General features: G+C 42.6%; 221 protein-coding genes, 23 tRNA genes, 15 rRNA genes, 1 other RNA gene, 3 pseudogenes and 3 other annotated features (1 of these 266 running past the window's edge). Of the genes and pseudogenes, 231 read left to right on the forward strand and 32 right to left on the reverse strand.

Annotated features, from left to right (window positions below):
• The 5 genes from mnmE to rpmH form a co-directional block, all read right to left on the reverse strand.
• Positions 1 to 27 carry the start of a tRNA uridine-5-carboxymethylaminomethyl(34) synthesis GTPase MnmE gene (gene mnmE / locus ACQYAC_RS13065; protein WP_044139031.1) on the reverse strand. 1,353 nt of this gene lie to the left of the window's left edge, so the window shows 27 of its 1,380 coding nt (coding positions 1-27); the start codon lies at positions 25 to 27; its stop codon lies off the left edge, out of view.
• Between the two features lie 403 nt (positions 28 to 430).
• Positions 431 to 1,054, reverse strand: a complete 624-nt coding sequence (gene jag, locus ACQYAC_RS13070; protein WP_169056125.1) for an RNA-binding cell elongation regulator Jag/EloR — start codon at positions 1,052 to 1,054, stop codon at positions 431 to 433.
• The gene (gene spoIIIJ / locus ACQYAC_RS13075; protein ID WP_095117972.1) at positions 1,051 to 1,833 is read right to left on the reverse strand and encodes a YidC family membrane integrase SpoIIIJ; all 783 of its coding nucleotides are present in this window, start codon (positions 1,831 to 1,833) and stop codon (positions 1,051 to 1,053) included. The genes jag and spoIIIJ overlap by 4 nt, the downstream gene beginning before the upstream one ends.
• A gap of 158 nt (positions 1,834 to 1,991) precedes the next feature.
• Positions 1,992 to 2,351: a ribonuclease P protein component gene (gene rnpA, locus ACQYAC_RS13080; RefSeq protein ID WP_003214983.1), complete on the reverse strand. Its 360-nt coding sequence runs from the start codon at positions 2,349 to 2,351 to the stop codon at positions 1,992 to 1,994.
• A gap of 78 nt (positions 2,352 to 2,429) precedes the next feature.
• A complete protein-coding gene (gene rpmH, locus ACQYAC_RS13085; protein ID WP_008360908.1) occupies positions 2,430 to 2,564 on the reverse strand; it encodes a 50S ribosomal protein L34 in 135 nt (44 codons plus the stop codon).
• 620 nt (positions 2,565 to 3,184) lie between these two features.
• Here rpmH and dnaA point away from each other — a divergent pair.
• The 12 genes from dnaA (at position 3,185) to rrf (ACQYAC_RS13145) (ending at position 17,707) form a co-directional block, all read left to right on the forward strand.
• Positions 3,185 to 4,525, forward strand: a complete 1,341-nt coding sequence (dnaA, locus tag ACQYAC_RS13090; protein WP_058013178.1) for a chromosomal replication initiator protein DnaA — start codon at positions 3,185 to 3,187, stop codon at positions 4,523 to 4,525.
• 196 nt (positions 4,526 to 4,721) lie between these two features.
• Complete coding sequence (dnaN, locus tag ACQYAC_RS13095; protein ID WP_041815072.1) at positions 4,722 to 5,858, forward strand: DNA polymerase III subunit beta; 1,137 nt, start codon at positions 4,722 to 4,724, stop codon at positions 5,856 to 5,858.
• A gap of 151 nt (positions 5,859 to 6,009) precedes the next feature.
• Positions 6,010 to 6,225, forward strand: a complete 216-nt coding sequence (gene yaaA / locus ACQYAC_RS13100) for a S4 domain-containing protein YaaA (protein WP_041815077.1) — start codon at positions 6,010 to 6,012, stop codon at positions 6,223 to 6,225.
• Positions 6,226 to 6,241: 16 nt separating this feature from the next.
• A complete protein-coding gene (gene recF, locus ACQYAC_RS13105) occupies positions 6,242 to 7,354 on the forward strand; it encodes a DNA replication/repair protein RecF (protein ID WP_061406450.1) in 1,113 nt (370 codons plus the stop codon).
• Positions 7,355 to 7,371: 17 nt separating this feature from the next.
• Positions 7,372 to 7,617, forward strand: a complete 246-nt coding sequence (remB, locus tag ACQYAC_RS13110; protein WP_061406453.1) for an extracellular matrix regulator RemB — start codon at positions 7,372 to 7,374, stop codon at positions 7,615 to 7,617.
• A gap of 57 nt (positions 7,618 to 7,674) precedes the next feature.
• Complete coding sequence (gene gyrB, locus ACQYAC_RS13115; protein WP_429943957.1) at positions 7,675 to 9,591, forward strand: DNA topoisomerase (ATP-hydrolyzing) subunit B; 1,917 nt, start codon at positions 7,675 to 7,677, stop codon at positions 9,589 to 9,591.
• Positions 9,592 to 9,823: 232 nt separating this feature from the next.
• Positions 9,824 to 12,325 carry a DNA gyrase subunit A gene (gyrA, locus tag ACQYAC_RS13120; protein ID WP_058013176.1) on the forward strand — a complete coding sequence of 834 codons (2,502 nt, stop codon included), beginning with the start codon at positions 9,824 to 9,826 and terminating at the stop codon, positions 12,323 to 12,325.
• A 365-nt stretch (positions 12,326 to 12,690) separates the two neighbouring features.
• Positions 12,691 to 14,239: ribosomal RNA gene (locus ACQYAC_RS13125) — 16S ribosomal RNA — on the forward strand.
• A 95-nt stretch (positions 14,240 to 14,334) separates the two neighbouring features.
• Positions 14,335 to 14,411 (forward strand) — tRNA-Ile (locus tag ACQYAC_RS13130).
• A gap of 14 nt (positions 14,412 to 14,425) precedes the next feature.
• Positions 14,426 to 14,501: transfer RNA gene (locus ACQYAC_RS13135), tRNA-Ala, on the forward strand.
• Between the two features lie 98 nt (positions 14,502 to 14,599).
• Positions 14,600 to 17,530: ribosomal RNA gene (locus ACQYAC_RS13140) — 23S ribosomal RNA — on the forward strand.
• A gap of 61 nt (positions 17,531 to 17,591) precedes the next feature.
• Positions 17,592 to 17,707, forward strand: a 5S ribosomal RNA gene (rrf, locus tag ACQYAC_RS13145).
• Together the 16S, 23S and 5S rRNA genes with 2 tRNA genes alongside form the textbook arrangement of a ribosomal RNA operon.
• 20 nt (positions 17,708 to 17,727) lie before the next feature.
• Here rrf (ACQYAC_RS13145) and ACQYAC_RS13150 read toward each other — a convergent pair.
• Positions 17,728 to 18,687 carry a YaaC family protein gene (locus ACQYAC_RS13150; RefSeq protein ID WP_429943455.1) on the reverse strand — a complete coding sequence of 320 codons (960 nt, stop codon included), beginning with the start codon at positions 18,685 to 18,687 and terminating at the stop codon, positions 17,728 to 17,730.
• 121 nt (positions 18,688 to 18,808) lie between these two features.
• Between ACQYAC_RS13150 and guaB the strand changes: the two genes are divergently transcribed.
• Positions 18,809 to 20,275 carry an IMP dehydrogenase gene (gene guaB, locus ACQYAC_RS13155; RefSeq protein WP_003218109.1) on the forward strand — a complete coding sequence of 489 codons (1,467 nt, stop codon included), beginning with the start codon at positions 18,809 to 18,811 and terminating at the stop codon, positions 20,273 to 20,275.
• A 159-nt stretch (positions 20,276 to 20,434) separates the two neighbouring features.
• Entirely contained in the window at positions 20,435 to 21,760 is a 1,326-nt protein-coding gene (locus ACQYAC_RS13160) for a D-alanyl-D-alanine carboxypeptidase family protein (RefSeq protein WP_058015907.1), read from the forward strand.
• Positions 21,761 to 21,801: 41 nt separating this feature from the next.
• On the opposite strand, the gene ACQYAC_RS13165 is transcribed toward ACQYAC_RS13160, so the two are convergent.
• Complete coding sequence (locus ACQYAC_RS13165) at positions 21,802 to 23,280, reverse strand: PLP-dependent aminotransferase family protein (protein ID WP_268498369.1); 1,479 nt, start codon at positions 23,278 to 23,280, stop codon at positions 21,802 to 21,804.
• Positions 23,281 to 23,525: 245 nt separating this feature from the next.
• Here ACQYAC_RS13165 and pdxS point away from each other — a divergent pair, with 245 nt between their 5' ends.
• From pdxS to ACQYAC_RS13190, 5 genes and pseudogenes are all read left to right on the forward strand, one after another.
• Complete coding sequence (gene pdxS, locus ACQYAC_RS13170) at positions 23,526 to 24,410, forward strand: pyridoxal 5'-phosphate synthase lyase subunit PdxS (protein WP_034666107.1); 885 nt, start codon at positions 23,526 to 23,528, stop codon at positions 24,408 to 24,410.
• Between the two features lie 21 nt (positions 24,411 to 24,431).
• Positions 24,432 to 25,022 carry a pyridoxal 5'-phosphate synthase glutaminase subunit PdxT gene (gene pdxT, locus ACQYAC_RS13175; RefSeq protein ID WP_339164669.1) on the forward strand — a complete coding sequence of 197 codons (591 nt, stop codon included), beginning with the start codon at positions 24,432 to 24,434 and terminating at the stop codon, positions 25,020 to 25,022.
• A 53-nt stretch (positions 25,023 to 25,075) separates the two neighbouring features.
• Positions 25,076 to 25,292 (forward strand) — a binding site (T-box leader).
• 49 nt (positions 25,293 to 25,341) lie between these two features.
• Positions 25,342 to 26,616, forward strand: a complete 1,275-nt coding sequence (gene serS, locus ACQYAC_RS13180; RefSeq protein ID WP_169057716.1) for a serine--tRNA ligase — start codon at positions 25,342 to 25,344, stop codon at positions 26,614 to 26,616.
• Positions 26,617 to 27,213: 597 nt separating this feature from the next.
• A pseudogene (locus ACQYAC_RS13185) lies at positions 27,214 to 27,549 on the forward strand (methyl-accepting chemotaxis protein); the annotation flags it as partial.
• Positions 27,550 to 27,678: 129 nt separating this feature from the next.
• Positions 27,679 to 27,771: transfer RNA gene (locus tag ACQYAC_RS13190), tRNA-Ser, on the forward strand.
• 89 nt (positions 27,772 to 27,860) lie between these two features.
• Here the strand turns inward: ACQYAC_RS13190 and ACQYAC_RS13195 are convergent.
• From ACQYAC_RS13195 to ACQYAC_RS13210, 4 genes are all read right to left on the reverse strand, one after another.
• Positions 27,861 to 28,520 (reverse strand): deoxynucleoside kinase, encoded by a 660-nt coding sequence (locus ACQYAC_RS13195; protein ID WP_058015902.1) that lies wholly within the window; start codon positions 28,518 to 28,520, stop codon positions 27,861 to 27,863.
• Entirely contained in the window at positions 28,517 to 29,140 is a 624-nt protein-coding gene (locus tag ACQYAC_RS13200; protein ID WP_058015901.1) for a deoxynucleoside kinase, read from the reverse strand. Before ACQYAC_RS13200 ends, ACQYAC_RS13195 begins: the two co-directional genes overlap by 4 nt.
• A gap of 79 nt (positions 29,141 to 29,219) precedes the next feature.
• Complete coding sequence (locus ACQYAC_RS13205; protein WP_429943958.1) at positions 29,220 to 30,467, reverse strand: glycosyl hydrolase family 18 protein; 1,248 nt, start codon at positions 30,465 to 30,467, stop codon at positions 29,220 to 29,222.
• Between the two features lie 99 nt (positions 30,468 to 30,566).
• On the reverse strand, positions 30,567 to 31,121 hold the full coding sequence (locus tag ACQYAC_RS13210; RefSeq protein ID WP_429943456.1) for an isochorismatase family cysteine hydrolase: 555 nt from the start codon (positions 31,119 to 31,121) through the stop codon (positions 30,567 to 30,569).
• A gap of 79 nt (positions 31,122 to 31,200) precedes the next feature.
• Here ACQYAC_RS13210 and tadA point away from each other — a divergent pair, with 79 nt between their 5' ends.
• From tadA to rsmI, 25 genes are all read left to right on the forward strand, one after another.
• A complete protein-coding gene (tadA, locus tag ACQYAC_RS13215; RefSeq protein WP_058015899.1) occupies positions 31,201 to 31,677 on the forward strand; it encodes a tRNA adenosine(34) deaminase TadA in 477 nt (158 codons plus the stop codon).
• Positions 31,678 to 31,753: 76 nt separating this feature from the next.
• Positions 31,754 to 32,018, forward strand: an RNA gene (gene ffs / locus ACQYAC_RS13220) — signal recognition particle sRNA large type.
• A 329-nt stretch (positions 32,019 to 32,347) separates the two neighbouring features.
• Positions 32,348 to 34,060 carry a DNA polymerase III subunit gamma/tau gene (gene dnaX / locus ACQYAC_RS13225; protein WP_003218100.1) on the forward strand — a complete coding sequence of 571 codons (1,713 nt, stop codon included), beginning with the start codon at positions 32,348 to 32,350 and terminating at the stop codon, positions 34,058 to 34,060.
• Between the two features lie 26 nt (positions 34,061 to 34,086).
• Positions 34,087 to 34,410, forward strand: a complete 324-nt coding sequence (locus tag ACQYAC_RS13230; protein WP_008342011.1) for a YbaB/EbfC family nucleoid-associated protein — start codon at positions 34,087 to 34,089, stop codon at positions 34,408 to 34,410.
• A 15-nt stretch (positions 34,411 to 34,425) separates the two neighbouring features.
• Entirely contained in the window at positions 34,426 to 35,022 is a 597-nt protein-coding gene (gene recR / locus ACQYAC_RS13235) for a recombination protein RecR (protein WP_003218094.1), read from the forward strand.
• Between the two features lie 18 nt (positions 35,023 to 35,040).
• Positions 35,041 to 35,265 carry a YaaL family protein gene (locus ACQYAC_RS13240; RefSeq protein ID WP_003218088.1) on the forward strand — a complete coding sequence of 75 codons (225 nt, stop codon included), beginning with the start codon at positions 35,041 to 35,043 and terminating at the stop codon, positions 35,263 to 35,265.
• A gap of 66 nt (positions 35,266 to 35,331) precedes the next feature.
• Positions 35,332 to 35,595 carry a pro-sigmaK processing inhibitor BofA family protein gene (locus ACQYAC_RS13245; protein WP_008342006.1) on the forward strand — a complete coding sequence of 88 codons (264 nt, stop codon included), beginning with the start codon at positions 35,332 to 35,334 and terminating at the stop codon, positions 35,593 to 35,595.
• Between the two features lie 276 nt (positions 35,596 to 35,871).
• Positions 35,872 to 37,420, forward strand: a 16S ribosomal RNA gene (locus ACQYAC_RS13250).
• 95 nt (positions 37,421 to 37,515) lie between these two features.
• Positions 37,516 to 37,592: transfer RNA gene (locus ACQYAC_RS13255), tRNA-Ile, on the forward strand.
• Positions 37,593 to 37,606: 14 nt separating this feature from the next.
• Positions 37,607 to 37,682: transfer RNA gene (locus ACQYAC_RS13260), tRNA-Ala, on the forward strand.
• A gap of 98 nt (positions 37,683 to 37,780) precedes the next feature.
• Positions 37,781 to 40,711, forward strand: a 23S ribosomal RNA gene (locus ACQYAC_RS13265).
• A gap of 61 nt (positions 40,712 to 40,772) precedes the next feature.
• A 5S ribosomal RNA gene (gene rrf, locus ACQYAC_RS13270) occupies positions 40,773 to 40,888 on the forward strand.
• A 171-nt stretch (positions 40,889 to 41,059) separates the two neighbouring features.
• Positions 41,060 to 41,251, forward strand: coding sequence for a sigma factor G inhibitor Gin (locus tag ACQYAC_RS13275; protein WP_058015823.1), 192 nt, complete (start codon positions 41,060 to 41,062; stop codon positions 41,249 to 41,251).
• A 128-nt stretch (positions 41,252 to 41,379) separates the two neighbouring features.
• Positions 41,380 to 41,994 carry a 5-bromo-4-chloroindolyl phosphate hydrolysis family protein gene (locus tag ACQYAC_RS13280; protein WP_429943457.1) on the forward strand — a complete coding sequence of 205 codons (615 nt, stop codon included), beginning with the start codon at positions 41,380 to 41,382 and terminating at the stop codon, positions 41,992 to 41,994.
• Between the two features lie 20 nt (positions 41,995 to 42,014).
• Positions 42,015 to 43,073, forward strand: coding sequence for a toxic anion resistance protein (locus tag ACQYAC_RS13285; protein WP_429943458.1), 1,059 nt, complete (start codon positions 42,015 to 42,017; stop codon positions 43,071 to 43,073).
• A 77-nt stretch (positions 43,074 to 43,150) separates the two neighbouring features.
• Positions 43,151 to 44,560, forward strand: coding sequence for an aminotransferase class I/II-fold pyridoxal phosphate-dependent enzyme (locus ACQYAC_RS13290; protein ID WP_429943459.1), 1,410 nt, complete (start codon positions 43,151 to 43,153; stop codon positions 44,558 to 44,560).
• Positions 44,557 to 45,195, forward strand: a complete 639-nt coding sequence (gene tmk, locus ACQYAC_RS13295; protein WP_058015826.1) for a dTMP kinase — start codon at positions 44,557 to 44,559, stop codon at positions 45,193 to 45,195. The genes ACQYAC_RS13290 and tmk overlap by 4 nt, the downstream gene beginning before the upstream one ends.
• 79 nt (positions 45,196 to 45,274) lie before the next feature.
• Entirely contained in the window at positions 45,275 to 45,604 is a 330-nt protein-coding gene (locus tag ACQYAC_RS13300; protein WP_012008640.1) for a cyclic-di-AMP receptor, read from the forward strand.
• A gap of 12 nt (positions 45,605 to 45,616) precedes the next feature.
• Positions 45,617 to 46,057 (forward strand): YaaR family protein, encoded by a 441-nt coding sequence (locus tag ACQYAC_RS13305; RefSeq protein WP_058015827.1) that lies wholly within the window; start codon positions 45,617 to 45,619, stop codon positions 46,055 to 46,057.
• Between the two features lie 11 nt (positions 46,058 to 46,068).
• On the forward strand, positions 46,069 to 47,058 hold the full coding sequence (gene holB / locus ACQYAC_RS13310) for a DNA polymerase III subunit delta' (RefSeq protein ID WP_429943460.1): 990 nt from the start codon (positions 46,069 to 46,071) through the stop codon (positions 47,056 to 47,058).
• 2 nt (positions 47,059 to 47,060) lie between these two features.
• On the forward strand, positions 47,061 to 47,888 hold the full coding sequence (locus ACQYAC_RS13315) for a PSP1 domain-containing protein (RefSeq protein ID WP_003217932.1): 828 nt from the start codon (positions 47,061 to 47,063) through the stop codon (positions 47,886 to 47,888).
• A 14-nt stretch (positions 47,889 to 47,902) separates the two neighbouring features.
• A complete protein-coding gene (gene yabA, locus ACQYAC_RS13320; RefSeq protein ID WP_429943461.1) occupies positions 47,903 to 48,256 on the forward strand; it encodes a DNA replication initiation control protein YabA in 354 nt (117 codons plus the stop codon).
• Between the two features lie 55 nt (positions 48,257 to 48,311).
• A complete protein-coding gene (locus tag ACQYAC_RS13325) occupies positions 48,312 to 49,055 on the forward strand; it encodes a tRNA1(Val) (adenine(37)-N6)-methyltransferase (protein WP_044140390.1) in 744 nt (247 codons plus the stop codon).
• On the forward strand, positions 49,042 to 49,338 hold the full coding sequence (locus tag ACQYAC_RS13330) for a GIY-YIG nuclease family protein (RefSeq protein ID WP_003217970.1): 297 nt from the start codon (positions 49,042 to 49,044) through the stop codon (positions 49,336 to 49,338). The genes ACQYAC_RS13325 and ACQYAC_RS13330 overlap by 14 nt, the downstream gene beginning before the upstream one ends.
• Complete coding sequence (gene rsmI / locus ACQYAC_RS13335; RefSeq protein WP_429943462.1) at positions 49,316 to 50,194, forward strand: 16S rRNA (cytidine(1402)-2'-O)-methyltransferase; 879 nt, start codon at positions 49,316 to 49,318, stop codon at positions 50,192 to 50,194. The genes ACQYAC_RS13330 and rsmI overlap by 23 nt, the downstream gene beginning before the upstream one ends.
• A gap of 45 nt (positions 50,195 to 50,239) precedes the next feature.
• On the opposite strand, the gene ACQYAC_RS13340 is transcribed toward rsmI, so the two are convergent.
• Positions 50,240 to 50,530 carry an AbrB/MazE/SpoVT family DNA-binding domain-containing protein gene (locus tag ACQYAC_RS13340; protein ID WP_087975202.1) on the reverse strand — a complete coding sequence of 97 codons (291 nt, stop codon included), beginning with the start codon at positions 50,528 to 50,530 and terminating at the stop codon, positions 50,240 to 50,242.
• A gap of 520 nt (positions 50,531 to 51,050) precedes the next feature.
• Here ACQYAC_RS13340 and metG point away from each other — a divergent pair.
• From metG to ACQYAC_RS14015, 135 genes and pseudogenes are all read left to right on the forward strand, one after another.
• Positions 51,051 to 53,051, forward strand: a complete 2,001-nt coding sequence (gene metG, locus ACQYAC_RS13345; protein ID WP_180309727.1) for a methionine--tRNA ligase — start codon at positions 51,051 to 51,053, stop codon at positions 53,049 to 53,051.
• Between the two features lie 81 nt (positions 53,052 to 53,132).
• Positions 53,133 to 53,900 carry a TatD family hydrolase gene (locus tag ACQYAC_RS13350; protein WP_050945797.1) on the forward strand — a complete coding sequence of 256 codons (768 nt, stop codon included), beginning with the start codon at positions 53,133 to 53,135 and terminating at the stop codon, positions 53,898 to 53,900.
• 244 nt (positions 53,901 to 54,144) lie between these two features.
• The gene (locus ACQYAC_RS13355) at positions 54,145 to 55,347 is read left to right on the forward strand and encodes a ubiquitin-like domain-containing protein (RefSeq protein WP_429943463.1); all 1,203 of its coding nucleotides are present in this window, start codon (positions 54,145 to 54,147) and stop codon (positions 55,345 to 55,347) included.
• Positions 55,348 to 55,507: 160 nt separating this feature from the next.
• Positions 55,508 to 56,068, forward strand: coding sequence for a ribonuclease M5 (gene rnmV / locus ACQYAC_RS13360; RefSeq protein ID WP_012008650.1), 561 nt, complete (start codon positions 55,508 to 55,510; stop codon positions 56,066 to 56,068).
• Positions 56,061 to 56,939 (forward strand): 16S rRNA (adenine(1518)-N(6)/adenine(1519)-N(6))-dimethyltransferase RsmA, encoded by an 879-nt coding sequence (gene rsmA, locus ACQYAC_RS13365; RefSeq protein ID WP_058015835.1) that lies wholly within the window; start codon positions 56,061 to 56,063, stop codon positions 56,937 to 56,939. Before rnmV ends, rsmA begins: the two co-directional genes overlap by 8 nt.
• A 130-nt stretch (positions 56,940 to 57,069) precedes the next feature.
• Positions 57,070 to 57,954: a sporulation peptidase YabG gene (gene yabG, locus ACQYAC_RS13370; RefSeq protein ID WP_012008652.1), complete on the forward strand. Its 885-nt coding sequence runs from the start codon at positions 57,070 to 57,072 to the stop codon at positions 57,952 to 57,954.
• A 213-nt stretch (positions 57,955 to 58,167) separates the two neighbouring features.
• On the forward strand, positions 58,168 to 58,425 hold the full coding sequence (gene veg, locus ACQYAC_RS13375; RefSeq protein WP_003217979.1) for a biofilm formation stimulator Veg: 258 nt from the start codon (positions 58,168 to 58,170) through the stop codon (positions 58,423 to 58,425).
• Positions 58,426 to 58,594: 169 nt separating this feature from the next.
• Positions 58,595 to 58,780 carry a small, acid-soluble spore protein, alpha/beta type gene (locus tag ACQYAC_RS13380; protein WP_012008653.1) on the forward strand — a complete coding sequence of 62 codons (186 nt, stop codon included), beginning with the start codon at positions 58,595 to 58,597 and terminating at the stop codon, positions 58,778 to 58,780.
• 146 nt (positions 58,781 to 58,926) lie between these two features.
• Positions 58,927 to 59,796 carry a 4-(cytidine 5'-diphospho)-2-C-methyl-D-erythritol kinase gene (gene ispE / locus ACQYAC_RS13385; RefSeq protein ID WP_180310832.1) on the forward strand — a complete coding sequence of 290 codons (870 nt, stop codon included), beginning with the start codon at positions 58,927 to 58,929 and terminating at the stop codon, positions 59,794 to 59,796.
• Between the two features lie 55 nt (positions 59,797 to 59,851).
• Entirely contained in the window at positions 59,852 to 60,685 is an 834-nt protein-coding gene (purR, locus tag ACQYAC_RS13390; RefSeq protein WP_003217919.1) for a pur operon repressor, read from the forward strand.
• Between the two features lie 36 nt (positions 60,686 to 60,721).
• Positions 60,722 to 61,099 (forward strand): 2-iminobutanoate/2-iminopropanoate deaminase, encoded by a 378-nt coding sequence (gene ridA, locus ACQYAC_RS13395; protein WP_169057693.1) that lies wholly within the window; start codon positions 60,722 to 60,724, stop codon positions 61,097 to 61,099.
• Between the two features lie 225 nt (positions 61,100 to 61,324).
• A complete protein-coding gene (gene spoVG, locus ACQYAC_RS13400; protein ID WP_008357439.1) occupies positions 61,325 to 61,621 on the forward strand; it encodes a septation regulator SpoVG in 297 nt (98 codons plus the stop codon).
• Positions 61,622 to 61,819: 198 nt separating this feature from the next.
• Entirely contained in the window at positions 61,820 to 63,190 is a 1,371-nt protein-coding gene (glmU, locus tag ACQYAC_RS13405) for a bifunctional UDP-N-acetylglucosamine diphosphorylase/glucosamine-1-phosphate N-acetyltransferase GlmU (RefSeq protein ID WP_058015839.1), read from the forward strand.
• A 22-nt stretch (positions 63,191 to 63,212) separates the two neighbouring features.
• Positions 63,213 to 64,166 carry a ribose-phosphate diphosphokinase gene (locus tag ACQYAC_RS13410; protein WP_003217907.1) on the forward strand — a complete coding sequence of 318 codons (954 nt, stop codon included), beginning with the start codon at positions 63,213 to 63,215 and terminating at the stop codon, positions 64,164 to 64,166.
• A 137-nt stretch (positions 64,167 to 64,303) separates the two neighbouring features.
• Positions 64,304 to 64,930 (forward strand): 50S ribosomal protein L25/general stress protein Ctc, encoded by a 627-nt coding sequence (locus ACQYAC_RS13415; protein WP_429943464.1) that lies wholly within the window; start codon positions 64,304 to 64,306, stop codon positions 64,928 to 64,930.
• Positions 64,931 to 65,069: 139 nt separating this feature from the next.
• Positions 65,070 to 65,636 (forward strand): aminoacyl-tRNA hydrolase, encoded by a 567-nt coding sequence (pth, locus tag ACQYAC_RS13420; RefSeq protein WP_058015840.1) that lies wholly within the window; start codon positions 65,070 to 65,072, stop codon positions 65,634 to 65,636.
• A gap of 55 nt (positions 65,637 to 65,691) precedes the next feature.
• Complete coding sequence (locus tag ACQYAC_RS13425; RefSeq protein WP_003217967.1) at positions 65,692 to 65,922, forward strand: anti-sigma-F factor Fin family protein; 231 nt, start codon at positions 65,692 to 65,694, stop codon at positions 65,920 to 65,922.
• Positions 65,923 to 65,989: 67 nt separating this feature from the next.
• Positions 65,990 to 69,523 carry a transcription-repair coupling factor gene (mfd, locus tag ACQYAC_RS13430; RefSeq protein ID WP_058015841.1) on the forward strand — a complete coding sequence of 1,178 codons (3,534 nt, stop codon included), beginning with the start codon at positions 65,990 to 65,992 and terminating at the stop codon, positions 69,521 to 69,523.
• Positions 69,524 to 69,662: 139 nt separating this feature from the next.
• Positions 69,663 to 70,199: a stage V sporulation protein T gene (gene spoVT / locus ACQYAC_RS13435; RefSeq protein WP_003217990.1), complete on the forward strand. Its 537-nt coding sequence runs from the start codon at positions 69,663 to 69,665 to the stop codon at positions 70,197 to 70,199.
• Between the two features lie 194 nt (positions 70,200 to 70,393).
• Positions 70,394 to 71,998 carry a putative polysaccharide biosynthesis protein gene (locus ACQYAC_RS13440; protein WP_429943465.1) on the forward strand — a complete coding sequence of 535 codons (1,605 nt, stop codon included), beginning with the start codon at positions 70,394 to 70,396 and terminating at the stop codon, positions 71,996 to 71,998.
• Positions 71,988 to 73,466, forward strand: a complete 1,479-nt coding sequence (gene mazG / locus ACQYAC_RS13445) for a nucleoside triphosphate pyrophosphohydrolase (RefSeq protein WP_429943466.1) — start codon at positions 71,988 to 71,990, stop codon at positions 73,464 to 73,466. The genes ACQYAC_RS13440 and mazG overlap by 11 nt, the downstream gene beginning before the upstream one ends.
• A 2-nt stretch (positions 73,467 to 73,468) precedes the next feature.
• Positions 73,469 to 73,729 carry an RNA-binding S4 domain-containing protein gene (locus ACQYAC_RS13450; RefSeq protein ID WP_003217975.1) on the forward strand — a complete coding sequence of 87 codons (261 nt, stop codon included), beginning with the start codon at positions 73,469 to 73,471 and terminating at the stop codon, positions 73,727 to 73,729.
• Positions 73,730 to 73,803: 74 nt separating this feature from the next.
• Positions 73,804 to 74,112 carry a sporulation protein YabP gene (yabP, locus tag ACQYAC_RS13455; RefSeq protein ID WP_003217974.1) on the forward strand — a complete coding sequence of 103 codons (309 nt, stop codon included), beginning with the start codon at positions 73,804 to 73,806 and terminating at the stop codon, positions 74,110 to 74,112.
• Positions 74,109 to 74,747, forward strand: a complete 639-nt coding sequence (yabQ, locus tag ACQYAC_RS13460) for a spore cortex biosynthesis protein YabQ (RefSeq protein ID WP_061406497.1) — start codon at positions 74,109 to 74,111, stop codon at positions 74,745 to 74,747. Before yabP ends, yabQ begins: the two co-directional genes overlap by 4 nt.
• 18 nt (positions 74,748 to 74,765) lie before the next feature.
• Entirely contained in the window at positions 74,766 to 75,140 is a 375-nt protein-coding gene (locus ACQYAC_RS13465; RefSeq protein WP_003217952.1) for an FtsB family cell division protein, read from the forward strand.
• 82 nt (positions 75,141 to 75,222) lie between these two features.
• Positions 75,223 to 75,621, forward strand: coding sequence for a S1 domain-containing RNA-binding protein (locus tag ACQYAC_RS13470; RefSeq protein ID WP_003217901.1), 399 nt, complete (start codon positions 75,223 to 75,225; stop codon positions 75,619 to 75,621).
• A 177-nt stretch (positions 75,622 to 75,798) separates the two neighbouring features.
• Positions 75,799 to 75,872: transfer RNA gene (locus tag ACQYAC_RS13475), tRNA-Met, on the forward strand.
• A gap of 26 nt (positions 75,873 to 75,898) precedes the next feature.
• Positions 75,899 to 75,970 (forward strand) — tRNA-Glu (locus ACQYAC_RS13480).
• A gap of 204 nt (positions 75,971 to 76,174) precedes the next feature.
• Positions 76,175 to 78,658, forward strand: a complete 2,484-nt coding sequence (gene spoIIE / locus ACQYAC_RS13485) for a stage II sporulation protein E (protein WP_058015845.1) — start codon at positions 76,175 to 76,177, stop codon at positions 78,656 to 78,658.
• Positions 78,659 to 78,735: 77 nt separating this feature from the next.
• Entirely contained in the window at positions 78,736 to 79,470 is a 735-nt protein-coding gene (locus tag ACQYAC_RS13490; RefSeq protein ID WP_003217969.1) for a vWA domain-containing protein, read from the forward strand.
• Positions 79,454 to 80,461 carry a protein kinase domain-containing protein gene (locus tag ACQYAC_RS13495; RefSeq protein ID WP_144463331.1) on the forward strand — a complete coding sequence of 336 codons (1,008 nt, stop codon included), beginning with the start codon at positions 79,454 to 79,456 and terminating at the stop codon, positions 80,459 to 80,461. The genes ACQYAC_RS13490 and ACQYAC_RS13495 overlap by 17 nt, the downstream gene beginning before the upstream one ends.
• Before the next feature lie 96 nt (positions 80,462 to 80,557).
• Positions 80,558 to 81,980, forward strand: a pseudogene (gene tilS / locus ACQYAC_RS13500) (tRNA lysidine(34) synthetase TilS).
• The gene (gene hpt, locus ACQYAC_RS13505) at positions 81,977 to 82,516 is read left to right on the forward strand and encodes a hypoxanthine phosphoribosyltransferase (protein WP_003217950.1); all 540 of its coding nucleotides are present in this window, start codon (positions 81,977 to 81,979) and stop codon (positions 82,514 to 82,516) included. Before tilS ends, hpt begins: the two are co-directional and overlap by 4 nt.
• Positions 82,517 to 82,611: 95 nt before the next feature.
• Positions 82,612 to 84,516 carry an ATP-dependent zinc metalloprotease FtsH gene (gene ftsH, locus ACQYAC_RS13510; RefSeq protein WP_034620893.1) on the forward strand — a complete coding sequence of 635 codons (1,905 nt, stop codon included), beginning with the start codon at positions 82,612 to 82,614 and terminating at the stop codon, positions 84,514 to 84,516.
• 162 nt (positions 84,517 to 84,678) lie between these two features.
• Entirely contained in the window at positions 84,679 to 85,455 is a 777-nt protein-coding gene (locus ACQYAC_RS13515; RefSeq protein ID WP_180309719.1) for a type III pantothenate kinase, read from the forward strand.
• Positions 85,456 to 85,470: 15 nt separating this feature from the next.
• On the forward strand, positions 85,471 to 86,346 hold the full coding sequence (gene hslO / locus ACQYAC_RS13520; RefSeq protein WP_058015849.1) for an Hsp33 family molecular chaperone HslO: 876 nt from the start codon (positions 85,471 to 85,473) through the stop codon (positions 86,344 to 86,346).
• Positions 86,347 to 86,398: 52 nt separating this feature from the next.
• Positions 86,399 to 87,301, forward strand: a complete 903-nt coding sequence (locus ACQYAC_RS13525; protein WP_224925996.1) for a peptidyl-prolyl cis-trans isomerase — start codon at positions 86,399 to 86,401, stop codon at positions 87,299 to 87,301.
• Between the two features lie 77 nt (positions 87,302 to 87,378).
• A complete protein-coding gene (gene cysK / locus ACQYAC_RS13530; RefSeq protein WP_012008673.1) occupies positions 87,379 to 88,302 on the forward strand; it encodes a cysteine synthase A in 924 nt (307 codons plus the stop codon).
• A gap of 124 nt (positions 88,303 to 88,426) precedes the next feature.
• Positions 88,427 to 89,845, forward strand: coding sequence for an anthranilate synthase component I family protein (locus tag ACQYAC_RS13535; RefSeq protein ID WP_429943467.1), 1,419 nt, complete (start codon positions 88,427 to 88,429; stop codon positions 89,843 to 89,845).
• 13 nt (positions 89,846 to 89,858) lie between these two features.
• A complete protein-coding gene (pabA, locus tag ACQYAC_RS13540; protein ID WP_058015850.1) occupies positions 89,859 to 90,452 on the forward strand; it encodes an aminodeoxychorismate/anthranilate synthase component II in 594 nt (197 codons plus the stop codon).
• A complete protein-coding gene (pabC, locus tag ACQYAC_RS13545) occupies positions 90,449 to 91,297 on the forward strand; it encodes an aminodeoxychorismate lyase (RefSeq protein ID WP_429943468.1) in 849 nt (282 codons plus the stop codon). Before pabA ends, pabC begins: the two co-directional genes overlap by 4 nt.
• A gap of 9 nt (positions 91,298 to 91,306) precedes the next feature.
• Positions 91,307 to 92,164, forward strand: a complete 858-nt coding sequence (folP, locus tag ACQYAC_RS13550) for a dihydropteroate synthase (RefSeq protein WP_058015852.1) — start codon at positions 91,307 to 91,309, stop codon at positions 92,162 to 92,164.
• Positions 92,157 to 92,519 carry a dihydroneopterin aldolase gene (folB, locus tag ACQYAC_RS13555; RefSeq protein WP_081042369.1) on the forward strand — a complete coding sequence of 121 codons (363 nt, stop codon included), beginning with the start codon at positions 92,157 to 92,159 and terminating at the stop codon, positions 92,517 to 92,519. Before folP ends, folB begins: the two co-directional genes overlap by 8 nt.
• Positions 92,516 to 93,019: a 2-amino-4-hydroxy-6-hydroxymethyldihydropteridine diphosphokinase gene (gene folK / locus ACQYAC_RS13560; RefSeq protein ID WP_429943469.1), complete on the forward strand. Its 504-nt coding sequence runs from the start codon at positions 92,516 to 92,518 to the stop codon at positions 93,017 to 93,019. The genes folB and folK overlap by 4 nt, the downstream gene beginning before the upstream one ends.
• Positions 92,971 to 93,204 carry a helix-turn-helix domain-containing protein gene (locus ACQYAC_RS13565; protein ID WP_144487653.1) on the forward strand — a complete coding sequence of 78 codons (234 nt, stop codon included), beginning with the start codon at positions 92,971 to 92,973 and terminating at the stop codon, positions 93,202 to 93,204. The genes folK and ACQYAC_RS13565 overlap by 49 nt, the downstream gene beginning before the upstream one ends.
• On the forward strand, positions 93,197 to 94,198 hold the full coding sequence (gene dusB, locus ACQYAC_RS13570) for a tRNA dihydrouridine synthase DusB (RefSeq protein ID WP_061406505.1): 1,002 nt from the start codon (positions 93,197 to 93,199) through the stop codon (positions 94,196 to 94,198). Before ACQYAC_RS13565 ends, dusB begins: the two co-directional genes overlap by 8 nt.
• A gap of 90 nt (positions 94,199 to 94,288) precedes the next feature.
• Complete coding sequence (gene lysS / locus ACQYAC_RS13575; protein WP_012008682.1) at positions 94,289 to 95,788, forward strand: lysine--tRNA ligase; 1,500 nt, start codon at positions 94,289 to 94,291, stop codon at positions 95,786 to 95,788.
• A 343-nt stretch (positions 95,789 to 96,131) separates the two neighbouring features.
• Positions 96,132 to 97,680: ribosomal RNA gene (locus tag ACQYAC_RS13580) — 16S ribosomal RNA — on the forward strand.
• A gap of 182 nt (positions 97,681 to 97,862) precedes the next feature.
• A 23S ribosomal RNA gene (locus ACQYAC_RS13585) occupies positions 97,863 to 100,793 on the forward strand.
• 61 nt (positions 100,794 to 100,854) lie between these two features.
• A 5S ribosomal RNA gene (gene rrf, locus ACQYAC_RS13590) occupies positions 100,855 to 100,970 on the forward strand.
• A 795-nt stretch (positions 100,971 to 101,765) separates the two neighbouring features.
• A tRNA-Val gene (locus ACQYAC_RS13595) sits at positions 101,766 to 101,841 on the forward strand.
• 33 nt (positions 101,842 to 101,874) lie between these two features.
• Positions 101,875 to 101,950, forward strand: a tRNA-Thr gene (locus tag ACQYAC_RS13600).
• 37 nt (positions 101,951 to 101,987) lie between these two features.
• Positions 101,988 to 102,063: transfer RNA gene (locus ACQYAC_RS13605), tRNA-Lys, on the forward strand.
• Between the two features lie 8 nt (positions 102,064 to 102,071).
• Positions 102,072 to 102,154: transfer RNA gene (locus ACQYAC_RS13610), tRNA-Leu, on the forward strand.
• Positions 102,155 to 102,184: 30 nt separating this feature from the next.
• A tRNA-Gly gene (locus ACQYAC_RS13615) sits at positions 102,185 to 102,256 on the forward strand.
• Between the two features lie 12 nt (positions 102,257 to 102,268).
• A tRNA-Leu gene (locus tag ACQYAC_RS13620) sits at positions 102,269 to 102,354 on the forward strand.
• A gap of 11 nt (positions 102,355 to 102,365) precedes the next feature.
• A tRNA-Arg gene (locus tag ACQYAC_RS13625) sits at positions 102,366 to 102,442 on the forward strand.
• Positions 102,443 to 102,449: 7 nt separating this feature from the next.
• Positions 102,450 to 102,526 (forward strand) — tRNA-Pro (locus ACQYAC_RS13630).
• Positions 102,527 to 102,533: 7 nt separating this feature from the next.
• Positions 102,534 to 102,609: transfer RNA gene (locus ACQYAC_RS13635), tRNA-Ala, on the forward strand.
• 127 nt (positions 102,610 to 102,736) lie between these two features.
• Positions 102,737 to 104,285: ribosomal RNA gene (locus tag ACQYAC_RS13640) — 16S ribosomal RNA — on the forward strand.
• Positions 104,286 to 104,467: 182 nt separating this feature from the next.
• A 23S ribosomal RNA gene (locus ACQYAC_RS13645) occupies positions 104,468 to 107,398 on the forward strand.
• Positions 107,399 to 107,459: 61 nt separating this feature from the next.
• Positions 107,460 to 107,575 (forward strand): 5S ribosomal RNA (rrf, locus tag ACQYAC_RS13650).
• Between the two features lie 177 nt (positions 107,576 to 107,752).
• Complete coding sequence (locus ACQYAC_RS13655; RefSeq protein ID WP_003217184.1) at positions 107,753 to 108,217, forward strand: CtsR family transcriptional regulator; 465 nt, start codon at positions 107,753 to 107,755, stop codon at positions 108,215 to 108,217.
• 14 nt (positions 108,218 to 108,231) lie between these two features.
• Positions 108,232 to 108,789, forward strand: a complete 558-nt coding sequence (locus ACQYAC_RS13660) for a UvrB/UvrC motif-containing protein (RefSeq protein ID WP_034665655.1) — start codon at positions 108,232 to 108,234, stop codon at positions 108,787 to 108,789.
• Positions 108,790 to 108,793: 4 nt separating this feature from the next.
• Positions 108,794 to 109,885 (forward strand): protein arginine kinase, encoded by a 1,092-nt coding sequence (locus tag ACQYAC_RS13665; RefSeq protein WP_003217181.1) that lies wholly within the window; start codon positions 108,794 to 108,796, stop codon positions 109,883 to 109,885.
• Positions 109,882 to 112,317: an ATP-dependent protease ATP-binding subunit ClpC gene (clpC, locus tag ACQYAC_RS13670; RefSeq protein WP_003216969.1), complete on the forward strand. Its 2,436-nt coding sequence runs from the start codon at positions 109,882 to 109,884 to the stop codon at positions 112,315 to 112,317. Before ACQYAC_RS13665 ends, clpC begins: the two co-directional genes overlap by 4 nt.
• A 93-nt stretch (positions 112,318 to 112,410) precedes the next feature.
• Positions 112,411 to 113,790 carry a DNA repair protein RadA gene (radA, locus tag ACQYAC_RS13675; RefSeq protein WP_058015795.1) on the forward strand — a complete coding sequence of 460 codons (1,380 nt, stop codon included), beginning with the start codon at positions 112,411 to 112,413 and terminating at the stop codon, positions 113,788 to 113,790.
• A gap of 2 nt (positions 113,791 to 113,792) precedes the next feature.
• Positions 113,793 to 114,872 carry a DNA integrity scanning diadenylate cyclase DisA gene (gene disA / locus ACQYAC_RS13680; protein WP_012008686.1) on the forward strand — a complete coding sequence of 360 codons (1,080 nt, stop codon included), beginning with the start codon at positions 113,793 to 113,795 and terminating at the stop codon, positions 114,870 to 114,872.
• 153 nt (positions 114,873 to 115,025) lie between these two features.
• Positions 115,026 to 116,126 (forward strand): PIN/TRAM domain-containing protein, encoded by a 1,101-nt coding sequence (locus ACQYAC_RS13685; protein ID WP_058015822.1) that lies wholly within the window; start codon positions 115,026 to 115,028, stop codon positions 116,124 to 116,126.
• Positions 116,127 to 116,139: 13 nt separating this feature from the next.
• Positions 116,140 to 116,829, forward strand: a complete 690-nt coding sequence (gene ispD, locus ACQYAC_RS13690; RefSeq protein ID WP_003217158.1) for a 2-C-methyl-D-erythritol 4-phosphate cytidylyltransferase — start codon at positions 116,140 to 116,142, stop codon at positions 116,827 to 116,829.
• Positions 116,830 to 116,832: 3 nt separating this feature from the next.
• The gene (gene ispF, locus ACQYAC_RS13695) at positions 116,833 to 117,309 is read left to right on the forward strand and encodes a 2-C-methyl-D-erythritol 2,4-cyclodiphosphate synthase (protein WP_058015797.1); all 477 of its coding nucleotides are present in this window, start codon (positions 116,833 to 116,835) and stop codon (positions 117,307 to 117,309) included.
• Positions 117,310 to 117,403: 94 nt separating this feature from the next.
• Entirely contained in the window at positions 117,404 to 118,855 is a 1,452-nt protein-coding gene (gene gltX / locus ACQYAC_RS13700) for a glutamate--tRNA ligase (protein WP_429943470.1), read from the forward strand.
• Positions 118,855 to 119,086, forward strand: a binding site (T-box leader). It overlaps the preceding gene by 1 nt.
• A gap of 82 nt (positions 119,087 to 119,168) precedes the next feature.
• On the forward strand, positions 119,169 to 119,822 hold the full coding sequence (cysE, locus tag ACQYAC_RS13705; protein WP_012008691.1) for a serine O-acetyltransferase: 654 nt from the start codon (positions 119,169 to 119,171) through the stop codon (positions 119,820 to 119,822).
• Positions 119,819 to 121,219, forward strand: coding sequence for a cysteine--tRNA ligase (gene cysS, locus ACQYAC_RS13710; RefSeq protein ID WP_429943471.1), 1,401 nt, complete (start codon positions 119,819 to 119,821; stop codon positions 121,217 to 121,219). Before cysE ends, cysS begins: the two co-directional genes overlap by 4 nt.
• Before the next feature lie 3 nt (positions 121,220 to 121,222).
• Positions 121,223 to 121,654: a Mini-ribonuclease 3 gene (locus ACQYAC_RS13715; RefSeq protein ID WP_429943472.1), complete on the forward strand. Its 432-nt coding sequence runs from the start codon at positions 121,223 to 121,225 to the stop codon at positions 121,652 to 121,654.
• On the forward strand, positions 121,638 to 122,387 hold the full coding sequence (gene rlmB / locus ACQYAC_RS13720; protein ID WP_429943473.1) for a 23S rRNA (guanosine(2251)-2'-O)-methyltransferase RlmB: 750 nt from the start codon (positions 121,638 to 121,640) through the stop codon (positions 122,385 to 122,387). The genes ACQYAC_RS13715 and rlmB overlap by 17 nt, the downstream gene beginning before the upstream one ends.
• 2 nt (positions 122,388 to 122,389) lie before the next feature.
• Positions 122,390 to 122,902: a ribosome-dependent mRNA decay endonuclease Rae1/YacP gene (gene rae1 / locus ACQYAC_RS13725; RefSeq protein WP_003216949.1), complete on the forward strand. Its 513-nt coding sequence runs from the start codon at positions 122,390 to 122,392 to the stop codon at positions 122,900 to 122,902.
• A 63-nt stretch (positions 122,903 to 122,965) separates the two neighbouring features.
• Complete coding sequence (sigH, locus tag ACQYAC_RS13730) at positions 122,966 to 123,622, forward strand: RNA polymerase sporulation sigma factor SigH (protein WP_003217132.1); 657 nt, start codon at positions 122,966 to 122,968, stop codon at positions 123,620 to 123,622.
• A gap of 76 nt (positions 123,623 to 123,698) precedes the next feature.
• A complete protein-coding gene (gene rpmG, locus ACQYAC_RS13735; protein WP_012008694.1) occupies positions 123,699 to 123,848 on the forward strand; it encodes a 50S ribosomal protein L33 in 150 nt (49 codons plus the stop codon).
• Between the two features lie 35 nt (positions 123,849 to 123,883).
• Positions 123,884 to 124,060: a preprotein translocase subunit SecE gene (secE, locus tag ACQYAC_RS13740; protein ID WP_003216942.1), complete on the forward strand. Its 177-nt coding sequence runs from the start codon at positions 123,884 to 123,886 to the stop codon at positions 124,058 to 124,060.
• Positions 124,061 to 124,230: 170 nt separating this feature from the next.
• Positions 124,231 to 124,764, forward strand: a complete 534-nt coding sequence (gene nusG, locus ACQYAC_RS13745) for a transcription termination/antitermination protein NusG (RefSeq protein WP_003217197.1) — start codon at positions 124,231 to 124,233, stop codon at positions 124,762 to 124,764.
• A gap of 171 nt (positions 124,765 to 124,935) precedes the next feature.
• Positions 124,936 to 125,361: a 50S ribosomal protein L11 gene (gene rplK, locus ACQYAC_RS13750; protein WP_003216956.1), complete on the forward strand. Its 426-nt coding sequence runs from the start codon at positions 124,936 to 124,938 to the stop codon at positions 125,359 to 125,361.
• Positions 125,362 to 125,460: 99 nt separating this feature from the next.
• Complete coding sequence (gene rplA / locus ACQYAC_RS13755; protein WP_007496292.1) at positions 125,461 to 126,159, forward strand: 50S ribosomal protein L1; 699 nt, start codon at positions 125,461 to 125,463, stop codon at positions 126,157 to 126,159.
• Positions 126,160 to 126,207: 48 nt separating this feature from the next.
• Positions 126,208 to 126,348: a sequence feature (ribosomal protein L10 leader region), on the forward strand.
• Between the two features lie 69 nt (positions 126,349 to 126,417).
• Positions 126,418 to 126,918, forward strand: a complete 501-nt coding sequence (gene rplJ, locus ACQYAC_RS13760; protein ID WP_003217048.1) for a 50S ribosomal protein L10 — start codon at positions 126,418 to 126,420, stop codon at positions 126,916 to 126,918.
• Positions 126,919 to 126,959: 41 nt separating this feature from the next.
• Positions 126,960 to 127,325: a 50S ribosomal protein L7/L12 gene (gene rplL / locus ACQYAC_RS13765; RefSeq protein ID WP_008345418.1), complete on the forward strand. Its 366-nt coding sequence runs from the start codon at positions 126,960 to 126,962 to the stop codon at positions 127,323 to 127,325.
• A gap of 97 nt (positions 127,326 to 127,422) precedes the next feature.
• Entirely contained in the window at positions 127,423 to 128,028 is a 606-nt protein-coding gene (locus ACQYAC_RS13770; RefSeq protein WP_429943474.1) for a class I SAM-dependent methyltransferase, read from the forward strand.
• A gap of 255 nt (positions 128,029 to 128,283) precedes the next feature.
• The gene (gene rpoB, locus ACQYAC_RS13775; protein WP_041815109.1) at positions 128,284 to 131,865 is read left to right on the forward strand and encodes a DNA-directed RNA polymerase subunit beta; all 3,582 of its coding nucleotides are present in this window, start codon (positions 128,284 to 128,286) and stop codon (positions 131,863 to 131,865) included.
• Positions 131,866 to 131,926: 61 nt separating this feature from the next.
• On the forward strand, positions 131,927 to 135,526 hold the full coding sequence (gene rpoC / locus ACQYAC_RS13780) for a DNA-directed RNA polymerase subunit beta' (protein WP_429943475.1): 3,600 nt from the start codon (positions 131,927 to 131,929) through the stop codon (positions 135,524 to 135,526).
• A 145-nt stretch (positions 135,527 to 135,671) separates the two neighbouring features.
• Positions 135,672 to 135,920, forward strand: coding sequence for a 50S ribosomal protein L7ae-like protein (locus tag ACQYAC_RS13785; protein ID WP_003216985.1), 249 nt, complete (start codon positions 135,672 to 135,674; stop codon positions 135,918 to 135,920).
• 112 nt (positions 135,921 to 136,032) lie between these two features.
• On the forward strand, positions 136,033 to 136,452 hold the full coding sequence (rpsL, locus tag ACQYAC_RS13790) for a 30S ribosomal protein S12 (RefSeq protein WP_003216962.1): 420 nt from the start codon (positions 136,033 to 136,035) through the stop codon (positions 136,450 to 136,452).
• 120 nt (positions 136,453 to 136,572) lie between these two features.
• Positions 136,573 to 137,043 carry a 30S ribosomal protein S7 gene (rpsG, locus tag ACQYAC_RS13795; protein WP_003216884.1) on the forward strand — a complete coding sequence of 157 codons (471 nt, stop codon included), beginning with the start codon at positions 136,573 to 136,575 and terminating at the stop codon, positions 137,041 to 137,043.
• Between the two features lie 54 nt (positions 137,044 to 137,097).
• Positions 137,098 to 139,176, forward strand: a complete 2,079-nt coding sequence (gene fusA, locus ACQYAC_RS13800) for an elongation factor G (RefSeq protein ID WP_050945820.1) — start codon at positions 137,098 to 137,100, stop codon at positions 139,174 to 139,176.
• Positions 139,177 to 139,294: 118 nt separating this feature from the next.
• On the forward strand, positions 139,295 to 140,485 hold the full coding sequence (gene tuf / locus ACQYAC_RS13805) for an elongation factor Tu (RefSeq protein WP_058015804.1): 1,191 nt from the start codon (positions 139,295 to 139,297) through the stop codon (positions 140,483 to 140,485).
• Positions 140,486 to 140,594: 109 nt separating this feature from the next.
• Positions 140,595 to 141,554, forward strand: a complete 960-nt coding sequence (locus ACQYAC_RS13810) for an alpha/beta fold hydrolase (protein WP_429943476.1) — start codon at positions 140,595 to 140,597, stop codon at positions 141,552 to 141,554.
• 218 nt (positions 141,555 to 141,772) lie between these two features.
• On the forward strand, positions 141,773 to 142,081 hold the full coding sequence (gene rpsJ / locus ACQYAC_RS13815) for a 30S ribosomal protein S10 (RefSeq protein ID WP_003156464.1): 309 nt from the start codon (positions 141,773 to 141,775) through the stop codon (positions 142,079 to 142,081).
• A 37-nt stretch (positions 142,082 to 142,118) separates the two neighbouring features.
• On the forward strand, positions 142,119 to 142,748 hold the full coding sequence (rplC, locus tag ACQYAC_RS13820) for a 50S ribosomal protein L3 (RefSeq protein WP_012008703.1): 630 nt from the start codon (positions 142,119 to 142,121) through the stop codon (positions 142,746 to 142,748).
• A gap of 27 nt (positions 142,749 to 142,775) precedes the next feature.
• On the forward strand, positions 142,776 to 143,399 hold the full coding sequence (gene rplD / locus ACQYAC_RS13825) for a 50S ribosomal protein L4 (RefSeq protein ID WP_003217216.1): 624 nt from the start codon (positions 142,776 to 142,778) through the stop codon (positions 143,397 to 143,399).
• On the forward strand, positions 143,399 to 143,686 hold the full coding sequence (gene rplW, locus ACQYAC_RS13830) for a 50S ribosomal protein L23 (RefSeq protein WP_003217016.1): 288 nt from the start codon (positions 143,399 to 143,401) through the stop codon (positions 143,684 to 143,686). The genes rplD and rplW overlap by 1 nt, the downstream gene beginning before the upstream one ends.
• Before the next feature lie 28 nt (positions 143,687 to 143,714).
• Positions 143,715 to 144,548 (forward strand): 50S ribosomal protein L2, encoded by an 834-nt coding sequence (gene rplB, locus ACQYAC_RS13835; protein WP_003217065.1) that lies wholly within the window; start codon positions 143,715 to 143,717, stop codon positions 144,546 to 144,548.
• A gap of 57 nt (positions 144,549 to 144,605) precedes the next feature.
• Positions 144,606 to 144,884 carry a 30S ribosomal protein S19 gene (gene rpsS / locus ACQYAC_RS13840; RefSeq protein ID WP_003216920.1) on the forward strand — a complete coding sequence of 93 codons (279 nt, stop codon included), beginning with the start codon at positions 144,606 to 144,608 and terminating at the stop codon, positions 144,882 to 144,884.
• 17 nt (positions 144,885 to 144,901) lie between these two features.
• Positions 144,902 to 145,243, forward strand: a complete 342-nt coding sequence (gene rplV, locus ACQYAC_RS13845; protein WP_058015806.1) for a 50S ribosomal protein L22 — start codon at positions 144,902 to 144,904, stop codon at positions 145,241 to 145,243.
• Positions 145,244 to 145,246: 3 nt separating this feature from the next.
• Positions 145,247 to 145,903 (forward strand): 30S ribosomal protein S3, encoded by a 657-nt coding sequence (rpsC, locus tag ACQYAC_RS13850; protein ID WP_003217241.1) that lies wholly within the window; start codon positions 145,247 to 145,249, stop codon positions 145,901 to 145,903.
• Position 145,904: 1 nt separating this feature from the next.
• Positions 145,905 to 146,339 carry a 50S ribosomal protein L16 gene (rplP, locus tag ACQYAC_RS13855; protein WP_003156478.1) on the forward strand — a complete coding sequence of 145 codons (435 nt, stop codon included), beginning with the start codon at positions 145,905 to 145,907 and terminating at the stop codon, positions 146,337 to 146,339.
• Positions 146,329 to 146,529: a 50S ribosomal protein L29 gene (gene rpmC / locus ACQYAC_RS13860; RefSeq protein WP_003217155.1), complete on the forward strand. Its 201-nt coding sequence runs from the start codon at positions 146,329 to 146,331 to the stop codon at positions 146,527 to 146,529. The genes rplP and rpmC overlap by 11 nt, the downstream gene beginning before the upstream one ends.
• Before the next feature lie 25 nt (positions 146,530 to 146,554).
• A complete protein-coding gene (gene rpsQ, locus ACQYAC_RS13865; RefSeq protein WP_012008705.1) occupies positions 146,555 to 146,818 on the forward strand; it encodes a 30S ribosomal protein S17 in 264 nt (87 codons plus the stop codon).
• Between the two features lie 39 nt (positions 146,819 to 146,857).
• Complete coding sequence (rplN, locus tag ACQYAC_RS13870) at positions 146,858 to 147,226, forward strand: 50S ribosomal protein L14 (RefSeq protein WP_003216882.1); 369 nt, start codon at positions 146,858 to 146,860, stop codon at positions 147,224 to 147,226.
• Between the two features lie 35 nt (positions 147,227 to 147,261).
• The gene (gene rplX, locus ACQYAC_RS13875; RefSeq protein ID WP_003217151.1) at positions 147,262 to 147,573 is read left to right on the forward strand and encodes a 50S ribosomal protein L24; all 312 of its coding nucleotides are present in this window, start codon (positions 147,262 to 147,264) and stop codon (positions 147,571 to 147,573) included.
• Between the two features lie 25 nt (positions 147,574 to 147,598).
• Positions 147,599 to 148,138: a 50S ribosomal protein L5 gene (gene rplE / locus ACQYAC_RS13880; RefSeq protein WP_003217159.1), complete on the forward strand. Its 540-nt coding sequence runs from the start codon at positions 147,599 to 147,601 to the stop codon at positions 148,136 to 148,138.
• A gap of 22 nt (positions 148,139 to 148,160) precedes the next feature.
• On the forward strand, positions 148,161 to 148,346 hold the full coding sequence (gene rpsN / locus ACQYAC_RS13885; RefSeq protein WP_008356542.1) for a 30S ribosomal protein S14: 186 nt from the start codon (positions 148,161 to 148,163) through the stop codon (positions 148,344 to 148,346).
• Positions 148,347 to 148,377: 31 nt separating this feature from the next.
• The gene (gene rpsH, locus ACQYAC_RS13890; protein ID WP_003217040.1) at positions 148,378 to 148,776 is read left to right on the forward strand and encodes a 30S ribosomal protein S8; all 399 of its coding nucleotides are present in this window, start codon (positions 148,378 to 148,380) and stop codon (positions 148,774 to 148,776) included.
• Between the two features lie 31 nt (positions 148,777 to 148,807).
• The gene (gene rplF, locus ACQYAC_RS13895; protein WP_003217186.1) at positions 148,808 to 149,344 is read left to right on the forward strand and encodes a 50S ribosomal protein L6; all 537 of its coding nucleotides are present in this window, start codon (positions 148,808 to 148,810) and stop codon (positions 149,342 to 149,344) included.
• A 32-nt stretch (positions 149,345 to 149,376) separates the two neighbouring features.
• Positions 149,377 to 149,739: a 50S ribosomal protein L18 gene (gene rplR, locus ACQYAC_RS13900; protein WP_012008708.1), complete on the forward strand. Its 363-nt coding sequence runs from the start codon at positions 149,377 to 149,379 to the stop codon at positions 149,737 to 149,739.
• Between the two features lie 24 nt (positions 149,740 to 149,763).
• Positions 149,764 to 150,264: a 30S ribosomal protein S5 gene (gene rpsE, locus ACQYAC_RS13905; RefSeq protein WP_003217179.1), complete on the forward strand. Its 501-nt coding sequence runs from the start codon at positions 149,764 to 149,766 to the stop codon at positions 150,262 to 150,264.
• 13 nt (positions 150,265 to 150,277) lie between these two features.
• Positions 150,278 to 150,460, forward strand: coding sequence for a 50S ribosomal protein L30 (gene rpmD / locus ACQYAC_RS13910; RefSeq protein WP_003217067.1), 183 nt, complete (start codon positions 150,278 to 150,280; stop codon positions 150,458 to 150,460).
• A 30-nt stretch (positions 150,461 to 150,490) separates the two neighbouring features.
• Complete coding sequence (rplO, locus tag ACQYAC_RS13915; protein WP_012008709.1) at positions 150,491 to 150,931, forward strand: 50S ribosomal protein L15; 441 nt, start codon at positions 150,491 to 150,493, stop codon at positions 150,929 to 150,931.
• Position 150,932: 1 nt separating this feature from the next.
• Positions 150,933 to 152,225 (forward strand): preprotein translocase subunit SecY, encoded by a 1,293-nt coding sequence (gene secY / locus ACQYAC_RS13920; protein ID WP_012008710.1) that lies wholly within the window; start codon positions 150,933 to 150,935, stop codon positions 152,223 to 152,225.
• Between the two features lie 55 nt (positions 152,226 to 152,280).
• Positions 152,281 to 152,934 (forward strand): adenylate kinase, encoded by a 654-nt coding sequence (locus ACQYAC_RS13925; RefSeq protein WP_012008711.1) that lies wholly within the window; start codon positions 152,281 to 152,283, stop codon positions 152,932 to 152,934.
• On the forward strand, positions 152,931 to 153,677 hold the full coding sequence (gene map, locus ACQYAC_RS13930) for a type I methionyl aminopeptidase (protein WP_003217210.1): 747 nt from the start codon (positions 152,931 to 152,933) through the stop codon (positions 153,675 to 153,677). Before ACQYAC_RS13925 ends, map begins: the two co-directional genes overlap by 4 nt.
• A 27-nt stretch (positions 153,678 to 153,704) precedes the next feature.
• Positions 153,705 to 154,012: pseudogene (locus tag ACQYAC_RS13935) on the forward strand (KOW domain-containing RNA-binding protein).
• A complete protein-coding gene (infA, locus tag ACQYAC_RS13940) occupies positions 153,990 to 154,208 on the forward strand; it encodes a translation initiation factor IF-1 (RefSeq protein ID WP_003217190.1) in 219 nt (72 codons plus the stop codon). Before ACQYAC_RS13935 ends, infA begins: the two are co-directional and overlap by 23 nt.
• Positions 154,209 to 154,239: 31 nt before the next feature.
• Positions 154,240 to 154,353, forward strand: a complete 114-nt coding sequence (gene rpmJ / locus ACQYAC_RS13945; RefSeq protein ID WP_003156543.1) for a 50S ribosomal protein L36 — start codon at positions 154,240 to 154,242, stop codon at positions 154,351 to 154,353.
• Positions 154,354 to 154,374: 21 nt separating this feature from the next.
• A complete protein-coding gene (gene rpsM / locus ACQYAC_RS13950; protein WP_003217023.1) occupies positions 154,375 to 154,740 on the forward strand; it encodes a 30S ribosomal protein S13 in 366 nt (121 codons plus the stop codon).
• A gap of 20 nt (positions 154,741 to 154,760) precedes the next feature.
• Positions 154,761 to 155,156, forward strand: coding sequence for a 30S ribosomal protein S11 (gene rpsK / locus ACQYAC_RS13955; protein ID WP_003217231.1), 396 nt, complete (start codon positions 154,761 to 154,763; stop codon positions 155,154 to 155,156).
• Positions 155,157 to 155,331: 175 nt separating this feature from the next.
• Positions 155,332 to 156,276 carry a DNA-directed RNA polymerase subunit alpha gene (locus tag ACQYAC_RS13960; RefSeq protein WP_003217009.1) on the forward strand — a complete coding sequence of 315 codons (945 nt, stop codon included), beginning with the start codon at positions 155,332 to 155,334 and terminating at the stop codon, positions 156,274 to 156,276.
• A 76-nt stretch (positions 156,277 to 156,352) separates the two neighbouring features.
• Positions 156,353 to 156,715 carry a 50S ribosomal protein L17 gene (gene rplQ / locus ACQYAC_RS13965; protein WP_003216944.1) on the forward strand — a complete coding sequence of 121 codons (363 nt, stop codon included), beginning with the start codon at positions 156,353 to 156,355 and terminating at the stop codon, positions 156,713 to 156,715.
• Between the two features lie 124 nt (positions 156,716 to 156,839).
• Positions 156,840 to 157,682 (forward strand): energy-coupling factor ABC transporter ATP-binding protein, encoded by an 843-nt coding sequence (locus ACQYAC_RS13970; protein ID WP_306011549.1) that lies wholly within the window; start codon positions 156,840 to 156,842, stop codon positions 157,680 to 157,682.
• Positions 157,658 to 158,527: an energy-coupling factor ABC transporter ATP-binding protein gene (locus tag ACQYAC_RS13975; protein ID WP_306011550.1), complete on the forward strand. Its 870-nt coding sequence runs from the start codon at positions 157,658 to 157,660 to the stop codon at positions 158,525 to 158,527. Before ACQYAC_RS13970 ends, ACQYAC_RS13975 begins: the two co-directional genes overlap by 25 nt.
• Positions 158,524 to 159,321 carry an energy-coupling factor transporter transmembrane component T family protein gene (locus ACQYAC_RS13980; RefSeq protein WP_429943477.1) on the forward strand — a complete coding sequence of 266 codons (798 nt, stop codon included), beginning with the start codon at positions 158,524 to 158,526 and terminating at the stop codon, positions 159,319 to 159,321. The genes ACQYAC_RS13975 and ACQYAC_RS13980 overlap by 4 nt, the downstream gene beginning before the upstream one ends.
• Before the next feature lie 11 nt (positions 159,322 to 159,332).
• Positions 159,333 to 160,076 carry a tRNA pseudouridine(38-40) synthase TruA gene (gene truA / locus ACQYAC_RS13985; RefSeq protein WP_429943478.1) on the forward strand — a complete coding sequence of 248 codons (744 nt, stop codon included), beginning with the start codon at positions 159,333 to 159,335 and terminating at the stop codon, positions 160,074 to 160,076.
• Positions 160,077 to 160,242: 166 nt separating this feature from the next.
• On the forward strand, positions 160,243 to 160,680 hold the full coding sequence (gene rplM / locus ACQYAC_RS13990; protein ID WP_003217042.1) for a 50S ribosomal protein L13: 438 nt from the start codon (positions 160,243 to 160,245) through the stop codon (positions 160,678 to 160,680).
• A 20-nt stretch (positions 160,681 to 160,700) separates the two neighbouring features.
• Positions 160,701 to 161,093: a 30S ribosomal protein S9 gene (gene rpsI, locus ACQYAC_RS13995; RefSeq protein ID WP_003217273.1), complete on the forward strand. Its 393-nt coding sequence runs from the start codon at positions 160,701 to 160,703 to the stop codon at positions 161,091 to 161,093.
• 189 nt (positions 161,094 to 161,282) lie between these two features.
• Positions 161,283 to 161,798: a GNAT family N-acetyltransferase gene (locus tag ACQYAC_RS14000; RefSeq protein WP_429943479.1), complete on the forward strand. Its 516-nt coding sequence runs from the start codon at positions 161,283 to 161,285 to the stop codon at positions 161,796 to 161,798.
• Between the two features lie 97 nt (positions 161,799 to 161,895).
• Positions 161,896 to 162,642: an amidohydrolase family protein gene (locus tag ACQYAC_RS14005; RefSeq protein ID WP_429943480.1), complete on the forward strand. Its 747-nt coding sequence runs from the start codon at positions 161,896 to 161,898 to the stop codon at positions 162,640 to 162,642.
• A 20-nt stretch (positions 162,643 to 162,662) separates the two neighbouring features.
• Positions 162,663 to 163,136 carry a GNAT family N-acetyltransferase gene (locus ACQYAC_RS14010; protein WP_429943481.1) on the forward strand — a complete coding sequence of 158 codons (474 nt, stop codon included), beginning with the start codon at positions 162,663 to 162,665 and terminating at the stop codon, positions 163,134 to 163,136.
• 110 nt (positions 163,137 to 163,246) lie between these two features.
• Positions 163,247 to 164,245, forward strand: coding sequence for a serine hydrolase (locus ACQYAC_RS14015; protein WP_429943482.1), 999 nt, complete (start codon positions 163,247 to 163,249; stop codon positions 164,243 to 164,245).
• A gap of 35 nt (positions 164,246 to 164,280) precedes the next feature.
• Here the strand turns inward: ACQYAC_RS14015 and ACQYAC_RS14020 are convergent, their stop codons facing one another.
• Positions 164,281 to 164,850, reverse strand: coding sequence for a DUF4825 domain-containing protein (locus ACQYAC_RS14020; protein ID WP_429943483.1), 570 nt, complete (start codon positions 164,848 to 164,850; stop codon positions 164,281 to 164,283).
• 145 nt (positions 164,851 to 164,995) lie between these two features.
• On the opposite strand from ACQYAC_RS14020, the gene ACQYAC_RS14025 reads away from it, so the two are divergent.
• The 3 genes from ACQYAC_RS14025 (at position 164,996) to ACQYAC_RS14035 (ending at position 167,373) form a co-directional block, all read left to right on the forward strand.
• Positions 164,996 to 165,439, forward strand: a complete 444-nt coding sequence (locus tag ACQYAC_RS14025; RefSeq protein ID WP_429943484.1) for a DUF2521 family protein — start codon at positions 164,996 to 164,998, stop codon at positions 165,437 to 165,439.
• Between the two features lie 58 nt (positions 165,440 to 165,497).
• A complete protein-coding gene (gene cwlD / locus ACQYAC_RS14030; protein WP_008345202.1) occupies positions 165,498 to 166,211 on the forward strand; it encodes an N-acetylmuramoyl-L-alanine amidase CwlD in 714 nt (237 codons plus the stop codon).
• A 103-nt stretch (positions 166,212 to 166,314) separates the two neighbouring features.
• Positions 166,315 to 167,373 (forward strand): Mrp/NBP35 family ATP-binding protein, encoded by a 1,059-nt coding sequence (locus ACQYAC_RS14035; RefSeq protein WP_058015818.1) that lies wholly within the window; start codon positions 166,315 to 166,317, stop codon positions 167,371 to 167,373.
• A gap of 38 nt (positions 167,374 to 167,411) precedes the next feature.
• Here ACQYAC_RS14035 and gerD read toward each other — a convergent pair whose 3' ends face one another.
• A complete protein-coding gene (gene gerD / locus ACQYAC_RS14040; protein WP_058015819.1) occupies positions 167,412 to 167,990 on the reverse strand; it encodes a spore germination lipoprotein GerD in 579 nt (192 codons plus the stop codon).
• 90 nt (positions 167,991 to 168,080) lie between these two features.
• Between gerD and ACQYAC_RS14045 the strand changes: the two genes are divergently transcribed.
• Positions 168,081 to 168,683 carry a KinB-signaling pathway activation protein gene (locus ACQYAC_RS14045; protein ID WP_410583501.1) on the forward strand — a complete coding sequence of 201 codons (603 nt, stop codon included), beginning with the start codon at positions 168,081 to 168,083 and terminating at the stop codon, positions 168,681 to 168,683.
• Here the strand turns inward: ACQYAC_RS14045 and pdaB are convergent.
• Entirely contained in the window at positions 168,676 to 169,440 is a 765-nt protein-coding gene (gene pdaB / locus ACQYAC_RS14050; RefSeq protein ID WP_058015821.1) for a polysaccharide deacetylase family sporulation protein PdaB, read from the reverse strand. The genes ACQYAC_RS14045 and pdaB overlap by 8 nt on opposite strands.
• Before the next feature lie 378 nt (positions 169,441 to 169,818).
• On the opposite strand from pdaB, the gene ACQYAC_RS14055 reads away from it, so the two are divergent.
• From ACQYAC_RS14055 to ACQYAC_RS14085, 7 genes are all read left to right on the forward strand, one after another.
• A 16S ribosomal RNA gene (locus tag ACQYAC_RS14055) occupies positions 169,819 to 171,367 on the forward strand.
• A 182-nt stretch (positions 171,368 to 171,549) separates the two neighbouring features.
• Positions 171,550 to 174,480: ribosomal RNA gene (locus ACQYAC_RS14060) — 23S ribosomal RNA — on the forward strand.
• Positions 174,481 to 174,541: 61 nt separating this feature from the next.
• A 5S ribosomal RNA gene (gene rrf / locus ACQYAC_RS14065) occupies positions 174,542 to 174,657 on the forward strand.
• Positions 174,658 to 174,699: 42 nt separating this feature from the next.
• Positions 174,700 to 174,774, forward strand: a tRNA-Asn gene (locus ACQYAC_RS14070).
• A gap of 1 nt (position 174,775) precedes the next feature.
• Positions 174,776 to 174,848, forward strand: a tRNA-Thr gene (locus ACQYAC_RS14075).
• Positions 174,849 to 175,200: 352 nt separating this feature from the next.
• Positions 175,201 to 176,640: a SulP family inorganic anion transporter gene (locus ACQYAC_RS14080; protein WP_429943485.1), complete on the forward strand. Its 1,440-nt coding sequence runs from the start codon at positions 175,201 to 175,203 to the stop codon at positions 176,638 to 176,640.
• A 61-nt stretch (positions 176,641 to 176,701) separates the two neighbouring features.
• The gene (locus ACQYAC_RS14085; RefSeq protein WP_429943486.1) at positions 176,702 to 177,667 is read left to right on the forward strand and encodes a bile acid:sodium symporter family protein; all 966 of its coding nucleotides are present in this window, start codon (positions 176,702 to 176,704) and stop codon (positions 177,665 to 177,667) included.
• A 39-nt stretch (positions 177,668 to 177,706) separates the two neighbouring features.
• On the opposite strand, the gene ACQYAC_RS14090 is transcribed toward ACQYAC_RS14085, so the two are convergent.
• The 6 genes from ACQYAC_RS14090 to murQ are packed head-to-tail and all read right to left on the reverse strand — an operon-like array spanning position 177,707 to position 185,439.
• Positions 177,707 to 178,954 carry an exo-beta-N-acetylmuramidase NamZ family protein gene (locus tag ACQYAC_RS14090; RefSeq protein WP_169057531.1) on the reverse strand — a complete coding sequence of 416 codons (1,248 nt, stop codon included), beginning with the start codon at positions 178,952 to 178,954 and terminating at the stop codon, positions 177,707 to 177,709.
• Between the two features lie 11 nt (positions 178,955 to 178,965).
• Positions 178,966 to 180,885 carry a glycoside hydrolase family 3 protein gene (locus ACQYAC_RS14095; protein WP_429943487.1) on the reverse strand — a complete coding sequence of 640 codons (1,920 nt, stop codon included), beginning with the start codon at positions 180,883 to 180,885 and terminating at the stop codon, positions 178,966 to 178,968.
• 13 nt (positions 180,886 to 180,898) lie between these two features.
• On the reverse strand, positions 180,899 to 182,254 hold the full coding sequence (gene pbp4b / locus ACQYAC_RS14100; protein ID WP_429943488.1) for a penicillin binding protein PBP4B: 1,356 nt from the start codon (positions 182,252 to 182,254) through the stop codon (positions 180,899 to 180,901).
• Positions 182,255 to 182,273: 19 nt separating this feature from the next.
• A complete protein-coding gene (locus tag ACQYAC_RS14105; protein ID WP_058015147.1) occupies positions 182,274 to 183,647 on the reverse strand; it encodes a PTS transporter subunit EIIC in 1,374 nt (457 codons plus the stop codon).
• Entirely contained in the window at positions 183,644 to 184,513 is an 870-nt protein-coding gene (locus ACQYAC_RS14110) for a MurR/RpiR family transcriptional regulator (protein ID WP_061406532.1), read from the reverse strand. Before ACQYAC_RS14110 ends, ACQYAC_RS14105 begins: the two co-directional genes overlap by 4 nt.
• A gap of 14 nt (positions 184,514 to 184,527) precedes the next feature.
• Positions 184,528 to 185,439 (reverse strand): N-acetylmuramic acid 6-phosphate etherase, encoded by a 912-nt coding sequence (gene murQ, locus ACQYAC_RS14115; protein WP_429943489.1) that lies wholly within the window; start codon positions 185,437 to 185,439, stop codon positions 184,528 to 184,530.
• A 221-nt stretch (positions 185,440 to 185,660) separates the two neighbouring features.
• On the opposite strand from murQ, the gene ACQYAC_RS14120 reads away from it, so the two are divergent.
• The 40 genes from ACQYAC_RS14120 (at position 185,661) to ACQYAC_RS14315 (ending at position 217,360) form a co-directional block, all read left to right on the forward strand.
• Positions 185,661 to 185,735: transfer RNA gene (locus ACQYAC_RS14120), tRNA-Glu, on the forward strand.
• Positions 185,736 to 185,741: 6 nt separating this feature from the next.
• Positions 185,742 to 185,817: transfer RNA gene (locus ACQYAC_RS14125), tRNA-Val, on the forward strand.
• Positions 185,818 to 185,820: 3 nt separating this feature from the next.
• A tRNA-Thr gene (locus ACQYAC_RS14130) sits at positions 185,821 to 185,893 on the forward strand.
• Positions 185,894 to 185,921: 28 nt separating this feature from the next.
• Positions 185,922 to 186,006, forward strand: a tRNA-Tyr gene (locus ACQYAC_RS14135).
• Positions 186,007 to 186,010: 4 nt separating this feature from the next.
• A tRNA-Gln gene (locus tag ACQYAC_RS14140) sits at positions 186,011 to 186,082 on the forward strand.
• Between the two features lie 137 nt (positions 186,083 to 186,219).
• Positions 186,220 to 187,131 (forward strand): arginase, encoded by a 912-nt coding sequence (gene rocF, locus ACQYAC_RS14145; protein WP_429943490.1) that lies wholly within the window; start codon positions 186,220 to 186,222, stop codon positions 187,129 to 187,131.
• 183 nt (positions 187,132 to 187,314) lie between these two features.
• A complete protein-coding gene (sigW, locus tag ACQYAC_RS14150) occupies positions 187,315 to 187,878 on the forward strand; it encodes an RNA polymerase sigma factor SigW (protein WP_003217112.1) in 564 nt (187 codons plus the stop codon).
• 14 nt (positions 187,879 to 187,892) lie between these two features.
• Positions 187,893 to 188,519: an anti-sigma-W factor RsiW gene (gene rsiW, locus ACQYAC_RS14155; RefSeq protein ID WP_044139276.1), complete on the forward strand. Its 627-nt coding sequence runs from the start codon at positions 187,893 to 187,895 to the stop codon at positions 188,517 to 188,519.
• Positions 188,520 to 188,735: 216 nt separating this feature from the next.
• On the forward strand, positions 188,736 to 189,557 hold the full coding sequence (cdaA, locus tag ACQYAC_RS14160) for a diadenylate cyclase CdaA (RefSeq protein ID WP_008360587.1): 822 nt from the start codon (positions 188,736 to 188,738) through the stop codon (positions 189,555 to 189,557).
• Positions 189,550 to 190,959, forward strand: coding sequence for a CdaR family protein (locus tag ACQYAC_RS14165; RefSeq protein WP_429943491.1), 1,410 nt, complete (start codon positions 189,550 to 189,552; stop codon positions 190,957 to 190,959). The genes cdaA and ACQYAC_RS14165 overlap by 8 nt, the downstream gene beginning before the upstream one ends.
• Before the next feature lie 25 nt (positions 190,960 to 190,984).
• Positions 190,985 to 192,331 carry a phosphoglucosamine mutase gene (gene glmM, locus ACQYAC_RS14170; RefSeq protein WP_061406538.1) on the forward strand — a complete coding sequence of 449 codons (1,347 nt, stop codon included), beginning with the start codon at positions 190,985 to 190,987 and terminating at the stop codon, positions 192,329 to 192,331.
• A gap of 572 nt (positions 192,332 to 192,903) precedes the next feature.
• The gene (gene glmS / locus ACQYAC_RS14175; RefSeq protein ID WP_429943492.1) at positions 192,904 to 194,706 is read left to right on the forward strand and encodes a glutamine--fructose-6-phosphate transaminase (isomerizing); all 1,803 of its coding nucleotides are present in this window, start codon (positions 192,904 to 192,906) and stop codon (positions 194,704 to 194,706) included.
• Between the two features lie 62 nt (positions 194,707 to 194,768).
• Positions 194,769 to 195,128 carry a hypothetical protein gene (locus ACQYAC_RS14180; protein WP_429943493.1) on the forward strand — a complete coding sequence of 120 codons (360 nt, stop codon included), beginning with the start codon at positions 194,769 to 194,771 and terminating at the stop codon, positions 195,126 to 195,128.
• On the forward strand, positions 195,115 to 195,471 hold the full coding sequence (locus ACQYAC_RS14185; RefSeq protein ID WP_429943494.1) for a DUF2200 domain-containing protein: 357 nt from the start codon (positions 195,115 to 195,117) through the stop codon (positions 195,469 to 195,471). The genes ACQYAC_RS14180 and ACQYAC_RS14185 overlap by 14 nt, the downstream gene beginning before the upstream one ends.
• Positions 195,472 to 195,632: 161 nt before the next feature.
• Complete coding sequence (locus ACQYAC_RS14190; protein WP_003217265.1) at positions 195,633 to 195,824, forward strand: PLD nuclease N-terminal domain-containing protein; 192 nt, start codon at positions 195,633 to 195,635, stop codon at positions 195,822 to 195,824.
• A 14-nt stretch (positions 195,825 to 195,838) separates the two neighbouring features.
• On the forward strand, positions 195,839 to 196,756 hold the full coding sequence (locus ACQYAC_RS14195; RefSeq protein ID WP_429943495.1) for an ABC transporter ATP-binding protein: 918 nt from the start codon (positions 195,839 to 195,841) through the stop codon (positions 196,754 to 196,756).
• Positions 196,753 to 197,517 carry an ABC transporter permease gene (locus ACQYAC_RS14200; protein ID WP_429943496.1) on the forward strand — a complete coding sequence of 255 codons (765 nt, stop codon included), beginning with the start codon at positions 196,753 to 196,755 and terminating at the stop codon, positions 197,515 to 197,517. The genes ACQYAC_RS14195 and ACQYAC_RS14200 overlap by 4 nt, the downstream gene beginning before the upstream one ends.
• A 155-nt stretch (positions 197,518 to 197,672) precedes the next feature.
• Complete coding sequence (locus tag ACQYAC_RS14205) at positions 197,673 to 198,392, forward strand: ABC transporter ATP-binding protein (RefSeq protein ID WP_429943497.1); 720 nt, start codon at positions 197,673 to 197,675, stop codon at positions 198,390 to 198,392.
• Complete coding sequence (locus ACQYAC_RS14210; RefSeq protein ID WP_429943498.1) at positions 198,361 to 200,826, forward strand: FtsX-like permease family protein; 2,466 nt, start codon at positions 198,361 to 198,363, stop codon at positions 200,824 to 200,826. Before ACQYAC_RS14205 ends, ACQYAC_RS14210 begins: the two co-directional genes overlap by 32 nt.
• A 5-nt stretch (positions 200,827 to 200,831) precedes the next feature.
• Positions 200,832 to 201,344, forward strand: a complete 513-nt coding sequence (locus ACQYAC_RS14215) for a PadR family transcriptional regulator (RefSeq protein WP_429943499.1) — start codon at positions 200,832 to 200,834, stop codon at positions 201,342 to 201,344.
• A 125-nt stretch (positions 201,345 to 201,469) separates the two neighbouring features.
• On the forward strand, positions 201,470 to 201,862 hold the full coding sequence (locus tag ACQYAC_RS14220) for a RidA family protein (protein ID WP_429943500.1): 393 nt from the start codon (positions 201,470 to 201,472) through the stop codon (positions 201,860 to 201,862).
• A 258-nt stretch (positions 201,863 to 202,120) separates the two neighbouring features.
• Positions 202,121 to 202,288, forward strand: a complete 168-nt coding sequence (gene skfA, locus ACQYAC_RS14225) for a sporulation killing factor (RefSeq protein WP_061110472.1) — start codon at positions 202,121 to 202,123, stop codon at positions 202,286 to 202,288.
• 64 nt (positions 202,289 to 202,352) lie between these two features.
• The gene (gene skfB, locus ACQYAC_RS14230; RefSeq protein WP_061110471.1) at positions 202,353 to 203,588 is read left to right on the forward strand and encodes a sporulation killing factor system radical SAM maturase; all 1,236 of its coding nucleotides are present in this window, start codon (positions 202,353 to 202,355) and stop codon (positions 203,586 to 203,588) included.
• Positions 203,581 to 205,071 (forward strand): CPBP family intramembrane glutamic endopeptidase, encoded by a 1,491-nt coding sequence (locus tag ACQYAC_RS14235; RefSeq protein ID WP_429943501.1) that lies wholly within the window; start codon positions 203,581 to 203,583, stop codon positions 205,069 to 205,071. Before skfB ends, ACQYAC_RS14235 begins: the two co-directional genes overlap by 8 nt.
• A 17-nt stretch (positions 205,072 to 205,088) precedes the next feature.
• Positions 205,089 to 205,811: an ABC transporter ATP-binding protein gene (locus tag ACQYAC_RS14240; RefSeq protein ID WP_429943502.1), complete on the forward strand. Its 723-nt coding sequence runs from the start codon at positions 205,089 to 205,091 to the stop codon at positions 205,809 to 205,811.
• Positions 205,804 to 207,225 (forward strand): sporulation killing factor system integral membrane protein, encoded by a 1,422-nt coding sequence (gene skfF, locus ACQYAC_RS14245; RefSeq protein WP_429943503.1) that lies wholly within the window; start codon positions 205,804 to 205,806, stop codon positions 207,223 to 207,225. The genes ACQYAC_RS14240 and skfF overlap by 8 nt, the downstream gene beginning before the upstream one ends.
• Before the next feature lie 19 nt (positions 207,226 to 207,244).
• Positions 207,245 to 207,760 (forward strand): HEAT repeat domain-containing protein, encoded by a 516-nt coding sequence (locus ACQYAC_RS14250; RefSeq protein ID WP_064498196.1) that lies wholly within the window; start codon positions 207,245 to 207,247, stop codon positions 207,758 to 207,760.
• Positions 207,760 to 208,185, forward strand: coding sequence for a TlpA family protein disulfide reductase (locus tag ACQYAC_RS14255; RefSeq protein WP_061406562.1), 426 nt, complete (start codon positions 207,760 to 207,762; stop codon positions 208,183 to 208,185). Before ACQYAC_RS14250 ends, ACQYAC_RS14255 begins: the two co-directional genes overlap by 1 nt.
• A gap of 15 nt (positions 208,186 to 208,200) precedes the next feature.
• A complete protein-coding gene (locus tag ACQYAC_RS14260; RefSeq protein ID WP_429943504.1) occupies positions 208,201 to 208,401 on the forward strand; it encodes a hypothetical protein in 201 nt (66 codons plus the stop codon).
• Positions 208,402 to 208,549: 148 nt separating this feature from the next.
• Complete coding sequence (locus ACQYAC_RS14265; RefSeq protein ID WP_429943505.1) at positions 208,550 to 209,677, forward strand: DUF418 domain-containing protein; 1,128 nt, start codon at positions 208,550 to 208,552, stop codon at positions 209,675 to 209,677.
• 162 nt (positions 209,678 to 209,839) lie between these two features.
• Positions 209,840 to 210,211: a GntR family transcriptional regulator gene (locus tag ACQYAC_RS14270; RefSeq protein WP_003217079.1), complete on the forward strand. Its 372-nt coding sequence runs from the start codon at positions 209,840 to 209,842 to the stop codon at positions 210,209 to 210,211.
• 5 nt (positions 210,212 to 210,216) lie between these two features.
• Positions 210,217 to 211,092, forward strand: a complete 876-nt coding sequence (locus ACQYAC_RS14275) for an ABC transporter ATP-binding protein (protein WP_025206645.1) — start codon at positions 210,217 to 210,219, stop codon at positions 211,090 to 211,092.
• A complete protein-coding gene (locus tag ACQYAC_RS14280) occupies positions 211,076 to 211,681 on the forward strand; it encodes an ABC-2 transporter permease (RefSeq protein ID WP_429943506.1) in 606 nt (201 codons plus the stop codon). Before ACQYAC_RS14275 ends, ACQYAC_RS14280 begins: the two co-directional genes overlap by 17 nt.
• 188 nt (positions 211,682 to 211,869) lie before the next feature.
• Positions 211,870 to 212,085, forward strand: a complete 216-nt coding sequence (locus tag ACQYAC_RS14285) for a helix-turn-helix transcriptional regulator (RefSeq protein WP_012008754.1) — start codon at positions 211,870 to 211,872, stop codon at positions 212,083 to 212,085.
• Positions 212,082 to 212,381, forward strand: coding sequence for a hypothetical protein (locus tag ACQYAC_RS14290; RefSeq protein WP_169057509.1), 300 nt, complete (start codon positions 212,082 to 212,084; stop codon positions 212,379 to 212,381). Before ACQYAC_RS14285 ends, ACQYAC_RS14290 begins: the two co-directional genes overlap by 4 nt.
• Positions 212,382 to 212,436: 55 nt before the next feature.
• Complete coding sequence (locus ACQYAC_RS14295) at positions 212,437 to 213,384, forward strand: alpha/beta fold hydrolase (RefSeq protein WP_429943507.1); 948 nt, start codon at positions 212,437 to 212,439, stop codon at positions 213,382 to 213,384.
• Positions 213,385 to 213,569: 185 nt separating this feature from the next.
• Entirely contained in the window at positions 213,570 to 214,232 is a 663-nt protein-coding gene (locus ACQYAC_RS14300; RefSeq protein WP_339164756.1) for a TetR/AcrR family transcriptional regulator, read from the forward strand.
• A gap of 50 nt (positions 214,233 to 214,282) precedes the next feature.
• The gene (locus tag ACQYAC_RS14305) at positions 214,283 to 214,966 is read left to right on the forward strand and encodes a bacitracin ABC transporter permease (RefSeq protein WP_429943508.1); all 684 of its coding nucleotides are present in this window, start codon (positions 214,283 to 214,285) and stop codon (positions 214,964 to 214,966) included.
• Between the two features lie 24 nt (positions 214,967 to 214,990).
• Entirely contained in the window at positions 214,991 to 215,749 is a 759-nt protein-coding gene (locus ACQYAC_RS14310; RefSeq protein ID WP_429943509.1) for a DUF4097 family beta strand repeat-containing protein, read from the forward strand.
• A gap of 222 nt (positions 215,750 to 215,971) precedes the next feature.
• Positions 215,972 to 217,360: an amino acid permease gene (locus tag ACQYAC_RS14315; RefSeq protein ID WP_429943510.1), complete on the forward strand. Its 1,389-nt coding sequence runs from the start codon at positions 215,972 to 215,974 to the stop codon at positions 217,358 to 217,360.
• A 185-nt stretch (positions 217,361 to 217,545) separates the two neighbouring features.
• Here the strand turns inward: ACQYAC_RS14315 and ACQYAC_RS14320 are convergent, their stop codons facing one another.
• Positions 217,546 to 219,447 carry a TRAP transporter permease gene (locus ACQYAC_RS14320; protein ID WP_429943511.1) on the reverse strand — a complete coding sequence of 634 codons (1,902 nt, stop codon included), beginning with the start codon at positions 219,445 to 219,447 and terminating at the stop codon, positions 217,546 to 217,548.
• A 24-nt stretch (positions 219,448 to 219,471) separates the two neighbouring features.
• Complete coding sequence (locus ACQYAC_RS14325) at positions 219,472 to 220,428, reverse strand: TAXI family TRAP transporter solute-binding subunit (RefSeq protein ID WP_429943512.1); 957 nt, start codon at positions 220,426 to 220,428, stop codon at positions 219,472 to 219,474.
• A 240-nt stretch (positions 220,429 to 220,668) separates the two neighbouring features.
• On the opposite strand from ACQYAC_RS14325, the gene ACQYAC_RS14330 reads away from it, so the two are divergent.
• Positions 220,669 to 221,433, forward strand: a complete 765-nt coding sequence (locus tag ACQYAC_RS14330; protein ID WP_169057502.1) for an IclR family transcriptional regulator — start codon at positions 220,669 to 220,671, stop codon at positions 221,431 to 221,433.
• 45 nt (positions 221,434 to 221,478) lie between these two features.
• Here the strand turns inward: ACQYAC_RS14330 and ACQYAC_RS14335 are convergent, their stop codons facing one another.
• From ACQYAC_RS14335 to ACQYAC_RS14375, 9 genes are all read right to left on the reverse strand, one after another.
• A complete protein-coding gene (locus tag ACQYAC_RS14335; RefSeq protein ID WP_429943513.1) occupies positions 221,479 to 222,330 on the reverse strand; it encodes a 3-hydroxyacyl-CoA dehydrogenase family protein in 852 nt (283 codons plus the stop codon).
• Between the two features lie 11 nt (positions 222,331 to 222,341).
• Positions 222,342 to 223,535, reverse strand: coding sequence for a thiolase family protein (locus ACQYAC_RS14340; RefSeq protein ID WP_169057500.1), 1,194 nt, complete (start codon positions 223,533 to 223,535; stop codon positions 222,342 to 222,344).
• Between the two features lies 1 nt (position 223,536).
• Positions 223,537 to 224,337, reverse strand: coding sequence for an enoyl-CoA hydratase/isomerase family protein (locus ACQYAC_RS14345; RefSeq protein ID WP_169057499.1), 801 nt, complete (start codon positions 224,335 to 224,337; stop codon positions 223,537 to 223,539).
• 28 nt (positions 224,338 to 224,365) lie between these two features.
• The gene (locus ACQYAC_RS14350) at positions 224,366 to 225,130 is read right to left on the reverse strand and encodes an enoyl-CoA hydratase/isomerase family protein (RefSeq protein ID WP_429943514.1); all 765 of its coding nucleotides are present in this window, start codon (positions 225,128 to 225,130) and stop codon (positions 224,366 to 224,368) included.
• A gap of 21 nt (positions 225,131 to 225,151) precedes the next feature.
• Positions 225,152 to 225,934, reverse strand: a complete 783-nt coding sequence (locus ACQYAC_RS14355) for an enoyl-CoA hydratase/isomerase family protein (RefSeq protein ID WP_429943515.1) — start codon at positions 225,932 to 225,934, stop codon at positions 225,152 to 225,154.
• Positions 225,935 to 225,949: 15 nt separating this feature from the next.
• A complete protein-coding gene (locus ACQYAC_RS14360) occupies positions 225,950 to 227,164 on the reverse strand; it encodes a CaiB/BaiF CoA transferase family protein (RefSeq protein ID WP_169057496.1) in 1,215 nt (404 codons plus the stop codon).
• Positions 227,165 to 227,374: 210 nt separating this feature from the next.
• The gene (locus tag ACQYAC_RS14365) at positions 227,375 to 228,256 is read right to left on the reverse strand and encodes a glycerophosphodiester phosphodiesterase (RefSeq protein ID WP_426973398.1); all 882 of its coding nucleotides are present in this window, start codon (positions 228,254 to 228,256) and stop codon (positions 227,375 to 227,377) included.
• A gap of 92 nt (positions 228,257 to 228,348) precedes the next feature.
• The gene (glpT, locus tag ACQYAC_RS14370) at positions 228,349 to 229,683 is read right to left on the reverse strand and encodes a glycerol-3-phosphate transporter (protein WP_061406579.1); all 1,335 of its coding nucleotides are present in this window, start codon (positions 229,681 to 229,683) and stop codon (positions 228,349 to 228,351) included.
• 224 nt (positions 229,684 to 229,907) lie between these two features.
• Positions 229,908 to 230,678, reverse strand: coding sequence for a SurA N-terminal domain-containing protein (locus ACQYAC_RS14375; protein WP_061406581.1), 771 nt, complete (start codon positions 230,676 to 230,678; stop codon positions 229,908 to 229,910).
• Positions 230,679 to 230,686 lie beyond the last annotated feature (8 nt).

Below are 230,686 nucleotides of genomic sequence, written 5' to 3' on the forward strand. Positions count from 1 at the left end.
TGTCGAAATGGCTGCAATTGTATCCATCGCTCAATCACCTCTTTCTCTACTTTAATAGACAGTCTTTTATCTATTAAATGGACGTTGTCCATCTCTATATCAAAAACGCTTAATCCAAAATTTAAAGATACCATAAATGAAAGCGAAGTGAAAGTATCCTCTATCTAATTATCCACAACTTTGCATCCTATCTATTTTAACACTTAACTTATCCACATGTGAATAACGACGTTCTAAACTTATCTTCACATCTTACACCGAAACACAATAAATTTAAACGCCCCGATACCTTTGTTTACTTGTAAAAATGACATTTTCCACTCGAATTACATCCTAACTTTTTAGAAATAAAGGATGAATCTTCTATAGAAACACAATTTTTCAATAAAAAAAGACTAAAATCCAGCTTTGCTGAATTCTAGTCTTTCTGTTATTTTTTATACAGCACCACTACATGACGCTTACTGCCTGTATCTTCCGATGCCGTTGCTAGTTCTTTAGAAAAAGTAGCAATCGTATCATGAATTACTTTTCGTTCGTTCGAAGGCATTGGTTCTAAATGAACCTTTCTCTTCGTTTTTAAAACTTTGTTTGCCATCTTGACGGCATATTGTTCAAGTGCTTCTTGTCGCTTCTTCCTATAATCTCCAATATCGATGGTAATATGATGATACTGATCAGAATAGCGATTAAACACTAGCTGTACCAACGTTTCTAAAGAGTACAAAGTTTGTCCTCTTTTTCCAATCATTAATGACGTTTTATCTCCATCAATGTGGAAAGAAATCTTTTTCGGTTCCTGTTTGGAAATAATTTTCGCTTTAGGATCAATTGATTTAACAATATTATCTAAATACTGTGTAGCTAATTTAAGAGCATTTCTCTTTTCTATCAACTTGACTACAGCTTGTCTTTTGCCAAATAATCCTAAGAACCCTTTATTTCCTTCATCCACAATTGTGATATCTACTTCTTCTTTTAGAAGCTGAATTTGCTTAAGTCCGGAATCTACTGCTTCTTCGATTGTGCGACCGACAGCAGTTATTTCCTTCATTTTTTATTCCCGCCAGCTTTTTCTTTTGTATCTAATTTTACTTGAGGAGTTTTAATCACTAATGTTTGGATGATCATGAAAATGTTACCTACAACCCAGTACAATGAAAGTGCTGCTGGGAAACTAATAGCAAATACAATGATCATAATCGGCATAACCCATAACATGATCGCCATCTGAGGGTTGTCCGAAGGATTTCCAGCCATCATCAGTTTTTGCTGAATGAAAGTAGCTACCCCCGCAATGATCGGTAATAGGAACAATGGATCTGGACTGCCTAAGTCAAACCATAAGAATGTATGCTTTTTAATTTCTGCTGTTCTCATAATCGCATGATAAAAACCGATTAGGATTGGCATCTGAATTAAAATCGGGAAACAGCCAGCTAATGGATTGACACCATTTTTTTGGAAAAGGGCCATTGTTTCCTGCTGTAGCTGCTGCTGAGTTTTTTGATCTTTAGAGCTATATTTTTCACGAAGCTTTTTCAATTCAGGCTGCAATGCTTGCATTGCTTTTGTACTTCTTAACTGCTTAATCATTAATGGTAAAATGAGCAAGCGGATTAACAGTGTCACAATAATGATCGCAACCCCGTAGTTTTCACCAGTCAAATTTGCCATGTACGTGATTAATTGAGATAGCGGATAAACAATATAAGAGTTCCAGAATCCCTTACTATCTGATGTGATTGGTTCATTAATTTGTGTACATCCTGCCAATAGAACCAATGCGCCAATCAAGCTAAATATTAGTAATAATCGCCTTTTCAACAAGATTCCTCCCATTACTTCAAACTTTATTTAAGTTGGAATTGATTACGAAAGTGACTCACCTAATCAGTATGGTAACATTTTTTCATTACAAAGTGGTGGTTTCATTTTAATTCACTAGATGAAGGAAGCGCTTTTAAAAATTGATTCAACGAAAGTTTCTATTACGAAGACTTTTTCGGTTGTTGTTGATAAACAGCGGATTTTCTAAATAAATGTTGGAGAGACTTCTTTGTTTCTTCAAAGGTCAATTCACTTGCTGGTTTTCTTGCAATGACAATGTAGTCTTTTTCTTGCTTTAACTTATGACCTTCCTCTAAAAACACCTGGCGGATCAGTCGTTTAATTCGATTTCTCATCACTGCATTACCTATCTTCTTACTGACAGACAATCCTAAACGCAGTTCATCTTGATTTGGTTGATCCAGCTGGTAAATAACGAATTGACGATTCGCCATTGATTGACCTTTTTTAAACACTTTTTGAAACTCTTCATTTTTTTTTAGCCTGTTTCGCTTCTTCATGTTTTCTTCCACTCCGATAAAAACTGACAGTTCATTTACGATTTTATGTAAAAAAGACCACTGACATTATTCAGTGGCCTAAGCTGATAATTTTTTTCTACCTTTGCTGCGGCGTCGCTTTAAAACTAGACGTCCGTTCTTAGAACTCATACGGCTGCGGAAGCCATGAACTTTACTACGCTTACGGTTATTTGGTTGAAACGTTCTTTTCATTTATGACACCTCCCTGAGGAATAGCTGTTTAAGACAGTCTAACTCATTATATTTGTGTAACCCATCGATTGTCAATATCAACGATAAAACTCTTATTATCAACCTTATAAGCATAACATAATTTATCAAACGAAGAAACCTTCTTTTTTAGTTTCTAACATTTTATTCTCTTTTTCCTCCTAAAAGGCCTCCAAAACAAGGGTGTGGATATTTTTCCGGCATATTTAGACTATCCACATTCATTATCGACATTTTTTTCACACAAATAACCGGTGTGGATAATTAATTTTCAACAGGATGTAAAGTGTGTGGATAAGTTTGTGACACCCATTGCGCCATCGTGTTTATTTTGATATTATATTTGTGTTTTAACTCTTAATTAATTATCTGACCTATTTATGTTATCCACAAACTGTGGACAACCTGTGGAAAGATATTACACAGCTTGTTGAATTGTTTATCCACAGACTGTGTAATTTGTCGAAAAGACGTTTTTCTACTATATTATTTGTTTTCAACAATGTATGTGCACGAATGGTAATGACCATTTGCTCTTTTTCGTGTTCTATAACAGTTTGATACTGGTCATTTTAAAAAGAAAAGGAGGGGGGAGAAGCCTTATGGAAAATATTTTGGATCTGTGGAATAAAGCACTTCAAAAAATAGAGACAAAGTTGAGTAAACCTAGTTTTGAGACATGGATGAAATCGACAAAAGCCCATTCTCTTCAAGGTGATACGCTCACAATTACGGCACCTAATGAATTTGCTAGAGACTGGTTGGAATCAAGATATCTCCACTTAATTGCTGATACCATCTACGAACTGACAGGTGAAGAGCTCAGCATTAAATTTATTATTCCTCAAAATCAAGATGAAGTGGAAGCTATGCCAAAGTCTCCAATTAAAAAAATATCTAAAGAAGATCCCGTCGATATTCCACAAAATATGCTGAATCCAAAATATACATTTGATACTTTTGTTATTGGTTCAGGCAACCGATTTGCGCATGCCGCTTCACTTGCTGTTGCGGAAGCACCAGCAAAAGCATATAATCCGCTCTTTATTTATGGGGGCGTTGGTTTAGGAAAGACTCACTTGATGCATGCGATTGGTCATTATGTCATCGACCATAATCCATCAGCCAAAGTGGTCTATCTATCATCTGAAAAATTTACAAATGAATTTATCAACTCAATTCGAGACAACAAAGCTGTCGATTTCCGTAATCGCTATCGGAATGTCGATGTGCTTTTGATAGATGATATTCAATTTTTAGCAGGAAAAGAACAAACACAAGAAGAGTTTTTCCATACATTCAACACACTTCACGAAGAAAGTAAGCAAATCGTCATTTCTAGTGACCGGCCGCCGAAAGAAATTCCGACACTTGAAGACAGATTACGCTCTCGATTTGAATGGGGCCTAATCACAGACATTACCCCGCCAGATTTAGAAACGCGTATTGCGATTTTACGAAAAAAGGCAAAAGCAGAGGGCTTAGACATTCCGAATGAAGTCATGCTTTATATTGCCAATCAAATCGACAGCAACATTCGTGAACTGGAGGGTGCGTTGATTCGTGTCGTTGCTTACTCTTCTTTAATTAATAAAGACATCAATGCGGATCTAGCAGCTGAGGCGCTAAAGGACATCATTCCTTCATCGAAGCCAAGGGTCATTACAATTAAAGATATTCAAAGAATTGTAGGGCAGCAATTTAATATTCGTTTAGAGGATTTCAAAGCGAAGAAACGTACAAAGTCAGTTGCTTATCCAAGACAAATTGCCATGTATCTCTCTAGAGAAATGACCGATTCCTCTCTGCCTAAAATAGGAGAAGAATTTGGAGGTCGTGATCATACGACTGTCATTCATGCTCATGAGAAGATTTCGAAATTAATGGTTGAGGATGAACAGCTTCAGCAGCATGTGAAAGAAATCAAAGAACAATTAAAATAACCTGGCTGATATAATAAGTACGGGAAAATGTGAATAACTAGAACATAGTCATACACAGTCTGTCCACATGTGGATAGGCTGTCTTTCCTTTCTTTTTACCGACTTATCCACATATTCACAAGCCCTACTATTACTTCTACGATTTTTATTAATAAAATATATATACATGTCATTAAGAAAATTTAGGAGGACCACTATGAAATTCACGATTCAAAAAGATCGTCTTGTCGAAAGTGTCCAAGATGTATTAAAGGCCGTATCCTCTAGAACAACGATCCCTATTTTGACAGGGATCAAAATTGTTGCATCTGATGAGGGGGTTTCTCTCACAGGAAGCGACTCTGATATCTCAATTGAATCCTTTATTCCTCAAAGAGATGGAGATTTAGAAGTAATCACGATTGATCGTCCAGGGAGTATTGTGCTTCAGGCCCGCTTCTTTAGTGAAATTGTGAAGAAACTGCCAATGGCTACTGTCGAAATTGAAGTAGAACAAAATCACCTCACCATCATCCGTTCTGGTTCAGCGGAATTTAACTTAAACGGTCTAGATGCTGAGGAATATCCACATCTTCCGCAAATCGAAGAGCATCATGCATTTCAAATTCCGACAGATCTACTTAAAAACTTAATTCGTCAAACCGTTTTTGCAGTGTCCACCTCAGAAACACGTCCTATCTTGACAGGTGTAAACTGGAAGGTGGAAAAAGGTGAATTAATATGCACAGCGACGGATAGTCACCGTCTTGCTTTAAGAAAAGCGAAGCTGGATATTGACGAGGAAAGCTCATACAATGTCGTCATTCCAGGGAAGAGCTTAACAGAACTAAGTAGAATCCTTGATGACGGACAAGATCTTGTGAGCATCGTGATTACAGAAACGCAAGTTCTCTTTAAAGCACAAAACGTGTTGTTCTTCTCAAGATTGCTGGATGGTAATTATCCAGATACAGCTCGCCTGATCCCGCAGGAAAGTAAAACAGATGTTGTGGTCAATACGAAGGAATTCCTTCAAGCTATTGATCGTGCATCACTTTTGGCAAGAGAGGGACGTAATAATGTTGTAAAGCTGTCAGCTGATCCTGAACAAAGCCTTGAGATTTCTTCTAATTCACCTGAAATTGGTAAAGTAGTCGAAACGGTTCAAGCAGATGATATTAAAGGGGAGGACCTCAAAATCTCCTTTAGTCCAAAATATATGCTAGATGCGTTAAAAGTATTAGAGGGAACAGAAATTCATGTAAGTTTCACTGGTGCCATGAGACCGTTCCTGTTGCGCACACCAAATGATGATTCAATCTTGCAGTTGATTCTTCCAGTCAGAACATATTAATTCAATCTAAAATAGCTGCTGTGTGAGTGCACAGCAGCTTTTCTTCTCGTTTACCATGCTTTCTTTCATCACAGTTCGCTTTCCCCCCTTTCCTTCTTGTCTTGTTTTTTAGTACAATTAGATATTAGTGATATTGAAAGAGGTCGATACAATGCCTAATCCTATAACCATTGAGAAAGAAATGATTACATTAGGGCAATTTTTGAAATTAGCCGAAGTCATCCAATCTGGCGGAATGGCGAAATGGTTTTTAAGTGAACATGAGGTGTTCATTAATCAAGAGCCAGATAATAGACGGGGACGCAAACTATACCCAGGAGATGTTGTCGAGATAGAAGGTTATGGCACATTTCAAGTTGTGAATTAGAAACGGGTGACAATGCATGTACATTCAAAGTCTGGCGTTAACTTCATACCGAAACTATGAACACACCGAGCTTCAATTCGACAACAAGGTGAATGTCATGATCGGTGAGAATGCCCAAGGTAAAACGAACTTGATGGAAGCAATCTATGTATTGTCGATGGCAAAGTCGCATCGTACGTCAAATGATAAAGAACTTATCCGATGGGACCAAGACTATGCTAAAATAGAAGGTAGAGTCATTAAAAAAAATGGTCCACTCCCAATGCAGCTCGTGATCTCCAAAAAAGGGAAAAAGGGCAAGGTCAATCACATTGAACAACAGAAGCTCAGTCATTATGTTGGTGCGCTAAACACCATCATGTTTGCACCAGAGGACTTAAGTCTTGTAAAGGGCAGCCCGCAAATCCGCAGAAGATTCCTCGATATGGAGATTGGACAAGTTTCTGCTGTCTACTTGCATGATTTATCGCTCTATCAAAAAATTCTCTCTCAGCGGAATCATTACTTGAAACAACTGCAGACAAGAAAGCAAACGGATCAAGCGATGCTGGAGGTTTTAACAGAGCAGTTGATTGATGCGGCAGCGAAGGTTGTCAAAAGACGACTGACTTTTACGAAACAGCTCGAAAAATGGGCGCAGCCGTTGCATTTTGGCATATCTAGAGAGCTAGAAACACTCACGCTCCAATACCAAACGGCGATAGAGGTATCAGAAGCGTCAGACTTGTCGAAAATAAAGAATAGCTATGAAGAATCGTTTCAGAAACTAAGAGACAGAGAAATAGACCGAGGAGTGACGTTGTGGGGACCTCACAGAGATGATCTTCTTTTCTTTGTGAATGGTCGGGATGTTCAGACATATGGCTCTCAAGGGCAGCAAAGAACAACAGCTCTTTCACTAAAGCTGGCAGAAATCGACTTGATACACGAAGAAATCGGAGAATATCCCATTCTTCTACTCGATGATGTTTTATCTGAACTTGATGATTACAGACAGTCTCATTTGCTCCATACCATTCAGGGACGTGTACAGACCTTCGTCACCACAACAAGTGTTGAAGGCATCGATCACGCCACCTTGAAAGAAGCGGAAATTTTCAGAGTAGCCAGTGGGAAAGTAATTGACTGATAAATGAGGTGTGGGTCTTGTATATTCATTTAGGTGATGATTGTGTTGTTTCTACACGAGAGATTGTCGCAATTGTTGATTACAAAATGAGGTCGTCTTCTGTTGTAGAAGAGTTTCTTCAAAAACAAGAAGGACAAATCATTTCGTTATCACATGGGACACCCAAATCCATCGTCGTCACAACTAAATCTGTTTATTACTCTCCTCTTTCCTCAAGCACGCTCAAAAAACGTGCTTCATTTGTGATTGAAATTGAAGTCTAAAAGCTCAATTCATATAAATATATCGTTTAAGAAAAGTGTAGGTGAATGTACGTGGCAATGGAACAGCAACATAATAGTTATGATGAAAATCAGATACAGGTGCTTGAAGGACTAGAAGCTGTTAGAAAACGTCCAGGAATGTACATTGGGTCAACCAGTGCAAAAGGACTTCACCATCTTGTATGGGAAATTGTCGACAACAGTATTGATGAGGCTTTAGCTGGGTATTGCACAGATATTATGGTGCAAATTGAAAAGGATAATAGCATTACAGTGAAAGATAATGGCCGCGGAATTCCTGTTGGGATTCATGAGAAAATGGGACGTCCTGCTGTAGAGGTTATTATGACTGTTCTTCACGCTGGCGGTAAATTTGACGGCAGCGGTTATAAAGTATCTGGCGGTCTGCATGGCGTAGGGGCATCTGTTGTTAATGCGTTATCTACGACCTTAGACGTGACCGTATATCGTGATGGGAAAATTCATTATCAACAATTCAAACGCGGTGTTCCAGCTGGAGATTTAGAGATCATTGGTGAAACAGATGTTACAGGGACAACCACTCATTTTGTGCCAGATCCAGAAATTTTTACTGAAACCATTGAATTTGATTACGACACACTTGCTAACCGTGTACGTGAGTTAGCTTTCTTAACAAAAGGTGTAAACATCATTATTGAAGACTTACGCGAAGGTAAAGAACGACGAAATGAATACTGCTACGAAGGCGGTATTAAGAGCTATGTAGAACATTTAAATCGCTCAAAAGAAGTCGTTCATGAAGAACCTGTTTACATCGAAGGTGAAAAAGACGGAATCACGGTTGAAGTGGCATTACAATATAACGATTCCTATACAAGCAACATCTATTCCTTCGCCAACAATATCAACACGTATGAAGGCGGAACACACGAAGCGGGCTTTAAAACAGGTCTGACGCGTGTCATCAATGATTATGCTCGTAAAAATGGCGTATTCAAAGATGGAGACTCGAATTTGAGCGGTGAAGATGTGCGAGAAGGCTTAACAGCCATTATCTCTATCAAACATCCAGATCCTCAATTCGAAGGACAAACGAAGACAAAGCTTGGGAACTCAGAAGCAAGAACCATTACCGACTCCCTTTTCTCTGAAGCACTTGAGAAATTCCTCTTAGAGAACCCTGATTCTGCAAAGAAAATTGTGGAAAAAGGCGTGATGGCAGCACGTGCAAGAATGGCTGCCAAAAAGGCACGTGAGCTGACAAGACGTAAAAGTGCACTGGAAGTCTCCAGCTTACCGGGGAAACTAGCGGACTGTTCTTCTAAAGACCCTTCCATCTCTGAACTCTATATCGTAGAGGGAGATTCTGCGGGTGGATCTGCTAAGCAAGGTCGTGATCGTCACTTCCAAGCAATCTTACCGTTAAGAGGGAAGATCCTAAACGTTGAAAAAGCGCGACTAGATAAAATTCTATCGAACAACGAGGTTCGTTCAATGATTACAGCGTTAGGAACTGGAATCGGAGAAGACTTCAATTTAGAGAAAGCTCGCTATCACAAAGTTGTGATTATGACCGATGCCGATGTGGATGGAGCGCACATTCGAACGCTGCTTTTAACATTCTTCTATCGCTACATGCGTGAAATCATTGAAAACGGTTATGTGTATATTGCACAGCCGCCTTTATATAAAGTGCAGCAAGGAAAACGTGTTGAGTACGTGTATAACGATAAACAGCTAGACGAGCTGTTGAAATCACTTTCTCAAACACCAAAACCTGGACTTCAGCGTTATAAAGGTCTTGGAGAAATGAATGCTGCTCAGCTTTGGGAAACAACAATGGATCCGGATGCGAGAACACTTCTTCAAGTGACACTTGAGGATGCAATCGATGCTGATGAGACATTTGAAATGCTCATGGGAGATAAAGTAGAGCCGAGAAGAAACTTTATCGAAGAAAATGCGCAATACGTGAAAAACCTCGATATTTAGATAGATCCCTACTGAGAACAACCTTATTTCTTGTTTGGAATAAGGTTGTTTTTCAAGAAATAGGGGCGTGTAACCAATGTCCTGTTTTTCCGTGTTTTCGTTGATTTTCTAGTAAATAAATGTGTATAAAGACGAGATTATTGATATAATGGAGAATAGTCTTGTGAAGATAAATACATATTTTACTCCCACATAATTTATTTCATGTGATACGTAAAGGGAGGTTCTTATAGTGAGTGAACAACATACACCAAATGTACGCGAAGTGAATATTAGTCAGGAAATGCGTACGTCTTTTTTAGATTATGCAATGAGTGTGATTGTGTCGCGTGCATTACCAGATGTGCGTGACGGATTAAAGCCCGTGCATCGAAGAATTTTGTATGCGATGAATGACCTAGGTATGACAAGTGATAAACCATTTAAAAAATCTGCACGTATTGTCGGGGAAGTTATCGGTAAGTATCACCCTCATGGTGACAGTGCTGTATACGAAGCGATGGTTCGTATGGCGCAAGACTTCAACTATCGTTATATGTTAGTAGATGGTCATGGAAACTTTGGTTCAGTCGATGGAGACGGAGCAGCGGCGATGCGTTACACCGAGGCACGTTTATCGAAGATTTCTATGGAAATCCTCCGTGATATCACTAAGGATACCATTGATTATCAGGATAACTATGACGGCAGTGAAAGAGAGCCAATGGTGATGCCTGCAAGATTCCCGAACTTGTTGGTCAACGGAGCGACAGGAATTGCTGTAGGCATGGCGACTAATATTCCACCGCACCAACTAGGTGAAGTGATTGATGGGGTATTGGCTATCAGTCAAAACCCGGAAATGACCACACAGGAGCTTATGGATATCATTCCAGGTCCAGATTTCCCAACAGCAGGTCAAATCATTGGTCGAAGTGGTATTCGAAAGGCGTATGAAACAGGGCGCGGCTCTATTACATTAAGAGCAAAATCGAATATTGAGGAAACATCTAGTGGTAAACAGCGCATTGTTATCAATGAGATTCCTTACCAAGTCAACAAAGCCCGTTTAATTGAAAAAATTGCTGATCTTGTACGTGATAAAAAGATTGATGGCATTACAGATTTGCGTGATGAATCAGACCGTAATGGTATGCGTATTGTCATTGAACTGCGTAGAGATGCAAACGTCCATGTTCTATTAAACAATCTTTATAAACAAACGACACTTCAAACGTCATTTGGTATCAACTTATTAGCACTTGTTGATGGACAGCCGAAAGTCTTGTCCCTCAAACAATGTCTTGAGTATTATCTAGAGCATCAAAAAGTGATCATTCGCAGAAGAACAGCGTATGAGCTGCGTAAAGCAGAAGCAAGAGCACACATTTTAGAAGGTCTGAGAATTGCACTTGATCACTTAGATGAAGTCATTGCTTTAATTAGAGGCTCTCAAACTGCGGAAATCGCAAGAAATGGTTTGATGGAAAACTATAGCTTGTCTGAAAAACAAGCACAGGCCATTCTTGATATGCGACTTCAGCGTTTGACTGGTCTAGAACGAGAAAAGATAGAAGATGAATATAAAGGACTTGTTGATTTGATTGCTGAATTAAAAGCCATTTTAGCAGACAATGAGAAAGTACTTGAAATCATTAGAGAAGAATTAACAGAAATTAAAGAACGCTTCAATGATACGCGTCGTACTGAAATTGTGACAGCGGGTATTGAAACAATTGAAGACGAAGATTTGATTCCTGTCGAGAACATCGTGATTACGCTGACGCATAATGGTTATATCAAGCGTCTCCCAGCGTCTACATACCGCAGTCAAAAAAGAGGCGGTAAAGGTGTCCAAGGAATGGGAACCAACGAAGATGATTTCGTTGAACAGTTGATTTCAACATCGACCCACGATACGATTCTTTTCTTCTCTAATAAAGGGAAGGTTTATCGTGCGAAAGGGTACGAGATTCCTGAATTCGGACGGACAGCGAAAGGGATTCCGATCATTAACCTTCTTGAAGTAGAAAAGGGAGAATGGATTAACGCCATTATTCCTGTAAGCGAATTTGATGAAAATTCGTATCTCTTCTTTACAACAAGACACGGTGTATCAAAACGGACGACATTGTCTCAGTTCGCTAACATTCGAAACAACGGTCTTATTGCACTTAGCCTTCGTGACGAGGATGAACTGATGGCTGTTCGTTTAACCAATGGAGAAAAACAAATCATCATTGGAACGAAAAAGGGAATGCTGATCCGTTTTGACGAGACTGATGTTCGAGAAATGGGACGTACGGCAGCTGGAGTGAAAGGGATCACACTTTCCGAAGATGACATTGTCGTAGGTATGGAAATCCTTGAGCCAGATGCAAACGTATTGATTGTAACTGAAAAAGGATATGGCAAACTAACCCCTGAAAAAGAATACCGTGTTCAAAGTCGTGGCGGTAAAGGTCTTAAAACGTGCAAAATCACTGACAATAACGGCCCACTTGTCACAGTGAAAGCAACTAATGCTGAAGCCGAAGAAGACTTGATGATTATTACAGGAAGCGGTGTAATCATTCGTATGGCCGTTTCTGACATTTCGACAACAGGTCGAGTCACTCAAGGTGTTCGCCTAATCCGTCTCGGTGATGAGGAACATGTCGCAACAGTGGCATTAGTTGAACAATCACAAGAAGACGATGAAGATGATGAAGAGAACGTAGAAAATATAGAGTCAAATCAAGAGCAATCTGAGTAAAAATAAAGCCGGTTCTACACCGGCTTTATTTTTTTTGAAAAAACACCACTTTTTTTGAAATTTATAATGCTTTTTTCATAGATATGTGTTAATCTTTCAAAGGAGCAAAAAGAGGCTCTATTTTTTATCTCATTCCCCAGTAAAAACTTCTTAGAAAAACAAAATGTTTTTTAAGAAAAATGTTGACTGTTGATAGAGATATATGATATATTTAAGTGGTCGCTTTAAGAGAGTGACACACAAGTTCTTTGAAAACTAAACAAGACAAAACGTACCTGTTAATTCGAGTTTTTATAAAAAATCCTATGAAATATCATAGGTAGTCAGTCAAACGCTGACGAAAAACAAAACTTCGGTTTTGTACTTTTTCGGAGAGTTTGATCCTGGCTCAGGACGAACGCTGGCGGCGTGCCTAATACATGCAAGTCGAGCGAACAGAAGGGAGCTTGCTCCCGGATGTTAGCGGCGGACGGGTGAGTAACACGTGGGTAACCTGCCTGTAAGACTGGGATAACTCCGGGAAACCGGAGCTAATACCGGATAGTTCCTTGAACCGCATGGTTCAAGGATGAAAGACGGTTTCGGCTGTCACTTACAGATGGACCCGCGGCGCATTAGCTAGTTGGTGGGGTAATGGCTCACCAAGGCGACGATGCGTAGCCGACCTGAGAGGGTGATCGGCCACACTGGGACTGAGACACGGCCCAGACTCCTACGGGAGGCAGCAGTAGGGAATCTTCCGCAATGGACGAAAGTCTGACGGAGCAACGCCGCGTGAGTGATGAAGGTTTTCGGATCGTAAAGCTCTGTTGTTAGGGAAGAACAAGTGCGAGAGTAACTGCTCGCACCTTGACGGTACCTAACCAGAAAGCCACGGCTAACTACGTGCCAGCAGCCGCGGTAATACGTAGGTGGCAAGCGTTGTCCGGAATTATTGGGCGTAAAGGGCTCGCAGGCGGTTTCTTAAGTCTGATGTGAAAGCCCCCGGCTCAACCGGGGAGGGTCATTGGAAACTGGGAAACTTGAGTGCAGAAGAGGAGAGTGGAATTCCACGTGTAGCGGTGAAATGCGTAGAGATGTGGAGGAACACCAGTGGCGAAGGCGACTCTCTGGTCTGTAACTGACGCTGAGGAGCGAAAGCGTGGGGAGCGAACAGGATTAGATACCCTGGTAGTCCACGCCGTAAACGATGAGTGCTAAGTGTTAGGGGGTTTCCGCCCCTTAGTGCTGCAGCTAACGCATTAAGCACTCCGCCTGGGGAGTACGGTCGCAAGACTGAAACTCAAAGGAATTGACGGGGGCCCGCACAAGCGGTGGAGCATGTGGTTTAATTCGAAGCAACGCGAAGAACCTTACCAGGTCTTGACATCCTCTGACAACCCTAGAGATAGGGCTTTCCCTTCGGGGACAGAGTGACAGGTGGTGCATGGTTGTCGTCAGCTCGTGTCGTGAGATGTTGGGTTAAGTCCCGCAACGAGCGCAACCCTTGATCTTAGTTGCCAGCATTTAGTTGGGCACTCTAAGGTGACTGCCGGTGACAAACCGGAGGAAGGTGGGGATGACGTCAAATCATCATGCCCCTTATGACCTGGGCTACACACGTGCTACAATGGACAGAACAAAGGGCTGCGAGACCGCAAGGTTTAGCCAATCCCATAAATCTGTTCTCAGTTCGGATCGCAGTCTGCAACTCGACTGCGTGAAGCTGGAATCGCTAGTAATCGCGGATCAGCATGCCGCGGTGAATACGTTCCCGGGCCTTGTACACACCGCCCGTCACACCACGAGAGTTTGCAACACCCGAAGTCGGTGAGGTAACCTTTATGGAGCCAGCCGCCGAAGGTGGGGCAGATGATTGGGGTGAAGTCGTAACAAGGTAGCCGTATCGGAAGGTGCGGCTGGATCACCTCCTTTCTAAGGATATATGGAGCAGTGTGCGTTTTCGTCTTGTTTAGTTTTGAAGGAACTTGCAAAAGATCCTACAACATCATATCTTCGATATGAAAGATGGGCCTGTAGCTCAGCTGGTTAGAGCGCACGCCTGATAAGCGTGAGGTCGGTGGTTCGAGTCCACTCAGGCCCACCATCTTCTATTAAATCGGGGCCTTAGCTCAGCTGGGAGAGCGCCTGCCTTGCACGCAGGAGGTCAGCGGTTCGATCCCGCTAGGCTCCACCAACGTGTTCTTTGAAAACTAGATAACAATAAGTAATACATTCACATTGAATGCAATGCAAAGTTCATCACACATAGTGATTCTTTCTAAAGTAAGAAATGGTTAAGTTAGAAAGGGCGCACGGTGGATGCCTTGGCACTAGGAGCCGATGAAGGACGGGACGAACACCGATATGCTTCGGGGAGCTGTAAGCAAGCTTTGATCCGGAGATTTCCGAATGGGGAAACCCACTGCTCGTAATGGAGTAGTATCCATACTTGAATACATAGAGTATGAGAAGGCATACCCGGGGAACTGAAACATCTAAGTACCCGGAGGAAGAGAAAGCAAATGCGATTCCCTGAGTAGCGGCGAGCGAAACGGGAACAGCCCAAACCAAGAGGCTTGCCTCTTGGGGTTGTAGGACACTCTATACGGAGTTACAAAGGAACGATATAAGCGAAGAGGTCTGGAAAGGCCCGCCAAAGAAGGTAACAGCCCTGTAACTGAAATGTTGTTCTCTCCAGAGTGGATCCTGAGTACGGCGGAACACGTGAAATTCCGTCGGAATCCGGGAGGACCATCTCCCAAGGCTAAATACTCCCTAGTGACCGATAGTGAACCAGTACCGTGAGGGAAAGGTGAAAAGCACCCCGGAAGGGGAGTGAAATAGATCCTGAAACCGTGTGCCTACAAGTAGTCAGAGCCCGTTAAAGGGTGATGGCGTGCCTTTTGTAGAATGAACCGGCGAGTTACGATCCCGTGCAAGGTTAAGCAGAAGATGCGGAGCCGCAGCGAAAGCGAGTCTGAATAGGGCGCATGAGTACGTGGTCGTAGACCCGAAACCAGGTGATCTACCCATGTCCAGGGTGAAGTTCAGGTAACACTGAATGGAGGCCCGAACCCACGCACGTTGAAAAGTGCGGGGATGAGGTGTGGGTAGGGGTGAAATGCCAATCGAACCTGGAGATAGCTGGTTCTCTCCGAAATAGCTTTAGGGCTAGCCTCAAGGTAAGAGTCTCGGAGGTAGAGCACTGATTGGACTAGGGGCCCCTACCGGGTTACCGAATTCAGTCAAACTCCGAATGCCGATGACTTATCCTTGGGAGTCAGACTGCGAGTGATAAGATCCGTAGTCGAAAGGGAAACAGCCCAGACCGCCAGCTAAGGTCCCAAAGTATACGTTAAGTGGAAAAGGATGTGGAGTTGCTTAGACAACCAGGATGTTGGCTTAGAAGCAGCCACCATTTAAAGAGTGCGTAATAGCTCACTGGTCGAGTGACTCTGCGCCGAAAATGTACCGGGGCTAAACGTATCACCGAAGCTGCGGACTGTTCTTACGAACAGTGGTAGGAGAGCGTTCTAAGTGCTGTGAAGTCAGACCGGAAGGACTGGTGGAGCGCTTAGAAGTGAGAATGCCGGTATGAGTAGCGAAAGACGGGTGAGAATCCCGTCCACCGAATGCCTAAGGTTTCCTGAGGAAGGCTCGTCCGCTCAGGGTTAGTCGGGACCTAAGCCGAGGCCGAAAGGCGTAGGCGATGGACAACAGGTTGATATTCCTGTACCACCTCCTCACCATTTGAGCAATGGGGGGACGCAGGAGGATAGGGTAAGCGCGGTATTGGATATCCGCGTCCAAGCAGTTAGGCTGGGAAATAGGCAAATCCGTTTCCCGTGAAGGCTGAGCTGTGATGGCGAGCGAAATTTAGTAGCGAAGTTCCTGATTCCACACTGCCAAGAAAAGCCTCTAGCGAGGTGAGAGGTGCCCGTACCGCAAACCGACACAGGTAGGCGAGGAGAGAATCCTAAGGTGATCGAGAGAACTCTCGTTAAGGAACTCGGCAAAATGACCCCGTAACTTCGGGAGAAGGGGTGCTTCTTAGGGTGTTAAAGCCCCGAGAAGCCGCAGTGAATAGGCCCAGGCGACTGTTTAGCAAAAACACAGGTCTCTGCGAAGCCGCAAGGCGAAGTATAGGGGCTGACGCCTGCCCGGTGCTGGAAGGTTAAGAGGAGCGCTTAGCGTAAGCGAAGGTGCGAATTGAAGCCCCAGTAAACGGCGGCCGTAACTATAACGGTCCTAAGGTAGCGAAATTCCTTGTCGGGTAAGTTCCGACCCGCACGAAAGGCGCAACGATCTGGGCACTGTCTCAACGAGAGACTCGGTGAAATTATAGTACCTGTGAAGATGCAGGTTACCCGCGACAGGACGGAAAGACCCCGTGGAGCTTTACTGCAGCCTGATATTGAATGTTGGTACAGCTTGTACAGGATAGGTAGGAGCCTTGGAAACCGGAGCGCTAGCTTCGGTGGAGGCATCGGTGGGATACTACCCTGGCTGTATTGACCTTCTAACCCGCTGCCCTTATCGGGCAGGGAGACAGTGTCAGGTGGGCAGTTTGACTGGGGCGGTCGCCTCCTAAAATGTAACGGAGGCGCCCAAAGGTTCCCTCAGAATGGTTGGAAATCATTCGCAGAGTGTAAAGGCACAAGGGAGCTTGACTGCGAGACCTACAAGTCGAGCAGGGACGAAAGTCGGGCTTAGTGATCCGGTGGTTCCGCATGGAAGGGCCATCGCTCAACGGATAAAAGCTACCCCGGGGATAACAGGCTTATCTCCCCCAAGAGTCCACATCGACGGGGAGGTTTGGCACCTCGATGTCGGCTCATCGCATCCTGGGGCTGTAGTCGGTCCCAAGGGTTGGGCTGTTCGCCCATTAAAGCGGTACGCGAGCTGGGTTCAGAACGTCGTGAGACAGTTCGGTCCCTATCCGTCGCGGGCGCAGGAAATTTGAGAGGAGCTGTCCTTAGTACGAGAGGACCGGGATGGACGCACCGCTGGTGTACCAGTTGTTCTGCCAAGGGCATCGCTGGGTAGCTATGTGCGGACGGGATAAGTGCTGAAAGCATCTAAGCATGAAGCCCCCCTCAAGATGAGATTTCCCATTCCGCAAGGAAGTAAGATCCCTGAAAGATGATCAGGTTGATAGGTCTGAGGTGGAAGCGTGGTGACACGTGGAGCTGACAGATACTAATAGATCGAGGACTTAACCTATATTCTATTGTGAAGTTTGAACATTGTTATCTAGTTTTGAGAGAACATTCTCTCCATCAGGTTTGGTGGCGATAGCGAAGAGGTCACACCCGTTCCCATACCGAACACGGAAGTTAAGCTCTTCAGCGCCGATGGTAGTTGGGGGTCTCCCCCTGTGAGAGTAGGACGCCGCCAAGCTTGTCTAAGGATCAGTTCCATTAGGAACTGGTCTTTTTTGTTTTTTCTTCTAATAGCATCATGATATAAGCTGGGAACTTCTCTTCGGCAATCTCCATGTAGCGCTCAATCATGACGTAATCATCACTAATGTATTGAGACAGCAGCTCGTACCACCATTCAGTTTCGTAGCGGGCAATCATACTAAGGTTATACATTAATAAGTAATGGCTGATGACCTCAGGAATCCCTAACAAGGAATCACGCGTTGACGGAATATACCATTGATCCATTTCTAAATCATAATGAAGATGAGTGGCGAGCGCTGGATTTTCTTCTAGTGATACATCAAATGTCAGCTTTTTCGCTTCTCTCTGTCTGAGTTTCCAACTTGTATGAAACTCAAAATATTCAATAAAGCGTTCAGCAGACATGTTATAAAGTAATGGAATATGATCTTGAATCATCAGCCCATTGGCCTTTTCCACCTTAACTAATGTAGAGGGTTGTTTTTGAAACTCTAGAATATGACTCATTTCCGGTATCTTTGAAAGGAGATGAATCATCGTAAATCGCTCATCTTCAAGTCCATTTAAATGAAATAGATGCTTTAACACATGCATGCATAGTCCATTTCGCTGAATTTTCACCTCATCTTCACTAAAACGGTAATGCTGCTTCTTTCTCTTTCTCGATGTTACACCATGCGCTAAAACAGAGGTTTGAGAAGGATAGTGAGGGTCAACTGTCAGTAAACATGCCTTTAGCAACTGAGCCATTCCATAAAACAATAAAATGGGCTTCAGTTCGAGTGGAGCGATAGCTGCCTGTTCATAGAACGTATGACCATGCTTTAAAAAATAAATAAACCGTTCACAGTTTTTATAGGCTTGCTGGTTTGCATCTTGAATGCTCTGTTTCTCATATTGTTGATATAGAAACTTTTGGGAAGTTTCGAGTGAGTAAAAACGTTTTAAATCCTTCCATCCTGAACTTTTCATCTTCTTCCTCAACTCTCTTTATATTTTCTAAAAATTGCAACTGTTTGTTGCTTCCTTGACATGCTGTTTGCTAGTTGATAATCTACATATAATATTTTGCCGAAAAGAGGGGGATTTACTAATGTGGGAAAGTAAATTTTCAAAAGAAGGTTTGACGTTTGACGATGTTTTGCTTGTTCCAGCTAAGTCTGAAGTACTTCCGCGAGATGTCGATTTATCAGTTGAGTTAACAAGCACATTAAAACTAAACATTCCAATTATCAGTGCAGGAATGGACACGGTGACTGAATCACAAATGGCGATTGCAATGGCACGTCAAGGTGGTCTTGGTATCATTCATAAGAACATGTCTATTGAGCAACAAGCAGAGCAAGTGGATAAAGTAAAACGTTCAGAGCGCGGCGTTATTACAAATCCATTCTTCTTAACACCTGAGCATCAAGTATTTGATGCAGAGCACCTAATGGGTAAGTACCGTATTTCAGGTGTACCGATTGTAAATAACATAGAAGATCAAAAGCTTGTCGGTATTATTACGAACCGTGACCTTCGATTTATTTCGGATTATTCAATGAAGATTAGCGATGTGATGACTAAAGAGGAACTTGTGACAGCTTCTGTAGGTACGACGTTAGAAGAAGCTGAAAAAATTCTACAGCAATATAAAATTGAAAAATTACCTCTTTTAGATGACGAAGGAACGTTAAAAGGTCTCATCACCATCAAAGATATTGAAAAAGTGATCGAATTCCCTAACTCCTCTAAAGATGCACATGGCCGTTTAATTGTTGGTGCCGCTGTTGGTGTCACTGGCGATACAATGACTCGTGTAAGAAAATTAGTCGAAGCCAATGTGGATGTCGTTGTCATTGATACGGCACATGGTCATTCACAAGGTGTTCTAAACACTGTATCGAAAATCCGTGAAACATATCCTTCTCTTAATATCATTGCTGGTAATGTTGCAACAGCCGAAGCAACTAAAGCATTGTTTGAAGCAGGAGCAGATATTGTGAAAGTCGGTATCGGACCAGGATCTATTTGTACAACACGTGTTGTTGCAGGCGTTGGTGTACCACAAATCACAGCGATCTATGATTGTGCAACAGAAGCAAGAAAACACGGTAAAGCTATTATTGCAGATGGTGGAATTAAATATTCAGGTGATATCGTAAAAGCTCTAGCATCTGGTGGACATGCTGTAATGCTTGGAAGCCTTCTAGCTGGTACATCTGAAAGCCCAGGAGACACAGAAATTTTCCAAGGTAGACGCTTCAAAGTATATCGCGGTATGGGCTCAGTCGCTGCAATGGAAAAAGGAAGTAAAGATCGTTACTTCCAAGAAGATAATAAAAAATTCGTTCCAGAAGGTATTGAAGGCCGTACACCATACAAAGGACCAGTTGTTGATACAGTGTATCAACTCGTTGGCGGTATCCGCTCTGGTATGGGCTATTGTGGAACACAGGACTTACGCTCTCTTAGAGAAGATGCACAGTTCATTCGAATGACTGGTGCAGGGCTTCGTGAGAGTCATCCACATGATGTACAAATTACAAAAGAATCACCAAACTACACAATTTCTTGATAAATTGTGACAATCAAATTACATTTGACAGGGTCTATGACTCTGTCTATTTTTTTTGTCTTTATTGTGATAAAATTTATACTGTTGTGTTGAAATAAGCCCTTGTGGATTAAATATATATGAAATATGTCGAAAAAGATGATAACGGAGGTATGACGATTGAACAGCAAGATATTGAAACAGCTTATGGTCTCTATCCTTGCTCTGGCATTGATTGTGACAGCATTTACACCAATGTCCAAAGCAAAAGCAGCTGAAGATCCATTCAATGTGAATGCGAAAGCAGCGATCCTAATTGAAGCTTCTACAGGTAAGATCCTTTATAGTAAGAACGCAGAACAAAGACTGCCTATTGCAAGTATGGCAAAGATGATGACAGAGTATCTATTACTAGAGGCGATTGCTGAAGGCAAAGTGAAATGGGATCAAACGTATACGCCAGATGATTATGTATACGAAATTTCTCAGGACCGCAGTTTATCTAACGTTCCTTTGAGAAAAGATGGCTCGTATACAGTGAAAGAACTTTATCAAGCAACGGCTATTTATTCGGCAAATGCAGCAGCAATTGGCTTAGCAGAAGTGATTGCTGGATCAGAATCGAAGTTCGTTGAAAAAATGAATGCAAAAGCGAAAGAACTAGGTTTAACAAATTACAAATTCGTGAATGCAACTGGACTAGAAAATAAAGACTTACATGGCAAACAGCCAAAGGGTACAGGTCCTGATGAAGAAAGTGAAGTATCTGCGAAAGATATGGCATTGCTTGCACAGCATCTCATCAAAGACCATCCAGAAATCCTTGAAACATCAAGTATTGCGAAAACAAAGTTCAGAGAAGGCACAGACGATGAAATGGACATGCCTAACTGGAACTTCATGCTTAAAGGACTTGTGAAGGAATATGAAGGTGTAGACGGCTTAAAGACAGGTTCTACAGATTCAGCTGGTTCTAGCTTCACAGGTACCGCTAAACAAGGTGACATGCGTGTCATCGCAGTGATCTTGAATGCAAAAGGTAATCTTCATACAGCACGTTTCGACGTGGCGAAAAAACTGTTCGATTATGCGTTTAAAAACTTCACGATGAAAGAAATGTACAAAAAAGGTCAACAGATCAAAGGACATGAAAACATCGAAGTCGACAAAGGCAAAGACAAAGAAGTACCTGTCGTTACGAAAGAAGCTTTCTCTGTGCCAGTAAAAAATGGCGACGAAAAGAGCTTCAAAGCAAAAGTAAATATCGAGAAAACGAAACTAGAAGCTCCTATGAAAAAAGGAACGAAGGTTGGTATGCTGACGACTTCTTATTCAGGTGATGAGAAGGACTACGGCTATTTGAATAAAGATCAATCAGGTGTTGAGCTTATAACGAAAACAGGCGATGAAAAAGCAAACTGGTTCATCCTTGCAATGCGTAGTGTAGGTGGATTCTTCGCTGGCATTTGGGGCGGAATCGTTGACACAGTAAAAGGTTGGTTCTAATAAAAAACTGCTCTCTATGTATGAGAGCAGTTTTTTTATCGTTAAAAGAAAAGTGATTGTTTGTGATTTTGAGGAGTGGACAAGGCTTGCTGAAAAATACCACATAATTTTTCCACGCCTTCAGATAGCGCTTTTTCATTCACATAAGAAAAGCTGAGGCGGATATAGTTTTGCTTCGGCTCCCCAGGATAGCACACAGAGCCAGGCAGAAAGGTGATTTGCTGTTTGCGTGCCTCATGCAGCAGTGCACGTGTATCAACCCAGGAAGGAAAGCTAAGCCATAAATTGAGCCCACCCTGAGGGATTTGCCACGTCACATCTTTTGGTGCATGCTTCGTTAATACATCTATCATTAAATCACGTCTCACCTTCAAGGCGGTTCGCAGCTTTTTTGTATGATCAATCATTTTCTTTGAAGTCAGAAATGGCAGAATGGCTTTTTGTGTGAGAAGAGGGCTGCCTAAATCATTATTGGCCTTTGCAGCTAATAAACGATTAAATATCGAGCCTGAAGCAGTAATAATCCCAATTCTGCATCCTGGAGCAAGTGTTTTACTTAAACCGCGTAAATAAATGACATGTCCATCATGATCCAGACTTTTAATAGGTGCAGGCGGCTTCTTTTCGAAATATAGCTCACGATAAGGATCATCCTCTACAATGAGACAATCAATACTTTGAGCCAGTAAGAGAAGTTGTTTTCTGCGTTTCATTGACATACTTGCGCCTGTCGGACTGTGAAAAGTAGGAATCGTGTAGATGAGCTTTGGTTTATACTTATCACAAATGCTTTGAAGCTGCTTCATGTTCATTCCTTCATGATCAACAGGGACTGTAATAATTCTTGCCCCTCTACCCATAAAGACGTCAATGGCGCCTGGATAGGTTGGTGCTTCCATGACAACTACATCATCAGGACCGATAAACGCACGTGCGACCAAATCAAGCCCTTGCTGAGAACCACTAGTTACAAGGATATTCTCAGGAGTAGAAGGCACATCCAACTTTTCTAAAAAAGACTGAATGACTTGCCGAAGCTGAAGATCCCCTTGAATTTCCCCATACTTAGACATGATTTGAGGATGTCTGGCTAGGACATGCTGCATTTCCTTTTCTAAATACCGGTTTGGCAAAAGCCCTGGATCGATCATAGAGGAAGAAAGGTTGATCGCTTCTTCGACATAGTGATACTGAGCAAATTGAGATCGTGGTAAATAATCCGGAATGGATAACTGCCAGTCAAAAGAGGTAGATGACGGAACCGGAACATCTGACTGCTTTTGCAGCTCATCCACAAACGTTCCTTTCCCTTGCACAGTCGTTAAATATCCGTCGTCCTTCAGCCGAGTGTATGCCTTTGCTGCCGTGACAAGACTCACATTCAGCTGCTTTGCCAAATCACGCACAGTTGGCAGCTTATCTCCCTGTTGAAGCAAACCCGATTGGATATGATCAATGATTGAAAAGTAAATCTGATTTGAAAGCGATGTATCAGAATGTCGATGGATATCAATATGCATGAGAAACCTCCATTGAGTGCAAAATTGTTATACATGAATTTGAATTGTTATAGTTGTATTATAGCATGTAAATGACACTTCAAAGAAAGAATGACATATTTTTAGCAGGTAATCGTTTATATACAAGGGTTTAAGCTTTTTTTTCGGCTGATTAAATTGTTATACTATTCTCTTTATTGTTATACTGTCTCGCTTGTATGATAAAGGGGTAAATTAATCGAATTGATAAATGGGAGGAAACTATTGTGAGCAATAAGGGAACTGAACGAGTGAAACGTGGAATGGCAGAAATGCAAAAGGGTGGCGTCATTATGGATGTCGTCAATGCTGAACAGGCGAAGATTGCAGAAGAAGCAGGTGCGGTGGCAGTTATGGCACTAGAACGCGTACCAGCGGATATCCGTGCAGCCGGCGGTGTTGCCCGTATGGCAGACCCAAGAATCGTAGAAGAAGTACAAAATGCAGTAACGATTCCAGTCATGGCAAAAGCACGTATCGGCCATATCGTCGAGGCTCGTGTTCTTGAAGCACTTGGTGTTGATTATATTGATGAGAGTGAAGTGCTGACGCCCGCAGATGAGGAGTTCCATTTAAATAAAAATGAATACACAGTACCTTTCGTTTGTGGTTGCCGTGATTTAGGTGAAGCAACCCGTCGTATTGCAGAAGGCGCTTCTATGCTTCGTACAAAAGGAGAGCCTGGGACAGGCAACATTGTAGAAGCTGTCCGTCATATGAGAAAGGTCAATGCTCAAATTCGTAAAGTAGCAGCAATGAGTGAAGATGAATTGATGACAGAAGCGAAGAACCTAGGAGCACCGTATGAATTATTGCTTCAAATCAAAAAAGACGGCAAGCTCCCAGTTGTTAACTTTGCAGCGGGAGGCGTTGCGACACCAGCAGATGCTGCGTTAATGATGCAGCTTGGAGCAGACGGTGTATTTGTTGGATCTGGTATTTTTAAATCAGACAATCCAGCGAAATTTGCAAAAGCCATTGTTGAAGCAACGACTCACTTCACAGATTACCGTCTCATTGCAGAACTTTCAAAAGAGCTTGGAACAGCCATGAAAGGAATTGAAATCTCAAATCTACTGCCAGAAGAGCGTATGCAAGAGCGTGGCTGGTAATTAAGGGAGCGGCAAACGAACATGCTAACAATTGGTGTATTAGGGCTTCAAGGAGCCGTGAGAGAGCATATTCAATCGATTGAAGCCTGTGGCGCAGAAGGGAAGATCATCAAACGAGCAGAAGAGCTAGCATCTGTTGACGGTCTTATTATTCCTGGTGGAGAAAGTACGACGATGAGAAGACTCATGGATACGTACCAATTCATTGAACCGATCAAATCGTTCGCTGCAGAAGGGAAACCGATCTTCGGAACATGTGCCGGCTTGATTATGCTGGCAACGCATATAGAAGATCGAGACGATGCGCATCTTGGACTGTTACATGTATCTGTTGCACGGAATTCATTTGGCAGACAGGTAGACAGCTTTGAAGCAGATTTAGAAGTAAAAGGACTGGATGTGCCGTTTACGGGAGTGTTCATCCGTGCGCCTCATATTATCAGCGCAGATGAGAGCGTAGACATCATGGCCGAATATGATGGCAGGATTGTCATGGCGAAGGAAAACAATATCTTAGGCTGTTCTTTTCATCCAGAGCTGACAGACGACCACCGATTAACACAGCTGTTTGTTGAAATGGTGAAGTCCTATAAAACGAAGCTTGCTGTATAAAACGGTTGAAAAGAGATAAAACTTATAGTACATTAAAATCACAATCAAAGATCGAAAAAGCGTTGACGGGAAATAGTAAGAAGCCCCTCTTTCTCAGAGAGCCGATGGTTGGTGCGAATCGGTGAAAGATGCAGTCTGAATCCATCCTTGAGCGAAATGCTGAAACACGAGAAGTAAGCATTTACGGTGATACCGTTACAGAGGAAAGAGGAAAGCATGCTTCTGCATGTTTTCAATCAGGGTGGCAACGCGAGAGCTCTCGTCCCTTTCATGGGATGAGGGCTCTTTTTATTTTTCGATAAAAAAAGGAGTGTTATACATGCTGGATATTAAACAACTGCGCACGGACTTTGATCAAATCAAAGAAAAATTAGCACACCGAGGCGAAGATTTAGCAGATTTTGATAAGTTTGGTGAGCTGGATCAAAAAAGAAGAGAACTAATCGGAAAAACAGAAGAATTAAAGAGCAGAAGAAATGAAGTATCACAGCAAGTGGCTGTTCTAAAAAGAGAAAAGAAAGACGCCGATCACATTATTCAAGAAATGCGTGAGGTAGGAGATGAGATTAAGAAGCTGGATGATGAGCTAAGAACAGTAGAAGAAAGCTTGCAGCACATCTTATTCTCTATTCCGAATATCCCTCATGACACTGTACCCGTTGGGGAAACAGAAGATGACAACGTGGAAGTGAGAAAATGGGGCGAACAGCCTGCATTCTCATTTGAGCCAAAGCCACATTGGGACGTAGCGGATGAACTAAACATTCTCGATTTTGAACGTGCAGGAAAAGTCACAGGAAGCCGTTTCGTTTTTTATAAAGGGCTTGGCGCACGCTTAGAGCGCGCACTATACAACTTTATGCTCGATTTGCACGTAGATGAGTTTGGTTTTACTGAAGTGCTTCCACCTTACATGGTCAATAGAGCAAGCATGACAGGGACTGGACAGCTTCCAAAATTCGAAGAGGATGCCTTTAAAATCCGTGAAGAAGATTATTTCCTCATTCCAACAGCTGAAGTACCTATTACCAACATGCACCGTGATGAAATTCTTGAAGGGGAACAGCTGCCAATCAATTATGCAGCATTCAGTGCTTGCTTTAGATCAGAGGCTGGATCTGCCGGCAGAGATACACGCGGACTTATCCGTCAGCATCAATTTAATAAGGTAGAGCTTGTGAAATTTGTAAGACCTGAAGATTCTTATGAAGAATTAGAGAAACTAACAAACCAAGCAGAAAAAGTCCTTCAGCTATTAAATCTGCCATACCGTGTCATGAGCATGTGTACCGGAGATTTAGGCTTCACGGCTGCGAAAAAATACGACATCGAAGTATGGATTCCGAGCCAAGATACGTATCGTGAAATTTCTTCTTGCAGTAACTTCGAAGCGTTCCAAGCAAGACGTGCAAACATTCGATTCCGTCCAGAGCCTAAAGCAAAGCCAGAACATGTGCACACATTAAATGGATCTGGTTTAGCAGTAGGAAGAACTGTGGCGGCCATTTTAGAAAACTATCAACAAGAGGACGGTACTGTGATTATTCCTGAAGTACTGCGTCCTTATATGGGAAATAAAGAAGTAATTAAATAAGATGCCGCTATGGCATCTTATTTCTTTTTCCCAAAAGTCCTACAGTTTTCCTAAATTTAGCCGATAGAAATACTAAAAGCTTCTAGGAAAGAAGGAATAACCTTGAATAGGCTTGACTATTATGTTGAAATGGCTCAATTAGTTAGGAAAGTTCTAGATGAAAGTATCCTTTTCGGCATCACTGATACAGAGAAGGTGCTTTGTTACTATCCGTCTAACACAATAGATTTTGGCATGAAGGTTGGAGACCCATTGAACCCAGAAGACCAAAACGTGGCGACGACATTAAGAGGACAGGAATATGACGGTCATTTACCAGAGTCTTTATATGGTTATGAAATTGCAGTAAAAGGTTACCCGATCTTTGATGAAAATAGAAAAGTAATTGGCTCTTTTTTAGTGGCATTTTCACATCATCGTGAAAAGAAACTAAGTGGTTATATGGAACATATCAATGATGTAGCGAAAGAACTTCAAAGTGGAATCGAGCAAATTGCTGCGCATTCACAAGAGCTGGCAGCCACAAGTTTAGAAATAAGCGAACAGGCAGGAAGAGCGGAAGAGAAATCCGCAAATATTGAAGAAGTCGTCAAAACCATTGGCGGGATTGCTAGACAAACCAACTTGCTAGGCCTAAATGCTGCAATTGAAGCAGCAAGAGCAGGTGAGAATGGAAAAGGATTTGCTGTCGTAGCTGATGAAGTTCGTAAATTATCAGATGGCTCAAAGGAAGCGGCTGAAACCATTAATACCTTCTTAAAAGAGATCCAAGACAGCATTGGCACTTTGTCTGAAAACATCTCACAAATCAGCAGCTCAACAAATGAACAAGCCAAACAAGTGACAGACTTTACGAAAATTATCGAATCATTAAATGAGTTTAAAGAAGAGATGAATCATTTTATTGAAGAGATTAGACAGGATACAAAATAGATCAAGAGCAGCCGTCGATGGCTGCTTTTTTATGGTCAGATTCTCATGCCAAAATACCTTATTGAAATTTTTTTCGAAAAGGTGTTGACTTGAAATAAATCGATATGGTATATTAATTCTTGTCGATACGGAGGAATACCCAAGTCCGGCTGAAGGGATCGGTCTTGAAAACCGACAGGGGTGTCAAAGCCCGCGGGGGTTCGAATCCCTCTTCCTCCGCCATATTGATTTTTTACCTTAGTTGAATTGAAACGCAAGCATAAAAATTGGAATTGTCAAACCGCTGCATTCGCGAAATGCAGCGGTTTTTTTTATTTTGTTTTAGAGCGATTTTTTTGAATAACAGAAGCTATTTCATGAAGAATGGGCTCAAGTGAGCTTTCATCATGAAGTAAGTCGTAATCTTCAATGTTAATTTTAATCACTGGACATAAATCGAATTGTTCGATCCATTCCGTGTATCGCGTGTACATTTCCTCCCAATAGGCTCGATCCGTTTGAGTTTCCATCTCTCTGCCGCGTTCCTCAATACGATGTAAAATATGATCTAAATCCCCGTGTAAATAGATAAGAACATCAGGGTGAGGGAAGTAAGGTGTCATCACCATCGCATCGAATAGACTCGTATACGTTTCATAATCTACTTCAGACATCGTACCTTTGTCCGCATGCATTTTTGCGAAAATGCCCGTGTCCTCATAAATTGAACGATCTTGCACATATCCTCCACCAGATTCAAAAATCCGCTTTTGCTCCTTAAAACGCTCAGCTAGGAAATAAACCTGTAAATGGAAGCTCCATCTTTGGAAATCTGAATAAAAGGGCTCTAAGTATGGGTTATCATCTACTTTTTCAAGAGAGGTTTGAAAGCCGAGCTTGTCCGCTATTGTTTTAGTCATAGTTGATTTTCCGACACCAACAGTCCCGGCGATTGTGATCACTGCATCCTTTGGTATTTCGATATTGTTCATAGCACTTGCTCCTTTATGTTCTGTACAATTTGCTGGTAATCTTGCTGTGAGGAAACGAAGTCTGTATGATCTCCTTCAATTGTAATGATAGGAAGCCCTGGGTCAGTCTGTTTTAAATGTTCAATGGCCAGCTCATAATCTTCAATGAGTGTTTTTAAATAAGCCGGGTCAATGTCTTCTTCAAAAGAGCGTCCTCTCATCTGTATTCTTTCAAGTAAGGTAGGAAGGCTCGCTTTTATATAGATGATGGCATTTGGTTTAGGAAGATCATCTGTTAGCAGGTGATAGATCTTTCTGTATTTGTCCATGTGCTTTTTTGATAATGTTCTTTCTGCAAATATCATATTTTTATAGACATGATAATCAGTGACAATCGGCTGCTGTTGATTCACATAGGTTTCTTGAATAGATTCTAATTGTTTGAATCGATTGCATAAAAAGAACATCTCAAGCTGAAAGCTCCATTGTTCCATATCTTCATAAAATTTATCTAAGAATGGATTTTCTTCTACAATCTCTTTTACTAAAGGAAATTGAAATTCCTTCGCAAGCATTGTAGCCAAAGTTGTTTTTCCGGCTCCAATCGGGCCTTCCACTGCAATAAAAGGGGCAGGATACATAGGCGTTCTCCTCTATCTATAAAGTTGTCAAACCAATGTATATTGTACCATACCCCTTCCGAGAGATAGAGCGAACGGATTACGATGTCGTTCTTTTTTCAATATTAAATTGATCTGATAATAAGAGCCAATTTTGAGGAAAGGATAGACCTAATTTCCAATAAGCAATTCCATTCAAGTTTAACTCTTTGATGAGGTTGAACTTTGCTTGAATTGATCTAGCATCTTCGAACCATACCTCATGCTCTTTATTATTGGCATCTGTATAACGAAAATAAGGTGCTTGTGCTGTTTCGTCATATAGAATGGAGGCATTATTATTTCTAGCGATTGCAATCGCTTGTTGGGGACTGACAGCTTTAGCAATCGGACCGCCTTGAACGTAAGGAAGCGTCCAATCATAGCCGTATAAGTTCTGGCCCATAACAATTTTATTAGCTGGAATAACGGTCAGTGCATATTCAATGACTTGGCGGACAGGTCCAATGGGAGAGACTGCTTGCGCAGGGCCGCCGCTGTATCCCCATTCGTAGGTCATTAATACAACATGATCGACGATCTTCCCAATGGCTTCATAGTCATGAGCTTCATACCATTTCCCCTTTTGCTGACTACTTGTTTTAGGGGCAAGTGCAACAGATATTGTCCATCCTTCTTGATGGAAGCGGGTTGTTGCCTCTCTTAAAAATTGAATGTAGGCATCTTTATCAGCGGGACGTAAATATTCAAAATCAAAATGGATTTCTCTTAATTGATACTTTTTTGCAACACGAACGATTTCATTTAAAAATGTGGCTTTGACAGATTGGTTATTCAAAAGAATTTGCCCAAGTTCATCACTGAATTTATCATTCTCTAGATTAGTCACCACCATGGATAAAACGGTTCTGCTCTGAGCGGCTATTTGAGGTAGCTGATCTAACGGTGGTTCTTTCAGTGTTCCATCTCTTTGCGCTTGAAAACTAAAGGCGCCTAAATGCGTTAAATATGGAGAGGCCTCTCTAGCTGCTTGTTTTAAGTTTTCACTGACTTGATTTCCTCGTGGTTCAATGTAAGCATTCGAATTAATGTTCCTTTTAGGTCTTTGAGGAATATAGAGCAAGAAGCGAATAGGAAGTATCGCTTCAGGCCGTATTCTATTCACACGTGCCAACTCTTCCACTGAAATTCGAAATCGTCTTCCAATTTGATAAAGTGTGTCATTTTGTTTGACCTCATAAAATTGTCCTCTAATTGGAATGACAATTGTTTGTCCAATGACGAGTTGATTTGGTGTTTCAATATCGTTGGTACGGATGATTTCATTGACTGTTGTTTTAAAACGCATGGCAATTTCGTTTAAAGTATCTCCTCTTTTGACAACATAAATTTGAATAGTCAACGCCCCCTTTGTTATTGCTAACAATTTATGAGGGTTATGGATAAATCATGTTTGATTTTCATTCGTGATCTCTTTAGCAGTGGTGATTTTTGCTAGTAGAACGTTCTCCATCATCGTTAAAGCATATTCGTTGTCTCTATTGTCATTTGATGCGATACAATCTTTAGGTACAATTAAGTTGTATTCTCGCATGTATGCGTCATTTGCAGTGAACAGAACGCAAATGTTTCCTGCAATTCCGGTCAAAATGATGTCTTGCACACCTAATTCATTTAAGAGTGTCTCTAATGCAGTTCCATAGAAGGCAGAATGCTTTGGTTTAATTAAGAAGTAATTATCTTTAGATGGTGCCATTTTCTCTAAAATAAGGGCGCTTCTTTCGTTCTTGCATGTTTCCATCACAGCTTGAATATCAGCCTTCCAGAGACCATAGTGGTCGTTGATATAGATGATCGGCCAATTTTCCTTGAAAGCATGATCTTTAAGAGCTAAAATCTTATTGGTCATTTGCTCTGTTTTATCAGCGAGCACATGTCCCATTTCAAAATCAAAATTATTAATCATGTCGATAATAAGCAGTGCCTTTTGGTGCTTTTGCAAAGTAAGACCCCCTTTAAAAGATTGTGCTAATATGTTAACCTCAATATCCTTTTAAAAAACATGAAAAGAGAGCCGTGCTATGACGAGAGATGAACAGTTTATGCAAGAAGCTATTTCTGAAGCCTTAAAAGCAGAACAAATAGGAGAAGTACCAATCGGTGCCATCATCGTTTTAGATGACCAAATTGTGAGCCGCGCTCATAATTTAAGGGAAACAGAGCAGCGTTCAATTGCACATGCAGAATTACTTGCTATTGATGAAGCGTGTAAAACGACTGGAAGCTGGCGTTTAGAAGATGCCGTACTTTATGTGACGCTTGAACCATGCCCTATGTGTGCGGGAGCTATTGTCCTTTCTAGAGTGAAAAAGGTCGTTTTCGGTGCATACGATCCAAAAGGTGGATGTGCAGGTACTTTAATGAATTTACTGGATGATGAACGGTTCAATCATCAGTCTGAAGTCATTGGTGGTGTACTTGAAAATGAGTGTGGTGAGCTGTTAAGTCAGTTCTTCCGAAATCTCCGTCAACGAAAGAAACAAGCTAAAAGTAAATGAATGGATGTCGTTTGCAATTTCGACTATAAGAAGGTATACTTATGTCTGCGTCACTAACAATTTAATATTCATTTTGCCGTGCTAAGCGGGGAGGTAGCGGTGCCCTGTACTCGCAATCCGCTCTAGCGAGGCCGAATCCCTTCTCAAGGTTCGTTTACTTCAAGGTCTGCCTTAAATAAGTGGTGTTGACGTCTGGGTCCTGCGCAATGGGAATTCATGAACCATGTCAGGTCCGGAAGGAAGCAGCATTAAGTGAAACCTCTCATGTGCCGCAGGGTTGCCTGGGCCGAGCTAACTGTTTAAGTAACGCTTGGGGTAGCGAATCGACAGAAGGTGCACGGTAAATCAATATTAAATGTAACTCATCTAGTTAATCTAGGTGAGTTTTTTGTTGCTGTTTAAAGAATAGTTCAGCTGCTTTTTTTATACAAATAGTCAAAAAATCTTTTTTGAGTCTTTTTGTTTTTTATTAATCACAATGGGAACTAGTGTTCTTATTGGCGTGGCAGATCAATTCGAAAATCTAGAAAACAGGTTTTTGATTCACAGAAAGTAGAAAATCTATAGTTGAAATCATCATTTTCGTTTATTAGAAAATAAAGGTGTGCTTTTGAATTGATCGGTGCATCATGTATAATAAAAAAGATGATAAATGGAGGAGGGCGTATTTGTGAGTTATCAAGCTTTGTATCGAGTGTTCAGACCTCAAGTTTTTGAGGATGTTGTTGGACAAGAACACATCACAAAAACGTTGCAAAATGCCCTTTTGCAGAAGAAGTTTTCTCATGCTTACTTATTTTCAGGTCCTAGAGGAACAGGTAAAACAAGTGCTGCTAAAATCTTTGCGAAGGCAGTGAACTGTGAAAAGTCACCTGTGAGTGAACCTTGTAATGAATGTGATGCCTGTAAAGGGATTACAAACGGCTCGATTTCAGATGTGATCGAAATAGATGCTGCCTCAAACAACGGCGTAGATGAAATCCGTGATATACGTGATAAAGTGAAGTTTGCACCTTCGGCGGTTACATATAAGGTTTATATTATAGATGAAGTACATATGCTCTCTATCGGGGCGTTTAATGCCCTTCTTAAAACGTTAGAGGAGCCGCCCGCTCATTGTATCTTTATTTTGGCTACCACAGAGCCTCATAAGATTCCTCTTACCATCATATCTCGTTGTCAGAGATTTGATTTTAAACGAATTACGACAAAAGATATTGTTGGAAGAATGCAGAAAATTGTAGATGCAGAAAGCCTAAATGTACAAGAGGGCTCGCTCGAGATTATCGCTAGTGCAGCTGATGGTGGTATGCGTGATGCACTAAGCCTCTTAGATCAAGCCATTTCATTTAGTGGTGAGCAACTGACAATTGATGATGCGCTGCTCATTACAGGAGCTGTTTCTCAGCAATTCATTAGTCAGCTAGCCGAAGCAATTTTTGATCAAAATATTGCCGTGGCGTTAGATACCTTAAATGAATTACTTCAGCAGGGGAAAGATGCTGCTAAATTAATCGAGGACATGATTTTTTATTTTAGAGATATGCTGCTTTATAAAACAGCACCAGATTTGGAAGGGGTCCTTGAAAAGGTAAAGGTCGATGAAAATTTCGTGACGCTTTCGGATCGTGTGACACCTCAATTTCTATATGAAACAATTGAAGTGCTGAATAAAAGTCACCAAGAAATGAAATGGACGAATCATCCGAGGATTTTCTTTGAGGTAGCTGTTGTTAAGCTATGTCAGTCAACGGCTGGAATACCGCAAGCTCATGCTAACGCTGATTTAACGACGCTAACGGATAAAATAGACAGGTTGGAACAGGAGCTATCTAGGATAAGAGCTGAGGGTGTGCCAATGTCTCATTCTCATCATCCTCAAGAAAAAAAGGAAGCACCTCGACCACAAACGAGTAACAAAAATGGATATCGTGCACCTGTCGGCCGAATTCACGAGATTCTAAAAGAAGCAAAACGTCCAGAATTAGAAAAAATTAAAGGCAAATGGGGAGAACTCCTTGCCCACTTGAAACAGCAGAATAAGGTGTCTCACGCTGCACTATTAACGGACAGTGAACCAGTTGCTGCTGCTACTCATGCCTTTGTTTTAAAATTCAAGTTTGAAATACATTGTAAAATGGTTGCTGAAGATAAAAGTGGTGTTCGAACCAACCTTGAGCAGCTATTAGAGTCTATGTTAGGTAAAAGAGTGGAATTAGTTGGCGTTCCTGACGCTCAATGGGGTAAAATAAGAGAAGAATTTTTAAGAGATCATCAGCCGGATGAACAGGCAGATGGTCAGGGGACTTCTGCTGAAGAAGATCCGTTGATTGCAGAAGCTAAGAAGTTAGTAGGAACCGATTTAATTGAAATTAAAGATTAATAAAAATGAAAGAGAGTGGTGTTCATATGCGTGGTGGAATGGGAAATATGCAAAAAATGATGAAACAAATGCAAAAAATGCAAAAGGATATGGCTAAGGCTCAAGAAGAGCTTGCAGAAAAAGTCCTTGAAGGTACAGCAGGTGGCGGTATGGTCACTGTAAAAGTAAATGGACAAAAAGAAGTTGTCGATGTAGCAATCAATGAAGAAGTTGTTGATCCAGAAGATATCGATATGCTTCAAGATCTTGTACTTGCAGCAACAAACGACGCATTGAAAAAAGTGGATGAGTTAACAAATGAAACAATGGGTCAATTCACAAAAGGAATGAACATGCCAGGTTTATTCTAGGAGGAATAACTGAAGATGCAATATCCTGAACCAATATCAAAGCTGATTGACAGCTTTATGAAATTGCCAGGAATCGGACCAAAAACTGCGGTCCGTCTGGCTTTTTTTGTTCTTAGTATGCAGGAAGATGTCGTACTAGATTTCGCGAAGGCGCTTGTTAACGCAAAGCGTAATTTAACTTATTGCTCGGTATGCGGCCATATCACAGATCAAGATCCTTGCTATATTTGTGAAGATACAAGAAGAGATCAATCTGTTATCTGTGTAGTGCAAGATCCAAAAGATGTGATCGCAATGGAAAAGATGAAAGAATACAACGGCTTATATCATGTGCTTCATGGTGCCATTTCGCCGATGGATGGCATTGGCCCAGAGGATATTAAAATTCCTGACCTGTTAAAAAGATTGCAAGACGATCAAGTGACAGAGGTAATACTTGCAACCAATCCAAACATTGAAGGAGAGGCTACAGCCATGTATATCTCTAGATTGTTGAAACCATCAGGAATTAAACTCTCTCGTATTGCTCACGGACTACCAGTAGGTGGAGATTTAGAGTATGCGGATGAAGTCACACTGTCTAAAGCTCTAGAGGGCAGACGTGAGATGTAGGAAGGAGAAGTACGGTACATGGGTTTTCTTCGCAGAAAATCAATTCGAAAAGAATTCGATGAGAAATTAATTCAACAGCTTTTTAAGCAAAAGGAAGAATGGAACAGACAAAAAAAGCTTGTCGCAAATAGCGTTGAGCCTTCACCGGACATTCTATTCGAATTAAAGCTTGCTCAAGCGAAGTACTTTTTCTATCTAAGAGAAGCGAAAAAGAGGAATTTACGTTTAAACAACTGGAGATAGCAGGTCTATTTTAGATAGTCCTCTCATATGCTTGTACTATTCTTATGAAGAGGAGATGAGAGGATTATGGAACCTGTTATTGTGATCGGATCAATTTTGCTAGCTGTGCTATTGTTGTTTATGTCAGGTGTTCAAGCGAACCCCTTCAAATGGTTAGGGCTGATCGGAGTTAAGTTTGTGGCAGGTGCTCTTTTTTTATTTTGCCTCAATCTATTTGGTGAGAGTCTAGGATTACATGTTTCTATTAACCCTGTAACAAGTGGAATCAGTGGTTTATTGGGCATCCCAGGCGTAGCAGCTTTAGTCGTAATTGAAAAATTTATTATTTAATGAAAAATATTGTTGACTTTGATCCTGTATGGTGGTAAATTAGTATACGTCGCTGATGACGAAGAAACGAAAAAACATGATAACAAAAAAGTTGTTGACATTAACAATTTAAATATGGTATGATGTTCTAGTCGCTTCTGAAGCGGTAAACAAGTTCTTTGAAAACTAAACAAGACAAAACGTACCTGTTAATTCGAGTTTTTATAAAAAAATCCTATGAAATATCATAGGTAGTCAGTCAAACGCTGACGAAAAACAAAACTTCGGTTTTGTACTTTTTCGGAGAGTTTGATCCTGGCTCAGGACGAACGCTGGCGGCGTGCCTAATACATGCAAGTCGAGCGAACAGAAGGGAGCTTGCTCCCGGATGTTAGCGGCGGACGGGTGAGTAACACGTGGGTAACCTGCCTGTAAGACTGGGATAACTCCGGGAAACCGGAGCTAATACCGGATAGTTCCTTGAACCGCATGGTTCAAGGATGAAAGACGGTTTCGGCTGTCACTTACAGATGGACCCGCGGCGCATTAGCTAGTTGGTGGGGTAATGGCTCACCAAGGCGACGATGCGTAGCCGACCTGAGAGGGTGATCGGCCACACTGGGACTGAGACACGGCCCAGACTCCTACGGGAGGCAGCAGTAGGGAATCTTCCGCAATGGACGAAAGTCTGACGGAGCAACGCCGCGTGAGTGATGAAGGTTTTCGGATCGTAAAGCTCTGTTGTTAGGGAAGAACAAGTGCGAGAGTAACTGCTCGCACCTTGACGGTACCTAACCAGAAAGCCACGGCTAACTACGTGCCAGCAGCCGCGGTAATACGTAGGTGGCAAGCGTTGTCCGGAATTATTGGGCGTAAAGGGCTCGCAGGCGGTTTCTTAAGTCTGATGTGAAAGCCCCCGGCTCAACCGGGGAGGGTCATTGGAAACTGGGAAACTTGAGTGCAGAAGAGGAGAGTGGAATTCCACGTGTAGCGGTGAAATGCGTAGAGATGTGGAGGAACACCAGTGGCGAAGGCGACTCTCTGGTCTGTAACTGACGCTGAGGAGCGAAAGCGTGGGGAGCGAACAGGATTAGATACCCTGGTAGTCCACGCCGTAAACGATGAGTGCTAAGTGTTAGGGGGTTTCCGCCCCTTAGTGCTGCAGCTAACGCATTAAGCACTCCGCCTGGGGAGTACGGTCGCAAGACTGAAACTCAAAGGAATTGACGGGGGCCCGCACAAGCGGTGGAGCATGTGGTTTAATTCGAAGCAACGCGAAGAACCTTACCAGGTCTTGACATCCTCTGACAACCCTAGAGATAGGGCTTTCCCTTCGGGGACAGAGTGACAGGTGGTGCATGGTTGTCGTCAGCTCGTGTCGTGAGATGTTGGGTTAAGTCCCGCAACGAGCGCAACCCTTGATCTTAGTTGCCAGCATTTAGTTGGGCACTCTAAGGTGACTGCCGGTGACAAACCGGAGGAAGGTGGGGATGACGTCAAATCATCATGCCCCTTATGACCTGGGCTACACACGTGCTACAATGGACAGAACAAAGGGCTGCGAGACCGCAAGGTTTAGCCAATCCCATAAATCTGTTCTCAGTTCGGATCGCAGTCTGCAACTCGACTGCGTGAAGCTGGAATCGCTAGTAATCGCGGATCAGCATGCCGCGGTGAATACGTTCCCGGGCCTTGTACACACCGCCCGTCACACCACGAGAGTTTGCAACACCCGAAGTCGGTGAGGTAACCTTTATGGAGCCAGCCGCCGAAGGTGGGGCAGATGATTGGGGTGAAGTCGTAACAAGGTAGCCGTATCGGAAGGTGCGGCTGGATCACCTCCTTTCTAAGGATATATGGAGCAGTGTGCGTTTTCGTCTTGTTTAGTTTTGAAGGAACTTGCAAAAGATCCTACAACATCATATCTTCGATATGAAAGATGGGCCTGTAGCTCAGCTGGTTAGAGCGCACGCCTGATAAGCGTGAGGTCGGTGGTTCGAGTCCACTCAGGCCCACCATCTTCTATTAAATCGGGGCCTTAGCTCAGCTGGGAGAGCGCCTGCCTTGCACGCAGGAGGTCAGCGGTTCGATCCCGCTAGGCTCCACCAACGTGTTCTTTGAAAACTAGATAACAATAAGTAATACATTCACATTGAATGCAATGCAAAGTTCATCACACATAGTGATTCTTTCTAAAGTAAGAAATGGTTAAGTTAGAAAGGGCGCACGGTGGATGCCTTGGCACTAGGAGCCGATGAAGGACGGGACGAACACCGATATGCTTCGGGGAGCTGTAAGCAAGCTTTGATCCGGAGATTTCCGAATGGGGAAACCCACTGCTCGTAATGGAGTAGTATCCATACTTGAATACATAGAGTATGAGAAGGCATACCCGGGGAACTGAAACATCTAAGTACCCGGAGGAAGAGAAAGCAAATGCGATTCCCTGAGTAGCGGCGAGCGAAACGGGAACAGCCCAAACCAAGAGGCTTGCCTCTTGGGGTTGTAGGACACTCTATACGGAGTTACAAAGGAACGATATAAGCGAAGAGGTCTGGAAAGGCCCGCCAAAGAAGGTAACAGCCCTGTAACTGAAATGTTGTTCTCTCCAGAGTGGATCCTGAGTACGGCGGAACACGTGAAATTCCGTCGGAATCCGGGAGGACCATCTCCCAAGGCTAAATACTCCCTAGTGACCGATAGTGAACCAGTACCGTGAGGGAAAGGTGAAAAGCACCCCGGAAGGGGAGTGAAATAGATCCTGAAACCGTGTGCCTACAAGTAGTCAGAGCCCGTTAAAGGGTGATGGCGTGCCTTTTGTAGAATGAACCGGCGAGTTACGATCCCGTGCAAGGTTAAGCAGAAGATGCGGAGCCGCAGCGAAAGCGAGTCTGAATAGGGCGCATGAGTACGTGGTCGTAGACCCGAAACCAGGTGATCTACCCATGTCCAGGGTGAAGTTCAGGTAACACTGAATGGAGGCCCGAACCCACGCACGTTGAAAAGTGCGGGGATGAGGTGTGGGTAGGGGTGAAATGCCAATCGAACCTGGAGATAGCTGGTTCTCTCCGAAATAGCTTTAGGGCTAGCCTCAAGGTAAGAGTCTCGGAGGTAGAGCACTGATTGGACTAGGGGCCCCTACCGGGTTACCGAATTCAGTCAAACTCCGAATGCCGATGACTTATCCTTGGGAGTCAGACTGCGAGTGATAAGATCCGTAGTCGAAAGGGAAACAGCCCAGACCGCCAGCTAAGGTCCCAAAGTATACGTTAAGTGGAAAAGGATGTGGAGTTGCTTAGACAACCAGGATGTTGGCTTAGAAGCAGCCACCATTTAAAGAGTGCGTAATAGCTCACTGGTCGAGTGACTCTGCGCCGAAAATGTACCGGGGCTAAACGTATCACCGAAGCTGCGGACTGTTCTTACGAACAGTGGTAGGAGAGCGTTCTAAGTGCTGTGAAGTCAGACCGGAAGGACTGGTGGAGCGCTTAGAAGTGAGAATGCCGGTATGAGTAGCGAAAGACGGGTGAGAATCCCGTCCACCGAATGCCTAAGGTTTCCTGAGGAAGGCTCGTCCGCTCAGGGTTAGTCGGGACCTAAGCCGAGGCCGAAAGGCGTAGGCGATGGACAACAGGTTGATATTCCTGTACCACCTCCTCACCATTTGAGCAATGGGGGGACGCAGGAGGATAGGGTAAGCGCGGTATTGGATATCCGCGTCCAAGCAGTTAGGCTGGGAAATAGGCAAATCCGTTTCCCGTGAAGGCTGAGCTGTGATGGCGAGCGAAATTTAGTAGCGAAGTTCCTGATTCCACACTGCCAAGAAAAGCCTCTAGCGAGGTGAGAGGTGCCCGTACCGCAAACCGACACAGGTAGGCGAGGAGAGAATCCTAAGGTGATCGAGAGAACTCTCGTTAAGGAACTCGGCAAAATGACCCCGTAACTTCGGGAGAAGGGGTGCTTCTTAGGGTGTTAAAGCCCCGAGAAGCCGCAGTGAATAGGCCCAGGCGACTGTTTAGCAAAAACACAGGTCTCTGCGAAGCCGTAAGGCGAAGTATAGGGGCTGACGCCTGCCCGGTGCTGGAAGGTTAAGAGGAGCGCTTAGCGTAAGCGAAGGTGCGAATTGAAGCCCCAGTAAACGGCGGCCGTAACTATAACGGTCCTAAGGTAGCGAAATTCCTTGTCGGGTAAGTTCCGACCCGCACGAAAGGCGCAACGATCTGGGCACTGTCTCAACGAGAGACTCGGTGAAATTATAGTACCTGTGAAGATGCAGGTTACCCGCGACAGGACGGAAAGACCCCGTGGAGCTTTACTGCAGCCTGATATTGAATGTTGGTACAGCTTGTACAGGATAGGTAGGAGCCTTGGAAACCGGAGCGCTAGCTTCGGTGGAGGCATCGGTGGGATACTACCCTGGCTGTATTGACCTTCTAACCCGCTGCCCTTATCGGGCAGGGAGACAGTGTCAGGTGGGCAGTTTGACTGGGGCGGTCGCCTCCTAAAATGTAACGGAGGCGCCCAAAGGTTCCCTCAGAATGGTTGGAAATCATTCGCAGAGTGTAAAGGCACAAGGGAGCTTGACTGCGAGACCTACAAGTCGAGCAGGGACGAAAGTCGGGCTTAGTGATCCGGTGGTTCCGCATGGAAGGGCCATCGCTCAACGGATAAAAGCTACCCCGGGGATAACAGGCTTATCTCCCCCAAGAGTCCACATCGACGGGGAGGTTTGGCACCTCGATGTCGGCTCATCGCATCCTGGGGCTGTAGTCGGTCCCAAGGGTTGGGCTGTTCGCCCATTAAAGCGGTACGCGAGCTGGGTTCAGAACGTCGTGAGACAGTTCGGTCCCTATCCGTCGCGGGCGCAGGAAATTTGAGAGGAGCTGTCCTTAGTACGAGAGGACCGGGATGGACGCACCGCTGGTGTACCAGTTGTTCTGCCAAGGGCATCGCTGGGTAGCTATGTGCGGACGGGATAAGTGCTGAAAGCATCTAAGCATGAAGCCCCCCTCAAGATGAGATTTCCCATTCCGCAAGGAAGTAAGATCCCTGAAAGATGATCAGGTTGATAGGTCTGAGGTGGAAGCGTGGTGACACGTGGAGCTGACAGATACTAATAGATCGAGGACTTAACCTATATTCTATTGTGAAGTTTGAACATTGTTATCTAGTTTTGAGAGAACATTCTCTCCATCAGGTTTGGTGGCGATAGCGAAGAGGTCACACCCGTTCCCATACCGAACACGGAAGTTAAGCTCTTCAGCGCCGATGGTAGTTGGGGGTCTCCCCCTGTGAGAGTAGGACGCCGCCAAGCTTGTCTAAGGATCAGTTCCGTATGGAACTGGTCTTTTTTGTTTTTTAAGAAAAGGAACAAACACCCGATCTGACATGGATACATATACTAAACTACCATCTAAAACATTCTTAATTTTGTATACAATTGAAAGCGCTAGGGCATACTGAAGCTATAAGTGGAGGTGTCACAATGGACAAAAAAGAGCGAGAAGCGATTTGTTTGATTTGTGAAGAGAACAAGACAAAGGGAATTTATTTATATCATCAGTTTTTGTGCCGAGACTGTGAGCGAAAGTTAATTTCTACATCGACCTCGGATCCTAGCTATTCCGATTATGTGAGAAAGCTCAAAAATCTTCATACGCCGCCTTTGTATTCATAGACCACTAGATGGTCTTTTTTTATGAGCTATGAAGGATTGGGCTTGTTTTTTGGAACTTAGTTTGGACATCATCCGTAATTCATAATAAGATAAACAGAGAGCCTGATTATTCATAGGAGTCGATAAACATGAAATCAATCTTTTATACATTTATATGGGCCATCCTCTCTACTTTTTTTTCGCTTGTGATTTTAACCGTCAGTATAGGGGTTTTCCATCATCATGCTGGATTATCGATACTGTATGCGATGATTGGGTGGGGTGTGGTGTTTGTAGGGAGCAGATGGACTGCTTTCCAATTGTTTTTAAAGAAACACGGACTGTCTCGTAGTGATTATGTATATATCAAACAGCATTTAAAAGAAGCAGGGCAAAAGCTTGTGCGTTTAAAAAAAGCTTTATTTGCTGTGAAAAACGTACAAACAATCAAACATAATTATGAAGTTTTTCGGCTTGCACGACGAATCTATACAATAACAAAAAAAGAGCCTAATCGTTTTTATGATGCTCAGCGTTTTTATTTTGAAAGCTTGGATTCTGTCGTTGAACTAACTGAGAAATATGCACTCTTGTATAATCAGCCTAATCGTAGTCATGAGCTGGAAATGACATTGAGCCAAACCCGAGTGACATTGACAGAGCTGCAAAAGCAATTGACGAATGATTTGCAGCAAGTGTTAGGAAGAGATATAGAAGCTCTTCATATTGAGCTTGAAGTAGCTGATAAAATGATGAAGAAATAGATGAAAGGAGTCAACACTCGATGAAACTGGAAGATCACGCCATAACACCGCCTACCCCCAATATAGATCTTCAGTTTCGGGTGTTTGATACCTTATCTGATGAAGAAAAAAAAGAAGCCGTGAAGCGAGCTCAGCAGATCCCTGACAATCCGCAAAAGCTCCTTTTCTATGGTACACGTGTGCAGGAACGACTATTGGAACAATCACAACAGATGATGAAATATGTTGAGAAAAAAGATATCGATCAAATAGGAGATGTGCTGGAGGCCTTTTTGCAGCAGTTGCATGTAGTGGAGCCTGAGGATTTAGTGCCAAAGAAACAGAGCATTTTTTTGAAATGGTTTCAACGAGATAAGCGATCTACTCAGGAGATCATATCACGTTTTCAACATGCAAAATCACAGATCGAGAGATTGTCAGCAAGGCTTCGTTATGCAAGAGGCGTATTAATCTCGGACCATATGTTATTAGAGCGTTTATTTGAAGAAAATCAAACTTATTTTCAAGAGATGACGATGCAGGTTGCCGCGGTTGAAGCGAAAATGTCAACGTTAGAGCAGCAGCCTCTTTCAGAAACGCAACTTTCTGTTGAACGGACAATAGAGGAGCAATTGATGAGTCAAGAAGTCAATGAAGAAGAGTATGTGGAGAGACTAAAGGAACGAAAGTATGATTTGCTGTTAAGCCGGCAAATTGCATTGCAATGTAATGCTCAAATTCGGATGATCCAGCATACGAATCATACATTGGCCAATCACATTCAATCAACTGTTTCAGCATCTATTCCTCTATGGATCAACCAAATGTCGATTGCATTAACGCATATTCAGCAGCGGGCCAATTCATCTCTTGAGAACCGAATCCAAAAAACATATGAAAATGTATCGAAACAGCAGGGGCAGATTCTTGAAGAGGCATCTTTAGCCCCTATAGATACATTGAAAAAGGTTCAAAGTCAATTAGCTGAAACATTACAGGAAACGTTACAGGTGAAAGAACATGGAAGCCAAGAGCGGGCTCAATTGAAAAGCAGTATGTATGAGGCAGAGCAGCAGTTGGCGAATCCAATAAAGGAATGAGAAACCATCTTTCGGTTCACTTGTTTGAACGTTATAATAGACTTAAGATATCGTTAAAGTGAAAAGGGTCGATTTGTTTGAGAACACCTTTATATACAGCATTAGCACAGCATGCGGAAAAGAAGCCTTATTCTTTTCACGTTCCAGGACATCACAATGGAGATGTCTTTTTTGATGAGGCACGGTCTCACTATGCTTCCATCCTTCAACTGGATGTGACGGAGCTTGAAGGTCTTGATGATCTTCATCATCCGACTGGGGTCATCCAAGAGGCAGAACATTTATTGACTAAGCTATATGGTTCAGATCAAAGTTTCTTCCTTGTGAATGGCACAACAGTCGGAAATTTGGCGATGGTGATGACAGCATGCCGCACGGGAGACGAGATTTTTGTCCAGCGTAATTGCCATAAGTCTGTCTTCCATGCGATCGAGCTGGCAGGGGCAACGCCTATTTTGATAGACGCTGAGATAGACGCACACTTGCACGTTCCAACACATGTGACGGATGATACAGTGAGAAAAGCCATAGCAAGACATCCTCATTGCCGGTCAATCGTTTTGACTTATCCGAACTACTACGGACATGCAGCTGATTTATCAAAGCTAATTCACATGTGTCATGAAGCAGGTATGGTTGTTTTGGTTGATGAGGCACATGGTGCGCATTTTGTATTGGGCGGCAGCTTTCCTCCATCTGCTCTTTCCTATGGAGCGGACGTGGTGGTACAATCAGCACATAAAACCCTTCCAGCAATGACGATGGGTTCCTATCTTCATCTTCAAGGGGATCGAATCGATGCGAAGCGTTTGAAAACCTTGCTGACGATGCTTCAAAGTAGTTCGCCCTCTTATCCAATTATGGCCTCATTAGATGTGGCAAGAGCTTATGTTGAGGAGATCAAAGGAAAAGGGACATTGGATGTAATTATGAAAGAACTGACAGAGCTGAAAGATCAGTTCAGCCGTTTGACCTATCTTGAAGTGGTAGAACCTGACACGCTATATTCCGATCCTTTAAAATGCGTCATTCGATCAACAAAAGGACTGACTGGTTACGAACTAAAACAGGTGCTTGAATCAGTGGATGTTCATCCAGAGCTTGCGGACGAACATCAAGTTTTACTTGTACTTAGCTTAGAACAGAGGAAAAACGTTCCTTTCAAGCGGATCGAGCAGGCTCTTAAGCAAAGTGATTCATTGCTCAAAGGGAAAAAACATATCCAAAATGAAACGGTATCTATTGAGACTGATATACTAAATCAAGACATAGAGGCTGTCCCATTTGAACAAGCAGCAGGCCGGGTGAGTGCAGAATCCATTATTCCCTATCCACCTGGTATTCCTTTGATGATTAAGGGAGAGCGCATTGAAATAGAACAAATTGAGGCGTTAAGCCGTTTGCTTGGTCACGAGGTTCATATTCAAGCAAGTCAGGTCATTCATCAGAGAAAATTATATGTTTATATAGAAGAGGAGACACTATGAGCGGTATGTTTATTACGTTTGAAGGGCCAGAGGGCGCCGGAAAAACGACAGTGATACGAAAAGTGTACGAAGAAATGGAACGTCAAGGATATGCAGTGATGGCGACACGCGAGCCGGGCGGCATTGACATTGCTGAGCAGATCCGTGAAGTTATTTTAAATGAAAAAAATACAAAAATGGATGCGAAAACAGAAGCATTGCTGTATGCAGCAGCAAGAAGGCAGCATTTGGCTGAAAAGGTAGAACCGGCATTGCAGCGCGGAGAGACTGTCTTATGTGATCGTTTTGTTGATAGCTCTCTTGCTTATCAAGGCTATGCGAGAGGACTTGGAATTGACCAAGTCAGATCAATTAACGACTTTGCTATTGATGGCACGATGCCGCAAATGACAATTTACTTTTCCATTACACCTGAGGAAGGGCTAAAGCGAATTCATGCCAATCAAGGAAGAGAAAAGAACCGATTAGACATGGAGACGCTGAATTTCCACCAGTTGGTTAGAGAAGGCTATGAATTGCTTATTGCGCAATCACCAGAACGATTCCGCGTTGTGGATGCTTCTCAGCCGATGCAGGATGTCTATGAAGAAGTACTTCGAGTGATTCAGGACACATTAAAGAAAAATCAAATATGACCTCATTCCCAATCGTTGTTATAATATAGAGGAAGACATCGGCATGTCACCTGTGCCTAAAACAAAGGAGGCCAATCAAATGAAATTAATTGTTGCCGTTGTACAGGACCAAGATAGCAGCAAGTTGTTGAAAATATTGACTGAACATCAATTCGGCGTGACAAAATTAGCTTCAACTGGTGGGTTTTTAAAGTCTGGAAACACGACTTTTATCATTGGTTGTGATGATGTCCGAGTGGATAAAGCGTTACAGCTTATAAAAGAAAATTGCCGTAAACGTGATCAAATGATTGCACCTGTATCTCCAATGGGTGGTAACGCAGATTCATATGTACCATACCCTGTTGAGGTTGAAGTTGGTGGAGCTACTGTCTTTATTCTGCCAGTTGAACAATTTCATCAATTCTAAGGATGGGTTGCTGTGAAAATTAATCAAGATATGCGGCTGCTTTTAGAAAAGCGTGAACTCCAAGGCATTAAAGGAAGCCAAACATCTGCCTCCTTTAAAGCATCGATGGAGACGCAAAGCGGCAAAATGCGCTTAGAGCAGCTGACGGTTATGCTAAGTGATATCGAAGTGTTCGGTAAAAAGCTGACAAAGTCACGAAACTTAAAGGACTTGGCTAGGTTTAAAGGTCTTGTGAAGCGCTTTGTGAAAGAGACAGTCGATAATGGATTAAATATAGAAACATCAAGAAGCTTTGACATTTATGGCAACACGCGTACACTCGCTTTAGTCAAAGCATTAGATGAAAAGCTGATTGAATTAACAGAGGATATGATGGACCAAGAGAAGCCATCTATTGATTTGCTTGAACGTATTGGAGAAATAAAAGGTTTATTGATTAACCTTTACACATAGAGAGTGATAACATGGCAATTAGCTGGGATGACATGAATGATTTGCAGCCGCGCGTCATGCGGCTGATTTTTAATAGTATTGATAAAGACCGACTTGCGCATGCTTACTTATTTGAAGGAAAAAAAGGGACCGGTAAGCAGGATGCTGCGATGCTTTTGGCAAAGAGCTTTTTTTGCTTGGAATCAGGAGTGAAGCCGTGTGAATCCTGTCAAAACTGCAAGAGGATTGAATCAGGAAACCATCCCGATTTACATCTCGTGCAGCCTGATGGTCAATCAATTAAGAAAGCGCAAGTACAGGCATTGCAAGAGGAATTTACAAAAGCAGGTGTGGAATCTCACCGAAAAATGTATATCATTCTTCATGCGGACAAAATGACGGTCAATGCCGCGAACAGTTTATTGAAGTTCCTAGAGGAGCCTAACCGGGAAACGATGGCAATTTTAATCACGGAGCAATCGCATAAAATGCTGGATACGATTATTTCAAGATGTCAGATGCTCAGTTTTCAGCCGCTGCAGCCACAATCCTTGGAGCAGCAGCTATTACAAGAAGGCGTACCTCAGCATCTTGCAAGGCTTTTGTCGAATTTAACCAACAATTTAGCAGAAGCACTCGAATTAAGTCGAAATGATCAGTTTGCAGAGTCTAGAGCGAAAGTGATAAAATTGTATGAAGTCTTACACCAGCGAAAAGAACATGCATTTTTTTATATACAGGATCAATGGATGCCTTTTTTCAAAGAGAAAGACCTTCAAGAAACAGGTCTGGATATGCTTTTATTTATATATCGTGATGTATTGTCGATTCAAATAGGAAATGAAGATAAAGTCATTTATCAAGACTTATTCCAGACAATGAAGCAGCACGCGCTGCATTCCACACAGCAGATGGTGACGAACCAGATCCTTGCTGTATTAGAAGCGAAAAAAAGACTTCAATCCAACGTGAATGCCCAAGGGCTGATGGAGCAATTGGTGTTGATGTTGCAGGAGGGATAAGCTTGTACAACGTAATTGGTGTTCGCTTTAAAAAAGCGGGCAAAATCTATTATTTCGATCCTAATGGATTTCATATAGAAAATGATAGTTGTGTCATTGTAGAGACGGTCAGAGGAGTTGAGTACGGACAAGTGGTCATCGCTAATAAAAAAGTAGATGAACACGATGTCGTTCTTCCTCTGCGTAAGGTAATTCGTGTAGCAGACGAACGAGACCGGCTCATCGTTGAGGAAAACAAAGAAGCAGCGATGACAGCCTTTGATACATGTCTTCAGAAGGTAAGTGAACACGGTCTTGAAATGAAGCTGGTTGATGTTGAATTTACATTTGACCGAAATAAGGTCATTTTCTACTTCACAGCGGATGGAAGAGTAGATTTCCGTGAGCTAGTGAAGGATCTTGCATCGATCTTCAAAACGAGAATTGAACTTCGCCAGATTGGTGTAAGAGACGAGGCAAAAATGCTGGGTGGCATAGGACCTTGTGGGAGAATGCTTTGCTGTTCGACATTCTTAGGAGATTTTGAACCAGTATCCATTAAGATGGCAAAAGATCAAAACTTGTCGCTAAATCCCACAAAGATTTCAGGGCTTTGCGGTCGTTTGATGTGCTGCTTGAAATATGAGAATGATGAGTATGAAACAGCGAAAGAACAATTGCCGGATATCGGTGAAACGATTCAGACATCTAGTGGCTCTGCAAAGGTAGTAGGGCTCAACATTTTAGAACGAATTTTGCAAGTTGAATTAACCGGGCAAGAAAAAGTGGTAGAATATACTTGGGAAGAATTATTACAAGAAGGCGTTGTATCTGCACAAACAACTGAGTAACGAGGTGTGCCACCTTGGATAAAAAGGAACTATTTGATACGGTGATCAATTTAGAAGAACAAATCGGTTCTCTTTATCGCCAGTTAGGTGATTTGAAAAATCATATCGGTGAAGTGATTGAAGAAAATCATCAGCTTCAGATGGAGAATCAGCACTTGCGTGAACGTCTGGATCAGTCCGATCGGGACAAATCGTCTGAGATAGAAAATGATTCTGCTCAGAAACCAGGTCATTCTGATATAGGAGAAGGTCATGATAACCTGGCTCGGTTATATCAGGAGGGCTTCCATATTTGCAATGTACATTATGGGAGCATACGTAAAGAGGGAGACTGTTTGTTCTGTCTGTCATTTTTAAATAAAAAATGAGAAAAGGCTTCCGCTGAATCGGAAGCCTTTTTCACAGGAAAAGAAAGGATACATCATGGTTTCGTTAAGAGAAGATGAACGATTAGATTATTTGCTCGCCGAAGATATGAAAATTATTCAAAGTAAAACGGTTTTCGCCTTTTCATTGGACGCAGTGTTATTAGCAAAATTTGCGTATGTGCCCATCCAAAAAGGAGAGATCATTGATCTTTGCACGGGAAATGGCATTGTGCCATTGCTGCTTTCGACTCGATCTAAGGCCTCCATTACTGGGGTCGAAATTCAAGAACGGTTGTTTGATATGGCAAAAAGAAGTGTGGCGTATAATCAACTTGAAAAGCAGATAGAACTGATTCATGGTGATCTGAATGATATGCCAGCACGCTACGGCAATCACAAAGTAGATGTCATCACATGTAATCCGCCATATTTTAAGACACCTTCTAAAGAAGAAATCAATGAGAATGAATACTTGGCCATTGCTCGGCATGAAATCCATTGTACATTAGAAGATGTCATTCGTGTTTCTTCCACGCTGCTGAAGCAAGGAGGGAAACTGGCGATGGTTCATCGGCCGGGACGGCTGCTTGAGATTGTGGAATTGATGAAGAAGTACCGAATTGAGCCAAAACGAATTCAATTTGTTTATCCCAAACAGGGGAAAGAAGCCAATACCATCTTAGTAGAGGGGATAAAAGATGGAAAACCAGATCTGAAAATTCTCCCGCCTCTTTTTGTTTATGGAGATGATCAAGAGTATACTGAGGAAATCAGGACGATACTGTATGGAGAAGCATAATCATTATTTCTATGTATTGAAATGTGCAGACGGCAGCCTATATGCAGGTTATACAAATGATTTACAAAAAAGACTGACGACCCACAATAGTGGAAAGGGAGCAAAGTATACAAGAGCAAGACGGCCAGTTGAGCTGTATTATCATGAATGTTTTGCAACCAAAAGAGAAGCCATGCAGCAAGAATATCGTTTCAAAACGTGGACACGGAAAAAGAAAGATCTTTATATAGAAGAAATGCGTATTGAAAAGGAGGCGGCACATGAAAACACAGAAAAGCTTTGATGATCAATCAGATATGGGCATTCTATATCTCGTCCCAACCCCAATTGGCAATTTAGAAGATATGACGTTTCGAGCCATACAAACATTAAAAGATGTAGACTATATTGCCGCAGAGGATACAAGACAAACGAAAAAACTCTGTCATGTTTATGAAATTGATACGCCATTAACGAGTTATCATGAGCATAACAAAGACAGCAGCGGTCACAAGTTGATCGAATGGTTAAAAGAAGGAAAAAACATCGCACTCGTGAGTGATGCTGGTTTACCGACAATTTCTGATCCAGGTGCTGAAGTGGTCCGAGATTTTACGAATATCGGCGGTTATGTCGTTCCATTACCTGGAGCAAATGCTGCACTTACAGCACTCATTGCATCAGGGATTACACCGCAGCCATTTTTCTTTTATGGATTTCTCGACCGACAAAAAAAAGAAAAGAAAAAACAGCTTGAAACTTTGAAGAAGCGTCAAGAAACAATCATTTTCTATGAAGCGCCCCATCGGTTAAAAGAAACGCTGACTTTGATGAAGGAAGTGTGGGGCAACCGGGAAATTGCCATTACGAGAGAACTGACGAAAAAATTTGAAGAGTTTGTTCGTGGAGATTTAGAGTCTGTGCTGACATGGGCGGCAGAGAATCAAATCCGAGGTGAATTCTGTCTTGTCGTACAAGGGAACGATCAAGATGAAGAAGAGCTAAATGAAGAAGCCTGGTGGAAGCCCTTATCAGAAAAAGAACACGTGATCCATTACATAGAACAAGGATTAACGTCGAAGGAAGCCATTAAGCGTACAGCCGTCGAACGTGATGTACCAAAACGCACCATATACGATGCTTATCATATTGAACAATAAAGAAAGGTTCTTGCAAACGGTGCAAGAACCTTTTTTATATCAAACTTATTTTTGTGATTGAAGTTGGTTTTGGATTTCGTTAATGATTTGCTCTGCACCTTCACGGCTAAGAACTAATTTACCATTAGCAAGTTTAAGGTTATCGTCTGATACTTCACCTGTAACTTGGCAAGTCATGTTTGGTTTATATTTTTTTAGGATAATTTTTTCATCATCAACATAAATTTCCAAAGCGTCTTTTTCAGCGATTCCTAGAGTACGGCGAAGTTCGATTGGAATCACCACGCGTCCTAATTCGTCAACTTTACGTACAATACCTGTAGATTTCATCTTCATTCTCCTCCCAAAGAGTTCTTATTCTTAATATAATATTATCTTCGTCATTATTCGACAAATTCCTTACATTCATAGCATAACAAGGTTTCCATAAATCGTCAATCATTTTGTTTACTATTGTTTGTAAAATATGACTCTTAAAGTCAAAAGACCTTGAAACTACTGATTTATAAGGATTTTGCGGCTCTTTTCTATGAAAATATAAGAAATGACGAGCTCAGATTAACAAGACTTTTGCCCTAAATTAGACAATTGTAAATCTGGAAATAGATTTCTTACGACAATATTCGACAAAATGTCGACAGGTTTGTCGTTTTTTTCGAAAAACTCATCTTTTTCGATCATTTCATCTTGTTCTATGTATATATGCTTGATCTTAAAGGCTAAGATGGTATCATAGAGAAAGCACAAGTGCAAAATTTAATAAATGGATCTAACACATTTTCATGTAATGATAATAACCGCTCTCGTCCATTGGGCGGGAGTTTTTGACATTTACACACACGCAGGAGGTTCCAACATGCCGGAAAAGAAAAAAACGTTCTATCTGACAACACCTATTTACTATCCGAGCGGAAAATTACATATTGGACATGCTTATACGACAGTAGCAGGGGATGCTATGGCTCGTTATAAACGTCTTCAAGGCTATGATGTGATGTATTTAACGGGTACAGATGAGCACGGACAAAAAATTCAGCAAAAAGCTGAAGAACAAAACATCACACCGATCGAGTATTTAGATCCGGTCGTAGCAGACATTCAATCACTATGGAAGAAACTCGACATTTCCAATGATGATTTCATCCGTACAACAGAAAAAAGACATACGAAAATCATTGAGCAAGTATTTCAAAAGCTGCTTGATCAAGGCGATATTTATTTAGATCAATATGAAGGCTGGTACAGTATTCCGGATGAGACATTCTATACGGAAACACAGCTTGTGGATGTTGAGCGGAATGAAAAGGGAGAAGTCACTGGCGGGAAAAGCCCTGACAGCGGACATCCTGTTGAATTAATTAAAGAGGAATCATATTTCTTCCGTATGAGTAAGTATGCGGATCGTTTACTAGACTATTACGAAAAGAATCCAACGTTCATTCAGCCTGAATCAAGAAAGAATGAAATGATCAATAACTTCATTAAACCAGGTTTAGAGGATTTGGCTGTATCAAGAACAACCTTTGATTGGGGAATTAAAGTTCCAAACAATCCAAAGCACGTCATTTATGTATGGATTGATGCGTTGTTCAACTATTTAACTGCGATTGGTTACGGAACGGATCAGGATGAAAAATATAAAAAATATTGGCCTGCCAACGTGCATCTCGTAGGGAAAGAAATTGTTCGTTTCCATACGATTTATTGGCCAATTATGCTGATGGCACTTGATCTACCGCTGCCGAAACAAATTTTCGCACACGGCTGGCTGTTGATGAAAGATGGCAAGATGTCTAAATCAAAAGGGAACGTAGTAGATCCGGTCACATTAATTGATCGCTACGGTCTTGATGCCCTTCGTTATTACCTCCTTCGTGAAGTACCATTTGGTGCGGATGGTGTGTTTACACCAGAAGGATTCGTGGAACGTGTAAACTATGATCTTGCCAATGATTTAGGTAACTTGCTTAACCGTACAGTTGCGATGGTACAAAAATATTTTGACGGGACATTAAGCAGCTATAAGGGTCCAGTTAATGAGTTTGATGAGGAGCTTAAAGCAGTAGCGGAGCAAACAGTCAAAGCCTATGAAGAAGCGATGGAAAACCTTGAATTCTCGGTGGCTCTCTCAAATGTTTGGACATTAATCAGCAGAACCAATAAATACATTGATCAGACAGCTCCATGGGTGCTGGCAAAGGATGAAACAAAACGAAAAGAGCTGCATTCTGTTATGTATCATTTAGCAGAATCATTGCGCATCACAGCAGTGCTCTTAACGCCTTTCCTAACGAAAACACCTGAGAAAATCTTCTTCCAGCTTGGCATTGAAGAAGAGAAACTTAAAAGCTGGGATAGCATTCTATCTTTCGGTGCGATTCAACAAGCGACGGTACAAAAAGGAGAGCCTTTGTTCCCGCGTTTAGAGGTTGAAGAAGAAGTAGCATATATTAAAGAGAAAATGCAGGGAAGTGCACCAAAGATAGAAGAAGAGAAAGTAGAAATAGAAGAAACAGAATTACCTGAGCTGGGAGCAGAAATTGCATTTGATGATTTCTCAAAAGTTGATCTTCGAGTTGCACAGGTGCTGGAAGCAGCCCCAGTGAAAAAAGCAGATCGTCTCCTAAAGTTGCAGCTTGATTTTGGATTTGAAAAGAGACAAATTGTTTCAGGGATAGCCAAGCATTATCAACCTGAGGAATTAGTAGGGAAGAAGCTCGTCTGTGTAGCGAATCTCACACCAGTTAAACTCAGAGGGGAAATTTCCCAGGGAATGATTTTAACTGGAGAAACTGGCGGGAAATTGCAGGTTCTTGAAGTGGATCAATCTCTAGCAAATGGAACAAAAATTTTATAAATCAACAAAGGTGTTCCACGTGTAACATTTCGTCGAACACCTTTTGTTTTTTGGAAGAATTGTCGAAAGGAGCAATCAACGATGTTATTTGATACACATGCCCACTTAAATGCGGAACAATATAATGAAGACTTAGAGCAGGTGATCGAAAGAGCGAAGAGTGAAAAAGTCGAAAAAATCGTGGTGGTAGGGTTTGACCGCCCGACAATTACGAGAGCAATGGAATTAATTGAAGAGTATGATTTCATCTATGCAGCCATTGGCTGGCACCCAGTTGATGCCATTGATATGACAGATGAGGATTTGCTGTGGATCAAAGAATTATCTCAACATGAAAAAGTCGTTGCAATTGGAGAAATGGGTCTGGATTACTATTGGGACAAGTCGCCTAAAGATGTGCAAAAAGAAGTCTTTAGACGTCAAATTGCTCTTGCGAAGGAAGTGAATCTTCCGATCATTATTCATAATCGTGACGCAACGGAAGATGTCGTGACGATCTTAAAGGAAGAGGGAGCGGCTGAAGTTGGAGGGATTATGCATTGTTTTACTGGCAGCCTAGAAATCGCAAAAGCGTGTATGGATATGAACTTTTATATTTCATTCGGTGGACCCGTGACTTTTAAAAATGCAAAAAAACCGAAGGAAGTTGTCAAGGACATACCAAGTGACCGGCTTTTAATTGAAACAGACTGCCCATACTTAACGCCAGCGCCATTTAGAGGGAAACGTAACGAGCCGAGTTATGTGAAATATATCGCAGAACAGATTGCGGAGTTACGAGAAATAAGCTTTGAAGAGCTTGCTGAATTGACCACAAAAAATGCAAAAAAAGTTTTCGGTATAAACTGACAGTATATGATGTCAATCCTTGTTTAAGCTTGTCCATTTGTGAAACATAACGAAAATGTTCTACACGTTTACGCCTCTTCATAGGATAAGTTGTCGATAAGTCTTTCTTCCCTTCCTTCCATTAAACTCCCATAATAGGGGTACAATCGAGCATTTTTGTACAGTGGGTGGAAGGGTTGACAGGTTTTGAGATACTCTATATAATCTCTCCGAGGAGAAGGAGGCGTTTTTCATCGTACAAAAAATGAAAAATCTGTTTTCTGTAAAGCTAGGAAAAGGCAAGGTTTTATTACTAGTTGTTTGCTTGCTTTTAGCTGGAACTGGGACGGCTTACGGTGCGCATGAGCTCACTAAGCAGTCTATTACCATTTCAATCAATGGTAAAGAGAAGACAATTCGTACACATGAAGAGACAGTAGCACAGCTGCTTTCAGACCTTGGAATAAAGACCAAGGCGGAGGATCATATCTCTCCAAGTCTAAATACAAAGATTGAAGACAACATGAACATTGTGTATGATGCGGCTATACCGGTTCATCTGACCCTAGATGGGAAAGAGAAAACGATATGGACAACAGATCAGACGGTTGGAGCATTATTGAAGAATGAGAAGATAGATATTGGGAAGCACGATCAAGTAACTCCAGGAAAGAATGACAAGATTAAAAAAGATATGGATCTTGTGGTTCAGCAGGCCTTCGAGGTCAGCGTAAATGATGGAGGAAAAGAGAAAAAAGTGTGGACCACTTCGACTACGGTCGCTGACTTTTTAAAGCAGCAAGAGCTGAAGCTCAAGAAGCACGATAAGATCAAACCTGCGTTACATAGTCATATAACTAAAAAAAGCGCAGATATTCAGATCACTCGGGTGGAAAAAGTCACCGATGTAGTGGAAGAGAAAATTGCTTTTGATACCAAACATAAAAAGGATCGTTCTCTTGAAAAAGGAAAAGAGAAGGTGCTTAAAAAAGGTGAAGAAGGTAAATTGAAGAAGCACTATGCCATTGTGAAAGAAAACGGCAAAGTGGTGTCTAAAGAATTAATTAAAGAAGTGACTGAAAAAGATAGCAAGGATCGTTTAGTGGCCGTTGGTACACAAGAGTCCCAAAAAGAGCCTAAAGCGACACCTGCCGTTTCAAGAAGCAATGAATCGTCAGGAAAAGAATTTTATGTGGCCTCGACAGCCTATACAGCGAGCTGTGCTGGATGTACGGGCAGAACGTCAACAGGCTATAATTTAAAATCAAATCCAGGTGCAAAGGTCATAGCAGTTGATCCGAGTGTCATTCCGCTAGGCTCTAAAGTGTATGTGGAAGGCTATGGATATGCCGTTGCATCAGACACTGGATCTGCTATAAAAGGGAATAAAATTGATGTGTTCGTCCCAAATAAGTCGGCAGCTTATCAATGGGGAAATAAAAGAGTGAAAATTAGAGTACTCAAATAAACACATCAAATCATTTATATGAACAGAGGGCTTTGCGCACCCTCTGTTTTTTTGGTTATAATAGAAGCACTGTTTTCTAATTAATTAGACGCAAAAACAACATGAAAGGTTTCGTTTTTTAACCAAAAAATGTTTTTTGTTTTTGCAAGCGGAGGAATACATGAAAATCAAAGAAATCATTGTGGTGGAAGGTCGTGACGACACTGCGAGAGTGAAGATGGCAGTTGATGCAGATACGATCGAAACAAACGGATCAGCCATTGGCGATACAGTTATTCAACAAGTACGTCTTGCTCAGGAGACGAGAGGGGTCATTATTTTAACTGATCCTGATTTCCCTGGGGAGAAGATCCGTAAAACCATCGCAGAAGCGGTTCCTGGCTGTAAGCACGCATTTTTGCCAAAACATCTTGCGAAGGCGAAGCGGGACAAAGGAATTGGTGTCGAGCATGCTTCCTTGGACAGTATTCGAGAATGCCTTGCCCATGTCCATGAGGAAATGGAAGTAACGGAAAGTGACATTACATTAGATGACTTATTTGACGCAGGCCTTATCGGAGGCGAATCATCGAAACGCCGCCGCGAACGACTAGGTGTGCTTTTAAATATAGGATATACCAATGCGAAGCAGCTGCATAAGCGCCTTCACATGTTCCAAATAACCAAACATGATTTTATTGCGGCCTTAAAGACCGTCATGCAGGAGGAAGCCGATGAATAAAGATATAGCGACACCCATCAGAACGAAGGAAATACTGAAGAAATACGGTTTCTCCTTTAAAAAGAGCTTGGGGCAGAACTTTTTAATTGATACAAATATACTCGATCGTATTGTCGATCATGCAGAGGTGACGGATGAGACCGGCGTGATTGAGATCGGGCCTGGTATCGGTGCATTGACCGAGCAGCTCGCTAAGCGTGCAAAGAAAGTCACCGCTTTTGAAATCGATCAGCGTTTATTGCCCATTTTAAACGATACACTTTCTCCATATGATAATGTTACGATCATTCATCAAGACGTATTAAAGGCAGATGTGGGAAAGGTCATCGAGGAAAATTTTGCTGACTGTAAAGAAGTGATGGTTGTCGCCAACCTACCATATTACGTGACGACACCGATTATTATGAAACTGCTTGAAGAAAACCTTCCATTGAAAGGGATTGTGGTCATGCTTCAAAAAGAAGTTGCAGATCGTATGGCCGCTGTCCCTTCATCAAAGGAATACAATTCGCTTTCTATTGCAGTTCAATACTATACGGAAGCGAAAACAGTGATGGTTGTGCCTAAAACGGTTTTCGTTCCACAGCCAAATGTCGATTCGGCTGTGATCAAGCTGACCGTTCGTGAAACGCCTGCCGTCTCAGTAGAAAATGATGAGTTTTTCTTTCAGTTGATTCGTGCGAGCTTTGGTCAGCGCCGAAAAACATTGATGAATAATCTCATGAACAACTTACCTGATGGAAAGCAACATAAAGCAATTATTGAAGAAGCACTTCAAACAGCAGACATTGATGGAAAGCGCCGCGGCGAGTCATTATCCATTGAGGAATTTGCCCGTTTGTCGAATGTTTTACAAGAAGCCCTGTCTTAAGGGCTTTTTTTGTTTTTCACCACTTCGCTTGTTCGGGCATAGGCTAGAAAGAACAGCACATATGAAAGACGAACATATTTAGCGCAAGACGATACCAACAGGATATGAGCCTGATTGTGGAGTGAAAAGCATGCAATTTCAAATAGGAGATATGGTGACAAGGGCATCCTATCAAATGGATATTTTGTTTCGAATCATTCGAATTGATGAGACCGATCAGCACGAAGCCACCGCCATATTGCATGGGAATGAAGTGAGGCTGATTGCTGATGCCAAGTTGTCAGATCTCGTCAAGGTTCAAAAAGAGGAACAGCTGACTAGAGAGAAAAATGACGAACGAAAAATCAATGAATCGCTCGACTTACTAAGACAGGATTATCAGCTGCTGCGGGAAAAACAAGAGTATTATACTTCTGGACAATATCAGCATCAGGAGCAGTATTTTCACATGCCTGGAAAGGTCCTTCATTTAGATGGAGATGCTTCATACTTAAAGAAATGCTTGGATGTATATGAACGAATTGGTGTACCTGTATACGGTGTGCATTGCCATGAGAAGAAAATGCCAAGCATGATTGACTCGTTAATTGATCAATATCGACCAGATATATTGGTTATCACAGGACATGATGCGTATTCCAAGCAAAAGGGCGGCGTACATGATATCGGTGCCTATCGTCATTCTCGTCATTTTGTTGAAACGGTTCAAAAAGCCAGACGGAAGATCCCTCATTTAGATCAGCTTGTGATCTTTGCTGGTGCCTGTCAATCTCATTTCGAATCATTGATCCAAGCAGGTGCCAATTTTGCGAGCTCTCCTTCCCGTGTGAATATCCATGCGCTCGATCCCGTCTATATCGTTGCGAAGATCAGCTTCACTCCATTTGTAGATCGAATCAACGTGTGGGATGTGCTCCGAAATACATTAACAAGAGAAAAAGGGCTTGGAGGCATCGAGACGAAGGGCGTTCTAAGGGTAGGTATGCCATATAAAAGAGATCATGAATCGACATAACCCGACTGATTTCAGTCTGGTTTTTTTTATGTTCAAAAAGAAATTGCAAAAGGATACATAATTCACCGGAAATTGAGAAAAATAGGGAGAAGAAAAGGTAGAAGTTTGTCAAAATTATTTTGTTGACAATGGCTCGTGTTCGTTGATATAATTTAATTTTTATTTGACAAAAACGGGCCGTTGTTGTATAATTATCTCAGTGAGGTGGATGCAATGGCGAAGACTTTGTCCGACATCAAAAGATCGCTTGATGGTAACTTAGGTAAACGTTTGACGTTAAAGGCTAACGGGGGCCGCCGTAAAACAATTGAGCGTTCGGGCATTTTAGCTGAAACGTACCCTTCTGTATTTGTGATTCAATTAGATCAAGATGAGAATTCGTTTGAAAGAGTTTCTTATAGTTATGCAGATATACTGACTGAGACGGTCGAATTAACGTTCGATGATACCGCTAGCTCAGTCGCCTATTAATGGGCAGTAAACTTTTTGTTTACTGCTTTTTGTTTTGCCTTTTTTTCTGAATGTGAATGGGAGTCTGTCCATTTTTTGAAAGGGGTAAAAGAAAGGATTCGATACAAAATAAGAAAGCCACACAAGCAGTGGCAGTGATTCGAATTCTCGACTAAAGGGGCTGTTTCGTTTGGGTAGACGCCGAGGCATTATGTCAGATGAGTTCAAATACGAGCTGGCGAAGGATCTTGGATTTTATGATACCGTCAAAAATGGAGGCTGGGGAGAGATTCGTGCGCGTGACGCAGGTAATATGGTCAAACGTGCCATTGAATTAGCTCAACAGCACATGGCTCAGGATGAGAATCAACGATAGAAAAACGGTCAGGGATACCTCGGGTGTCTCTGGCTTTTTTTGATGAAAAAGTCAGTGTGCTCAGCGTAAAAGCCTATATTCATCAGATCCATCAAATGTGATACAATATTGATACTTATGTTTAGATGGAGAAGTAGGTGAAATGTTTGCGTATTTTAGAAAAAGCACCGGCAAAAATTAATCTCTCACTTGATGTTCATGGAAAGAGACCGGATGGATATCACGAAGTGGAGATGGTGATGACAACAATAGACCTTGCAGATCGACTAGAGTTGACGGAGCTGGACAAGGATGAAATCCGTGTATCATCTCATAATCGATTCGTGCCAGATGATCAGCGTAATTTGGCTTATCAGGCGGCTAAATTACTTAAAACAAGGTTCGGTATTCAAAAAGGTGTATCCATTGTCATCACAAAAACAATTCCAGTCGCAGCAGGGTTAGCTGGAGGCAGCAGTGATGCAGCGGCAGCACTTCGCGGCTTAAATCGCTTGTGGAAGTTGAACCTCACGTTAGATGAACTAGCTGAGCTTGGAGCGGAGATCGGCTCAGATGTGTCTTTTTGTGTACACGGAGGCACAGCACTAGCGACAGGACGTGGAGAAAAGCTGAAGCATATTGCGACACCGCCGCATTGCTGGGTGATTTTAGCGAAGCCGGTGATTGGTGTATCTACAGCTGAAGTCTATAGACAATATGACGCAAGCAAAGTAGACCACCCGAATGTAAAGCGTATGATTGAAGCGATTGAAGCGAAAGATTATAAAGAGATGTGCGGCTCACTCGGAAACGTTCTAGAGTCTGTGACATTAAAGATGTATCCAGAAGTAGATATGATCAAAAGGCAGATGAAGCGTTTCGGTGCTGACGCTGTTTTAATGAGTGGAAGCGGCCCTACAGTATTTGGCTTGATTCAATATGAATCGAAGGTACAAAGAATATATAACGGACTGAGAGGATTTTGTGATCAAGTATACGCTGTCCGCATGATCGGCGAACAAAATGCCCTTGATTAAATCCGTATATTAAGTTATATTTATCATAAATTATTCGGGTTCTGGGGGTAAGTTCATGAAGTTTCGTCGAAGCGGCAGATTGGTGGACTTAACAAATTATTTGTTAGCCCACCCGCACGTACTAGTACCGTTAACTTTTTTTGCAGAAAGATATCAATCTGCGAAGTCCTCCATTAGTGAAGACTTAACGATTATCAAACAGACCTTCGAACAGCAGGGAATAGGCACGTTGCTTACTGTACCTGGTGCTGCTGGCGGAGTGAAATATATTCCAAAGATTCACCTAAAAGAAGCAGACGATGTGGTAAACGATATCGGAGAAGCTCTATCGACTCCTGAACGTGTACTTCCTGGCGGTTATTTATATTTAACCGATGTTTTAGGTAATCCATCAATCCTTGCGAAAATCGGTAAGCTATTTGCGACCATCTTTGCAGACCGTGCGATTGATGTCGTCATGACTGTTGCAACAAAAGGTATTCCTATTGCCTATTCGGTTGCGGGTTATTTAAATGTGCCGGTTGTGATCGTTAGAAAAGATAATAAAGTAACTGAAGGATCAACTGTAAGTATTAACTACGCGTCAGGTTCGTCTAATCGAATTCAAACCATGTCACTTGCAAAGCGAAGCTTAGATAAAGGATCCAATGTCCTGATCATTGATGACTTTATGAAAGCTGGCGGAACCATTAACGGCATGGTGAATTTGCTTGAGGAATTTAATGCAAATGTTGCAGGGATCGGTGTTCTTTTAGAAGATGAAGGCGTAGATGAACGTCTCGTTGATGAATATGTATCGCTTTTAAAGCTTTCAACCATTGATATGAAGCAGAAGATCATTGAGATCAATGAAGGTAATTTCCACGAGTTTTTTCATTCGAAAGCTTAAGAATTGAAAACATGTAGTTGAATGGGAGAGATTGATATGACAAAAGTTGTTCAAACCAAACACGCACCAGCAGCCATTGGACCTTACTCTCAAGGGATTATTGTCAATAACATGTTTTACAGCTCCGGGCAGATTCCATTAACGGCAGCTGGAGACTTTGTAAATGGAGATATTAAAGAACAAACTCATCAAGTGTTCCGTAATCTTAAGGCCGTACTTGAAGCAGCAGGTGCTTCCTTTGAGACAGTCGTGAAAGCAACAGTTTTTATCAAAGATATGGAACAATTCACAGAAGTAAATGAAGTGTACGGTGAGTATTTCCATACACATAAGCCAGCTCGTTCTTGTGTGGAAGTAGCAAGACTTCCTAAGGATGCACTCGTAGAAATTGAAGTGATTGCATTAGTAAAGTAAACAGGCAATCTTAACGAAAGCCGTTTGGTTTCATCTTATGCAGGAAAAGACATCATCATGATGTCTTTTTTTCACGAAGAGAATGTAAGCGTCGTCACGAAGATGACAAAAAATGTATAAATATCCCGATATTTCAAAAAAAGTTTAAAAAAAGAGCAGGAGAATCACCACAATCGTTGAATACCTAAGTAATGCTTTTATATTGGGAAAAGGTGGTGAACTACTGTGGAAGTTACTGACGTAAGATTACGCCGCGTGAATACCGATGGTCGCATGAGGGCGATTGCATCCATCACGCTGGACCACGAATTTGTTGTTCATGATATTCGTGTGATTGATGGAAACAATGGCTTGTTTGTTGCAATGCCTAGCAAACGCACGCCTGATGGAGAGTTTCGCGACATTGCACATCCAATTAATTCAAGCACTCGGGGTAAAATCCAAGATGCTGTTTTAAATGAGTATCATCGCTTAGGCGAAGAGGAAGAGACAATTGAATATGAAGAAGCTGGAGCTTCTTAATAATACGTGAACCTAAAAAGGCAGCTTTAAGAGAAAATGGATGTTTTCTTTTAAATGCTGTCTTTTTTGCGTTTTTTCTCTTGTTTCTTATGTCTCCCATCCATTAGAAAATTATTGCACTTCCTCTTGTATCCTTGAAATCAATCCTTATTTAGGATATATTTTTCTATGGATAATAGGGATATTGGAGGCCAATCAATGGATAAGCGGTTCGCAGTGATTTTAGCAGCGGGAAAAGGAACGAGAATGAAGTCAAAGCTATACAAAGTACTTCATCCAGTTTGCGGAAAGCCAATGGTCGAGCATGTGGCAGATGAAGCGTTAAAGCTTTCTTTAACCAAGCTAGTGACGATTGTCGGTCATGGAGCAGAAAACGTCAAAGAGCAGCTTGGAGACAGAAGTGAATATGCACTTCAAGAAGAACAGCTGGGAACAGCACATGCCGTCAAACAAGCAAAGTCGTTCCTTGCGCAGGAAAAGGGAACAACCATTGTCATTTGTGGTGATACGCCATTATTGACAGCGGAAACAATGGAAGCTATGTTGAGCGAGCATCAAAAACATCAAGCGAAAGTTACTATTTTAACAGCACGTGCGGAAGACCCGGCAGGTTATGGTCGTATTATTCGTGACGAAACCGGTGCTGTTGTGAAAATTGTGGAGCATAAAGATGCGAATGATGCGGAACGTCAAGTGAATGAAATTAATACAGGGACCTATTGCTTTTCAAATGAAGATCTCTTCCGTGTGATTGAGCAAGTATCGAATGAAAATGCACAGGGTGAGTACTATTTGCCAGACGTCATTGAAATCTTAAAGAATGAAGGGCAAACGGTAGCGGCATATCAAACACCGCATTTTGAAGAAACACTTGGAGTCAATGATCGTATCGCTCTATCACAAGCAGAGCAATTCATGAAGCGACGTATTAATCATCAGCATATGAAGAATGGTGTGACCTTGATTGATCCTGAGAACACGTATATTTCACCTGATGCAGTGATCGGTGAAGATACAACGATTTATCCTGGGACGGTCATCAAAGGGAATGTGAAAATCGGTGCAGACGCCATTATTGGGCCAAACACTGAAATTGTTGACAGCATCGTCGGAGACCGCACAGTGATTAAGCAATCTGTCGTCTGCGATAGTGAGGTTGGAGTCGATGTGACAATTGGGCCGTTTGCTCATATTCGCCCGCTGTCGAAAATTGGCGATGAAGTGAAAATCGGGAATTTTGTCGAAATCAAGAAAACGGTTTTCGGTGACCGCAGCAAAGCATCTCATCTCAGCTATATTGGAGATGCAGAGGTCGGAACTGATGTAAACCTTGGCTGTGGATCAATTACAGTCAACTATGATGGGAAGAACAAATTCTTAACGAAGATTGAAGATGGCGCATTTATTGGCTGTAATTCTAATCTCGTGGCACCAGTCACTGTCGGAAAAGGGGCATATGTTGCAGCTGGTTCAACGGTTACAGAAGATGTACCGCAGGATGCATTGTCTATTGCTAGAGCAAGACAAGTCAATAAAGAAGATTATGTGAAAAATATTCATAAAAAATAATCCAAATACCCGGAGGTTTACCATGTCTAATCGTTATGCTGATGCGAATTTAAAGATATTCTCTTTGAATTCAAACCCTGAACTTGCTAAAGAAATTGCCGATCGTATCGGAGTTGATGTAGGAAAGAGCTCTGTTAAACGCTTTAGTGACGGTGAAGTCCAAATCAATATTGAAGAAAGTATCCGCGGCTGTGATTGTTATGTCATTCAATCCACTAGTGCGCCAGTGAATGAGCACATTATGGAGTTGCTCATTATGGTAGACGCACTAAAACGCGCTTCTGCGAAAACGGTCAATATTGTGATCCCTTATTACGGATATGCACGTCAAGATCGTAAGGCAAAACCTCGTGAGCCGATCACTGCGAAGCTTTTTGCGAACTTACTTGAAACAGCAGGTGCTACACGTGTCATTGCACTTGATCTTCATGCGCCGCAAATCCAAGGTTTCTTTGATATTCCAATCGATAACTTAATGGCTGTGCCAATTTTAACAAACTATTTCGAACAGAAAAACTTGAATGATATCGTCGTTGTATCACCTGACCACGGTGGTGTGACACGTGCGCGTAAAATGGCAGATCGCCTGAAAGCACCAATCGCAATTATCGACAAACGTCGTCCAAAGCCAAACGTTGCTGAAGTGATGAACATCATTGGTAACATTGAAGGCAAAACGGCGATTCTCATCGATGATATCATTGATACAGCTGGTACCATTACACTTGCTGCAAATGCACTTGTCGAAAATGGAGCGGCTGAAGTCTATGCTTGCTGTACTCACCCAGTATTGTCTGGACCAGCAGTAGAACGTATCACAAACTCTAAAATTAAAGAATTAGTTGTGACAAACAGTATTCACTTAACTGATGACAAGAAAGTTGGAAAATTCATTCCGCTTTCAGTTGGGCCTTTGCTTGCAGAAGCCATCATCCGTGTACATGAAGAAGAATCTGTGAGCTACCTTTTCAGCTAATTTTCTGATTGAAAAAGGCCCTAGGCATCCGCTTGGGGTCTTTTTGCTATCATCATTCACAGCAAATAGGTTTAAAATGATTTGGTTATGGGTAATTATGAGAGTAGTGACAAAAAAGAAATAGGATGGTGCTGAATATGGCAACTTTAAAAGCAAATAAAAGAACTGATTTCAAACGTTCCACACTGCAAAAAATCCGTCATTCAGGACACGTTCCTGGTGTCATATACGGAAAAAATACAGACAACCTGGCTGTTTCACTAGACAGTATCGATTTATTAAAGACCTTACGTGATGAAGGGAAGAATACAATCATCACATTAGACGTAAACGGTGAAACAAAATCCGTGATGGTCACAGAATTACAAACAGACCCGCTGAAAAATGAGCTTGTCCATGCAGACTTCCAAGTGGTCGATTTGCAGCGTGAAATTGAAGCGGATGTACCTGTTCAACTGATTGGCGAATCTAAAGGAGTTAAAGATGGCGGTGTGCTTCAGCAGCCACTATTTGAACTATCTATTACAGCGAAGCCAAAAGATATCCCTCAGCATATAGAAGCAGATATTACAAACTTAGAAGTGAATGATGTCCTAACAGTCGCTGATTTGCCTGTTCAGTCAACATATCAAGTGAATAACGATCCAGAAGAAGTCGTGGCATCCATTTTACCGCCTCAGCAATCAGAGGTTCCTGAACCAGATAGCGAAGAGGAACCAAAAGAACCTGAGGCCATTAAAGAAAAGGATAACGATGGAGAATAACTGGTCATTTAGAGACGTAACCCTCCCGCGGTTGCGTCTTTTGTGCTAGAATGAAAAGAATTCATACGTTTTACATGAGGCAATCCTATTGGCTCATTTTTTAGGCGTGTGCTTTGTGACAAAGGAGGTTTATGGTTTCATGATTGCATTTGTTGGATTGGGTAATCCAGGAAAAGAATATGAAAAAACAAGACATAATGTCGGGTTTATGACAATAGATGAATTATCAAAAAAATGGGACATCCCTTTAAATCAATCAAAGTTCCATGGACAATTTGGAACGGGATTTGTTTCAGGGCAAAAGGTTCTACTTGTAAAGCCGCTTACATATATGAACTTATCAGGAGAATGCGTGCGTCCACTAATGGATTACTATGATATTCCCCTTGAACAGTTGAAAGTCATCTATGATGATCTTGATTTGCCAACTGGCCGAATCCGTCTGCGTACAAAAGGGAGTGCAGGCGGGCATAATGGAATCAAATCGTTGATTCAGCATTTAGGGTCACCTGAGTTTGACCGATTCCGTATCGGCATTGGACGTCCTCAAAATGGCATGAAGGTCGTCGATTACGTGCTAGGACGCTTTTCTGAAGAGGAGCAGCCTGATATTGCATCAGCCATTCAGGCGTCTGTCGAAGCTTGTGAGGCGGCTTTAACTAAGCCATTTTTAGAAGTGATGAATGATTTTAACAAGAAGGTATAAGAATGATAAGCAAAGCACATACTGATCATAAAATCTCAGCAGGGGAGGATCACGTATGGCTTTGCATTATTACTGCCGGCACTGTGGTGTAAAGGTTGGCAGTTTAGATGAATCCGCTGTTCAAAGTGAAGCACTTGGATTTCATCACTTAACAAATGAGGAAAGAAACGATATGATTTCTTATAGGGAAAATGGTGATTTGCATGTACAAACCATTTGTGAGGATTGCCAAGAGGCGCTCGAAAGAAATCCTGATTACCATCAGTATCATACCTTTATTCAATAAAAAGCTTTGGTGTAGATAATAGACCAAAGCGTTTTTCTGTTTTAAACAAGCAGGGAGGAGGAGCCAAATGAAAAATATACAATCATTTATCAAACAAAGTGATGATTTTCAGTCCATTTTTAATGGGCTAAAGGAAGGGTTAAAAGAACAACTGCTCGCCGGACTATCAGGCTCCGTCAGATCTTTATTTACAGCCGCTATATCAGACGAACTTAAGCGGCCGATGTTTATTGTGACTCACAACTTATATCAAGCGCAGAAGGTCACAGATGATCTTGCCAGTGTGATGTCAGATCGCTCGGTCCTTCTTTATCCTGTGAATGAACTCATTGCTTCAGAAATTGCCGTTGCCAGCCCTGAGCTTAGAGCTCAGCGTCTAGATGTTCTGAACCGGCTGGCGAATGGAGAAAACCCCATTATCGTCACCCCGGCTGCTGCGGTGCGTAGAATGCTTCCGCCAGTTGAGCTCTGGAAGGAGAGTCAGATCCATTTAAAGCTTGGTGAAGAAATTGATTTGGAGGCGTTTTCAAAACAACTTGTACAAATCGGTTATGACCGGACGTCGATGGTTGCTGCGCCCGGAGATTTTAGTGTGCGCGGAGGAATCATTGATATTTATTCGTTAACGGAAGATCATCCAATTCGTATTGAGCTGTTTGATACTGAAGTAGACTCAATTCGAACGTTCCACTCGGATACACAGCGTTCATTAGAAACACTTCAAGAGATTAAAATCGGTCCCGCAAAAGAGCTGATTGTGAGAGGGCCTGAACGAGTGAGAGCCATTGAACAGCTTGATCAAGGACTTGCGAAGAGCTTAAAGAAATTCAACTCAGACCAGCAAAAAGAATTGCTGCATCAACATATTTCTGCTGATCGAGAGAAGCTGCTAGAAGGAATCGTGACACAGGAAATGACGAAGTACCTGTCCTATTTCTATGAAAAACCTGCTAGTTTGCTAGATTACACTTCACAGGATACGATTATTATTTTAGATGAAATTAGCAGAATTCAGGAGATGGAAGAACAGCTTGAGCAGGAAGAAGCTGATTGGACAATTAGTCTGCTTGAAGAAGGCAACATCCTTCATGATTTATCTCTTTCTTTTCCATTCCAACAACTAATCAATCAGCAATCGCGATCGATTCTGTACTACTCCTTGTTCCTGAGACATGTCCAGCAGACAAATCCGCAAAATATCGTCAATGTATCGAGTAAGCAAATGCAGAATTTCCACGGGCAGATGAATGTGCTCGCAAGTGAAATTGAACGCTACAAAAAACAACAATACACGGTTGTCTTCTTAGGTGCGGATGAAGAGCGTACAGACAAATTGTCTTCTGTCTTACATGATTATGACATTGAAGCTGCTCTTGCCAAGCCGGACGCAGAGCTTGTAAGCGGACAGGTGTATATTTTACAAGGTGAGCTACAAACAGGCTTTGAACTGCCGTTATCGAAAATTGCCGTGATCACAGAAGGCGAGCTCTTCAAAAAACGTGTGAAGAAGCAGGCACGTAAGCAAAAGCTGACCAATGCAGAGCGAATTAAGAGCTATTCCGAGCTTCAAGTCGGCGATTATGTGGTGCACATTAACCACGGGATCGGTAAGTATTTAGGAATTGAAACGCTTGAAATCGGCGGCATTCATAAAGATTATTTAAATATTCATTATCAAGGAAGCGACAAGCTTTATGTACCGGTTGAACAAATTGATCAGGTGCAGAAGTATGTTGGATCAGAAGGTAAAGAACCAAAGCTGTACAAACTAGGCGGCAGCGATTGGAAACGTGTGAAGAAAAAAGTGGAGTCATCTGTACAGGACATCGCAGATGATCTCATTAAGCTGTACGCAGAACGTGAGGCAAGTAAAGGGTATGCCTTCTCGCCTGATCATGAGATGCAGCGCCAGTTCGAATCAGCGTTCCCTTACCAGGAAACAGATGATCAAATCCGTTCGATTCATGAAATCAAACAAGACATGGAGCGGGAGCGTCCTATGGATCGCCTGCTTTGTGGAGATGTGGGATATGGAAAAACAGAAGTGGCGATTCGAGCCGCCTTCAAAGCAATTGCTGACGGGAAGCAAGTTGCTCTGCTTGTGCCGACAACCATCTTAGCGCAGCAGCATTTTGACACGATTATGGACCGATTCCAAGACTATCCTGTCAAAATTGCTCAGCTGAGCCGTTTCCGTACAAGAAAAGAAACAACCGAAACGTTAAAAGGCTTGAAAAATGGAACGATAGATATGGTGATCGGCACACACCGTTTGCTTTCGAAAGATATTGTCTATAAGGACTTAGGTCTGTTGATTATTGATGAAGAGCAGCGTTTTGGTGTGACGCATAAAGAGAAAATTAAACAGATGAAAGCCAATATCGATGTTCTGACATTAACGGCTACGCCAATTCCGCGTACGCTGCATATGTCTATGCTTGGCGTACGGGATTTATCGGTTATTGAAACACCGCCTGAAAACCGTTTCCCTGTTCAAACCTATGTGGTCGAGTACAATGGCGCTTTAGTCAGAGAAGCGATAGAGCGAGAACTAGCACGCGGTGGTCAAGTGTACTTCCTGTACAACCGTGTCGAAGATATAGAACGCAAAGCAGATGAAATCTCTATGCTAGTTCCAGATGCGAAAGTCAGCTATGCACATGGGAAAATGAGTGAGAACGAGCTGGAATCAGTGATGATCAATTTCCTTGAAGGTGAATCAGATGTATTGGTCAGTACCACCATCATCGAAACGGGAGTCGATATTCCGAATGTGAACACGCTCATCGTTCACGATGCGGATAAAATGGGGCTTTCTCAGCTGTACCAGCTAAGAGGACGAGTAGGACGCTCGAATCGTGTCGCATATGCTTATTTCACGTATCGAAAAGATAAAGTTCTGTCTGAAGTAGCAGAGAAGAGACTTCAAGCTATTAAAGAATTCACAGAGCTCGGGTCAGGATTTAAAATTGCGATGCGTGATTTAACGATTCGAGGAGCAGGAAATTTACTTGGTGCACAGCAGCATGGATTCATTGATTCTGTTGGGTTCGACCTCTATTCCCAAATGCTGAAAGAAGCCATTGAAGAAAGAAGAGGCGATACAACGGCTCAAGATAAATTCGAACCGGAAATCGATCTACAAATCGATGCTTATATCCCTGACACTTACATTTCGGATGGAAAGCAAAAGATCGAGATGTATAAACAGTTCAGAGCGATTGGATCAATTGAAGAGCGAAAAGAGCTTCAAGATGAAATGATCGACCGATTCGGTGAATATCCGCAAGAAGTGGCGGATTTGTTCACAATTGCGACGATGAAAGTATACGCAGTGCAGGAACGTGTCGAATTGATCAAGATGGAGAAAGGCATTGTCAGACTCACCCTTGAAGAGCAAGCAAGCAGTGACATCGACGGTCAAAAATTATTTGCACTTGGCAGTAAATATGGACGTGATATTGGCCTAGGAATGGAAGGCAGCAAGCTAATTATTTCTGTCCAGACGAAAGGTAAGAAGACGGAGGAATGGCTTGACATCGTTCTGAATATGCTACGAGGTCTTCAAGATGTGAAAAAGGAAACCATTCCATCTTCATAAAAATTTGTTTGTCTCTCGTGTATATTACGTTTGATGTGACGGATACTAATCTCAGGGTCAAGTGGTGAATGTTGCATAAAGTGGACGCTTTTGTTCCATTCACCCAACACATCATCAAACGAAAGAGAGGCAGCAGTGAATGAAAGCAACTGGAATTGTACGCCGCATCGATGATCTAGGTAGAGTGGTTATTCCGAAGGAGATTCGCAGAACATTGCGCATCCGGGAAGGAGATCCACTTGAGATTTTCGTCGACCGCGATGGAGAAGTAATTTTGAAGAAATATTCGCCGATTAGTGAGCTAGGAGACTTTGCGAAGGAATATGCTGATGCATTATTCGACAGTTTGGGTCATTCCATTCTGATTTGTGATCGAGATACGTATATTGCTGTATCCGGCAGTTCGAAAAAAGAGTACTTAAATAAATCCATCAGTGATTTACTTGAACGAACAATGGACCAGCGTAATTCTGTATTAGAAGAGAGCAAAAAAGAAATTCAACTTGTCGATGGTATTGATGATGACGTATCTGCTTATACCATTGCACCTATTGTTGCAAACGGAGATCCGATTGGCGCCGTCGTCTTATTTTCTAAAGAGCGTTCAATGGGGGAAGTGGAGCATAAAGCGGCAGAAACGGCAGCTGGCTTCTTAGCCCGTCAAATGGAACACTAGGTCTAATAATTGTATATCATTTTGATAAAACAAAAGAATGCCGATGAAATCATTTTGATTTTGTCGGCGTTTTTTATATGGAATGAAACAAAACGAGGAATGTGCCGTCTACTCCTTAGAAAGAAACGGCTTTTCATTCACGTATGATATAATGAGTGCGTTTAACTGTAGATCTATTTTTAAAGGAGTCATCCATGAAAAATGCTGTGAATCAGCCGCATTGGCTTTTCCAAGGTGCGGTGATTTTGACCATCGCAGGCTTGTTATCAAAGATATTAAGTGCCGTTTATCGTGTTCCGTTCCAGAACATCGTAGGAGACACTGGTTTTTATATTTATCAGCAAGTGTACCCCTTCCTTGGTATTGCGATCATGCTCGGCACCACAGGGTTTCCTGTCATGGTGTCCAAGCTTCTAAGTGACCATGGGGAAGAGAATCGACAGATCATTACACGGGTATCCTTGGTCTATATCACCTTACTGAGCCTAGTCTTATTTCTTTGTCTTTACATAGGAGCAGGCAGAATTGCGAGCCTTATGGCGGACAGTCAATTGATCCTGCTTATCCAAATGAGTGCTTTCGTGTTTTTATTTCTGCCGCTTACCGTGATGCTGAGAGGCGTTTTTCAGAGTGACGGTATGATGCTTCCAACGGCTGTTTCTCAATTGGTTGAGCAGCTCATCAGGGTAGGCGTCCTGCTTGTTTTATCCTTCTATTTCGTCAAGCATGGCTATTCGCTTTATGAAACAGGGGCGGGTGCAGTTTTCTCTTCCATAGCGGGAAGTGCGGCCTCGCTTATACTGCTTCTTTTTCTTTGGCTGACTTACCGAAAACAGTCTTCTATACGTATGGCAGTCAAGCAGGCGACACTTCGGAAAAAGGATGTTTTGAAGAGTTTGGTGCTGTATACATTGACGATTTGTGTCAGCGGACTGCTCATTTTATGGATGCAAATGATTGATGCTTTTCATCTGTATGCGTTGTTGCGCAGTGAGGGATTGAGTGAAGCCGCGGCAAAGGCGGCAAAAGGTGTGTATGACCGAGGGCAGCCGTTTTTACAGCTAGGGACAGTGTTTGCCATTAGCATCGGGACTTCTCTTGTGCCATTTTTATCAGCGGCCATGAGGAATGGAGAGCATGAAGTGATCAGGCAAAAAGTACGGACATCGTTTAAAACCACGTCGGTTTTAGGGATTGGTTCAGCAGTTGGGCTGATTTGTATTCTTTCGTCAGTTAATACCATGCTTTTTCGTAATGATTTAGGAACCGATGCGCTGCAAATATTCTGTATTTCCATCGCATTTACATCGATTGCGATTACGCAAGCAGCTTTACTTCAAGGGCTCGGGCATACTGTGTATCCGGCTGTTGTGGTACTGCTCAGTGTGCTGGTGAAGTGGATACTTACGCTTGCACTGGTCCCGCTATTTGGCATTTACGGTGCCGCATGGTCAACCGTGTGCGGTTTTCTTGCTGCCGCTCTGCTCAATGCCGTTTATTTGAAACATAAAGGGTGGATTTCGTTGAGAGAGCTGTTCCCAGTGAAAATTCTTTTATCAGCCGCTTTCATGGCCATTGTCTTAATAGGGTATCAGGCGCTGTTTTCTTGGGTCATTCCCTTTGAAAAACGTCCTTTTTCCGTTTTAGAGAGCCTGACGTCAGTTTTTATTGGTGGTTTCGCCTTTTTATATAGTATTCTTAAGCTAGAAGTATTTACGGACGAGGAATGGAGACTCATTCCATTAGGAGAAAAGATTTTATATTTTAAACAGATGAGAGGGAATCAAAATGGCAGGTAAGATTACCGTCGTCGGTCTTGGGGCAGGCGACATGGATCAGCTGACGCTCGGTGTTTACAAGCAGCTGAAGCAGGCGAAAGAAGTATTTATGAGAACGCAGGACCATCCGCTGACCGCAGAGTTGATGCAGGAGGTCCCATCGCTGACCTTTTTTGATGAGATTTATGAAAAGCACGATCAGTTTGATTCGGTCTATCAGGAAATCACGGAAATTTTATTTACAGAGGCTGCTGAAAAGGAGATTGTGTACGCAGTACCAGGTCACCCATTTGTCGCAGAAAAGACCGTCCAGCTATTAGTTTCTCAGCAGCAAGAGCGCGGGATTGAGGTGTCTGTTGCAGGTGGACAAAGCTTTTTAGATGCGACGTTTAACTCCTTGCAGATCGACCCAATCGAGGGATTCCAATTCGTTGACGCAGGAGATATGAGAGTGGACGATCTGAAATTGACCCAGCATGTCCTCATTTGTCAGGTATATGATCAGATCACTGCTTCGAATGTGAAACTCACGCTGATGGAAAAGCTTCCAGACGATTATGGAGTCTATATTGTGACTGCGGCTGGAAGCAGCCTGGAACAGATTACTGCCGTTCCTTTATTTGAACTTGATCGAGATGTGTCGATAAATAACTTAACAAGTGTTTATGTACCTCCGATTCAAGATGAAAAGCTGCTTTATCAACAATTTGACACCTTCCGTGACGTCATCCGTACATTAAGAGGTCCGGGCGGCTGTCCATGGGATCAAAAACAAACCAATGAGTCACTGAAACCCTATTTAATTGAAGAATGCTATGAACTGCTTGAAGCGATAGATGAAGATGATCCAGACCATATGGTGGAAGAGCTCGGAGATGTGATGCTGCAGGTGTTACTTCATGCTCAAATCGGTGAAGATGACGGCTTTTTCTCAATTGATGATGTCATCCAGCATGTCACAGAAAAAATGATTCGTAGACATCCCCATGTGTTTGGCGACACAAATGTTTCTGAAGCAGAAGAGGTGGTCGTCAACTGGGAAAAAATCAAGCAGCAGGAGAAACCGGAGCGGGCAGCCTCCATGTTGCAATCCATCCCGGCGACGCTTCCAGCACTAACAAAGGCATATAAGCTCCAAAAGAAAGCCGCCAAAGTAGGCTTTGATTGGACAGATGTGAAAGATATTTGGAACAAATACGAAGAAGAAAAGCAGGAATTTCTCGTTGAAGTGGCAGAGAAGCCGGACGAAAGTGCAACGAAGCAGATGAAAGATGAATTTGGAGATCTTTTGTTTGTTCTCGTCAACATTGGCAGGTTCTATCAGCTAGAGCCTGAAACGGCGCTCGCTTCCGCCAACACAAAATTCATGCGACGTTTTCAGCATATCGAACAAAAAGCAAAGGACATGGGACGTTCATTAGAGGACTTAACGCTAGAGGAAATGGACGATCTATGGAATGATGCCAAACATATAGAAAGAGGTGAGTAAACATGAGATTAGATAAATTTTTAAAAGTGTCTCGTTTAATAAAAAGAAGAACATTGGCAAAAGAAGTCGCTGATCAAGGCAGAATTTCTATTAACGGCACACAGGCGAAAGCCAGCTCTGACGTGAAAGAAGGAGACGAGCTTAAAATCCGTTTTGGACAAAAACTAGTGACGGTTCAAGTGAACGAATTAAAGGACACAACGAAAAAAGAAGAAGCCGCTGGCATGTATACTGTGCTAAAAGAAGAAAAAACAGCGGAATAGGGCTTGTTCTAAATGATCCTCCTATCACATACAATGCAGTAACAATGCAAGTATGAGATATGGGGGATGTATAAATGAATCAATATTATAATCAACCTCAAGGCACGAAGCTGTCATCAGAAGCGGAACACAATATCACAATGCGAAACAGAAAGCATTTAGATATTACCGGCGTCAAACAGGTGGAAAGCTTTGATAATGAAGAATTTCTGCTTGAGACGGTCATGGGGATTCTCGCTATCCGTGGAGAAAATCTGCAAATGAAAAACCTAGACGTCGAAAAAGGCGTTGTGTCGATTAAAGGACGTGTCTTTGACTTAATTTATGTAGATGAGCAGCACGGGGAGAAAGCTAAAGGATTTTTTAGCAAGCTGTTTAAATGACGCTGACAGTCCAGTTTTATACGATGCTTTCGATGGTAGCGATGGGCATCTGGCTGGGCGCATCGCTTGATACGTACAAGCTGTTTGTGAATCGGGAAAAGACAGCAAAATGGCTTTTGATCATACACGATCTCCTTTTTTGGCTGGTACAGGGACTCTTATTCTTTTATGTTCTGCTGCTGACAAATGAGGGAGAATTCAGGGTTTATATCTTTCTAGCTGTTGCACTAGGTTTCTCGATGTATCAGGCATTGATGAAACAGCTGTATATGAATATTCTCAAGTTTATGGTGATGTGTGTGTATCAAGCCGCTCTCATCTTGAAACGGCTGGTCAAGTCCATCGTCTTCCAGCCAATCCGCTGGCTGATGACCTTAATCATAAGTGCTATTATGTTCTTGCTCCACTTGCTCTTACGTCTTGTTCATTTTACGTTTCGGCTCGTGTGGAAGGTGCTGTCCATTGTTTGTTATCCGCTCATCTGGTTACTTAATGTGACCATCATTCATCGGATTCCCGAAAAATGGCGAACATCAATGAGATTGTTTTTCTCTAAAGGAGCAGGAATTTTACAAGGAACCAAGAAATTATCTGGTACCATCAAAACGAAATGGAAACAATTCTGGACAAAGTAAGAGAGGAGGCCTTCAACCTTGAACAAGAGAAAAAGAAATATCGCACAAATTCAAAATGATTATCAAAAACAAATGGAACAGCAAGCACAGCGCTTAAAACGCAAACGCCGTGGACTCCTAAGAAGGCTTACCGTGTTTGGTGTGATCGTGCTCATGTTTGCTGTCTTGGTGACAAGTGCCCTCTGGTCGCAATCGTCTTCATTAAAGGAAAAAGAAGAGAAGAAGGTTGCACTCGAAAAAGAATTGAAGCAATTACAAACAAAGCAGGAAGATATTTCTGATGAAATTAAAAAGCTGAAAAGCAAGGAATACGTACTCGAACTGGCACGACGGGACTATTATATGTCCAAAAAAGGCGAAAAAATCTTTGATGTGGGCAATAAGAGCGATTAGCCTTGTTGACACTTAAAATTCAGTTTATGTATAATTGAACAAATGAGATTTTTTTATAAGTCTAAGGAGGAGCACTTTTTTTATGTCGATTGAAGTTGGCAGCAAGTTACAAGGGAAAGTTACGGGCATTACAAATTTTGGAGCTTTTGTGGAGTTGCCAGGCGGTTCAACTGGTCTCGTTCATATCAGTGAGGTAGCCGATAACTATGTAAAAGATATTAATGAGCATTTAAAAGTCGGTGAACAAGTTGAAGTGAAAGTGATTAACGTTGAAAAAGACGGTAAAATCGGCTTGTCCATTAAAAAAGCAAAAGATCGTCCTCAACAACAACAATCAAGACCGAGCAGAAATGATTTCCGTCCGAAGGAATCGTTTGAGCAAAAAATGAACAAATTCTTAAAAGATAGTGAAGACCGCTTAACATCTTTAAAACGTAACACGGAATCAAAACGTGGGGGACGCGGAGCAAGAAGAGGTTAACTTGTTGCTGCTTTCTATATATCTTTCACAACAAAGCACCTGCTGACCGCAGGTGCTTTTTATCTTGATCCATACGACATTTTTTGAGATTTCGTCATTTAATTTAAAACTTCCTATTGACGGACAAGCGATTCCTTTGTATTATAGATCTTGTGCTTCTTAGCGCATTTTCATTATGGCGGTGTAGCTCAGCTGGCTAGAGCGTACGGTTCATACCCGTGAGGTCGGGGGTTCGATCCCCTCCGCCGCTATCCTTTTGATTAGAACATAAAAGCAAGGCCCGTTGGTCAAGCGGTTAAGACACCGCCCTTTCACGGCGGTAACACGGGTTCGAATCCCGTACGGGTCATCTTCGAAAACAGCCTTCCTTAGGAAAGCTGTTTTTTTGTGTCTTCGTAAAATTCTGATGAAAGACATCGACTTTCATGAAAGTATGCCTCTTTGACGAATAAAGCGTCGAACGTTTTATGGAAACGACAACTTCTTTTGACAAAATTTCTTTTTCACCTTCGCTATAATGACAAGCAACGAATATCAGGTGGGGGATGAAAAGATGGAAAAACTAGAAAGAAGAACTGATTTAACAGGAGCGGGGTTTGAAAGAATCAGTACAGGGTTAAAAAAGATGAAAAACCTGTTTCTTCATCATACGCATTCTCTTTTTTTCTATAAAGGGTTTATTTATGTCGTTCTTGGTTTTTTATTAGGACGAGCCTTTATATTATCTGAAATTATGCCGTTTGCTCTGCCTTTCTTTGGCTCCATGCTGCTTATCAAAAGAGATAAGTCCATGCTCGCTTGTCTCGCTTTACTTGCTGGAGCTATGACGATATCACCTCAAAATGCATTGTTTGTGTTTGCGTCGCTGATCGTATTCCTTCTGATGTCCAAGGTGGTTTCTTTCATCATCAAAGACCCAGTGAAAACATTGCCGGTTGTCATTGTGCTGTCAATGCTGATCACCAGAGGAGCATTTGTTTACCTAGAGCAAGGTGCTGTGCAAAGCTACGATTACGTCATGGCGGGTGTCGAAGCAGGACTTGCTTTCATTTTGACACTGATTTTCCTTCAAAGCCTGCCGATTTTTACAGTCAGAAAAATCAAACACTCCTTAAAGGTTGAAGAAATTATTTGTTTTATGATTTTGATTGCCTCAGTTTTAACAGGTCTGGCTGGGATCACATTTCAAGGAATGCAGGCAGAACATATTTTGTCACGATATGTAGTGCTGAGCTTTGCTTTTATTGGAGGAGCGAGTATTGGTTGTACAGTGGGTGTCGTCACTGGATTAATTCTTGGTCTCGCTAATATCGGAAACCTTTATCAGATGAGTCTTCTTGCCTTTTCAGGTTTATTAGGGGGATTGCTGAAAGAGGGGAAGAAAGCAGGAGCAGCCATTGGCTTAATTGTGGGTTCCTTACTTATTTCCTTGTACGGAGAAGGATCAGCAGGACTCATAACCACGTTATATGAATCATTGATTGCGGTTGCGCTCTTCTTGCTCACGCCACAATCAGTGACCTCTAAGGTAGCGAAATATATTCCTGGTACGGTAGAGCATGTACAGGAACAGCAGCAATACGCCCGGAAAGTACGAGATGTGACAGCAAAAAAGGTAGACCAATTTTCTAATGTATTTCATGCGCTGTCTGAGAGTTTTGCGACATTTTACGAATCCATTCCTGAAGAAAAAAAACAGGAAGAGGATGTAGATCTTTTTTTAAGTACGATCACAGAACGATCCTGTCAAACGTGCTATAAGAAAAATAAATGCTGGGTGCAGAACTTTGATACAACCTATGAACTGATGAAACAAGTTATGCATGAATCTGATGAAAAAACCTACGAGCAAAACCGGAAATTGAAGAAGAAATTTAGCCAGCACTGCTCAAAATCAAAACATGTAGAGGAATTGATTGAAGAGGAGATCGCTTACTATAAAGCCAATCAGACCCTGAAGAAAAAGGTCCAAGACAGCAGACGACTGGTAGCTGAACAACTGATGGGCGTTTCACAAGTGATGGAGGATTTTTCCCGGGAAATAAAACGGGAAAGAGAACAGCATTTTATTCAAGAAGAGCAGATGATAGAAGCACTTCAACACTTTGGAATTGAAATTCAGCAAGTAGAAATTTATAGCTTAGAGCAGGGGAATGTCGATATTGAAATGAGAATCCCATATTGCCAAGGGCATGGTGAATGTGAAAAAATCATCGCCCCTATGCTCTCAGATATTTTAGAAGAACAGATTTTAGTCAAAGCAGAGCAGTGTGCAGAGCACCCAACAGGCTATTGCCACGTTGTATTTGGTTCTGCAAAATCATATCGAGTGGCTACAGGCGTAGCGCATGCAGCAAAAGGCGGAGGATTAGTGTCTGGAGACAGCTACAGTATGATGGAGCTGGGTGCGGGCAAATATGCCGCAGCTATTAGTGATGGAATGGGCAATGGAGCAAGGGCTCATTTTGAAAGCAATGAAACGATTAAGCTGTTAGAAAAAATATTGGCATCAGGTATCAATGAAAAAGTAGCGATCAAAACCATTAATAGTATTTTATCTTTACGAACGACAGATGAAATCTATTCAACATTAGATTTATCCATTATTGATTTACAGGATGCGAGCTGTAAGTTCCTCAAGATTGGTTCAACACCCAGCTTTATTAAACGGGGTGATCAGGTGATGAAGGTACAAGCAAGCAACTTACCGATTGGAATTATTGATGAATTTGAAGTGGAGGTTGTGAGTGAACAGATGAAGGCAGGAGATCTGCTGATTATGATGAGTGATGGCATTTTCGAAGGACCAAAGCATATTGAAAATCATGATCTCTGGGTGAAGCGCAAAATGAAAAGCTTTAAAACAGAAGATCCGCAAGAGATTGCTGATTTATTAATGGAAGAGGTCATTCGAACAAGATCGGGTCAAATTGACGACGATATGACGGTTGTTGTCATCAGGCTTGATCACAATACTCCAAAATGGGCATCCATTCCGACGGGTACATTCTATCTTGAGAAACAAGAGATTTCTTGAAATATCGTATAATATGAAATTCTTCTGGCGATGATGGGGATATAAAGCATTCAGTTACGATCCCAGGAGGAATGAAGATGCGAAAAGGTCACGTAAACCAAATCTTATTGATTACAGATGGCTGCTCAAATCACGGGGAAGATCCACTTGCGATTGCCTCATTGGCAAAGGAACAAGGGATTACAGTCAATGTCATTGGCATTATGGAGGAAAACAGACACGATCATGAAGCAATGAAAGAAGTTGAGGGGATTGCTCTAGCAGGCGGAGGCATTCATCAAGTTGTCTACGTCCAGCAGTTATCTCAAACGGTACAAATGGTCACAAAAAAAGCGATGACACAAACCTTACAAGGTGTTGTGAATAAAGAATTGCAGCAAATACTTGGCAAAGATACTGAAATAGAAGAGCTTCCGCCTGATAAGCGCGGGGAAGTGATGGAAGTAGTCGATGAGTTAGGAGAGACAGTTCACCTTCAAGTACTTGTGCTTGTTGATACAAGTGCAAGTATGAAACCGAAGCTGCCGACCGTTAAAGAAGCACTCATTGATCTTTCCATTAGTTTAAATTCAAGAATTGGTGAAAATCAGTTTGGGATGTGTATATTTCCCGGGAAAAACTCAGATGCTGAAATTGTGTTGAATTGGACGCCTCGATTCGATTCACTATCATCTATTTTCCCGAAACTGACCACAGGAGGAATCACTCCAACTGGACCAGCGCTTCGAGAAGCGCTCCAGCATTTCAAATCAGTTCGTTCGCGTAAAGGGCTGCTTGAAGCAAAGGAAGAGCATGATGAATTCGGCTTCTAACATTCCGTTAGGCACGGTGATTCAAGGGAAATGGCATCACCATCATTACCGCATTGTAAAAGAGCTAGGAAAAGGGGCGAACGGTATTGTCTATCTAGCCGAATCGCCAAATGGTCAAGTAGCCCTTAAAGTGAGTGATGACAGTATGCTCATTGCATCTGAAGTCAATGTATTAAAATCCTTTTCTAAGGCTCCTGTGAAAACCATGGGGCCTTCTTTTTATGATATGGATGATGCGATTTATCCCGGCATGCTTCAAAAGCGTTCCTTTTATGTGATGGAGTATGTCAGAGGCCCATTACTGCTGGAATTTGTCAAACAAAAAGGTGATGAGTGGATCGTCGTTTTAATGGTTCAGCTTTTATCTAATTTGGCTCATTTACATCAAGAAGGGTGGATATTTGGTGACTTGAAGCCAGATAATCTCATCGTGTCAGGTCCCCCGGCCGCGATTCGGTGCATTGATGTAGGGGGAACGACAAAAGCGGGCAGGGCAATCAAGGAATATACAGAGTTTTTTGATCGAGGCTATTGGGGATTCGGCACAAGAAAGGCAGAGCCATCCTATGATCTATTTGCCTTAAGCATGGTAATGGTGAATTGTGCGTATAAGAAAGAATTCAAAAAAGGGGCAGAACCAGAAAAGCAGCTTTACAGAGCCATTGAAGGACATCCTTTATTAAAGCAATATGAGAGGGTGTTAAAGGCTGCTCTACAAGGTAAATATCAATCAGCGGCGGCTATGAAGAGTGCGATGCTGAAAGAAGGACAGCTGATCGCTTCAAGAAAAGCGAGTCAAAAGAAGCAACAGAAAAAAAACGGGCAAAAGCCCGCTGTTCAACAAAATCAACATGTGACTTCACGATCGAGAGTTGCAGCAGCAAAAAGAACACAAGTACGCAAAAAATCGGGTGGGCTTTTTGAAACTATTCTTATCGTGTGCAGTGTACTTGCTCTTTACTGTGCATATGTAGTTTTGTTCCTGCTATAGACCTGTAAAAAAGCAGGCTTCATCTTTGCTTGGAGCTACTGAAAGTGATAGGATATGTATATCTTTAAATTACCTGCTCTTTGTGAGGAGGAAGTTGTGAATAGAATTGAATCATTTTTGAAAAAACATGATGTTTACCTTGAAAATACGACAGTCATTGTCGGGGTTTCTGGCGGACCAGATTCCATGCTTTTACTGCACGAACTAAACAAACGTCGCAAAGATTCCTTTCAGCTGATTGCAGCCCATGTAGATCACATGTTCAGAGGAGAAGAATCTTTTGCTGATTTGGCATTTGTTGAGGCATACTGCAAGGAGCAAGAAATTCCTTTTGAATCGGCCCGCATACAAGTTGCCCAATATGCAAAAGAAAACCACTTAAACAAACAGGCAGCTGCAAGAGAGTGCAGATATGCTTTCTTTCGTCAATTGATGGAGCAATACAACGCTCAATTTATAGCGCTTGCACATCATGGGGACGACCAAGTAGAAACAATGATGATGAGGCTTGTGAGAGGGACAGTTGGAATAGGGCTCGCAGGTATCCAAGCAAAACGTCCTTATCAAGGTGGATGGCTGATTCGGCCGCTCATTGGATATTCCAAGGATGACGTGCTGACCGCTTGTGAAAAAGAACATATCCCCTATGTCATTGATCAAAGCAATCACACAGATGACTACTTGAGAAACCGGGTAAGAAGACACATTCTTCCCGTGTTAAAAGAAGAGGCACCTCATGTACATGAAAGCTTTCAGTTTGTAAGTGATATGCTGACTGAAGATGAGCAATACTTGCAGGCATTAACAAAGGAACAAATGAACCAAGTGATAACGAATCAATCGCCTAAGCAAATTAAGATCAAAACGAAGCCTTTGCTTGACCTGCCTTTGCCTTTACAAAGAAGAGGCATTCAACTAATATTAAACTATCTTTATGAAAACACTCAATCAGCGTTTTCAAACCAGCATATTCTAGGGACTTTGGACTGGTTATCTCATACCGAACAACCGTCTGGATCATTAGATTTGCCAAAAGGTTTACAAGCTGTCAAGTCTTATGATTACTGTATGTTTACCTTTGAACGATCGCTTGTACTAGACCAGTCTTATGCTCTTCACTTAAAGGGCGAACTTGGAGAGAAGCTTTTCCTTCCAAATGGGCAGTCTATTGTGGTATCAAATCATGTTCCGGAGGATGCACGGAACGGAAACCATTTTTTCTTGCTTCAAAAAGATCATGTTCGTTTCCCTTTGATCATTCGCTCACGAAAAAATGGTGATCGAATTAAACTTAAAGGGATGAATGGATCAAAAAAGGTGAAGGATATATTTATTGATAAAAAAGTGCCTCTTGCAGAAAGAGACAGCTGGCCGATCGTCACTGACTCGGATCATCAAATCATCTGGATCCCAGGTCTGAAAAAATCCGTTTTTGAAGAAATTGATATGACAAACAGCGATCTCATTGTATTACAATATAGACAGCATGAAAATTTGTAGGGGGCAAGCAAAAGCATGAAACAAGATATTGAAAAGGTTTTGATCTCAGAAGAAGAGATCCAGCAAAAAGTGAAGGAACTGGGTGCAACATTAACCAGCGATTATGATGGTAAATTTCCCCTGGCTATTGGTGTATTGAAAGGGGCTCTTCCATTTATGGCAGACCTGATCAAACACATTGATACATATTTAGAACTTGATTTTATGGATGTATCTAGCTACGGAAAATCTACCGTATCTTCAGGAGAAGTAAAGATCATTAAAGATCTAGATACTTCTGTTGAAGGAAGAGATATTTTAATTATGGAAGATATCATCGACAGTGGGTTAACTTTGAGCTATCTGGTAGAGCTTTTCCGATACCGTAAAGCAAACTCCATAAAAATTGTGACATTGCTTGATAAACCAAGCGGTCGTAAAGCAGACATCAAAGCAGATTATGTTGGATTTGAAGTGCCAGATGCATTTGTTGTCGGCTATGGATTGGATTTCGCTGAACGTTACCGAAACCTCCCGTATATTGGAGTGTTAAAACCATCTGTTTACGAAGGCTAATCAGCATACGTATACATGAGGTTATTGGTTGTATTGGAATGATTTTCTATGATACTATTGAACATAGTTGTGCTTACTGTGGGAGGAGGTAAGGAATGAATCGGGTTTTTCGTAATACGATTTTTTATATACTTATTTTATTACTTGTGATAGGGGTAGTCAGTTGGTTAGGATCCCCTAATCAAAAGCCTGAGAACATGTCTTACAGCAAATTTTCGCAAAATCTAAGTGCGGGAAAAGTGGAGAGTATCTCCATTCAGCCTGTAAGAGGGGTTTATGAAATTCGTGGTCAATTAGATGGCGCGAAGAAAGATGAATACTTCATTACCCATGTTCCAGATGGTCAAGGTGTTGACCAGATTTACAGTGCACTGAAGAATACAGATGTAAAAGTAGAACCCGCACCTGAAACAAATGGATGGCTGCAAGTTTTGACAACCATCATTCCGTTCATCATCATCTTTATCCTGTTCTTCTTCTTATTGAACCAAGCTCAGGGCGGTGGAAGCCGTGTTATGAACTTTGGTAAAAGTAAGGCAAAGCTTTACACAGAAGAGAAGAAACGTGTGAAATTTAAAGATGTTGCCGGTGCAGATGAAGAAAAGCAAGAGCTTGTAGAAGTGGTTGAATTCCTGAAGGATCCACGTAAATTTGCGGAGCTTGGCGCAAGAATTCCTAAAGGGGTTTTACTAGTAGGACCTCCAGGTACAGGTAAAACATTACTTGCGAGAGCATCTGCAGGAGAAGCAGGCGTTCCTTTCTTCAGCATCAGTGGTTCTGACTTCGTCGAGATGTTCGTCGGTGTCGGTGCATCACGTGTACGTGATTTATTCGAAAATGCGAAAAAGAATGCACCATGCTTGATCTTTATTGATGAGATTGATGCAGTGGGTCGTCAGCGTGGAGCCGGTCTTGGCGGTGGTCATGACGAGCGTGAACAAACGCTTAACCAGCTTCTTGTTGAAATGGATGGTTTTAGTGCGAACGAAGGTATTATTATCATCGCTGCGACGAACCGTGCAGATATCCTAGATCCTGCATTGCTGCGTCCGGGACGCTTTGACCGTCAAATTACGGTTGACCGCCCAGATGTCATTGGCCGTGAAGAAGTACTGAAGGTTCATGCGAAAAACAAACCGCTTGATGATACAGTGAACTTGAAAGCCATTGCAAGCAGAACACCTGGGTTCTCTGGAGCAGATCTTGAGAACTTACTAAACGAAGCAGCACTTGTTGCTGCCCGTCATAACAAAAAGAAAATTGATATGCGTGATATCGACGAAGCGACTGATCGTGTCATCGCTGGGCCGGCGAAGAAAAGCCGCGTCATTTCGAAGAAAGAACGTAATATCGTGGCTTACCATGAAGCAGGTCATACCGTCATTGGTCTTATCCTAGACGAAGCGGACATGGTGCATAAAGTAACGATCGTTCCTCGTGGTCAGGCAGGCGGATATGCGGTCATGCTTCCAAGAGAAGACCGTTATTTCCAAACGAAGCCAGAGCTTCTTGATAAAATTGTCGGCTTGCTCGGCGGTCGTGTTGCAGAGGAAATTACGTTTGGTGAAGTAAGCACAGGCGCTCACAACGACTTCCAGCGTGCAACAGGCATTGCAAGAAAAATGGTTACTGAGTTCGGTATGTCTGATAAGCTTGGTCCGCTTCAGTTCGGTCAAGCACAAGGTGGTCAAGTGTTCCTAGGCCGTGATTTTAACAACGAGCCGAATTATAGTGAAGCCATTGCTTACGAGATTGACCAAGAAATTCAGCGTTTCATCAAGGACAGCTACGAACGTGCGAAACAAATTCTCACTGAGAACAAAGATAAGCTAGAAATTATCGCACAAGCCCTTCTAGAAGTTGAAACATTAGATGCTGAACAAATTAAATCTCTTTACGAAACTGGAAAGCTTCCAGAGCGTGTATACGCAGATGACGAAGAGAAGAATGATGATGTGAAAGTGAACATCAAGAAAAAAGAAGAAGATGAGGAGATCTAATCTCCCTCTGTGAAAGCTGCCGGGATCACCGGCAGCTTTTTTTATTTCAATTCCTGAATGGATCGGTTTCGAATTGTTTACAAATGGAACTCAATTCGTGTATGGTATGATAGAAAGTCGAAAAATGCTCTTTTTGAGAAACTATTCAAAGTGGTGATGAAGTTGTTACTCGTGATAGATGTAGGGAACACAAATACCGTTTTAGGTGTTTATCATAATGGCGAACTAAACTACCATTGGCGAATTGAAACAAGCCGTCATAAAACAGAAGATGAATTTGGTATGGCCATCAGGTCTTTATTTGATTATGTCGGGCTAATGTTTGACCAAATAGAAGGAATTATCATCTCGTCTGTTGTCCCGCCAATGATGTTTGCATTAGAAAGAATGTGCGAGAAGTACTTTCACATAACTCCCCAAATTGTAGGGCCTGGAATGAAGACTGGATTAAACATTATGTGTGACAATCCAAAGGAAGTCGGGGCTGATCGAATTGTGAACGCAGTAGCGGCGATTCACCTTTATGGGGCACCTCTCATTGTCGTAGACTTCGGTACAGCGACAACCTACTGCTATATCAATGAACAAAAACAATACATGGGTGGGGCGATTGCACCTGGTATTACCATCTCAACAGAGGCTTTATATACAAGAGCAGCAAAACTGCCGAGAATTGAAATTGTCCGTCCAGAACACATTGTTGGAAAAAACACCATCAGTGCGATGCAATCCGGCATCCTTTATGGATATGTTGGGCAAGTCGAGGGAATAGTGAAACGGATGAAGCAGCAAGCGAAACAAACACCGAAAGTCATTGCAACAGGCGGTTTGTCGACATTGATTGGAAATGAATCAGATTGCATTGATATTGTCGATCCGTTCTTAACATTAAAAGGACTTCAACTCATTTATGAACGTAATCGTGTCGGTGTACTATAGGAGGTTTAAAATCGAATGGATTACTTAGTTAAAGCGTTAGCATATGACGGAAAAGTCCGAGCATATGCTGCAAACACAACAGATACAATCAATGAAGCACAAAGAAGACACCATACATGGCCAACAGCATCAGCAGCGATTGGCAGAACTATGACTGCTACAGTCATGATGGGTGCTATGTTGAAAGGCGAAAATAAGCTAACGGTCAAAATTGAAGGCGGTGGACCAATCGGTGCCATCATTGCTGATGGAAACGCAAAGGGCCAAGTGCGCGGATATGTCTCAAACCCACAAGTCCACTTTGACTTAAATGAACATGGCAAGCTGGATGTTAGACGTGCAGTCGGGACATCTGGAACGTTAAGTGTTGTGAAAGATATCGGACTGAAAGATCACTTTACAGGGCAAACGGAGATCGTCTCAGGTGAAATTGGAGATGACTTCACTTATTATCTTGTCTCTTCTGAGCAAGTGCCTTCCTCTGTAGGTGTAGGGGTTCTCGTCAATCCAGATAACTCGATTCTCGCAGCTGGCGGTTTCATCATTCAATTGCTGCCTGGAACAGAAGATGCTGTCATTGAAAGATTAGAAAAGCGGCTCTCAACCATTGAACCCATTTCTAAACTCATTGAAAAAGGGATGACACCAGAAGAAATTTTAGAAGAAGTACTCGGAGAAAAACCTCAAATTTTAGAAACTGTACCTGTCGAATTTTCTTGTAACTGCTCAAAAGAACGTTTTGCTAATGGCATTATCAGCCTAGGGAAAGCCGAAATTGACGATATGATTGAACAAGAAGGACAAGCAGAAGCTCAATGCCATTTTTGTAACGAAACGTATGTATTTACAAAAGAAGAGCTAGAAGAGCTACGTGAAGAAATAACCCGCTAAGCTCTAAGCAGCGGGTTTTCTTTTTAGAATGGAAAGGAGACGAAAGATGAGACTGAAAGCAAGAGTGGTATGGACATTTATTCTCGTGTTGCTTATGATCAATGCCGTTGTCATTGCATATGTATTAACAAAGTCGCAAATGTCACAGGCTTCTTCAAACGGGAAGAGCGGTGAAGAAATCGCGTCGATTGGAAAAGAGAAGGTGACACGTCAAGAATGGTTAAAGAAGATGGAAGACCGCTATGGAAAGGCAACACTTGAGCAAATGATTAATCAGAAGGTGGTCAATCAGCTTGCGAAAGAAAACAAGCTTGAGGTGTCCTCAAAAGAAATCAATCGTGAATTGCTGATGCTTAAGGCGGTATCTAATAATTTCTACGAAGATGGACATACGAGTGAAAAGGACTGGACAGAACAGATTCGTTATCAAATTTTATTAGAGCAGCTTTTAACGAGAGATGCTGTCGTTTCTGAAAAAGAAGCGAAATCCTTTTATGAAAAAAACAAGGACTTATATCAATATGATGATTCATACCGTATTCGTCATATCGTCGTGAAGACAAAAGGTGAAGCTGAAAATGTTTTGAAGGATCTGAAAGGCGGATCTAGCTTCGAGGCGGTGGCAGCTGAACGCTCCATTGACCGCTACACCTCTCCATATGGCGGAGATCTTGGGTTTGTGACGGAAGAACAAGAAAGTATCCCAGCCCTATACATACAGGAAGCTCAAAAGCTTCAGCCAGATGAATGGACAAAAGAACCGATCGAGACCAAAAACGGGTATGCCATTATTCAATTGAAAGAAAAATTAGATGGCCGCTCCTTCTCGTATGAAGAAGTCAAAAATCAGATCAAAAGGCAGATTGCCATGGAAGATCTAGGTGAAAAGGCGAATGTCAAAACTCTGTGGAAAGAAGCAAAAGTCACATGGTTTTACGATGGCGAGCAGGACTAAAAGCATTGACAAAATTTTTCGAAATTGATAATTTAATATTAATACAATAAAATTACTCGGAGATAGAGGTGTTAGTGATGGCTCGTATTGCAAATTCAGTTTTTGAACTAATAGGAAATACACCAGTCGTTAAATTAAACCGTTTAGTAGATGAAGACAGTGCGGATGTCTACTTGAAGCTTGAATATATGAACCCGGGCAGCAGTGTGAAAGATCGTATTGCGTTAGCGATGATCGAAGATGCTGAAGCGAAAGGTACTTTAAAAGCCGGCGACACGCTCATCGAACCAACAAGCGGAAACACAGGGATCGGTCTTGCAATGGTAGCGGCAGCTAAAGGAATTAACGCCATTCTTGTGATGCCAGACACAATGAGCCAGGAGCGCCGTAACCTTTTACGTGCTTATGGTGCAGAGCTTGTATTAACTCCAGGTGCAGAAGGAATGAAAGGTGCCATCAAAAAGGCAGAAGAATTGGCAGAAGAGCACGGTTACTTCATGCCTCAGCAATTTAGCAACGAAGCCAATGCGGAGATTCACCGTCGTACTACAGGAAAAGAAATTCTTGAACAGTTTGACGGCGAGCTTGATGCATTTATTGCAGGTGTTGGTACGGGCGGCACAATTACGGGTGCTGGCGAAGTCCTAAAAGAAGCCATCCCATCGATTCAGCTTTATGCGGTAGAGCCGACAGATTCTCCTGTATTATCAGGTGGAAAGCCGGGCCCACATAAAATCCAAGGGATTGGAGCAGGTTTTATTCCTTCCATCTTAAACACGGAAGTATATGATGGCATTATCCAAGTGAAAAACGAAGATGCATTTGAGCTTGCAAGAAAAGCAGCGAAAGAGGAAGGAATTCTTGGCGGTATTTCTTCAGGAGCAGCTATTTACGCAGCACTTCAAACGGCGAAAAAACTTGGTAAAGGGAAAAAGGTTCTCGCAATCATCCCAAGTAATGGGGAGCGTTACCTCAGCACACCTCTTTATCAATTCGATTAAACCAATTACCCCAGCATTTGCTGGGGTTTTTTTATGAAATCTGTAGATGGAAAGCAAATACTATTTTCTAAATAAATTGGATTGCATTACAATAAGATTAATGAAAATGAAAAAGGATGATAACATGACACAACGCAGGCCGATGGGCATCAAAATTCCTTTTAAGAAAGATGCATTCTTGGAAAGATACGAACAACTAACTGCTGGCGAAACACACCATGTTCTGCTTGAAAGTGCTCGCGGCGGTTCCTACAGCATTGCTGGTATTCACCCAATCGCTAAAGCGAAGGGGAAAGATGGGATGACAACCATCCATTATCAAGATGAGGTGCTGTTTAAAGAAGGCGATCCATTCAGAGCGTTTACGGATTGGTTCCAAACCCTTCAAACCGAAACGAATGAGGAATACCCTGATTTTCAAGGCGGGGCGATTGGATTTTTAAGCTATGATTATGCTAGATATATTGAGCATTTTAAGATGCTGTCCATTGATGACCTGAAAACACCTGATCTTTACTTTCTCGTGTTTAATGATGTTGCAGTCTTTGATCATAAGGAAAATATGTTGTGGCTGATTACTCACACAGAGGGAGCGGAACCTGTGAGTGTCACTCATCAAAGACTTGAAGATTTGAAGCAAAAGTGGACAAGCTCTGTAATCGAATCAGCACAATCACCTGTTTATGAACCTTCTGCAGAATTTTTACCAGCAGCACCTTTTACTGAAGAGACCTTTGGAGAAGCAGTAGAGAAGATTAAGCAATATATCGCAAGCGGTGATGTGTTCCAAGTGAATTTATCCATCAGACAAGATGAACAGCTCCACACCCACCCTTATGATTTATACAAAACGTTACGTCAAGTCAATCCATCTCCTTATATGTCTTATTTGCACACGCCTGATTTCCAAATTGTTTGTGGATCTCCAGAGCTGCTGATTAAGAAAAAGGGGACTCAATTAGAAACAAGACCGATTGCGGGTACAAGATCAAGAGGCAAAGACGATGCTGAGGATCAAGCGCTGGCAAAAGAGCTCATTGAAAATGAAAAAGAACGCGCGGAGCATGTGATGCTCGTCGATCTTGAGCGAAATGATCTTGGACGCGTGTCCACTTATGGCTCAGTAAGAGTGAACGAATTTATGGCGATTGAGAAATATTCACATGTGATGCACATTGTATCCAACGTACAAGGGGAGCTGCGTGATGATTGTGATGCAGTAGATGTCATGAGAGCCGTATTCCCAGGCGGCACAATTACAGGTGCTCCAAAGGTGAGAACAATGGAAATCATAGAAGAGCTTGAGCCAACAAGGCGTGGGCTTTATACTGGATCTATAGGCTGGTTTGGATTTAATCAAGATATGCACTTTAACATCGTCATTCGTACGGCGTACTGCACTGAAGGCAAAGCCTTTATGCAGTCGGGTGCTGGGATCGTCATCGATTCTGTACCAAAGCACGAATATAAAGAATCGATTAAAAAAGCCTATGCAGTAAAAAAAGCATTACAGTTGAGCAAAGAAGAGACTATTTTGAGTTAGAGGTGAGCAGAGCATGATAGTAATGATTGATAATTATGATTCATTTACGTACAACCTGGTCCAGTATTTAGGTGAGCTTGGAGAAGAATTGATCGTGAAACGGAATGATCAAGTAACCATTCAAGAAATCGAAGAACTCAAGCCAGATTTTCTCATGATTTCTCCAGGGCCATGCAGTCCTGATGAAGCGGGAATTAGTATGGAGGCAATCAAGCACTTTGCGGGAAGTATTCCGATCTTCGGTGTATGCCTAGGGCATCAATCCATTGCGCAAGTCTTTGGAGGGGATGTCGTTCGTGCTGAGCGCTTAATGCATGGTAAAACGTCAGAGATTGAACATGACGGAAAAGGTGTCTTCACTGGACTCCAAAATCCGCTTGTCGCAACGAGATATCATTCATTAATTGTCAAAAATGAAACGCTGCCGGAGTGCTTTGACGCAACAGCCAGCACAAAGGAAGGCGAGCTCATGGCCATTCGCCATAAAGAGCTGCCAATTGAAAGTGTACAGTTTCATCCTGAATCGATTATGACGTCCTTCGGAAAAGAAATGCTTAAAAATTTCATTGAAACCTATCGTAAAAAGGGGCATGAAGTAAACGCATGATCATTTATCTGAACGGTCAGTATATAGAGGAGAAAGACGCGACTCTTTCTCCTTTTGATCATGGTTTTCTATATGGCATCGGTGTATTCGAAACATTTACCAGCCTGGCAGGACAAGTCTTTCTGTTAGATTGGCACCTTGAAAGGCTCAACCAATCATTGCGTGACCTTTGCATCGAATCCACAATAGAGAAACCATTTGTACTCGACATCATTCATACCTTACTAAATAAAAACGAATTAGCCGATGGTCATGCGAGAATTCGATTCAATGTTTCTGCGGGCAGGGGCAATGGATTTTCTGCAGATCCTTATGAAGAGTCTGTCGTGTTTGTCATGATCTCTCCATGCCGACCCGAATCTGTTTTAGATGAGAAACAGGGAGTCATTCTTCAAACGAGGAGAAATACGCCGGAAGGTCCGAGGCGCCTCAAGTCTCACCATTATATGAACAACCTGCTCGCAAAAAGAGAAGTGGGAAATGACCCGAAGTTAGAAGGTATCTTTTTAACAAAAGAAAATGATGTGGCAGAAGGCATTACCTCCAATGTATTTTGGCGAAAAGGCGATGTGATTTATACACCGTCACTTGATACAGGCATTTTAAATGGGGTCACTCGTCGATATTGTATCGAAACACTCCAAGCGATGGAGGCTTCACTAAAAGTAGGGCGATACCCAGTCTCCCATTTGCTATCAGCTGATGAGGCATGGATGACCAATTCTGTTCAAGGGGTTGTGCCTTTCAGAAGTATAGGGGAAATCTCCCTTCCCCAAAACAGCCGGATCTTCTCAACGAAATTGAGAGCACAATATACAAAAGAACGTCTAGATTATAAAGAGTAGGTGGACACAATGACACAACAAGTGATAAAGCAGCCTAAAGTCATACAAGCCAAGCACCACACCCTTAGTTATGAAGAAAAGACATTGGTCATGGGCATTTTAAATGTCACACCTGACTCTTTTTCAGATGGAGGAAAGTTTAATCAAGTAGATAAAGCGCTGGCACATGCAGCACAGCTGATAGAGGACGGGGCACATATCATTGATATTGGCGGAGAATCGACTCGCCCAGGAGCGGCATTTGTCTCAGAACAAGAGGAGCTTTCAAGAGTCATTCCCGTCATTGAAAAGATCACGAAAGAATTGGATGTACCGATTTCCATTGATACGTATAAAGCCCATGTGGCAGATGAAGCAGTGAAAGCCGGAGCTTCCATCATTAATGATGTATGGGGAGCGAAGGCAGATCCTCAAATGGCGCATGTGGCAGCGAAGCACAATGTGCCGATTATTTTAATGCACAATCGGCCAGAGCGAAATTACACACATTTGATTTCAGATATGATCGCAGATTTGAAAGAAAGTGTTCAGATTGCGAAACAAGCCGGTGTCCGTGATGACATGATCATATTAGACCCAGGTGTAGGGTTTGCGAAAAATAAAGAGGACAACCTGATGGTCATGAATGAGCTCGAACATTTTTGTCACCTTGGGTATCCACTGCTCTTAGCTACATCTCGAAAACGATTCATCGGAGCTGTCTTAGACCTGCCACCGGAAGAACGTACTGAAGGAACGGGGGCCACGGTCTGTCTTGGGATTCAAAAAGGCAGTGCGATGGTTCGCGTACATGATGTAAAAGAAATCGCAAGAATGGCAAAAATGATGGATGCCATGCTGAATAAGGGAGGCGCTTATCATCGATAAAGTATATGTAAATGGAATGGAATTTTACGGCTACCATGGCGTATTTGCAGAAGAAAATAAATTAGGACAGCGGTTCCGTGTGGATTTAACAGCTTCACTTGATTTAAGTAAAGCCGGACAAACTGATGACCTCAATCAGACCATCAATTATGCGGAGCTCTACCAAATCTGCAAAAGCATTGTAGAGGGTGAACCAGTCAACCTCGTTGAAACACTGACAGAAAGAATTGCGAGCCAAGTGCTAAAGGATTTTCCGACAGTTCAGGAATGTACAGTGAAGGTAATCAAACCAGATCCACCAATTCCAGGACACTATCAGTCCGTTGCCATTGAAATGACGAGATCGCGCGCATGAACAATACCGCATACATTGCTTTAGGTTCGAACATAGGGAAAAAGGAAACCTATTTAAAAGAAGCTGTGAAAAAACTGCACGAACATCCAGATGTTCAAGTAGAATCGATCTCATCTATATATGAAACAACACCTGTAGGTTACGAAAACCAAGATGACTTTTTAAATATGGCTGTGAAAATTTCCACCTCGCTTCGTCCAAATGAATTACTGGCACTTACTCAGAAAATCGAGCAAGAGTTAGGCAGAACAAGAGAAGTGAGATGGGGACCGCGAACTGCTGACCTTGACATTTTACTTTATAATCGTGAAAATATTGAAACAGAACAGCTTGTAGTGCCGCATCCTAGAATGTACGAACGTTTATTCGTTCTCATTCCGATGAGTGAGATTTGCCCAGAAATCGGCGAAGTACAAATAAATGCCGTAACAGACCAAGAAGGTGTAAGCATATGGAAAAAGACATGTGGGGTAGAAGAATTCGTGCATACCGAAAGCTAAAAGGGTATACTCAGGAAGGGTTCGCGAAAAGACTGGGCATCTCTGTCTCTGTCTTAGGAGAAATTGAGCGTGGCAATCGATTACCAACAAACCAATTGGTTGGTCAAATAGCAGATGCTTTAAATATAACGGTGGAAGAACTTTCGCCAATTCTTGAAGAAGAAAGGAGGGGAAATGATGTTTAAAATCGGAGATATCGACATTAAAAACAAAGTGGTGCTCGCGCCTATGGCTGGTGTGTGCAACTCTGCCTTCAGACTGACAGTGAAAGAGTTTGGAGCAGGTTTAGTCTGCGCTGAAATGGTCAGTGATAAGGCGATCCTGATCAACAATGCAAGAACAATGGGTATGCTATACATTGATGAACGGGAAAAGCCTTTGAGCCTTCAGATATTTGGAGGAGAAAAAGACACTCTCGTTGAAGCGGCAAAGTTTGTAGACCAGAATACCACAGCGGACATTATTGATATCAACATGGGCTGTCCTGTGCCGAAGATTACGAAATGTGATGCAGGAGCGAAATGGCTGCTTGATCCAAACAAGATTTATGAAATGGTCTCTGCTGTTGTAGATGCTGTAGATAAACCTGTTACGGTGAAAATGAGAATGGGCTGGGACGAAGATCATATCTTCGCTATCGACAATGCCCGTGCTGTTGAAAGAGCAGGTGGACAAGCGGTTGCGCTTCACGGACGGACACGTGTGCAGATGTACGAAGGAACAGCGAATTGGGATATTATAAAAGAGGTCAAACAATCTGTTTCCATTCCAGTCATCGGCAATGGAGATGTCAAAACCCCTCAGGATGCAAAACGTATGCTTGATGAAACGGGTGCAGATGCTGTCATGATCGGAAGAGCCGCACTAGGAAACCCATGGATGATCTACCGAACGGTTCATTATTTAGAAACGGGTGAATTGAAAGAAGAGCCAAACGTACGTGAGAAGATGTCAGTGTGCAAGCTTCACTTAGACAGACTCATTGATCTAAAAGGCGAGCATGTGGCTGTCAGAGAAATGAGAAAGCACGCAGCATGGTACTTAAAAGGTGTCCGAGGCAATGCGGACGTGAGAAATCAAATCAATCAGAGTGAAACGAGAGCGGAGCTTGTACAAGTTCTTGATAACTTTACGATCGAAGCCGAGGCAAAAGAGCTTCAAAGTATAAAAGTAGGATAAGACTATCTTTCTTTTTGTAGCTCACTGCTAGTGCATGTACTGGCAGTTTTTCTGCTTTTCTCTGCAAAATACATTAATGGAGTGATATAAATGAGTAATGAAGGGCTTAATAACGAAGAATTAAATGACCAATTCCAGGTCAGACGTGACAAAATGAATAAAATGAGAGAAGAGGGTATCGATCCATTCGGTGAACGATATGACCGTTCTCATCAATCTGCCCAAATTATTGCTGAATACGATGAGTTTTCTAAAGAAGACTTAGAAGAAAAGTCTGCCCAAGTGACAATCGCTGGACGTATGATGACTAAGCGCGGAAAAGGGAAAGCTGGCTTTGCGCATATACAAGATTTAGAAGGACAAATTCAAATCTACGTTCGTAAAGATAGTGTAGGAGAAGAAGCTTACGAATTATTCAAAAGCTCAGACCTAGGCGATATTATCGGTGTAACAGGAACAGTATTTAAAACGAATGTAGGAGAACTTTCTATTAAAGCGACTAGCTTTGAGGTTCTCACAAAAGCACTTCGCCCGCTTCCTGATAAATATCATGGACTTAAAGATGTTGAACAACGTTATCGTCAGCGTTACCTTGATCTGATTGTAAATCCAGAAAGTAAGCAGACGTTCATCATGCGAAGCAAGATCATCCAATCTATGAGAAGATACTTAGATTCTAAAGGATACCTAGAAGTTGAAACACCAACAATGCACAGCATCCCTGGTGGTGCATCAGCACGTCCTTTCATTACTCATCATAATGCACTGGATATGCCGCTTTATATGCGTATTGCGATTGAACTGCACTTAAAACGCCTCATTGTCGGTGGCCTAGAGAAAGTATACGAGATTGGCCGTGTATTCCGTAACGAAGGTGTATCAACTCGCCATAACCCAGAATTCACTATGATCGAGCTTTACGAAGCTTACGCAGATTATAAAGACATCATGAACCTAACCGAAAACCTGATTGCTCATATTGCCGAAGAGGTACTAGGAACAACCACGATTCAATATGGAGAAGATGAAATTGACCTCAAGCCTGAATGGAAGAGACTCCATATGGTTGAAGCGGTCAAAGAAGCAACTGGTGTAGACTTCTGGCAGGAGATGTCCGTAGAAGAAGCGCAACAGCATGCAGCTGATCACGGAATTGAAATTACGAAAAACATGACAGTAGGTCATATCATCAATGAGTTCTTCGAGCAAAAAGTTGAGGAAACTTTGGTACAGCCTACATTTATTTACGGACACCCAGTGGAGATTTCTCCATTAGCTAAGAAAAATCCTGAAGACCCTCGCTTCACAGATCGCTTTGAGCTATTTATCGTACGCCGTGAACATGCTAATGCATTCACAGAGCTAAATGATCCAATCGATCAAAGAGAACGTTTCGAAGCTCAATTAAAAGAACGTGAAGAAGGAAATGATGAAGCGCATCTAATGGATGATGATTTTGTTGAAGCATTAGAATATGGTATGCCTCCAACAGGCGGACTAGGAATCGGTATCGACCGGTTAATCATGCTATTAACAAATTCTCCATCAATCAGAGATGTACTGCTTTTCCCACAAATGAGAAACCGCTAATACATCAATTAAAGCGCCATTATAACTATGGCGCTTTTTATTTTTCATAAAATGAAACTTTTTTTAAAAAAACTATTGCAAGGAAAGAATCAAGGTGGTATATTATTATTCGTTGCCGCAAAACAGCAGCGAGGTTAAAAAAAGAAATTGAAAAACTTCTTGACTTTAACCGATACAAAATGTTAAGATATTAAAGTCGCTTAAGAGCGATAACGAATATGATCTTTGAAAACTAAACAAGACAAAACGTACCTGTTAATTCGAGTTTTTATAAAAAAATCCTATGAAATATCATAGGTAGTCAGTCAAACGCTGACGAAAAACAAAACTTCGGTTTTGTACTTTTTCGGAGAGTTTGATCCTGGCTCAGGACGAACGCTGGCGGCGTGCCTAATACATGCAAGTCGAGCGAACAGAAGGGAGCTTGCTCCCGGATGTTAGCGGCGGACGGGTGAGTAACACGTGGGTAACCTGCCTGTAAGACTGGGATAACTCCGGGAAACCGGAGCTAATACCGGATAGTTCCTTGAACCGCATGGTTCAAGGATGAAAGACGGTTTCGGCTGTCACTTACAGATGGACCCGCGGCGCATTAGCTAGTTGGTGGGGTAATGGCTCACCAAGGCGACGATGCGTAGCCGACCTGAGAGGGTGATCGGCCACACTGGGACTGAGACACGGCCCAGACTCCTACGGGAGGCAGCAGTAGGGAATCTTCCGCAATGGACGAAAGTCTGACGGAGCAACGCCGCGTGAGTGATGAAGGTTTTCGGATCGTAAAGCTCTGTTGTTAGGGAAGAACAAGTGCGAGAGTAACTGCTCGCACCTTGACGGTACCTAACCAGAAAGCCACGGCTAACTACGTGCCAGCAGCCGCGGTAATACGTAGGTGGCAAGCGTTGTCCGGAATTATTGGGCGTAAAGGGCTCGCAGGCGGTTTCTTAAGTCTGATGTGAAAGCCCCCGGCTCAACCGGGGAGGGTCATTGGAAACTGGGAAACTTGAGTGCAGAAGAGGAGAGTGGAATTCCACGTGTAGCGGTGAAATGCGTAGAGATGTGGAGGAACACCAGTGGCGAAGGCGACTCTCTGGTCTGTAACTGACGCTGAGGAGCGAAAGCGTGGGGAGCGAACAGGATTAGATACCCTGGTAGTCCACGCCGTAAACGATGAGTGCTAAGTGTTAGGGGGTTTCCGCCCCTTAGTGCTGCAGCTAACGCATTAAGCACTCCGCCTGGGGAGTACGGTCGCAAGACTGAAACTCAAAGGAATTGACGGGGGCCCGCACAAGCGGTGGAGCATGTGGTTTAATTCGAAGCAACGCGAAGAACCTTACCAGGTCTTGACATCCTCTGACAACCCTAGAGATAGGGCTTTCCCTTCGGGGACAGAGTGACAGGTGGTGCATGGTTGTCGTCAGCTCGTGTCGTGAGATGTTGGGTTAAGTCCCGCAACGAGCGCAACCCTTGATCTTAGTTGCCAGCATTTAGTTGGGCACTCTAAGGTGACTGCCGGTGACAAACCGGAGGAAGGTGGGGATGACGTCAAATCATCATGCCCCTTATGACCTGGGCTACACACGTGCTACAATGGACAGAACAAAGGGCTGCGAGACCGCAAGGTTTAGCCAATCCCATAAATCTGTTCTCAGTTCGGATCGCAGTCTGCAACTCGACTGCGTGAAGCTGGAATCGCTAGTAATCGCGGATCAGCATGCCGCGGTGAATACGTTCCCGGGCCTTGTACACACCGCCCGTCACACCACGAGAGTTTGCAACACCCGAAGTCGGTGAGGTAACCTTTATGGAGCCAGCCGCCGAAGGTGGGGCAGATGATTGGGGTGAAGTCGTAACAAGGTAGCCGTATCGGAAGGTGCGGCTGGATCACCTCCTTTCTAAGGATATATGGAGCAGCGTGCGTTTTCGTCTTGTTTAGTTTTGAAGGATCATTCCTTCAAGACATGTCTCTAGCGAGACAGGATTGTTCTTTGAAAACTAGATAACAATAAGTAATACATTCACATTGAATGCAATGCAAAGTTCATCACACATAGTGATTCTTTCTAAAGTAAGAAATGGTTAAGTTAGAAAGGGCGCACGGTGGATGCCTTGGCACTAGGAGCCGATGAAGGACGGGACGAACACCGATATGCTTCGGGGAGCTGTAAGCAAGCTTTGATCCGGAGATTTCCGAATGGGGAAACCCACTGCTCGTAATGGAGTAGTATCCATACTTGAATACATAGAGTATGAGAAGGCATACCCGGGGAACTGAAACATCTAAGTACCCGGAGGAAGAGAAAGCAAATGCGATTCCCTGAGTAGCGGCGAGCGAAACGGGAACAGCCCAAACCAAGAGGCTTGCCTCTTGGGGTTGTAGGACACTCTATACGGAGTTACAAAGGAACGATATAAGCGAAGAGGTCTGGAAAGGCCCGCCAAAGAAGGTAACAGCCCTGTAACTGAAATGTTGTTCTCTCCAGAGTGGATCCTGAGTACGGCGGAACACGTGAAATTCCGTCGGAATCCGGGAGGACCATCTCCCAAGGCTAAATACTCCCTAGTGACCGATAGTGAACCAGTACCGTGAGGGAAAGGTGAAAAGCACCCCGGAAGGGGAGTGAAATAGATCCTGAAACCGTGTGCCTACAAGTAGTCAGAGCCCGTTAAAGGGTGATGGCGTGCCTTTTGTAGAATGAACCGGCGAGTTACGATCCCGTGCAAGGTTAAGCAGAAGATGCGGAGCCGCAGCGAAAGCGAGTCTGAATAGGGCGCATGAGTACGTGGTCGTAGACCCGAAACCAGGTGATCTACCCATGTCCAGGGTGAAGTTCAGGTAACACTGAATGGAGGCCCGAACCCACGCACGTTGAAAAGTGCGGGGATGAGGTGTGGGTAGGGGTGAAATGCCAATCGAACCTGGAGATAGCTGGTTCTCTCCGAAATAGCTTTAGGGCTAGCCTCAAGGTAAGAGTCTCGGAGGTAGAGCACTGATTGGACTAGGGGCCCCTACCGGGTTACCGAATTCAGTCAAACTCCGAATGCCGATGACTTATCCTTGGGAGTCAGACTGCGAGTGATAAGATCCGTAGTCGAAAGGGAAACAGCCCAGACCGCCAGCTAAGGTCCCAAAGTATACGTTAAGTGGAAAAGGATGTGGAGTTGCTTAGACAACCAGGATGTTGGCTTAGAAGCAGCCACCATTTAAAGAGTGCGTAATAGCTCACTGGTCGAGTGACTCTGCGCCGAAAATGTACCGGGGCTAAACGTATCACCGAAGCTGCGGACTGTTCTTACGAACAGTGGTAGGAGAGCGTTCTAAGTGCTGTGAAGTCAGACCGGAAGGACTGGTGGAGCGCTTAGAAGTGAGAATGCCGGTATGAGTAGCGAAAGACGGGTGAGAATCCCGTCCACCGAATGCCTAAGGTTTCCTGAGGAAGGCTCGTCCGCTCAGGGTTAGTCGGGACCTAAGCCGAGGCCGAAAGGCGTAGGCGATGGACAACAGGTTGATATTCCTGTACCACCTCCTCACCATTTGAGCAATGGGGGGACGCAGGAGGATAGGGTAAGCGCGGTATTGGATATCCGCGTCCAAGCAGTTAGGCTGGGAAATAGGCAAATCCGTTTCCCGTGAAGGCTGAGCTGTGATGGCGAGCGAAATTTAGTAGCGAAGTTCCTGATTCCACACTGCCAAGAAAAGCCTCTAGCGAGGTGAGAGGTGCCCGTACCGCAAACCGACACAGGTAGGCGAGGAGAGAATCCTAAGGTGATCGAGAGAACTCTCGTTAAGGAACTCGGCAAAATGACCCCGTAACTTCGGGAGAAGGGGTGCTTCTTAGGGTGTTAAAGCCCCGAGAAGCCGCAGTGAATAGGCCCAGGCGACTGTTTAGCAAAAACACAGGTCTCTGCGAAGCCGTAAGGCGAAGTATAGGGGCTGACGCCTGCCCGGTGCTGGAAGGTTAAGAGGAGCGCTTAGCGTAAGCGAAGGTGCGAATTGAAGCCCCAGTAAACGGCGGCCGTAACTATAACGGTCCTAAGGTAGCGAAATTCCTTGTCGGGTAAGTTCCGACCCGCACGAAAGGCGCAACGATCTGGGCACTGTCTCAACGAGAGACTCGGTGAAATTATAGTACCTGTGAAGATGCAGGTTACCCGCGACAGGACGGAAAGACCCCGTGGAGCTTTACTGCAGCCTGATATTGAATGTTGGTACAGCTTGTACAGGATAGGTAGGAGCCTTGGAAACCGGAGCGCTAGCTTCGGTGGAGGCATCGGTGGGATACTACCCTGGCTGTATTGACCTTCTAACCCGCTGCCCTTATCGGGCAGGGAGACAGTGTCAGGTGGGCAGTTTGACTGGGGCGGTCGCCTCCTAAAATGTAACGGAGGCGCCCAAAGGTTCCCTCAGAATGGTTGGAAATCATTCGCAGAGTGTAAAGGCACAAGGGAGCTTGACTGCGAGACCTACAAGTCGAGCAGGGACGAAAGTCGGGCTTAGTGATCCGGTGGTTCCGCATGGAAGGGCCATCGCTCAACGGATAAAAGCTACCCCGGGGATAACAGGCTTATCTCCCCCAAGAGTCCACATCGACGGGGAGGTTTGGCACCTCGATGTCGGCTCATCGCATCCTGGGGCTGTAGTCGGTCCCAAGGGTTGGGCTGTTCGCCCATTAAAGCGGTACGCGAGCTGGGTTCAGAACGTCGTGAGACAGTTCGGTCCCTATCCGTCGCGGGCGCAGGAAATTTGAGAGGAGCTGTCCTTAGTACGAGAGGACCGGGATGGACGCACCGCTGGTGTACCAGTTGTTCTGCCAAGGGCATCGCTGGGTAGCTATGTGCGGACGGGATAAGTGCTGAAAGCATCTAAGCATGAAGCCCCCCTCAAGATGAGATTTCCCATTCCGCAAGGAAGTAAGATCCCTGAAAGATGATCAGGTTGATAGGTCTGAGGTGGAAGCGTGGTGACACGTGGAGCTGACAGATACTAATAGATCGAGGACTTAACCTTTATTCTAATGTGAAGTTTGAACATTGTTATCTAGTTTTGAGAGAACATTCTCTCCATCAGGTTTGGTGGCGATAGCGAAGAGGTCACACCCGTTCCCATACCGAACACGGAAGTTAAGCTCTTCAGCGCCGATGGTAGTTGGGGGTCTCCCCCTGTGAGAGTAGGACGCCGCCAAGCTTGTCTAAGGATCAGTTCCGTATGGAACTGGTCTTTTTTGTGTTTTTGAAAAAATTACTTCTATTAAATTGCTTTGTAAAGTGAGAAGTGATGATGTAGCAAGCCTCATCGACCAGCTAATCTTTTCGTCCGTTCACTTTTATCTATTTTCATTGAACAACGCAGCTGTTGTGTGGGTAGGTCGTTCAATTCGTTTAGGATGAAGACCAAAAGCATAGACAGCAGCCAATAAGATTTTCTTTGGCAGCCAACAGATAAAGAGGACTGTTAGAGATACACTATAGATAACTGAGTATTGCCAAAGAGCATAGAGCACCTTCAGTTAATTTTTACGCCCGTTCTAAGTAAGAACAAGAAAGAATCAACAACTAACTTGTTACCTCCAGTAACACTTTAATATTGAAGATAGTAAAGAACAGCATCATTTACTGATATTTTTATATGAAAATGATTTCTCAGAAAAATAAAATAATAAAAGAATCCCTTCTCTAGATGATTTGTATGAGAAGATATATTGAATAAAACAAGCATATAAAAAACATGAAAAGGGTCATTTTACATCAATGAAGCGTTATTAGAGCGCTTTTTAACAAAAAAACATAAAAAAATGAAAAAAAGACTTTTAAAATGATGAGACAAGTGGTAAACTTCTTTAGGTGCCTTAACGAAAAGATGAAAAAACCAGCGTTAAAATTAATTCAAAAATTATTTTAAAAAAGTCTTTACAAACAATATCTTATCGTTATATAATACTACTTGTCGGATCGAGAGACATTCGAAATGATAACAAAATATGGAGGATTAGCTCAGCTGGGAGAGCATCTGCCTTACAAGCAGAGGGTCGGCGGTTCGAGCCCGTCATCCTCCACCATATTTATTCTTACATAATGTTAGGATAGATAAAGCCGGTGTAGCTCAACTGGTAGAGCAACTGACTTGTAATCAGTAGGTTGGGGGTTCAAGTCCTCTTGCCGGCACCACTTTCATATGGTAAGATAGACAAGTCGCTTTTAAAGCGAGCCATTAGCTCAGTTGGTAGAGCATCTGACTTTTAATCAGAGGGTCGAAGGTTCGAGTCCTTCATGGCTCACCATGTTTCATGCGGGTGTGGCGGAATTGGCAGACGCGCTAGACTTAGGATCTAGTGTCTTTATGACGTGGGGGTTCAAGTCCCTTCACCCGCATTGCCAAATAAAATAAAGAAATCCTGTAATGCGGAAGTAGTTCAGTGGTAGAACACCACCTTGCCAAGGTGGGGGTCGCGGGTTCGAATCCCGTCTTCCGCTTATACCATCCACGCCGGGGTGGTGGAATTGGCAGACACACAGGACTTAAAATCCTGCGGTAGGTGACTACCGTGCCGGTTCAAGTCCGGCCCTCGGCATTATAAAATAAGCGCCCGTAGCTCAATTGGATAGAGCGTTTGACTACGGATCAAAAGGTTAGGGGTTCGACTCCTCTCGGGCGCGCCATTAAGATCGGGAAGTAGCTCAGCTTGGTAGAGCACTTGGTTTGGGACCAAGGGGTCGCAGGTTCGAATCCTGTCTTCCCGACCATCTTTATGGGGCCTTAGCTCAGCTGGGAGAGCGCCTGCCTTGCACGCAGGAGGTCAGCGGTTCGATCCCGCTAGGCTCCACCAATATGATCTTTGAAAACTAAACAAGACAAAACGTACCTGTTAATTCGAGTTTTTATAAAAAAATCCTATGAAATATCATAGGTAGTCAGTCAAACGCTGACGAAAAACAAAACTTCGGTTTTGTACTTTTTCGGAGAGTTTGATCCTGGCTCAGGACGAACGCTGGCGGCGTGCCTAATACATGCAAGTCGAGCGAACAGAAGGGAGCTTGCTCCCGGATGTTAGCGGCGGACGGGTGAGTAACACGTGGGTAACCTGCCTGTAAGACTGGGATAACTCCGGGAAACCGGAGCTAATACCGGATAGTTCCTTGAACCGCATGGTTCAAGGATGAAAGACGGTTTCGGCTGTCACTTACAGATGGACCCGCGGCGCATTAGCTAGTTGGTGGGGTAATGGCTCACCAAGGCGACGATGCGTAGCCGACCTGAGAGGGTGATCGGCCACACTGGGACTGAGACACGGCCCAGACTCCTACGGGAGGCAGCAGTAGGGAATCTTCCGCAATGGACGAAAGTCTGACGGAGCAACGCCGCGTGAGTGATGAAGGTTTTCGGATCGTAAAGCTCTGTTGTTAGGGAAGAACAAGTGCGAGAGTAACTGCTCGCACCTTGACGGTACCTAACCAGAAAGCCACGGCTAACTACGTGCCAGCAGCCGCGGTAATACGTAGGTGGCAAGCGTTGTCCGGAATTATTGGGCGTAAAGGGCTCGCAGGCGGTTTCTTAAGTCTGATGTGAAAGCCCCCGGCTCAACCGGGGAGGGTCATTGGAAACTGGGAAACTTGAGTGCAGAAGAGGAGAGTGGAATTCCACGTGTAGCGGTGAAATGCGTAGAGATGTGGAGGAACACCAGTGGCGAAGGCGACTCTCTGGTCTGTAACTGACGCTGAGGAGCGAAAGCGTGGGGAGCGAACAGGATTAGATACCCTGGTAGTCCACGCCGTAAACGATGAGTGCTAAGTGTTAGGGGGTTTCCGCCCCTTAGTGCTGCAGCTAACGCATTAAGCACTCCGCCTGGGGAGTACGGTCGCAAGACTGAAACTCAAAGGAATTGACGGGGGCCCGCACAAGCGGTGGAGCATGTGGTTTAATTCGAAGCAACGCGAAGAACCTTACCAGGTCTTGACATCCTCTGACAACCCTAGAGATAGGGCTTTCCCTTCGGGGACAGAGTGACAGGTGGTGCATGGTTGTCGTCAGCTCGTGTCGTGAGATGTTGGGTTAAGTCCCGCAACGAGCGCAACCCTTGATCTTAGTTGCCAGCATTTAGTTGGGCACTCTAAGGTGACTGCCGGTGACAAACCGGAGGAAGGTGGGGATGACGTCAAATCATCATGCCCCTTATGACCTGGGCTACACACGTGCTACAATGGACAGAACAAAGGGCTGCGAGACCGCAAGGTTTAGCCAATCCCATAAATCTGTTCTCAGTTCGGATCGCAGTCTGCAACTCGACTGCGTGAAGCTGGAATCGCTAGTAATCGCGGATCAGCATGCCGCGGTGAATACGTTCCCGGGCCTTGTACACACCGCCCGTCACACCACGAGAGTTTGCAACACCCGAAGTCGGTGAGGTAACCTTTATGGAGCCAGCCGCCGAAGGTGGGGCAGATGATTGGGGTGAAGTCGTAACAAGGTAGCCGTATCGGAAGGTGCGGCTGGATCACCTCCTTTCTAAGGATATATGGAGCAGCGTGCGTTTTCGTCTTGTTTAGTTTTGAAGGATCATTCCTTCAAAACATGTCTCTAGCGAGACAGGATTGTTCTTTGAAAACTAGATAACAATAAGTAATACATTCACATTGAATGCAATGCAAAGTTCATCACACATAGTGATTCTTTCTAAAGTAAGAAATGGTTAAGTTAGAAAGGGCGCACGGTGGATGCCTTGGCACTAGGAGCCGATGAAGGACGGGACGAACACCGATATGCTTCGGGGAGCTGTAAGCAAGCTTTGATCCGGAGATTTCCGAATGGGGAAACCCACTGCTCGTAATGGAGTAGTATCCATACTTGAATACATAGAGTATGAGAAGGCATACCCGGGGAACTGAAACATCTAAGTACCCGGAGGAAGAGAAAGCAAATGCGATTCCCTGAGTAGCGGCGAGCGAAACGGGAACAGCCCAAACCAAGAGGCTTGCCTCTTGGGGTTGTAGGACACTCTATACGGAGTTACAAAGGAACGATATAAGCGAAGAGGTCTGGAAAGGCCCGCCAAAGAAGGTAACAGCCCTGTAACTGAAATGTTGTTCTCTCCAGAGTGGATCCTGAGTACGGCGGAACACGTGAAATTCCGTCGGAATCCGGGAGGACCATCTCCCAAGGCTAAATACTCCCTAGTGACCGATAGTGAACCAGTACCGTGAGGGAAAGGTGAAAAGCACCCCGGAAGGGGAGTGAAATAGATCCTGAAACCGTGTGCCTACAAGTAGTCAGAGCCCGTTAAAGGGTGATGGCGTGCCTTTTGTAGAATGAACCGGCGAGTTACGATCCCGTGCAAGGTTAAGCAGAAGATGCGGAGCCGCAGCGAAAGCGAGTCTGAATAGGGCGCATGAGTACGTGGTCGTAGACCCGAAACCAGGTGATCTACCCATGTCCAGGGTGAAGTTCAGGTAACACTGAATGGAGGCCCGAACCCACGCACGTTGAAAAGTGCGGGGATGAGGTGTGGGTAGGGGTGAAATGCCAATCGAACCTGGAGATAGCTGGTTCTCTCCGAAATAGCTTTAGGGCTAGCCTCAAGGTAAGAGTCTCGGAGGTAGAGCACTGATTGGACTAGGGGCCCCTACCGGGTTACCGAATTCAGTCAAACTCCGAATGCCGATGACTTATCCTTGGGAGTCAGACTGCGAGTGATAAGATCCGTAGTCGAAAGGGAAACAGCCCAGACCGCCAGCTAAGGTCCCAAAGTATACGTTAAGTGGAAAAGGATGTGGAGTTGCTTAGACAACCAGGATGTTGGCTTAGAAGCAGCCACCATTTAAAGAGTGCGTAATAGCTCACTGGTCGAGTGACTCTGCGCCGAAAATGTACCGGGGCTAAACGTATCACCGAAGCTGCGGACTGTTCTTACGAACAGTGGTAGGAGAGCGTTCTAAGTGCTGTGAAGTCAGACCGGAAGGACTGGTGGAGCGCTTAGAAGTGAGAATGCCGGTATGAGTAGCGAAAGACGGGTGAGAATCCCGTCCACCGAATGCCTAAGGTTTCCTGAGGAAGGCTCGTCCGCTCAGGGTTAGTCGGGACCTAAGCCGAGGCCGAAAGGCGTAGGCGATGGACAACAGGTTGATATTCCTGTACCACCTCCTCACCATTTGAGCAATGGGGGGACGCAGGAGGATAGGGTAAGCGCGGTATTGGATATCCGCGTCCAAGCAGTTAGGCTGGGAAATAGGCAAATCCGTTTCCCGTGAAGGCTGAGCTGTGATGGCGAGCGAAATTTAGTAGCGAAGTTCCTGATTCCACACTGCCAAGAAAAGCCTCTAGCGAGGTGAGAGGTGCCCGTACCGCAAACCGACACAGGTAGGCGAGGAGAGAATCCTAAGGTGATCGAGAGAACTCTCGTTAAGGAACTCGGCAAAATGACCCCGTAACTTCGGGAGAAGGGGTGCTTCTTAGGGTGTTAAAGCCCCGAGAAGCCGCAGTGAATAGGCCCAGGCGACTGTTTAGCAAAAACACAGGTCTCTGCGAAGCCGTAAGGCGAAGTATAGGGGCTGACGCCTGCCCGGTGCTGGAAGGTTAAGAGGAGCGCTTAGCGTAAGCGAAGGTGCGAATTGAAGCCCCAGTAAACGGCGGCCGTAACTATAACGGTCCTAAGGTAGCGAAATTCCTTGTCGGGTAAGTTCCGACCCGCACGAAAGGCGCAACGATCTGGGCACTGTCTCAACGAGAGACTCGGTGAAATTATAGTACCTGTGAAGATGCAGGTTACCCGCGACAGGACGGAAAGACCCCGTGGAGCTTTACTGCAGCCTGATATTGAATGTTGGTACAGCTTGTACAGGATAGGTAGGAGCCTTGGAAACCGGAGCGCTAGCTTCGGTGGAGGCATCGGTGGGATACTACCCTGGCTGTATTGACCTTCTAACCCGCTGCCCTTATCGGGCAGGGAGACAGTGTCAGGTGGGCAGTTTGACTGGGGCGGTCGCCTCCTAAAATGTAACGGAGGCGCCCAAAGGTTCCCTCAGAATGGTTGGAAATCATTCGCAGAGTGTAAAGGCACAAGGGAGCTTGACTGCGAGACCTACAAGTCGAGCAGGGACGAAAGTCGGGCTTAGTGATCCGGTGGTTCCGCATGGAAGGGCCATCGCTCAACGGATAAAAGCTACCCCGGGGATAACAGGCTTATCTCCCCCAAGAGTCCACATCGACGGGGAGGTTTGGCACCTCGATGTCGGCTCATCGCATCCTGGGGCTGTAGTCGGTCCCAAGGGTTGGGCTGTTCGCCCATTAAAGCGGTACGCGAGCTGGGTTCAGAACGTCGTGAGACAGTTCGGTCCCTATCCGTCGCGGGCGCAGGAAATTTGAGAGGAGCTGTCCTTAGTACGAGAGGACCGGGATGGACGCACCGCTGGTGTACCAGTTGTTCTGCCAAGGGCATCGCTGGGTAGCTATGTGCGGACGGGATAAGTGCTGAAAGCATCTAAGCATGAAGCCCCCCTCAAGATGAGATTTCCCATTCCGCAAGGAAGTAAGATCCCTGAAAGATGATCAGGTTGATAGGTCTGAGGTGGAAGCGTGGTGACACGTGGAGCTGACAGATACTAATAGATCGAGGACTTAACCTTTATTCTAATGTGAAGTTTGAACATTGTTATCTAGTTTTGAGAGAACATTCTCTCCATCAGGTTTGGTGGCGATAGCGAAGAGGTCACACCCGTTCCCATACCGAACACGGAAGTTAAGCTCTTCAGCGCCGATGGTAGTTGGGGGTCTCCCCCTGTGAGAGTAGGACGCCGCCAAGCTTGTCTAAGGATCAGTTCCGTATGGAACTGGTCTTTTTTGTGTTTTTGAGAGGTTTGACACCATATAAATGTGGAAATAATATTCTTAGTTGAGCGATTATCTTGAAAAATCGACCGAAAAAATTTATAGTAAGATTAAAGTCAAATATAGTCAAAGTCAATGGAGGAGGAGGCGGAGTGGCACAAAATATTTCTGATATCATCGAGCAGTACTTGAAAGAAGTCTTGGATCAGAATGGTCGAGAAATATTAGAAATTAAGCGCAATGAAATTGCAGATAAGTTTCAATGCGTACCTTCACAAATTAACTATGTTATCAATACACGCTTTACGAGCGAGAGAGGCTACATCGTTGAAAGTAAGCGTGGCGGCGGTGGCTATATCCGCATCATTAAAGTCAAAATGAATGATGAAGTCGACTTATTGAACAATATTATTTCCCAAATATATCATCGTTTATCACAGGCTGCCTCTGATCATATCATCATGCGTCTTGTCGAAAATAACATTTTATCTGAAAGAGAAGCAAAGATGATGATCAGTGTCATGGACCGTTCTGTTTTGCACATTGATTTACCTGAACGAGATGAATTGCGGGCTCGGATGATGAAAGCGATGTTAAATGCTTTGAAATTAAAGTAAAGCGGGTGAAAAGATTGATTTGTCAAGAATGCAATGAGAGACCAGCCACTTTTCACTTTACGAAAGTTATAAATGGAGAAAAACAAGAAATGCACATATGTGAACAATGTGCAAAAGAAAACAGTGATTCATATGCTATGAGTGGAAACCAAGGTTTCTCGATTCACAACTTATTATCGGGTTTATTGAATATTGATCCTAGCTTTACCACAAGTGCGAATAAGGGATCATCTATTTTTCAAGAAGCGAGAGAAGTGGATCAATGTCCTAAGTGTGGCTTAACCTTTCAACAATTCAGAAAAACAGGCCGTTTTGGCTGTGCAGAATGCTATCGTTCATTTGATCAGTATTTGAACCCTGTTTTACGGAAAGTCCATAGTGGAAATACAGTCCATAATGGAAAAGTGCCTAAACGGATTGCCGGCAGTCTTCATGTACGCCGGAAACTTGAGTTGATGCAGCAAGAGCTGAAGCAGTTAATTGAACAAGAAGAGTTCGAAAAAGCAGCGGAAGTTCGAGATCAAATTCGTGCATTAGAGCATGAGCAATCTCAGCAGAGGGAGGGAGATTAACAACATGTCGCTCCAGCATTTTATTCAAGACGCTTTAAGTCAATGGATGAAACAAAAAGGACCAGAAAGTGACATTGTTCTAAGCAGTCGAATCAGGCTAGCACGAAACCTAGAGCATGTTCGTTTCCCAACTCAGTTTTCTCAGGAAGAGGCTGAAGCTGTTCTCCAGCAATTCGAGCAAAAGTTTGCTAGCCAGGAAGTGAAGGACATTGGAAACTTTGTTCTAATTCGAATGAATGAAACGCAGCCTTTAGCAAAGAGAGTACTTGTTGAAAAGCATTTGATTAGCCCAAACTTAGCAGAATCAAGATTTGGCGGTTGTTTGCTTTCTGAAAATGAGGAAATCAGTGTGATGCTGAATGAAGAAGACCATATTCGAATCCAATGCTTATTCCCAGGTTTCCAACTAGCCAATGCATTAAAAGCGGCTAACCAGATAGATGACTGGATTGAAGAGCAAGTGGATTATGCATTTTCTGAAAAGCGAGGATACTTAACAAGCTGTCCAACGAATGTAGGTACAGGTATTAGGGCTTCGGTCATGATGCATTTACCAGCTTTAGCCCTCACAAGACAAATGAATCGGATTATTCCGGCGATTAATCAATTAGGTCTTGTAGTCAGAGGAATTTATGGTGAAGGCAGCGAAGCAATAGGGAACATCTTTCAAATTTCAAATCAAATGACACTTGGTCAATCAGAAGAGGATATTGTAGATGATTTAAATAGTGTGACCGCTCAGCTCATTGAACAAGAGCGATCTGCACGAAAAGCGTTATATCAAACATCTAAAATTGAACTTGAGGACAGAGTGTACCGTTCCTTGGGGATTTTGTCCAATTGTCGGATGATTGAATCAAAGGAAACAGCTAAGTGTTTGTCAGATGTGCGCCTTGGAATTGATTTAGGTATCATTAAGGGGCTTTCAAGTAATATACTGAATGAACTCATGATTTTGACACAGCCTGGCTTTCTTCAACAATATTCTGGAGGAGCTTTGGAGCCAAATGAACGAGATATAAAACGAGCAGCGATTATTAGAGAAAGGCTGCGTTTAGAAATGCATAGGAATGGACAGGAGGATGAAACGATATGATGTTTGGAAGATTCACTGAAAGAGCTCAAAAGGTATTAGCACTTGCACAAGAAGAAGCCATTCGCCTAGGCCATAAGAACATTGGTACTGAACACATTTTACTTGGTCTTGTACGCGAGGGTGAGGGTATTGCCGCAAAAGCGTTAGAAGCACTGGGCCTTGTTTCAGATAAAATCCAAAAAGAAGTCGAAAGCTTGATTGGAAGAGGGCAAGAGGTGTCTCAAGCTATTCCTCATTATACGCCTAGAGCGAAGAAGGTCACTGAGCTTTCAATGGATGAAGCAAGAAAGCTAGGTCATTCCTATGTAGGGACAGAACATATTCTATTAGGTCTTATTCGCGAGGGAGAGGGTGTAGCTGCCCGCGTTTTAAATAACCTCGGAGTGAGCTTAAATAAAGCACGTCAGCAAGTCCTGCAGCTGCTTGGCAGCAATGAAACAGGTGCATCTGCCGCTGGCTCTAACAGCAATGCAAATACACCAACATTAGATAGCTTGGCAAGAGATTTAACAGCGATTGCGAAAGAAGACAGCTTGGACCCTGTCATTGGACGAAGCAAAGAAATTCAGCGTGTCATTGAGGTTCTAAGCAGAAGAACAAAAAATAACCCTGTGCTGATTGGTGAGCCCGGTGTTGGTAAAACAGCCATCGCTGAAGGTCTTGCACAGCAAATTATTCATAATGAAGTGCCTGAAATCTTGCGGGATAAACGAGTGATGACGCTTGATATGGGAACCGTTGTAGCAGGAACGAAATATCGTGGTGAATTTGAGGATCGTTTGAAAAAAGTCATGGACGAAATTCGTCAGGCAGGAAATATCATTCTCTTCATTGACGAGCTTCATACACTGATTGGTGCTGGCGGAGCAGAAGGTGCGATTGACGCATCTAATATTCTCAAACCATCCTTAGCACGTGGAGAGCTTCAATGTATCGGGGCAACAACGTTAGATGAGTACCGTAAATATATTGAAAAGGATGCTGCGCTTGAACGACGTTTCCAGCCAATTCAAGTAGATCAGCCATCCGTTGATGAAAGTATTCAAATCTTAAGAGGTCTTAGAGATCGTTATGAGGCACATCACCGTGTGTCCATCACAGATGAAGCGATTGAGGCGGCGGTGAAGCTGTCTGACCGGTATATTTCTGATCGTTTCCTTCCAGATAAGGCGATTGATTTAATTGATGAGGCAGGTTCGAAAGTTCGCTTACGTTCTTTCACAACACCGCCTAACCTAAAAGAACTAGAGCAAAAGCTGGATGAAGTACGCAAGGAAAAGGATGCGGCTGTTCAAAGTCAGGAATTTGAAAAAGCAGCCTCTCTTCGCGATACAGAGCAGCGTTTGCGTGAAAAAGTAGAAGTCACAAAGAAATCTTGGAAAGAAAAGCAAGGTCAAGAGAATTCAGAGGTATCAGTGGATGATATCGCAATGGTTGTCTCTAGCTGGACAGGAGTGCCTGTTTCAAAAATTGCCCAAACAGAAACAGATAAGCTTCTGAATATGGAACAATTACTCCATTCTCGTGTAATCGGGCAGGATGAAGCGGTTGTCGCTGTAGCAAAAGCTGTGAGACGTGCGCGTGCTGGTCTAAAAGATCCAAAACGTCCAATCGGCTCCTTTATCTTCTTAGGCCCAACAGGGGTTGGTAAAACGGAGCTTGCAAGAGCACTTGCAGAGTCTATTTTTGGTGATGAAGAAGCGATGATCCGTATCGATATGTCTGAATACATGGAGAAACATTCTACATCTAGACTTGTTGGGTCACCTCCAGGCTATGTTGGCTATGAAGAAGGCGGACAACTGACTGAAAAAGTGAGAAGAAAACCTTATTCTGTTGTGCTTTTAGACGAGATTGAAAAGGCGCATCCAGATGTATTCAACATCTTACTGCAAGTATTAGAAGATGGTCGTCTGACGGATTCTAAAGGGCGTACCGTTGACTTTAGAAATACGATTTTGATCATGACATCCAACGTTGGAGCTAGTGAACTGAAGCGAAATAAATATGTTGGCTTTAACGTGCAGGATGAAGGTCAAAATTACAAAGATATGAAAGGCAAAGTGATGGGCGAGTTGAAACGTGCGTTTAGACCAGAATTCATCAACCGTATTGATGAAATTATTGTCTTCCATTCACTTGAAAAGAAACATCTAAAAGAGATCGTGTCTCTCATGTCTGATCAATTGACGAAACGATTAAAAGAACAAGACCTTTCAATTGAATTGACAGAAGCAGCAAAAGCGAAGATTGCCGACGAAGGTGTAGACCTTGAGTACGGTGCGCGTCCGTTAAGAAGAGCGATTCAAAAGCATGTGGAAGATCGACTTTCTGAGGAGCTTCTAAAGGGTAATATTGAAAAAGGTCAACAAATCGTATTAGATGTGGAAGATGGAGAAATTGTCGTAAAAACGACGGCTGCTACGAACTAATATAGTAAGAAAAAAGTGTGAGGCATACCAGTAAGGTGTATGCCTCCCTTTACTTATTTTCTGACCAGTATAAGGAGTTGTATTCTTCAATCTATGGCTAAGACAAAATCAAAATTTATATGCCAATCGTGCGGTTATGAGTCAGCCAAATGGATGGGGAAATGTCCAGGCTGCGGCACGTGGAACAGTATGACAGAAGAGGTCGTTCGTAAAGAGCCGGTAAACCGTCGAAGCGCTTTTAATCATTCTGTCCAAACCATTCAAAAACCTTCACCTATTTCTGCAATTGAAACATCAGATGAACCCCGAATCAAAACGAATTTAGAAGAATTTAACCGAGTATTAGGAAGTGGAATTGTCAAAGGCTCTCTTGTTCTTATTGGCGGAGATCCTGGGATCGGCAAGTCCACATTATTATTACAAGTATCAGCACAGCTCTCAGACAAAAATCAGAATGTATTATACATATCCGGTGAGGAGTCCATTAAACAAACGAAGTTAAGAGCGGACCGCCTCGGCATAAAAAGCACCTCTTTACATGTTTTGGCTGAAACCGATATGGAGTATATAACGTCTGCTATACAAGAGATGAAACCCGCTTTTGTCGTGGTGGATTCGATTCAAACTGTTTATCAAAGCGATATTACGTCAGCCCCTGGGTCTGTATCTCAAGTGAGAGAATGTACAGCGCAGCTGATGAAGATTGCCAAGACAAATGGGATTCCAATTTTTATTGTTGGTCACGTGACCAAAGAAGGCTCGATCGCAGGTCCACGTCTTTTAGAGCATATGGTGGACACGGTTCTTTATTTTGAAGGTGAGCGTCATCATACGTTTCGTATCTTACGTGCAGTGAAAAACCGATTTGGTTCAACGAATGAACTAGGGATTTTTGAAATGAGAGAGGAAGGGCTCACGGAAGTATTAAACCCATCCGAAATTTTCTTAGAAGAACGTTCGGCAGGTGTATCTGGTTCGTGTGTTGTTGCCTCAATGGAAGGAACAAGACCTGTTCTTGTCGAGATACAAGCGTTAATTTCACCAACAAGCTTCGGAAATCCGCGTAGAATGGCCACTGGTCTTGATCATAATCGAGTGTCACTGCTCATGGCGGTTTTAGAAAAACGTGTTGGACTGCTGCTGCAAAACCAGGATGCATATTTAAAGGTCGCAGGCGGTGTGAAGCTTGACGAACCAGCAATTGACTTGGCCATTGCGGTCAGTATTGCATCAAGCTTTAAAGACGCAGCGCCGCATCAAGCGGATTGCTTTATAGGAGAGGTCGGTCTGACGGGAGAAGTCAGAAGAGTATCAAGAATTGAACAGCGTGTGCAGGAAGCTGCGAAACTAGGATTTAAGCGAATGTTTATTCCTCAAGCGAATATAGATGGATGGAAAAAGCCGAGAGGGATTGAGTTAGTCGGTGTAGAAAATGTAGCGGAGGCACTTCGAATTTCACTAGGGGGATCATAGAAATGGAAAAAGAGAAAAAAGGAGCGAGAGAACTCGATCTCTTAGATATTGTACAGTTTGTGGCACCAGGGACACCTCTCCGGGCTGGGATCGAAAACGTCCTGAGGGCCAATACTGGCGGGCTTATTGTTGTTGGTTATAACGACAAGGTAAAAAGTGTTGTCGATGGAGGATTTCATATTAATTCTGCCTTCTCCCCAGCACACTTATATGAATTGGCGAAGATGGATGGAGCCATTATTTTAAGCGATTCTGGTCAAAAGATCTTGTATGCAAATACACAGCTCATGCCAGATGCAACCATTCATTCATCGGAAACGGGCATGAGGCACCGAACTGCTGAACGTGTAGCGAAGCAGACAGGCTGTTTAATCATTGCGATTTCTGAACGGAGGAACGTCATTACCTTATACCAAGGGAATCGTCGTTATACGCTGAAAGATATTGGCTTTATTTTAACGAAGGCCAATCAAGCCATACAAACACTTGAGAAATATAAAACCATTTTAGATCATGCCATTTCTGCGTTAAGCGCCCTGGAATTTGAAGAGCTTGTGACCTTTGGTGATGTATTATCTGTCCTGCATCGTTACGAAATGGTGCTTAGAATCAAAAATGAAATCAATATGTATATCAAAGAGCTTGGAACAGAAGGACATTTGATTCGTCTGCAAGTCAATGAACTGATTACAGATATGGAGCAGGAAGCGGCTTTATTTATTAAAGATTACGTGAAAGAAAAGATTAAAGATCCATATGTTCTGCTTAAACAGCTCCAAGATATGTCTAGCTTTGAGCTTTTAGATGATTCCATTCTGTACAAGTTACTTGGCTATCCAGCTTCTACAAATATTGACGAATATGTGTACACAAGAGGTTACAGACTGCTTCACAAAATCCCTAGACTGCCTATGCCAATCGTCGAAAACGTGGTTGAAGCGTTCGGTGTGTTAGATCGAATTATGGAAGCAGATGTACAAGATTTGGATGAAGTAGAAGGAATTGGAGAAGTAAGAGCGAAAAAGATAAAAAAAGGATTAAAAAGGCTGCAAGAAAAACATTATATCGACCGACAGCTGTAAGAAGAGAAATTTTCTTTAAACACGGTTAAAAATGGATGAATATGGGTATATTAATGATGCTTTTGTTTTCTATTGATTATGATAGGAAACTTAAACATATATCAATGTCAGGTGAGGGTGGATTGACAGATGAAAAATAAAGGAGGTGAAGGTATGTTAAAAAGAATCGTTCAGGCGTTTTTTATCATTTTTGGTGCAGTTGTAGGGATTTTTATCATTCCAGAGTTATTTCTGCTGTTAAATGTAAAGGACATACCTTTCATAACAAATGCTTACTCTTCAGCACTAATAGGAGCCGCTGTGTTCTTTATCATCGGCAAATGGTGCACAGGTTATGTGGTGAATTGGGTGAAATGGATCGAGGATTCTCTCTTAAAGGCGCCTCTTCCTGATCTTATTTCTGGAAGTTTCGGATTAGTATTTGGACTTATTCTAGCATATCTTATTGTAAACGTGATCCCGCTAAACAATATCCCATATCATATTTTTGGTACCATTATTCCGATTTTCCTGGCTTTCTTTTTAGGATACCTTGGATTTCAGGTAGGCTTTAAGAAGAAGGATGAAATGATGGGGCTGTTCTCCCGATCTGCAAAGGTCACCAAGAAAAAAGGAGCAGCTGATGATGAACCTGAAATAGAAGATAAAAAGCTGAAAATTTTAGACACAAGTGTTATCATTGATGGAAGAATCGCAGATATTTGTCAAACTGGATTCTTAGAAGGCATCATGGTCATTCCTCAATTTGTGCTCGAGGAATTACAGCATATTGCAGACTCTTCTGATGTATTAAAGAGAAATAGAGGCCGAAGAGGTCTTGATATTTTAAATCGTATTCAAAAAGAATTAGATATCAAAGTTGAAATTTACGAAGGTGACTTTGAAGACATTCAAGAGGTTGATAGCAAGCTTGTGAAGCTCGCTAAATTAACTTCAGGTGTTGTTGTGACAAATGATTTTAATTTAAATAAAGTATGCGAACTTCAAAAAGTAGCAGTGTTAAACATCAATGATCTAGCCAATGCGGTGAAACCGGTTGTGCTGCCTGGGGAAGAAATGAAGGTACAGGTCATTAAAGATGGGAAAGAGCATAACCAAGGTGTTGCTTACTTAGATGACGGTACGATGATTGTGGTCGAAGAAGGACGCAATTACATTGGAAAAGACATCGATGTGCTCGTCACAAGTGTGCTGCAGACTGCTGCTGGAAGAATGATTTTTGCGAAGCCAAAACTTCTGGAGAAGGCGCTCTAAAGGGAGAACGAACATGTATTATGAAGTAGTTATTCCGGCTGCGGGGCAGGGGAAACGAATGAAGGCCGGCCGCAATAAGCTTTTTATTGAGCTGAAAAGAATGCCGGTCATTATTCATACACTAAAGGTGTTTGACGCTCATGCTCAATGCAAACGCATGATCCTAGCGATCAATGAAGAGGAGCGTCAAGACTTTGAAAGGCTACTCAAGGTACACGCTTTTCAAACGCCTGTTTCACTTGTTACCGGCGGCGAAGAACGTCAGCAAAGTGTATACGAAGGATTAAAGGCTGTGAAAGATGCAGACATCGTGCTTGTTCATGATGGGGCAAGGCCTTTTATTAAGCATACACAGATTGACTTGCTCGTTAAAGCAGCGATTGAAAAAGGCTCCGCAGTTGTAGCGGTACCAGTGAAAGACACAATCAAACGCGTTCAAGAAGGCAAAGTGGAACAAACCATTGAACGTCAGAGCTTGTGGGCAGTCCAGACCCCACAAGCTTTTCGTCATTCTATTTTAAAAGAGGCGCATGAATATGCAGAGCGGACCGGTTTCCTTGGAACAGACGACGCCAGTCTTGTGGAACAATTACATGGTGAAAACGTTTATATTGTCCAAGGAGATTACACCAATATTAAGTTGACGACACCGGATGATTTATTGGTTGCCAAGGCAATTATGGATGCGGAAAGAGGGTACTAGATCATGTTGAGAATAGGACAAGGCTTTGATGTACATCAATTAACTGAGGGAAGACCTTTGATTATCGGCGGGGTTACCATCCCTTATGAAAAGGGGCTACTTGGGCATTCAGACGCTGATGTACTGCTTCACACAGTGGCAGATGCCTGCCTAGGTGCGATTGCTGAAGGAGATATCGGCAGACATTTCCCAGACACAGATCCTGAGTTTAAGGATGCGGATTCTTTTAAATTACTGCAGCATGTGTGGGCACTAGTAAAGGAAAAAGGCTACACACTTGTGAATATTGATTGCACCATTATGGCGCAAAAGCCCAAAATGGCACCTTACATTCAACCGATGTGTGAGAAGATTGCAGAAGCGCTTGAGGCAGAGGTCACACAGGTGAATGTGAAAGCAACAACGACGGAGAAACTCGGATTTACAGGAAGAGGCGAAGGAATTGCCTCTCAAGCAACGGTGCTTCTTCAGAAAAAGTAAAACTCATTTTGATGAGAATGTGATTTGATGATAAAATACGTTTATAAAAAATTGGTGTCAGACAACATGATGCAGATGAAAGGAAGTTAAACTCATGGGAAATGAAGTGCGTGTTCGTTATGCACCGAGTCCAACTGGTCATTTACATATTGGGAATGCTAGAACGGCTCTTTTCAACTATTTGTTCGCACGCAGTCAAGGCGGCAAATTTATTATTCGAATCGAAGATACGGACCAAAAGCGTAATGTAGAGGGCGGAGAAGAAAGCCAGCTGCGCCACCTGCAATGGCTCGGTATTGATTGGGATGAGAGTATTGATAAAGATGGCGGCTACGGTCCTTACAGACAATCAGAGCGTAATGATATTTATAAAAAGTATTATGATGAGCTACTAGAGAAGGACTTGGCGTATAAGTGCTATTGTACGGCTGAAGAGCTAGAGGAAGAGCGTGAAGCACAAATCGCCCGCAGTGAAATGCCTCGATATTCTGGTAAATGCAGTCAATTATCAAAAGAAGAAGAGGACAAGCTAATTGCTGAAGGAAGAGAGCCAAGCATCCGCTTCCGAGTGCCAAAAGGAGAAATCATCAAATTTGACGACATGGTCAAAGGCGATATTTCATTTGAGACAGACGGCATCGGTGACTTTGTCATTGTGAAGAAAGATGGTACGCCGACTTATAACTTCGCTGTAGCAGTAGATGATCATTTGATGAAAATGACTCACATTCTCCGCGGAGAGGATCACATTTCGAATACGCCTAAACAAATCATGATCTTCAATGCATTCGGCTGGGATGTTCCGCTATTCGGACATATGACGCTGATTGTGAACGAGAACCGCAAGAAATTAAGCAAGCGTGATGAATCCATTATTCAATTCATCGAGCAATATAAAAACTTAGGCTATTTACCAGAAGCCCTGTTCAACTTCATTGCACTACTTGGATGGTCTCCAGTGGGCGAAGAAGAACTGTTTACAAATGAGCAATTCATCGACATTTTCGATGTAAATCGACTTTCTAAGTCACCAGCTCTATTCGATATGCATAAACTAAAATGGGTAAATAACCAATACGTGAAAGCACTTGATCTTGATCAGGTTGTTGCGTTAACACTTCCACATCTTCAAAAGGCAGGCAAAGTAAGTGAGCAGCTGTCAGATGAAGAAAACACGTGGGTGCGCAAGCTGATTGCTCTGTATCACGAACAATTGAGCTATGGAGCAGAAATTGTTGAGTTAACAGAGTTGTTCTTTAAGGAGCAAATTGAGTATAATCAAGAGGCGAAGGAAGTTCTAGCAGAGGAGCAAGTACCAGAAGTCATGGCATCTTTTGCTGGTCAGCTTGAACGACTTGAATCTTTCACACCTGATGAAATCAAGGCTGCTATTAAAGCGGTACAAAAAGAAACAGGGCATAAAGGCAAGAAACTCTTCATGCCAATTCGTGTGGCTGTCACAGGACAAACGCATGGCCCAGAACTTCCGCAAAGTATTGAACTACTAGGAAAAGAAACGGTATTAAACCGCATTAAACAAATATAAGGAAATCGTTGCGAGGGAGAAGTACAATGTTTTCGTCCATCACAGAAAGAGTCTTCACCGGCTGAAAGAGACTTATGGGCAGACGTTGGAAATGCACCCTCAAGACCCTTGAGGAACACGAGTACGTTAGTATGCAAGGGCGGTACCCTCCGTTATGGGATTAAGTTGAGAAGGCTGCGAAATGAGGGCTTTCTAAACAGAGTGGAACCGCGTTTTCAAAACGTCTCTGTCATATGGCAGAGGCGTTTTTTATTTGTCCAAAAAAGAGAGCAAGTCCGAAGAGAGATTGATGGGGAAGAACGGGGGGAAGCATGTGTTTTTCAAAATGCTGAAAGAAGACATTGATACTGTGTTTGATCAAGATCCTGCTGCTAGAAGCTATATTGAAGTAGTGCTAACCTATTCAGGGCTTCATGCGATTTGGGCTCATCGTATCGCGCATGCATTTTATAAGCGGAAGCTGTACTTTCTTGCTCGGATCATTTCTCAGGTCAGCCGGTTTTTCACAGGGGTGGAAATTCACCCTGCGGCAACCATTGGCAGGCGCTTCTTCATTGACCACGGTATGGGAGTGGTGATTGGGGAAACATGTGAAATTGGAGACAACGTCACTGTTTTCCAAGGCGTGACATTAGGGGGAACAGGGAAAGAAAAGGGAAAGCGGCACCCGACCATTTTAGACGATGCGCTCATTGCGACAGGTGCAAAAGTGCTCGGTTCCATTACTGTCGGAAAAGGAGCCAAGATTGGAGCGGGGTCGGTCGTGTTAAAGGACGTACCGGACCATTCCACCGTTGTCGGTATACCTGGGCGAGTCGTCGTTCAAAATGGTAAGAAAATTAATCGTGATCTCAATCATCAAGATTTGCCAGATCCAATTTCCGATCGTTTCAAAGAATTGGAACGAGAAATGGAAAAGCTAAAAGGTGAGCTGGCTTCATTGAGCAGAAAGGAAGAACAATCATGACAATCAATATTTATAATACATTGACACGTAAGAAAGAAGAATTCGTCCCGCTTGAACCAGGAAAGGTCAAGATGTATGTGTGCGGACCAACCGTTTATAACTATATTCATATCGGGAATGCAAGACCTGCTATTGTTTATGACACTGTACGTAAGTATTTAGAATACAGTGGCTATGATGTGAACTTTGTCTCAAACTTTACAGATGTGGATGATAAACTCATCAAAGCAGCCAATGAACTCGGAGAAGATGTCCCGACGATTGCTGACCGTTTTATCCAAGCCTACTTTGAAGACGTCAGTGCACTAGGCTGCAAAAAAGCTGACCTTCACCCGCGAGTGACGGAAAATATGGATGATATCATTGCATTTATTGCGACATTGATTGAAAAGGGCTACGCCTATGAAGCAGCTGGTGACGTGTATTACAGCACACGCTCATTTGAAGGCTACGGAAAGCTCTCTCACCAGTCGATTGATGAACTAAAGACAGGTGCCCGTATTCGTGTAGGTGAGAAGAAACGAGATGCGCTGGACTTTGCTTTATGGAAGGCCGCAAAGGACCAAGAAATCTCATGGGATAGCCCGTGGGGCGAAGGACGCCCAGGCTGGCATATCGAATGCTCAGCCATGGTTAAAAAATATTTAGGTGATACGATCGATATTCATGCAGGCGGACAGGATTTAACCTTCCCTCACCATGAAAATGAAATCGCTCAATCTGAGGCTTTGACAGGCAAACCTTTTGCAAAGTATTGGATGCATAACGGATATATTAATATTGAGAATGAAAAAATGTCAAAATCACTAGGCAACTTTGTGCTCGTGCATGACATTGTGAAAGAACAAGATCCTGACGTACTTCGATTCTTTATGTTGTCGGTTCACTACCGTCATCCAATTAACTACTCAATGGACTTACTAGAGAGTACAAAGAGTGCGTTTAACCGACTCAAAACGTCGTATGCTAATTTACATCATCGCCTTGAAAGCAGCACGAATATCACAGAAGATAATGCTGAATGGCTGGCGAAGGTTGAAGAGCAGCGAGCGACGTTTATTTCTGAAATGAATGATGACTTCAATACGGCAAATGCGATCTCTGTTTTATTCGAACTTGCGAAACAGGCGAATTATTATATGGAAAATGATCATACTTCGGAGGAAGTGATCAAGGCATTTATCGGCTTGTTCCAAGAAATCACCTCTGTCCTTGGCTTCTCATTAGAAGAAAGGCATACGCTTGACGAAGAAGTAGAAGCGTTAATTGAAAAACGCAATGAGGCTAGAAGAAATCGTGATTTTGCGCTATCTGATCAAATTCGTGACCAGTTAAAGAGCATGAATATTGTATTGGAGGATACTCCTCAAGGTACTCGCTGGAAAAGAGGAGAATAGGTCATGTTTAATTTTGAAAAGCTGAAAGACGGTAAACAATTGAACGGACTTGCGCTTGCTTATATGGGTGATGCCATTTTTGAAGTCTACGTGAGGCATCACCTCCTCCAAACGGGGGCGACAAAACCAAATGAGCTGCACAAACGAGCAAGCAAAATTGTTTCAGCTAAATCTCAGGCAGCTATTTTATTTACGCTTCAGCAGCAAGGCTTTTTCACTGAAGCAGAAGAAGCGGTGTTGAAAAGAGGAAGAAATGCAAAATCAGGCACAGTGCCTAAAAACACAGACGTTCAAACGTATCGTTATAGTACGGCGTTTGAAGCGCTCATGGGTTATTTATTTATTGAAAAGCAGGACGAACGCTTAGAAGAGCTGATTAGTCAGGCGATTGAAATCGGAACGTCAGGGAGGAAGACAAATGAGTCAGCAACATGATTATGTGATTGGGAAAAATGCAGTGATTGAAACACTGAAGTCAGATCGGGAGTTATACAAGCTCTGGATGGCAGAAAACACTGTAAAAGGACAAGCCCAGCAGGTCATTGAACTCGCAAAAAAACAAAATATCACCATTCAGTTTGTTCCGAGGAAAAAGCTTGATCAAATGGTAACAGGTCAGCACCAGGGAATCGTTGCACAAGTAGCAGCATATGAATATGCAGAATTAGACGATTTATATCAAATCGCTGAACAGCGGAATGAACAGCCGTTCTTTCTGATCTTAGATGAAATTGAAGACCCTCATAATTTAGGTTCTATTATGCGTACAGCAGATGCTGTAGGTGCACACGGGATTGTCATTCCGAAAAGGAGAGCGGTCGGCTTAACGACAACCGTTGCCAAAGCATCCACTGGAGCAATTGAACATATTCCTGTTGCCAAAGTTACCAATCTTTCAAGAGCTCTTGATGAGATGAAAGAAAGAGGAATCTGGGTCGCGGGAACAGATGCGTCTGCCAAACAGGATTACAGACAATTTGATGGCACGATGCCGCTTGCTCTCGTGATTGGCAGTGAAGGGAAAGGGATTGGCCGATTGATCAAAGAAAAGTGTGATTTTCTGATTAAGCTGCCTATGGCCGGAAAGGTCACTTCGTTAAACGCGTCAGTTGCTGCTAGTCTATTGATGTATGAAGTGTATCGAAAACGTTATCCGTTAGGAGAATAGAGATGGACATCCTCTTAGTCGATGGATACAACATGATAGGTGCATGGCCGCGGCTGCAGCACCTAAAGGAAAACAGCTTTGAAGAAGCCAGAGACATACTGATTCAAAATTTAGCAGAATATCAAGCATACACAGGGTATCGAGTCATTGTCGTATTCGATGCCCATATGGTCAAAGGAATCGAAAAAAAGCGGATCAATCACCGGGTAGAGGTCATCTTTACGAGAGAGAATGAAACAGCTGATGAGCGGATTGAAAAGCTTGCCCAGGATTTGAATAATATTCGGACGCAGATTCATGTGGCGACCTCAGACTTTACAGAACAATGGGCAATCTTTGGACAAGGAGCTCTTCGGAAGTCGGCTCGAGAGCTTTTAAGAGAGATTGAAGTGATCGAACGAAAGATTGAAACGAGAGTCAAAAAGATTACTTCTGATAAACCAGCATCCAAGATTGAATTGTCAGAAGATGTATTGAAAACGTTTGAAAAATGGCGGCGTGGGAATCTAGAATAGCTTGACGATATTTCAACCATTAATGTATAATATTTCTATCTAGGTGCGGTCGGGGGGATCGAAGTGAATCTAAACAACAGCAAGGATAAATCCATCAGAGAGCAATTTTGCCAGTTGGAAGATGAACAAGTCATTGAAAGGGTTCATGTCGGAGATAGTGATGCGCTAGATTACTTAATAACGAAATACCGCAATTTTGTACGTGCAAAAGCAAGATCTTATTTCTTGATTGGAGCGGATCGAGAGGATATTGTCCAAGAAGGGATGATCGGACTTTATAAGTCTATCCGCGATTTCAGAGAGGACAAGCTTACTTCATTTAAGGCTTTTGCAGAATTATGTATTACCCGCCAAATTATCACCGCAATTAAAACAGCTACTCGCCAAAAACATATCCCGTTAAATTCCTATGTATCATTAGATAAGCCAATATATGATGAAGAATCAGACAGAACATTGTTGGACGTCATTTCCGGTGCTAAAGCGCTTAACCCAGAAGATTTAATCATTAGCAAAGAAGAATTTGATGATATCGAAATGAAGATGGGTGAACTACTAAGCGAGCTGGAAAGAAAGGTTCTTGTGCTTTACCTTGATGGCAGATCCTATCAAGAGATTTCTGAAGATTTAAACCGTCATGTGAAATCAATTGATAACGCACTCCAAAGAGTAAAGAGAAAATTAGAGAAATATTTAGAGCTTCGCGAGATTAGTCTCTAATCAAACCTATATTGACAGCTTTTTCGACACTGTGATAAGGTACTAAGGAAATGATGTCGAGAAAATAGGTGTAAATATGAGGAAAAAGATTACTCTAGCCTGTAAAGACTGCGGAAGCCGCAATTATACGACAATGAAAAGTGATGCTTCAGCAGCTGAAAGATTAGAAGTTAAGAAATATTGCAAGACTTGTAATTCACATAAAACACATTTAGAAACGAAGTAAGATTTGCGTTCTTTAATCTGTGGAGGTCTTTTACAATGCGTATTATCAGTTTCTTAAAAAGTGTCGGAAAAGAAATGAAGAAGGTCAGCTGGCCAAAGAAAAACGAAATGATTCGTTACACAATCACTGTTATTTTAACAGTCGTATTCTTTGCAATCTTTTTCTCTTTTCTTGATATAGGAATCTCACAATTAATCGAATTAATTCATTAATACTTGAATAATGGTCTGCTGAACGTGCTATAATAGATCATAATATGACTTGCCAAAAAACCCGTTTTACGGGTTTTTTCAATTGCTTGAAAATATTTACCGGTACTCGAGATTCGTCAAATAGACATTACGAAATGTGGGGAGGGAAGGACTGAATAGTCCTGAACGAAATGGAAAAGAATTGGTATGTTGTGCATACGTACTCTGGCTATGAAAACAAAGTAAAAGCGAACCTGGAAAAGCGTGTCGAATCAATGGGCATGCAAGATAAGATCTTCCGCGTTGTCGTACCAGAAGAAGAAGAAACAGATATTAAAAATGGTAAGAAAAAAGTTGTCAAAAAGAAAGTATTCCCTGGCTATGTCCTAGTGGAAATCGTGATGACTGACGACTCTTGGTATGTTGTTCGTAATACACCAGGTGTCACAGGATTCGTTGGATCAGCTGGATCAGGCTCGAAGCCGACAGCGCTGCTGCCAGGCGAAGCTGAAACCATTCTGAAGAGAATGGGCCTTGAAGAACGCAAAACAGAAATCGACTTTGAATTGAAAGAAACAGTCAAGGTCATCGACGGACCATTTGCTAACTTCACAGGCTCTATCGAAGAGATTGATTACGATAAAAGCAAAGTCAAAGTATTCGTTAATATGTTTGGTAGAGAAACACCCGTGGAACTTGAGTTCACGCAGATCGATAAATTGTAATTCAAAAGAGCTTGAAATGAGTGTATAGAAGTGGTAATATAGCAAAGGTACGTCTTGAGTTCGCTCAAGATCGCTAGCTAGTTATTTCGTCATTCATATAAAGAATGAAGTTGTTGAGTGGGAGGGGGATTCCCCTATTACCACATCACGGACTTTAAGGAGGTGTGTCTCGTGGCTAAAAAAGTAGTTAAAGTTGTTAAATTGCAAATTCCTGCTGGAAAAGCTAACCCAGCTCCACCAGTTGGACCTGCACTAGGTCAAGCCGGTGTTAATATCATGGGATTCTGTAAGGAGTTTAATGCTCGTACAGCTGACCAAGCTGGTCTTATCATTCCTGTTGAAATTTCGGTTTTTGAAGACCGTTCATTTACATTTATTACTAAAACTCCACCTGCTGCAGTTTTACTTAAAAAAGCAGCTGGTATTGAGTCTGGTTCTGGTGAACCTAACCGTAATAAAGTGGCAACTGTTAAGCGTGATAAAGTACGCGAAATCGCGGAAACAAAAATGCCTGACTTAAACGCTGCTAGCGTTGAATCAGCTATGCGCATGGTTGAAGGTACTGCACGCAGTATGGGTATTGTCATCGAAGATTAATTTATTGTCTTGTTGGGTTGCGAGTTTGGTTTTGACAAGTTCGCAACCCTTATTCGTGGGAGGTTATTCCGCTAAAACCACATAAGGAGGATTTTTATAATGGCTAAAAAAGGTAAAAAGTATGTAGAAGCTGCTAAGTTGATCGAACGTACTAAAGCGTATGATGTAGCTGAAGCTGTTTCTCTTACAAAAAAAGCAAATACAGCGAAATTTGATGCGACTGTAGAAGTTGCTTTTCGTTTGGGCGTAGACCCTCGTAAAAACGATCAACAAATCCGCGGTGCAGTTGTACTTCCTAACGGAACTGGTAAAACTCAACGCGTTCTTGTGTTCGCTAAAGGCGAAAAAGCAAAAGAAGCAGAAGCTGCTGGAGCAGACTACGTTGGAGATTCTGATTATATCACTAAAATCCAACAAGGCTGGTTTGAATTCGATGTAATCGTTGCGACACCTGACATGATGGGTGAAGTTGGTAAGATCGGTCGTGTACTTGGACCAAAAGGTCTTATGCCAAACCCTAAAACAGGAACTGTTACATTCGAAGTAGAAAAAGCAATCAATGAAATCAAAGCTGGTAAAGTAGAATACCGCGTTGATAAAGCTGGTAACATCCACGCGCCAATCGGAAAGGTTTCTTTCGAGGACGAAAAGCTTGTTGAGAACTTTGCAACAATCTATGACACAATCCTTAAAGCAAAACCTGCAGCGGCTAAAGGTGTATACGTGAAAAACGTTTCTGTTACATCTACTATGGGCCCTGGCGTGAAAGTGGATCCATCTTCTTTCTCTGCAAAATAAATCTTGACTTATCACAATCATTTTGATAATATCAAAATGTTGTAAAATAGAATATGTCCATTTATACCGTAGACAGCAGGGGCCTTATGGCTTAATTAACCCGCCGAGGTGTATATGTCACAGTCTTACGTTAACGTATGCTTGTATATACAGCCTCCATGTCTTAATGGAGGCTTTTTATATGGAGAACCGTTCGTTAGGAACGTGATGGCCTGATCGGTATAAGTGTTACACAAACAATGTACAGGAGGTGTAACCATGAGCAATGCAATCGATACAAAAAAAGTTGTCGTTGATGAAATTACTTCTAAATTTAAAGATAGTATGTCTACTGTCATTGTAGATTACCGCGGTCTTTCAGTTTCTGAAGTGACTGAACTTCGTAAACAGCTTCGTGACGCTGGCGTAGAATTCAAAGTTTACAAAAATACTTTGACTCGCCGTGCAGTTGAACAAGTTGAACTAACGGGTTTAAACGATTTCTTAACAGGTCCAAACGCTATCGCATTCAGTAACGAAGATGTTATCGCACCTGCGAAAATCATCAACGAATTTGCGAAAAGCCACGAAGCTTTAGAAATCAAAGCTGGTGTCATCGAAGGAAACGTAGCGACTGTAGAAGAAGTGAAGGCTCTTGCGGAACTTCCGTCTCGCGAAGGCTTACTATCTATGTTGCTTAGCGTTCTTCAAGCTCCAGTTCGTAACCTTGCTCTTGCTACTAAAGCAGTTGCAGATCAAAAAGAAGAACAAGGCGCTTAATGCGTACTTGACGTAAAAAACTTAAAATGGAGGAATTACAAATGGCTTTAAATATCGAAGAAATCATTGCTTCAGTTAAAGAAGCAACTGTACTTGAGTTAAACGACTTAGTAAAAGCAATCGAAGAAGAATTTGGCGTAACTGCTGCTGCTCCTGTAGCTGTAGCTGCTGGTGGCGGTGCTGCTGCTGAAGAAAAAACTGATTTTGATCTAGTACTTGCTGGTGCTGGAGACCAAAAAATCAAAGTTATCAAAGTGGTTCGTGAAATCACTGGTCTTGGCTTGAAAGAAGCTAAAGAACTTGTTGACAACACTCCAAAACCACTTAAAGAAGGTATTGCTAAAGAAGAAGCTGAAGAACTTAAAGCTAAGCTTGAAGAAGTTGGCGCTTCTGTAGAAGTTAAGTAATCTTCGCCTAATCTTTTGGGAAAGCTCGCTTTTACTGGCGGGCTTTTTCTTTTCTATTCTCCTGAAACGATTGAATCCAGAGGAGGTCCAATTCACCATGAGTGACCACTATTATACGGAAAAGCCATCAGTGAAAAGCAATAAACAGACATGGGACTTCACCTTGAGAAACCGTACCTATACTTTTACAAGTGACAGTGGAGTGTTTTCTAAGAAAGAAGTCGACTTTGGTTCGAGGCTTTTAATTGAAGCTTTTGAAGAACCTGACGTGGATGGCGATGTCTTAGATGTCGGTTGCGGTTATGGACCGATTGGCTTATCGTTAGCAAACGAAATGACGAGCCGCACCATTCATATGATTGATGTGAACGAAAGAGCAGTCGAACTTTCAAAGGAAAACGCTAAACATAATCGCATTGATAATGTCCGCATCTATCAAAGTGATTTGTTCTCGAATGTTCATTCATCAGCTGCTTTTGCCTCTATACTGACCAATCCCCCAATACGGGCAGGAAAGAAAGTTGTACATGCGATCTTTGAAAAAAGTGCTGATCATTTATTGCCGAAAGGTGAGTTGTGGGTGGTTATTCAGAAAAAGCAGGGCGGACCATCTACGATTGAGAAATTAGAACAGCTCTTTGGAGAAGTCGAAGTTGTATTGAAAAAAAAGGGCTACTATATTATCAAAGCTAAAAAAGTTTGACGCAGTTTCCTAGCTGTGTTAACATTATAAAATGCCAATGTGTATATTTTGCTTGATAGGCTTAAAAAACAACTATTTTGTATAAATTATGCATACTTGGGAAAACTAATAAAATCGGTATTTGTTTTTGGATGTGGTTTTCTTATTTTAGAAACCCTTTTTTCTTTTGTCTTGTAAAAGTATTTCTTTACTGACATTTGAAAGGCTGAAATACTTTTTACACATATAATACGCATGATTTGAGGGGTGAATCAGTTGACAGGTCAACTAGTTCAGTATGGACGACACCGCCAGCGCAGAAGCTACGCACGCATAAGCGAAGTGTTAGAATTACCAAATCTCATTGAAATTCAAACCTCTTCTTATCAGTGGTTTCTTGATGAGGGTCTTAGAGAGATGTTTCAAGATATATCCCCAATTGAGGATTTTACTGGTAACCTTTCTCTTGAATTCATTGATTACAGCCTAGGGGATCCTAAGTATCCTGTAGCAGAATCAAAAGAACGTGATGTAACTTACTCTGCTCCACTAAGAGTAAAAGTTCGTTTAATTAACAAAGAAACTGGAGAAGTAAAAGACCAAGATGTGTTCATGGGTGATTTCCCAATCATGACAGACACAGGTACTTTTATCATTAACGGTGCGGAACGTGTAATCGTTTCTCAGTTAGTACGTTCTCCAAGTGTATATTTCAGTGGTAAAGTAGACAAAAACGGTAAAAAAGGTTTTACTGCGACTGTCATTCCAAACCGTGGCGCATGGTTAGAATACGAAACTGATGCGAAGGATGTAGTCTATGTACGCATCGATCGCACACGTAAGTTGCCGGTTACGGTTCTTTTGCGTGCTCTCGGCTTCAGCTCTGATCAAGAGATTCTTGACCTCATTGGCGAGAATGAATACTTACGCAACACGCTGGAAAAAGACAATACAGAGAATGCGGATAAAGCACTTCTCGAAATCTACGAGCGCCTCCGTCCTGGAGAGCCGCCAACTGTTGAAAATGCGAAAAGCCTGTTAGACTCTCGCTTCTTCGATCCGAAGAGATATGACCTGGCAAATGTTGGACGCTACAAGATTAATAAAAAGCTTCATATTAAAAATAGACTGTTCAATCAAAAATTGGCTGAGACGTTAGTTGACCCTGAAACAGGTGAAATTCTAGCAGAAAAAGGTCAAATTTTAGACAGAAGAGTTCTTGATAAAGTTCTTCCATACTTAGAAAACGGCATCGGATTTAGAAAGCTATATCCAAATGGTGGCGTAGTAGAAGATGAAGTAGAACTTCAATCTATTAAGATTTATGCACCGTCTGATCAAGAAGGCGAGCAAGTGATCAACGTGATCGGGAATGCATACGTAGAGGAAGCTGTGAAAAACATCACGCCTTCTGACATCATTGCATCGATCAGTTACTTCTTCAACCTTCTTCATGGTGTAGGTGACACAGATGATATCGATCACCTTGGTAATCGTCGACTGCGTTCTGTAGGTGAGCTTCTGCAGAACCAATTCCGTATTGGTTTAAGCAGAATGGAGCGTGTTGTTCGTGAAAGAATGTCGATCCAAGACACAAACACGATCACACCTCAGCAACTAATCAATATTCGTCCTGTGATCGCTTCTATCAAAGAGTTCTTTGGTAGTTCTCAGCTTTCTCAGTTCATGGATCAAACGAACCCGCTTGCTGAATTGACGCACAAACGTCGTCTGTCAGCGCTTGGGCCTGGTGGTTTGACACGTGAGCGTGCAGGAATGGAAGTTCGTGACGTTCACTACTCTCACTATGGTCGTATGTGTCCGATTGAAACACCAGAGGGTCCAAACATTGGTTTGATCAACTCTCTATCTTCATTTGCAAAAGTGAATCGTTTCGGCTTTATTGAAACGCCTTACCGCAGGGTTGATCCTGAAACTGGTAAAGTGACACCGAGAATCGACTACTTAACTGCTGATGAAGAGGATAACTACGTAGTAGCACAAGCGAACGCTCTTCTAGCTGATGATGGTTCGTTTATCGATGATAATATCATTGCTCGTTTCAGAGGGGAAAACACCGTTGTTCCTCGAAACCGCGTTGACTACATGGACGTTTCGCCAAAGCAGGTTGTTTCTGCAGCGACAGCATGTATTCCATTCTTAGAAAACGATGACTCTAACCGTGCTCTAATGGGAGCGAACATGCAACGTCAGGCTGTACCTTTGATGCAGCCGGAATCACCGATTGTTGGTACAGGTATGGAGTATGTATCAGGTAAAGACTCTGGTGCTGCTGTCATCTGCCGCTACCCAGGTGTTGTAGAACGTGTTGAAGCAAAAAATATTTGGGTTCGCCGCTATGAAGATGTCGACGGACAACAAGTCAAAGGAAACCTAGACAAATACAGCTTGCTGAAATTTGTCCGCTCTAACCAAGGGACTTGCTACAACCAGCGTCCAATCGTAAGTGTTGGAGATGAAGTCGTAAAAGGAGAAATCCTTGCAGACGGTCCTTCAATGGAAAAAGGTGAATTGGCTCTAGGACGTAACGTCATGGTCGGCTTCATGACTTGGGACGGTTATAACTACGAGGATGCGATCATCATGAGTGAGCGCCTTGTAAAAGATGACGTCTACACGTCGATTCATATTGAAGAATATGAATCAGAAGCTCGTGATACAAAGCTTGGACCGGAAGAAATCACTCGTGATATTCCAAACGTTGGGGAAGATGCTTTACGCAACCTTGACGAGCGTGGAATCATCCGTATCGGTGCAGAAGTAAAAGACGGAGACCTTCTTGTAGGGAAAGTAACGCCTAAAGGTGTAACAGAACTAACAGCTGAAGAACGTCTATTACATGCAATCTTCGGTGAAAAGGCTCGTGAAGTACGTGATACGTCTCTACGTGTTCCACACGGCGGCGGCGGAATTATCCACGACGTCAAAGTCTTTAACCGTGAAGATGGAGATGAATTACCTCCGGGTGTTAACCAGTTAGTCCGCGTATACATCGTTCAGAAGCGTAAAATTTCTGAAGGTGACAAAATGGCCGGACGACATGGTAACAAAGGGGTTATCTCTAAAATCCTTCCAGAAGAAGATATGCCGTATCTTCCAGATGGAACACCGATTGATATCATGTTAAACCCTCTAGGGGTACCATCTCGTATGAACATCGGTCAGGTACTTGAGCTTCATATGGGTATGGCTGCACGTTACCTTGGCATCCACATTGCGTCACCAGTATTTGATGGTGCGCGTGAGGAAGATGTTTGGGAAACGCTTGAAGAAGCAGGTATGTCTCGTGATGCGAAAACAGTCCTTTATGACGGTCGAACTGGCGAACCATTCGATAACCGTGTATCAGTCGGAATCATGTACATGATCAAACTGGCTCACATGGTTGACGATAAACTTCACGCACGTTCAACTGGTCCATACTCACTTGTTACGCAGCAGCCACTTGGCGGTAAAGCACAGTTTGGTGGTCAGCGTTTCGGAGAGATGGAAGTATGGGCACTTGAAGCTTACGGTGCAGCATACACACTTCAAGAGATCTTAACAGTTAAATCGGATGACGTTGTGGGTCGTGTGAAAACATACGAAGCCATCGTCAAAGGGGATAACGTCCCTGAACCAGGTGTCCCTGAATCATTCAAAGTGTTAATCAAAGAACTTCAAAGTTTAGGTATGGATGTCAAAATCCTATCTGGCGATGAAGAAGAGATAGAAATGAGAGATTTAGAAGACGATGAGGAAACGAAGAAAGCAGACGGATTAGCGTTATCTAATGACGAAGATGCTGCAGACCTCGCACCTGTCGATCTTGAACGTGACGCAGTCACAAAAGAATAGCAGAAACGATTAGAGCAAGTGACTAGGGTATAACCCGAAGATTAAAAGGGAGGTAGGCCCCTTGCTAGATGTGAACAATTTTGAGTATATGAACATCGGTCTCGCATCACCTGATAAAATCCGTTCTTGGTCTTTTGGTGAAGTGAAAAAGCCTGAAACGATTAACTATCGTACACTGAAACCTGAAAAAGATGGTCTCTTTTGTGAACGTATCTTCGGACCGCAAAAAGACTGGGAATGTCATTGTGGAAAGTATAAACGCGTTCGTTATAAGGGTGTTGTATGTGACCGTTGTGGTGTAGAAGTAACACGGGCAAAAGTCCGTCGTGAGAGAATGGGGCATATTGAACTGGCTGCCCCAGTTTCCCACATTTGGTATTTCAAAGGTATCCCAAGCCGTATGGGTCTTGTTCTTGATATGTCACCACGTGCGTTAGAAGAAGTGATTTACTTCGCTTCTTACGTTGTGACAGATCCGGGCAACACACCGCTTGAGAAGAAACAACTTCTTTCTGAGAAGGAATTCCGTGCTTATTTAGATAAATACGGTAATACATTCTCAGCAGCTATGGGTGCAGAAGCAATCAATAAACTTCTTCAAGATATCGATCTTGTCAAAGAAGTAGATACACTGAAAGAAGAGCTGAAAACTGCTCAAGGACAGCGTCGTACACGTGCGATTAAACGCCTTGAAGTGCTAGAAGCCTTCCGTAACTCAGGAAACAAACCATCATGGATGATTCTTGATGTACTTCCGGTTATTCCGCCAGAATTACGTCCAATGGTTCAGCTTGATGGTGGACGTTTTGCTACTTCTGACTTAAACGACCTTTATCGTCGTGTCATCAACCGTAACAATCGTCTGAAACGTTTATTAGATCTTGGCGCGCCAAGCATCATCGTTCAGAACGAGAAGCGTATGCTTCAAGAAGCTGTCGATGCCTTGATTGATAATGGACGTAGAGGCCGACCAGTAACAGGACCAGGAAACAGACCATTGAAATCTCTTTCTCATATGCTGAAAGGGAAACAAGGACGTTTCCGCCAAAACTTGCTTGGTAAACGTGTTGACTATTCTGGACGTTCCGTTATCGTCGTAGGACCACATTTGAAAATGTATCAGTGTGGACTTCCGAAAGAAATGGCTCTTGAATTATTCAAACCATTCGTGATGAAGGAGCTTGTTGAAAAAGGTTTAGCTCACAACATCAAGAGTGCGAAGCGTAAAATTGAGCGCGTGCAGCCAGAAGTATGGGATGTTTTAGAATCAGTGATTCGCGAGCACCCAGTCTTACTAAACCGTGCACCGACTCTTCACAGACTTGGTATTCAAGCGTTTGAACCTACACTTGTGGAAGGACGCGCAATTCGTCTGCATCCACTTGTATGTACAGCCTACAACGCTGACTTTGACGGTGACCAAATGGCGGTTCACGTACCATTATCTGCTGAGGCTCAAGCTGAAGCTCGTATCTTAATGCTTGCTGCTCAAAACATTTTGAACCCGAAAGATGGAAAACCTGTTGTTACGCCATCTCAGGATATGGTGCTTGGTAACTACTACCTTACACTTGAGCGTAAAGGTGCTATCGGAGAAGGTATGGTCTTCAAAGATACGAACGAAGCCCTTCTAGCTTATCAAAATGGGTATGTGCATCTTCATACACGTGTAGCTGTTGCAGCTAACTCGTTGAAGAATGTGACATTCACTGATGAACAGCGTTCTAAATTGTTGATTACAACAGTTGGAAAACTGATCTTTAACGAAATCTTACCGGAATCATTCCCTTACATGAATGAGCCGACAAAGAGCAATATTGAAGAAAAAACGCCTGACCGCTTCTTCCTTGAAAAAGGTGAAGATGTCAAAGCGGCGATCGAGAAACAAGAAATCAATGCGCCGTTCAAAAAAGGTATTTTAGGTAAAATCATTGCGGAAATCTTTAAGAGATTCCATATCACTGAGACATCTAAAATGCTTGACCGCATGAAAAATCTTGGTTTCAAATACTCTACTAAAGCGGGTATTACGGTTGGGGTTTCTGATATCGTCGTATTAGATGATAAAGAGAAGATCCTCGAAGAAGCGCAAGCAAAAGTAGATAACGTCATGAAGCAATTCAGACGTGGTTTGATTACTGAAGAAGAGCGTTACGAGAGAGTCATTTCGATCTGGAGTTCTTCTAAAGATGTTATCCAAGGTAAACTGATGAAGTCCCTTGATGAAGTCAACCCAATCTACATGATGAGTGACTCTGGAGCGCGTGGTAACGCATCTAACTTCACTCAGCTGGCTGGTATGCGTGGTCTGATGGCCAACCCAGCTGGACGTATTATCGAACTTCCGATCAAATCTAGTTTCCGTGAAGGTTTAACCGTATTGGAATACTTTATTTCCACTCACGGAGCGCGTAAAGGTCTTGCCGATACAGCCCTTAAAACAGCTGACTCAGGTTACCTCACGCGTCGTCTCGTCGACGTTGCACAGGATGTTATCATCCGTGAAACAGATTGCGGTACAGACCGTGGTATCTTGGCGAAGTCCCTTAGAGAAGGAAATGAAATTATTGAGAAACTTGAAGAACGTCTAATTGGACGTTTTGCAAGAAAACCAATTGTTCATCCTGAAACGGGCGAAGTCATTGTTGATGAAAACGAACTAATTGATGAAGATAAAGCACTTGAAGTAGTTGAAGCAGGAATTGAGGAAGTATGGATCCGTTCTGCATTTACATGTAACACGCCTCATGGTGTATGTAAACGATGCTACGGCCGTAACCTTGCAACTGGAACTGACGTTGAAGTCGGTGAAGCAGTTGGAATCATCGCTGCTCAATCAATCGGTGAGCCAGGAACACAGCTTACAATGCGTACGTTCCACACCGGTGGGGTAGCAGGAGACGATATCACACAAGGTTTACCTCGTATCCAAGAGCTATTTGAAGCGCGTAATCCGAAAGGGCAAGCGACCATTTCTGAAATTGATGGTGTCGTTGCTGAAATTAACGATGTTCGTGACAAGCAGCAGGAAATTGTGGTTCAAGGCGACGTTGAAACTCGTTCTTACACAGCTCCTTACAATGCACGTCTGAAAGTTGTTGAAGGTGACAAAGTCACTCGTGGTCAAGTACTGACAGAAGGTTCGATCGATCCGAAAGAACTTCTTAAAGTGACTGACATGACAGCTGTTCAAGAATATCTGCTTCATGAAGTACAAAAAGTATACCGTATGCAAGGGGTAGAAATCGGAGATAAGCACGTTGAGGTAATGGTTCGCCAAATGCTTCGTAAAGTGCGTGTCGCTGATGCAGGGGATACAGATGTATTACCAGGCACACTTCTTGATGTACATCAATTCACTGAAGCGAACAAAAAAGTACTATTCGAAGGCAAGCGCCCTGCAACAGGCCGCCCAGTTCTTCTTGGTATTACAAAAGCATCGCTTGAAACAGACTCATTCTTGTCTGCAGCATCCTTCCAAGAAACGACTCGTGTCCTAACAGATGCGGCGATCAAAGGAAAACGTGATGAACTGCTTGGCTTGAAAGAGAATGTTATCATCGGTAAACTTGTTCCAGCTGGAACAGGAATGCCAAACTACCGTAAAGTTAAGCCGGTTTCACAAGTGCAGCCGTCTGACGATATGGTTCCTGTAGAGTAATCTTTCTCGTGAGATTCCTATAAAATCATCAAAAAATGGTGAAGGATGTCAAGATAATCTGTCATATGATATTGACATCCTTCTTCCATGATGATAATATAACCAAGGTGCTCAAAATAAAACCTGTTACTTTGGAGGATATTCGATGTCTTATGATAAAGTATCACAGGCTCAATCCATTATTATTGGTACGAAGCAAACAGTAAAAGCTCTGAAACGAGATTCAGTAAAGGAAATCGTCGTAGCGAAAGATGCTGATCCTGCTTTAACAGCTAGTGTAACAAAACTAGCGCAAGAGAAGGGTGTAGACATTTTAGTGGTAGATTCCATGAAAAAGCTCGGCAAAGCCTGCGGAATTGAAGTTGGGGCAGCAGCTGTTGCCATTATGTTATAGCGTACTTGTTTTGTTTTTGCATGTGTAAATGCAAAAGCATTGTTTTTTGCCTTTTAATGAACCACCTGGGTATGTGGGTTATAAAAAAAGCAACGAAGGGAGGAATAACAACATGCCTACAATTAATCAGCTAATACGCAAAGGACGCGTGAGTAAAGTTGAAAACTCAAAGTCTCCTGCACTTAACAAAGGATACAACAGTTTCAAAAAAGAGCACACTAACGTAACATCTCCACAGAAGCGCGGGGTTTGTACTCGTGTCGGTACAATGACACCGAAAAAACCAAACTCAGCACTACGTAAATATGCTCGTGTACGTTTGTCTAACCTGATTGAGGTAACAGCTTACATTCCTGGTATCGGACATAATCTACAAGAGCACAGTGTAGTACTTATCCGTGGCGGACGTGTAAAAGACTTACCGGGTGTACGTTACCACATCGTTCGTGGTGCGCTTGATACTGCCGGAGTTGACGGTCGTATGCAAGGACGTTCTAAATACGGAACAAAACGCCCTAAACAAAGCAAATAATACAAACAAACATAAGGGTTTTTAGAAGTTGATATCAGATCAGTGGAGTCAGGTAACTGACAATGATATTGAGATGAGAGACAGATAGAAATCCTTTTAAATGAGAAGGGAGGCTATCAGATGCCACGTAAAGGTCCTGTAGCAAAAAGAGACGTATTGCCAGATCCAATTTACAATTCTAAACTTGTATCTCGTTTGATCAACAAAATGATGATCGACGGTAAAAGAGGAAAGTCACAAACAATTCTCTACAAGTCATTTGATATCATCAAAGAACGTACTGGTAATGAAGCGATGGAGGTTTTCGAACAAGCCTTGAAAAACATCATGCCAGTTCTTGAAGTTAAAGCACGTCGTGTAGGTGGAGCTAACTACCAAGTTCCTGTAGAAGTTCGCCCAGACCGTCGTACTACTTTAGGTCTTCGCTGGTTAGTAAACTACGCTCGTCTTCGTGGAGAAAAAACGATGGAAGAGCGTCTTGCTAACGAAATCCTTGACGCAGCTAACAACACTGGTGCTGCTGTTAAGAAACGTGAAGATACACACAAAATGGCAGAAGCGAACAAAGCATTCGCTCACTACCGCTGGTAGGATTTATACCAAACTAAAAAAACTATTCCCTAATAAGGAAGGAGAAATTACCCAATGGCAAGAGAGTTCTCCTTAGACAAAACTCGTAATATTGGTATCATGGCTCACATCGATGCCGGTAAAACGACAACGACTGAGCGTATCTTATACTACACTGGTCGTATCCATAAAATTGGTGAAACTCACGAAGGAGCTTCCCAAATGGACTGGATGGAGCAGGAGCAAGAACGTGGTATTACAATCACTTCTGCTGCTACTACAGCACAATGGAAAGGTTACCGTGTAAACATCATCGATACACCAGGACACGTAGACTTCACTGTTGAAGTTGAACGTTCTTTACGTGTACTTGATGGTGCGGTAGCAGTTCTTGATGCACAATCAGGTGTAGAGCCACAAACTGAAACAGTTTGGCGCCAAGCAACAACTTACGGAGTACCTCGTATCGTATTCGTTAACAAAATGGATAAAACCGGTGCGGACTTCCTTTACTCTGTAGGCACATTAAGAGATCGTCTTCAAGCGAACGCTCATGCAATTCAATTGCCGATCGGCGCTGAAGATCAATTCGAAGGAATCATCGACCTTGTAGATAACGTAGCATACTTCTACGAAGATGACCTTGGAACTCGCTCTGATGCACAAGAAATCCCTGCTGAGTATAAAGACAAAGCTGAAGAGCTTCGCAACAGCCTTATTGAAGCTGTCGCTGAGCTTGATGAAGAGCTTATGGAAAAATACCTTGAGGGTGAAGAAATTACAATTCCTGAATTGAAAGCTGCAATCCGTAAAGGAACATTGAATGTTGAATTCTACCCAGTTCTTGTTGGATCTGCTTTCAAAAATAAAGGTGTTCAGCTTGTACTTGATGCTGTGCTTGATTACCTTCCTGCACCAACTGATGTTGCTGCAATCAAAGGTATCCTGCCAGATTCAAATGAAGAGGTTGTTCGTGAGTCTACTGATGACGCACCATTCGCAGCTCTTGCATTTAAAGTTATGACTGACCCTTATGTTGGGAAACTAACTTTCTTCCGCGTATACTCTGGAACACTTGCTTCAGGTTCATACGTGAAGAACTCTTCTAAGAACAAGCGTGAGCGTGTTGGACGTATCCTTCAAATGCACGCAAACAGCCGTGAAGAAATCTCTACTGTATATGCAGGGGATATCGCAGCAGCTGTTGGTCTTAAAGATACATCTACTGGTGACACTCTTTGTGACGAGAAAGATACTGTTATCCTTGAGTCTATGGAATTCCCAGAGCCAGTTATCGATGTAGCAATCGAGCCTAAATCAAAGGCTGACCAAGATAAAATGGGTATCGCTTTAGCTAAACTAGCTGAAGAGGATCCAACATTCCGTACACAAACAAACCCTGAAACTGGTCAAACGATCATCTCTGGTATGGGTGAGCTTCACCTTGATATCATTGTTGACCGTATGAAGCGTGAGTTCAAGGTTGAAGCTAACGTAGGAGCTCCTCAAGTTGCGTACCGTGAAACATTCCGTTCTGGTGCAAAAGTTGAAGGTAAATTCGTACGTCAGTCTGGTGGACGTGGTCAGTTCGGACACGTTTGGATCGAATTCGAACCAAACGAAGAAGGCGCAGGCTTCGAATTCCAAAATGCAATCGTCGGTGGGGTTGTTCCTCGTGAATACATTCCAGCTATTCAAGCAGGTCTTGAAGATTCACTTGAAAATGGTGTATTAGCTGGATTCCCATTAATCGACATCAAAGCTAAATTATTTGATGGATCTTACCACGATGTTGACTCGAACGAAATGGCGTTTAAAATTGCTGCATCTATGGCATTGAAAAATGCTGTTAGCAAATGTAACCCAGTTCTACTTGAGCCAATGATGAAAGTGGAAGTCGTTATCCCTGAAGAATACATGGGAGACATCATGGGTGATATCACATCTCGTCGTGGACGTGTAGAAGGTATGGAAGCTCGCGGTAACGCTCAAGTTGTTCGCGCAATGGTTCCACTTTCTGAAATGTTCGGATATGCAACTTCACTCCGTTCTAACACACAAGGACGCGGTACTTTCACTATGCACATGGATCACTACGAAGAAGTGCCTAAGAGCATTAGTGAAGAAATCATCAAAAAAAATAAAGGTGAATAATTGATTTTGCCTTTAAACTAAAGTATAACTACTATTGAAGATCAGAAAGTGAGAGGTAACTCTTCACTTTCTATCACTCTATACCAAATACAATGAACCTTTAAGGAGGATTTTTAGAATGGCTAAAGAAAAATTCGACCGTTCCAAATCGCATGCTAACATTGGTACAATTGGACACGTTGACCATGGTAAAACAACTCTAACTGCTGCTATCTCAACAGTTCTTCATAAGAAGTCTGGTAAAGGATCAGCTATGGGATATGACCAAATCGATGGTGCTCCAGAAGAGCGCGAGCGTGGAATCACAATCTCAACTTCACACGTCGAGTATGAAACAGACACTCGTCACTATGCACACGTAGACTGCCCAGGACACGCTGACTACGTTAAAAACATGATCACTGGTGCTGCTCAAATGGACGGCGCGATCTTAGTAGTATCTGCTGCTGATGGTCCAATGCCACAAACACGTGAGCACATCCTACTTTCTCGTAACGTAGGTGTACCATACATCGTAGTATTCCTTAACAAATGTGACATGGTTGACGATGAAGAGTTACTTGAACTTGTTGAAATGGAAGTTCGTGACCTTCTTTCTGACTATGACTTCCCTGGTGACGATGTTCCAGTTATCAAAGGTTCTGCTCTTAAAGCTCTTGAAGGAGATGCTGATTACGAAGCAAAAATCTTTGAACTTATGGACGCGGTTGATGAGTACATCCCAACTCCAGAGCGTGACACTGACAAGCCATTCATGATGCCAGTTGAGGACGTATTCTCAATCACTGGTCGTGGAACAGTTGCTACTGGTCGTGTTGAGCGTGGACAAGTTAAAGTCGGTGACGAAGTTGAAATCATCGGTCTTCAAGAAGACAATGGTAAAACAACTGTTACAGGTGTTGAAATGTTCCGTAAGCTTCTTGACTATGCTGAAGCTGGTGACAACATCGGTGCATTACTTCGTGGTGTATCTCGTGAAGATATCCAACGTGGTCAAGTACTTGCTAAACCAGGTACAATCACTCCACATAGCCGTTTCAAAGCTGAAGTTTATGTACTTTCTAAAGAAGAGGGTGGACGTCATACTCCATTCTTCGCTAACTACCGTCCGCAGTTCTACTTCCGTACAACTGACGTAACTGGTATCGTACATCTTCCAGAAGGTACTGAAATGGTAATGCCTGGCGATAACACTGAGATGGAAGTTGAACTTATCTCTACTATCGCTATCGAAGAAGGAACTCGTTTCTCTATCCGTGAGGGTGGACGTACTGTAGGTTCTGGCGTCGTTTCAACTATCATTAAGTAATAAAACATATAAAAGAGACTCCTTGCAAAGGGTCTCTTTTTTTGCTTTTCCAGATCAGAACGGCTACTATAAGCTATAGAATATAAATGGAACCGAGAGGATCACTGGAATGGCGAAGACATATTTGAAGAAATGGTTAATCGGCGGAGTTGACCAATGGATTATGATTAAAGGAGATCACACAAGTGAAACGAAGCCTGTTCTATTATTTGTACACGGTGGGCCCGGCTCCGCTCAAATCAGTTATATTGATTCGTTTCATGAGGGGCTTAATCGGGATTTTACAGTGGTTCATTGGGATCAGCGAGGTGCGGGACTTTCCTATCAAAAGAATCTCCCCGATAGCTCCATGACCATTCAGCAATTTATTGAAGATACGATTGAACTCACAGAGAAGGTCCTTTCATATCTAGGTCAATCAAAACTGTACATCGCCGGATATTCATGGGGATCATTAATCGCCATACAAGCAGTACATAAGCGCCCAGATTTATATCATGCTTATTATGGAATTAGTCAGGTAGTAGATGTTTTAAAAGAGGATATTGTGTCGTACGAGCTTCTTTTGAATAAATACCATCGTAATCGGTTGTTTACATGGTGTTTGCGATTACTGACGCCTCCTCCGTGGAAACGAATATCAGCTCATGCTCTGTTCTCTCTATATAAAGAGCTCGGAAGCGTAGGTTTCACACACAAGTGGAGGCCGCTGATTCAAATGCTGCGCGGGTTTCTTTTTAGTAAGAAATATCAGCTCAAAGATAAGTGGAATTTCCTGAAAGGACAGAAGCTTAGTCAGGACATGCTATGGGATGAATTGATGAATGAGAGCATTGAATACCGAGTTTCTACTATATTAATACCTTGTTACTTTATCATTGGTGAATATGACATGATTACACCAGCTGCTGTATCAAAACCATATGTTGAGAAATTAACAGCACCAATCAAAGAATGGTTCACCTTTAAAGAATCTGCACATTCCCCGCATCTAGAAGAACCAGAAGAATTTATTCGTACCATAAAAAAGACTGCTGTACATCATCTTCAGGGAAAGCTTGATTTATAGGTTCAACCCCTGTATAATATGAAAAGTGTGCAAATCATAAATTTATCAGATTTATTATTGCAACACGCAGGCCAATTTGGTACAATAGTGCATGTTGGTCTTTGACTGCGATGAAGTGAGAGGTTGCTGACACACCCGGCCGCTTTGCCATGGCAAGGTGATCAGGTTTTTCTCACGGAGAACTGTCTAACGTAAGTAGGCGAAAAGGAGGGAAAATAATGGCAAAACAAAAAATTCGTATTCGTTTAAAAGCATATGATCATAGAATTCTTGATCAATCTGCTGAGAAGATTGTTGAAACGGCTAAGCGTTCTGGTGCTAGTGTATCTGGTCCAATTCCGCTTCCAACTGAAAAATCAGTTTACACAATCCTTCGTGCGGTGCATAAGTACAAAGATTCTCGTGAGCAATTTGAGATGCGTACTCACAAACGTCTAATCGACATCGTGAATCCAACTCCACAAACAGTTGATGCACTTATGCGTTTAGATTTACCATCTGGTGTAGATATCGAAATCAAACTTTAATTCAAATAGAAAACACATATTATAGGAGGTGTGACTAATGACCAAAGGAATCTTAGGTAGAAAAATTGGTATGACGCAAGTATTCGCAGAAAACGGTGATCTTATCCCTGTAACTGTTGTTGAGGCTGCTGCTAACGTTGTTCTTCAAAAGAAGACTACTGACACGGATGGCTATGAAGCAATCCAAATCGGTTTTGACGACAAACGTGAAAAGCTTTCTAACAAACCAGAGAAGGGCCACGTTGCTAAAGCGGAAACTGCTCCTAAGCGCTTCGTAAAAGAATTACGCGGTGCGGAGTTAGATGCGTATGAAGTTGGTCAGGAAGTCAAAGTTGATATTTTCGCAAATGGAGATATCGTAGATGTAACAGGAACATCAAAAGGTAAAGGATTCCAAGGGGCTATCAAACGCCACGGACAATCACGCGGACCAATGACTCACGGTTCACGTTATCACCGTCGTCCTGGTTCAATGGGACCTGTTGATCCAAACCGAGTATTCAAAGGTAAACTTCTTCCAGGTCGTATGGGCGGAGAGCAAATCACTGTCCAAAACCTTGAGATCGTTAAAGTTGATGCAGAACGCAATCTTCTATTGATCAAAGGAAATGTACCAGGAGCTAAAAAATCTCTAGTAACTGTAAAGAGTGCAGTTAAATCTAAATAACTCTCTTAGGAAAGGAGGAAACAAGTCATGCCAAAAGTAGCATTATTTAACCAAAACGGTTCTACTAACGGTGAAATCGAATTAAACGCTTCTGTGTTTGGAATTGAGCCAAACGAAAGCGTAGTATTCGATGCTATTCTTATGCAAAGAGCTTCCTTACGTCAAGGAACTCACAAAGTAAAAACTCGTTCTGAAGTACGTGGCGGAGGTCGTAAGCCTTGGAGACAGAAGGGTACTGGTCGTGCTCGTCAAGGTTCTATCCGTTCACCACAATGGCGCGGAGGCGGTATCGTATTCGGTCCAACACCACGCAGCTATTCTTATAAATTACCTAAAAAAGTTCGCCGCTTGGCTATCAAGTCAGTATTGTCTTCTAAAGTAATCGACAACAACATCATCGTTCTTGAAGATCTGACTCTTGATGCAGTGAAAACGAAAGAATTCGCAGGCATCCTTAAAGGATTATCTGTCGAGAAGAAAGCGTTGATCGTCACTGCGGATGCAAACGAAACAGTTGCTTTATCTGCTCGTAACATCCCTGGAGTAACAGTTGTTGAAGCTAACGGTATCAACGTTCTTGACGTTGTCAACCACGAGAAACTTCTGATCACTAAAGCAGCGGTTGAAAAAGTAGAGGAGGGACTTGCATAATGAAAGATCCTCGTGATGTTCTAAAGCGCCCTATCATTACTGAACGTTCTGCTGATCTAATGACAGAGAAGAAGTACACGTTCGAAGTTGATGTCAGAGCTAACAAAACAGAAGTGAAAGATGCTGTTGAAGAAATCTTTGGAGTGAAAGTTGAGAAAGTCAACGTTCAAAACTACAAAGGAAAATCTAAACGCGTTGGACGCTACACTGGTATGACTAGCCGTCGCAGAAAAGCGATCGTGAAATTAACTGCTGACAGCAAAGAAATCGAAATTTTTGAAGCGTAAATCTTAAAAAGAAGGAGGGAAATTCAAAATGGCGATTAAAAAGTATAAACCAACCAGTAATGGTCGTCGTGGCATGACTACTTCAGATTTTGCTGAAATCACGACTGACAAACCAGAAAAATCGTTGCTTGCGCCGCTTCACAGAAAAGGCGGACGTAACAACCAAGGTAGAATGACTGTTCGTCATCAAGGTGGCGGTCATAAACGTCAATACCGTATCATCGACTTTAAGCGTGATAAAGACGGTATACCTGGACGCGTTGCTACAATCGAGTATGATCCAAACCGTTCAGCGAACATCGCTCTTGTAAACTATGCAGATGGTGAGAAACGTTACATTCTTGCTCCGAAAGGAATCCAAGTTGGTACTGAAGTTACTTCTGGACCAGAATCTGACATCAAACCAGGTAACGCTCTTCCACTTATCAACATCCCAGTTGGTACAGTTGTGCATAACATTGAATTAAAACCAGGTAAAGGTGGACAATTAGTTCGTTCTGCTGGTACTTCTGCTCAAGTTCTTGGTAAAGAAGGTAAATACGTTCTTGTACGTTTGAACTCAGGAGAAGTTCGTATGATTCTTTCTGCTTGCCGTGCGACTATCGGTCAAGTTGGAAACGAGCAACACGAATTAATTAACATCGGTAAAGCTGGACGTTCACGCTGGAAAGGCGTACGCCCAACAGTTCGTGGTTCTGTAATGAACCCTAACGATCACCCACACGGTGGTGGTGAAGGACGCGCTCCAATCGGACGTAAATCACCAATGTCTCCATGGGGTAAACCGACTCTTGGATTCAAGACTCGTAAGAAAACCAACAAGTCTGATAAATTCATTGTACGTCGTCGTAAAAACAAGTAACGGGGTTGTCTACGGTTCATTTAGGACCGTAGTTCAATCACGAAGGGAGGTTCCACAATGGCTCGCAGCTTAAAAAAAGGACCATTTGTTGATGATCATTTGATGGCTAAAGTCGAGAAATTGAATGAAACTGACAAAAAGCAAGTCGTAAAAACTTGGTCTCGTCGTTCTACAATTTTCCCACAATTCATCGGTCACACAATCGCTGTCTATGACGGACGCAAACATGTACCTGTTTTCATTTCTGAAGATATGGTAGGTCACAAATTGGGCGAATTCGCACCAAGCCGTACTTACAAAGGTCATGCTAGTGACGATAAAAAAACAAGACGCTAATGAGAGGAGGCTTTTAAATGCAAGCTAAAGCTGTCGCAAGAACAGTCCGTATTGCTCCTCGTAAAGCACGTCTAGTAATGGACCTGATCCGAGGTAAGCAAGTAGGAGAAGCAGTTTCTATCTTAAACCTTACACCTAAGGCTGCTTCACCAATTATTGAAAAAGTATTAAAATCTGCTATCGCAAACGCTGAGCACAACTACGAGTTGGACGCTAACAGCCTAGTGATTTCACAAGCATTCGTTGACGAAGGTCCAACACTTAAGAGATTCCGTCCACGTGCTATGGGTCGTGCGAGCGCAATTAACAAACGTACTAGCCACATTACAATCGTTGTATCAGAAAAGAAGGAGGGATAATCCGTGGGTCAAAAGGTAAATCCAGTAGGTCTTCGTATTGGCGTCATTCGTGATTGGGAATCTAAATGGTTCGCAGGAAAAGATTACGCTGACTTCTTACATGAAGACTTGAAAATCCGTGAATTCATCAGCAAGCGTTTGTCTGACGCGTCTGTTTCTAAAGTAGAAATCGAACGTGCTGCAAACCGCGTAAATATCACAATCCACACGGCTAAACCAGGTATGGTAATTGGTAAAGGCGGATCTGAAGTTGAAGCACTTCGTAAAGCTCTTAACAGCCTAACTGGCAAACGTGTACACATCAACATCCTTGAAATCAAAAGAGCAGATCTTGATGCTCAGCTAGTTGCTGAAAACATCGCTCGTCAACTTGAAAATCGTATTTCATTCCGTCGTGCACAAAAACAAACAATCCAACGCACAATGCGTGCTGGAGCACAAGGAATCAAAACAATGGTTTCTGGTCGTCTTGGCGGTGCAGATATTGCTCGTTCTGAATATTACAGTGAAGGTACTGTTCCGTTGCACACACTTCGTGCTGACATCGACTATGCTACTGCTGAAGCTGACACTACTTATGGTAAGCTTGGCGTAAAAGTATGGATCTATCGTGGAGAAGTCCTTCCAACTAAGAAGAATACTGCGGAAGGAGGAAAATAATATGTTATTGCCAAAACGCGTGAAGTATCGCAGAGAACATCGTGGAAAAATGCGTGGTCGTGCAAAAGGTGGTACTGAAGTACATTTCGGTGAGTACGGTATCCAAGCTCTAGAAGCTTCTTGGATCACAAACCGTCAAATCGAAGCTGCTCGTATTGCTATGACTCGTTACATGAAACGTGGCGGTAAAGTTTGGATTAAAATTTTCCCTTCTAAGCCATACACAGCTAAACCTCTAGAAGTCCGCATGGGTTCCGGTAAAGGTGCTCCAGAAGGATGGGTAGCTGTAGTAAAACCGGGCAAAGTTTTATTTGAAATTTCTGGTGTGTCTGAAGAAGTTGCTCGTGAAGCTCTTCGTCTTGCATCTCACAAATTGCCAATTAAAACGAAGTTCGTAAAACGTGAAGAAATTGGTGGTGAATCAAATGAAAGCTAATGAAATTCGTGACCTTACCACTGCTGAAATTGAACAAAAAGTAAAGTCTCTTAAAGAAGAACTTTTCAATCTTCGTTTCCAATTAGCGACTGGGCAGCTTGAAAACACTGCTCGCATTCGTGAAGTGCGTAAATCAATCGCACGCATGAAAACTGTGATTCGTCAAAGAGAAATCGCTGCTAATAAATAATAATTAGAGGGGAGGCCCCGCAAACATGAGCGAACGTAACCAACGTAAAGTGTATCAAGGTCGTGTTGTTTCTGACAAAATGGATAAAACCATCACTGTTGTAGTTGAAACATACAAAAAGCATTCACTTTATGGCAAACGTGTAAGATACTCTAAAAAGTTAAAAGCACATGATGAAAACAACCAAGCAAAAATCGGAGACATCGTAAAGGTGATGGAAACTCGTCCTTTATCTGCGACTAAACGCTTTCGTCTAGTTGAAGTTGTCGAAGAAGCCGTTATTATCTAATAAAGTTCGGATTTCTTTTTCCGAAAGGAGGTAACATTAATGATTCAACAGGAGACTCGTTTAAAAGTAGCTGACAACTCTGGCGCACGTGAAGTACTAACGATTAAAGTTCTTGGTGGCTCTGGACGTAAGACGGCTAACATCGGTGATGTCATTGTTTGTACGGTTAAACAAGCAACACCAGGAGGCGTTGTCAAAAAAGGTGAAGTTGTGAAAGCAGTTATCGTTCGTACAAAGAGCGGAGCTCGCAGAAACGATGGATCTTACATCAGCTTTGATGAAAATGCATGTGTCATTATCCGTGACGACAAGAGCCCACGTGGAACTCGTATCTTCGGACCAGTAGCACGTGAACTTCGTGAAAACAACTATATGAAAATTGTTTCTCTAGCACCAGAAGTACTTTAATGAATACAATCCGCGACTCAAGGAGGTGCGATTAAATGCATGTTAAAAAGGGCGATAAAGTAGTGGTTATCTCTGGTAAAGATAAAGGTAAACAAGGAGTCATCCTTGCTGCTTTCCCTAAGAATGACCGTGTTTTAGTAGAAGGTATTAACCTTGTGAAAAAACACTCTAAACCAACCCAAGCTAACCCTCAGGGCGGAATTTCTGAACAAGAAGCGCCGATCCACGTATCAAACGTAATGCCGCTTGATCCTAAAACGGGTGAAGTGACACGTGTTGGATATAAAGTTGAGGACGGAAAGAAAGTCCGTGTAGCGAAAAAATCTGGGCAAGTTCTAGATAAATAGTAAATAAGGAAGGGAGGTCTTTCTCATGAACCGCCTTAAAGAAAAGTATGTAAAAGAAATTACACCTGCATTAGTTTCTAAGTTTGAATACAAATCAGTAATGCAAGTGCCAAAAATCGAAAAAATCGTGATCAACATGGGTGTTGGTGACGCCGTTCAAAACGCTAAAGCAATCGATACTGCTGTTGAAGAATTAACGTTTATCGCTGGTCAAAAACCTGTCGTTACTCGTGCGAAGAAGTCTATTGCTGGATTCCGTCTACGTGAAGGAATGCCAATCGGAGCGAAAGTAACACTTCGCGGAGAGCGCATGTACGATTTCCTTGATAAACTTATTTCTGTATCTTTACCACGTGTACGTGACTTCCGCGGGATTTCTAAGAAATCTTTCGACGGTCGTGGAAACTACACGCTTGGTATTAAAGAACAGTTAATCTTCCCAGAAATTGATTACGATAAAGTAACAAAAGTCCGCGGTATGGATATCGTTATCGTTACGACTGCCAATACGGACGAAGAAGCACGTGAGTTATTAACTCAAGTAGGTATGCCGTTCCAGAAATAATCAATGAAAGGGAGGCGAAATCGTGGCTAAAAAGTCTATGATTGCGAAACAACAACGCAAACAAAAGTTTAAAGTTCAAGAGTATACGCGCTGCGAACGTTGTGGACGTCCACATTCAGTAATTCGCAAGTTTAAACTTTGCCGTATTTGTTTCCGCGAACTTGCATATAAAGGACAAATTCCTGGCGTTAAAAAAGCCAGCTGGTAATCCCCATAAATGGGAAGGAGGTTATTAAATAATGGTTATGACAGATCCGATTGCAGATTTGCTGACTCGTATTCGCAATGCGAACATGGTACGTCATGAGAAGCTAGAAGTACCGGCTTCAAAAATCAAAAGAGAAATTGCTGAAATCTTAAAGCGTGAAGGTTTTATCCGTGACGTTGAATATGTTGAAGACAGCAAACAAGGAATTATCCGTATGTTCCTTAAATATGGCCAAAACAACGAACGTGTTATCACTGGTCTAAAAAGAATCAGTAAACCTGGTTTACGTGTATATGCGAAATCAAATGAAGTACCACGTGTACTTAACGGACTTGGAATCGCAATTATTTCTACATCACAAGGTGTTTTATCGGACAAAGAAGCCCGTGCTAAACAAGCTGGTGGAGAAGTACTTGCTTACGTATGGTAAAAAAAGTTTAAGATGAATGGAGGTGCTTGGTATGTCTCGTATAGGTAAAAAACTAATCGAGATCCCTTCAGGAGTTACTGTGACAAACAACGATAACACAGTGACAGTAAAGGGACCAAAAGGTGAACTAACTCGTACATTTCACCCTGATATGGAAATTAAAATTGAGGACAGCGTCTTAACTGTAAGCCGTCCGTCTGATCATAAAGAACACCGTGCTTTACATGGTACAACACGCAGCTTAATTGCAAACATGGTTGAAGGTGTATCTAAAGGTTTCGAAAGAGGTTTAGAACTTATCGGTGTCGGTTACCGTGCAGCTAAATCTGGAAACAAACTTGTTCTTAACGTTGGATACTCTCACCCAGTTGAAATCGTTCCTGAGGCTGGAGTTGAAGTTGAAGTTCCATCTCAAACGAAAGTAGTCATTAAAGGTATCGATAAAGAGCGTGTGGGAGCTCTAGCTTCTAACATCCGCGCTGTCCGTTCTCCAGAGCCTTACAAAGGTAAAGGAATTCGTTACGAAGGTGAATTCGTTCGCCGTAAAGAAGGAAAAACTGGTAAGTAAGATCGCTTAATGTGAAGAAAGGAGTGACTCGGATGATTACGAAAACTAGCAAAAACGCTACTCGTCTTAAAAGACACGCTCGTGTTCGTGCGAAACTTTCAGGTACTGCTGAAAGACCTCGCCTTAACGTTTTCCGTTCTAACAAGAACATCTACGCTCAAGTAATTGATGATGTTAACGGTGTAACACTTGTAAGTGCTTCTACTCTTGATAAAGATTTAAAGATCGAGAATAGTTCTGACGCTGCAGCTGCTACTAAAGTTGGCGAACTTGTTGCAAAACGTGCTGTTGAAAAAGGAATCTCTAACGTGGTATTTGACCGCGGAGGATACTTATATCATGGACGTGTAAAAGCTCTAGCTGAAGCTGCTCGTGAGGCTGGACTTAAATTTTAATAAAAGAAGGAGGGACACATCCGAATGAGTCGTATTGACCAAAGCAAATTAGAGTTAGAAGAACGCTTAGTTACGGTTAACCGCGTAGCGAAAGTTGTTAAAGGTGGACGTCGTTTCCGTTTTGCAGCTTTAGTTGTTGTCGGTGACAAAAACGGTCATGTAGGTTTCGGTACTGGTAAAGCACAAGAAGTACCAGAAGCGATCCGCAAAGCTGTTGAAGATGCGAAAAAGAATTTAATTGAAGTACCAATGGTTGGAACTACAATTCCACATGAAATCATCGGTCGATTCGGTGCAGGAAACGTTCTATTGAAGCCTGCTTCAGAAGGTACAGGAGTTATCGCTGGAGGCCCAGTGCGTGCGGTTCTTGAGCTTGCTGGTCTAGCTGATATCCTTTCTAAATCTCTAGGTTCTAATACACCGATCAACATGATCCGCGCAACACTTCAGGGTTTAAGTGAACTTAAACGTGCTGAAGACGTTGCGAAGCTTCGTGGAAAATCTGTAGAAGACCTGTTAGGATAAGGAGGGAACAATAATGGCAAATAAATTAGAAATTACCCTCAAACGCAGTGTAATCGGTCGCCCAGAAGATCAGCGTGTCACTGTTCGTACTCTTGGTCTAAAGAAAACAAACCAAACAGTCGTACATGAAGACAATGCAGCGATCCGCGGCATGATTAACAAGGTGTCTCATTTAGTTTCTGTTAAAGAACAATAAAACATTTTTAATCGATAAGGAGGTGCCCAAATGAAACTTCATGAATTGAAGCCTTCAGAAGGTTCACGTAAAGAACGCAACCGTGTTGGTCGTGGTATTGGATCAGGTAACGGTAAAACTTCTGGTAAAGGTCATAAAGGTCAAAACGCTCGTTCTGGCGGCGGTGTACGCCCTGGTTTCGAAGGTGGTCAGATGCCTTTATTCCAACGTCTTCCAAAACGTGGTTTTACAAACATCAACCGTAAAGATTATGCGGTAATCAACTTAGACAGATTAAACAGTTTTGACGAAGGAACGGAAGTAACTCCTGAACTTCTTCTAGAGACTGGTGCAATAAGCAAGTTAAAAGCAGGAGTAAAAATTCTTGGCAACGGTAAATTAGAAAAAAAATTAACTGTAAAAGCCAATAAATTCTCTGCTTCTGCTAAAGAAGCGATTGAAGCTGCTGGCGGTACAGCCGAGGTGATCTAACTTGTTTAAGACAATCTCCAATTTTATGCGCGTGAAAGATATACGGAATAAGATTATATTCACTCTTTTAATGTTAATCGTCTTTCGTATAGGTGCTTTCATCCCTGTGCCTAATGTGAACGCCGAAGTTCTCCAGGCACAGGATCAAATGAGTGTTTTCGGGATCCTCAACACGTTTGGGGGCGGGGCACTTTTCCAATTCTCCATTCTTGCAATGGGGATTATGCCGTATATCACTGCTTCGATCATCATTCAGCTCTTGCAGATGGATGTTGTTCCGAAGTTCACTGAGTGGTCAAAGCAAGGAGAGGTTGGCCGCCGAAAATTAGCACAATTCACAAGGTATTTTACAATTGTTCTAGGTTTTATCCAGGCGTTAGGAATGTCATATGGATTCAACAATATGGCAGGAGGCATGCTGATTGAAAACCCAGGTGTTTCAACGTACCTCTTAATTGCGGTCGTACTCACTGCGGGAACAGCATTTTTAATGTGGCTGGGAGAGCAGATCACTGCTCACGGCGTTGGTAACGGTATTTCGATTATTATCTTTGCCGGTATCATCGCAGGTATCCCTCAAACATTAAAACAAGTGTACGCTCAGCAGTTTGTAGGTGGAGATGGACAGCTGTTCATGCAAATCCTAAAAATTGCCCTTATTGTCATTGCTATCCTTGTCATTGTTATCGGTGTTATTTACATTCAAATGGCAGTGAGAAAGATTGCGATTCAATATTCAAAAGGAACTGGCCGTGCACAAATGTCTGCTAGTCAAGCAACGCACCTTCCATTGAAAGTGAATCCAGCAGGGGTGATTCCAGTCATCTTTGCCGTTTCATTCATTATTACTCCGCAGACGGTCGCATCGTTCTTCGGAACTAATAATGTGACAACTTGGATAACCAACAACTTTGACTATACTAAGCCAATCGGTATGACGATTTATGTAGCACTGATTGTTGCTTTCACATATTTTTATGCCTTTGTCCAAGTGAATCCTGAACAAATGGCTGAAAATCTGCAAAAGCAGGGTGGCTATATCCCGGGAGTTCGTCCAGGGAAAATGACTCAAGATAGAATTACGAGCATTTTGTACCGACTCACGTTTGTGGGCGCCATTTTCTTAGCCGTGATTTCAATACTTCCTATCTTTTTCATTCAATTCGCTGGATTACCTTCCGCTGCACAAATTGGCGGCACAAGTCTTCTCATTGTTGTAGGTGTTGCACTTGAAACAATGAAACAGCTTGAAAGCCAATTAGTGAAACGAAACTACCGTGGATTTATGAAATAAAACAGAGGGCTGGGCTCCTGCCCAACCTCTCTAAGTAAGGAAGGGGAAATCCGAAATGAACTTAGTCTTAATGGGGCTTCCGGGTGCTGGTAAAGGCACTCAGGCAGAACGAATTGTTGATGATTATGGGATCCCTCATATCTCAACAGGAGATATGTTCCGCGCTGCTATGAAAGAGGAGACACAACTTGGGCTCGAAGCAAAATCCTTTATCGATAAAGGAGAGCTTGTTCCTGATGAGGTCACAATCGGTATTGTTAGAGAAAGACTTGGCAAAAATGATTGTGAGCAAGGTTTTCTTCTGGACGGATTTCCGCGAACAGTCGCTCAGGCTGAAGCTTTAGAAGACATTCTAAAGGACCTTGGCAGAACGATTGATTATGTCATTAATATTAAAGTCGATAAAGATGCTTTGATGGAGCGTCTGACTGGCCGAAGAATTTGCAAAAATTGCGGAGCAACATATCATTTAGTATTCAATCCACCTGCGAAAGAAAATGTTTGCGATAAGTGTGGAGGCGAGCTTTATCAACGTGCAGATGATAATGCAGAAACCGTTTCGACTAGACTTGAAGTAAACTTAAAGCAGACTGAACCTTTACTGAACTTCTATTCAGAAAAAGGATATCTTGCAAACATTGATGGTGCAAAACACATTAACGATGTATATGCAGATATCAAGGACCTGCTTGGGGGATTAAATAAATGATTATCTGTAAAACTCCTCGCGAGCTTGAGATTATGAGAGAAGCTGGACGCATTGTCGCACTGACTCATGAAGAGCTGAAGAAACATATAAAACCAGGTATTTCGACAAAAGAATTGGATCAAATTGCCGAACGTTTTATTACAAAGCAGGGTGCAATCCCATCTTTTAAAGGGTATAATGGTTTTCGCGGGAGCATTTGCGTTTCGGTGAATGAAGAACTCGTTCACGGTATTCCTGGTAAACGGGTTTTACGTGATGGTGACATCATTAGTATCGATATTGGCGCGAAGTTAAATGGCTATCATGGTGACTCTGCTTGGACTTATCCAGTTGGGGTAATCAGTGATGAAGACCGCAAACTACTGGAAGTCACAGAGGAATCTCTATATAAAGGCTTACAGGAAGCAAAGCCAGGCGAACGTCTGTCGAACATTTCCCATGCCATACAAACGTATGTAGAAAACGAGAATTTCTCAGTTGTTAGAGAATATGTTGGACATGGGGTCGGACAGGATCTTCATGAGGACCCTCAAATTCCTCATTATGGTCCGCCCAACAAAGGCCCGCGGCTAAAACCTGGAATGGTGTTGGCCATCGAACCGATGGTGAACGCAGGCAGCCGATATGTGAAAACATTGGCTGATAACTGGACGGTTGTAACGGTTGATGGGAAAAAGTGTGCTCACTTTGAGCATACGATTGCGATTACAGATACAGGTTTTGATATACTGACTAAGATTTAGGTCTTCACTGAAGCCTTTCAGGCCCAAATCGGGCAGGTTGTCTGTATAGTCCAAAGGAAAGAACAAGATCAGTATACAGGTGTCATCGGCATGTTCGGTGGCTGCCATGTACTAATCGCAGACGGAGAAAAGCGTAAATTTCATTCTCCTAAGAAAAAATATCAATCATATAACCTTTTATGGTTGCGTATCTCCGGAAGTTCAGAACAGTATATTCAAAACAGGTCGGGTGATAGATGGACAATTGAGATGAACTCATTTGGACATTTGTCAGAGAGCAAGTTACTGATTTGAAGAAGGGAGAACACTTGAATGGCGAAAGACGATGTAATTGAAGTGGAAGGTACTGTAGCAGAAACTTTGCCAAATGCAATGTTCAAAGTTGAACTAGAGAATGGCCATACAGTTTTGGCTCATGTATCAGGAAAAATCCGTATGCACTTCATTCGCATTTTACCTGGAGACAAAGTTACGGTAGAATTATCTCCATATGACTTAACTCGTGGTAGAATTACGTACCGTTACAAATAAAGCAACTCCGGAAGAAGGAGGTTGGAAACACATGAAAGTGAGACCATCTGTTAAACCTATCTGTGAAAAATGTAAAGTTATTCGCAGAAAAGGAAAAGTAATGGTGATCTGTGAAAACCCAAAACATAAACAAAAACAAGGCTAATAACAAGGAGGTGCCCAAATCATGGCTCGTATTGCTGGTGTAGATATTCCACGTGATAAACGTGTTGTCATTTCTTTAACATATGTTTTTGGAATTGGTCGTACGACTGCGCAACAAGTCCTTAAAGAAGCAGGTGTTTCTGAAGACACTCGCGTTCGCGATCTAACTGAAGACGAACTTGGTAAAATCCGTGATATCATTGACAAACTTAAAGTAGAAGGTGACCTTCGTCGTGAAGTTTCACTTAACATTAAGCGTCTAATTGAAATCGGAAGCTACCGCGGAATCCGTCATCGTAGAGGACTTCCTGTTCGTGGACAAAACACAAAAAACAACGCGCGTACTCGTAAAGGTCCGCGTCGTACTGTAGCTAACAAGAAAAAATAAGTAAAGGAGGTAGTTAAAGAATGGCTGCTGCTCGTAAACAAAATACGCGTAAACGTCGCGTGAAAAAGAATATTGAAGCTGGAATCGCTCATATCCGTTCCACTTTCAACAACACGATTGTAACGATTACTGATGTTCATGGAAACGCAATTTCTTGGTCAAGTGCTGGTGCATTAGGATTCAGAGGTTCTCGTAAATCTACTCCTTTCGCTGCACAAATGGCTGCTGAAACTGCTGCTAAAGGTTCTATCGAACATGGTCTTAAAACACTTGAAGTAACTGTTAAAGGTCCTGGTTCTGGTCGTGAAGCTGCAATTCGTGCACTTCAAGCTGCAGGTCTTGAAGTTACTGCAATCAGAGACGTAACTCCAGTTCCTCATAACGGATGCCGTCCACCAAAACGTCGCCGCGTGTAATTTGTTTGTATAGATTTTGTGTCCCTGTCAATAATGGGTTATGATACAGTTATTTATGAGACGAATACACGACTCGTTGCCTGAGCACATACGGGACTAAACAATGAGGAATTTCGGATGGAATCTCATATGATTCTATTCGAGGTTTCGACGTTTTGAAGGAGGGTTTTATTAGATGATCGAAATTGAAAAACCAAAAATCGAAACGGTTGAAATCAGCGACGATGCCAAGTATGGCAAGTTTGTCGTAGAGCCACTTGAGCGTGGATATGGTACCACTTTAGGGAACTCCCTTCGTCGTATCCTTTTATCCTCACTTCCTGGTGCAGCTGTAACATCGATCCAGATAGATGGTGTCTTACACGAATTCTCAACGATCGAAGGCGTGGTTGAAGATGTTACAACGATTATCTTAAACATTAAAAAGCTTGCACTCAAAATCTACTCTGAAGAAGAGAAGACGCTTGAAATTGATGTACAAGATGAAGGTACTGTAACAGCTGCTGATATTACACACGACAGCGATATTGAAATCTTAAATCCAGATCTCCACATCGCAACTCTTGGCAAGAATGCGAGCTTCCGTGTTCGCTTAACTGCACAAAGAGGTCGCGGGTATAATCCTGCTGATGCAAACAAAAGAGACGATCAGCCAATCGGTGTGATTCCGATCGACTCAATCTATACACCTGTATCTCGTGTGACTTATCAAGTGGAGAACACCCGTGTTGGGCAAATCACAAACTATGATAAATTAACACTAGATGTATGGACTGATGGAAGCACAGGACCGAAAGAAGCGATCGCTCTAGGTTCTAAGATTTTAACTGAACACCTGAATATTTTCGTTGGGTTAACTGACGAAGCTCAGCATGCTGAAATTATGGTTGAGAAAGAAGAAGACCAAAAAGAAAAAGTGCTTGAAATGACAATTGAAGAGCTTGATCTTTCTGTTCGTTCTTACAACTGTTTGAAGCGTGCGGGTATTAATACTGTTCAAGAGCTTGCTAACAAGACAGAAGAGGATATGATGAAAGTTCGTAACCTTGGACGTAAATCTCTTGAAGAAGTGAAAGCGAAACTAGAAGAACTTGGACTGGGTCTTCGTAAAGACGATTGACTAGTTTCATTGTGAACTAGGATTTTCGTGTGTTTTTTATTCATACAGCATTCTCTAACTAAGGAGGGGACATCACATGGCATACAGAAAGCTAGGACGCACTAGTGCACAACGTAAAGCAATGCTTCGTGACCTAACGACTGATTTGATCATCAACGAACGCATCGAAACAACTGAAACACGTGCGAAAGAACTTCGCTCTGTAGTTGAAAAAATGATCACTCTTGGCAAACGCGGAGATCTTCATGCTCGCCGTCAAGCTGCAGCTTACATTCGTAATGAAGTAGCTAACGCTGAAACAAACCAAGATGCACTTCAAAAATTATTCGCTGACGTTGCAACTCGCTACGAAGATCGCCAAGGTGGATACACTCGTATCATGAAGCTTGGACCTCGTCGCGGCGATGGCGCACCAATGGCTGTCATTGAATTAGTTTAATCACATAGCGTGTATCTAAGAAAGGGCGGGACAGTTCATAACTGGATCTATGCCCTTTTTTAGATACTACGGCTTTTTAGCAAGAAGCAAAGAAGAGGTTGAGCTGAGAGGAGGTCCGGTAGAGATGGGGAAGACATTAATTGACGTAAAGGACATTGTATTTCGTTATCACAAGGATGCGGACAAGCCCGCTTTAGATCAAGTGTCATTGCATGTGAATCAAAATGAATGGCTCGCCATTGTTGGTCATAACGGTTCAGGTAAATCCACACTTGCCCGTGTACTGAATGGGCTCATTTTACCGGATGCTGGAACGGTCAAGGTTGGAGAGATTGAGCTGAAAGAAGAGAGTGTCTGGGATATTCGCAAAAAGGTCGGAATGGTCTTTCAAAACCCAGATAACCAATTCGTTGGCTCAACGGTTCGTGATGATGTGGCTTTTGGTTTAGAAAATAACGGGGTTGAGCGGGAATTGATGATAGAACGTGTAGATTGGGCTGTCAAACAGGTCAATATGCAGGAGTTTCTTGATCAAGAGCCGCACCATCTATCAGGCGGGCAAAAGCAGAGAGTCGCCATTGCAGGTGTACTTGCCGCAAGCCCTGACATCATGATTTTGGATGAAGCAACATCGATGCTTGATCCGATTGGCCGGGAAGAAGTGTTAGAGACTGTTAGACTACTGAAGGAACAAGGAACGGTCACAGTCATTTCCATCACACATGATTTAGACGAGGCCGCCAAGGCAGACCGGGTCATTGTCATGAATGGCGGGAAAAAATTTGCCGAGGGAACCCCAGAGGAAGTATTTGAATTAGACGAAGAGCTAGTTCGAATTGGACTTGATCTGCCATTCTCCTATCGGTTGAGCAAACAATTGAAGCAGCAAGGTGTACCGCTTGCAAATGCCCATTTGACACAAGAAGGATTGGTGAAAGAGCTATGGACATTACGATCAAAGAATTAGAGCATCGTTATCAAATGAAAACGCCGTTTGAGCGTCTCGCTTTGTATGATGTCAATGCTTCCATCCAAGAGGGCAGCTATGTTGCTGTCATTGGTCATACGGGCTCTGGCAAGTCCACGTTGCTGCAGCACTTAAATGGATTGCTCAAACCAACGAAGGGAAGTATTGCGCTTGGGGATACCGTCTTACAAGCCAATAAAAAGCAGAAGGATTTAAAGTCCCTCCGGAAAAAAGTAGGCATCGTCTTTCAGTTTCCTGAGCATCAGCTCTTTGAAGAAACGATCCTTAAGGATATCTGCTTTGGTCCGATGAATTTCGGTGTTCCTCAGGAAAAGGCAGAAGCAAAGGCGAAAGAAATGCTGAAGCTGGTTGGTCTTCCTGAATCCTTATTATCTCGATCTCCCTTTGAACTAAGCGGCGGTCAAATGAGACGTGTGGCGATTGCAGGTGTTCTAGCAATGGAACCGGAAGTGCTTGTGCTGGATGAGCCGACTGCAGGGTTAGATCCACGCGGACGTAAGGAAATCATGGACATGTTCTATGAGCTTCATCAAAAGGCAAACCTCACCACGATTCTGGTTACACACAGTATGGAGGACGCCGCTCATTATGCAGATCAAATGATTGTGATGCATAAAGGAACGGTGAAGGCGACAGGTACACCGAGAGAATTGTTTGCCAATCGTACAGACATGGCTTCGTTTGGTCTCGACCTCCCAGAAACGATTAAATTCCAGCAGACTGTAGAAGAAAAGCTGGGCATTACGTTTCCAAGTCCGCTTCTGACCATGGATGAAATGGCAGAAGCCTTAACAGCTCTTTATCAGGAGGACACGACATCATGATGGATAGTATGATTATCGGCAAATATGTGCCAGGTACATCCTTTGTCCATCGTCTTGATCCAAGGACAAAGCTGTTATCAATTTTCTTTTTTGTCTTTATTGTCTTTTTTGCTAATAATTACATCACTTACGGGCTTTTAGGTATCTTTACCCTCCTTGTGGTGATGGTTTCTCAGGTGCCGCTATACTTTATTCTCAAAGGAATGAAGCCGATCCTATGGATTGTCCTGTTTACCTTCATTCTGCATATTTTTATGACTAAGGATGGCGCCTTGCTATTTCACTTTGGTTTTTTAAATATTTATGAAGAAGGTCTAAAGCAGGGGATTTTCATTTCTCTCCGTTTTGTCTATCTCATCATGATGACGACACTTCTGACGTTAACCACAACGCCTATAGAAGTGACAGACGGTATGGAAAAGCTGCTTCACCCATTCCATAAAATCAAACTGCCTGTTCATGAACTTGCTCTCATGATGTCCATCTCTCTTCGGTTTATTCCAACTTTACTAGAAGAGACTGACAAAATCATGAAGGCACAAATGGCAAGAGGTGTTGATTTTACAAGCGGACCTCTTAAAGATCGCATGAAAGCCATCGTTCCTTTACTTGTTCCGCTTTTCGTCAGTGCGTTTAAGCGTGCAGAGGAACTGGCGACCGCTATGGAAGCGAGAGGCTACCGCGGAGGAGAAGGGCGGACGAAATACCGTCAGCTTGTCTGGGGCATGAAAGACACGTTCACACTGCTCCTGTTCATCCTGTTAACAGCACTCCTTGTGCTTCTGAGAAATTAGGTGATTCCTAGATGAAGGTCAAATGTACCGTATCCTACGATGGGACACATTTTAAAGGCTATCAGGTGCAGCCTGGGCAGCGAACTATTCAGACGGAGATCGAGTCTGCTCTTGCAAGAATGCACAAACAAGATGAACTGGTTCCGATTGTGGCTTCTGGCCGGACGGACAGCGGCGTCCATGCGAAGGGGCAGGTCATCCATTTCGACACGCCGCTCTCGATCCCGATGGAAAGGTGGCCTTTTGCCCTCAATAGTCTCCTGCCGGATGACATCAGGGTTCTAAAGGCTGAGGAAGTGGATGAATCGTTTCATGCACGTTTTAGTGTCGTTTCGAAGGAGTATCGTTATAAGGTCTCAACGGAAACGCACCAAAATGTGTTCACGAGACAGTATGCCTGCCACTTTCCTTACCGGCTGGATGCAGACAAAATGAGAGAAGCTGCTGGGCACCTCATTGGCACACACGATTTCACAAGCTTTTGTGCGGCCAATACAGAGGTTCAGGACAAGGTGAGGGAGATTTACACCCTCGAGTGGAAAAACGTCTCAGACGGGCTTGAAATGCGTGTGAGAGGAAATGGCTTTTTATACAACATGGTGCGAATTATCGCTGGAACGTTACTTGAAATCGGATCTGGTAAATTCCACCCTGATGAGATAAAAGCCATGCTTGCCGCCCGAAATCGCGAAGCGGCAGGCAAGACTGCGCCTAGTCACGGACTGTATTTATGGGAAGTTTTCTATGACAACTAAACCAGGTGTAACATGTTCTTGACACAGGAAGCAGAAAGTTATAAGATATCATATGGTATGTATTTCAACCCCACAAATAAGCCCCGGAAGACTTATCTTGTGTTTTGAAATAGAACGTAGCATTTGATTCAAGGAAAATTCATTGATTTATTTAGGAGGGAAACTCATGCGTACAACACCAATGGCGAACGCAAGCACAATTGAGCGCAAATGGCTAGTTGTTGATGCGGCAGGCAAGACTCTAGGTCGTCTTTCTACTGAAGTAGCATCACTTTTGCGCGGTAAGCACAAACCAACTTATACACCACACGTTGATACAGGTGATCATGTCATCATCATCAATGCTGAGAAAATCGAACTGACAGGTAAGAAATTGACGGACAAAATTTACTACCGTCACACAATGCACCCAGGTGGTTTGAAACAAAGAACTGCTCTTGAGATGCGTACAAACTACCCTGAAAAAATGTTGGAGCTTGCTATCAAAGGTATGCTTCCAAAGGGTCCATTAGGCCGTCAAATGTTCAAAAAATTAAATGTGTACCGTGGTTCTGAGCATCCACATCAAGCACAACAACCTGAAGTTTACGAACTTCGCGGTTAATTATAAGGGAGGTTAACAATTTGGCACAGGTTCAATATTACGGTACAGGTCGTCGTAAAAGTTCTGTAGCGCGCGTTCGCTTAGTTCCAGGTGAAGGCCGTATCGTCGTTAATAATCGTGAAATTACTGAATACATTCCATTCGCTGCTTTAATCGAAGACGTGAAACAACCTTTGAACATCACAGAAACAGCTAATAGCTACGATGTTCTTGTAACTGTTCACGGTGGTGGATTCTCTGGTCAAGCTGGAGCAATTCGTCACGGTATCTCTCGTGCTCTTCTAGAAGTAGATCCTGAGTACCGTACATCACTTAAACGTGCTGGACTTCTTACTCGTGACCCTCGTATGAAAGAGCGTAAGAAATACGGTCTTAAAGGCGCACGTAGAGCTCCTCAGTTCTCAAAACGTTAATCAATTTTATATTGTATGGACGTTTTACAAAGGTTTGTTACAGACAAACCTTATAAAAAAAGCATCAGCTTCGTGCTGGTGCTTTTTTTTGTGCTTTTTATATGATAGATCATGACTGGTCTCTTCCTCTTGAATACGTATAAAATATGAGTATAGAAGTTTTCTGTTAAAAAAGATGGAGGTTGTCCTATGAATCTAACGACAGAAAGATGTCTCATTCGACCATTTACGGATGATGATTGGCAGGATGTCTATGCATATACATCTGATCCGGTCGTGATGAAGTATATTCCGGAAGATGTATTTTCTAAAGGAGATGCGAAGGAATTTGTCAAAAATAATTCTCATGAAGATGCTAAGTATGTTGCTGTCCTTTTAAAAGAAGATTATACATGTATCGGGCATATCGCATTTCATCCTTACTTTGGTGATCACACATATGAAATTGGCTGGGTCTTCAATCCTGCATATCAAAACAAAGGCTATGCATCTGAAGCGGCTTATGCTGTACTACATCATGGCTTTCACACAATGAATTTACATCGGATTATTGCCACTTGTCAGCCTGAAAATGTGCCATCGTGGAGAGTGATGGAGAAATTGGGGATGAGAAGAGAAGGATATTTTAAAAAATGTATACCACAAGGAAATGAGTGGTGGGATGAGTTTTACTATGCCATCTTACGGGAGGAATGGGAAACTTGATAAGTTTTCTTGATATGAAGTAATTCGTCATTCCAAATATCCCTTGGCTTTCGCTATTGATATAATCAGATCAAATAAGCAGAAGAGGGGCGCGCGCATGAGGATCTTTGATGCACATTTTCATATCATTGATTTTGATTTTCCCATTCAAGAAAACCAAGGGTATACACCGCCTAGTTATGTGGTGAATGATTATAGGAGAGAGACGGCTGATCTGGGGATTGTAGGTGGAGCCGTTGTCTCAGGGTCATTTCAAGGCTTTGATCAAGGCTATTTGTTGAAGGCGCTGGATGAACTGGGTCCAGCCTTTTGCGGTGTGACTCAATTACCTTTTACGGCAACTGATGATGAGATTGTTCATTTGGATCAACATGGGGTGAAGGCTTTACGTTTTAATGTGAAGCGGGGCGGTTCGGAGGATATTTCGAAGCTCGATTATTTTGCGAGAAGGGTGTATGAGCTGGCGGGATGGCATAGTGAGCTCTACATAGACGCTAAGCATCTCCCTGACATCTCATCTACGCTTGAACAGCTGCCAGCCGTTTCGATTGATCATTTAGGCTTGTCGGAAGAAGGTTTGCCGCATTTGCTCAAGCTGGTTGATAAAGGGATTCGGGTAAAAGCAACTGGTTTTGGACGAGTCGATTTAAACGTAGAACATGCATTGACGTCCATTTATCAAACGAATCCTAATGCACTGATGTTTGGTACAGACCTTCCATCCACTAGAGCAAAGCGTCCATTTGAATACGGTGATGTTGAGTTGATTCAACAGCTCTTTGATGAAAAGGCAGCTGATCACATCTTATATAAGAACGCACATCAATGGTATTTTGGTCAATAATTTCATAGGAGGTGTGTTCAATGGGGTTCAGTCAACTGACGTTCAGAGAAGCCAAGCTGGATGATCTCGACAAAATCGTCTTCATGCTCGCGGATGATATGTTAGGTCAAAAAAGAGAGCATTACACGCAACCATTATTAGAAAGCTATATCGAAGCCTTTCATTCAATAGATGCTGATCCAAATATTGAACTCATTGTTGCGTGTGATCAGGAAGAAGCTGTCGGTGTTCTTCAATTGATCATGACGCCATTTCTTACACATCAAGGAGGATGGAGAGCTTCAATAGAAGGAGTTCGTACGGCCTCGACTCATAGAGGAAAAGGAATTGGCACGATGTTGATAAAAAAGGCTATTCAACATGCAAGCGACCGCGGCTGTCATATGATTCAGCTAACAACAGACAAACAGAGACCAGATGCACGCCGTTTTTACGAAAAGTTGGGCTTTGAAGCTACGCATGATGGGATGAAGCTGCAAATTCATCGTCAATAAACACACAAAGAAGCAAAGGTATTCATAATCCTTTGCTTTTTTGTGCCTTTATTTCAAATATTTGTTATATTGAAGATGAGAATCTATAGTGGTTGGGAAAGGAGAAACATTTGAATAAAACAAAGGAAGATCTTTTGACATTTGTCACGAAAAACAAAAAGGACGTATCAGCGACAATGATTGAAAATGAAGAGGTGGTATTAGATTGGAATGGTGATCTAAAAACACCACTTGCAAGTACGATGAAATTAATGGTTTTGTTTCATTTTGTTAAAACCGTCTCTAGCGGTGACATCAAGCTAGATGAAAAAGTGACATTGTCTGATATAGAGAAGTTTTTTATTGATAGAACAGACGGTGGTGCTCACACATACTGGCTGGAGGTCAACGATTTTTCTGAGCATGCGACTTTACTAGATGTTGCCAAAGGGATGATGCAATTCAGTTCGAATGCTTGTACGGATTATTTGATTGACTTGCTTGACTTAGAAAAGATCAATGATCAGATGAAACAAGCAGGTCTTACAGAACATGATGAACTCATGCCGCTGACACCCAAGCTGTTGTGGCCAGCCTATGTATCTGATCATGAGCGGGATGCATTCAAGCAAATGAGCGATGTAACTGATAAACAATACAAATCTCTGATGATTGAGATTTTTAATATCATGAAAAATGACCCAGAGCATAAAAAGGCGTTAGAAGAAAAATTGATGAAAAAAGACTTGTTAAGCTTGCGGATTCAATCATTACTGACGCAAAAAATGACAAAGTCTACAACTAATCAATATGCACATTTTATGAAACGTCTACAGGATGAGCTGTTAACAACAGAAGAAAAGCGTCTTTTTAGCCAAATTGTGCTGGGAGAAACATTGAAGACGGAAACAGATCAATATTTTTGGTATAAAGGTGGATCGACATTGTTTGTTGTCACTGCTGCTTTATATCGAAAAACGGATATCTCATCTATATCCATTTCTCTTTTTATCAATGATCCGAAAGCGGACAATTCTCACTGGATTGAGGAAGTATTCAATGAATTTATACTGACTGCAGCAGTGGACCAAAACTTTCGACAACAATTAATTCAAGCTTTTACTAAATAATCATAAAAAACAGAGGGAGACACCCCTCTGTTTTATTATTTCTGCATGGGAAACACTTTATATACATCTTGGCGCTTCTCTTTTGACTTCACAACTCCATCAACCAGGTCCTTTTGCCAAAGCGCTGCATCGTCTTTGTACTCTTTAAAGGAGTGAGGGAGCTTTTTTTCTAGCTGTTTTCTTTGAAACGTGACGGATGGCTTGTCGTTAGAATTCATTTTGAGTGTCACTTTCTCTACATTATCGACAAGGATAAAAAGTGCGAATGCGTTGTATAAATACGTTTTCTCAATCGTGTCCTTTTGATCAAACCAGTATGCGTCAAATTGTTCCTCTGTGTAGTTGGCATCTTCTTTTATCCCATACGTGACATCTAATGCTTTTCCATCGATAATTTCAAATTCACGAATGGCGCCTCCTGGCAGGTCTAATAAAATCTTATGCACGGCTGAGTTGTCACCGAGATAAGTGTTTTTGTGCTTGGAAAGCTGTTTTAATGATATGTCTTCTATTCCTTTTATGTCGCTCTTCTGCTCAGTCGCCTTACTGCTGCATCCAGATAAGACAATTGTTAGTAGCACTAGGATATACATCCACTTCTTCATGAATTTTGCCCCTTTTCATTCTTTCTATATATAAATGTTCATTTTATCACAATGTTCCAACCCATTAGCTTATTGATTTCCATTTACTGACCTGCATGTTTTGTTCAAAGCAACGAACAATACAAAGAAAAAAGGAGTTCAGTCTATGGCAGAGGTTCTTTCATTTTATCAATTGAAAACAAAACGAGATGTCACGCTTGAAAAGAAGCTGTTGCGTACATTGTCTCTTCAACAGGTGACGGTCGCTTCTGAGAAATTCACGAAGAAGCTGTTCCCATTTGCAGATGATCCAGCTGGGATTATGAGTGATGGCTGTATCGATTTCGCCATTGAAGCTTTTTTAGCTGGTGGGAGATACGGTGAGTCAAGCAAGTACGGTGAATCGTTCGATGATATAAAGAAGCGATCAGTTCAAGAAGAAGATGAGCTGGCTGAGGAGCTAGCAGGGTGTTTGCAATCGTGGGCGAATATGTTCCGAATGGAGCGGAGGATGTCATGTCTGTATCCATTTGCGAAGGATTTTTTAAGCATTTGGTGGCAGGAAGGCTTTCGAGAATCAGAAAAAAGGCATAAGCTTCGGCTGCACTAAGCATATTTCCAGCCCTTGTCCCATATCTATAAAATAATGGTGTATGGGAGGGACAGGGATGAAAAGAAAGCTGAAATGGACAGGGTTTTTAATCGGGTTTATTGTCCTCTTATTCTTATTCAGGTTTCAATTTCTAAATGATGATTCGTGGAAATCGTGGAACTTGCCTCTGAGCGGCAAGATCATCTATTTAGATCCGGGTCATGGCGGTCCAGATGGCGGGGCTGTAGGAGGAGAACTGCTTGAAAAAGAGATTGCACTGGATGTATCCATGAAGATACGTGACTATTTGCAGGAGCAGGGAGCACTTGTTCTTATGACCCGCGAGGATGATTCTGATTTATCATCAAAGAATACAAAGGGATATGCGCGGAAGAAAGCGGAGGATTTAAGAAACCGTGTAAAAGCCATCAATGAGTCTGAAGCGGATCTCTATTTAAGTATTCATTTAAATGCGATCCCATCGAACAAATGGAGCGGCGCACAGACGTTTTTTTACGGAAAATATGAAGAGAATGAAAAGGCAGCGAAGTTCATACAAGATGAATTACGCAATAATCTTGAAAACACAGATCGAAAGGCGAAGCGTATCAATGGCATCTATTTAATGCAAAATGTCACAAAGCCAGGAGCTCTTGTGGAGATTGGATTTCTCTCCAATCCGAAAGAGGCCGGTCAGCTGGCAACACCTAAATATCAAGATCAAATAGCCGCCTCCATTTATAAAGGCATTTTAAGATATTTAACAGAGCAAAAAGAGCCGCCTGAATAAGGGGCTTTTTCCTTTTGAACGCAGGCAAACAGGACAGACATTGTAAGGATATGTATGATATACTTGGATTGTAAACGAATTCAATAAAGGGTGAGGTTCTGCTATGATCGGACAAGATGATGTGAGAAAACTAGTTGGGAAGATGGACGAACCTTTCCTTCATATACCGCTTGGTGAGCTGGATGCCATCAAGGAAATCAGCCTAAAACCTGAAAAAGAACATGTGAGCTTAAAGGTGGCTATTGCCAAAACGGGCACTGCTGAGCAGATGAAGCTTCAGCAAGACATCGTACAAGCTTTGAAAGCAGAGGGCGCTAACACAGTAGGGCTTCGTTTTGAAGAACTGCCTCAGGAAACTCTTGAAAGGTTTATGCCATCACAAGATGAGGAAGAAAACCTGCTCAACTCTAAAAATCCGCCTGAGTTCTTAGCGATTGCGAGTGGAAAGGGCGGCGTTGGGAAATCCACCGTGTCTGTCAATCTTGCTGTAGCACTGGCCCGTCTAGGGAAAAAAGTCGGCCTGATTGATGCAGATATTTATGGCTTTAGTGTACCGGATATGATGGGAATCACCGTCAGACCAACGGTTAAAGGGGAAAAAATTATTCCTGTGGAACGCTTTGGTGTCAAAGTGATTTCAATGGGCTTTTTTGTTGAAGAAAATGCACCGGTCATTTGGAGAGGACCGATGCTTGGTAAAATGCTAAATAACTTCTTCCACGAAGTCGAGTGGGGAGAATTAGATTACTTACTATTAGACCTTCCACCTGGAACGGGAGATGTGGCGCTTGATATTCATACAATGCTTCCAAGCTGTAAAGAAATCATTGTTACAACACCGCATCCAACAGCTGCTTTCGTTGCTGCTAGAGCAGGCGCAATGGCACTGCAAACAGATCACGAAGTGCTGGGGGTCGTTGAGAATATGAGCTACTATGAAAGCAAGAAAACAGGTGAGAAGGAATATGTTTTTGGAAAGGGCGGCGGGGACAAGCTGGCGGAGGAGCTGCGAGTATCGGTCCTTGGTCAAATTCCTTTAAGACAGCCTGATTGGAATGAAGATGATTTTGCTCCATCCGTCTATGATGCGAGTCATCCAACGGGAGAAGTGTATCAACACATTGCGAATAAAGTTATTGAACAATTAGCAGTAAAAGCATAATGAAAGCCCGAGTGGACCTTGTGCCACTCGGGTGATGTTTAACTGCCGCTTCCTTGTGAACCGGAATCACTGCTGCTTTCAGATGCTGCTTTTTTCAGCTCATCTTCGAATTTCTTCTTATAGAGAGGACTGCTTAATGTTTCCGTAATAACTTTTTCTAAGTGCTTTCTGAACTCTTTGCTTTTGACCAGTTCACCGTATTTCTTTTCCATTTCGGGATCCTTGAGAATATCCATCATCAATTGCTGATAGTCAGGGTCCTTCATTAACTGTTTTAACATCTTTTCATGCTGTTGCTGCATGGATTTTGCGAAAGTCTCGGCAAATTTAGAATCCTCAAAGACCTTCTTCCAGAACTCTTTGCCTTTATCAGAAGTCAGTGTTTTCTCTATCGTTTTTTTCACAGTTTGTTCATCCATTACCAAAGCTTCATTCATTGCCTCGTCATTTAATAACTGTTGAATGGCCTTTTTACCGTCATCTGTCTTCAATATATCGACGACCATTTTCTTTGTTTCGTCATAGTCCATATTAGATGAGGATTGGGTTTTGGGAGCACAAGCTGTTAGAGATAAAAGGAGAAAACAGCTCATTATACGCAAGATGCCTTTTGACATACTGTGGCTCCTTTCGATACATGTCTTACTTTTAATATGAATGTTTCACGTAAATTTATACATAACAAAAATAGGGGTTGGATCAATTCAATGAAAAGTCGGGATTTAGTTCGTTTTTTCTTCTCTGTGCTAGCTGTTGGAGCGGTCATTACAAGCGTGGTAGGCTTTGCGCTGGAGTGGGGGAAATATCAGAAGCTTTTTATATCGTTTGACATTCTAGAAATCGCATCTGTGTTGTTTTGGTTCATTGGTGTGGGGATGATTTTTAGTGTCATTAGCCAGATGGGGTTTGTTGTCTTTTTGACGGTGCACCGGTTTGCGTTAGAGATTTTCCGGTCACATTCTTTATGGAATACCATTCAGCTGTTTCTGGTGATCTTTGTGCTGTTTGATTTAGCTTACTTGCGGTTTTTGCTTTTCGGGGAAAATGAATCATTTCTTCCATACCTATGGCTGCCTGTCTTTATCGGTGTGTTCGCATTGATCGTGGCTTACTTTAAACAGCAGCAGTCCTCTAAGAAAACATTTGTTTCCGCAATGTTTCTCATGGTTGTCATCACGTCGCTAGAATGGTTCCCGGCGCTTAGAGTTAACGAAGAGGACTGGCTGTATTTAATGCTATTGCCGCTATTAGGCTGTAATGCGTTTCAGTTATTAGCTATGCCGCGGTTTTCAAAGGCGAAAGCTACTTAACTTCCGATGACCTTGTTTTGGTATTGGAGATCAGTTCGCCAACCGTCACATTTTTTAAATTCTTCTCTTTGATTTGTTTCAAAATAGCTGGTAAGGCTTGAGCGGTTTGGGTTGCTGAATCTGAGGCATGGAAGAGAACAATGTCTCCGCTTTTCATTCGATCATTTACATTCCGAACAATCTGATCGATGCCTGGATTCAGCCAATCCTGTGAATTGACGCTGTAATGGATAACGGTATAACCGTACTGTGTGGCAATTTTTAATGCTTTTTCGTTAAATTGCCCAGTTGGCGGTCTTAATAGTTGAATGTCATCTAGTCCAAGCTTTTGAAATGAATTTTGTGCCCGGACAAGATCTTGCTTGATTTCACTATCTTCAAGCTGGCTATAATTTTTATAAGCATAGCCAAGGCTGCCGATTTGGTGGCCGTCCTCTCTAATTTGTTTGACGATATCAGGATGACGCTCGGCCCAAGAAGCAGATAGAAAGAAAGTAGCGTTCTTTATATCGTGCTCTCGAAGGACATTTAAAATTGGGACTGCCTTCTCATCTCCCCAGCCGATATTAAAAGTCAGGGAGACATGTTTTGAGGAAGTCTCGCCTTTATAAATGGCTCGGGGCCCATGTTCTGTTTTAAATACCGACAGCGGCGGTGCCTTTTGTACATAAAAAAAGGTTGCAGCTGCAAGGGCTGCTACAAGAATAATGACAACTTGCTTCAGCCGTTTAATTGGCAACACATATAATCGACTCAATTCAAACACTCCTGACTTGTCCGAGATTGTTACTTGATTGTATGCAGGACAAGGGTTTGAGATGCACAATAAAACTATTTCAAAAAAAGTTTTGAAAAGGCGTTGACCGATAGAATGTTTTCGTGATATATTATTAATCGTCGCTGACACACAGTGACAAACACAAAACGCTTCGGGAAATAAACTTGAAAAAAGTTGTTGACATAAAATGAAGCGAAATGTTATATTATTAAAGCCGCTAAGAACGGCGAAGATGATCTTTGAAAACTAAACAAGACAAAACGTACCTGTTAATTCGAGTTTTTATAAAAAAATCCTATGAAACATCATAGGTAGTCAGTCAAACGCTGACGAAAAACAAAACTTCGGTTTTGTACTTTTTCGGAGAGTTTGATCCTGGCTCAGGACGAACGCTGGCGGCGTGCCTAATACATGCAAGTCGAGCGAACAGAAGGGAGCTTGCTCCCGGATGTTAGCGGCGGACGGGTGAGTAACACGTGGGTAACCTGCCTGTAAGACTGGGATAACTCCGGGAAACCGGAGCTAATACCGGATAGTTCCTTGAACCGCATGGTTCAAGGATGAAAGACGGTTTCGGCTGTCACTTACAGATGGACCCGCGGCGCATTAGCTAGTTGGTGGGGTAATGGCTCACCAAGGCGACGATGCGTAGCCGACCTGAGAGGGTGATCGGCCACACTGGGACTGAGACACGGCCCAGACTCCTACGGGAGGCAGCAGTAGGGAATCTTCCGCAATGGACGAAAGTCTGACGGAGCAACGCCGCGTGAGTGATGAAGGTTTTCGGATCGTAAAGCTCTGTTGTTAGGGAAGAACAAGTGCGAGAGTAACTGCTCGCACCTTGACGGTACCTAACCAGAAAGCCACGGCTAACTACGTGCCAGCAGCCGCGGTAATACGTAGGTGGCAAGCGTTGTCCGGAATTATTGGGCGTAAAGGGCTCGCAGGCGGTTTCTTAAGTCTGATGTGAAAGCCCCCGGCTCAACCGGGGAGGGTCATTGGAAACTGGGAAACTTGAGTGCAGAAGAGGAGAGTGGAATTCCACGTGTAGCGGTGAAATGCGTAGAGATGTGGAGGAACACCAGTGGCGAAGGCGACTCTCTGGTCTGTAACTGACGCTGAGGAGCGAAAGCGTGGGGAGCGAACAGGATTAGATACCCTGGTAGTCCACGCCGTAAACGATGAGTGCTAAGTGTTAGGGGGTTTCCGCCCCTTAGTGCTGCAGCTAACGCATTAAGCACTCCGCCTGGGGAGTACGGTCGCAAGACTGAAACTCAAAGGAATTGACGGGGGCCCGCACAAGCGGTGGAGCATGTGGTTTAATTCGAAGCAACGCGAAGAACCTTACCAGGTCTTGACATCCTCTGACAACCCTAGAGATAGGGCTTTCCCTTCGGGGACAGAGTGACAGGTGGTGCATGGTTGTCGTCAGCTCGTGTCGTGAGATGTTGGGTTAAGTCCCGCAACGAGCGCAACCCTTGATCTTAGTTGCCAGCATTTAGTTGGGCACTCTAAGGTGACTGCCGGTGACAAACCGGAGGAAGGTGGGGATGACGTCAAATCATCATGCCCCTTATGACCTGGGCTACACACGTGCTACAATGGACAGAACAAAGGGCTGCGAGACCGCAAGGTTTAGCCAATCCCATAAATCTGTTCTCAGTTCGGATCGCAGTCTGCAACTCGACTGCGTGAAGCTGGAATCGCTAGTAATCGCGGATCAGCATGCCGCGGTGAATACGTTCCCGGGCCTTGTACACACCGCCCGTCACACCACGAGAGTTTGCAACACCCGAAGTCGGTGAGGTAACCTTTATGGAGCCAGCCGCCGAAGGTGGGGCAGATGATTGGGGTGAAGTCGTAACAAGGTAGCCGTATCGGAAGGTGCGGCTGGATCACCTCCTTTCTAAGGATATATGGAGCAGCGTGCGTTTTCGTCTTGTTTAGTTTTGAAGGATCATTCCTTCAAGACATGTCTCTAGCGAGACAGGATTGTTCTTTGAAAACTAGATAACAATAAGTAATACATTCACATTGAATGCAATGCAAAGTTCATCACACATAGTGATTCTTTCTAAAGTAAGAAATGGTTAAGTTAGAAAGGGCGCACGGTGGATGCCTTGGCACTAGGAGCCGATGAAGGACGGGACGAACACCGATATGCTTCGGGGAGCTGTAAGCAAGCTTTGATCCGGAGATTTCCGAATGGGGAAACCCACTGCTCGTAATGGAGTAGTATCCATACTTGAATACATAGAGTATGAGAAGGCATACCCGGGGAACTGAAACATCTAAGTACCCGGAGGAAGAGAAAGCAAATGCGATTCCCTGAGTAGCGGCGAGCGAAACGGGAACAGCCCAAACCAAGAGGCTTGCCTCTTGGGGTTGTAGGACACTCTATACGGAGTTACAAAGGAACGATATAAGCGAAGAGGTCTGGAAAGGCCCGCCAAAGAAGGTAACAGCCCTGTAACTGAAATGTTGTTCTCTCCAGAGTGGATCCTGAGTACGGCGGAACACGTGAAATTCCGTCGGAATCCGGGAGGACCATCTCCCAAGGCTAAATACTCCCTAGTGACCGATAGTGAACCAGTACCGTGAGGGAAAGGTGAAAAGCACCCCGGAAGGGGAGTGAAATAGATCCTGAAACCGTGTGCCTACAAGTAGTCAGAGCCCGTTAAAGGGTGATGGCGTGCCTTTTGTAGAATGAACCGGCGAGTTACGATCCCGTGCAAGGTTAAGCAGAAGATGCGGAGCCGCAGCGAAAGCGAGTCTGAATAGGGCGCATGAGTACGTGGTCGTAGACCCGAAACCAGGTGATCTACCCATGTCCAGGGTGAAGTTCAGGTAACACTGAATGGAGGCCCGAACCCACGCACGTTGAAAAGTGCGGGGATGAGGTGTGGGTAGGGGTGAAATGCCAATCGAACCTGGAGATAGCTGGTTCTCTCCGAAATAGCTTTAGGGCTAGCCTCAAGGTAAGAGTCTCGGAGGTAGAGCACTGATTGGACTAGGGGCCCCTACCGGGTTACCGAATTCAGTCAAACTCCGAATGCCGATGACTTATCCTTGGGAGTCAGACTGCGAGTGATAAGATCCGTAGTCGAAAGGGAAACAGCCCAGACCGCCAGCTAAGGTCCCAAAGTATACGTTAAGTGGAAAAGGATGTGGAGTTGCTTAGACAACCAGGATGTTGGCTTAGAAGCAGCCACCATTTAAAGAGTGCGTAATAGCTCACTGGTCGAGTGACTCTGCGCCGAAAATGTACCGGGGCTAAACGTATCACCGAAGCTGCGGACTGTTCTTACGAACAGTGGTAGGAGAGCGTTCTAAGTGCTGTGAAGTCAGACCGGAAGGACTGGTGGAGCGCTTAGAAGTGAGAATGCCGGTATGAGTAGCGAAAGACGGGTGAGAATCCCGTCCACCGAATGCCTAAGGTTTCCTGAGGAAGGCTCGTCCGCTCAGGGTTAGTCGGGACCTAAGCCGAGGCCGAAAGGCGTAGGCGATGGACAACAGGTTGATATTCCTGTACCACCTCCTCACCATTTGAGCAATGGGGGGACGCAGGAGGATAGGGTAAGCGCGGTATTGGATATCCGCGTCCAAGCAGTTAGGCTGGGAAATAGGCAAATCCGTTTCCCGTGAAGGCTGAGCTGTGATGGCGAGCGAAATTTAGTAGCGAAGTTCCTGATTCCACACTGCCAAGAAAAGCCTCTAGCGAGGTGAGAGGTGCCCGTACCGCAAACCGACACAGGTAGGCGAGGAGAGAATCCTAAGGTGATCGAGAGAACTCTCGTTAAGGAACTCGGCAAAATGACCCCGTAACTTCGGGAGAAGGGGTGCTTCTTAGGGTGTTAAAGCCCCGAGAAGCCGCAGTGAATAGGCCCAGGCGACTGTTTAGCAAAAACACAGGTCTCTGCGAAGCCGCAAGGCGAAGTATAGGGGCTGACGCCTGCCCGGTGCTGGAAGGTTAAGAGGAGCGCTTAGCGTAAGCGAAGGTGCGAATTGAAGCCCCAGTAAACGGCGGCCGTAACTATAACGGTCCTAAGGTAGCGAAATTCCTTGTCGGGTAAGTTCCGACCCGCACGAAAGGCGCAACGATCTGGGCACTGTCTCAACGAGAGACTCGGTGAAATTATAGTACCTGTGAAGATGCAGGTTACCCGCGACAGGACGGAAAGACCCCGTGGAGCTTTACTGCAGCCTGATATTGAATGTTGGTACAGCTTGTACAGGATAGGTAGGAGCCTTGGAAACCGGAGCGCTAGCTTCGGTGGAGGCATCGGTGGGATACTACCCTGGCTGTATTGACCTTCTAACCCGCTGCCCTTATCGGGCAGGGAGACAGTGTCAGGTGGGCAGTTTGACTGGGGCGGTCGCCTCCTAAAATGTAACGGAGGCGCCCAAAGGTTCCCTCAGAATGGTTGGAAATCATTCGCAGAGTGTAAAGGCACAAGGGAGCTTGACTGCGAGACCTACAAGTCGAGCAGGGACGAAAGTCGGGCTTAGTGATCCGGTGGTTCCGCATGGAAGGGCCATCGCTCAACGGATAAAAGCTACCCCGGGGATAACAGGCTTATCTCCCCCAAGAGTCCACATCGACGGGGAGGTTTGGCACCTCGATGTCGGCTCATCGCATCCTGGGGCTGTAGTCGGTCCCAAGGGTTGGGCTGTTCGCCCATTAAAGCGGTACGCGAGCTGGGTTCAGAACGTCGTGAGACAGTTCGGTCCCTATCCGTCGCGGGCGCAGGAAATTTGAGAGGAGCTGTCCTTAGTACGAGAGGACCGGGATGGACGCACCGCTGGTGTACCAGTTGTTCTGCCAAGGGCATCGCTGGGTAGCTATGTGCGGACGGGATAAGTGCTGAAAGCATCTAAGCATGAAGCCCCCCTCAAGATGAGATTTCCCATTCCGCAAGGAAGTAAGATCCCTGAAAGATGATCAGGTTGATAGGTCTGAGGTGGAAGCGTGGTGACACGTGGAGCTGACAGATACTAATAGATCGAGGACTTAACCTTTATTCTAATGTGAAGTTTGAACATTGTTATCTAGTTTTGAGAGAACATTCTCTCCATCAGGTTTGGTGGCGATAGCGAAGAGGTCACACCCGTTCCCATACCGAACACGGAAGTTAAGCTCTTCAGCGCCGATGGTAGTTGGGGGTCTCCCCCTGTGAGAGTAGGACGCCGCCAAGCTTTTTGTTTATATCCTTCCAATGGAAGAAGTTACTTTATCATTCCGCAGTAGCTCAGTGGTAGAGCTATCGGCTGTTAACCGATCGGTCGTAGGTTCGAGTCCTACCTGCGGAGCCATGCTTCCATAGCTCAGTAGGTAGAGCACTTCCATGGTAAGGAAGAGGTCAGCGGTTCGAGCCCGCTTGGAAGCTTTCCTCTAAATTATAATGATGAATGTTTAAGGTTTCTCGATGATGAGAAGGCTTTTTTTGTTTGTTTTAAAATGTTGAACATGCTCAGTGACAAGTAGACACATAAAAATGGAATAAATCGATTGATAAGGAAGTTTTGTATCAATTTTCTACGCATTCCTTCTTTTTGTTCTTGATTCCTTAGTTTTTTTCTTATATTCTTACTAAAGTGATGATATCCTCTCTAACAAAAGACTCTGTACGTTCCTCTTTTTCCCCGAAAGTGAAGCATTTTTTATTTTCCTTTCTTCATCCCAGGTTTGATTGATCTTCTTTTCCGTGTACGGTATGTATATAAAAAGGAGTAGATGGTTTGAAAGATTTATTTGTAAAGCAAGAATGGTTTGGGCATGTGCGTCAGGATGTGCTTGCGGGTATTTTAGTGGCTCTCGCTTTAATTCCTGAGGCGATTGCGTTTTCGATTATTGCGGGCGTTGATCCGAAGATTGGGTTGTATGCTTCGTTTTGTATTGCCATTGTGATTTCGTTTGTTGGTGGACGACCTGGTATGATTTCGGCCGCTACAGGGGCTATGGCTCTGGTTATGGTTAATTTGGTAGCCGATCACGGACTGCAGTATTTGTTTGCTGCTACAATTTTAACAGGTCTGATTCAAATAGTGTTTGGACTTTGCCGAGTGTCTCGTCTGATGAAATTTATTCCGAGGTCCGTGATGGTTGGTTTTGTGAATGCGTTGGCTATTATGATCTTTATGGCTCAGCTTCCGCATTTCGTTGGGGAATCAATGGCTATGTATATCATGACGGGTGGTGCTTTGCTGATCATTTATTTATTGCCGATGGTGGTAAAGGTGATACCTTCTCCTCTCATTGCCATTATTGTCATGACGATCATTGCTGTATTTGGACATATTGATGTGAGAACGGTTGGAGATATGGGAGAGCTTCCTAGTTCTTTGCCTGCTTTTCTGATTCCTCAAGTACCGTTTAGTTGGGAGACACTTACTATCATTTTTCCTTATTCTTTAGCGCTAGCGATGGTTGGTTTACTTGAGTCTCTTTTAACTGCACAGATTGTTGATGATATGACGGAGACGTCTAGTCGTAAGAACAAGGAAGCGAGAGGTCAAGGGATTGCCAATGTGATTGCAGGATTCTTTGGTGGTATGGCTGGTTGTGCGATGATTGGTCAATCGGTGATTAACACGAAGGCAGGCGGGCGTGGCCGTCTTTCTACATTTGTGGCAGGTGCATTTCTAATGGTACTGATTTTTGTACTCGGAGATGTGGTGGTTCAAATTCCAATGGCTGCTCTTGTGGCTGTGATGATCATGGTCTCCGTTGGGACATTCGATTGGAGTTCCTTTCAGCAGCTAAAAAAGAATCCGAAAACAGATTCTATTGTGATGATTGTCACGGTGGTGACGGTGGTGTTAACTCATGATTTATCAAAAGGTGTTTTTGCAGGTGTGCTGCTTAGTGCGGTATTCTTTGTGGCCAAAATATCGAAGCTTCATATTACCTCTACAGAAAGACAAGCAGGGACTTGGGTTTATCGAATTAAAGGTCAAATTTTCTTTGCATCTGTCACTGATTTCATCCAAGCGTTTCATCAGGGGACAGATCTCCAAGCCGTTGTGATTGATTTATCTGAAGCGCGTATATGGGATGAATCTGGCGTGGCAGCGATAGAACGTATAAAGGAAAAGTATCAAGCAGCTGGCGTACAAGTAGACATCGTTGGAATGGATACACAAAGTCGAAAACTTGTGAATCAGGTAAATGGTTCATAATAAGTTCTTTCTGTTTGTTACAATAGAAAAGGTAAGAAAGTGAAGGATGGGGGTGGCCGGCATGCTTGTGCGTTTGAACCAAGTGCTCGGCCGGATGATGCCGCTTATTACGCCCATTAGTGTGTTACTTGGTGTTTTATTGGCGGCTTATTTAAAGGATTTTACGTTTATGGTGCCTTGGGTATTTGCCATTATGACATTTTCAGGGAGCTTATCGTCTACTTTTTCATCTTTAAAACATACGGTGATGCATCCATTGCCTTTGATTTTATCGTTTATGATTTTGCATGTGCTGATGCCTCTTTATGCATGGTCAGCGGGGCATTTGATCTTTGCGGGTGATTCCATGACGATCACCGGCTTGACGCTTGCGATGGTGATTCCGACAGGTGTGTCTAGTTTAATATGGGCGGCAATGTATAAAGGAAATGTCGGGTTAACGTTATCTATTATTTTAATTGATACGTTGCTTTCGCCATTGATTGTGCCAGTAAGCTTGTCACTCTTCGTTGGTACACAGGTCCATATGGACATGTTTGCAATCATGAAAGGGCTGTTCGGTATGGTGGTGCTGCCCTCTATTTTAGGGATGCTCGTTCGTCAGTATGCAAAGCCATCGGTGACGAAAACATTGAGTCAGACCTTGGCTCCCTTTTCAAAATTAGGCTTGTTTGTTGTCGTATCGATTAACAGTTCTGTTGTCGCCCCATATTTGCGTGAACTGGATGCTGCATTTTTTAGCAAAGCAGCGACTGTCTTTTTCATTGCGATGAGTGGGTATGCTTTTGCGTGGTTGATTGGAAAGGTAATGAAATGTACTCAAGGAGAGATTGTGGCCATTGTGTATACGGGCGGCATGAGAAATATTAGTGCGGGAGCTGTGCTTGCTATTAGCTTTTTCCCGCCTGCTGTTGCTGTCCCTGTTGTGATTGGTATGCTGTTTCAGCAAGTACTTGCTGCCTTGTTTGGTTTCTTACTCAATCGCTTTGAGCTGAAAGCACCTGCTGTGACTAAATATTTATCATGAAAAGACCTCCATCCTATGAGATGGAGGTCTTTTTGCGAATTAATAGATGAGATATTTCTTCCGTTTCTTTTCGAACGATTTGAGGTCGTGATGATAGCGTTTCATGATTTGTTTGACGGAAGTCCCTTGATTGATTTCTTCTTTGATCCAACCATTCCCGATGAGTTTATCAAAGCTTCCTGTTTGAAGGAATTCAAAGTCTTTTGGATATAAATCATGTATGGCTTTGAGGATGGATAACCCTGTTTTTACCGCTTCGAATGAAGAGCGGTCTGTGACGTATAGCTGGACACCGTGTGATAGCTTCCCTGCATGTTTAGAAAAAGTGGGGGTGAATGATACAGGTCTAAATTTTACACCCTTTAGTTTTAATTGATTTAAATGATCTGCTAGCTCATTGCTATTGATATATGGAGCGCCAATGAGCTCGAACGGCTTTGTTGTTCCTCTTCCTTCAGAGACATTTGTGCCTTCAATTAATCCTGTGGCGGGATAGACAAACGTACTATCCACTGTCGGCATATTAGGTGAAGGAAGGACGAATGGCAGCTTCGTGTCTTCAAACGTCATGGAACGCTTCCAATTTTTCATTTTGATGACTGTGACATCAGCATTGATATGAAACTCTTTGTTAAAGAATGTTGCTAGTTCACCAGTTGTCATCCCATGTCTTAATGGTATTGGATAGAGCCCTACAAAAGAAGCGTGCTCAGGTTCTAAGACAGGGCCTTCTACTTTTAGTCCGCCAATGGGGTTTGGACGGTCTAGGACAACAAAGGGAATGTTGTTTTCTTTCGCAGCCTCCATCGCATAGGCCATCGTGTAAATATAGGTGTAATAACGAGCGCCAACATCTTGGATATCAAACAGCAAGACATCTACATTTTTAAGCATGTCAGGTGTTGGTTTTCTTGTTTTTCCATAGAGAGAGTATACAGGAAGACCTGTTTTTTCATCGGTATAGGATTCGACGCCTTCTCCTGCTTGTGCATCTCCACGCACACCATGTTCAGGTCCATATAGAGCAGTAAGCTTGATATTTGGATGCTCAAATAGGAGATCGACACTGCTTTTCATATTTGCATCAATACCAGTTGGGTTCGTAATGAGACCGACCCTTTTCCCTTTTAACCATGAAAGATTGCCTGAGAGCAGTGTTTCAATCCCTGTTTTGACTGTTGCTTTTTTTCCCTTTGTATCTGTTCGTTCTTGGTTTGCGGGGGAGGCGGCAGTCAATGTACTCATTATGAGAATGCTTGCGAGTATGAAGCTTGCTGTTTTTTTCAAGAGAATCCCTCCTATTTGATCTGTTTCCCTTTCAAGTTAAGTCCATAGCCGAATGGATACAGGATTTGATTTTGATGAGTGACAGATGGGATATCTACAGGCAGTTTGCCTTTAGGTGATGCAGTGCCAAATATGATTTCTAACCCAGCAGGAATATTTGGCTGGTTAAATTGTCCGTTTGAGTAGCCTTTAAAACCGTAAACAGCTAGTAAGGCATCCGCCTCCTCAAAATTTGCCGCATCGTAAGGGTTTCTTAGGCTCATGATGACCATTTTTTTGTTTTGTGCTGCAGCTTCTTTCATGACAGCACGCGGGAAAGCAGTCGCCCATTTTTTCGGGTCCTGTACATTGTCATCAATTACACCATCATTCACAGCTGGGTCATTTTGGACAACGTAAGAGCCGGTAATCACATATTCAGCACCTTGTATGAGTTTGGCTGTTTCTTTGGTGAAGGTCTTTTCCGCAAAAACATATGATTGGATACGTACAGGCTTGATCTTTTTTTGTTTGATCAGAGAGTCAATTGTGACAGACATAGCTTTTGTCTGATCTTCGTAAGGTGCCATGACCAAGATTTTGTCATTCTTTTTAGGCTTGAAAGGGAGGGTCTTATTGTTGTTTTTAAGCAGGGTGATCCCTTCACGTGCCATTGTTTGTTCTGCGTTCCGGTGCGACTTTTTCCCAACGACTTGAGTAGCTTTTTTGATTTTTTTCTCAAGGGTGATAGGTTTTTTGGAAGAGATGATGCCTCGTTTGATCTTCAATTGAAGGATTTTTTCAACAGATTCGTTGATTTGAGAGATCGGAATTTCTTTCTTTACAATTGCCTGTTTTACAGCATTGAACACATTCTCAAGGTTTTTCTCTGTTTTAAGAGAAGTGACTGGTGCTGGCATGAGGGCGATGTCAACGCCAGCCTTAATGGCCATCACTACGGCTTCTTCCTGTCCGAAGTTGTCTGCAATCGCTTTCATATTTAGGGCGTCTGTTACAACAACTCCTTGAAAGCCCATCTCTTCTTTTAATAAGTTTGTGATGACTTTTTTTGATAAGGTTGCTGGAACCATGATGTCCTCGCCATCTTTTTTGCTTTTATACGTTGTATCATCAATAGCAGGAAATTGAACATGAGCGGTCATGACCATATCCGCACCAGCGTTGATCGCTTGTTGAAACGGATACAGCTCCACCTTTTTAAGACGATCTAGATCATGTTCTACGAGCGGCAAGCCGTAGTGACTATCGACGGCTGTATCACCATGTCCCGGGAAATGCTTAAGTGTCGAAATGGTCTTTTCCTTTTGAAGTCCCTTCATGGTTTGAAGACCAAGCCTTGTGACAAGAGCAGGATCGGAGCTAAAGGAACGGACACCAATGACGGGGTTGTTTGGGTTATTATTCACATCTAGCACAGGAGAGAAGTTTGTATTGATCCCTAGTGCGTTTAATTCTTTACCGATGATTTTTCCTGTGTCGTATGCGTTTTTCTTGCTTCTTGAGGCACCAATCGACATATTTCCTGGGAAATGTGTTCCCTTTTGTAATCTTGTGACGATTCCACCTTCTTGATCAATTGAAATGAGTAATGGAATCTTTGGTGATGCTTTTTGAAATTCATGGGTGAGTTTGACGGTTTGTTTCGTATCAACGACATTCTCCGCAAATAAGATGACACCGCCCAGATGATATTTTTCTACAAGATGGGATACTTCTTTATTCATCTTTGTTAAGCCTGTAGGTGCGGATTCATCTTTTGTCTGCCAATTACGAAAGTCTGGCATAAGCATTTGACCTATCTTTTCATCCAAAGACATGTTTTGTACCATTTGTTTTGCGGTTGGAAGAGGCGCAGAGCTAACCTTTTCCGTTGGAATGGAAGAGGTTAGCAGAGCTAAAACCAAAGCAGCGGGGAAAAGTGCTTTTAACATCGAATTCCTCCTTTTACTTAAAAGATTCGTAGATGGCGGTCATGATGCTTCCGTAAGTGCCAGTTGGGAAAAGGTCACCTTCAAATTGATTTGGGTTGGTTTCAGGTGAAACGACAGGCGAATGTTTCTTATTTGTCAGTAAGACGATACCTAGATTATGTTTTGGATCAATCAAAGTCATGGTTCCGGTCCAGCCAGTATGTCCATAGGCTTCGTTACTAGCATATTTTCCAAACATCCATTCCATGTCAGTATGACCGTTTTTACGCCAGCCTAGCCCGTATGTTGGGTTTGTATCAGAAGAGGCTGTAAAGAGATCGATAGAAGCTTGATCAAAGATGGTGGTTTTTCCATAGCCTCCTTTGTTCAGCATGAGCTGGAGCAGCACGGCCATATCGGATATGTTAGAGAAAAGTCCAGCATGACCAGAAATTCCTGCCATTGAGTAATATGCTTTCTCATCGTGGACTTCGCCTAGCAGGGTGTACCTGCGAATGTTTTCAAAATCAATGACACCATCTCGCGAATTACCTAAACGTTCGGTTGCTGCAAAATGCTTCGATTTGAATCCTTTTTGCAGTGGATTGAACATTGTGTGTTTGAGACCTAGCGGCCGATAGATTGTCGACTCTACATATTGATCAAGAGGCATACCTGTTTTTTTCTCAATGATCATGCCTAACAGCATGTAATCAATGTCACTATAAATGTGCTGGGTGCCTGGCTTGTATTGTAGAGGCACCTTCGGCAGCCATTTCATCGTTGTCTTTCTATCTTGAGAGTAAAAGGTGCCGGCTGCTTCTTTGCTATAAAATAAGACACTGGAAGGGAGTCCGGCAGAATGGGTCAAAAGGTCTTTTACACGGAGCTGATCTTTGCCGGTTACCTTTGCATCTGGTTCATCTTTAAAATCTGGCAGGATGGCTTGTATTTTTTCGTTCACATTCAGTTTTTTCTCGTAGACAAGCTTTTGCAGGGCATAGTTGGTCGCATACATTTTGGTATTGGATGCTAAGTCGAACAGAGTATTCTTTTTCATTTTCTTATAGGATTTGAGTTCCGTTGTGCCTTCGTATTTTTGCCTGTAGCCATAGGCTTTTTGATGAACGATTTTTCCGTCTTTGATAATGATGAGTGCAGCTCCTGGAAAACCTGCTTTGATATCGTTTTGAATCATGTGATCAACCTTCCTAAGCTGCCTAGAAGAAAAACCAACTTGTTCCGGTCGTTTTGCCTTTTTTAAGACGGGATATTCTTCAGGTGCTGTTTTAGACAAAGACGATACAGGATGGGAGCTAGTTGCAAATGTTTGTGCTGGTAATCCAAGGAGCATGAGCAGACTTGTTATTAAGAGAAAGTATTTCTTCAAGAGTTAGACCTCCTATTGCTTATTTTTCCTCAAATTCAACAGCCATATCATCATGAAAACCAAATAAGTATGTGAAAATAAATCCAGCGACATATGCAATGAAGAGTCCGATTAAGTAAAGAAGCATTTGATGTGTGTGAACAATAAAGGTTAATGGAAGACCTGATACACCAATCGCTTTGGTTGCAATTTGAAAGTAGGCTTGAAATGCTCCGCCGATTCCAGCGCCAAGACAAGCGGTGAGAAATGGTCGTCCCAGCGGGAGTGTGACACCGAAAATGAGTGGTTCACCAATGCCGAGCATCCCTGAAGGAAGTCCACCGGCGATAGCTCTTTTGAGTTTTTTCTTTTTTGTTTTCATATAAATGGCGAATGCGGCACCTACCTGTCCGGCACCGCCCATAGCGAGAATCGGCAAAAGCGGGTCATCTCCTATGGAATTGATGAGTTCCATATGAATCGGTGTCAGTCCTTGGTGAAGTCCTGTTACAACAAGTGGAAGGAAGGTCGCACCAAGAACAAATCCAGCGAAGATTCCGCCCATATTTAATAGATAAGTTAATCCTGAGGTAATGGCATCCGATATAAATCCGCCGACTGGCATGAAGACAACGTACGTAAAAATGCCTGTAATAAGTAGTGTGATGGTTGGTGTGACGATGATATCAAGTGATTGCGGGACGAAGCGTCTGATTCTTGTTTCCACAAGTGCCATAAAGATGGCGGCTAGAAGAACACCGATAAGTCCGCCTCTGCCTGGTAGAATATTTGTGCCAAATAGCATTATGTCTGCGGAGGCTGGGTTAATAATGAGGATTCCAGCTAATGCGCCTAATGCAGGAGAGCCCCCAAACTCCTTTGCGGCATTTGTTCCGACTAATATACCGAGATATGCGAACAACCCTGAACCAATAACGGTTAAAATGATCGCCGCTTGGGATTTTTCATCAAGCCAGCCCGCTTGCACGATTGCTTTTGTAATCCCAGTAATAAGACCTGATGCAACAAGTGCTGGAATGATAGGAATAAAAATGCTGGCAATTCGTCGTAAGAACAGCTTGAACGGTGTGCGGTTCTTTTGTGAAATGGCTTGCTTGTTTTTTTGTGCTTCGTTGTTTAAATCATAGGAGCCAGAGGCATTTAGCAGTTGTTCAAATGCACTTGATACTTGGTTGACAACACCAGTACCTAAAATAATTTGCAGCGTTTCTGCCTCGACGACTCCAATGACGCCATCGAGTTCTTTGATTGCATTGATCTGAACTTGTTCATTGTCAATCGGTGTAATTCGGAGACGCGTCATACAATGTGTATGGGAAGAAATGTTTTCAGAACCACCACAGAGAGAAAGAATGTCTTTCGCCAACTGCTGATATTTCGTTTGATGACTCATGTTGAATCCCCCTTTGTTTTTCGTTTCATGGAGCGGATGGCATGTCTTGTTTTGTCAATATATTGCGCTGTCTCTTCATATTGACGGGAAGCTAAGCTGAGGAACAAGACATCAATTAAGTAGAGCTGTGCCATTCTAGAGGAAGTGGCTGCACTGCGAAAAGGTGCTTCATTGGAACCGGACGTCGATAGATGAACGTCACATAAGGCAGAAACGCTTGTTTGACCTGGATGCGTCAAGGCAATGGTTTTCACTTGATTGTCTTTTGCGAGCTGAAGGGCTTGAATGATGTCTAACGTTTCTCCTGAAAAGGATATACCGAACACGATGTCATTCTTTCCTGCATTTGCGATGACCGTTGATGCGATGTGCATGTCAGTGAAGGCAGTCGCTGCATAATTGATTCTGAGAAATTTCTGCTGGGCATCCGCTGCGACGATGCCAGATGCACCGACGCCGATAAAATGGATTTGGTTTGCATGCAGCAGTAATTGAACAGCCTTTTCTAACGCATCTGCATTTAAAATAGAAGCAGTGTCCTTAATCGATTGAATCGAGTTTCCTGCTGTTTTTTGAATAATGGATTGAATCGGTTCATCTTGTTCGATATCACGGTAGCCTTGTTTATCGCTATGCATCAAGTCGCCTGCGATTCGCATTTTTAAATCGTGATAGCCATCCAGCCCGAGAGATTTACAAAGGCGGATGACTGCAGAGCTGCTTGCGCCGGCTGCCTGACTGATCTCGTGTACTGTGCTTTTAATGACTTTGTCAGGATGGGCAAGGATATAGTCTGCAATGATTTTTTCAGATTGGGGGAGCTTTGCTTTCATTGTGTGTAGTAGGGTGAGTCCACCTGCTGACATGAGCTCTGCCTCCTTTAGGATTGATGATGTGCGATGGCTTTGTCGATATGACCATTCGTTTTGTTGAGTAAATCCTTGGCTGCTTTCTTGTCTGTGTTTGTTTGGAGCATGACGATGGCAGTTTTGACTTCTAAGTCTGCCGAATCAAGCGTTTTCACGGCTTGTTCGTAGGGAGCGTTTGTCACATGTTGAATGATGGTGATGGCGCGTTCTTTTAATTTATGATTGCTGACTTTTACATCAACCATCAAGTTTTCATATACTTTCCCTTGTCTGATCATGACAGAGGTGGAAAGCATATTTAAAATCATTTTATGAGCGGATGCGGCTTTCATTCGTGTTGACCCTGTGATAGCTTCGGGTCCTACAACGACTTCAATGGCGCAGTCTGCCAGTTCGCTAATTTTTGCCTGTTCATTACAGCTGAGGGCTACTGTTTTTGCGCCGATGGATTTAGCATAGTTTAAAGCGCCAATGATGTAGGGTGTCCTGCCGCTTGCGGCGATACCGACGACTGTATCTTTTGATGTTAGGTGAATGTGTACTAAATCCTGTTTGCCGGCTTCTTCACTGTCTTCCACATCTTCGGCAGCATGTGAAAAAGCAGAGTCTCCGCCTGCCATGATGCCGACAATCACATCAGGTGAGACGCTATAGGTAGGAGGACATTCGACAGCATCCATCACGCCAAGTCTGCCGCTTGTCCCGGCCCCTAAATAAACGAGTCTGCCCCCATTTGAAATGGATTCATAGGCGAAGTCACTTGCTGTTTTGACATGTGGTAGGACACGGTTCACAGCTTGAGCGACCTTCATATCTTCTTCATTGATCATCTGGAGTATTTCAAGCGGATCTGCTTGTGATATTCCCATTGTGTTAGGATTTCTTGATTCTGTTGTCAAAGAACGCAATTGAGATGGCTGCATGCGACATTCCTCCTTATTTCTTCATTTTCAGTATATTCAGTATGATATGAAATTTCAACATTATATTTAAATACTGAAATTATATTTCAAACAAAAAGTGGTGCTAATTGAAGGTAAATAGTTAGAAAATAAAAAAAATAAAAATCCCCTTTACAAAAGGGGGACAACCTGTATATAATAACTTTTGTCAGCTTCACGGAAACAGTCAAACTTGACAAATTGGCCCGTTGGTCAAGCGGTTAAGACACCGCCCTTTCACGGCGGTAACACGGGTTCGAATCCCGTACGGGTCACCATGATGTGGAGGATTAGCTCAGCTGGGAGAGCATCTGCCTTACAAGCAGAGGGTCGGCGGTTCGAGCCCGTCATCCTCCACCATATGCCGGTGTAGCTCAACTGGTAGAGCAACTGACTTGTAATCAGTAGGTTGGGGGTTCAAGTCCTCTTGCCGGCACTGTTTTTTCTTTATCAATTCCATATGTGGAGGGGTAGCGAAGTGGCTAAACGCGGCGGACTGTAAATCCGCTCCCTCCGGGTTCGGCGGTTCGAATCCGCCCCCCTCCACCATTTTTGGGCTATAGCCAAGCGGTAAGGCAACGGACTTTGACTCCGTCATGCGTTGGTTCGAATCCAGCTAGCCCAGTTAAGACACCTTTTTTAAAAAGGTGTATTTTTTTTATGTTGGCAGGCGGAATGTATAACTATTCAAAATATTGTTGAGTTGAGTCAGAAGGCATCAAGAAAGTAAACTATAAGCATGAACGGAAAGGGGATGTACATATGGGAGATCAAAAGAAGGTCACGATTATCGGGGTGCCGATGGATTTAGGGCAAATGAGAAGGGGCGTCGACATGGGACCGAGTGCGATTCGGTGTGCAGGCGTAAAAGAAAAATTGGAATCGCTTTCATTTAATGTGGAGGATCTCGGAGATATTCCGGTTGAACAAAGAGATGATGAAAAGGGTTTATATACAAGTGAAAAGCTAAAAAATTTAACGGAGAATGCTGGTGCGAATCAGCTGCTCGCTGAGAAGGTTGACAGTATTGTGCAATCAGGTTCATTCCCGCTCATTTTAGGCGGTGATCATAGCATTGCCATTGGCACACTTGCAGGTGTATCCAAGCATTATGAAAACTTAGGTGTCATTTGGTATGATGCACACGGTGATTTAAATACAGAGGAAACCTCTCCTTCTGGAAATATACATGGTATGCCGCTTGCAGTCAGTCTCGGCCTTGGCCATGCTGATTTAACGAACATTGGCGGTTATTCTCCAAAATTGAAGCCTGAGAATGTTGTTTTAATTGGTGCTCGATCCTTAGATGAAGGAGAGCGGGCATTGATAAGAGAGAAAGGCATTAAAGTGTATACGATGCATGAAATAGATCGTTTAGGAATGACAAGGGTGATGGAGGAAGCCATTTCATATTTAAAGGAAAGAACGGATGGTGTCCACCTGTCGCTTGATTTAGATGGATTAGATCCAGCGGAGTGTCCTGGTGTAGGAACTCCTGTGGCAGGCGGCATTAGTTACCGGGAGAGTCATCTTGCTATGGAGCTTTTAGAGGAAGCGGGTATTTTGACTTCTGCTGAATTTGTTGAGGTGAATCCGGTTTTGGATGAAAAAAATAAAACAGCCGAGGCAGCTGTTGCGTTGATTGGTTCGTTAATGGGCGAAAAGCTATTGTAGAGCGGGACTTGTTCCCGTTCTTTTTTGTTTTGGATAAATTTAAGGATATATTAAGGTTTTTACTGGTGGATATGCGTAACACGCTGTCAAAAATTTGTTACACTATTTTTTAGAGGAGAATGAAACCTTTTGGAAAGAGGTTCGTATACATAAAGACCGGTGAAGGCAGAGGTTGAATATACTATGGACACAATGATTAAAAAGAGAATTAAGCAATTGAAAAAAGGCGACCAGAACGCATTTGCAGACATCGTAGACCTGTATAAAGACAAAATTTATCAGCTGTGCTATCGTATGCTTGGGAATGCACACGAAGCAGAGGATATTGCACAGGAGGCGTTTATTCGTGCCTATGTGAATATTGAAAGCTTTGATGTGAATCGTAAGTTTTCTACGTGGCTGTACCGCATTGCAACCAACCTGACCATCGATCGTATTCGCAAAAAAAAGCCGGATTATTATTTAGATGCAGAGGTGGCAGGAACAGAAGGATTGAATATGTATTCTCAAATTGCTGCTGATGGCATTTTGCCAGAGGAAGAGGTGGTGTCTCTTGAATTATCGAGTACCATTCAGCAAAAAATTCTAAGATTACCCGATAAATATCGTTCGGTCATCGTATTAAAGTATATTGATGAACTCTCGTTAAAAGAAATTAGTGAGATTCTAAATATACCAGTTGGTACGGTGAAAACGAGAATACACAGGGGTAGAGAGGCTCTCCGGAAACAGTTGAGAGACCTTTGAGTGAGGTGATTTTGATGAGCTGTCAGGAAAAAATCGTCCTGCTTATGCATCAGTATTTAGACGGGGACATTGAGCCCCAAGACGAAAAAGAATTAAAAAGCCACCTGCAATCGTGTGAGGAGTGCCGTACTCATTTTCAACAAATTGAGAAATCCATCGCGCTTGTGCAGAGTACATCTCATATAGAAGCACCAACTGATTTCACTGCAAAGGTGATGGCAGGTCTTCCAAAGGAAAAAAAGCGTGTGTCGATTCAAAGGTGGATCAAAGCTCATCCGCTGATGGTGGCCGCTGCCCTCTTTCTCATTTTGATGGGAGGCAGTTTGTTTACAAGCTGGAATACCGATCATAATTTCAGTGTGTCGAAGCAGCCGAATCTCGTCGTTGTAAATGATACAGTGACCGTACCTAAAGGGGAAACCGTAAAAGGTGATGTCACTGTCAAAAATGGCAAGCTGATTGTAGAAGGCAAGGTTGATGGAAATGTCACCGTCGTCAATGGGGAACAGCTGACTGCTTCTGCCGGACAAGTCACTGGTCAAATTAATGAAATTAATGAAGTGTTTGATTGGATTTGGTACAAAATGAAATCCACAGCACAAAATGTGATGCGGGTTATTGGACCAGAGGAGCAAAAGTAATCATACGGGTCGAGAGCAGTCTCTTTAGGGGCTGCTCTTTTTCTATATAATAGGTCAGAATGTATGCGAACTAGCACGTCAGCCATATATGGCAACTGTTTTCCTTGCTGAAACAAAATGTGATATAATAGCCACGCTATGTATTTACACATAGGCTCTTTTTTTATTAAAAATGCATCAAACGAAGAATAACTGAAAATTCTGGAGGACGAGGAAATGGCTTTAGGGGATATTCCTTTTTTGCAGTACCTCGGTAATGCTGTTGATATTCTCGTTGTTTGGTATGTGATATATAAATTAATGATGGTCATCCGCGGAACAAAAGCGGTTCAGCTTTTAAAGGGAATTGTGGTCATTGTTCTCGTCAGGATGGGAAGTGCGTATCTCGGTCTTAACACACTTCAATGGCTGATGGATCAAGCGATTACGTGGGGATTCCTTGCGATCATTATTATTTTTCAGCCAGAGCTAAGGAGAGCGCTCGAGCAGCTTGGGCGCGGCCGTTTCTTCTCAAGAAGCGGGACACCTGTAGAGGAACAGCAGCAGAAAACGATCGAGGCAATTACAAAAGCAATTAACTATATGGCAAAACGCAGAATCGGCGCGCTGCTGACAATTGAGCGTGATACTGGGATGAATGATTACATAGAGACTGGAATTCCTTTGAATGCAAAGGTGAGTTCAGAGCTGCTCATTAATATTTTCATTCCAAATACACCGCTTCATGACGGTGCTGTCATTATGAAGCGTGATGAAATTGCAGCTGCAGCTTGTTATTTACCGCTGTCAGAAAGTCCTTTTATCTCTAAGGAACTAGGGACGCGTCACCGGGCGGCAGTCGGAATTAGCGAAGTGACAGACAGCTTGACCGTCATCGTTTCTGAGGAGACAGGCGGCATTTCTGTCGCAAGAAATGGTGATCTCCACCGAGAATTGACAGAAGAAGCGCTTGAAGAAATGCTGGTTGCTGAATTTAGTAAGAACAGCAAAGATGCTTCCTCGACCAAATGGTATTGGAGGGGCAAGAAAAATGGATAAGATTTTGAATAATCGCTGGGCCGTAAAGCTTCTTGCATTGGTCTTCGCTTTATTGCTGTATGGTGCAGTCAATTCAGCGCAAGCGCCCACGCCGAAAAAAATCGGTGAATCCTTTTTCCCAACATCGACGACAGATGAAGCAACCCTGACTGACATTCCTGTTAAAGCGTATTATGATGATGAGAAGTACGTCGTCACTGGTGTGCCGCAAACAGTTAATGTGACGATTAAAGGGTCAACGAGTGCTGTGAAAACAGCAAGACAAACAAAGAATTTTGAAATATATGCAGATATGCAGAATTTATCCACTGGTACCCATAAAGTGGAGCTGAAGGCAAGAGATGTATCAAAAGGACTCACGCTATCGATCAATCCATCTGTGACGACGGTGACGATACAAGAAAAAACAACAGCAGAATTTCCTGTTGAAACCGAATTTTATAATCAAAATAAAATCAAAGACGGCTATTCACCTGAACAGCCTATTGTGAACCCGAAAAAAGTCACAGTCACTGGTTCTAAGGACGTGATCGACAAAATTTCTGTCATTAAAGCATTTGTGAACCTGGAGGATGTCGATCAGCAAATTGAAAAGGAAGCGAAGCTCACTGTGTATGATAGCAGCGGGAACGAGCTGCCAGTCGAATTGAGTCCGTCTGTGGTGAATATTACAGTTCCTATCTCAAGTCCAAGCAAAAAGGTTCCGTTTAAAATAGAGCGGACTGGCAGTTTGCCGGATGGGATCAGTATCTCAAGTATTGAGACAAGCCCGAGTGAGGTCACAGTGTACGGCTCTCAAAGAGTGCTGGATTCGCTTGATTTTATTGATGGCGTCGAGCTGGACCTAAGCAAGATCAAAGATGATACGGAGATTGATGCCGACATTCCCCTGCCAGATGGTGTGAAAAAGGTATCGCCCGAAACAGTGAAGATCAAAGTGAAGGTTGCAACAGCGCAAGAAAAAAAGATCGATAATGTACCAATCTCTGTCGTAGGTCTGAGCAAGGATCTCACCTCTGATTTTGTGAGCCCATCTTCTGGACGGCTCACATTAACAGCAAAGGGATCAAAGAGTGCGATTGATAAACTAAAGGCTTCAGATGTTGAAGCCTATATCAATGTCGGGGACTTGAACGAAGGAACACATGAGGTCACTGTTCAAGTGAACGGTCCTCAAAATGTGACGTGGACATTATCGAGATCAAAGGTCAAAGTGAAACTGACTTCTACTGAGACAGAAGATCAGCCAGCGTCTACAAATGATCAGAAGAAGCCATCTTCTGATGACGGTGATCAGGAAGAGAAGAGTAAAGAAGAATCCACGAAAGATAAAGCAAAGAAAGAATCAAGTCAAAGACAGCGGATTAAAGAAGATAAAAAAGAGGACGAATCGTCCTCTTGAATGGTAAAAAAGGAGCGATTGAAACATGGGCAAGTACTTTGGAACTGATGGTGTAAGGGGTGTGGCGAATAGCGAATTAACGCCAGAGCTCGCATTTAAAATTGGGAGATTTGGCGGCTATGTGCTCACGAAGGATAAAGAACGTCCAAAGGTACTCGTTGGGCGAGACACACGTGTATCCGGTCATATGCTAGAAGGAGCGCTCGTTGCAGGCTTACTTTCAATTGGAGCTGAAGTGATGCGTTTAGGTGTGATCTCAACACCTGGCGTGTCTTATTTAACGAAAGCAATGGATGCAGAAGCGGGTGTCATGATCTCTGCTTCTCACAACCCAGTTCAAGACAACGGGATTAAATTCTTTGGCGGTGACGGATTCAAGCTGTCTGATGAACAGGAGAATGAAATCGAGCAGCTGATGGATCAGCCGGTCGATCAATTGCCACGCCCAGTTGGAGCGGATCTTGGAACAGTAAATGACTACTTTGAAGGTGGTCAGAAATACTTGCAATTCTTGAAACAGACAGCAGACGAGGATTTCACAGGTATTCACGTAGCGCTTGATTGTGCACATGGTGCAACATCTTCTCTTGCAACACATTTATTTGCGGATTTAGATGCGGATGTGTCCACAATGGGAACATCACCAAACGGATTGAATATCAATGATGGTGTAGGCTCAACTCATCCAGAGGCGCTTTCTGCTTTTGTAAGGGAGAAGGGTGCAGATATTGGTCTTGCGTTTGATGGTGACGGCGACCGTTTAATTGCGGTCGATGAAAAAGGTGATATTGTAGACGGCGATCAAATTATGTACATATGTGCACGTTATTTGAAGGGCGAAGGCCGATTAAAGGATGACACTGTCGTTTCCACGGTCATGAGTAACCTAGGTTTCTATAAAGCGCTCGAGAAACAAGGCATTAAGAGCATCCAAACCGCTGTTGGTGACCGTTATGTGGTTGAAGCGATGAAAAAGGATGGGTATAATGTCGGCGGTGAGCAATCAGGCCACTTGATTTTCCTTGATTACAATACGACAGGTGATGGCATGCTTTCTGCGATCATGCTTGTCAATACACTCAAAGCAACAGGAAAAACATTGTCAGAGCTAGCAGCTGAAATGGAGAAATTCCCGCAGCTTCTAGTGAATGTGAAAGTGTCTGATAAATATAAAGTAGAAGAAAATGAAAAAGTAAAAGCAGTGATTCAAGAGGTTGAAAAAGAGATGAACGGTGACGGCCGTATTCTTGTTCGTCCATCTGGAACAGAGCCGCTTGTACGTGTCATGGCAGAGGCGAAAACAAAAGAGCTATGTGATGAATATGTGACTAGAATTACTGCTGTTGTGAAGGAAGAAATGGGTATTGAGTAATAGATAGCAAAGCAAATCGCTAGCAGCGGTTTGCTTTTTTTTGAATAAACGTCATAAATGGATGGATTTGTACGAATCTTATACGCGAGGGCAATTTACTGTTGTCTTCATACATAAGAGAGCACATCAAAGGTAGAACGAGACAAGCCTCATCGCATATAGTGTATGGAGGTCTTACTTTCTTGAAAGGGATCACCCGCTACATTGTGATTGACGGAGGTCAGACCTTATAGTACAATCATCCTTGTGTTACTGGATTTTTATTCTATCAGGAAAGGCAGGGTAGATGTTCAGAAACTCTCTTATAATTATAGCGCCCGAACTAAGCGATCGGACGAAAGATGCTTAGTTGACGAGGATGGAGGTTATCGAATTTTCGGCGGATGCCTCCCGGCTGATCAAAAAAGAGATCACAGCCGTAAGTGTTTCTTTAAAGCAAAGAGGTGACTCTTTGTACAAAGGGAATACACATGATCTCCCAAATTAAACATGTAGAGAGGGACGAAGAAATGTCCCTTCTATTGTAGTAGGCTTTCTTTGTCCCTTTTACATGATCGGGAGGAAGAATATTTATGTGTGGAATCGTAGGTTATATTGGTCAGAATGATGCGAAGGAAATCTTATTAAAGGGTTTAGAGAAGCTTGAGTACCGCGGGTATGACTCAGCAGGTATCGCTGTGGCAAACGAAGAAGGCGTGCATGTGTTCAAAGAAAAAGGACGTATCGCTGAGCTTCGTGAAGTTGTTGATGTAAACGTAGCATCTTCAGCTGGAATCGGACATACACGCTGGGCAACACACGGTGTACCAAGCCATCTAAATGCGCATCCGCATCAAAGTGCTTCTGGCCGTTTTACGCTTGTTCATAACGGTGTCATTGAGAACTATGTACAATTGACACGCGAATATTTACAAGACGTCACACTAAAAAGCGACACAGATACAGAGGTTGTTGTTCAAGTCATCGAACAATTTGTGAACAGAGGTCTTGATACAGAGGAAGCTTTCCGTCAAACGCTTCTTCAACTAAAAGGCTCTTACGCAATTGCTCTTTTCGATAACGAAAACAAAGAAACAATCTATGTGGCGAAAAACAAAAGCCCATTATTGGTTGGTTTCGGAGAAGATTTCAACGTTGTCGCTTCTGACGCAATGGCGATGCTTCAAGTAACAAACGAATATGCGGAATTAATGGATAAAGAAATGGTCATTGTCACAAAAAACGAGGTTATCATTAAAAACCTTGACGGTGATATCATGACACGTCCTTCTTATATCGCTGAGCTAGATGCAAGCGACATCGAGAAAGGCACATATCCTCACTACATGTTAAAAGAAACGGATGAGCAGCCGCTTGTCATGCGCAAAATCATCCAAGAATATCAAGACGAAAACGGCAAGCTGTCAGTCGCTGGCGATATCGCAAGCGCAGTAGCAGAAGCAGACCGCATTTACATCGTGGCTTGTGGAACGAGCTACCATGCAGGGCTTGTTGGTAAACAATATATTGAAGACTGGGCAAAAGTACCTGTAGAAGTCCATGTAGCAAGTGAATTCTCTTACAACATGCCGCTTCTATCGAAAAAGCCGTTGTTCATCTTCCTTTCTCAATCTGGGGAGACTGCGGACAGCCGTGCTGTCCTTGTTCAAGTCAAAGAGCTTGGTCATAAAGCATTAACAATCACAAACGTACCAGGATCTACGCTTTCTCGTGAAGCGGACTTCACATTGCTTCTTCATGCAGGACCAGAAATCGCAGTGGCTTCAACAAAAGCTTACACAGCGCAAATCGCTGTTCTTGCGATCCTTGCATCCGTTGCAGCTGAATTAAATGGTCAATCTCTTGACTTTGATCTTGTGAAAGAGCTTGGGATTGTGGCAAATGCAATGGAAGCCCTTGTCGATCAAAAGGATGAAATGGAACAAATCGCTCGTGACTTCTTCACAGTGACACGTAACGCATTCTTTATCGGAAGAGGACTTGATTACTATGTGTGCCTTGAAGGCTCACTAAAACTAAAAGAGATCTCTTACATCCAAGCAGAAGGATTTGCTGGCGGAGAACTCAAACACGGCACAATTGCTTTAATTGAAGAAGGCACACCGGTCATTGCCCTTGCAACACAAGAGCACGTGAACCTCAGCATTCGCGGTAACGTCAAAGAAGTCGTTGCACGTGGTGCAAACCCATGTGTCATCTCACTAAAAGGCCTAGAAGACGAAGGCGACCGTTTCGTCCTTCCAGCTGTACATCCAGCACTTGCACCACTTGCATCTGTTGTTCCATTACAGCTGATCGCTTACTACGCGGCCCTTCACCGCGGGTGTGATGTGGATAAACCACGTAACCTTGCGAAGAGTGTGACGGTGGAGTAGGTTTTAAATAAAATCTGATTTTTTAAACCCCTTTAGATATAATTATCTAAAGGGGTATTTTTGTGTCTAAAGAACTAAATGAAATGAAAGATAGATTCGATAAGATCGTACATGTTCAAGGGAGCGGAATCGTTATGAGTGAATATTTTAAAAAGGAGAAACGGGGAATTATTTTTTTCTTCATCCTTTATATCGCATTGTTTATAAGCTCTTATTTGTTGATTGGCGGGCCTGCTACTGTCGAAGGACCGATTTGTGTATTTCTAGGATTCTGTTTCGTTCAATTTCATAAATATAGAGCCTTCAAAAAAGATGCAGGTAATAAAAAGGGAATAGACATACTAAGAGAGCAGCATATAGAGAAGGCCATACAGCTTGAATATTTTAAAAAGAAAGCGAGAAAAACACATGACCAAACCTAAAATCTATACAATGAGCTTTGCAAAAGTCTATCCTCTCTATATCGCAAAGGCAGAGAGAAAAGGACGAACAAAGGCTGAAGTCGATACGATTATTTGTTGGTTAACGGGGTACAGTCCGGAAGAGCTGGAGGAACGGGTGGATCAACAGATAGATGTTGAAAACTTCTTTGCGGAGGCACCTGAGCTTCATCCTTCTCGCAGTTTAATCAAAGGAGTCATTTGTGGTGTTCGAGTAGAAGACATTGAGGAAGAAACTATGAAAAATATTCGGTATCTAGATAAGCTGATTGATGAGTTAGCGAAGGGAAAGACGATGGAAAAGATTTTGCGGGATTCTTCATAACCATCACAAGCAAACCCAGTGAATAACCTTCACTGGGCTTTTTTATATCATATAGACCATTCGATCGATAAAAATAAAATCCATTTGAACGAATTCCCTCTTCGTGTCGTCAAAAGAAGTGATATCAAAAACAAATTGGCGTTTGAAAAGGGAGTGGCGTGATGGACATGAAGATGATTTTACCTCTCATTTTGCTACAAGCGATTTTGATGGTGATTGGTTTGTTTGATTTATTGAAAAGAGATCCATCAAGGATCAGAGGAGAGGTGAAGTGGGTTTGGGCTTTGGTGATTGTGTTTGTGGCGAGTGCCGGTCCTATTGCATATTTCATTTTTGGTCGTAAACAATCTTAGTAGGAGGGATTCGCTTGAATATGTTGGAGTGTCATGGGCTGACGAAATCGTATGGACGACATGAAGTGTTAAAAGATGTTTCGTTTTCTGTTGGGGAGGTTGGATGTGTCGGTTTTTTAGGAGCCAATGGAGCGGGGAAGACAACGACGATTCGGATTCTGACGGGGCTTGCTCGTCCTACGTCTGGTGTCGTGAAGGTGGCGGGTATGGATGTGACAAAGGACATGGATAACATCAGTCATGTGATTGGCTATTGTCCGCAGCAGCCTGCATTTTATCAAGATATGACGGGGCAGGAGTGGATGCATTGGGTTGGCGGATTATTTCATTTAGAGAAAAACACCATTCGTTCCAAAACAGATGAATTGTTGAAGCTTTGCCGCATATATGAGGCGAAGGATCGTGCCATTGGCAGCTATAGCGGAGGGATGAAGCAAAGGCTTGCCATTGCGCAGGCATTGATCAACAGCCCGAAGGTTCTCATCCTGGATGAGCCTGTGTCTGCACTCGATCCAATGGGGAGAAAAGACGTTCTGACTTTGATTGAGCGTCTAAAGCATGAGATGCTGATCTTTATGTCGACCCATATTTTAGATGACATTGAACGAGTGGCGGATCATATTATCATGATCAACAGCGGCAAAATTGAGATGTCCTCTTCGATGAAACAGATCAAAGAAGACTATATCCAGCCATTGATTGAATTTCAATTAGAACAACAGAATACGAAATTAGTGGCTTTGTTAAAAGAGCGGGATTGGGTGGAGGAATGCATTGAGACAGGGGTCAGTTATCAGGTGCGAGTGAGCAATCAACAGAGGGCATTGAAGGAGCTGCCTCGTCTCATCGCTGAATCTGGCGGTGTTCTCCTCCATTATCGCCTATCAGAGCTGACGCTTGAAGATATTTTCATGAAGGTTGTGACGGCATGATGATGTTGAAAAAGGAATTTAGGGAGTTATTCACTAGTTATAAAATGTTGTTTGTACCAATCATTTTTACGATTTTAATGATCACACAACCTATTACACTCAAAATGCTGCCAGATCTTTTGTCGAAATCAGCGAATTTACCTGAAGGCTCCACATTTTATATACCAGAGCCTAGCGCTGGTGAGGCTTTAGCGAGTGCATTGAGTAAGTTCGATTCGCTTGGCGTTTTTATTCTCATTATGATCGTGATGGGGACGATCGCAGGAGAGCGAGCATCTGGGGTGACGGCGATGATCATGGTGAAACCAATCAGTCGAATGAGTTATTATGCCTCAAAAATATGTGCCTATGCCTGTTTGACTTTGTTTAGTTTGATAGTGGCAGTGCTTGCCTCCGTTTACTATGTGGACATCCAATTTGGGCATGTGGATTGGGTCAATGTGTTAAAAGGAACACTTCTTTATTATCCAAATTTATTGCTGATTGTCGTGTCGACCATTTGTGTTTCGGCATTCTTTACGCGTTCCGTCACAGCTGGCGGTGTATCGCTTTTGATCAACCTTATTTTATTTACTGTTCCTTCATTTTATGAGGATACATTAGGGAAGTTTGCACCGAAAGGCGTAACAAGTGCGGCTGAGGAGATGATTCATAGAGGGATTTATGCGGAACAGGCGCTTACAAGCTTTCTAGGTGTATCGGTATTGATTGGTTTCTTTTTTCTCTTTGGATGGTTTCTTTTTAGAAGACAAGAATTATAGCATGATGTACCCTTTGGATATGAAAATCTAAAGGGTTTTTTATATACTTAGTAATTAATGAATGAGACGAAAATACATATTATAATGATTTAAACTTTTAAATATTATATACTTAGTATATAATTACTCCGTAAAGGGATGGGAGGAGTTTGTAGATGATTCAGATCAAGAATGTGAAGAAGGATTTCATTCAAGGCCAGGAACGGACTGAGGTACTGAGGGGCGTTGATTTGACGGTAGAAGAAGGGGAATTTGTAGCGGTCATGGGGCCGAGTGGTTCTGGAAAAAGTACATTACTTCAGCTGTTAGGCGGGCTCGATCTGCCCTCAGATGGAGAGATTTTGATAGATGAGCATCAGTTAAGTGAGATGAATGAGAAAGAGAGAACGATTTTTCGCCGAAAACAGATTGGGTTTGTGTTTCAAAATTATCAGTTGCTGCCTATGTTAACTGTCGAAGAGAATGTGGCGTTTCCGCTGCATGCAGATGGACGTTTAACAAAGGAGAATCAACAATCGATTGGAGAGCTGTTAGACGCTGTAGGCTTAAATGGACTTAGGCAGAAACGGGCTAGTTTGCTGAGCGGGGGACAGCAGCAGCGTGTAGCAATTGCAAGGGCTCTAGTCAATCAGCCATCAGTGCTGTTAGCGGATGAGCCAACGGGGAACTTGGACCGACATAGAGCAGAAGATATTTTGGCGTTAATGTGCAAATTCAATCGAGAAAGCAAGCAGACAATCATCATGGTGACGCATGATATTTTCGCAGCGGGGTTTGCGGATCGAATCATCCTTTTTAAAGATGGTGTCATTGATCAAGTGATTTCTAGAAAGGATGATGATTATGCTCAGTATGTGGCGAATTTCATGGCGTAACATGCTCCACCATAAAAAGCGGTTCGCCATTTCTGTCTTAGGCATCATGGTGGGAATCGCTTTTGTAACGGCGATGCTCATTGCCGATCGAACGACAAATGATGTGTTTCATTACTATGAGCAAATGTATGTCGCTGATGCAGATTATTGGGTGTTGAGTGATGATCGTACGTATGATGAGGAACAGATCTCCTCCATTTTAAAGCATCCTGATGTGACAGGATCATTATTAGCGCTGGATAAACAGACGTTTTTTGATGTAGAAGGTGATCACTCTCTTAACCAACGGGCGGTGCGCATTACCGGAGTACAAGATCAAACGAGCTCTTTACTGAAGCTGCCTGTGATTGAAGGGCGTTTGGATAATCAGGGGTTGGTCATACCAGATGTTGTGGCGAAGCTGCTGAATAAAAAAGTGGGAGATACCATTCGTTTTTCTGATTTGGGCGAGGCGAAGGTATCAGCCATTGTGGAATATACACAGCTGCTTTCAAGTCCGAGTGACTGGGAGGGTGCAGAATCATCGAGCTTTCGTGTGATGGCGCCGCTTGATTTATTGAGAGACTGGACGGGAATGGATGATCAGCTTTCTTATATGAGATTTCAGACAAATGAAGGCGGGGAACAGCTCTTTCAATCTTTACAGAAAGAGTTCAAGGATGCCGATGTTTTTGTCCAGCCTGTGGTGGCGGATGACCGGCAAAGTAATGACGTTGGCGGGTTGTACACGTTCTTTTACCTCATCGCAGGGCTGTCGATGTTTATGAGCGGTTTTATCGTGTTTAATATGATTTATACGAGTGTGATGGAACGAAAAAAAGAATTTGCGATTATGAAGAGCTTCGGTTATACACAGGGCTCTGTTTCTAAGCTGATGTTAATTGAGGTTTTGATCTTGGCATGTATTGGAACCGTCATTGGGGTGCCGATTGGCGTTTGGCTTGGGGATGTGTTCATGCAAACACTGCTTGGTGTGTTTGCTTTTGATATGGTGTATTCGTTAGATTGGCAAGTGCCTGTTCTAATTTCAGTGATCATTGGTATTGTGTTCCCTGTGCTGTTTTCGTTATTTCCGATCTACCATGCAGGAAAAACGTCTGTACTGTTGACTTTAAAATCCACCACCCAAACTTCTGCACCGAAAAAACAATCGGTCATTAGAGCGGTGATAGGGATAGGCTTGCTTTCATTTGTATGGGTGGATCATCCGGCTGCTTATCTTGCCATTTTAGCCAGCATGGTTCTGTTATTCCCATTTTTCCTGCTCTTTTTGAACCGGTTGTTGGCGCCTCATTTGAAGTTTGTCTTTGGTTACCCGGGTCATCTATCCTCGCAGCATGTCACGCAGCAACTGAATCGAAATGCTAATACAGCGGCGATTCTAGCTGTTGGGATTGCTGTGATCTTGCTTTTAAGTGCGGTCATTGAATCGGCTCCAGATGGCTACGAAAAAGAGATTCGTCAAACGTATGGAGGCGATCTCAGGGTTACTTCTGAAGCCCCATGGACGAAAGCGGATCAAGAAAAGCTGTCATCTTATGAGGCTGTTGAGCGGGTGGAACCGATGATGGAAGCGGCTCCTTTGACATGGGAAACGGCTGATGGAGAGAAAAGACAATTTTCTCTGATCGGCGTAGAGGAAAAGGGACCGTCTTTTATAGAAGATGACAATAAAGGCGATTTGTATCAACATTTAGCAGAAAAGCCCTCTATCGTGTTAGGAGAGCGTGCGTTTGATGAATGGGGTGGGCGTATTGGAGAGAGTGTGTATCTCAATGCACCTTCTGGCCGGCAGCAGTTACAAGTCATTGATGTGGTCAAGACTTCTCATCATTCGGGTTATGTGGCATTTGTCGATCAGACATTTTTACAAGAGGATTTAGGGTGGACGCAGCTCCTTGATATCCTGCTTACGTTAAAAGACAAAGGTGCCGGTGAGTCTTTACGAGATCAGCTATGGAAAGACTTTGGGCAGCGGCTTTCAAAGGTGAAAACAGTAGCGGATGAGATTGAATCAACGACATCGGCTTTAACTGGTATGAACGAGTTAATTTCTATGATGCTCATTTTCATTATGGGGCTCGCGAGCATTGGAACAGCCAATACACTGCTGATGAATACGCTTGAACGCACATCTGAGATTGGTACCATGCGGGCGCTTGGGCTGACAAAGCAGCAGGTGAGAAAAATGATCGTCGGAGAAGGTGTGCTCATTGGGTTATCAGGTGTGATTGGCGGCATTTTATTTGGTGTGATTCTTCTATATGTCTCAAGCCAATCTGATTGGCTAGGTGGATTTGTTTCATTCCAATTGCCGCTTGTGCATCTACTGCTGGCAGTGATCGCAGGAATTGCACTCAGTTTAGCGGCTTCGTGGATTTCTAGTGCGACAGCGAGTAAAATAGAGATGATATCATCTCTCAAAGAAGGTTAAATCATATGTCAGTGAAATACGGAATTTTAACATCGCTCTGTCAGCAGCAACATCATGGATATGAATTAAAGCTAGAGCTGGAGTCATTGCTTGGAATAAAAGGAAAAATCAACCCGGGTCAAATCTACACGACGCTTGATCGGTTAATTCGTGATCAATTGGTGATAGCAGTGGGAATAGATGACCAAGATCGAAAGCTGTACGACGTGACGGAAGAAGGCAGACAAGAGCTGGAATCATGGCTGTTGGCGCCTGTTCCGTATCATGCTGCAAAGGATGATTTTCACTTTAAATGGGGCTGTGCACGGAAAATCAGATTTCATCAAGAAAAAGAAATGCTTCAGCAGCAGAAAGCCGTCATCATGAAAGATGTGATGGAACTTACGAAGCTGAAAACGGAATGTCTTGTGCAAGGTGATGAGAGTCGGTACTTATTGATTTCTGGCACGTTGCTTCATTTAGAGGCGGATTTGAATTGGATTCATCAAATTGAGCATCGGAGCGGAGCATCATTTTAGAGAGGTCTTTCTTTTGAAGAAAGGTCTTTTTTTGGCTTCGTTCGGAGCATACGCAGATAGGATGGGAAGAAAGTTTGGTATGATAGGTGTAAATTGATTGTATTTTCAGAAAAGGGGTTTGATTAATGAAAACATCACGTAATCCTGAGACCATTCATGCGCCACTTGCACCGTACATCCATCAAATAGAGACAACAGGGCCGCAGCGGTGGTTAACCTTATCAGGGCAAGTGGGGATGGAAGTCGATGGGAACATCCCAGCAAGCCCGATGAAACAGCTCGAGCTAGCGTTAGAGAATGTAAAACGCAATCTAGAAGCGGCAGATATGAAAGTAGAAGATATAACGAAGCTAGTGTTTTATTTGGTAGGTGAGTTCGATGCGGAGAGCAGGAAACGAATCATGGGGCAGTTTTTAGGCGATCATCTGCCTTGTATGACAATGATTTATGTGGTGGCATTGGCTTCTCCTGCTTTAAAGGTGGAGGTGGATGCTTGGGCGTGTCAGGAGATGGTATAGGGTGAACGATTAGTTTGAATATGGTTTGTAGATGGAATGGGTTAGTTCAGAAATCACTAAAATAGAAAATGCGAAAAAGATTGGATAATCAAATCCAATCTTTTTTTAATTACCATCCATATTAAAATTACTTTTAAGTATAATTTTAGAATATTTTACACAATTCCCCTTACTTCGACATTTTTCATATGGTAATATCAGGGTGCATAGGAGATGGGTCTATTGACACTATGCAAAATTTAAGAGGAGGTTTTACTTATGACACGAAACCAAAAAGAATGGGAATCTGTGAGTAAAAAAAGCCTTAAGCGTCCAGGGGGTACTTCGATTGTAAAGGCTGCTGGATGTATGGGGTGCTGGGCCTCGAAGAGTATACCAATGACGCGTGTTTGTGCACTTCCACATCCTGCAATGCGAGCTCTTTAATGAGTAACATAGGGAGTTATGCATACATTGCTAACTCCTTATTCTATAAAAAGGGGTGTTTTTTATGTCGAATAATCAAATTGCAGAATATGAGTTACCTGAATTAGGCATCCATTTACAGCCTCATGGGGCCGTCATGATAGATAGAAAATCGATGTATTATTTTAGATTGAGTGGGAGAGGCGCTCAACTTGCATTTCTATTATCTAAGAATAAAGATTTAAGTAAAACTGCTCGAATTTGGGAGATCGTTAAAAAAGAAGAGCTGACGGCTGATCAGTTGCGTGAAGAGTTGAGTGCCCATCCTTTTACAGAGGCTTGGACACAGGGGTTATTGGATCAGCCAATTCAATTTTCTGGATCGCTACAATCCTATTTACCTATTAGCTGTACTCTGCAATTAACCAATGCCTGTAACTTAGGTTGTTCATTCTGCTATGCCAGTTCGGGGAAGCCTTATCCCAATGAGTTAACATGTTCACAATGGATCGAGGTAATGCAAAAGTTAGCAGCCCAGGGAGTAGCTGATGTTACTTTAACTGGGGGTGAAGCAAAGTTAATCAAAGGTTTTAAAGAGATTGTAATGGCTGCCAGCTCATTATTTACGAATGTAAATGTGTTTAGTAATGGACTAAACTGGAGAAATGAAGAAGTAGAACTTCTTAGTCATTTGGGCAATGTAACTGTACAAATTAGTATTGACGGTACGAGCGAAACTCATGATTCATTAAGAGGAAGAAAAGGTGCTTTTCAAGAGAGTATGGAAACGATCAAACATTTAGCAGAAATGAATGTCCCCGTAATTGTTGCAATGACGATCAATGAAATAAACGTTGATCAAGTTACAGAGGTTATAGATCATTGTGCAAGAGTAAATGCTGCCATTTTTCGTGCTGGAAAGACTTTATCCGTTGGGCGTGCTACAAAGAACTTTAAAGCACTGGAGAAGTCATTTGAACAGCGTGTTCAAAGTCAATTACAGCAGGCACGTCATAAATGGGATCAACACCTGAATATAATAGACTGGGAACACGAAGAAAGTTCTTTTACAACTGATTTTTGTACGCCTGGTTATCTGGCCTGGTATATCAGGGCAGATGGGTATGTGACACCTTGTCAATTAGAGGATATCTCTTTAGGTCATATTCTAACAGATTCATTTTCTGATATTGGCTCACCAGCACGTCTAATGAAATTGAAATGTGAAGCAAAAAACTGTAAATGTATTGGGAAAGTTGAACTTTCAGAACCAGACCTTCCATTTGAAAATGAGATGAAAGCAGGAGCTGTACATGAATAGTTTTACTATCATTATGTGGACAGCTCTAGGAGTGATAGGACTTGTCCTATTCATGAAGTATAGAGTATCAACTATAGAATCAAATCTTTTAGATAAAAGTGAGGCAAGAAAAGTCAGTATCGACTTTATTAAAGAATTTGTAGGCGTGGATGTAGAAGAATGGGATGTTTATTCAGTCTATTGGTATGACCATGAAACCGTGAATAAACTACATCATCTAGGTTTACTGAATAAAAATCGACGTATACTTCACGAAATGGGCTTGGTAGAGTCATGGCGTGTTCGCTTTGTTCATCAAAATCAATCATTCGTCATAGGAGTAAACGCAAAACGCGAAGTTACTTTTTTTTACGCCGATGTAAGGCAAACTTCATTACCTAATAAAGGTGCTCAAATATCATTAGAAGGATTAAAAGAACAATTAACTTATTCTTCAAAGGGATTATGGGCTAAGACCAAACCAACTGGTTCAGGTTCAAAAGAAGAGGATTTTCGTGAAATCAAAACGTATTGGTATCTTGCTGAAAAGGAAGATATTCGACTTAAGGTAACAGTTGAATTGCAATCTGGTGTGATCACTTATATCGGCACAGATACAGAGATTCTAACAGATCAAATGAACAAAGTAATAAGAGATGAACAAGTTGAGTCTACTTTTGGCATCTCAGGTATGTTAGGGTCTGCCGCTGCGATGATCATTGCTATATTAGTTTTAGTCTTAATGAATGTCCAAATTCAAATCACATTAAGTCTTATACTGGGTTTGATTATTGTACTAGTGCAATCTCTCACAATAAAGGAAGATATACAACTAACGATAGTAAATGCTTACGATGCTAGGATGAGTGTTCATACTGTTCAATTACTTGGCATACTATCTACTTTGTTTGCAGGATTATTGACAGGATTTGTAGTATTTATATGTTCATTGGCAGGAGGTGCTCTTGTGAATGAATTAGGACTAAAATTTCTAGATCAAAGCATTGTCCAGATATTTATCGGTCTTAGCGCCGGAATAATTAGTTTAGGTATCACATCACTTGTTTTTTATTTGTTAGAGAGAATGAATCGATTACGTATATCACCAGAATTATCAAATAGGAGTATGTTCTTATCCGGCTTTACCTTAAGACAAGGGCTTAATATGAGCCTGCAAAGTTCTATTGGAGAAGAAGTCATTTACCGACTCTTAATGATTTCTTTAATATTTTGGTTAAGTGGGAGTATGATATTGTCCATTTTAATATCATCTTTACTGTGGGCAATTATGCATCAGGTGACAGGATATGATCCAAGATGGATTCGCTGGACGCATCTTTTTGTTTTTGGGTGCTTCCTTGGTTTTCTTTTTGTGAATTATGGATTTATTAGTGTACTGGCGGCACATTTTGTTCACAATTTAGTGCTCGTTTGTATGCCCTTATGGCAATTTAAACTTCAAAGATATCTACATACCAAGAAGCCTCAGCATACATCACTCTAATCAAAGGGAGAGATTTGATGCCATTCATGGAGGTTCAGAATGTAAGCAAACGATATAGCAATGGTGATGGGATAGAGGATTTGTCGTTTTCCATCGAAGCAGGTGAGGTTGTGGCACTGCTTGGGCCTAATGGTGCCGGGAAGACGACAACGATTCGATGTTTAACGGGTCTATATAAACCAGATGGAGGGGAAATTCTCATAGAGGGTTTCCCGCCTGGTCATTCCCATGTTCAAAAACAAGTCGCGCTTATTCCTGATCACCCCTATTTGTATCCAGACCTAACGGCTGCTGAACATGTTCAATTCCGTGCACGTGGATATCATAAAGGCTTAAAACAGATCAAGGAAAAGGTATATGGAGCGTTGAAAGAAGTAAATATGGAAAAAAAGATGAATGAACTGTGCGGAAGGCTGTCAAGAGGCCAAAAGCAGCGTGTTGTCTTAGCAGGGGCCATTGTTCAAGATGCCTCCCTTTTTATATTAGATGAACCGACTGTTGGGTTAGATATACCGTCAAAACAGTGGCTGTCGGATTGGCTGAGACAAAAAAGCAGTCAAGGTGGGTCGGTCTTTGTGTCGACTCATAGTCTGGAGTTCGTTCTCGATACAGCCAGTAGGGTGGTATTGATTCGAGACGGTGCCATCATGAAGAGTATGGATGTTCCTCAAATAAAGGAAGAACAGGTTGAGTGGAGGGCAGAAGTCATTCAACTTCTGGGGGAGTGGTCAAGTGAATAACACACTCTCCCTTTTATGGATGAAATCTCAAAGGCGCTTGATCAGTAAAAATCAAGAAAAGAAAATGCCTTTTCTGATCTTACTTCTTTTCATAGCGGCAATTGGTTTTCAGCTAAGCGCAGTTTCAAGTATGGGTGATTGGGATACAAGTGCAGCAGGATGGATTATTGTCTGTTTGTTTGTTCTTTATACGGGTTTTGGTTTGTTTACGAATCGGCTGCCTAGTCAGATGAACGATATCATTTGGTTATATGGAAATGGCGCTTCTTTATGGCCGGTTGTTATCAGTGTGTGGATGTATCACATTTTCTGGCGAGGGGCTCTTCTCATTATCTCTGCTTTGGCTGCGGACCTTCTTCTGTTTTTTATGACGCAGCAGTACCCGTTTCTGCTTGGCAAATCACTTATCCTGACAGGGCTGTTATGTTTGGTCGAAACTTGGATGATTGCGGTGTCTTGTGCTAGAACCATTAGAGTATATAAGCGACTGCTCTTACTCGGCTTTGTATTGATGTTTTTCAGCTATGCACTGCTTGTTTTGAATCAATTAATGATGAAACAGCCCTCATTGATGAACTTTGCTGATTCTTTAATGTTTCAATCTGGACGTATGATCGAAGAGTTCTCCATTCTTTCTGTCTTCATTTTTATTGGAGTGATGTTTCTATCTTTCATGATGATGTACAAGGCTAGTCATCGTTTAGAGATGAAGGAGTCTTTAGTCAAGGAAGCAGTATTTTGGGAGGAATTTGAGGGGAAACATATTCAATCAAGTCCAATCGTTCAAAAAAAGAGCAGGACATGGTGGGGACTTCCGGCATTAACGGGCATTTGGGCTTTTCTTTGGATTGAATTATTGCTGATAAAAAAGTATATGATTTTCCATGTACTATCTACCATGCTGTTAATTGGTACTTACTATGTTGTCTTTACTTATTTTTCAGATTGGCTGAATCTATTCTTGATCGTCATTGCGGCATCCGTTCTTTTTAGTTCATATTATGCAGGGATTGTAAGACACGCACAAACAGGAGTGCTCTACCTTTTTCCAGGCGCTTTATATCAAAAAATCATTCTGTTAGAAGTGTTTCAAACCTTTTGGCTGTATGCGTTCTACTTGGTTTCTCTTTTATTGGCTGGTATTCAGGATGTATTGTATGGGACCTTATTTGGTGGAGGAGTTTATATATGGTTTTTGGCCATACGGCTCTTTGCCTTTATGCAGCCTCTGAGACGAGAAAGGAGTTTTGCTTTGGCCGCCTATTATCGATCCTTACTATTTGCGTCTGTGATGAGTGCTATGGTCATTATTAGCATTCATCTCATCACTGATGGCTTGTTGACTACAATTGTATCCCTAGTGGCTGGAGCTGGATTTTATGTGCTTTGTTATCGATACCGTGCGGTTCATTAAAAAGAGGAGTTGATTGTAAATGAAACCAGAAAATAAGCTGTCTCAATCCGTTCAACAATTGGCCAATACAAATGAAGTAACGATCGTTCAAGCAATAGGAGATTTAAGAAAATATGGAAAAGATGCAGTGCCCGTCCTTGTTGAGGCTTTAAAAGAAAAAGGCTCTCTGCGGAACATTGCAGCAGCTGTACTTGGTGAATTTGGAGCAGATGCGGGGGACGCAGCAGAACCGTTAGCTCGGCTATTAGAAAGTGACGAAGAAGATACAAGAATGGCCGCTGCCATGTCACTCATGAGGATTGGGCAGCCTAGCTTGCCATTCCTTCTGGCACTGGCTAAACGTTATGAGGGACCTACTTGTTTCTGGGCATCATGGTGTATCTCTTGGATTGATCCATCAAAAATTGAAAAAAACATGTACGAGTGCTTAAAACAAGAACAAGAAAATCCAACAGGCAGCGTTACTCCTTTTGCAGCAGAGGAAGCATTAGGGAAGATTATTGCTTTTCAGCTAAAGGAAAAGGGGGATGAATAGTGGAAACGCAGAAACTCAACTGGCCTGAGAATCTACCTTGGATTTACCCTTCAGATCAAAGGAGTTTACCTAAGGGACAGCATCAGCTTCTTTATTTTTGGTCAGTCAACTGTCCTAATTGTGAAGAATTAACCAATCATATTCTACAACGTGTGAATGAACTGGGTATTCATTTAACCTGTGTCCATGTTCCATATACAGAAGAGGAAAAATCGGAATATGTTGTTTCAGAGTATGCAGAGGAAAAGAATATGACCGCTCCTATTGTATTGGATCAGGATTATGAGATTGTTGCAAAGTATAAGATTCAAGGATTACCTAGCTTTTGCCTCTTTAATCAAGAGGGGCAGTTAATAGATCGGAAAATGGGAGATACCGGCTGGGAAAGAATATTGAAAAAGTTAGAAAAACATTCAATTGGATAAATAGTGGAGGAGAGAGTGTTGTTTCAATCAAACAAAGAATTAAAAAGAAACGTCATTTTTTTCGCAGGGGTTGGAGCGGTTTTGTTGATTTTAATGATGCTAAAATGGTTGCCGATTTCTGCAGACTTGGAAATGGCGTTGATTTTATTCGGTTTGGGAATTTTGTTTTATTTGAAGCGTGTGCTGCGGGAAGAAGAAGAAAATCAGCATTCATAATTCATCAGTATGATACCTAGAATGTATATTCTAGGTTTTTTTGTTAAATTTACCTTAAAAAGTATGTTTTTACATGGGTGTAGAGACCAATTTTTTGAAAGTGTGGTAGGATATATATGCTTTTATATTATTCGGAGGAGCTGTCGTGTTGAAAGGATCTAGGGTTGAGTTAATTGATAGTTTGCGTGGTTTTAGTTTATTAGGTATTTTGATCGTGAATATGCTTAATTTTCAATATGATTATGATTTTGAGAAGATGTTTGATCCGAGCATATGGGGACAGGAATTCGGGGTATATGTGACGGAGATATTGTTCCAGGGGTCGTTTTATCCGATTTTCTCCTTTTTGTTTGGGTATTCTTTTATCAAACTGATTGAGTCTACAAAAGCTAAGGGGCTCAATACGAATGCCATTGTCGTTCGCCGAGGCTTTGGTCTGATTGTGCTTGGAATGCTGCATTATATCTTTATTTGGAATGGCGACATTCTTCTTTATTATGGAGCTTGTACGTTTTTCTTGATGATGTTTTTGAGCAGCCGGATCAAAACAATGCTGATTTGGTCGGGTGTGTTAGGGGCGTTGTCTTTAGTTGTTGTACCCTACATGATGAAACTTGTTTATGGGACTGATGAATTATTAACCGATGTGTATGCGAAAGGTGCTTATGGGGATATTTTGCTCAGCCGGATTACGGTTGAAGACGATATGCTAATTGTGACCATTATTCTGGCGATCGTGAGCATTACGCTTATGCCGATACTAGGGTTTCTTTTCGGTACGATGATGGCGGGGCCGTTCGCATTGCTAGGTATGGTGATTGGTAAACGAGGGCATCTAACAGAAGAAGATCGAGGAATCGCTTATCGTAAAGGCTGGGTCTGGATGATTGTCGTCGGGCTTGCGCTTAAATGTGCGACCTTAATTGATGCGCCTTGGAGTGAATTCGTTATGATTCTCGGTGGATATGTGCTGGCGATCGGGTATATTCAAGCTTTTATTGTGTTTTACTATTCGAAGGCAGCCCAAGGCCTCAAACGTCTGCTTGCAGGGCTTGGCCGTTTGTCCCTATCAAATTATTTGGCGCAGTCGATCATTTGTACAACGATTTTCTATTCTTATGGACTTGGTCTATTTGGACAGATGGGGTCAATGTTTGGGTTGCTGCTCGCTGTCGGACTGTACACAGCACAGCTGTTCATCAGCAATCTCTATTTGAAAAAATGGAGAAGAGGTCCGGTGGAGTGGATGATGGGAAAATGGGTGTATTGGAGATAAATTTTTTGGGGAAGACCGCATAGCTGAAGAGCTGTGCGGTTTTTTTAGTTGTATTGCAATCAAAAAATGGTTGATTATTCTTCTAGTGTGTATATAATGTATATATAGTGTATATACAATATTTTGTTCCAAACACCAGTACAGAAAAAAAGAGGTTTTTATATGCAAATTACGATTTCAAACCACTCTAAGGAGCCCATCTATGAGCAAATTACGAATCAAATTAAATCGATGATTTTAACGGGTGAGCTGGCGGAGGGCGCGGCGCTGCCGTCTATTCGAAAGCTGGCGAAGGATTTACAAATCAGCGTTATCACAACAAAGCGAGCATATGAAGAGTTAGAGAAGGCAGGATTTATTTATTCGATTGTCGGTAAGGGATCATTTGTTGCCGAGCAAAACCTAGAGGTCATGAGAGAGAAAAAATTGAAGGTGATTGAGGAACAGCTTGGAGCGGTTGTTACAAACGGCAAGGAATTAGGCTTATCTTTTGATGAATTGCAGCAGTTATTAAAGTTCTTGTATGAGGAGTGAGATGAGTGGAGCATGTGATTGAATTCAAAGGAGTATCAAAACGGTTCAAAGACTTTTCTGTGCAGAATCTTGATTTACAGGTCAAAAAGGGCTTTGTTACTGGGTTTATTGGAGAAAATGGAGCCGGTAAGTCGACCACGATTAAAATGATCATGAATTTGTTAAAACCAGATTCGGGTGAGGTTAAAATTTTTGGATTAGATTATCGCACCCATGAAAAGGAGATTAAGGAACGAATCGGTTTTGTTTACGATGCTAACGTTTTTTTCCCAGGATTGAATTTAAAAGACATCAAACGAATTGTGGCACCTGCCTATAAACGCTGGGATGACCAGCTTTTTTATCAATATATTGAACAGTTTGGTCTGCCGCTGAATAAAGCGATCAAAACATTTTCAAAAGGGATGCAGATGAAGGCGTCACTTGCGATTGCGCTGTCGCATCATGCCGAGCTGATTATTATGGATGAACCTACTGCTGGGTTAGATCCGGTCTTTAGAAGAGAGCTGCTCGGCACGTTACAAGAATTGATGATTGATGGAAATCGAACGATTTTTTTCTCAACGCATATGACGACTGATTTAGATCGCATCGCGGATTATATTGCGTTTATACAAAATGGAAGATTGGTCTTTCAACAGTCGATTCATGAGGTGGCGGAGAATTATGCGCTGGTGAAGGGGAGCCTGGATTTGTTGGATCGAGACACAGAAAAGGCGTTTATCCATATTCAGCGTACGGCAGCCGGATTTGAAGCATTAACAGATCGAATTGATGAGGTGAAACTTATTTTTGGGGATGCTGTTGTGATTGAACCGGCGTCGCTTGAGGATATCATGTTTTATTTGAAAGGCGGGGTTGCGCATGTTTCATTTAATTAAGCGTGATGTGATTTTGCAAAAGAAGCAGTTACTTATTTTTATTCCGTTTATCTTATTTTTCATTTTCATGGATGTCCATCCAGTATTAACGTTTCTAGTCGCTAGTGTCTTCATTCCATTTAACACATATGCTTATGATGAGAAGGCAGAAACGAATATTCTCTTAAATTCTTTGCCTTATACACGGAATGAAATTATTGCATCCCGTTATCTTGGTGCCGTTTTTTATATGGTCATTGCGATCGGGCTGACAAGTGCTGCTTTCTTTAGTTTTGGGAAGCTGTTTTCAATAACGGATATTGCTCTTGGCAGCGGGTTGTTTTTATTGTTCGCGGCGTGTACGTTTCCATTGTTTTATATTTTAAAGCCTGGTTATATCACAACGGTAGTACTCATTGGCTTTATCCTATTATCTGCTATGGGACCGCCTGTTGTTCTCTATTTAGCAGAGCAATTCAGTGGGATCACTAATTTTATGATGAATTTATCGATCCCTATTGTATATACGGGGTCAACTGTGCTGATTATGCTCATCTACTTGCTGTCTTGGGGACTTTCTACTGCGATTTACCAGAGGAAAGTGTTTTAATTCAGATGATCACATCATTTATACAGAATCATTCATTTTGAGGTAGGACTTTCAAAATGGGTGATTCTTATTTTTTTGAATCAAGTAAAATTGACATACAGAAGAAAAGAGGTTATTGTTAATTAACATAATGTTAATTATTTTTAACATATTGTTAAATAAATCATCCTTTAAGAAAGGAATTTGAAATGGAGATTAAAAATAGAATTAAAGTATTACGGGCAGAAAGAGACTGGACACAAAAGGATTTGGCAGAGAAGTTAGGTGTGACTCGTCAAACTGTGGCAGCGATTGAAAATGGTAAATATTCTTTGTCTTTAAAATTAGCCTTTCAAATTGCTAGGACATTTGAAGTTGATTTGTATGACGTATTTCAAGAGGTCGACAAGGAGGAACAACAATGATAACGACGATCATACTTTATTCTCTGATTACCCTTTCTGTTTTAAGCACGGCCTTTCAATTTAAGAAAAACCGTGAATATAAACATGATGAACGAGGTCAATTTATTTTAGCGAAAGCCGGAAGTTTTTCTATTGTAGGTGTTGCTTTAGCTTATCTATTAGTTGTTATCATTCAATCTTTAGTCCATCAATTCTCATCTCCAACAGAGTGGTTTTATATAGCGATTACGTTTATGTATGTATCAAGTGTTTGCGCAAATACAATCGGCATCATCTATTGTGAAAGAAAATATTAATTTTCATCGATGGATGTAAGCTAGAGTTCTTCATCATGAAGGGAAGAGAAAACCAATGAAAAAAATATTGAGAATCATGTTGATCTCCATAGGCACCATTATCACGGTCATGGTTGTTTTTCTAGCTACTGTTTATTTTGTAAACCTCATTAGTAATGAACGGGAGAAAGGGAAAATAGAAGCTTATGGGCAAAAGGTCTTGGTGGATGGGAAGCAAATGAATGTGCTCATTCAAGGCGATGGGAAAGAAACGATTGTCCTTCTCCCAGGCTATGGAACTGCTTCACCAGTGCTAGATTTCAAGCCTCTAGTAGATGAATTATCACCTTATTATAGGGTCGTAGTGATTGAACCATTTGGATATGGTTTAAGTGACGATACAGATAAAGTACGGACAAGTCAAAACATTGTAGATGAGATTCATGAATGTTTGCAGAAGCTCAACATTAAAAAGTATACGATGATGGGTCATTCGATCTCTGGCATTTATGGATTAGAATATGTGAATCAATATGAAAATGAAGTCCAAGCATTTGTTGGAATTGATAGTAGTTTTCCTAAGCAGGAGGATGCAGATGAATTGCCAGTCTCCAGCTTACAGCTGCTTCATCAATCCGGCTTTTACAGGTTGATAGTGAAAATGAATCCAGATCAACTGGTGATGCCTAAAGTAGATGATCAAACGAAAGCTCAGATTAAAATGCTGACTTTCCGAAATTTCTTGGATGAAAGCCAAGCTAGTGAGGCAGATAACTTTAGAACCAATTTTAAAAACGCCCAACGCCTACATTTCCCTAAGAAGCTCCCTGTTGTTTTCTATCTAGCAGATCAAACGGAGAAAGAAACACCAAACTGGAAACCAATGCATGAAGAGCTTCTGAAAAATGTAGATCACGGAAAAGTAGTTACTTTGAAAGGCGGCCATTATTTGCATCATACGAAATCAAAGGAAATCGCAGCTGATTTTAGAGAATTTCTATCTAACATCGAGAGTCACCGTTAGTCATATACCTTCCCGGCATCATCTAGTTACCCAAGTTTATTGAACAATATTTTCATTTTCTCGTGTTAAAAAAAGAGACCGTGTGAGCGGTCTTTTTTTTATATACAGAACCTATATTGACAGTTTATCATGAAGTAGATTAAAATACATACCAACGGTCGGTATGTAAAAAGGAGGCGTTTTATTTGGCTAGAAATAAATACCCAGAAAAGACAATCAAGCAAATTTTAGATGTGTCGACGAAGCTGTTTCAGGAAAAAGGATTTGAAAAGACGAGTTTGCAGGATATCATCCAAGAATTGAACATGTCTAAAGGGGCTATTTATCATCATTTCAAATCGAAGGAAGAAATATTGCGTGCCGTGATGGAGAGGCAATTTCGTCATGCGACTGAGAAGCTTGAAGATCTGATTAAGCATACAGAGGCAGCGCATGCGAAAGAGAAGCTGCAGCGTATTTTAGAGCAGCTAGTGGCAGATCCAACATCTCATTCGATTGATGGGATCTTGGTTGACCAGATCAAAAATCCGCAATTTGTGGTTGAGGGAATGAAGGCAGGCGTCAATCAGGATGCGCTTAAAATCAAACATCTTATTCTTGAAGGAATTGATGATGGTTCGATAAAGACTACATTTCCTGGGGAGGTGGCAGAAGTGTTTATGCTACTCGTCAATATATGGCTGAACCCTACGCTATTTGCTCGTGATGAGCAGGAAACTAGTCAGCGTTTACTGTTTTTACAACAGATGATGAAAGGTCTCGGAGTGGATGTGGTGAGTGATCTATTTATTCAAAAGGTCACAGCGCATTATGCTGGGATTGGTGGATATGATCAGCCTGGAACCTAAATGGTCAGATAAGAGACAAAAGGAAAATTCATTTCATAGGAGGATGCCTTATGCTTCACTTCGTAAAACTCGAGCTAAGAAAAAGCCATATGAAACATTATATTCAAGCTAGTATGATTGTCAGTATTGTACTGCTGGTGTTTATTTATTTTGTTGCGTTTGTTGCACAGGTTGAACAGGAAATCAGTTTTCAGCAATATCCGAATATCTATTTGTTGACCAGTATAGTATGGATGATCTTTTTTTCGATCGTCACAGCCATGATGTATTGTCGAGAAATAGTGGCTGCATTGAAAGAACAAGAACCTCATTCATCCAGTATGAGATCATCCCTCCTTTCGAGAATGGTTTGGATGCTCTGCTTCTCTACAATTGTCATGCTGTGTAGTATCATTCCTTCATTTGTTGTGTTTAGTGTCACTGAAACGTTCTTCCCCATTGTTCAGGATGCGCTGACAGCGGATGTGATGTTCACTGTGATCAAAACGTACCTAGTGTTTACTTGTTGTATCAATGGTATTGGCATGATTGCGATGAGAGTGGGGGTCATGAAAAGGTCTATTTTCATGACCATTCTGACTGCGATTGTTCTATGTGCTGTTTTAGGAAACGTATTAATCGCTGTTTATGGAAATGATCAAATGAATGTCATTTTGTCAGGAGTCATGATGATAGCTGTCCTCATAGTGATCTTGGAATTATGGGGCCGCATGACCCGGATTCAAGCGAGATAAGCGAGTACACAAGGAGGGAGACATATGGAGCATACAATTCTAATTGAAGAGTTGGTCGAAGAATTATCGCTGGATTGGCTGCTCGGAGAGGTGTTTATTCAACACCATGATCATCCTTATCTCATCATTCGTCAAACGGCCAATCAAGTGTTTCCAAATCGTTATTTGATGCATCATCAGGTAAGAGATGGACGATTGTTCATTAAAGATAGACGGAAAAAAATACTCAGCTTAGGGCTTCAACTTTATAAAACCGATGTCGCTATTGTTCTCCCTAAACGACAATTACAGTCCATTTCCATTCGTTGTAAAGGAGCAAATCTTCAGGCAGAGAGATTGAAGGTGGAACATGTCTCTTGTCATTTAACGTCTGGAAAAACGGTGCTATCAGGTGACATCAAGCATCTCCATTTAGAGACTGTAGGTGGGCTTATTTCTAGTCGGGAACTTACCGTACAAAGATTATTACTGCACGCCACATCGTCAAAAATTGAGTTGAAGGGTGCCTTTTCGGACGTTGATCTGCATGTAACAGGTAGAAGGATGCAGATTCATTCTACAAACATGCTAAATTCACTTAAATCTACTTCAACTGGAGCAAATGTCAAAGTGGTGATACCGGAAAATGATGGATTTACTTGTTATGTAAAGAAAAGATCCGGCGCTTTCCGGAATGACTTTTCTTGTCATCGAGAGAAGGACAAAATGGTGCATAAAAATGGACTGTGTTCCTTTGAAGTTGATATAAGGGGCGGTCAGTTCCTATTAAGTGATCAGCTTTAAAGTGACTTACATCCTTTGATTCAATATATCAATATAAAACAATTTGAGTATCTTCTTATGTCGGAATATTTTGATAATAGTGTTTCCCTCAAAAAAACAATTGTTTTTTAAGGGTAGATTTATTATGATAATATACATCGAAAGATTGATGTTTCTCAATCAGAATGAATATTCTGATTTTCATTTTTTTTTTATGTTGTTTGTTGATGAGGGGGAAGAAAAGTGGCTCAAAAGGAATTAAAAAGAGGGTTAAGTGCCCGCCATATTCAAATGATCGCACTCGGCGGCACGATTGGTGTTGGCTTATTTATGGGGTCAGCCAAGGCCATTCAATGGACAGGCCCATCGGTTCTTCTCGCGTACGCAGTATGTGGTATCTTTATCTTTTTTATTATGCGTGCGATGGGAGAAATGTTATACGTTGAACCAAGTACAGGTTCATTTGCTACATTTGGTCATCAATATATTCATCCGCTTGCGGGTTATATGACAGCTTGGAGTAACTGGTTCCAGTGGGTCATTGTCGGGATGTCGGAAATTATTGCCGTAGGCGCTTATATGAAATATTGGTTCCCAGACCTGCCAGCGTGGATTCCAGGATTAATTGCGATGATTATTTTGGGAGCTGCCAATTTGATTTCGGTTAAATCGTTCGGTGAGTTCGAATTTTGGTTTGCAATGATCAAGATTGTGACGATTATTTTAATGATTATTGCAGGTCTAGGCATTATTTTCTTTGGATTTGGAAATGGCGGGACGCCTATTGGCTTGTCTAATCTGTGGGCGCACGGCGGGTTCTTTACAGGTGGATTTACCGGATTCTTGTTTGCATTGTCGCTCGTCATTGCTGCCTATCAGGGTGTAGAGCTGATTGGGATTACAGCAGGTGAAGCGCAAAATCCAGAAAAGACGCTGACCAATGCCATCAAAAGTATCATCTGGCGTATTTTGATTTTCTATATCGGTGCGATCTTTGTCATTGTGACAGTGTATCCTTGGGATCAGTTGAATACCCTTGGCAGTCCATTTGTGGCGACGTTTGCGAAAATTGGGATTACAGCCGCCGCTGGTATTATTAACTTTGTTGTCATTACAGCAGCGATGTCCGGCTGTAATAGTGGGATTTTCAGTGCGGGACGTATGCTTTATACATTAGGTGTGAACGGGCAGGCGCCTGCTTTCTTCACCAAAATTTCGAAGAATGGTGTGCCGTATTTTGGAACATTCGCTGTGCTGATTGGTTTAGCAATAGGAGTTGTCCTCAATTATGTTGCGCCACCAAACATTTTCGTCTATGTGTATAGTGCGAGTGTACTTCCTGGTATGGTGCCATGGTTTGTGATTTTGATTAGTCATATCGGTTTTAGAAAGGCGAAGGGAGCTGCGCTTGATCAGCATCCATTCAAGATGCCACTAGCTCCGTTTTCTAATTATCTGACAATCGGCTTCTTACTGATGGTGCTTGTATTTATGCTCATTAATCAGGATACGCGTATTTCTCTGATTGTGGCAATTGGGTTCTTAATTGTAGTAGCGCTTAGCTTCTATGTTTTTGGGATCGGGAAACGGAAGCCGATCCAAGATGCTTCAGTTGATACAAATTCAAAGTAACTAACAATCTTATCACTTAGCGGAATGCCCCAAAAGTTAGAGAAAACTAACGATTGGGGTATTTTTTGTACGATTGAATTTTCACAATGGGCACACCGAGAAAGATAGAACATTTTATTTTTACATAAAAAAGCTGCTTAGCTTTTAAGAGATTGCTAAAACAGCTTCATTAAGATACTTATATCTTATTGATTCATTTCGTACGTATCTTGCGGTTTTTCATTGAATTGGGTTCGAATCAAGATAGATGTTAATAGAACGGCGATGATCCCAATGCCTATTAGATCTGTTAACAAACCTGTATGAACTAAAAGGGATGCTCCTCCAAAGCTGAGGATTCTCTCATAAAAGAACAAGTCTCTTTTGAGCCAGCCGGTTAAAGCAGCAGCGAAAAAAATGACACCGATACAAGCGCCTGTTACAGCCAGTGCTATTTCTACTGCACTACCCTGTCCTAATAGTTCCGGCCCGAACACAAACATGTAAGGAATAATAAATGAAACTAAACCTACTCGTGCAGACGTAAAAGAAGTTCTTAAAGGATCACTTCCAGCAATTCCTGCAGCTGTATACGATGCAAGTGCGACAGGCGGTATTATTGGAGCGAGACTTGCAAAATAATAGATAAACATGTGTGCTAGTAGAGGATCAATACCTAAATCAATTAAAGCCGGTGCAGTAAGAACACCTACAATGATATAAGCAGCTGTAGAAGGTAAACCCATCCCCATAATGACACAAGCGATCATCGTTAAGAAGAGAGTGAGTAAAATGCTGTTCTGACCGAGGTTCATTAGCAGAGATGTTAATGTTACGGCAGTACCAGTTAAGTTAATCACCCCTACAACAATTCCTGCAATAGCACATGCCATTGAGATGAGCAGCATACCTTTTGCACCTTGCTCTAAAGCCTCAAGGAAAAATTTCCAGTCGATCTTTCTAAAATAGATGACGATATAAGAGAGAACTAAGGCAACAATGGACCAAAAAGCGGCAAACATCGGTGATGCATTTAAGACAACTAATAGATAAACGAGCGTTCCTAAGCCGATATATAAATGAAAACCCTTCCAAAAAACTTCTTTGAAAACAGGCAGCTCTTTTCTCTCTATTCCTTTCATTTTAGCTCTGCCCGCATCAAAATCGACAAAAAGGAAGACTGATAAAAAGTATAGTATGCCAGGGATAAGTGCAGCAAGAATGATCTCTCCATATGAAATCCCTGTAAGTTCGGCCATAATAAAAGCGCCTGCGCCCATCACGGGAGGCATAATACTTCCTCCAGCAGAAGCAACTGCCTCAATAGAAGCGGCCATACGAGGCTTGAATCCTACTTTCTTCATTAAGGGGATGGTGAACTGTCCAGTTGAGGAGACATTAGCCACGGCACTTCCAGAAACCGTGGCCATCAATGCACTCGATATGACGGATACTTTGGCGGGACCGCCCTTAAATCGACCGCCAATGATAAAAGCTAAGTCTATAAAGACTTTCCCTGCCCCGGTTGTATTAAGAAAGGCTCCAAAAATAATAAAGAGAGCGATGAATGTGGCAGCGATTCCTAACGATGTTCCCCATAACCCTTCAGTGGATAAATACATTAAAGAAATGATTCTCTCTAGTGAGATATCTGATGTCTTTAAAATTGAAGGGAAGTAATGTCCAAAGTAAGCATAGAGTAAGAACAGTAAACCTATTAGCGGTAAAATAAAGCCAGTCACTCTTCTTGCTGCTTCTAGTATAACGATGATTAAAGTGATGCCAAAAAACATGTCATATGCATTGGGCGCTCCTACTCTTAAAAGTAGTTGATCATAAGTATAAAAAATATAGATTCCAGAGCTGATACTGATAATGATACAAAGGGCATCAATCCAACGTAATTTTTTGTTAGCTAGTGGCTTGATTAGGAATACTAGCAGTAGAACAACGGTTAAATGAACATTACGTTGAATCATGGCTGTTAGAACACCGAATCCCCCTGTGAATAAATGAAACAGCGATAGCATGATTGAGATCAATAGAATAACTCTTATAGTAAAACGTCTAGCATTTTCTGGCTGACCTTTCGATTGAACATTCTCCATAAAGATTCCCCCATTTCTCTTCTATTAATCGATTACATCTGCTTCTTTAAAATATTTTTTTGCTCCTGGGTGAAGCTCAATTAACGTTTTTGCCGCAGTCTCTTTATTTAGCTGTCGTAGTGTTGAGACAGTACCTTGCAGATTATCTAAGTGATCAAAAACAGTTTTGGTCAATTGGTACACATCATCTTCAGGGACATCTTTATTAACAAATAAGCTGACATCGACTGATATGGTTTGAATGTCGTTGTCTACACCTTTATAAGTTTTAGCTGGAATTTCAAAAGGATAAAGAGAGGGATAGGCGCTGTAAATCGTATTCACTTCATCATTTGTAAGCGGTATCATTTTTATATCTCGAATATTTGCTAGATCCATAATCCCTGGGGTTGGTAATCCAGTCCAAACAAAGATAGCATCAAGCTGACCGTCTTTTAATCCATCTACACTTTCTGAAATCGAAAGGAATTGTGGTTTAAAGTCTTTATCGTAATAAAGGTCTAGAGCATTTAGTACTTGCTTTGTCCGCACTTCATTCCCACTTCCAGGTGTGCCTACAGCAATTTTCTTCCCTTTTAAGTCATCTATTGATTGGATATCTGAGGATTCTAAAGCGACGATGCCAAGTGGCTGCGAATAGATCGTAAAAACACTTCTTAAAGAATCTTTTTGTGGATTCCCTTTAAACATTCCTTTTCCTTCATAGGCTTCTAAAGCAACATCTCCGCCAAATAAAGAGAAGTCTGCTTCTTTTTTATCCATGAGACGTATATTTTCTATTGCTCCGCCTGAAACTTGATTTGTGAGATTGATTGGGACATCGCTTTCATTCATTGTTTGCGAAAAAGCAGCACCGATTGAATAGAGTACACCGGAAGTGCCACCAGTTGGAAACGTGTAATTTGACCCTTGCTGATTCTGACACGAAAATAAAAGTGTCACTACACTGATAAAACTAATCAACATCATCATTTTTCTCATGTTTTTCCCCCTCAACATAGGTTATATGGTAAAACGCTTTCATTTCTCTGTTTATATCGATATTCGGTTTTTTGATCCGATATTTGTAATATAACATCAAAAAATAATCAATACAATAAAATCTTAAAATTCTGTTTATTTATGAATCATTCATTTTAAATCATGCTGAATGATCATCATAATGATTATGAAGATGTTACAATGGAATTGGATTACTATTGTTTAAGGAGATGTCTATCTATGACGGCCAATAAATCATTATCACAAACCCTACAAAGGGGACTCATGATATTAGATTTGTATACTAAAAGTGAATCTGAATATAGTGTTAAAGAAATTTCTGACATATTGAAATTCTCGCCAACTATCGGTTTTAGATTGGTGAATACACTTGTTGGAATGGGATACTTAACAAGAAACGTTTCAAATGGAAAGTATCGATTGGGTATGTCCTCCTATAGGTTGGGTATATTTGCCAATCCGAATCCGAAGTTGGTTGAAAAATCACACCCATTTTTAGAGAAAATTTCTTCCGAGACGAATGAAACCGTCAGTATAAATGTACTTGATCCTGTAAAAATGGAAGGAGTTTGTATTGCCTCAGTAGAGAGCAAAGACAATATCAAATTTTCTTCACCGGTAGGGCTTAGTAGACCGTTATATAAGGGTGCATCAAGGAAGACCATCTTGGCTTACCTGACTCCTTCACAGCAAGAATTAGTGATAGATGAAGCGGAAAAACAAGGATTTCAACAGATTGAGAAATTGAAAAAAGACTTACAGCTAATTAAGAAAAATGGCTATTGCTGCTCCGAAGGGGAAGTTACAGCAGGTGCCTTAAATGTATCATCTCCTATTTTGACCAAAGAAGGTTTGATTTTGGCTAGTATTGCTATTCATTGTCCTTCCTATCGAAAAAAAGAAGATACGGTAAAAAATTTCACAATGCTTGTAAAAGAAGCTGCTCAAGATATATCTTCTCTAATGAATAATTATGATGAGTAGTATGATCTTTCCATAGAGCATAAACGCTTTATGGAAAGATCACGTTTATTTTTGTTGATAGTGAAAGAAACCTTCACCTGATTTTACACCCAACTTTCCTGCCTTTACATATTTAGTGAGTAATGGACTAGGTCTATATTTTTCTCCCAAAGTTTGATACAAATATTCCATATTTCGAAGTCTAGAATCTAAGCCCACTAGGTCAGCCAGAGCTAGTGGCCCCATCGGGTGGTTTAGGCCTAATTTACAGGCTTTATCAATATCCTCGGCAGATGCAACGTCTTCCATTAACATATTCATTGCTTCGTTCCCAATTAAGCAGTTCATTCGGCTTGTAACGAATCCTGGAAATTCATTTACTTCGACATATTCTTTCTTTAATTGTGTCGTCACTTCTTTTACAAAGTTTACTGTTTCGTCTGAGGTATCTAGTCCTCGTATAATTTCAACAAGTTTCATTTTGTGTACAGGATTAAAAAAATGCATTGCTACAACTTTCTCTGGTCGAGAGGTGATTGCGCCAATTTCAGTAGGGCTCATTGTAGACGTATTGGTAGCGAGAATTGTCTCAGGCTTCGTCAGTTGATCAAGTTCTTTGAATACATCTAATTTGACAGCCATGTTTTCAACCACCGCTTCAATCACTAAGTCAGCGGAGCGAACAGATTCTTCAAGACTATCTGAATAGGAAATCCTTTGTAGGGTCGGATGAATATCCTTTGTTTTAATAAAATTCCTCTCTGCGCTTTTTTCTAATTCTAGTTGAATAGAAGATTTTGCTTTTGATAGAGAAGATGCTTCGATATCGTATAATAGGACGGTAAATCCATTGGACGCAGCTGAATAAGCAATTCCTCTTCCCATCGTACCAGCCCCAATAATAGAGATTTGAGTCATTTTATACACTCCTATACTTGTAGATTTTCAAATATCGTTGTGATTCCTTGCCCGCCAGCTGTACAAAGTGTGACAATCCCATACTTCGTTCCTTGTCGCTCCATTTCATGGATTAGCTTTGTCGCAAGAATGGCTCCTGTAGCTCCTATTGGGTGACCTAATGCAATTGCTCCACCGTTCACATTAATTTTGTTTATATCTAATGCTAATTCTCTAATGACAGCTATCGACTGCGCGGCGAAAGCTTCATTGAGTTCAATAAGACCTATATCACTGATAGAAAGGCCGCATTGAGCTAATGCTTTCTTAGTCGAGTACACAGGCCCAATCCCCATATATTCAGGTGAAACTCCTACAGAAGCTTGTGCAATAATGCGAGATTTAGGTGTTAGATCATATTTTTGAGCAATCGACTCACTCGTTATTAATAAAACAGAAGCGGCATCATTACGACCACTTGCATTACCGGCGGTAACAGTACCATCTTTTTTGAACACTGGTTTTAGATGAGATAGTTGTTCAAGAGAGGTGTTTCTAGGGTGCTCATCCTTCTGAAATAGAGTGGTATTCTTTTTTGAGATGACTTCATATGGGATGAGCTGGCTGTCAAAACGTCCATCATTTATGGCTTTATTCGCTAACTCTTGACTTCGTAAAGAAAATTCATCTTGTTCGGATCTCTCAATCTGATATTGTTCTGCCAAGTTTTCAGCAGTTTCCCCCATTGTTAAGTATCCGTATTCTTCAATAGGCTGAGAGTAGGGCTGACTTTCTGTGTTAGGATCTAAAAGCACCCCGTTTCCTGAACGATAGCCAAACCGAGCGTGTCTCAAGTAATAAGGAGCTGTACTCATGCTTTCAGCGCCCCCAGCTACAATGACCTCGTCCAGACCATGTTGTATTTGTAAGTCAGCACTGTTAATGGCCTGCAAGCCAGAACCGCATTGTCGATGAATGGTATAGCCAGAGGTCTCAATTGGAAATTTTGCTCGAAGTAATGAGAGCCTAGCCAGGTTTGATGAATCTGCACTTTGCTTTGCTTGGCCTAGGATCACCTCGTCTACTAATTCTTTTGGAAGTGAAGTTCTTTCAAATAATCCAGTCATGACTTTGGCTGCAAGCTCATCTACTAAAGCGTCCTTTAAACCACCGCCTAATTTCCCAATAGGTGTTCTGACTGCATCGATAATGACACTTTTATTCATATTAAACCTCACTCTCATTCTGCGGATTGACATCTCGATCATAAGCAGGTGTTCTTTTTTCTAAAAAGGCTTTGATTCCCTCGGTTTTATCTTCCGTAGAAAAGGCTATTGATTGTGCAAGTTTTTCTAACATAAACGCAGTATCTATATCTGAATCATAGCCTCGATGAACGATCATCTTCGCTAATTTTAGAGCGAGAGGACCTTTTGATAAGAGGGTTTGGATCATGTCTTCTTTTGCTTTATTTAATTGAGAGAGAGGACATGATTGAGCAACTAAACCAATGGCTTTTGCTTCTGTTCCAGTGATTAATTTTCCGAGAAGAATCATTTCAAGAGCTCGACTTTTCCCGATCATTCTGCTTAGCCGCTGAGTTCCCCCAGCTCCCGGAATAACGGCTAAATTCAATTCAGGCAGTCCAATTTTTGCATGGTCAACGGCTATTCTAAGATCACACGCTAGTGCAAGTTCACACCCTCCGCCTAAAGCATGACCATTTATAACAGCTAAAGTCACTTTATCTGAGGCTTCAATTTTTTTATAAACCCCTTGCATTCCTGGTTTTAAACAATCTAACGCTTTTCTATCATTCAACTCGTTGATATCTGCGCCGGAGACAAATGCTTTCTCTCCTGAGCCGGTAATTACGATGATTCTGATTTTCTCTTGTGCATTAAGCATATCTAAGGCTTGTTCGAGCTCCTGAAGCGTTGCATAATTTAGTGCATTTCTTACTTCTGGACGATGAATTGTTATCGTTCCTACCTGTTCTTGAACATCAACAAGTATATGTTTAAACATCCAATCAACCTCCTTTCAAAATAGTTGTCTATTTACCTTTCCAAATCGGCTGGCGTTTTTCTAAAAAGGCTTGTGTTCCTTCTAATCTATCTTCGCTTTCATATACATTAGGTCCAATATCCATTTGTAGTGCATGGAAGAGGGGAACGTCCATTGATTTCCATATCGTTTCTTTTATACGCTGCACAGATAAAGGCGCACAAAGACAAATTTCCTCAGCTAAATCCTCAGCTCTTTTCATCAGGTCTTCGATAGTTGGTAAGACTTCATCTATCAGTTGTAGATTATAAGCTTCATCTGATTTTATTAGGGCCCCTGTAAAAAGGAGTTTTGCCGCAGTACTTGGTGAAATAAGCTTAGGTAAGATCGTTGCTCCAAAAGTAGCCCCCATTCCTCTTTTTGCTTCAGGTAAACCTAGTTTGACACTTGAAACAGCTAGTCGAATATCACTTGCCAATGTAATCTCAAAGCCTGCTCCTACAGCGGCGCCATTAATCGCTGATATGACAGGCTTATACGTTTCGATGATGGCATTAAATAACCGGCCTCTAAGTGGCTTCTTTTTAAATGCCTCGGGATTTGATTTTGCTTCACTTAAATCTCTACCACTGCAAAAAGCTCTTTCTCCAACACCTGTTATGATTAAAACCCTGGCGTCTTTATCGTTTTTATACTCTTCTAAAAATTCCAAAAATAGATCAGACATTTTTGAATCGATGGCATTCATCTTGTCTGGTTTATTGATGTATAGGTAAGCAATCTGCCCCTTTTTTTCATAGTGAATAACGTCCATAAATAAACACTCTCCTTTAAACTAATTGCCCTGAAAAACGGCTTTTCTTTTCTCTTTAAATGCCTGTACGCCCTCCTTGTGATCCGAGGTTTCTTTGATAACAGCATAATGAGATGAAATGAGGTCTAAAGCTGCCTCTAATTCCAATGACTCCGCATATTGAACAGCGCGTTTGGTCATTCGAATGGCGATTTGTGGACCAGAAGCGATGTGCTCTGCTAATTCTTTTGTTTTCTCTTCGAATTGGTCTTGTGAATAAACATGATTCACGAGGCCAATTGCTAGTGCTTCATCAGATGAAATAAAGTTCCCCGTCCATAAAAGTTCTAAAGCTTTCGCTTTACCGACAATTCTCGGTAAAAAATAAGCACCGCCATCTCCAGGAACAAGGCCAACCTTGACATACCCTTCACTGACTTTCGAGTCTTGAATCATCACACGCATATCACACATTAACGCCATGTCCAGTCCTGCACCTACAGCGGGGCCATTAATCGCTGCGATAACAGGTTTATCAATATGTTTAAGGGTTAATGGGATACGATGGATATTTTCCCATAACTTATTTTTATTATCTAAAGGAGTTTGGTCTTGTTTCATCCCGCCAACATCCCCACCTGAACAAAAAGCATTGCCTGCTCCAGTGACTACAATGACATGGACATCGTCATTATCTTTTGCCTCTTCAAGCGCACGAACCCATTCGCTAATCATTTCTGCATTAAATGCGTTCTTTTTATCAGGCCGATTCAGGGTGATGGTTAATACATGGTTTTTTATATTTGTTAAGATGGTTGAAGTCATAATGCCCTCCTTTGGTTACTTATTTTGTAACTCGTGATTTTTTGTACGAATAATACCTTCATGGTTGAAAATTTCTAATTGTTCATCCGAGTAGCCTAATAAGTCTTTTAAAACCTCTTCTGTGTGCTCGCCGATAATAGGCGCTGGTAAAACTTTTTCTAAAGGTGAATCGGATAGTCTAATCGGGGAACCTGGTACCTTAATGTTTCCTTCAACAGCATGAGAAACTTCTCTTATCATTTCACGCTCTATTAGATGCGGATCGTTTGCTACCTCATCAATTGTCTGTACAGGGGAATGAGGTATGTTTGCTTCAATAAAGAGCTCCGCAATCTCATTTTTATTACGTTTCGTTGTCCAGCTACTGACGATGTCATCGACGATAAGTGTGTGTGCAGATCGATCAATATTTGTCTCGAATCGTTTGTCATCTAAAAGATCTTCTCTATCTATAACGGTTAAAAGTGATCTCCATTGTCTGTCAGCGACACATAGAATAGCGATATAGCCATCTTTCGTTTCATACACATTATAGGGAGCTGTCGCCATCCCACTATGCTGATTGCCTGTTCTTTCGGAAAATTTCTCCCCTTGGCTGTAATATGCACCTAAAGCAGAAGCGAGTGTCGGATAGACTGAATCATGCATGGAGACTTCCACTAACTGACCTTTTCCGGTTATTGTTCTTTGATAAAGTGCGGTCGTTATCCCCCCAAATAGATGAATTCCCCCTAAGAAATCGCAAATGGCTGGTCCTGCCTTAACAGGAGGTTTATCAGCAAAGCCAGTTGTCGCCATAACTCCTGCCATTGCCTGCACCGTTAAATCCATCGCCGGTCTTTTTGCATAAGGACCACTAAGCCCATATCCTTTTCCAGAAGCATAGATAAGACGAGGGTTTACTTCCTTTAAAACATCATAGCCAAGTCCTAATCGATCCATGGCGCCGAGTGAAAAGTTCTCAACTAATACATCAGATTTCTGCACTAAATCTAGGAAAATTTCTTTACCTTGATCGGTTTTTAAATCGATTGATACGCCGTATTTATTTGAATTCAACATAAGTAATTCATGGCAGTCCCCTTTTCGCCTAACCCTTAAGTTCTCTCCCTTTAAAGGCTCTACTTTAATTACTTTTGCTCCTTGAAATGCTAACATTAGCGAGCAGTAGGGGCCGTTATAAATTTGACCAAGGTCTAAAACAGTAATACCTTCTAACGCCTTGTTCATATGAACTCCTCCTTAAAACGCTTTCATTTTAATACGATAAACGGATAGTTATTTCAATTATCGTATAAATTCAATTTATCATAGGTTGCTTGATCATGCAATAAGAAGAAAGAGGCATGTATGAAGACAAAGGTGAAATGCATAAAAAATAACAAAGCAGTCTATTAGTTTTGTTACTAATAGACTGCTTTGTTAACAAATAAGATGAGACTATAGTGAAGCTTTTACACGGTTAAAGACATCTGGAAAGTTGGTGAAAAGACCGGTGACGCCGTATTGCATTAAACGGGTCATGTCTGCTTCGCTGTTGACCGTATAGGGGTGGAGGAGGAGTCCGTGGCTTCTGACCTGTTGTACGTTTTCAAGTGTCAATGCTCTGAAATTCGGTCCGACACCCACTGCATAAGATTTAATGAAATCGAGCTGATCATCTGTGATGGACGTCATTTGGGTTCTGTCTAAAAGCTGTACTTTTGGAAGGCGCGGAGCTAATTTCTGTAGCTTTAGCAGGCTGTCTTGGCTAAAGGATTGAATGATGACCTGCCCTTTTCTTGTGTGTTTCCCGAGAAGATGATGTTTTTTTAGGGTCGCCAATAGCTTTTCTTCCATTTGCGGATAGATGTCTGGTTTTTTTGTTTCAATATAATAATTTTCTCGTTTGCCAAAATAGCGCAGTACTTCATCTAATGTGAGGACTCGCTGTCCGATATAGTTGACATTTTGTCTGTCGGGATTGGCTTCATTAAACCATGTACCAGCGTCAAGCTGTTTGATTTCAGCAAGTGTGAGGTCTTTGACCCAGCCCGTTCCGTTTGTGGTGCGGTCAACGGTTTCATCGTGCATGACGATGAGATGACCATCCTTTGTCATTTGAAGATCGAGTTCGAGGTAATCGGCATTCATTTTTGTGGCGAGTTTGTAAGAAGCCAGGGTATGCTCTGGTGCATACCCTGATGCTCCGCGATGTGCAACGGTTAGAATACGATCTGGAGATAAAAGGTTTTCATGTGCCGATACGGTGACCGGCACCCATGCAATAGACAGTAAAGCAAAAGAGAGCAACACGAAAGCAAGTAATCTACTTTTCTTCATATTTTATCCTCCTTTTACGGTAACTGCCTTCATCATAAGAAATAGATGTAAAGGGCATGTTGGGCGGATATGAATCTTTTATGTGATTTTCATTAAGCTTGCTCTACGCGCTTCCCTGTATTCCAAGTCATCGCTAGGAAGACAATCGCGAGCACACAAGAACTAACCAATAAAATAAAGCCTCCTGTCCAGTCGTAATGGTCCACGACGACGCCCATCATCGCATTGGCGAAGGCAGAGCCGCCAATATAACCGAAAAATCCTGTGAGTCCGGCCGCAGTGCCAGCCGCTTTTTTAGGAGCAAGGTCAATGGCTTGAAGTCCAATGAGCATGACAGGTCCGTAAATTAAAAAGCCGATGCTGATGAGGGCGATGTTATCGACCATTGGATTGCCAGCAGGGTTTAACCAGTAAACAAGCACCGCAATTAACACACCAGCCATAAAGAGGACGCCTGCTGGTGCGCGGCGGCTTCTAAAGAATCGGTCACTAATCCACCCGCACAATAATGTGCCGGGAATGCCTGCATATTCATAAAGAAAATATGACCAGCGTGAATGCTCTGGTGAAAAGCCCTTTGCTTCTGTTAAGTAGGTCGGCGCCCAGTCCACGACACCGTAACGAACGAAGTACACAAAGACGTTGGCGATGGCGATATACCAAAGGAATTTATTGTTGAGTACATACTTAAATAAAATCTCTTTCACTGTTAATTCTTTTTCTTGATCTTCGTACTGCTGTGCCGGATAGTCATTGCGATATTCCTCGATTGGCGGAAGACCAGCGGATTGCGGGGTATCCCGGACGAGAAGAATGATCACGAAGGAGACGATAATGGCAATGATGGCAGGGAAGAAAAAGATACTTTTCCACGTTGCAAACAGCACGATCCCTAAGGTGATGAGCGGTGCCAGAATCCCCCCGCCGATATTGTGAGCGACGTTCCAAATGGACATTTTCGTTCCACGTTCACTAACCGAAAACCAATGCGCCATCGTCCGTCCGCATGGCGGCCACCCCATGCCCTGGAACCAGCCGTTTAAAAACATGAATAAGAACATGATCCATACACTTGACGTCACCCATGGAAATGAGACAAATAGGATATTGATAAGGGCTGATAGAAAGAGTCCGGTGGCTAAAAAATATCTTGGGTTACAGCGGTCTGAGATCATCCCCATGATGAATTTACTAAAGCCATAGGCGATAGACACAGCTGCGAGTACAAAGCCTAATTCACTTTTCGTGAACCCTTCTTCCTGTAGATAAGGAATAGCAAAAGCGAAATTTTTCCGCAGCAAATAGTAGCCCGCATACCCGATAAAGATGCCTAAAAAGACTTGAAGCCGCAGCCGCTTATACGTCTCATCTGTTTTGGCATCATCGAGCCTGTCGATATGCGGAGCGGGTTTAAACCATTTGAACATAAAGATCCTCCTCTTGTCGTTGTCCGACTGACTGAATCAAAAGTACGAGATCGGCGTTTGATCTTGTACTTTTTAAGAGACAAAAGAATTGATAACGCTTTCTTTTGTACTCCCATCATATCGGATGGAAGAGACGTTTATGATGAGGCTTTTGTCATTATTTTGGAAAAACAGTTCATCAAGTAACGAAAAAAATCCGCACAATGGCGGATTTTCCTTAGCTGTTACAGAGACACATTAATTTTCGCAGATTTCTTAAGCTTTTCAATTTCTTTTTGAACTTCTTTCTGCTTTTCTTGGGATTCTAGCTGCTTTTTAATTTGTGATTTAACTTCTTTGTACTCTGGTGCTTTTTGCTTTTGTTTTTTCATTTCATCTGCGTATTGATCATAGTACGCTTTAACATCCTTTTCAGAGACGGACGCTGATTTGATTTCTTTGTCGACATACTGGCTGTATTTGATGCTGTCAGCAATGTCACTTTTCAGCTGATCCATGGTGAGTCCGCTTTTCTTAAGGGCTTCTTCAAACTGAGCGTTGTCTTTGAATTGTTTCTTTTCTTCTTTTAGCTGTTTATCTACCTGTTTGTCAGAGGCTTTAATGCCCTTCTTCTCAGCATCTTGCAGGATGAGCTCTTGACCTACGAGCGCATCAATGGTTTGTTTCTTGACTGCTTTTGCGCCTTCTTTAGATGTTGGGTCTTGCCCAGATTGCTGAAGCTGTCCTTGAATGGTTGATAGAGCGCTATTATATTCATTACCTGTGATTTTGTCTTGGTTGACGGTCGCAACGACCTTTTGATCATCGATTTTTTGTGCGTCTAATTTCTTTTGCATCTCTTCCATTTGCTTTTGCTGTTCTTTTTGGTCAGCCTGTGTTGTTTCCTTGTTTTTGGCTGAATCGTTTTGCTTATCTTGTTTGGCATCGTTTGACGAGCAGGCGGCAAGCCCAACAGATAACAAACATGCGATGAGTGTGTATGATACCTTTTTCATCATTTTCT

Origin of the sequence: Bacillus sp. MM09(2025) (assembly GCF_050496725.1) — a bacterium.
Lineage (GTDB): Bacteria > Bacillota > Bacilli > Bacillales > Bacillaceae > Bacillus > Bacillus pumilus.

What these genes read in the sequence shown, in the direction of transcription:
- jag (WP_169056125.1), bottom strand. Translation starts at nt 1,054, where the DNA reads ATGAAGGAAATAACTGCTGTCGGTCGCACAATCGAAGAAGCAGTAGAT.
- rnpA (WP_003214983.1), bottom strand. Translation starts at nt 2,351, where the DNA reads ATGAAGAAGCGAAACAGGCTAAAAAAAAATGAAGAGTTTCAAAAAGTG.
- rpmH (WP_008360908.1), bottom strand. Translation starts at nt 2,564, where the DNA reads ATGAAAAGAACGTTTCAACCAAATAACCGTAAGCGTAGTAAAGTTCAT.
- dnaA (WP_058013178.1), top strand. Translation starts at nt 3,185, where the DNA reads ATGGAAAATATTTTGGATCTGTGGAATAAAGCACTTCAAAAAATAGAG.
- dnaN (WP_041815072.1), top strand. Translation starts at nt 4,722, where the DNA reads ATGAAATTCACGATTCAAAAAGATCGTCTTGTCGAAAGTGTCCAAGAT.
- yaaA (WP_041815077.1), top strand. Translation starts at nt 6,010, where the DNA reads ATGCCTAATCCTATAACCATTGAGAAAGAAATGATTACATTAGGGCAA.
- recF (WP_061406450.1), top strand. Translation starts at nt 6,242, where the DNA reads ATGTACATTCAAAGTCTGGCGTTAACTTCATACCGAAACTATGAACAC.
- gyrB (WP_429943957.1), top strand. Translation starts at nt 7,675, where the DNA reads ATGGAACAGCAACATAATAGTTATGATGAAAATCAGATACAGGTGCTT.
- ACQYAC_RS13150 (WP_429943455.1), bottom strand. Translation starts at nt 18,687, where the DNA reads ATGAAAAGTTCAGGATGGAAGGATTTAAAACGTTTTTACTCACTCGAA.
- guaB (WP_003218109.1), top strand. Translation starts at nt 18,809, where the DNA reads ATGTGGGAAAGTAAATTTTCAAAAGAAGGTTTGACGTTTGACGATGTT.
- ACQYAC_RS13165 (WP_268498369.1), bottom strand. Translation starts at nt 23,280, where the DNA reads ATGCATATTGATATCCATCGACATTCTGATACATCGCTTTCAAATCAG.
- pdxT (WP_339164669.1), top strand. Translation starts at nt 24,432, where the DNA reads ATGCTAACAATTGGTGTATTAGGGCTTCAAGGAGCCGTGAGAGAGCAT.
- serS (WP_169057716.1), top strand. Translation starts at nt 25,342, where the DNA reads ATGCTGGATATTAAACAACTGCGCACGGACTTTGATCAAATCAAAGAA.
- ACQYAC_RS13195 (WP_058015902.1), bottom strand. Translation starts at nt 28,520, where the DNA reads ATGAACAATATCGAAATACCAAAGGATGCAGTGATCACAATCGCCGGG.
- ACQYAC_RS13200 (WP_058015901.1), bottom strand. Translation starts at nt 29,140, where the DNA reads ATGTATCCTGCCCCTTTTATTGCAGTGGAAGGCCCGATTGGAGCCGGA.
- ACQYAC_RS13205 (WP_429943958.1), bottom strand. Translation starts at nt 30,467, where the DNA reads ATGCGTTTTAAAACAACAGTCAATGAAATCATCCGTACCAACGATATT.
- tadA (WP_058015899.1), top strand. Translation starts at nt 31,201, where the DNA reads ATGACGAGAGATGAACAGTTTATGCAAGAAGCTATTTCTGAAGCCTTA.
- ACQYAC_RS13230 (WP_008342011.1), top strand. Translation starts at nt 34,087, where the DNA reads ATGCGTGGTGGAATGGGAAATATGCAAAAAATGATGAAACAAATGCAA.
- recR (WP_003218094.1), top strand. Translation starts at nt 34,426, where the DNA reads ATGCAATATCCTGAACCAATATCAAAGCTGATTGACAGCTTTATGAAA.
- ACQYAC_RS13240 (WP_003218088.1), top strand. Translation starts at nt 35,041, where the DNA reads ATGGGTTTTCTTCGCAGAAAATCAATTCGAAAAGAATTCGATGAGAAA.
- ACQYAC_RS13245 (WP_008342006.1), top strand. Translation starts at nt 35,332, where the DNA reads ATGGAACCTGTTATTGTGATCGGATCAATTTTGCTAGCTGTGCTATTG.
- ACQYAC_RS13275 (WP_058015823.1), top strand. Translation starts at nt 41,060, where the DNA reads ATGGACAAAAAAGAGCGAGAAGCGATTTGTTTGATTTGTGAAGAGAAC.
- ACQYAC_RS13280 (WP_429943457.1), top strand. Translation starts at nt 41,380, where the DNA reads ATGAAATCAATCTTTTATACATTTATATGGGCCATCCTCTCTACTTTT.
- ACQYAC_RS13285 (WP_429943458.1), top strand. Translation starts at nt 42,015, where the DNA reads ATGAAACTGGAAGATCACGCCATAACACCGCCTACCCCCAATATAGAT.
- tmk (WP_058015826.1), top strand. Translation starts at nt 44,557, where the DNA reads ATGAGCGGTATGTTTATTACGTTTGAAGGGCCAGAGGGCGCCGGAAAA.
- ACQYAC_RS13300 (WP_012008640.1), top strand. Translation starts at nt 45,275, where the DNA reads ATGAAATTAATTGTTGCCGTTGTACAGGACCAAGATAGCAGCAAGTTG.
- holB (WP_429943460.1), top strand. Translation starts at nt 46,069, where the DNA reads ATGGCAATTAGCTGGGATGACATGAATGATTTGCAGCCGCGCGTCATG.
- ACQYAC_RS13325 (WP_044140390.1), top strand. Translation starts at nt 48,312, where the DNA reads ATGGTTTCGTTAAGAGAAGATGAACGATTAGATTATTTGCTCGCCGAA.
- ACQYAC_RS13330 (WP_003217970.1), top strand. Translation starts at nt 49,042, where the DNA reads ATGGAGAAGCATAATCATTATTTCTATGTATTGAAATGTGCAGACGGC.
- rsmI (WP_429943462.1), top strand. Translation starts at nt 49,316, where the DNA reads ATGAAAACACAGAAAAGCTTTGATGATCAATCAGATATGGGCATTCTA.
- ACQYAC_RS13340 (WP_087975202.1), bottom strand. Translation starts at nt 50,530, where the DNA reads ATGAAGATGAAATCTACAGGTATTGTACGTAAAGTTGACGAATTAGGA.
- metG (WP_180309727.1), top strand. Translation starts at nt 51,051, where the DNA reads ATGCCGGAAAAGAAAAAAACGTTCTATCTGACAACACCTATTTACTAT.
- ACQYAC_RS13350 (WP_050945797.1), top strand. Translation starts at nt 53,133, where the DNA reads ATGTTATTTGATACACATGCCCACTTAAATGCGGAACAATATAATGAA.
- ACQYAC_RS13355 (WP_429943463.1), top strand. Translation starts at nt 54,145, where the DNA reads ATGAAAAATCTGTTTTCTGTAAAGCTAGGAAAAGGCAAGGTTTTATTA.
- rnmV (WP_012008650.1), top strand. Translation starts at nt 55,508, where the DNA reads ATGAAAATCAAAGAAATCATTGTGGTGGAAGGTCGTGACGACACTGCG.
- rsmA (WP_058015835.1), top strand. Translation starts at nt 56,061, where the DNA reads ATGAATAAAGATATAGCGACACCCATCAGAACGAAGGAAATACTGAAG.
- yabG (WP_012008652.1), top strand. Translation starts at nt 57,070, where the DNA reads ATGCAATTTCAAATAGGAGATATGGTGACAAGGGCATCCTATCAAATG.
- veg (WP_003217979.1), top strand. Translation starts at nt 58,168, where the DNA reads ATGGCGAAGACTTTGTCCGACATCAAAAGATCGCTTGATGGTAACTTA.
- purR (WP_003217919.1), top strand. Translation starts at nt 59,852, where the DNA reads ATGAAGTTTCGTCGAAGCGGCAGATTGGTGGACTTAACAAATTATTTG.
- ridA (WP_169057693.1), top strand. Translation starts at nt 60,722, where the DNA reads ATGACAAAAGTTGTTCAAACCAAACACGCACCAGCAGCCATTGGACCT.
- glmU (WP_058015839.1), top strand. Translation starts at nt 61,820, where the DNA reads ATGGATAAGCGGTTCGCAGTGATTTTAGCAGCGGGAAAAGGAACGAGA.
- ACQYAC_RS13410 (WP_003217907.1), top strand. Translation starts at nt 63,213, where the DNA reads ATGTCTAATCGTTATGCTGATGCGAATTTAAAGATATTCTCTTTGAAT.
- ACQYAC_RS13415 (WP_429943464.1), top strand. Translation starts at nt 64,304, where the DNA reads ATGGCAACTTTAAAAGCAAATAAAAGAACTGATTTCAAACGTTCCACA.
- pth (WP_058015840.1), top strand. Translation starts at nt 65,070, where the DNA reads ATGATTGCATTTGTTGGATTGGGTAATCCAGGAAAAGAATATGAAAAA.
- ACQYAC_RS13425 (WP_003217967.1), top strand. Translation starts at nt 65,692, where the DNA reads ATGGCTTTGCATTATTACTGCCGGCACTGTGGTGTAAAGGTTGGCAGT.
- mfd (WP_058015841.1), top strand. Translation starts at nt 65,990, where the DNA reads ATGAAAAATATACAATCATTTATCAAACAAAGTGATGATTTTCAGTCC.
- spoVT (WP_003217990.1), top strand. Translation starts at nt 69,663, where the DNA reads ATGAAAGCAACTGGAATTGTACGCCGCATCGATGATCTAGGTAGAGTG.
- ACQYAC_RS13440 (WP_429943465.1), top strand. Translation starts at nt 70,394, where the DNA reads ATGAAAAATGCTGTGAATCAGCCGCATTGGCTTTTCCAAGGTGCGGTG.
- mazG (WP_429943466.1), top strand. Translation starts at nt 71,988, where the DNA reads ATGGCAGGTAAGATTACCGTCGTCGGTCTTGGGGCAGGCGACATGGAT.
- ACQYAC_RS13450 (WP_003217975.1), top strand. Translation starts at nt 73,469, where the DNA reads ATGAGATTAGATAAATTTTTAAAAGTGTCTCGTTTAATAAAAAGAAGA.
- yabP (WP_003217974.1), top strand. Translation starts at nt 73,804, where the DNA reads ATGAATCAATATTATAATCAACCTCAAGGCACGAAGCTGTCATCAGAA.
- yabQ (WP_061406497.1), top strand. Translation starts at nt 74,109, where the DNA reads ATGACGCTGACAGTCCAGTTTTATACGATGCTTTCGATGGTAGCGATG.
- ACQYAC_RS13470 (WP_003217901.1), top strand. Translation starts at nt 75,223, where the DNA reads ATGTCGATTGAAGTTGGCAGCAAGTTACAAGGGAAAGTTACGGGCATT.
- spoIIE (WP_058015845.1), top strand. Translation starts at nt 76,175, where the DNA reads ATGGAAAAACTAGAAAGAAGAACTGATTTAACAGGAGCGGGGTTTGAA.
- ACQYAC_RS13490 (WP_003217969.1), top strand. Translation starts at nt 78,736, where the DNA reads ATGCGAAAAGGTCACGTAAACCAAATCTTATTGATTACAGATGGCTGC.
- ACQYAC_RS13495 (WP_144463331.1), top strand. Translation starts at nt 79,454, where the DNA reads ATGAATTCGGCTTCTAACATTCCGTTAGGCACGGTGATTCAAGGGAAA.
- hpt (WP_003217950.1), top strand. Translation starts at nt 81,977, where the DNA reads ATGAAACAAGATATTGAAAAGGTTTTGATCTCAGAAGAAGAGATCCAG.
- ftsH (WP_034620893.1), top strand. Translation starts at nt 82,612, where the DNA reads ATGAATCGGGTTTTTCGTAATACGATTTTTTATATACTTATTTTATTA.
- hslO (WP_058015849.1), top strand. Translation starts at nt 85,471, where the DNA reads ATGGATTACTTAGTTAAAGCGTTAGCATATGACGGAAAAGTCCGAGCA.
- cysK (WP_012008673.1), top strand. Translation starts at nt 87,379, where the DNA reads ATGGCTCGTATTGCAAATTCAGTTTTTGAACTAATAGGAAATACACCA.
- ACQYAC_RS13535 (WP_429943467.1), top strand. Translation starts at nt 88,427, where the DNA reads ATGACACAACGCAGGCCGATGGGCATCAAAATTCCTTTTAAGAAAGAT.
- pabA (WP_058015850.1), top strand. Translation starts at nt 89,859, where the DNA reads ATGATAGTAATGATTGATAATTATGATTCATTTACGTACAACCTGGTC.
- pabC (WP_429943468.1), top strand. Translation starts at nt 90,449, where the DNA reads ATGATCATTTATCTGAACGGTCAGTATATAGAGGAGAAAGACGCGACT.
- folP (WP_058015852.1), top strand. Translation starts at nt 91,307, where the DNA reads ATGACACAACAAGTGATAAAGCAGCCTAAAGTCATACAAGCCAAGCAC.
- folK (WP_429943469.1), top strand. Translation starts at nt 92,516, where the DNA reads ATGAACAATACCGCATACATTGCTTTAGGTTCGAACATAGGGAAAAAG.
- ACQYAC_RS13565 (WP_144487653.1), top strand. Translation starts at nt 92,971, where the DNA reads ATGGAAAAAGACATGTGGGGTAGAAGAATTCGTGCATACCGAAAGCTA.
- dusB (WP_061406505.1), top strand. Translation starts at nt 93,197, where the DNA reads ATGTTTAAAATCGGAGATATCGACATTAAAAACAAAGTGGTGCTCGCG.
- lysS (WP_012008682.1), top strand. Translation starts at nt 94,289, where the DNA reads ATGAGTAATGAAGGGCTTAATAACGAAGAATTAAATGACCAATTCCAG.
- ACQYAC_RS13665 (WP_003217181.1), top strand. Translation starts at nt 108,794, where the DNA reads ATGTCGCTCCAGCATTTTATTCAAGACGCTTTAAGTCAATGGATGAAA.
- clpC (WP_003216969.1), top strand. Translation starts at nt 109,882, where the DNA reads ATGATGTTTGGAAGATTCACTGAAAGAGCTCAAAAGGTATTAGCACTT.
- radA (WP_058015795.1), top strand. Translation starts at nt 112,411, where the DNA reads ATGGCTAAGACAAAATCAAAATTTATATGCCAATCGTGCGGTTATGAG.
- disA (WP_012008686.1), top strand. Translation starts at nt 113,793, where the DNA reads ATGGAAAAAGAGAAAAAAGGAGCGAGAGAACTCGATCTCTTAGATATT.
- ACQYAC_RS13685 (WP_058015822.1), top strand. Translation starts at nt 115,026, where the DNA reads ATGTTAAAAAGAATCGTTCAGGCGTTTTTTATCATTTTTGGTGCAGTT.
- ispD (WP_003217158.1), top strand. Translation starts at nt 116,140, where the DNA reads ATGTATTATGAAGTAGTTATTCCGGCTGCGGGGCAGGGGAAACGAATG.
- ispF (WP_058015797.1), top strand. Translation starts at nt 116,833, where the DNA reads ATGTTGAGAATAGGACAAGGCTTTGATGTACATCAATTAACTGAGGGA.
- gltX (WP_429943470.1), top strand. Translation starts at nt 117,404, where the DNA reads ATGGGAAATGAAGTGCGTGTTCGTTATGCACCGAGTCCAACTGGTCAT.
- cysS (WP_429943471.1), top strand. Translation starts at nt 119,819, where the DNA reads ATGACAATCAATATTTATAATACATTGACACGTAAGAAAGAAGAATTC.
- ACQYAC_RS13715 (WP_429943472.1), top strand. Translation starts at nt 121,223, where the DNA reads ATGTTTAATTTTGAAAAGCTGAAAGACGGTAAACAATTGAACGGACTT.
- rlmB (WP_429943473.1), top strand. Translation starts at nt 121,638, where the DNA reads ATGAGTCAGCAACATGATTATGTGATTGGGAAAAATGCAGTGATTGAA.
- rae1 (WP_003216949.1), top strand. Translation starts at nt 122,390, where the DNA reads ATGGACATCCTCTTAGTCGATGGATACAACATGATAGGTGCATGGCCG.
- rpmG (WP_012008694.1), top strand. Translation starts at nt 123,699, where the DNA reads ATGAGGAAAAAGATTACTCTAGCCTGTAAAGACTGCGGAAGCCGCAAT.
- secE (WP_003216942.1), top strand. Translation starts at nt 123,884, where the DNA reads ATGCGTATTATCAGTTTCTTAAAAAGTGTCGGAAAAGAAATGAAGAAG.
- nusG (WP_003217197.1), top strand. Translation starts at nt 124,231, where the DNA reads ATGGAAAAGAATTGGTATGTTGTGCATACGTACTCTGGCTATGAAAAC.
- rplA (WP_007496292.1), top strand. Translation starts at nt 125,461, where the DNA reads ATGGCTAAAAAAGGTAAAAAGTATGTAGAAGCTGCTAAGTTGATCGAA.
- rplJ (WP_003217048.1), top strand. Translation starts at nt 126,418, where the DNA reads ATGAGCAATGCAATCGATACAAAAAAAGTTGTCGTTGATGAAATTACT.
- rplL (WP_008345418.1), top strand. Translation starts at nt 126,960, where the DNA reads ATGGCTTTAAATATCGAAGAAATCATTGCTTCAGTTAAAGAAGCAACT.
- ACQYAC_RS13770 (WP_429943474.1), top strand. Translation starts at nt 127,423, where the DNA reads ATGAGTGACCACTATTATACGGAAAAGCCATCAGTGAAAAGCAATAAA.
- ACQYAC_RS13785 (WP_003216985.1), top strand. Translation starts at nt 135,672, where the DNA reads ATGTCTTATGATAAAGTATCACAGGCTCAATCCATTATTATTGGTACG.
- rpsL (WP_003216962.1), top strand. Translation starts at nt 136,033, where the DNA reads ATGCCTACAATTAATCAGCTAATACGCAAAGGACGCGTGAGTAAAGTT.
- rpsG (WP_003216884.1), top strand. Translation starts at nt 136,573, where the DNA reads ATGCCACGTAAAGGTCCTGTAGCAAAAAGAGACGTATTGCCAGATCCA.
- fusA (WP_050945820.1), top strand. Translation starts at nt 137,098, where the DNA reads ATGGCAAGAGAGTTCTCCTTAGACAAAACTCGTAATATTGGTATCATG.
- tuf (WP_058015804.1), top strand. Translation starts at nt 139,295, where the DNA reads ATGGCTAAAGAAAAATTCGACCGTTCCAAATCGCATGCTAACATTGGT.
- ACQYAC_RS13810 (WP_429943476.1), top strand. Translation starts at nt 140,595, where the DNA reads ATGGCGAAGACATATTTGAAGAAATGGTTAATCGGCGGAGTTGACCAA.
- rpsJ (WP_003156464.1), top strand. Translation starts at nt 141,773, where the DNA reads ATGGCAAAACAAAAAATTCGTATTCGTTTAAAAGCATATGATCATAGA.
- rplC (WP_012008703.1), top strand. Translation starts at nt 142,119, where the DNA reads ATGACCAAAGGAATCTTAGGTAGAAAAATTGGTATGACGCAAGTATTC.
- rplD (WP_003217216.1), top strand. Translation starts at nt 142,776, where the DNA reads ATGCCAAAAGTAGCATTATTTAACCAAAACGGTTCTACTAACGGTGAA.
- rplW (WP_003217016.1), top strand. Translation starts at nt 143,399, where the DNA reads ATGAAAGATCCTCGTGATGTTCTAAAGCGCCCTATCATTACTGAACGT.
- rplB (WP_003217065.1), top strand. Translation starts at nt 143,715, where the DNA reads ATGGCGATTAAAAAGTATAAACCAACCAGTAATGGTCGTCGTGGCATG.
- rpsS (WP_003216920.1), top strand. Translation starts at nt 144,606, where the DNA reads ATGGCTCGCAGCTTAAAAAAAGGACCATTTGTTGATGATCATTTGATG.
- rplV (WP_058015806.1), top strand. Translation starts at nt 144,902, where the DNA reads ATGCAAGCTAAAGCTGTCGCAAGAACAGTCCGTATTGCTCCTCGTAAA.
- rplP (WP_003156478.1), top strand. Translation starts at nt 145,905, where the DNA reads ATGTTATTGCCAAAACGCGTGAAGTATCGCAGAGAACATCGTGGAAAA.
- rpmC (WP_003217155.1), top strand. Translation starts at nt 146,329, where the DNA reads ATGAAAGCTAATGAAATTCGTGACCTTACCACTGCTGAAATTGAACAA.
- rpsQ (WP_012008705.1), top strand. Translation starts at nt 146,555, where the DNA reads ATGAGCGAACGTAACCAACGTAAAGTGTATCAAGGTCGTGTTGTTTCT.
- rplN (WP_003216882.1), top strand. Translation starts at nt 146,858, where the DNA reads ATGATTCAACAGGAGACTCGTTTAAAAGTAGCTGACAACTCTGGCGCA.
- rplX (WP_003217151.1), top strand. Translation starts at nt 147,262, where the DNA reads ATGCATGTTAAAAAGGGCGATAAAGTAGTGGTTATCTCTGGTAAAGAT.
- rplE (WP_003217159.1), top strand. Translation starts at nt 147,599, where the DNA reads ATGAACCGCCTTAAAGAAAAGTATGTAAAAGAAATTACACCTGCATTA.
- rpsH (WP_003217040.1), top strand. Translation starts at nt 148,378, where the DNA reads ATGGTTATGACAGATCCGATTGCAGATTTGCTGACTCGTATTCGCAAT.
- rplF (WP_003217186.1), top strand. Translation starts at nt 148,808, where the DNA reads ATGTCTCGTATAGGTAAAAAACTAATCGAGATCCCTTCAGGAGTTACT.
- rplR (WP_012008708.1), top strand. Translation starts at nt 149,377, where the DNA reads ATGATTACGAAAACTAGCAAAAACGCTACTCGTCTTAAAAGACACGCT.
- rpsE (WP_003217179.1), top strand. Translation starts at nt 149,764, where the DNA reads ATGAGTCGTATTGACCAAAGCAAATTAGAGTTAGAAGAACGCTTAGTT.
- rpmD (WP_003217067.1), top strand. Translation starts at nt 150,278, where the DNA reads ATGGCAAATAAATTAGAAATTACCCTCAAACGCAGTGTAATCGGTCGC.
- rplO (WP_012008709.1), top strand. Translation starts at nt 150,491, where the DNA reads ATGAAACTTCATGAATTGAAGCCTTCAGAAGGTTCACGTAAAGAACGC.
- ACQYAC_RS13925 (WP_012008711.1), top strand. Translation starts at nt 152,281, where the DNA reads ATGAACTTAGTCTTAATGGGGCTTCCGGGTGCTGGTAAAGGCACTCAG.
- map (WP_003217210.1), top strand. Translation starts at nt 152,931, where the DNA reads ATGATTATCTGTAAAACTCCTCGCGAGCTTGAGATTATGAGAGAAGCT.
- infA (WP_003217190.1), top strand. Translation starts at nt 153,990, where the DNA reads ATGGCGAAAGACGATGTAATTGAAGTGGAAGGTACTGTAGCAGAAACT.
- rpmJ (WP_003156543.1), top strand. Translation starts at nt 154,240, where the DNA reads ATGAAAGTGAGACCATCTGTTAAACCTATCTGTGAAAAATGTAAAGTT.
- rpsM (WP_003217023.1), top strand. Translation starts at nt 154,375, where the DNA reads ATGGCTCGTATTGCTGGTGTAGATATTCCACGTGATAAACGTGTTGTC.
- rpsK (WP_003217231.1), top strand. Translation starts at nt 154,761, where the DNA reads ATGGCTGCTGCTCGTAAACAAAATACGCGTAAACGTCGCGTGAAAAAG.
- ACQYAC_RS13960 (WP_003217009.1), top strand. Translation starts at nt 155,332, where the DNA reads ATGATCGAAATTGAAAAACCAAAAATCGAAACGGTTGAAATCAGCGAC.
- rplQ (WP_003216944.1), top strand. Translation starts at nt 156,353, where the DNA reads ATGGCATACAGAAAGCTAGGACGCACTAGTGCACAACGTAAAGCAATG.
- ACQYAC_RS13970 (WP_306011549.1), top strand. Translation starts at nt 156,840, where the DNA reads ATGGGGAAGACATTAATTGACGTAAAGGACATTGTATTTCGTTATCAC.
- ACQYAC_RS13975 (WP_306011550.1), top strand. Translation starts at nt 157,658, where the DNA reads ATGGACATTACGATCAAAGAATTAGAGCATCGTTATCAAATGAAAACG.
- ACQYAC_RS13980 (WP_429943477.1), top strand. Translation starts at nt 158,524, where the DNA reads ATGATGGATAGTATGATTATCGGCAAATATGTGCCAGGTACATCCTTT.
- truA (WP_429943478.1), top strand. Translation starts at nt 159,333, where the DNA reads ATGAAGGTCAAATGTACCGTATCCTACGATGGGACACATTTTAAAGGC.
- rplM (WP_003217042.1), top strand. Translation starts at nt 160,243, where the DNA reads ATGCGTACAACACCAATGGCGAACGCAAGCACAATTGAGCGCAAATGG.
- ACQYAC_RS14000 (WP_429943479.1), top strand. Translation starts at nt 161,283, where the DNA reads ATGAATCTAACGACAGAAAGATGTCTCATTCGACCATTTACGGATGAT.
- ACQYAC_RS14005 (WP_429943480.1), top strand. Translation starts at nt 161,896, where the DNA reads ATGAGGATCTTTGATGCACATTTTCATATCATTGATTTTGATTTTCCC.
- ACQYAC_RS14010 (WP_429943481.1), top strand. Translation starts at nt 162,663, where the DNA reads ATGGGGTTCAGTCAACTGACGTTCAGAGAAGCCAAGCTGGATGATCTC.
- ACQYAC_RS14020 (WP_429943483.1), bottom strand. Translation starts at nt 164,850, where the DNA reads ATGAAGAAGTGGATGTATATCCTAGTGCTACTAACAATTGTCTTATCT.
- ACQYAC_RS14025 (WP_429943484.1), top strand. Translation starts at nt 164,996, where the DNA reads ATGGCAGAGGTTCTTTCATTTTATCAATTGAAAACAAAACGAGATGTC.
- cwlD (WP_008345202.1), top strand. Translation starts at nt 165,498, where the DNA reads ATGAAAAGAAAGCTGAAATGGACAGGGTTTTTAATCGGGTTTATTGTC.
- ACQYAC_RS14035 (WP_058015818.1), top strand. Translation starts at nt 166,315, where the DNA reads ATGATCGGACAAGATGATGTGAGAAAACTAGTTGGGAAGATGGACGAA.
- gerD (WP_058015819.1), bottom strand. Translation starts at nt 167,990, where the DNA reads ATGTCAAAAGGCATCTTGCGTATAATGAGCTGTTTTCTCCTTTTATCT.
- ACQYAC_RS14045 (WP_410583501.1), top strand. Translation starts at nt 168,081, where the DNA reads ATGAAAAGTCGGGATTTAGTTCGTTTTTTCTTCTCTGTGCTAGCTGTT.
- ACQYAC_RS14085 (WP_429943486.1), top strand. Translation starts at nt 176,702, where the DNA reads ATGCTTGTGCGTTTGAACCAAGTGCTCGGCCGGATGATGCCGCTTATT.
- ACQYAC_RS14095 (WP_429943487.1), bottom strand. Translation starts at nt 180,885, where the DNA reads ATGTTAAAAGCACTTTTCCCCGCTGCTTTGGTTTTAGCTCTGCTAACC.
- ACQYAC_RS14105 (WP_058015147.1), bottom strand. Translation starts at nt 183,647, where the DNA reads ATGAGTCATCAAACGAAATATCAGCAGTTGGCGAAAGACATTCTTTCT.
- ACQYAC_RS14110 (WP_061406532.1), bottom strand. Translation starts at nt 184,513, where the DNA reads ATGTCAGCAGGTGGACTCACCCTACTACACACAATGAAAGCAAAGCTC.
- murQ (WP_429943489.1), bottom strand. Translation starts at nt 185,439, where the DNA reads ATGCAGCCATCTCAATTGCGTTCTTTGACAACAGAATCAAGAAATCCT.
- rocF (WP_429943490.1), top strand. Translation starts at nt 186,220, where the DNA reads ATGGGAGATCAAAAGAAGGTCACGATTATCGGGGTGCCGATGGATTTA.
- sigW (WP_003217112.1), top strand. Translation starts at nt 187,315, where the DNA reads ATGGACACAATGATTAAAAAGAGAATTAAGCAATTGAAAAAAGGCGAC.
- rsiW (WP_044139276.1), top strand. Translation starts at nt 187,893, where the DNA reads ATGAGCTGTCAGGAAAAAATCGTCCTGCTTATGCATCAGTATTTAGAC.
- cdaA (WP_008360587.1), top strand. Translation starts at nt 188,736, where the DNA reads ATGGCTTTAGGGGATATTCCTTTTTTGCAGTACCTCGGTAATGCTGTT.
- ACQYAC_RS14165 (WP_429943491.1), top strand. Translation starts at nt 189,550, where the DNA reads ATGGATAAGATTTTGAATAATCGCTGGGCCGTAAAGCTTCTTGCATTG.
- glmM (WP_061406538.1), top strand. Translation starts at nt 190,985, where the DNA reads ATGGGCAAGTACTTTGGAACTGATGGTGTAAGGGGTGTGGCGAATAGC.
- glmS (WP_429943492.1), top strand. Translation starts at nt 192,904, where the DNA reads ATGTGTGGAATCGTAGGTTATATTGGTCAGAATGATGCGAAGGAAATC.
- ACQYAC_RS14185 (WP_429943494.1), top strand. Translation starts at nt 195,115, where the DNA reads ATGACCAAACCTAAAATCTATACAATGAGCTTTGCAAAAGTCTATCCT.
- ACQYAC_RS14190 (WP_003217265.1), top strand. Translation starts at nt 195,633, where the DNA reads ATGGACATGAAGATGATTTTACCTCTCATTTTGCTACAAGCGATTTTG.
- ACQYAC_RS14200 (WP_429943496.1), top strand. Translation starts at nt 196,753, where the DNA reads ATGATGATGTTGAAAAAGGAATTTAGGGAGTTATTCACTAGTTATAAA.
- ACQYAC_RS14205 (WP_429943497.1), top strand. Translation starts at nt 197,673, where the DNA reads ATGATTCAGATCAAGAATGTGAAGAAGGATTTCATTCAAGGCCAGGAA.
- ACQYAC_RS14210 (WP_429943498.1), top strand. Translation starts at nt 198,361, where the DNA reads ATGCTCAGTATGTGGCGAATTTCATGGCGTAACATGCTCCACCATAAA.
- ACQYAC_RS14215 (WP_429943499.1), top strand. Translation starts at nt 200,832, where the DNA reads ATGTCAGTGAAATACGGAATTTTAACATCGCTCTGTCAGCAGCAACAT.
- ACQYAC_RS14220 (WP_429943500.1), top strand. Translation starts at nt 201,470, where the DNA reads ATGAAAACATCACGTAATCCTGAGACCATTCATGCGCCACTTGCACCG.
- skfA (WP_061110472.1), top strand. Translation starts at nt 202,121, where the DNA reads ATGACACGAAACCAAAAAGAATGGGAATCTGTGAGTAAAAAAAGCCTT.
- skfB (WP_061110471.1), top strand. Translation starts at nt 202,353, where the DNA reads ATGTCGAATAATCAAATTGCAGAATATGAGTTACCTGAATTAGGCATC.
- ACQYAC_RS14235 (WP_429943501.1), top strand. Translation starts at nt 203,581, where the DNA reads ATGAATAGTTTTACTATCATTATGTGGACAGCTCTAGGAGTGATAGGA.
- ACQYAC_RS14240 (WP_429943502.1), top strand. Translation starts at nt 205,089, where the DNA reads ATGCCATTCATGGAGGTTCAGAATGTAAGCAAACGATATAGCAATGGT.
- ACQYAC_RS14250 (WP_064498196.1), top strand. Translation starts at nt 207,245, where the DNA reads ATGAAACCAGAAAATAAGCTGTCTCAATCCGTTCAACAATTGGCCAAT.
- ACQYAC_RS14270 (WP_003217079.1), top strand. Translation starts at nt 209,840, where the DNA reads ATGCAAATTACGATTTCAAACCACTCTAAGGAGCCCATCTATGAGCAA.
- ACQYAC_RS14280 (WP_429943506.1), top strand. Translation starts at nt 211,076, where the DNA reads ATGTTTCATTTAATTAAGCGTGATGTGATTTTGCAAAAGAAGCAGTTA.
- ACQYAC_RS14285 (WP_012008754.1), top strand. Translation starts at nt 211,870, where the DNA reads ATGGAGATTAAAAATAGAATTAAAGTATTACGGGCAGAAAGAGACTGG.
- ACQYAC_RS14290 (WP_169057509.1), top strand. Translation starts at nt 212,082, where the DNA reads ATGATAACGACGATCATACTTTATTCTCTGATTACCCTTTCTGTTTTA.
- ACQYAC_RS14295 (WP_429943507.1), top strand. Translation starts at nt 212,437, where the DNA reads ATGAAAAAAATATTGAGAATCATGTTGATCTCCATAGGCACCATTATC.
- ACQYAC_RS14305 (WP_429943508.1), top strand. Translation starts at nt 214,283, where the DNA reads ATGCTTCACTTCGTAAAACTCGAGCTAAGAAAAAGCCATATGAAACAT.
- ACQYAC_RS14310 (WP_429943509.1), top strand. Translation starts at nt 214,991, where the DNA reads ATGGAGCATACAATTCTAATTGAAGAGTTGGTCGAAGAATTATCGCTG.
- ACQYAC_RS14320 (WP_429943511.1), bottom strand. Translation starts at nt 219,447, where the DNA reads ATGGAGAATGTTCAATCGAAAGGTCAGCCAGAAAATGCTAGACGTTTT.
- ACQYAC_RS14325 (WP_429943512.1), bottom strand. Translation starts at nt 220,428, where the DNA reads ATGAGAAAAATGATGATGTTGATTAGTTTTATCAGTGTAGTGACACTT.
- ACQYAC_RS14330 (WP_169057502.1), top strand. Translation starts at nt 220,669, where the DNA reads ATGACGGCCAATAAATCATTATCACAAACCCTACAAAGGGGACTCATG.
- ACQYAC_RS14335 (WP_429943513.1), bottom strand. Translation starts at nt 222,330, where the DNA reads ATGACTCAAATCTCTATTATTGGGGCTGGTACGATGGGAAGAGGAATT.
- ACQYAC_RS14340 (WP_169057500.1), bottom strand. Translation starts at nt 223,535, where the DNA reads ATGAATAAAAGTGTCATTATCGATGCAGTCAGAACACCTATTGGGAAA.
- ACQYAC_RS14345 (WP_169057499.1), bottom strand. Translation starts at nt 224,337, where the DNA reads ATGTTTAAACATATACTTGTTGATGTTCAAGAACAGGTAGGAACGATA.
- ACQYAC_RS14350 (WP_429943514.1), bottom strand. Translation starts at nt 225,130, where the DNA reads ATGGACGTTATTCACTATGAAAAAAAGGGGCAGATTGCTTACCTATAC.
- ACQYAC_RS14355 (WP_429943515.1), bottom strand. Translation starts at nt 225,934, where the DNA reads ATGACTTCAACCATCTTAACAAATATAAAAAACCATGTATTAACCATC.
- ACQYAC_RS14360 (WP_169057496.1), bottom strand. Translation starts at nt 227,164, where the DNA reads ATGAACAAGGCGTTAGAAGGTATTACTGTTTTAGACCTTGGTCAAATT.
- ACQYAC_RS14365 (WP_426973398.1), bottom strand. Translation starts at nt 228,256, where the DNA reads ATGAAGAAAAGTAGATTACTTGCTTTCGTGTTGCTCTCTTTTGCTTTA.
- glpT (WP_061406579.1), bottom strand. Translation starts at nt 229,683, where the DNA reads ATGTTCAAATGGTTTAAACCCGCTCCGCATATCGACAGGCTCGATGAT.
- ACQYAC_RS14375 (WP_061406581.1), bottom strand. Translation starts at nt 230,678, where the DNA reads ATGAAAAAGGTATCATACACACTCATCGCATGTTTGTTATCTGTTGGG.